Raw genomic sequence first — 168734 nt, 5'->3', positions numbered from 1 at the left:
TCAAGTTTTGAAACATCGTTTAGTGTGGCCGCAGGTCAAATCAATACCCTCAACAAATATAAACGCCGACGTCGACAAGCAAGTATTAGTTAGGTTGTTAAATTTAAAACCGGCTTAAGTAAACCTAAATTCATGTTATGAGAACCCACGATAGTAATGGGTTATTTCAACTTTCCGCTGTATCTACTTTTTAACTTGAAACTTAATCTCCACTTATATTTAACGCGATTGAACCTCCGAATAGTTGTATAACTCACATTGCTTGATTAAAAATATAGCTACAACTGTTTCTGAAACTAACATATGCCTGTCCAAGTTGTTTTTATGCCTGTCCAAGTTGTTCCATTTCTGAAACTAACATATGCCTGTCCAAGTTGTTATTTTGTAAAGAAGGAAACATTAAATTAACTTAATTTACAGCAAAAAAACATACCATTAAAAAGATAAAAAACCTCATCAATTTCATCGACTTAACCAACATTAACCATTGCAAAAAAGAACAGTAGGATTTAATCTAAAATCCCAGTAACTTTTAGACAGAGTGGCAAATGAAACAAGGTATAACAAACAATAATATAATTGATTCTTCACGCCGCAAATGGCTAAAATCCGTTGGATTAGGTACGGGAGCGGTAGCACTTTCTGCGTGTGTAGATTCAAGCGTAAAAGAACTAAATGCAGCAGGCATGAAAACGGATCACTTTCCATCCGCAACGCCTAATGTGAGTGATGGCCTAATTAGATTATCCTCAAATGAAAACGCATTTGGACCTTCAGCTAAAGCAGTGGAAGCCATGCAATCTGAGTTGTTCAATCTAGGCAGATACGCTGATGCGACAGTCGACGTCCTGAAAAAGAAGATTGCAGCCCAAGAGGGTGTATCCGAAGAACAGATCGTTGTTACCAATGGCTCATCCCCTATCCTATTTGGATACGCAGACTGGATCACCAAAAACGGGAACAAGTTAGTTACTTCCATGGCGACATATGAAGGTGTGCCTCGTGGCGCAGAGTTTATGGGCGCAGAGGTTACTTACGTGCCGTTAGACTCTGATATGAATTTCGATTTAGACGCAATTGAAGCAGCAGTCACTGATGACACCACAGCGGTTTATATCTGTAACCCAAATAACCCAACTGGGTGTGTCGTAGATTCTGTTAAGCTTACCGAATTCGCAAAACGTGTGTCACAAAAGGCTCAGGTTTTCATCGATGAAGCCTACATTGAAATGTCAGATGCATATCCAGCAAACGTTCAATCAAAGTTAGCAGCAGACGGATACAACGTGGTTATTTGTCGCACATTCTCAAAAATACATGCGATGGCCGGTCAACGTTTAGGTTACGCCATCATGCCTGCGGAACAAGCTAAAGTAATTGGCCGCATGTTAAGAATGGGCGGCGTGAACTATCTCGGACTTGTTGCCGGTATGGCGAGTATGGATGACCACGCAAATTTAAATACCATGCGAAAACGTGTTCAAACAGAACGCGCTAAGCTAACAGCTGCCGCACAAGAACTAGGACGTCCATATGCTAAAAATCCCCAAGGGAATTTCATCTATATGGATACAGGTATGCCCCATGATCAGTTTTCAGAAAAAATGAAGGCTGCCGGTATAAAAGTGGTTGGTAGAACATGGCCTGGTTATGACACTTGGTCTCGTATCAGTATCGGAACACCTGCAGAGACAGATGCTTGTGTTGACGCCTTGAAACTAGTTTTAGCATAATCAAAGTTTGAACACAGACACTCAACACCGTAAAACATTAAGAGTCTTAACTCATATTAATTCGGTGACGTTTCAAGCTCTAGCCCAACGAGTTTTCAGTCGGCTAGAGCAATGCTCATCTAACGCTAGCTATAATGTTTAGCCGCATTAACACATTAAAAAACCCCATTATTGGTGTTATCCAAATAATGGGGTTACTTTAAACCCGCAACTTTTTGATTAACTGAAAACAGTTTATCTGAGATTAAGATTTCATCATTTTATACATTTCATCTAATGCTTTAGGCATAGCATCAGCATACATTTGTACGTCTTTGATAATGCCAGTGCTGACTCGCGACCAAGGCTTATAGGTACGGTATTGACCTCGAATTAACACGTTCTGTTTTTCCATCGCTTTGCGAAATGCATTCGCATCGCCATTTTCACCCAAGTTAACAAATACGAAGTTTGTACTTGAGGGTAAAGCTGTTAGACCATTGGCTTTTACCGCTGACTGGATAATACCTTTAGCTTCCATCACTTTATCTCTGGAAAATGTTTTGAAGCCTTCATCATGATAACTGGCAATGGCTGCGGCTAAACCAGCCTGATTGATAGAGTAGCCACCCAATCCATATCTATTGATAAATTCAATGTTCTCTTCTGAGCCTAACATGTAACCAACGCGCATACCTGCAAGTCCGTAAATTTTAGAAAAAGTACGGGCGACAATAATATTGTGGCCTTGGTTAATAAGTGGAATCATCGAATGTTTAGGACCATCTTCAATGAGTTCATTATAGGCTTCATCAACTAACACCAAGGTTTTCTTAGATGCTTTAATACAAAACTCTTTGAGTTTCATAGGATCAAGAATTCGCCCAGTGGGGTTATTGGGATTACATACATGTACCATAGCGACGTTATCATCGATAGCATCGTAAAGGGCATCTAGGTCAATCTCCAAGTCAGCTGTATTTGCAACGCGACGAATATCAGGACCACCTTGGCTGATTGGCGCTTTAGAGGTTGTGTCCCAAAATAAATCTGGCCCCAAAATAACCCCTTTTGTGGTTGCTGCCAAAGCGGCGAAGGCCAGAATCAAGGATGACCCAGCAGTAATCGAAATATTACCTGGTTTCAAATTGTAATTTTCGGCAATCATGTCACGTAAATACATGCCGGCATTGTAGGCGTAATATGCCCCCCCTTGACTACTCGCTTGAGAAATAGCTTTCAGAGCTTCAGGGCTAGGGCCATAGGGATTTTCGTTAGCATTCAACTTGGCAATACCAGCGGCAGGTCCGTAACTCACTTTTGGTGCAGGACTTGTGGCAGCAGATGCCAAACCAGCAGGCACAATTAAACCAGAAGCTCCGGCGGCAGAAGCAGCAATACTGCCTCCTAAAAATAAGCGTCTAGATGGATTATAAGTCATTATTGTTTTCCTTTTTTCTTAATACGTGTCTACGACAAAACTTTGATAAACATGGCTGTTGATACAATCACTAAATAAATACCAAACAGACGTTTAAGCTTTTTCTCACTAAAACTATGGGCCATTGAAGCGCCAAATGGTGCGGTTAGAATAGAACCGACACTGATGGCAATAAGCGCAGGTAAATTGATATAACCTACGGTTCCAATTGGCATACTTTCAGGGCTTGTGTTTTCCATAAATAAAAATCCGATGGCCCCAGGTAACCCAATTAAACATCCCACACCTGCAGCGGTCGCCACTGCTTGTTGAATAGTGCGTTTACACATCACCATAGTGATAACAGTAGGTGTTCCACCACCAATTCCTAAAAGCGCTGAAAATCCTCCCAACACGAATGCCAGAGTGGCTTTGCCAATACCTGAAGGCATGGAAAACGAAACACCTGGACGAACTACAAAATCAGGGAACAGAAAATAAATTGAATACAACAAAACACCCGCAGCGAAAACGATGGTTAATCCAACGCTGCTTGTGTGGTTAGCAATAGCTAAACCTCCTAGCACACCCAATACAATCCATATTGACCATGACTTAAGCACTTCAAAATCAACGGCGCCTCTTCGACGGTGTGCCATCACTGAACGAGCGCTAGAGACAACAATAGAAGCTAACGACGTACCGATAGCGACCTTGACCAATTCTTCAGAATTGGGTGTAAAAAACGGAAAAACCGCCAATAGAGCGGGCACCACAACAAAACCACCACCGTTTCCAAATAAACCGGCGGTAATACCAGCAACAGCGCCGGCACAACATAACGTTAGAACGAACCAGAGTAACTCTATCTCCATCACAACATCGCTCCACTAAAAATTGTTATCAAAATATGTACTCAACTCAATAAAAAATAAACCCGTAAAACAAGCAGGGGGCTTTCGCCCCTTCTGCCATTTCTGTTATGTTCTAAACGTTTTACGTTTTAGAAATTAGCAATAAACTTGGCGTAGTAGTAACCTCCCTGCCAATCAACCACTGAATCTGAGCGATAAACGCGTCCACAACACGAATCTCCCATTGTTGCAACATCAGGATAGTTGTCGAAAATGTTACGAACCCCCAAGGAAACCGTATACATATCATTGATATGATAGGTACCTTCCAGATCAACCATTAACTCTGAACCAAAAGTCTGGATTTCAGTATCATCAGAGCTATCGTTAGCATTTTCATATTCACCGTAATAACTGAAACGCGTGGTTAAACTCCAATCCTCGTAACTATGATTAATCGAGAACACTCCGCGCATTTCGGGTACACCATTCTCAAAATCGAACTGATCTTCAGCGTTTAAGTAATCACTTGGATCTGAATCAAACTCCTGAGAGTTATAATTAATCGAAGCGGTAAACATAGTTTCGCCGAAATCAGATTTCAAAGCGTAGGTACCAACTACGTCTAGACCTTCGGTTATTGTATCGAAGGCATTCTGGAAGAAGAAAACGCCACCAATGGATTCAGCACCCACCACGCCGGCTTCAGCCAGATTTAAATAGTTAGTATAATCATCACCAGTTGACGGATCGGTAGACACATCCATGGTAGAAACAGCATACACTCTGTCTTCCAATAATATATGGTAGTAGTCAACAGTTAAGCTGAAATCACCAATTGCTGCGGTCAAACCCAATGTAAAGTTAGTCGATAACTCGGGACGAAGCTCTTCAGCACCAAGTGCTTGGGCAACCGAACCACCTGCTGGAAACAAACCTGTCGCAACCGGAAACCCATTGGGTAAGCGTGTAGACACATTGGTTGTACCTTGCTGACCTGGAGTTGGTGCTCTGAAACCAGTTCCGTATGAACTACGAACTGCAAACTCGTCGGTAAATTGGTAAATAGCAGCGACTTTATAAACTAGCTCGGAATCAAAATCAGAATAATCTTCATAACGTAGTGCAGCTTGTGCAAATAGTTTGTCAGTTAGATCACCTGAAATATCCACATAAGCAGCATAAGAATCACGAGAGTATTTGCCTGAGAACTCAGGGGAGTAACCTGGGAAACCATTAGAACCTACACCAACAACACGGTAAACCGGATCTAATCCTTCAATACCGTCGTCTTCAAAACCGTCACCATCTACATCATTGGTCGTATAGTTAGCACAATCTAATGTCGAACCATTGTCAATAACAGCTTCACCAGCTTCAGTTGGTACATAATCATCTGTACAGAAATCCCATGGATCTGCGGAGGCGTAAGGACCCGCAAAATAGGAGTCTTCTTCTCCACCGGAGATTTCATATGACTCATCCATATAACTCAAACCAAAAGCAAGAACGTATTCAGCCAGGTCATAGGTAAAGTCAGCTTGAATTTGCGTCTCTTCATTACTTAAATCACCCGGTTTAAATGACGTAGGTGATAAGTTACCCATTGATGGGTTAATAGTATTGCTTAACGTATACGAAATTTCATTGTAACCATAGCGGGCACTTATATCGTAAGTAAAAGCATCGTTCACACCTTTAATACCACCAAGCAGTGAGTAGTCAGTTACGTCTCCGAAGAAACGTGGTGTGAATCCACCAGGAAATATTTCGATTGGGCTCCATATTGAACCATCTTCTAAACGAAGATCTTCAATGGTGCCATTACCTGGATAACGATAAAAGAATGCACCGTCTCCCTCACTTTCGGAATAATTTCCGAATCCGTAGAGTTCAACGTCATCTGAAAGTGAATAACCTGTGTTAACAAATATACGAGTGCCACTTGAATTAGGCTGTCCCCAAGGTTGAACTTGAGATGAACCATGGACTGTTTGACCTTGCAATTCTGCAGCGGCAATATACTCGGCAGATTGATCGTCTACACAGAACCAAGATTCGCAATATTGTGTTCCTCTAAACGTAGCTTCTGAATCGGAGTACTCAGCAGAGATACTTAGAAAACCGTCATCACCAAGAGCAAAACCTTTGTTACCAGCGATAACTAATTGATCGCCATCACCTTCAAAATATTGTCCTATTTCGGCTGAAAACATCCCACCTTCGGTGTTATTTTTTAGCTGAAAATTGATTACACCAGCGATGGCGTCAGAACCGTATTGCGCAGCAGCACCATCACGGAGTACCTCTACACTGGCAATGGCAGCAGTTGGAATAGTAGCCAAATCCGGCCCTTGCGTACCTGAACCACCAATAGAGACTAAAGAAGCACGGTGGCGTCGTTTAGAATTCACCAGTACTAAGGTTTTGTCGGTAGGCAAACCACGCAATTGAGCTGGGCGGATAAAGGTTCCACCATCTGAAATAGGTTGGCGAGAGACCGAATAGGATGGCACTAAGGTTTTTAGTACATCATTCATATCCGAAAATGCTACTGCATTTAAGTCATCTGCACTTAATACATCCACGGGTACTGGAGAACTAGTCACAGTTCTTGGCGCTCCTCGAGCACCTACTATCGCAATTTTCTCAAGATTATCGTCTTCTGCTGCGGCTTCTTGCGCAAATGCTAAAGGTGCACTCAGCAGAGAAATAGCGCAACCAGATAAACCAGCTAATATGGCAGTATTGATTTTGGTTAATTTCATTGAGTGTTCCCTTATTATTATGTGTTCTCAGTATTACGTCCGTGACTTGTTGTCCGTGTTCTTATGTTTTTATTTTTGTTTTGATAAAAAATACCTAAACTTGTTATTACCTAAGGGTTTGCCCTTAAAGTGATCAACTAAGCACCAACTGCAGGCAAGAGAGTATTTTGTTTATCCTGTTAGCCGTATCAACTAACCCACAAGAGACTAAGAAAAGCACTGGCGACGCGGAAGAAAAAAGATTATTGAGGGTTATAGGGAAAATATTGAGCCTCTACATTTACATATAAGTATCAATAAGATACGAATTCATTTGTGCGTAAAAAAATATTCCCAAAAGTTCAAAAAAACATATTATTTACAATTTCAAGCTTTAATAATTATAAGAATGGTATAAAAAATGCTTAATTTACAAGCAATTACAGTAGATAGTGCAAAAGATGAGTTTCGAAATGGAATGTAACTAAATTAGTGCAATGGAGAATAAGAAATTCAATCAATTGAGTAACAGTGTTAGGAGCAATGTGCTGAATGAATACTAAACAGTTGGAGTATTTTTTAATAACCGTGCAAAAAGGTAGTATTGCCGCAGCAGCCAGAGAATTAGACATTGCTCAACCAGCTATCAGTCAGCAATTAGCAAACTTGGAAAGAGAAATGGGCGCCGCTTTGCTTGAACGCAGCTTTCGAGGAGTAACCCTAACGCAAGCCGGGCAAATATTTGTTAATCATGCTCAAACCATCACAAAAACAATCAATGACGCCAAAATTGAACTACAACAGTTAATAAGTAATCGCTCAGGTACAGTTCGGGTGGGCATGCTACCCTCTATCGGTAACGTGTTGTCCATGCCGCTGATCGCTGAAATTAATCGTTTCCATCCGCATATAAAATTAGAAATCAGCACGGGGCCCTCATACGCTGTAAAAGAATGGCTCAAAACCAATCAACTCGATATTGCTTTAACCTATGAGCAAGAAATTGATCAGAATTTCATGACCACCTTTCCTCTTATTGAAGAATATATGTATCTTGTTGTGGGCAGTAATGACAGTGCTGCCAATTATCAACAATTGCTTAACCGAGATACAGTGAATTTTTGGGAGTTGAGCCAATTTGAACTATTAACCCCTGGTTTAAAAGACGCACTGGGACAATTAATAAACACTTATGAACTCACCACAGGCGTTGCCTTAAAACATAATAAAGCCTATTCAGGGCAACTGATGACAGGTTTAAGGCAAGTAATTCAAGGTGAAGGTTTAATGATTTTACCTTCCTCAGCAATGTACCATTTAGAAGAAAGCAAGGTAGTCAAAACGTTAAAAATTGAACAACCGGAGATGACGCGTCTGGTACTAGCAACTACCAATAAGGGTATGCGTATCTCTGATGCCTCGATACAAATGTTGAATGTGATTAAAGCCGTAACAGCAAGCGAACAATCCTTAGCTCATTGGCGAGGTCGATTAGCAATGGCATCTGCAACGCCCGTAAATAGTCTATCAACGCTAAGCGCCGCCGCTATCTAACCTGGTAACCTTTTTACCTATATTTTGGCTGATGCAGCTTCTGATTGCGGTGTGAACGATCCAGAGCTAAGTAAAGCTGAACCAGTTGAAGAAGTTTGAATATTACCTTCTCTTAAATCTAATAATCGTAGGCCTCTTTGCGCATGATCCAAAGCCTGGGCTTGCCAATTTGATTGATGAAAGCGTTTTGAAGAGTAATAATAATATTCAGCACGCTGGAGACGCAGTCGACTATTGCGGTCTTGTTTCGTTTTATCCACCCTCTGTAACCTTTGCTCAAAATTTTTCAATAAATGAATCACAGGATCAGGTTTAGTTTCAGGTACAGGTTCGGTTTGCCCAATCACCATTGCCGAACTTAAAATTGCCACAATAATTACCGAAAATAACGTTAACTTTTTCATTGCGATATCCTATTCTCTGCACTTTTAACTTATAGACTGTTTTGCAGTTTTGATACCAAAATGAAAGGACAATTAATAGATCTCATAAAACAGATATTATCAATATAAACAATAACTTAAGTCAATTAAAACAGATTTAAACAACACCTGATAAAATTGCGTTCGCGTAGATAAGAAAAAATTGCTTATTGGCTTGTAATTTATACTTAGATTTTAAATGCGGGGGTTGACGAGCTAAATTAATAGTAAAAAAAGCGAAAGGCTAAATAGCTCGTAACAATAGACTGATTATAGTTCTAGTGGAGTTTGAGTCTGAACTGGATTGCAATTCATAAATAGAACCAGCCACAAAAGATGCCAACAGACCTCGAGGTGAGCTAATCCAATGTTTAGATTGATCCTGTGCCTTATCTAAAGCGTGACGTTTGATGTCTTTCGACACTTTATACAGCTCAGCTTTGTTTTCAACGATGGCTTTTTGATTAGCTAATAAATCTAACATGTTAATCGCCTTATTTTTCTCGTCTTAGTGGATAGTTTTGCGCGGATGAATTTTCACTTCTAGGCTCAAATAAAGTCTTGATCGTGGTTGATAAACCAATTGAACGAATCGCATTTTTGAAAATTCGATGTATGACCCAGAACATTAATACATTGATGACAATTAACGACAAGGCAACTATCAGCCAATGCACGCCAAAGGCATGTGCTCCATATCCAAGTGTCAGTAGCAGTGTCGTCCAAATGATTAAACTGATCCCCACCAGCAACAAAACACAAACTGCGCTAAGCAATAGTGCTTTACCTGATAGCGTTAACTCCTGAACAGCCAACGACTTGGCTTTGCTAATTTGCTCTTTTTGCGCATCCCATACTCTAGACCAATAGGCCTGCAGGTCCGAAAAATCTACAGCGTCATCTTTAGGCGCTGTAGACTCTTCATTATGGTGAGCGTTACCATCAACCATCGTCAGTTTACTTTCTTTTCAAAAATGCAGTGAGAGCCATACCTGCGGCAAATGCAATACCGGCGGTGGCAAGTGGATTTTCTTTAGTGAATTTGCCCACTGCAGATGAATTCCAGTAATCCTGCGCTTGTTGCTGTTTTTCCGATAGAGTTTCAGCTGAGGCGCTTGCTGAGTGTCTCACTTTTTCTTCAGTTTTAGCAGCTTGTTTTGCTAAGGAATCAACTGAATGATGAAGCGCATCAGTCATTTTATCTGCGATTGGAGTCTCCGACTTAGCAGTTGTTTCGTTAGCCATCTTTGCTGCCGATTGCGTTTGGTTCGTCATCTTGTTCTCCTTTTAAAGTTAGAATGCTATCGCCCCATAAATGGCGTATAGTACTTTTAAAATTGCAACGACTATGCCATCGAGAATTAAAGAACTAAGTCATTAAAAAACAGATAGTTAGAATAAGCATCTAACATGCTCTATTGAAAAATAGGGTTAACCTTGTAAATAGTTCTGATATCCTTTGCAACAATTACATCCATCTTTGAGAGCACTATCTTGGAAATAGGTCTTATCTGTTCAAGCTGCTTTTTAGTAGCGATAACCTTGCTACCCTTGTTGCCGAGTAATCATTGGTTATGTCGCAGCTGGGAATTTCCTAGGGTTCAGATCGTTTGCTTGATAATCATCAACGTACTAATGGTTTTATACTTAACCGAAGACTACCTAATGTACACTCTGCTGATAGTTAATTTAGCGAGCTTAATTTATCAGTCAATTTGGATTCTGCCTTACACATTTTTATATCCAAAAGAAGTGGAGCACGCTGATAGCTCATCAACTGAATCCAAGGTATCTATTAAAGTCATTACTGCAAACGTTTTAATGCCCAACAGATCGGCACAAAAACTAATTGATTTAATCCGTCAATACGAGCCAGATATTGTTGTTACGTTAGAGACCAACAAATGGTGGCAAGACGCAATGGAACCCATTCATGCCGACTTTCCCTTCAGAGTAAATAAACCATTAGATAACCTCTACGGAATGCACGTTTACAGCAAACACGAAATATCGGATTTAGAGGTACTGGAATTAATTGAAAAAGATATTCCCTCTGTTCATTGCCATATTAAATTTACCGAAAGCGTCAAAGTTAAATTCCATTTTTTACATCCAGCGCCGCCTTCACCTACTGAAAATGACACGGCAAAACCCAGAGATAAAGAGCTCATTTTAATAGCCAATAAAGTCGAGCCGTCCAAACAACCAATAATAGTCACCGGAGATCTAAATGACGTAGCTTGGTCACCTACCACAAGAGCTTTTCGGAAACTAAGTGGATTAAAAGATCCAAGGATTGGTCGCGGCTTCTTTAACACTTTTCATGCAGATTACCCGATAATCAGATGGCCATTAGATCACCTCTTTCATTCTCAACATTTTATGTTGGCTGACATTAAAAGGCTGCCATCGATTGATTCTGATCATTTCCCTCTCTTTACAGAGTTAGTGATAAAAGATAAATGGGATTAACACATTGGGGGAATTCTGGGAGAGGAATAGGAGCAGTCCGCTAGCAAGATTATATTTTGCAACACGGACTTAACTCTATTGCAGATTCAATCTATCGTTTAGCGATAATCCAAACAGCGTGAATTATGCCTGGCAAATAGCCGAGGATTGTAAGCAATATATTTAAGAAAAATGCGCCACTAAAGCCCACCTGTAAAAACACCCCAACTGGGGGTAAAAGAATAGCCAATATTAGCCTAATGATATCCATAATTTACCTCTTGATTCATTTGTTGTTAGTTGATAATAATATTAGAAGCCGCTCAATGAGCGGCTAGCTATCATTAAGTTATCGGTTAAGCAGTGAGTTCCTGCAGGGCTTTCATCTCGTCATGACAAGCTTGCATAGTGCCTCGAATTTCTCTAAGGGCTAACGTACATGTATCAGGCTGCTTTTCTGCAAGTGCCTCGTCGATTACTTCGAGTGTCTTGTCCTCAACCTCTTCAAGTTGACTAATATAGGTATGCTCTTTATCAAAAGATAAAAAACCTACCAATTTTGTGTACATGTTGCGTACATTGACGGCGATGGACTCACCAGTTTCTTTGTCACCTTGCTCTGCAATCGCAAAAGGCTGAAGTGCTTCGATTGCTGCTTTTTTCTCAAACATCATTCTCGCAAACACTTGCTTTACAGACTCATGGGTTGCTTTATCAATACTTTCTTCATAAAAATCTGCGCCTGCTTTTAGCACTTCAATCACGTCTGCTACTTTGTTCACTTGTTTTACTTCATTACTCATAAAAATCTCCTATTAATGACTTAAAGAAATAACCAAAGTTAATCATTGGTTGTTGAGTTACGCACTAAGGTAAATGCAGAAACCACACCATTTCTTAAAAACAGTTAGTAGAAGTTAAAACAGCACCATAAAAAATCGATTTTATTAATAAATATCAAATAGATATAAAAATAATAAAAAACAAAATGATTGAGACAAGAAGCCAGAAATATAAAAATTAAGTAGGCTTTATTTTACTAATGTAAAAAATTTACTCGAAAATTGGAAAGATTACATTGTTGGGATATTGAAAGGGAGGAAAATTAAAAAACCCCGCTAAATAAATTAGCGGGGAACTCACGCTTAGGGGATGTGTATAAGGTTAGGGTTACAACACATCCTCAGAAGCTACAGGATCTTCTGGTTTGACTGTTTTAGACAGCAACAACTCTGCTCTCAGACGCTTCTCGATATCGTCAGCCATATCAGTATGCTCTTTCAAATACTTAACCACGTTGGCTTTTCCTTGACCGATACGCTCGCCATTGTAGCTATACCAAGCTCCAGCCTTCTCAACAAACTTTTGCTTAACACCCAAATCAATAAGTTCGGCTTCTTTACAAATACCTTGGCCATATAGAATTTGGAATTCAGCCTGTTTAAATGGAGGTGCGACTTTGTTTTTAACAACTTTCACACGGGTTTCATTACCAACCACTTCATCACCGTCTTTAATCGCACCGATACGTCTAATATCTAGTCTTACAGAGGCATAGAACTTAAGTGCATTACCACCAGTTGTGGTTTCGGGCGAACCAAACATAACGCCAATTTTCATACGAATTTGGTTAATGAAGATTACCAAAGTATTTGAACGTTTAATGTTACCCGTTAATTTACGTAGCGCTTGTGACATCAGACGTGCTTGTAAACCAACATGAGAATCACCCATATCACCTTCGATCTCAGCTTTAGGCGTTAACGCAGCCACTGAGTCAACGACTACAACATCTACTGCGCCAGAACGAACTAACATATCGCAGATTTCCAATGCTTGTTCACCGGTATCTGGCTGCGAAACCAAAAGATCATCGATGTTTACCCCTAACTTTCCTGCATAGACAGGATCCAAGGCATGCTCTGCATCAACAAACGCACAGGTTTTACCCATTTTTTGCGCTTCAGCAATAGCTTGCAAAGTTAGCGTTGTTTTACCTGATGATTCAGGACCATATATCTCAACGACTCGTCCACAAGGAAGACCGCCTATTCCCAACGCGATATCAATCGTCAAAGAACCTGTTGAAATAGCTTCAATATCTAAAGCTTGGTTGTCTCCGAGGCGCATAATTGCACCTTTACCAAATTGTTTTTCAATCTGCCCTAGAGCAGCTGATAATGCGCGAGATTTATTATCGTCCATCGGAATGTCCTTCGAAAATAGCGTGATAAATTAAACAAGGGTTCAACGAACTTACTTATTAGTAACTTGACGTTAAGTTTATGCCCAGAAGTATACTGTATGATTATACAGTTACAAGTACAGTTTTACTTTTTTTACGAATTTCTGCTTTTGAAAGTTAAAAATACTATCCAAAGTTATTCAGCGTAACTATCTAAATACATGTTTAGACTTAGCTAATTCGTTGGCTAGTCTGTTGCAATGCAAATTCAATGGCCTGAAGTCTTACTTGATGCCGATCCCCAGAAAAAATCTGCTTTTCAGTAGAAATATCACCGTTGATAAAAAAACCAAACCAAACTAAACCAACGGGTTTATCTTCAGTTCCCCCATCCGGTCCTGCAATTCCACTAATAGAAACCCCAATTTCTGCTTGCGATTTTAGTGCGCATCCAGAGGCCATCTGCTCAACCGTTTGTAGAGACACTGCGCCAAATGACATCAAGATTTCTTGTCTCACTCCTAATAAAGATTGTTTAGCGTCATTAGAATAGGTAACAAAAGACTGTTTAAACCACTCAGAGCTTCCCGCAACACTGGTGATTGCAAAGGCGACACCGCCCCCTGTACAAGACTCTGCGCTACTAATCGTCCAACCTTTGCTTTTTAGCTGTTGTCCAAGTTGTTGGGAAACCCGCTCTATAGATTCGGTTAACATAATGCAAATATGCTCCATTTCAATGTTTATCTGGCAGATTGTACTAACAACTGCTAGAAAAAAAACCCATACTTCTTATAATGCCCAATTGTTTTTAATTGCCTTAATTCGATTAAGTTATTTATTCCGAACATAACCTCAACCTGCAAAGAGATCGCAACCTCAATGAGTAATAGCGTTAAACAGTCTGATCTAGATAGTCACACCCCTATGATGCGTCAATATTTAACAATAAAGGCGGAGCATCCAGACATTCTTTTGTTTTATCGAATGGGGGATTTTTATGAGCTGTTTTTTGACGACGCTAAAAAAGCATCCGAGTTATTGGATATTTCTCTTACTGCCAGAGGCAAATCTGGTGGTAATGCTATTCCTATGGCTGGCGTGCCTTATCATGCAGTTGAAAATTACCTAGCCCGTTTAGTAAAAATGGGACAGTCAGTGGCCATTGTTGAACAAGTTGGAGATCCGGCGACCAGCAAAGGCCCAGTGGAAAGACAAGTACAGCGTATTGTGACCCCTGGAACCGTGACTGATGAAGCCTTGTTAGAAGATAAACAAGACAATTTACTAGCCGCCGTTTTTGCCCGTAAAGAGGTGTTTGGTGTGGCTATTCTAGATATAACAAGTGGCCGTTTTAGTATTTCTGAATTGTCTGGAGAAGAAGCGCTTTTAGCCGAATTACAGCGCTGTAACCCGGCAGAATTACTTTACCCTGAAGGGTTTAGTCACCTGCACTTAATAGACAACCGAGTTGGACTGCGTCGCCGTCCAGTTTGGGAATTTGATTTTCAAACCGCCAGCAATCAACTGAATCAGCAATTTGGTACCACTGAACTAAATGGCTTTGGAATTCAAGACGCAAAAATTGCCATATGCGCTGCAGGTTGTATTGTTCAATATGTTAAAGACACCCAACGCTCAGCTTTACCACACATACGCAATATTCAGTTGCAAAACAATGACGATACCGTGCTCATGGATGCAGCCACAACGCGCAATCTAGAATTAACCTTGAATTTATCTGGCGGCGTTGAGCATACTTTAGCAAGCATCTTAGATTTTACTGTCACGCCAATGGGCAGTCGCTTGTTAAAACGCTGGATTCAAACCCCGATTCGCGACTTGCAGGTAATAAATAGCCGTCAACAACAAATACAAGCCTTACACCAAAGCGAATACGAAGACTTACGCGACATGCTGAAGTCGGTTGGCGATATGGAACGCTGCTTAGCAAGGTTGGCGTTACGTTCAGCGCGACCAAGAGATTTCTCTCGGTTGAGCAACGCATTTGACATGCTGCCAGAAATTCAAAACAAGTTAGCCGATTTAGGTTCAAATTTTCAGACGTTGAGTACAAATATCAACAACTTCCCTGAATTTAGTGACTTATTGAATAAAGCCATTATTGTTAACCCTCCGGTATTAATCCGTGATGGAGGTGTAATCGCTCCTGGTTACAATGAAGAGTTAGATGATTTACGAAACTTAGCAAAAGGTGCAACAGACTACCTTGAGCAATTGGAAATCAGAGAAAAAGAACGCACCGGCATTCACTCGCTAAAAGTCAATTATAACAAGGTTCATGGATACTATATTGAAGTCAGTCGCAGTTACGCGGATCAAGTACCTGCAGATTATGTGCGCCGCCAAACCCTCAAGAATAATGAGCGTTATATCATTCCTGAGCTCAAGGAACACGAAGATAAAGTCCTTACCAGTCAAGGACGCGCATTAGCCTTAGAAAAACAATTGTATGAACAGTTGTTTGATTTATTGCTACCGCAACTCAATGAACTCATGGCATGCGCTATGGGATTAGCTGAACTCGACGTAATTTGTAATTTAGCACAAAGAGCTGATGCCTTAGACTTACATTGTCCTGAAATGAGTGAAGAGACGGGAATATTTTACGAACAAGGTCGCCACCCTGTAGTAGAAAATGTTATGAAAACCCCTTTTATCGCCAACCCGTTAGCCATGACACCAACAAGACGGATGTTAATTATTACGGGGCCTAATATGGGTGGTAAATCAACCTATATGAGGCAAACAGCTTTAATAGTGCTTATGGCTTATATAGGCTCATTTGTACCGGCACAGCAAGCAGTAATCGGCCCGATAGATAGAATTTTCACCCGTATTGGTGCTTCAGATGATCTCGCTTCCGGCCGTTCGACCTTCATGGTTGAGATGACCGAAACCGCTAATATTTTAAACAATGCAACGGCTAACAGTTTAGTGTTGATGGACGAAATTGGTCGCGGTACCAGCACTTATGATGGCCTGTCGTTAGCTTGGGCATGCGCCGAATACCTCGCCTCACAAATTAACGCCTACACACTTTTTGCCACCCATTACTTTGAGTTAACAAAATTAGCTGCAGAACTCGATTCCCTGGCCAATGTGCATCTTGATGCTGTTGAACACAACGACGAAATTCGTTTTATGCATGCAGTACAAGAAGGACCTGCCAACCGCAGTTACGGTTTGCAAGTAGCGCAATTAGCAGGTGTGCCCAAAAGTGTTATTCGCTCAGCCAAAGCGAAACTCGCAATTTTGGAGAAACAACCAAATATAGAAGTTGATGAACTAACAGTAAGTAATCACTCACAGCAATTAGACTTATTGGATTCTGTAGATGAGTTACGGATTAAATTAAAGCAAATTGACCCCGATGAATTGACGCCTAAAGAAGCATTGGCACTACTTTATTCATTGAAAGAAATCAGTAACCAATCCTAAGTATTTGATAGTTATTCGCGGCTTATAGATTTAGATTATTTCATATCAAAATTTGTCGCGCTTAAATGAAAAAGTTCGTTGTATGGACAGGCAGCTTTCCGTATACTGTTGAGCCGTCCATACGCCGAAAATTTATCGGTCCCTTGGTCAAGTATTCTTATTCAACTCCAAACGTCTTAGGTTACACATGACACATTATATTTTCGTCACAGGTGGTGTCGTTTCATCACTTGGAAAAGGTATTGCCGCAGCTTCGTTAGCTGCAATCCTCGAAGCTAGAGGATTGAAAGTTACGATGCTCAAATTGGACCCATATATTAACGTGGATCCGGGCACCATGAGCCCCATCCAACACGGCGAAGTATTTGTTACCGATGACGGTGCAGAAACAGATTTAGATTTAGGTCATTACGAGCGCTTTATTCGCACCCGCATGACTAAGCGCAATAACTTCACTACAGGTCGCGTTTACGAAGAAGTGTTAAAACGTGAAAGACGCGGTGATTATCTTGGTGCAACTATTCAGGTTATTCCACATATTACTAATGAAATAAAGCGCCGCGTAATCGAAGGTGCCGAAGGGGTAGATGTCGCGATTGTTGAAATTGGTGGCACTGTTGGTGATATTGAATCACAACCGTTTCTCGAAGCAATTCGTCAATTGGGAGCAGAGCTTGGTCGCGAGCGCGCAATGTACATGCACCTAACACTAGTTCCTTATATGGCCGCTTCTGGAGAGGTGAAAACGAAACCCACTCAGCATTCAGTTAAAGAATTACGTTCTATCGGTATCCAACCGGATATTCTGGTTTGCCGTTCAGAAAGCGCCCTTCCCTCAAACGAACGTCAAAAGATCGCATTGTTCACGAACGTCCCCGATAAAGCAGTTATTGGCCTTAAAGATGTTGATAGTATTTATCGAATTCCAGCGGGATTAAAAGCCCAAGGAATGGATGAGTTAGTGGTTAAACGTTTTGGTTTGGACTGCCCTGAAGCTGATTTAACTGAATGGGAACAGGTTTTATACGCAGAATCAAATCCAACTGGCGAAGTAAACATTGGAATGATTGGTAAATACGTAGAATTACCCGATGCTTATAAATCAGTTAACGAAGCGTTAAAACATGCCGGCCTTAAAAACCGCTTATCAGTTAATATCCGTTATATCGATTCGCAAGACATTGAAAGCAAGGGCGAAGCTGTGTTACAAGATCTTGACGCTATTCTGGTCCCTGGCGGGTTTGGTGAACGAGGAATTGAAGGTAAAATTGCCGCGGCGAAATATGCACGCGAAAACAAAATACCTTATTTAGGGATATGTTTAGGTATGCAGGTGGCGTTAATCGAATATGCTAGAAATGTGACTGGCATGGCCGATGCTAACAGCACCGAATTTAATCCAGAAACGCCTTTCCCAGTGGTGGGTTTGATCACTGAGTGGCAGGAAACTGACGGTAGCACAGAGGTCAGAGATGAAAGTTCTGATCTTGGTGGTACAATGCGTCTGGGTAGTCAATTGTGTCATTTGATTCCAGATACAAAGGTTCAGCAGACCTATGGTAATACAGAAATTTATGAGCGCCATAGACACCGTTATGAAGTGAACAACAACCTACGTAGCGAAATCGAAGCGTCAGGATTGGTTGTATCTGGTTTATCAACTGATAAACGTTTGGTGGAGGTAATTGAATTGCCTAACCACCCATGGTTTATAGCTGGCCAATTTCACCCTGAATTTAACTCTACACCCCGTGACGGCCACCCATTATTTACTGGGTTTGTGCACGCCGCTGGTGAATACCATAAAAATAATAATTAAAGAAAAATCAAGCGCCTATTCGCATAATCATAAAATATAGCCCCATTGGGGGTTATATTGTGCGTGTGCTTAGAACGTAAATTAAACATTTTTATAAGGCAACAAAAATGGCAAAAATCAGCAAGATTATTGGCCGTGAGGTAATGGACTCGCGTGGTAACCCAACTGTAGAGGCAGACGTATATTTAGAAAGTGGTGCCTGGGGCAGAGCATGCGCTCCATCTGGTGCATCTACTGGTTCTCGCGAAGCTTTGGAATTGCGCGATGGTGACAAATCTAGATATCTAGGAAAAGGCGTTTTAAAAGCCGTAGCAGCAGTAAACGGTGATATTCAAACATCTTTGCTAGGCAAAGATGCGCTAGACCAACGTGCAGTTGATCAAATCATGATCGATTTAGACGGCACCGAAAATAAAGAACAATTTGGTGCTAACGCCATTTTGGCGGTTTCTCTAGCAGTGGCAAAAGCTGCGGCTATGGAGAAGAAAATACCGTTATATCAACATATTTCAGAACTTAACGGTACACCAGGACAATATTCAATGCCGGTTCCAATGATGAATATCATCAACGGTGGTGAACATGCTGATAACAACGTCGATATTCAAGAATTTATGGTTCAGCCTGTAGGCGCACCTAACTTCCGTGAAGCGCTACGCATGGGTGCTGAAATCTTCCACAGCTTGAAAAAAGTATTGTCTGCAAAAGGTTTAAGTACTGCAGTTGGCGACGAAGGTGGCTTTGCTCCGAATTTGAGCTCTAACGAAGAAGCTCTTAAAGTTATCATTCAAGCCGTTGAAAGTGCTGGTTATGTGATGGATAAGGACGTTACTCTTGCCCTTGATTGTGCATCATCTGAGTTTTACGTAGATGGTCAGTACAATATGAAAGGTGAAGGTAAAATCTTTAACTCAGAAGAGTTCAGTGATTACCTAGCGGACCTATCAGCTAAATATCCAATTATCTCAATTGAAGATGGTTTGGATGAAAGCGATTGGGATGGTTGGGCTTACCTAACTGGTAAAATTGGCGATAAAATTCAACTAGTTGGTGATGACTTGTTCGTAACCAATACTAAAATTTTAAAACGCGGTATCGACAATGGTGTAGGTAACTCTATCCTCATTAAGTTTAACCAAATTGGTTCACTTTCCGAGACATTAGATGCAATTAAGATGGCAAAAGATGCAGGTTTCACTGCTGTTATCTCTCACCGTAGTGGCGAGACTGAAGATGCAACTATCGCTGATTTAGCGGTGGGTACAGCTGCTGGTCAAATCAAAACGGGTTCACTATGCCGCTCTGATCGTGTGGCTAAGTACAACCAATTGCTTCGCATTGAAGAAGCTTTAGGTGACTCAGTTAGTTACGGCGGTCGCGCTGAAATTAAAGGTCAATAAAGCCTAATGAGCATGTACCAGCCTAAGTTTTATCTGGTACATGCTTACAACTACCCTAATTGTCTGATATAAGTCAGATAATGTCCGATACCAATCATCAACAACAAGTTGATATATTCGCCTCCGATCAAAGACAGCGCCATTTTGCCGAGCTGTGCAATGCCCTGTATGAAAGAGAATTGCTGTCATTAAGCAAGAGTACTGTCAACAATATACGGTTATTACAGCGTAGGTTGTCAGGATTGCCTTATCATATTAAAAATGCAGCTGAATACTTACTAGCTCAAAGTTACCCCATCGAAGTAGACGTCCACAACGGCAGTTGGCAAGCTAAACAAGCGGCTAAATGTGTGAGCGCCAAATACGATCCGCAAAAATTATTGGCATGGTTTCAAAGCCATGTTCGTATGGGTTTGCCATCGCCTATTTGCATCAGTGATATGGGCATAGAAACAGTAGAATTAGACTCTGTTGATAGAATAGACAAAGAAAACCATAAATTACATTTCAACAAACACGGCTGGTTTGATTTCAACGGAACATTTCTTGGTGAGTATGACCATTCATTGCAAAGTAAAACCTTATTGATTCCAAATAAAGGCAATATTACAGCTGCTTGTTGCGGCCATAGTTGGAACCACAAAGGCAAAACCATTCCCAGAACACTCAGCCTTAGAGAATTACTTTTATCCACCACAATTAACTGGAAAACCTACAAGTAGTTAATAACCGAACAGCAAATAAATGAATCCTCAAAGATAGTTCAAGGATATACCTTTTTGTTAAGCAAAGTGGCTGCAAAAATGAGACCAATAAAGCACTGCTTATCCCGAGAACAGGTTAGTTATTCCAAAGCGATATATAAGGATTTATTATCTAAGGTTGACGCATAGGCCGATAAAGGATACAAATACACCACTAGAGAATTTACTCAAAATTTGATTAATTGAGAGCAATGTGACATTACGTAAAGCAACTTTACTCAACATCCTACTACTTCTGGCAGCGAGACTGCACGGGTAGGTTGTAAATGTCACAACTGATTTTAAAACCCGTGCAACGCACGGGTTTTTTTATATGGGCAATATACTTAACAGGAGAAAAAATATGTCTAATCAAGTGAAAATATTTGATACAACCTTGCGTGATGGCGAACAAGCGCTGCCAGCAAGTCTCACTGTTAAAGAAAAACTGCAAATAGCATTTGCCATTGAAAGATTAGGCGTAGACATTATAGAAGCAGGATTTCCAGTTTCGTCACCGGGTGATTTCGCTTCTGTACAAAGTATTGCAAGAGAAATCAAAAACGCCACTGTATGTGGATTATCTAGAGCCCTAGAAAAAGATATTGATGCCTGCGGTGAAGCGTTAAAGGTCGCAGATCAATTTCGTATCCATACTTTTATTGCCACCTCTGATATTCATGTTGGTGCAAAGCTTAAAAAATCCCAACATGAAATTGTTGAAATGGCAGTGCATGCCATAAAACATGCGCGCCGCTATACCGATGATGTGGAATTTTCCTGTGAAGATGCTGGACGCACGCATATCGATTATTTGTGTCGTATGGTTGAAGCTGCCATAACCGCTGGCGCAACAACAGTGAATATCCCTGATACTGTGGGCTACACGACGCCAACAGAATTTGGCGGCATCATCAAAAACCTATTTAACCGCGTTCCAAACATCGACAAAGCAACAATTTCTGTACACTGTCACAATGATTTAGGTTTGGCTGTTGCCAACTCATTGGCGGCGGTTGAAAACGGCGCTCGACAAGTTGAAGCAACAATTAATGGTATTGGTGAGCGAGCAGGTAACTGCTCTTTAGAAGAAATTGCAATGATTTTGCAAACCCGTCAAGCCATGTTGGGATTACAAACCAACATCAACTCCCACGAAATTTCACGCACCTCTAAATTAGTAAGTCAGCTGTGTAATATGCCAGTTCAGGCCAATAAAGCCATTGTCGGTACTAATGCGTTTAGTCACTCTTCCGGTATTCACCAAGATGGCGTATTGAAAGCGCAAAATACCTACGAAATCATGACACCGGAAAGCGTGGGCATAAACAAAAACAACTTGAATCTTACATCACGTTCAGGTCGCCACGTTATTAAACATCGATTAACCGAATTAGGTTACAAAGAGAGTGATTACGATTTAGAAGCAATCTACGCTGCATTTTTGAAATTGGCCGACAAAAAAGGTCAGGTGTTTGATTACGATTTAGAAGCACTGTTGTTTTTTGATCAACAAAAACAAGAGCAAGCTCATTTCGAATTGCTTTATTTACAGGCAAACTCGGGGCGAGAAATCATTCCTAGTGCCACCGTCAAAATGCGTATCGGTGAAATTGAAATCACTGAGTCAGCGGTTGGTAATGGCCCTGTAGACGCAGCATTTAACGCCATTACGAAAGCCATTGGGCACAGCCGCGTAGATGTGGTTGACTTCAAACTCGACTCTAAAGGTGAAGGCGCCGATGCATTAGCTCAAGTAAGCTTGATTGCTGAATATAATGGCCGCCGCTTTAACGGTATTGGCCTAGCCACTGACATCGTAGAGTCCGGTGTAAAGGCACTGATTTACGTGTTAAACAATACACATTTAGCCGACCAAATTGATCAACAGAAGAAACAACAAATAAAAATTGCAGGGGTTTAATAAGTACATGTCTAATTATGAAATTGCCGTATTACCAGGAGACGGTATAGGTCCGGAAATAATGGCTGAGGCTAGAAAAGTACTCAGTGCAGTTGAAAAAACCTGTGGGTTGTCATTCACTCTGAACGAATATGATGTAGGTGGCTTAGCCATCGATAATCACGGGCAGGCGCTACCAGAATACACGCTAAAAGGATGCGAACAAGCAGATGCTATTTTGTTTGGTTCGATTGGTGGCCCTAAGTGGGACAGTTTACCTCTAGAGCAACGCCCAGAAAGAGCCGCGCTGCTGGCGTTACGTGGTCATTTTGATTTATTTAGTAATTTACGACCTGCAAAAATTTACCCTGGTTTAGAAGCCTTATCTCCACTTCGCGCTGATATTGCGGCAAGCGGCTTTGATGTTTTAGTTATCAGAGAACTTACTAGTGGCATTTATTTTGGCCAACCTAAAGGCTTAGAAGGCGAAGGTGAAGAACAGTTTGCGTACGACACCATGCGTTATTCAAAACGAGAAATTCGTCGTATTGCCAAAAGCGCCTTTGAAGCTGCAATGAAACGCGGTAAAAAAGTCACCTCAGTTGATAAAGCAAATGTATTAGTGTGCTCACGATTATGGCGTGAAGTTACTGAGGAAGTCGCAAAAGATTATCCAGAAGTAACCTTAGAACATATATATATCGATAACGCGACTATGCAGTTGCTTCGTTACCCCAACGAGTTCGACGTAATGCTTTGCTCTAACTTGTTTGGCGACATTATATCTGATGAATGCGCAATGATTACGGGCTCTATGGGTTTATTACCATCGGCAAGTGTGAATGAAAGCGGATTTGGTATGTTCGAACCAGCCGGGGGCTCAGCGCCGGATATAGCGGGCAAAGGCATCGCCAATCCAATTGCCCAAATCTTATCTGCTTCAATGATGCTACGTTACAGCTTAAATCAAACAAAAGCAGCAGACCAAATTGATGATGCGGTACGTAAAGCATTAGCTGAAGGTGTATTGACTGGGGAACTACTTCCACCAGAAAAACGTCATCTTGCTAACACTACGTCGCAAGTGGGTGATGTGATTTGTCAGCACATATTATCTTCCGTACAAATTAACTAGAATTAGCCAGTAGGCTCAGATTTAAATTTAGGAATTAAAAATGGCAAAATCATTATACGACAAAATCTGGGAATCCCATGTTGTCGACCAATTGGGTGACGATACTCTTATTTATATCGATCGTCACTTAATCCATGAAGTGACCTCACCTCAGGCATTTGCAGGATTAAATGACAAGGGACGTAAAGTTAGATGTCCCCATAAAACCTTCGCGACTATGGATCACAGTATTTCTACTCGCTCATTAGCCATTGATGCTTGTGGACCAGAAAATCAATTACAGCTACAAACCTTAGCCAATAACTGTAAAGAACATGGCATTGAATTATTCCCTGTAGGCCATCAAAAACAAGGTATAGTCCATGTTATTGGACCTGAGCTTGGCTTAATTCTACCCGGAATGACGGTGGTTTGTGGTGATTCACATACTGCAACTCATGGCGCTTTCGGGGCCCTTGCTTTTGGTATTGGTACCTCGCAAGTTGAACACGTATTTGCAACCCAAACATTAAAACAAACCAAAGCTAAAAGTATGTTAATTAATGTTGATGGCAAACTTCCCCTTGGCATCACAGCAAAAGATATCATCTTAGCGATTATTGGTACTATTAGTCATGCAGGCGCAACCGGTTACGTTATTGAATATGCAGGTGAAGCAATTCGTGGTTTGACCATGGAAGAGCGCATGACAGTATGTAACATGACCATTGAAGCGGGTGCAAAAGCAGGCTTTATCGCGCCTGATGAAACCACCTTTGAATATATTAAAGGTCGCGAATATGCGCCATCTGGCGAAGCTTGGGATAATGCAGTCGCATATTGGAAAACCCTGCATTCTGATGATGGTGCGCATTTTGACAAAGTAGTTGAATTGCAAGCCAAAGACATTGCACCACAAATTACTTGGGGAACGAACCCTGGCCAAGTAACGGGTGTAACCAACACGATTCCAACACCGCAAGATTTCAGCGATCCTATTGAGCGTGAATCAGCCATTAAAGCACTTGCTTATATGGACTTAAAAGCAGGTACAAAACTAACTGATGTTTCGGTTAATAATGTCTTTATTGGCTCTTGTACTAATAGCCGAATCGAAGATTTAAGAGCTGCGGCGGCAATTGCTCAAAAAGGTAAGGTAGTAGACGGTGTTACAGCCATTGTGGTGCCTGGTTCAGTGACCGTAAAACAGCAAGCTGAAGAAGAAAAACTCGATCAGATTTTCATTGATGCTGGTTTTGAATGGCGGTTACCAGGTTGTTCAATGTGTTTGGGTATGAATGACGATATTCTGAAAGCCGGTGATAGATGTGCATCAACGAGTAATCGAAATTTCGAAGGTCGCCAAGGCCGAGGTGCCAGAACCCACCTAGTTTCTCCAGCAATGGCAGCAGCGGCTGCGATCACTGGCCACTTCATTGATGTACGAGATTTGTAGGAGCAGATGATGACAGGATTCACAACCCATTTGGGTACAGCAGCACCACTTGACCAAGCCAATGTGGATACAGACCAGATCATTCCAAAGCAATTCTTAACCGGAGTGACTCGCACAGGTTACGGTAAACACCTATTCCACGATTGGCGCTATTTAGATTTGCACGAACAAGAAGTTAACCCTGACTTTGCTCTCACTAAACCTGAGTATCAGGGTGCTAGCATTCTTTTAGCTCGTGAAAACTTTGGCTGCGGTTCAAGTCGCGAACATGCACCTTGGGCACTTGCCGATTTTGGTTATAGCGTAATTATTGCCACCAGTTTTGCAGATATTTTTTATGGCAACTGTATTAATAATCAACTATTACCAATCACCCTTAGCAGCTCAGAAATGGATAATTTGTTCAGCATTGTAAAAGATAACCCTGAAACACAAATTTTCATTGATTTACCCAATCAAACTGTAAAAGTTGCTGAACAGGAGTATCACTTTGATATACCTGAGCATCATAAAAACAACTTGATTAAAGGGCTTGATGCGATTGGTCAAACGCTGGAATTAGATGACAAAATATTGGATTACGAAAACAACGCATTTGCTTGGTTAAGATAATTCTCCAATCAAAACAGCATCCAGGTTCAATGGAGTAAAATCCTTGCCTGGATGTATGTTTTAAGCAGTAAACCACCATTTAAATAGAGATTTGAAATTATTATTGGGCTAAAATGCCCGTCAATTTTAAATACTAAAAAAGTGTGTTGGGAGTGCTGGGTAGTAATGCTTGAAGCGATCAAAATCGAAGATTTAAAGCCAGGCATGTTTGTTAATGATGTTATCGAACAAAACGGCAAACTTAGAATAAAAACCAAAGGCCTTGTTAAATCAGTCAAATCAATTGATATCTTAAAGTCCAAAGGTGTAACCAAAGTCGAAATTGATATTTCGCGCAGCAACCTTCCTCCTCCACCGGTAAATTCGGAACCCAAAGAAAGCACAACACAAGAAAATACTGCCCCAGTAAGTCCTAAGAAGACATCTTTTAGCGATAGTGAACAACTTGAAGCTGCGACTAAACTATATGACGAAGCGTTGACGATCCAAAGCCGTTTCTTTAAACGTTTAGCCGCCAACGATACTCCCTCACTTTCTGATGTAAAAGATTTAAGTGCAAATATAATTGAGTCAGTATTCAACATGCCAAACGGCCTGAGTTGTTTAACTTTGCTGAATAAGTCAGGAAAATACTTGCTGGAACATTCTTTGAATTGTTCGATTTTGTTGACAATGTTCGCAAAGTACAGAGATATGGGTCGGCAAGCAATTGAAGAGTTAAGTTTAGCCGGTTTGTTAATGGACGTTGGTATGACAAATATGCCAAAAGACATTACCCAATCTGCTGGAAAGCTCACACCGCAACAAAAAGAAATTATTACGACTCATGTAGACATTGGTCTCGACTTAGTGGACCGCTGTGGTGATGTTGCAGCATCAGTACAAGATATTATCTTTAACCATCACGAACGAATTGATGGTTCCGGCTATCCCGATGCACAAACTGATCATGATGTCAGCGAATATGCCAGAATGGCGGGGATTGTTGATAGCTACGACGCAATGATTAATGATCGGCCGTTCAGAAAAGCGGTAACCCCTTCCAGAGCACTGGTTAAACTGCTAAGCGATGAAAGCTACGATCAAGTATTGGTTGCTCAATTCATTAAGTGTTTGGGCGTACACCCTGTAGGCTCACTTGTAAAACTCGACAATGATAGATTGGCAATAATAATGCGGGGCAATAAAGAAACCCCAATGAAGCCTATAGTCGCGGCTTTTTATAACTTAAAAACAGCTAGCTATTCAGAAGTAAAAAAACTCGATTTAAGTCAAGTCAATGTAAAAATTATCAGTGCCGTTCGCCCCGAAGAGTTTGGACTAAATTTGACCAAGTTTTTAAAAGAAATTTTAATCACCGCACTTTAGAAAGACATATTGGGCATTTAAGCTTAAATTTGAATGCCCATTGCAAAGCAACAATGATTACCAGTCAGACAGCGCATCCATACTAAACTCTTGTCCTTTAAACGTCATAATCACGTGTTGTGGCTCGATTCCTATTAAAACCAGCCCATCCTCAATTTCCTGCCCTTCTACTACCCTTTTGCCGTTCACCCTAACCCATCGTTCTTCTGGGGCAGAAACATACATGTGAGCAGAGAATGCCATACTGGGCAGTTCTGTTAGTACCCACGCAGGAAGTTCATTGACTGCCGGAACATCTCTTATCGGTTGTGCATCATCCGTTGGATCAACCGGTGTTTCATCGCCAATGGAAGCCAACGCATTTCGGAAGCGCTGTAATAATTCTGGTGGAATATTATTTTGTTCGTCTGCGTTTGTTTGTTCTTGTTCAGCTTGTTGCTCTGCTAATAATTGCGCCGTTTCGTCAACCGAGACATTTTCATTGCTATCTTGCTTTTGATTTGACGGTGGTGTTTTAGGCTGTTCCGGTTTAACGTCAACCATATCACTTGGTTCAATATTGGTTTGTTTTTCAGTAGCTTGTGAGTCTTGTTGCTCTTCAAGTTCGTCTTCGGTAATGCTACTGTTAGGAAGCGGCGCTGCCGTTTGCACAGTGTCAGTCGACTGATGAATTAACTGCGTAACTGTCGTCAAATTTGCTAACACTAAACCAACACAAAATCCGCCTGCTACTACCACTGATGCGATTAACGATTTTTTACCATAGTATTGCCATGCTTCTGGTAACTCTTGCACTGAAGGCAAAAATAAACTGCGATTAAACTGCTCTGATATGCCTTGGTCAATATTCTGGGTAACCGTGCTGGTATCTTCAACCAATTGCTGGGTTTTTGATTTGGCAATTTTCGGCTTTTTAACCTCCACTGTCATGTCAGGATCAATTTCAACTTCCTGCACGCCCATTTCAGCTAGCGCCTTTACCATATCAGAGCTGCTCACAAGCCCTGATTTTTTTATCTTAACTGGTCCGTTTTGGGCGGTAACTTTGATGATTACCATACCGGCTTTGAGTTGGTCTACACTGATCTTTTGGGTCATGTTAGCCTCCTACCATATAGCCGACAGACGCAGCGGCAAGGAAGCATGCGGCCAATATCAAGGTCCATTGTTTTCCTTGCCGCTGTTTTACCACATCATCGCCAAGTATTTGTCTCGCTGCTGCAATAAAAATATGGCGACGAACAATTGCATGTTGTTTTGTAAAAGACAACGTTAAAGCGCGGTCGCAAAGCAAGTTAATCACCCGTGGAATGCCGCCGGTTATCTGATAAATGGCTTGCAAAGTGGGTTTGCTGAAAATACGTTCGTGTCCGCCAGCCACAGACAGACGATGGGAAATGTAATTTTTGACTTCTATTGAGGATAAAGGCAGTAAATGGTATCTGGCCGTTATACGTTGTGCTAACTGTCTCAGTTCATTACGTTTTAATAATTGCTGTAATTCAGGTTGACCTATCAATACCACTTTTAAAAGTTTTTCCCGATTTGTTTCTAAATTGGTTAACAGCCGCAGTTGCTCTAATACTTCAGGTAAAAGATGTTGCGCCTCATCAACAATAAGCACTGTATTAATGCCGTGTGAATGATTTGTTGTGAGTTTAGTTAGTATTTTATCGGTGAAGTATTTAAGGCTTGCTTGCTTTTTAAGGTAACGAATTTTTAATTCATCACAAATACTTGCCAATAGCTCGATTGCAGAGAGCGTTGGATTGAGAATCATTGCCACTTGGGTATTGTCGGGTAATTGTTGCAATAATTTTCGCGAGACAGTGGTTTTCCCTGTACCTACCTCACCGGTGAGCATCACAAAGCCGCCACTTTCACGTAAACCAAAAATTAAATGAGCGAGCGCTTCTTTATGGCGAGGACTCATATAAAGATAATCAGGGTTAGGCGCTATTGAAAAAGGGTTATCGGATAATCCAAAATAATTCAGGTACATATGTGCTTATAAAAACCAATCCAAATTTGCGACGAATAAGGTAACACTATTTGAGGTTAACTCAAAGACTGCTTACTATAGGATTTATAGTCCGACGATAAAGTGAGTTGTTAACTGATGAATTGTTTTTTAGTAGGTGGCGCTGTACGCGATAAATTACTCGACCGCAAAGTAAGCGACCGAGATTGGGTAGTAGTGGGAGAAACAGTAGATTCAATGTTAGCGGCTGGATATGAGCAGGTCGGCAGTGATTTCCCGGTATTTTTGCATCCCAAAACCAAAGAAGAATATGCCTTAGCGCGTACTGAACGAAAAAGCGGGAAAGGCTATACAGGCTTTGAAGTAAACAGTGAACGTAGCATTACTCTTGAAGAAGATCTAAAACGCAGAGACTTAACCATCAATGCCATGGCGTTAGATAAAAATCAGCAATTGATCGACCCCTTTAATGGTCAAAATGATTTGCATAACCGCCTATTACGACATGTGTCACCTGCATTTGTTGAAGATCCGTTACGCGTACTACGCGTTGCTAGATTCGCCGCACGTTATCATCAATACGGCTTTGAAATTGCGCCTGAAACGGCATCCTTGATGAAGCAAATGGTGGATCAAGGTGAGTTAGATCATTTGGTACCTGAACGGGTCTGGAAAGAAACTTCTCGAGCTTTATTGGAAAAAGACCCTGACATTTTTTTTGAAGTTCTCAGAGCATGCGGTGCCCTTAAAGTATGGTTTCCTGAATTGGATGTTTTGTGGGGAATTCCAAACCCAGTGCAATGGCACCCAGAAGTAGATACCGGTATTCATACGATGATGGTGATTCAACAAGCGGCTAAACTTAGTGATAATTTGGCGATCCGCTACGCGGCTTTAGTTCATGACCTTGGTAAAGGTCTCACCGATCCGGCTCAGTGGCCCTCACACCGAGAACATGAAGAGTTAGGTGTCGCACCAATACGCGCATTAAGTGAACGTTTGAAAGTACCAAATGAATGTAAAGAATTAGCGATTATGACCAGTGAGTATCACACTCACATTCATCGTGCATTGGAGCTTCGACCTGCCACTATATTAAAAGTATTAAACCATTGTGATGCTTGGCGTAAGCCGGAGCGTTTCAACAATTTACTGACAACTTGTATTGCCGATGCAAAGGGACGTACCGGGCTTGAAGACAGAGATTACCCACAGGCTGAATTCATCTGGAATGCTTATCAAGCGGCGATGAAAGTTGAAGTAAAATCGATTATAGAGGCCGGCGCAACCGGTAAAAACATTAAATTACGGCTTGATGAGAAGCGAATAAACGCAATTCGCGAGTTTAAACAAGCATATCAGCCGGATTAGGGTCGAATTATTCCTGATGAAAACGACAGAATCTAATTAAGGCTGCCCTAAACTGGATAAGTCCTCTATAATTGCGACAATTATGTAAATGGTACTAACCTCCACGGAAAAATATGTTTGAAGAATTAGATCTTGACGAAAAATTATGTCAAGCAGTTGCCGATATGGGGTACACATCCCCAACCAGTATTCAATCTTTGGTGATACCTCCCGCCATGGAAGGACAAGACATTTTAGCCAATGCACCAACAGGTACAGGTAAGACAGCAGCATTTTTGTTGCCCGCATGTCAGTTCCTACTGGACTTTCCGCGCCAACAACCAGGCTCATGCCGAATTCTAATATTGACTCCTACCCGTGAGCTGGCGTTGCAAGTTTATGAGCAAGCGCTGCAAATCACAAAATATACGGATTTAGAGTGTGGGGTGATTACGGGTGGTATTAATTATGGAACAGATCGTGAAACCCTAGAGAAAAACCTAGACATTTTAGTGGCGACACCAGGTCGATTGTTCGAACATATTGAAAAAGAAAGCTTCGATTGTCGAGATATTGAAAGCTTAGTGTTAGATGAAGCAGATCGCATGTTAGATATGGGCTTTTCTGCGATAGTGAATCAGATTGCATCTGAGGCCCGCTGGCGCAAGCAATCAATGTTGTTTTCGGCAACCCTTGAAGGAGCTGGAATTGAACGATTCGCCAAAGATCTGTTAACCAACCCAGTATCGCTAGAAGCCACGCCAAGTCGCAAGGAACACGCAAAGATCCTGCAATGGATTCATTTAGCAGACGATCCCGCGCATAAATATAACCTGCTTAAAAGTATTCTTGCTAACCAAATTCAGTCTGCGGTGGTATTTGTAAAAACTCGAGATAGACTCAACCAGCTTAAACAAATGCTCGAAAGAGATGGATTTACAATCTCTTGGTTACAAGGTGAGATGCCACAGGACAAACGCAATAGCGCATTACAACGTTTCAAAGACGGTGAGATAAACATATTGCTAGCCACCGACGTTGCTTCACGAGGTATTGATGTAGATAACATAAGCCATGTGATTAATTACGATTTACCCAGAACCGCTGATATTTATGTACATCGAATTGGTAGGACAGGCAGAGCTGGCAAAAAAGGGACTGCGATATCGATTGCTGAAGCCCACGAAATGGGAATCATTGCAAAAATCGAACGCTATACTCAACAACGTTTTAAACGTCGTGTTATTGAAGAATTGCGACCTAAAAATAAAGAAGCCAAAGCGCCAGTCAAAAAGAAGAAACCTAAATCTGAGAAAAAGAAAATTAAGCGGCCTAAGAAAAAGAAATAAAATACGATATTGAGAGACATAAATTGTTTTAAAATAATAATTTAGCTCTTAACCTGAGTCAATCTGTACGCTAGGTACACAGGACCATCGTAGTTGTTTGTTTTTTAACTAACCTAAAAGTTGTATGATGTTGAAATATATAATGTGCGCTGTTTGAGCAATTTGGCTGGTTTTTATAAGGGGTTCTGCCATTAACAACGTTTTTGAAATTGCTCGGGCAAATTTGCGAGACAAAACTAACGGTATATACGAAAATGTTCTTTTCGGTTTGATCGGCAGTTTAGTTGCTGCTTTTTTTCTGGTTTTTGCTCTAGACACCCCTAACACCCACAGTCTAAAAGTTATTTGGCTCGTTATTGTAGCTATCATTACAAGTCTAAGGTTCGCCGATTGGCTGTATTGGTTTATCAAATTACGACGCAAGAAATACGAGCCATCCCGCGCAAGAAATCGAGTAGTGCTTGGTGTTATATCATTGGCTTTGATGTGGTGTATCTATGCTGTGGTGTTTTATGACAGTATGGACCTAACCGAATTAGCATTGACGTTTGCCATGCTTTGTACACTTTCAAGTGGCGCTAATTCAGCACTTTCTGGACATAAAAGAGCCGCGATACTTTACACCGTCTTACTTCTAACGCCAGTTTCTTGCATGGCATTATTTTCCGGTATCAGTATTCATTTCTATTTAGGATGCTTGGGCATTTTGTACAACCTTTCGGTCGCCTTTTCCGCAGCACGAGCGGCAGATTTAACCGAAGAATCGGTTAAAATTCGCAATGAAAATGCGTATATCTTAGAAAAAATGCATAAAGAAGCAGCCCAAGTAGATGAAGTCAATGGCAAGCTTTCTGAAGCATATAAGCAACTCAACGTTACCAACGAGTCGTTAGAAAAAGAAGTGGAGCGACGTACCGACGAAATTAGAGTGCTATCTAGTTTGGATCCGTTAACCCAACTTTATAACCGCTCAGCCTTCATCCAGCAATTATCTGAAACAGCAGCTAAAAGCATAAAAAGTGGGCATTCGGTAGCCTTGTTATTCATCGATTTAAACGGTTTTAAAAAGATTAATGACGCCTTGGGTCACAAGGTTGGTGATGCTGTTTTAGTCGAAGTTGCCGGTCGAATAGGCGCGTTTGCTAACGATTACCAAGCTGGACGTTGGGGCGGTGACGAATTCTTGATGCTACTGCCGTATGCCGACCATGAAACGGCTATTTCTGTAGCTAATGCGTTGTTAGCCCGTATTTCACAGCCTTTAGATGTTATGTCTAATCAATTGTACTTAAGTGCCACCATAGGTATTGCGATGTTGCCTGAACATACCTCTAGTGAGACAGAATTAATACAATTGGCTGATTTTGCCATGTTCGAACAAAAGAAATTGCATTTGTCTGCACCAAGAATGTTTTCACAAGATTTATTTGAGAATCTTAAACAAATTGAAAATCTGCGAGATGGACTGCAAGAAGCCATTAACAATAAACAGATGTACCTTTGCTACCAACCTATAGTGAAATGTAAAACCAAACAACCATGGTCGTTTGAGGCATTATTACGCTGGAATTTTAATGGCAACTTAGTTGGACCAGACACCTTTATCCCCCTTGCAGAACAATCAGGTCTAATCCATGAAATTGGAGCTTGGGTACTCAATAGAGCCTGTATTGATGCAAGCCAATGGCAGCATAGTCCAAACGCCTCTGTTTCAGTAAATGTATCAATAATTCAATTATTAGACTCTGATTTTATCGATATATTAGACAGAGCACTGAAAACCAGTAAATTACAACCAGAGCGACTTCACTTGGAAATAACTGAGTCTATGTTCGCCGATAACAAAGTCAAAGTGAAAGCCAAACTCAATGCAATTAAGGCAAGAAATGTACAGGTTTCAATTGACGATTTTGGCACTGGCTATTCTTCCTTGAGTCAATTACAAACACTCAATTTTGACACCATAAAAATTGATCGTTCTTTTGTGCTAAACATGCATCAAGGCGGAGAAGCAATAATCAGAGCAACTCTATTTATAGCCAAACAATTTGGTTGTAAAACCGTCGCTGAAGGCATTGAGACAGAACAAGAAGCTCTCACACTTTCAGAAATGGGCGTCGATTATTTACAAGGTTTCTTATTTGCTAAACCTATGGTAAACGATGATTTACGCCGATGGGTGGAGAATATCGAAACCTAGTTTATAGAACCATTAATTCGAACTTAAACTAGATCACTATTTTAACTTTTAAAAACCACTGTGTTTCATTGCATAGTCATTAGAGCAGCTTTATGGCCCAACTATATTTTTATTATTCTGCAATGAATGCAGGTAAATCCACTTCACTACTACAATCAGCATACAATTATCAAGAACGTGGAATGCGAGCGGAAATTTTTACCGCTGCGCTAGATGATCGTTACGGCATTGGCAAAGTCGCATCGCGAATTGGCTTAAAAGCGGATGCACACCTTTTTAATCGAGAAAGTGATTTATTTGAAAGTATCCAAGGCTTACATGAAAAAGGAAAAATTGACTGTATATTTATCGATGAAGCGCAATTTTTAAGTCAACAGCAAGTGAAACAGTTAACCGGGATTGTCGATCAACTAAAAATTCCCGTATTGGCCTACGGATTGCGAACTGATTTCCTCGGTGAGACCTTTGAGGGAAGTCACTATCTGTTGGCATGGGCCGATAAAATGATTGAATTAAAAACAGTCTGTCATTGTGGTAAAAAAGCCAACTTCGTGGTGCGCTGGGATGAGAATGGTAACCCAGTAAAACATGGAGCTCAGGTGCAAGTTGGGGGTAACGACACATACGAATCAATGTGTCGCAAGCATTTTACGCAGTTGGTTTGGTAATAAAAAGTGAATTGAAATGCTAAAACCAATTCACTAAAAAAATCCCTCAGTATTTATATCCTGAGGGATTTTTTAATTCACAACCAATTAAACCTATTATGCACCGGTCTTTATATCATCCAAATGGTACTTATCAATTAATGAGTATAATGTTGGTCGTGTCACACCTAGCAATTCAGCAGTTCTCGACATATTTTTCTCAGACTGGTGATAAGCTCGACGTATTGCCCGACTCTCGGCTAATTCTCTGACTTCTCGTAGATTAAGACTATCAACGGCATCGTCACCATCTTCACGCACAACTAACCCAAGATCATCGGCTTGAATGGTACTGCCTTCGGCCAAAATAACTGCTGATTTTAGTTTATTTTGTAATTCCCGAATATTACCGTTCCACTTGTGTTGTAGCATCGCTTTCACGGCACCATCGCTGAGACCTTTAACCTTTGTTCCAAATTCTTCGTTGTATTGGTTCAAGAAGGTCTTAGCTAATAAAATAACGTCATTCTCACGCTCTCTTAGCGGCGGAATGCTGATAATAATTTCGCCAACACGGTAGAACAGATCTTCACGGAACGTCTGTTCAGCGACCATGTCTTGCAAATTTCTGTGGGTTGCACAGATAACTCGAATATCCACGGGGATTTCACTTCGGCCACCTACTCGCTCAATCACTCGTTCTTGTAAGAAGCGCAGCATTTTGGCTTGTAAACCTAACGGCATGTCACCAATTTCATCTAAAAATACGGTTCCACCTTGGGCGGTTTCAATTTTTCCTAAAGTGGTTTTATTCGCGCCAGTAAATGCGCCTTTTTCGTAACCAAAAAGTTCACTTTCTAAAAGGTTTTCAGGTATGGATGCACAGTTAATCGCGACAAAAGGATTGTCTTTACGCAGACTGTGGTCGTGAATACTGCGGGCAAACACCTCTTTACCAGTACCACTTTCCCCTAACAACAAGGTGCTAATATCAGTCTGAGCAATTTTTTCAGCTTTACGACTAACCATCTGAATACATTCACTATTACCAATAATTTTGCTCATTGATGGTGAAGTTTTGGCTAGTTGTCGATTTTCAAGTTCGAGGTTATATAGGTTGGCTGCGCGATTAATCAAAATCTGAATCGTGTCAGAATCTATAGGCTTTTGATAAAAATCGTAGGCACCTAAGGCAACGGCTTTAAGCGCATTTTCTTTATCATTGTTACCCGTTACCACAATAACTTTTGTTTGTGGTGATAAAGCCAAAATTTCCTCTAATGCAGCCAGTCCCTCAGAAGCATTAGCAGGGTCAGGAGGTAAACCTAAATCTAGTGTAACAACTTTAGGTTCATATCGACGTAATTGGTTGATCGCAGACTGACGATCTTCTGCGAAAACAACTTCGTAATCACTCAAACTCCATTTAAGTTGTTTTTGGATACCTAGATCATCATCAACTACTAATATTCTATCCACTTCTTCCGGGTCCCTCTATAAAGATTATTATTCTTCAGGAAAACTCAGTGTGAACACTGATCCTTTTTGTTCTTCACTTTGGACTTTGATACTGCCGCCCAACCTTTCAACGAAATTTTTGGCATCGTAAGCGCCAATTCCCATTCCGGCGTTACCTTTTGTGGTATCGAATGGTTTAAATAGGCGATTTTCAATAAAATCTTGACTCATCCCTTCACCAGAATCTTTGATGGTAACCACAAGAAAACGTTGGTCAACGCTCATATCAATGCTAATTTCCACTGTTCCATTATCATCAGTAGCTTGTTGTGCATTACTGATGAGGTGATACATAACATTACAGAATTTTTCTTCATCTATCACCAGTTGTTTTTCATCTATTACAATTAAACTGGGATTGGGTAAATTTCCTGCGCATTTTTTAGCGATCACTGAGCGAATACTTTCGGAAACATTACATAGTTTTACACTGCTTCTTTGCGCTTCTTTTTTATCTGTAAGCTGACGTAACATTTTGTCCATACGAGCTTTTGTATGCGTCAGTGTTTCGAAAGTATCGTCAATAAACTCGGGGTTGTCTTTATGTTGCTCCGCATTTGCCAAAATCAAATCTATTTGTGCCAAAACATTCTTTAAATCATGTAGTACAAAAGCTGACATACGATTGAAGGCCGCAAATTGCGCATTTTCCGCGACTTCTTTACCCGCTTCATGATGAAACACATAACTCGATATTTGTGCGGTAACCGCAGTCAGGTAATCCCGTAACTCCCAATTCAGCTTACGCACTGAACGATCACCATTCATAATGGCTAAGCCCCACAACGCTTCCGCTTTATAGATGGGTAGCACAATTTGAAATGAACATTCGTTTAATAATGCATGATTTATTTTTAAGCCTTCGTAAATAAAGGGTTGGTAACGCAACTCTTCGATGTCGATGACCCATTCTTTTTGTTGACAGTAAATTGCCAATTCATTGAGTAGCTGACATTCTCGAGCAGTTAGATCTGGATGGTTTATCTGTGCTTTTGGGTTGAGGCTATGCCCTTCTTTTTTTAATAAAACGCCGGAATCATATTCAATTGCTTGAATCCAGCTATTGAGGGCATTTTCATACACTTGGGAAATATTCGATTCATTGGAAGATAACGCATCGGTTAATTTTAACCATTCAATTCGATAGTCAAATTGATTAACAAAAAAGTGTTTTGTGATAAAGACGCGAATTTTAACCCGTAAGCTATTTGACAGAAACAATGTCATCAACAGTGCCGTAGACAAAACGATGAGCAATATCTGTATTGTTCCTCCCCACTCTCCGCCTACGTATTTCACGAAATAGCCTAACATAGCCATGATAAACAGATAAATACCTGCAACCATCAATAACGAGCTGTGTAACACTATATCTCGGGAAATGAATATATCCACTCCCCAATGTTTGATACGACGAATCGCCAACACTAAAAATGGCAATAATCCGGTATATACATACCCTCTAGCAGCAATATAGTGGACTTCAAGACCACCAACCATAGTGGCATTGGCGAAGGTAACAAATTCAAATAAGTTAGTAGCGCCCAGGTATAACACTAATGGTTTGTAAGCCCACTTATTTTCCCCGGCTTGCCTGTAGAGCAGTTCTAAAATGACCAAAACTTCTAAGGATATTATGGTTTGTGCGAGAAAACGCCAGCTAACGTCGATGCTGAAAAAATAAGGTAATAATATCGAAGCCACAGGTACAGATAACATCACAATCGAAAAAGGACGCACTAATACGTCCTTTAAATTGCGAAAGTCATCTTTAATGCAAGCCAGCAAAAACACCAGCCAGATACTTTGTTTAGCTGCATCCCATAGAAACAGGTTTTCAATTTCTACAGGACCAAATAAAAAGTTAATGTGGAGCAAACACCAGACAGCAGTCCCTGCAGTGGCCAAAATCAATAAGTACTTGACTAATCCAGCCTTTCTGACCGTGAACAGCAATAATAGCAATAGGCTGTAACTCACTACACCTAATCCAAACCCAAGATCGGCTACCATGATTTATTGACTTCCTTGAACGAAACTAACTTTTGTATGCACCCTGTAGCACTTCAATTATCGGTAAAGACTTAACTCTACGTGTTGTAATTCATAGCTTCAATTTTACTTCTTTTTCAACACCAAGCTACCAATAGAATACCCAGCACCAAAGGAACAAATCAGACCAAAATCTCCCGATTGTAAATCTTGATGATGTAAATGAAATGCAATGATGGAGCCCGCCGAAGCAGTATTTGCATAACGATCTAAAACAATAGGTGCTTCGTCACCTTCCGCCACTCGACCAAGTAATTTTTTGGTAATTAAAGTATTCATATTAATATTCGCTTGATGCAACCACCAGCGCTTAACATCAGTTGAAGTCAAACTGTGCTTTGCCAAATGATCGACAATATGAGCAGCAGCCATAGGACAGACTTCTTTGAAAACTTTACGTCCTTCTTGATGAAATAACTTATCAGGCCCATATGGTTCGGTATCAAATACTCGACTCAAGTAGCCAAAGTTAGAACGAATATTGTTGGAAAAATCAGTGACCGCTTTGGTACTGAGAATCTCAAATTGGTGTTCACTGGTTGCAGTATCTTGATGTTCGATAACCATCGCCGTAGCCACGTCGCCAAAAATAAAATGACTATCGCGATCCTTATAATTAATTTGCGGTGAAACCAATTCAGGATTAATGACTAGTACACATTTAGCCGTTTCAGCGGCAACCATCTCGTAGGCTCTATGCACACCAAATGTAGCTGCTGAACATGCAACCAACATGTCAAATGCAAAACCTTTAATTCCCAACGCACCTTGAACTTCAATCGCTATAGCCGGGTATGAGCGTTGCGTGTATGCACAAGAAACAATTACAGCATCAATATCTGCCGCGGTTTTATTCGCCGCTTTTAGCGCCTTTTTCGCTGCATCTAGAGCAACTTCAGCTTGATGAGATATTTCATCATCACTTCGCTCTGGAATATCAGGGCGCATACGGTCGATGTCTAAAATACCGTCTTTGCAGTACACATAACGACTTTTAATACCAGACGCTTTTTCTACAAATTCAGCACTAGATAATGGCTTAGCTTTAACTTCATCAGCCGCTATTGCTTCGGCGTTTTCTTGGTTAAACTTTTCTGCATAAGCATTATAGCTATCAACCAATTCACTGTTAGAAATACTATTTGGTGGTGTCCATAATCCCGAACCACTGATCACAATCTGTTTAGTCATGTATTAAAATCCAATCACTTGTCACTGCAAAAATTAAACTGCCTAAGCTTAGCGTTTTCACAGTCAAAAGTCATGGAACATGCAAAAGCAATTTAATTGTATTGCTAAGTTAACTAAAAATACCGTGGGGTGCACGGTATTTTCAAAGGGTTAATATTGTTTAATAGCAGATTAGAATAGATAGGCATCAGCATTAGATAGTAACTGCTTAGGCGTTATTTTATCTTTTACACAAGATTGAATATCTTTGTTTTTAAACACATAGATACGGTCTTCAGATCCGCTCTTCACAGCTGAACCCAAATTCGACAAAACGAAAGTTACGTTTTCATCGCTTGGCAATGCCTTAAAGCCGTTTCCATATTTACACAAAGTAGAGGTGACATTATCTTCAAACTGGGTTAAAAATGCCGAGTATTGCTGCTTCCTTTGCATAAGTCGTTGTTCAGCTTGTTGTTTTTGATCTGCTTCCAATTGTTCGGCATATTTGTCAACACTGGATTGACGTTTTTTCAACTCAGCTAACTCAGCATCTAACTCTGCTTTTTGCTCTTGTAAATTGGCCTTGCGCTGGCTATCAGCAGTGCGCATTTCAAACTCTATATCCCGCAAGCGACGCTTATATTCGCGCTGCTCCCAAGCTATTTCACGCTCTTGTTGATTTAATTCCCGTAGTTTTTCTCTTGCTTTATTCATCGCCCCGCTTGCTAATCGTAAAGACTCTTCAACTTCTTCACTCCAGTGTTCATCATCAAATTCGATGAATACCTCATGCTCTTCGTCTCCAACAACAGGCAATGGAGGAATAGGCGGTAGTTCTGGAGCTAGTACAAACTCATTGTTGGTATCAAAAGAAAATGAAAAGTGTCTATTTTGAGCACTGCTGTTTAATTCAAATACCACCCCTTGAGCCGATAAATATGTAACTTCCAATCCCCGTAAGCGAATACCGTTTTTGTTTTCCCCTTGCGCCATGGCAGTTTTCATAATACCACTCATTATCTGCAGTTCACTGTGCAATTCTGACAGGTTGGTTTTTGCCCAAACTGCACTTGAAGCGAGTCCAAACATCACTGCTACTGTGGTAGTTGCCAATGATAATTTCTTAAATTTTTGATAGGTTTTCATTTTTACCTCTTTATTCTTGCAAATTAGATACACAATATTTCTGGTTCTAAGGATTACCACTTGGACTGTCGTAAATCGCTTTTTCGAGCTGATTTAACTGCCGAGCGTAAAACAATTGGTCGTCGTTTCGCTGTTCATTGATGAACTTTATGAGTTCTCCGAAATCCTCTTTACGTTCTTGCCTACTAGAGGCTAGTAAGTACTGAGTCAATTGGGTGCTTGCATCTAATTGCTGTTCACGTAACGACATAACATAACTATTTAAAGCTTCATTTTGTTGTACTTTAAATTCATTTAATTGTTGGGCGACTTTTTGCTCGATACTCTGGTTAGAATCAGCAAACCCGAATGTCACCTTGCCATTTTCGACACTTGCTTCAAAACCACTAAAAACCAAAACAATAGCAACAATCGAAAGCGCGCTCGAAAATACCGGTAAACCTTGCCATTGCCACCATTTAGGTGGTTGCTGATAATCAAAACTATTCGCCTTGTTCCACTTAGGCACTATTTCTGAGCGATAATCTTGCGCTAGCAAGGAAGCTTGGTTTGCCATTTCAACCTGCTCAGAAAAGCGCTCATTTTCAGTGCACAATTTCTCAAACTGTTTTTGTTGTTGCGGGCTCAATTCCCCTTGCATCCAAGCTGCGAGTAACTCAGATTCATTTAAATCAGGCATATTCAACCTCCAATAAAATTTTTAACTTAGATAGCGCACTGTACATTCGGGATTTCGCGGTATTGGCTGAAATACCCAGTTGTTCAGCTATTTCTTCAAATGTAAATTGTCCGAAAAATTTCAGTTCAATAACGGCTTTTTGAGATAGCGGTAACTGTTGCATTGCACTAACCAGTTGATTAGCATCTTGTGAAGAAACCATTGACGCTTCCAGGCATGGCTCAGCGCTTTCTATCTCAGGACTATCATCAAGGGCTTGATTTGGTTTTTTGCGCCGATAAAACTCAATGCATCTATAGTGAGCAATTTTAAAAAGCCAGCCCCTAAAGCTGCCATCTCCGCGGTAATTACTTAAATTACGGAAGACTGAAATAAACACTTCTTGCATCAGATCTAAGGCATCTTCGCGAGTGCCTGTCATCCGAATACCATAGTTATACACTTGAGTTTCATAGCGTTTTATCAGATTCAGCCAAGCTCGTTTGTTTCCATTCAACGCTTTGGCTATTAACTGTTCTTCGCTTTTTTCAAACACTTAGATGGTTCCATTAGTCTGCTTGTGAATATAGTCGAGACCAGGTTTCAAATAGTTTGAAACTTGTAAAATTATTTTTTCAATGTAGGAATGGGCATCAATGGTGACAGAAGTTCTGCTAATAATCGGAATAACCGCACTCGGGTGGTCCCCGAACGCCAGACTAAACCAATCTCTCGATAAGCATTATCTTCAGCAGGCATAGATACTAATTGCGAGGTACTCAATATATGATGTTCAATAGCGAGCTCAGGCATAAATGTAAAGCCAAGTTTGCTATTCGCCAGTTCAACTAGAGTATGCAAGCTCGATGCAGCCAGTGAACTAACTTGCTCGGAGTGCTGAAGTCGACAAGCGCTAACTGCATGGCCTGTCATGCAATGCTCTCGCTGTAGCAAGAATACGCTCTCTTTTGGCAGTGCAGACATATCCATTGGCTCAGGTAGGGAACTAACTAAGTCGCTATGGGCAATTAAATGGAAGGGATCATGGCCAATCACCAATTGTTTGCAACCTGGGGTTTCCATAGGTAAAGCTAAAATCAGAAGATCTAAAATACCATCATTTAATTGTCGTAAAAGGTTTTCCGTGGTGTCTTCTTGCAGTTTTAACTGCAACTCAGGGAAGTTCGATTTGACCACTCCCAACACGCCTTCAAAGATAAAAGGAGCGATAGTAGGAATGACGCCTAGCTTTAAATTACCCGCCAACCAATTTCCCGCAGACTGCGCAAAATCGACCAATTCAGTCGCATCGTTTAACAATTTTTTACTGCGCTCAACTAACTCCAGTCCAAACGGCGTAAAAACAAAGGTTTTATGATCCCGTTCTAAGAGTTGACAAGCAAATTGTTCTTCGAGATTTTGAATCGCGGTACTGAGAGTAGATTGACTCACACAACATAGCTGAGCAGCTTTATTAAAATGCTGTACTTCATGGAGAACAACGAGGTAATGCAGATGCTTTAAATTAGGCCATTTCATTATTTATCTTCTAAAAAACTGATTACATAAGCTAGTTTAAATCAGATTTTTAAATATTCAAATCAAATAAAAACGGCACCAAAAGGTGCCGCTTTGAGAAAAAATAAAAATCGCTTTTGGGAATTTAGATTAAGGTGCAAAAATACCTTTAAGCATAAAGAAGAAAACAATAGATAATGCTGCGCCAGCTGGCAAGGTGACAACCCAAGAGATAACAATATTACGTACTACACCTAGATTTAATGCCGCGATACCACGGGCCATACCTACTCCTAACACAGCTCCCACGAGAGTTTGTGTTGTAGATATTGGCAACCCAGTACCAGAAGCAATAACCACTGTAGAAGCGGCAGCAAGTTCTGCGGCAAAACCCCGACTTGGTGTCAAATGGGTAATACCGTTACCAATAGTTCGAATAACGCGATGACCGAATAACGCTAGGCCAGAAACAATACCCAAAGCACCAAGTGGCAATATCCACCAATCCAAAGTTGCTTTTGCGGTAATTTCACCATGATTATTGACCACGGACACCACTGCAGCCAATGGCCCAATCGCATTCGCCACATCATTTGAACCGTGAGCAAACGCCATACAACAAGCGGTAACAATCATTAAAATAGCAAAGACTTTCTCAACGTTAGCAAAATGCATCGATCTGTCTAGACTCTCGTCAAATTTGATTCGATTTATATATAAACGTCCGACAATTGAAACAAGTATCGCGATAATGACCGAAAACACACAAGCTTCAACATACGTAAAGTGTAACCCTACGTGCTTCAAACCTTTAGTGATGGTCACCAAAGACATCACAAAGCCAGCGAACGCCATGTAAAAAGGCACATAACGTTTGGCATTTCTAAACGGATTATCAGTATCGAAGATGAGACGTTGAGCGCTCATAAAGATGAGAAACGCAATAAAGCCTGAAATTGCGGGTGTCACAACCCAACTACCAACAATGCCACCAACTTTGGCCCACTCGACGGCTTCAGAGCCTATGCCTACGGCGGCGAATCCAACAATGGCACCAATAATGGAGTGAGTGGTGGAAACTGGCCACCCCAAATAGGAAGCAACAGCTAGCCATATACCAGCTGAGAACAACGCGGCTATCATTCCGAACACGAGTAGCTCGGGAGTATCAGTAAAATAGGCTGTATCTATAATGCCTTTTCTTATTGTTGAGGTAACCTCGCCACCAGCCAGATAAGCACCGGCAAATTCAAACACCATTGCAATAAATACAGCTTGTTTAATGGTTAACGCTTTAGACCCAACGGATGTACCCATCGCATTAGCCACATCATTAGCGCCAACCCCCCAAGCCATTAAAAACCCAACAACAGCTGCAACAACAATCAGGATAAACCCGTAGTCATTAATAATTTCCATAGAGGTACGCCTTTTATCCCGCTAACATCAATTCAAGTCGAGCACCTATTCGCTCTGCCGTGTCGGCTAAACCGCCGACTAATTCAATGATGTTGTATAAAAACATAACATCTACAGGATTCATTCCAGATTCCATTTTCATTAAGGAGCTGCGCATAATTATTTGCAGGCTATCTGTTTCATCTTCTATTTCATCAAGTTGAGCTATCATTCTTTCAACTAGATCAACTTCTCTGCCTTTAAAACCAGCTTCTAACAATTCATCCAATTCATTGATGACGTTTTTAGCTTGGGTTGAGGCATCAAGACACCTAAGCAAATAGGTATTGAATGACTCCTGCAATGATTCGGGAATCTGTAACTGACGACCAATAATACGACCAGAAATATCTTTCGCTTTGTTGGCCAACTTATCTTGCTGTGTAATCAGGGCAAGTATGTCTTGACGTTGAATAGGCATAAACAAACCTGTTGGTAAGTTAGTCCTTAATTCACGTTTAACCTTATCTGCCTGTTTTTCCAGTTGAGATATTTGTTGTTGTACAGCCTCTGCACTAATCCAATCACATTGGTAAACATGTTGGAAAAATACAGCAAGTAATTGAGTACACTGATCGACCAGATCAATATGATCTTCAATCGGCTTCAGCGGTGATTTTGCAAATACACCAAGAAATGAATTTGTTGACATTATATATCTCTAAAATAATCGATTAGCCAATCCAGAAGCCTGAATCATACGCGAAAGACTAGCCTGTTTATATGACATTTTTATGACACACCTGAAACCCTTTAAACAAAAGGGGTCTAGCGAAAAATCATAAAACCCAAAGTGCTTTAAAAAAGCACAAATTAGAATAAAAAATCAGCCTAACAAATGCTGGGTTAAATTTCACGGTTGTCAGAACCGTTAACTAAAAATATGACGTACTCACAAACATTCTTACATCGGTCACCAATACGTTCGAATGAGCGTAATGCCCAGAGTACTTCTAACCAATTTTCTAACTCATCAGAATGCTGCTGCATCTCTAAAATAGTAATACTCAACAAATCCTTATATTGAGCATCGATTGATTCATCATTTTGATAGGTTTTCTCAGCCGCCTCTAAATCAAGTCTAGCAAATGCATCTAAAGTATCTTTGAGCATCTCCAAAACATGTTCACCTATTACCAACATACTAGACTTAAGGGAATCGGAATCTGGAACATTGGAATGAGAAATGAGTTTTGCTACTCGTTCTATTTCATCTCCCATGCGCTCGATATCGGCTGTCGCTTTGGCGATTGTCATGATTAAACGAAGATCACTAGCTGTTGGATGACGTCGAGCAATGATCCGCATGCACTCTTCATCAATCTGAATCTCCATGGAATTAATTTCTTTATCATTAATTACCACTTTTTCAGCTAAACCCGCATTATTGGTTTTCAATGCCTGCAAGGTATCGTTGAGCTGCTGCTCTAACAAGCCTCCCATGGTCAACACTGAATTTTTGAGATCTTCTAATTCTTTGTTAAAACCGACGGAGATGTGGGTGTTGATTTCAATGTAAGCCATAGATTTTCTGTTCCTACCCGTACCGTCCAGTTATATACGCTTCGGTCTGCTTTTGTTTAGGCATTGTAAACACACTATCACTATCAGAATATTCTATAAGCTTACCTTGATGAATAAAGGCAGTGTAATCTGATACACGAGCAGCTTGCTGCATATTATGAGTAACTATGATGACAGTGTGCTGCTTTTTCAGTTGATTCAGCAGTTCTTCGATATGCAACGTAGCCAAAGGGTCTAATGCTGATGTAGGTTCGTCAAGCAATAGTATCTCTGGTTTTAGCGCCAAAGCGCGAGCAATTACCATCCGTTGTTGCTGGCCCCCTGATAGGGTTAACGCTGAATCGAATAAACGGTCTCTGACTTCTTTCCAAAGTCCGGTTTCACGTAACGCCTGCTCTACCGCATCATCAAGCTTTCGTCTCTCATGGACACCTTGTAATTTCAATCCATAAGACACGTTCTCGAAAACTGACATGGGGAATGGATTAGGTTTTTGAAAAACCATCCCCACACGAGTGCGCAAAGTCGCTACGTTTTGTTTACGATGATAGATATCACTACCAGAAATAATCACCTGCCCTGTAACTTCACATCCATGAATTAAATCATTCATGCGATTAAAGCAGCTAATTAAACTGGATTTACCGCAACCACTTTGACCGATCAATGCCGTAACCTGATTTTTAGGGATCTGCATATTGATGTCTTCAAGTACTTTTTTCTCACCGAAGCGCAAATTAAGCTGTTTCACTTCAACCGCAATTTGCTCTGGTTTTAAATTATTGACATCTAATTTGTCATGTTCAAACAGTTTTAACATGAATTCTCATACCCTAATTTTGTGCATATTGTTTGCGAAGTCGATTACGGATAAAAATAGCGATTAAGTTTAAGCTCAACACAATCAACAGCAGCAACAGACAACAAGCAAAGATAAATGAAGAGCCATTACCAATATTTTGACTATGGAATGCACCATCATAAATTAGTACACCAAGATGCATAAACTGACGCTGTAAATGAACGAATGGGAATTCACCGTCTACAGGCAACGCTGGCGCAAATTTCACTGCCCCCACTAACATTAAAGGCGCAACTTCCCCTGCTCCCCTAGCAATAGCTAATATTACACCTGTCATAATACCTGGGCTAGCAATGGGTAAAATCATTTTAAAGATAGTTTCGGCTTGTGTAGCTCCTAGCGCGTAACTACCATCTCGGAGAGATTGGGGTACTCGTCGCAAGCCTTCTTCTGTCGCGACAATGACAACCGGCAGGGTCAAAATTGCCATGGTTAATGAAGCCCAAAAAATACCGGGCGCGCCAAATGTGGCAGCAGGAAGATCATCGGAGAATAGAACTTCATCAATACTTGCTCCTACTACATACACAAAAAAGCCAAGTCCAAAAACACCGTATACAACCGAGGGAACACCAGCCAAGTTATTCACCGAAATTCGAATTAATGCAGTCATCTTGTTTTGCGGAGCATATTCATACAAATAAACCGCTGCCAATACGCCAAATGGGGTGACTAAAATGGTCATTAATAACACCATCACAATAGTCCCAAACAACGCAGGAAAAACCCCTCCCGAGGTATTGTTTAATTTCGGTGAGTCGCTAATAAATGACGCAAAAGAAGATATTGCAGAGATGAGTTTGTCACCCAGATTCATTGAATTTGGAAAGCTAACATTACTAATTTCTTGCATATTTATGGGATAGGTTGTGCCATTTGCAAATGCAACCGTCAATACAAAGCCTTGCAGAGTTTGTTCGACATCCGCCAGCACATCCTGTAACTCATAAAAACGTTTTGACAGTTTAACCCGAGCTGGTGCATCTGCTTTAACCCCTCTGCGATCCAAACTAGCAAGTGCACGGTGAATTTCAGCAAGCTCTCCTTTACGAATAAACTCAGTGGAGGCTACTAGCTGGTTAATTCGGCCTTGAATTAATTCAAACTCTTGCATACCTAATGTATTGCCATCGGAGTCGCGTATTGACTCGACTTTAGCGATTACCATCCCGCCATTTTTCAACTCAATAACAGCTAGATCAGGAATCGTTTCAGAGCTGATTAAACTGGATTTTCTGAGCGTTATCTGACCACTAAAGAGTTGTTCTGCCGATGAAAAGCGGTAATGTAAGATTTCTTCACCGACACGCATGGTTTTTGCGTCTAGCTTCACAAAGTGGCTCTGATAAGTGCCGTCTTGTTCCTGATACACAATAGCCTGGATGCTTTGCGGCCAAAAAAAGGTGCCACCACGAACGAAAATAAATAACGAAAGAGCAATCAATACCAACACTAAAAAACCCGCCACTGCCGCGGTCAAACTGGTCGCCATGGATTGCTTTTGTTCGAGATTAAACTTCCAATTAGCCATGTTGATAGTTTTTCCTTAGCCACTGACGTAGTAACTCAGCAAAAGTATTTAGCACAAACGTAAACAAAAATAGCACAAGCCCCGTTAAGAACAGGATTTGATAATGGCTACTACCAACTTCTGCTTCCGGCATTTCTATGGCTAAGTTAGCAGTTAGCGTGCGTAAGCCTGACAATAAATTCCAATCCGCCACTGGTGTATTGCCGGTCACCATTAACACAATCATTGTTTCCCCAAAAGCTCTGCCTAGCCCTAAGGCAATGGCACTTAAAATACCTGGATAGGCTAAAATCAACACCACTTTTCGCAGCGTTTGCAAACGAGTTGCGCCCAGTGCCGAAGAAGCTTGTTTTAGGGTATTTGGCACTTCATAAATTGCATCTTCAGCCAGAGAATAAATACTCGGTACAATAGCTATTCCTAGCGCCAAGGCTACTACAAGGGTATTTTTATTAATGTTTTCCAGTGTATCTATGGGCAACAACCAGTGCCCATGAAGATTGGCGCTTGCCAACGACATAACATCGGTAATGGAATACACAAAAATGCCCAAGCCAATCAGTAAAATGCTTGCAAGGGGTAATTCCCATCCCTGTTTAAAACGTTGGGGTAAGCGTTGCACCAAAGGATGATGTAAAAGCGCAAACAAAAATAAAACCAGAGGCAGCAGCAAGACAAATAATAATAATGACAAGATAAATTGCTCGGCTAACGGAGCTAACCAAATAGCCGCAATGAAACCTAACACCACAGAGGGTATTGCTTCGAGCACTTCGATGCTTGGTTTAATCCAATTGCGCAATCGCTCTGGCGCGAAAAATCCAGTATAAATTGCAGCGCACACAGCTAGCGGAACCGCAATTAAAAGCGCTAAAAAGGATGCTTTTAAACTACCTATAACCAGAGGAACTAAACTAAATTTGGTTTCGTGATAATCAGCAGCTGACGTAGTTTGCCAAACGTAATCTGCTTGCGGGTAACCTTCATAACTATTTTTTCCCCACAAAGATTGAATCGAGTTCACAGCGGAGATCGAGTTCACATCGAAAACATTCAAAGTGTTATTCGTGACTGTGTATAAAAGGTTCTGGCTCAATAATATTTGATTACTTATATGCTCAGTGAAACTGTCGCTTACTTGCTCTCCGGTCACATAATTAATGATCTTAAGCTGATTTTTTTGGTCAGTTATAAATGCTGCATTTTCAGATTGGTGAATAAGAATATTTTTCGGTTGATACTCTGTAACCATTGAATACATGGGTTGAAAGACTAATTGCCCTTGGGCATTCACGATACTCCATTTTTGCAGCGTTTTATCCTGCAAACCTATGAACAGGGAGCGTTGACTTGGAAAGACATTCAATGTGCTGATGGCTTGATCAAAAGCAATGTGGTTTAACCTGCCAGAGGTGATGTCATGTGTAGTAAGTTTGCTATCAGCAACATACACAAATTGTCCAATTCTCGGCAGTAGTAATAGATGTTCAGGGTTGTTCACCTCAACAACATCGATTTCATTTTTACTGCGCCGGTCAATGCTATATACTTTCCACATTTGACCTTGTTGCACCGATAGCATGATCGTGTTTGCAGACAGTTGGAAGTCAAACTTATCCGTTTTTATCACAGGTTCGACGTCGGTTACCGCCAGTGTCATTTCTAGCTCAGGAAATAAATGTTTATCAACTTGATTTAGTTTTTCAATGCGTAATATCCCTGAATGACTCAATATCGCCAAGTACAGTTGACCATCATAGGCTTTAACTTTTACTTGGTCGGTGCAAAGCGCAGGGATAATTTTACTTTTTACTAAACTTGAATTGGACTTACTTGCCGATTGAGAGTAAAAATTCACCCGACAATCTTTATCCATGGTAACAAGTGGCACCGAATTGATAACATCGCCAAGATATAAAATTGATTCATTTGGGGTGATAGCAAACTGATATTTTGGTGAAATACTCACATCACGAGCCAAGGGCAAAACTTGGATGACCAATTGCCAGAGTAATAATCCCAGGGTCAGCAAAACTAACCATCCTGATGTTGCAATGGCTGCTGCAACTAGACGGTTTTTTACTTTCCTTAAACGCGCGACTTTCACCGTTTGGGTATTGCTAGACGATGATTCATCAATTGATGACTGACCCACAAAACTAACCCTGATTTTGAAATTGTGCCTAGTGTAATGGATATAGACAAACTGGCAAGTGACAATCTTTTCGGTCACCTCATCTCATATTGATGAATCGGCATATATAATGACGCAAATCAAAACAATGATTAATTTACGAATTATCATATGATTAGGCTATGATACTAATTAGTCAATCAATCTTATCTATCCAGCACGACTCGATAGGTATAACTTTAAAATAGTTAAGTTGAGGGGTGTTTCAATGAAACCAATAATATTAACTTTAATCGGAAAAGATAAACCTGGACTCGTAGAGTCACTTGCGCAAAAAGTTTATTCCTTAGGAGGCAACTGGTTAGCAAGTAACTTTTCCTACATGGCGGGTCATTTCGCTGGGTTTGTCGAAGTTGATATTCCTGTCGAAAACCATGACACCCTAATCGAATTTTTGCAAAAGCATCCCAACTTAACTATCCACTCGGTGAGCGCTGATAACGACTCAAATAACAAATCCGATATCGTAGAAATTGATATTACGGGCAACGACAAACCAGGTATTGTGCAAGAACTCACAACTACCTTGAGTCGTTTTAATATAAACATTATTAAATTTGAATCTAGTTGCCAAAGCGCGCCGAATTGGGGCAGTTTATTGTTTAAAGCCCATGCGGTTGTTGCTATCCCCGAAGGTTTCCAACTTGATGAACTTTCCGACGCACTAGAAGATATTGCCAACGATTTGATTGTCGATGTAGATTTAAGGTAGTTATTTAGGTTGAAATCATCGAATTTAACAAAACTGTCATACAAACAATGGAACATTCCATCCTATTGAAAAAGCTCGGGAAAAATCAGGTAACTAATGTATCCAGAACAAATCTATTATCCAAAAGAACTAAGTTGGCTTTCTTTTAATGAACGTGTATTGCAAGAAGCAGCGGATAAACACAATCCAATCGTTGAAAGAATTCGATTTTTAGGCATTTTTTCCAGCAATATGGATGAGTTTTACCGAGTCAGAGTGGCGGAAGTAAAACGCTTAATTTATATTCACTTAGAAGAAGGTAACGAGCAAGCAGCAGAAAACACCAAGTTGTTGATGGAAAAAATTCAACACAAAGTGGTGGTTCTAACGGATAACTTTGAAAAAGTTTACGATGATGTTATCGCCGGACTGAAGCGCTACAACATCTACATAGTAGACAAAAACCAACTATCCCCGTATCAACAAGAATGGTTAACAAACTATTTTAAAAACAAAATATTACGCCATATTGCACCTATATTACTGCATAAAAAAGTCAACCTTGTCGATCGCCTGAATGACTTTGGCACCTATTTATATGTGGCTATTTATAAAAAAGACCGAGCGACTAAATACGCAACGATTGAGTTGCCCACCGAAGCCATGTCGCGTTTTATTCAAATTCCGCCTGAAAAAAGCCGTAAAAAGAAACACATCATATTAATTGATGACGTTATTCAACTTTGCTTAAGCATTGTGTTTAAAGGCTTTATTGAATTTGATGAAATGGAAGCTTACTCATTTAAAGTGACCAGAGATTCAGAATATTCTATCAATGATGAGATTGATGAAAGTTTCGTAGAAAAAATGTCTGAAAGCATGAAGCAACGTTTGATAGCTGAGCCTGTAAGGGTTATCTATGATGCTGATATGCCAGAAGAAATGTTAAAAAATCTCAAGAAACGTTTAAAAATCAGTTCTTTTGATAGTTTGATAGCGGGCGGTGCCTATCGAAACTTCAAAGACTTTATTGGTTTCCCAAATGTCGGCAGAAGTTATTTAGAAAATCCACCTCTACCAGCAATAAATACGCACTTATTTACTGATTTCGACACGGTATTTGATGCTATTAAACATAAAGATATTTTACTTTATTATCCCTATCATCGATTTTTACATTTTACCGAGTTTGTGCGCCAAGCGGCATTTGACCCCAGCGTCAAACATATCCGTCTGAATATTTATCGCGTAGCGAATAAATCGCGAATCGTCAATTCACTTATCGACGCCGTAGACAATGGTAAAACAGTAACCGTAGTGGTCGAACTGCGTGCGCGTTTTGATGAAGAAGCCAACATTGAATGGTCAAAAACCATGACCGATGCCGGGATCCGAGTTGTGTTAGGTTCTCCTTCATTCAAAATCCATAGTAAATTATGCGTGGTCAGTCGTGAAGAAAAAGGGGAGCTAGTACATTATTCTCATTTCGGTACGGGTAACTTCAATGAAAAAACAGCTAAAATTTATACTGACTTTAGCCTGTTTACCCGTAACCAAGAATTAGCTCAAGAAGCAATTTGGGTATTTGATTTGATTCAATTGCCTTACCGTCGCAATAAATTTCAACATCTGCAAGTATCGCCACTAAATGCGCGCACCAAAATTCAGATTTTAGTGCGCCAAGAAATCCAAAATGCCAATGAAGGCTTACCATCAGGCATCACTTTAAAAGTGAATAACCTAGTTGACCAACAATTAATTGACGATTTATATCGAGCCGGTCAGGCTGGTGTCAAAGTAAGAGCCATAGTCCGTGGCATGTGTTCACTTATACCGAATATTCCCGGAGTAAGTGAAAACATCACTATTATTAGTATTGTAGATCGCTTTTTAGAACACCCAAGAGTGATGTCTTTTACAAATGCGGGAAATCCTAAAGTGTTTATTTCTTCGGCCGATTGGATGGGAAGAAATATGGATAATCGCATTGAAGTGGGTTGTCCTATTTATGATGAAGACTTAAAAAAACGCATTATTCATATTCTGGAACTGCAATTGAAAGACACCATCAAAGCACGAATCATTGATGCGGAACAAACCAATAAATATGTGAAGCGTGGAAATCGTAAAAAACTACGTTCTCAAGTGGAAATTTATCACTATCTAAAATCACTAGAATAATACACTATATCGAGATGTAAGCCGCCTTAAGGAATGATGTCATAAATGTCACAATTCAGTGAAGCCTTCAGTAATATTGAAGCTAGACCCACAACTCAAGTTGCGGCGCTTGATATCGGCTCGAATAGCTTTCATCTAGTGATCGCGCGAATTGTTGCCGGTAGTGTGCAAATCCTGCACCGTGTTAAGCAGAAGGTTCGTTTAGCTGATGGTTTAGATAAACATCATCGCTTATCCGACGAAGCCATGCAAAGAGGCTTAGATACCCTACAAATAATTGCTGAGAGTCTCAAAGGCTTTGAACCTGACACGGTAAGAATTGTGGCTACTTACACGCTGCGTAAAGCCAAAAACGCAAAAGATTTTATTCAAGCGGCTAAGCAAATTTTACCTTACCCTATCGAAGTAATATCCGGTATTGAAGAAGCTCGTTTAATCTACTCAGGGGTCGCCCACACAGTTCAAAATAATGGCCAAAGGCTAGTAGTCGATATTGGTGGAGGTTCAACTGAATTTATCATTGGCGAAGGTTTTGATAGTAAAATAATGCGCAGCTTACAAATGGGCTGTGTGAGTTATACAAAGCGTTTTTTTGCGGAGGGGGCTCTCACGGCTGGCGCCTTTAAAAAGGCGATTACCGCAGCCCAACAAGAACTTGAATTGATAGACGCTAAATACCTAAAACTAGGTTGGCGACACTGTATCGGCACCTCTGGCACCATCAAGGCAATAGTGCTGTTAGCCCAATCATTAGATGATGCTAATCCAGAGGGTTTTGTATCACTGGACAACCTAAAAACGTTGCGCGACAAGTGTATATCCGCAGGCCATATCAAAGACTTAAAGTTAGCCGTCACAGAAGACCGAATTCCAGTCTTAGCTGCTGGTATTTCAATCTTAATTGGAATCTTTAAAAGCCTCAAAATAGATTCAGTAGAATATTCTGCCGCAGCTTTACGGGAAGGTGTGATATACGAAATGGAAGAACACCTGGCGCATCACGATATTCGTGAACGCACAGCACAAAGTCTGGCGACCCGCTATGATGTCGATGTAGACCAAGCAAAACGCGTTCATGTGACGACTCTAGAGGTATATAACCAGTGTAAGAAAGTGTGGAAAATCGGCGGTCAAGAATATCGTAACTTATTGAGTTGGGCGGCGCTGTTACATGAGGTTGGACTGCAAATAAACTCCCGTGGCGTGCAGCGCCACTCAGGATACATTTTGCATAATGTGGACTTGCACGGTTTTAACCAAGAGCAACAAATATTACTTTCGATTTTAGCTCGATTTCACCGCAAAAAAATACGTCCTGACGAACTTCCGGAATTTTGGCAATTTGATTCAGAGGCGGTAAAAAAACTGATTATAATTTTACGCTTAGGTGTACTACTTAATATCAAACGGCAAGATGACTTTTTGCCTGAGTTTAAGATTGTAATAGAAGATAAATCATTACAAATCACCTTCCCTGAACAGTGGTTAATGCACAAGCCGATTATCAGTGCAGATTTGGCTAGAGAAGCCGAATACTTAGGTGTTTTAGATTATAAACTGTCTTACTCTTAACCGTTGTTAAACAGCAAATAGAGCATTCATTGAGATCCACTGCGAGTTGACTTAACGGCCTAGATAACTATCAATTAAATGGGTTAATTGCTCATCAAGATGAGCCTCAAAATCGTCTAGGTTTTTATTAAAGGCACTAAGATACAATGCAGCTTGCTGCTGATTTAAACGCTTCCCATTCGTTTTATATTCGGTTTCTGGCAAAGATTTATCATACCTTGGGATAATCACCCAACGAATAAAATCGGAATCTAAACCCACCACCATTTTTTTTGCGTGTTTACAAAACCCCTTTATGTGGGCTGCGCCCTCTGGCCCTAGACATCCGGGCTCAACTCGGAATGTTACCGTAAGCTTTTTATACAACGGCAATGGCAATTCGAATTTCATAATTATCCTAATGTCGGTAACCGGAATTTTTCAGTGCTCAGTCAGCCGTTATATTTTAGTCGTGATAATCAAAAAATGTTAAACCTAACAGCAGAAAACAAAAAAGCCGGACAAAAGTCCGGCTGTTTAGTCGTTTACACTATTACTAGGTAATTGAAGCTTGATAGATACTTTCAATAGAAGCATCTAGGGTTTCTTCAAATTCTTTATCAGAAAGTTGCGCAAATAACCCTTCTGATAGAGCTCGTGAGAAACTTGCAATAATACCTTTATTTGCCTTTAAACGGTTGTTGGCTTCTTCTCTTGAATAACCACCAGACAAAGCAACCACTTTGAGTACACGAGGGTGCTCAATTAGCTCAGAATAAAAACCATTCACTTCAGGCAAAGTCAGTTTTAACATCACTTGCTGGGTGTCTGGTAATGCATCCAATTGAGCTAAAATTTCAGCTTTAAGAATTGCTTCAGCGGCTTCTTTATCAGGCGCATGAATATCAACTTCTGGTTCTATAATAGGAACTAGTCCCTTAGCCAATATTTGTTGCCCTACTAAAAACTGCTGTTCAATTACGGCTTTAATGCCAGCCGGATTGGCAGATTTCACCACTGAGCGCATCTTGGTACCAAATACATCTTTCGCATTGGCTTTATCAAGAACGTCATCTAAGCCAGGCATTGCTTTCATTAGCTGAACGCCATTCTCTTCTGCTTCTAACCCTTTATCCACTTTAAGAAATGGGACAACTTGCTTTTCTTGCCACAAATAGTGAGAACTGGCTTTACCTTCAATATCCCTATCTAAGGTATTTTCAAACAAAATAGCGCCTAGTACTCGCTTACCATTAAACGCTTTGTTGGTGATGATTCGAGTGCGCATTTCGTGCACTTTACCGAACATCTCTTCGTCACCGTTATATTCATCTTCGGTCACGCCATACAGTTTTAATGCTTTTGGGGTACTACCACCACTTTGATCCAAGGCCGCGATAAATCCATTATCGGACTCTATTTTTTTAAGCATGTCTAGTTGTGCTTGTGATGCCATCCGCAACACTCCTTTTTATTTGAGTAGAATACAAAACTTAACTTGAGTGTTTCACTACACTTCTTCTTGGAGTAATCAATCTGACGACTGTCACTCTTTTGCCCTTGCTTCCAACATTGCTACAGCAGGTAACGTTTTGCCTTCTAAGAACTCCAAGAAAGCACCACCACCTGTTGATATATACGAAACTTTGTCAGATATACCATATTTGTCTACTGCTGCCAAAGTATCACCACCACCAGCAATTGAAAAAGCACTGCTTTGTGCAATTGCCAACGAAATTGCTTTGGTTCCTTCACCAAATTGATCGAATTCAAAAACCCCTACTGGCCCGTTCCATACGATAGTTCCCGCCTGTCGAATTAACGCGGCAAGTTGATTTGATGTTTGTGGTCCAACATCAAAAATCATATCTTCGTCTGCGACTTGTGTAACAGCCTTCAAACTGGCTGATGCGGTTTCTGAAAACTCAGTGCCAGTCACCACATCCACGGGTACTGGAATATTGCCACCGTTGTCACTTGCCGTCTGCATTAATCGTTTTGCTTCAGGAATCAAATCTGCTTCATATAAAGATTTGCCCACATTATGCCCTTGTGCAGCAATAAATGTATTGGCAATCCCGCCACCAACGATTAATTGATCAACTTTACTAGAAAGTGACTCTAACACGGTTAATTTAGTAGAAACTTTAGAACCACCCACAATAGCCAACAAAGGTCGGGCTGGATTGTCTAAAGCTTTACCAAGTGCATCTAATTCATTGACTAACAAAGGTCCCGCACAAGCTATTGGAGCAAACTTACCCACACCATGGGTGGAAGCCTGCGCTCTGTGCGCGGTGCCAAAAGCATCCATTACATACACATCACATAAGCCAGCATACTGCTTTGCAAGCCCTTCGTCGTCTTTTTTCTCACCTACATTGAAACGTACGTTTTCTAAAACGACAACTTCACCTGTTGCCACTTCCACACCATCAAGATAATCAGAGGCTAAACTAACCGGACAATCGAGGTGATCATTCAAATAGTTGACGACAGGTTGCATGGAGTACTGAGCGTCAAACTCGCCTTCAGTGGGTCTGCCTAGGTGCGACATCACCATTACCTTGGCACCTTTTTCAAGCGCTAGTTTAATCGTTGGTAAGGCTGCTTTAATTCTCGCATCTGATGTCACTTTGCCATCTTTGACTGGCACGTTGAGATCTTCGCGTATTAACACTCGTTTATCTGCGAGGGTCAAATCTGCCATACTGAGTATCGACATATAGGTTCCTTTAATCTTGCTATTATTGATTGTTAATCTATAACATCATTAAGTATATTTATTTTTAATTACATTTATAGTTCAAATACGAAACATAGCTTGCGCAGTGTCTAACATTCGATTCGCAAAACCCCACTCGTTATCACACCATACCAGTGTTTTCACAAGTTGTTTGTGACTCACTCTGGTTTGTGTGCCATCCACGATACAAGAATGTGGATCATGATTGAAGTCTATTGATACCAAAGGCTCTTCAGTGTAACTCAATATTCCGTTTAATCTGCCCTGACCTGCTTGTTTCAACACCTGATTAATGTCATTTATTGACACTTTTTTATCTACTGTCACACTCAAGTCCATCGCTGTGACATTAATTGTAGGCACTCTGACAGCGATCGCTTCAAATTTTCCTGCAAATTTTGGCAACACCCGTTCAATACCAGCAGCTAATCGGGTATCTACGGGAATAATCGATTGGCTAGCAGCTCGTGTTCGGCGCAAATCTGGATGATACGCATCAATCACTTGTTGATCATGCATAGAAGAATGAATGGTTGTGACTGTGCCGCTTAACACATCAAATGCTTTATCAAGAACTTGAATTACCGGCACTATGCAATTTGTAGTACAAGAGCCATTGGAAACAATGCGATCATCACTTTGCAACAAGTCATCATTGATACCGTAAATAACAGTAGCATCCATGTCTGGTGTCGATGGGTGGGAAAAAAGTACTTTTTTAGCGCCTTGGGCAATATGAATTTCCGCATCCGCTCTATCGTTGTGAACGCCTGTGCACTCTAAGACTAAATCCACATCGAGCTCGGCCCAGGGTAGCTTGTCTAAAGTAGCGAACTGTAGCAATTGAATCGTATCACCGGCCACATTCAAACAATCCCCATTCAGGGAAACCGGAAATCCAAAACGACCGTGAGCTGTGTCGTATTTTAATAAATGAGCGATGCCTTCAGGATTAGCAATCTCATTAATTGCAACAATTTTGATTTGTTCGTGTCGAGCTGTTTCGTACAAAGCCCGCAATACGTTTCGACCTATGCGACCAAAGCCATTTATTGCAATTCGTATCATGTCACTCTTAATACATAAATGGGCACGCTCTGTTACAAGTGTACCCTTTTCTAGTAATTAGGTTACCAACACTAAAAACCTTAGGTTAGTAACGCTAGTTTATTTTGCGCTCGATTATAATGAATTCGCCGCCTCTACGATAGCATCTGCGGTAAAACCAAAGTATTTCAGCAACGCGCCACCAGGGGCAGACTCACCAAAGGTAGTCATACCAACGATTTTGCCATCGAATCCAACATATTTGTGCCAAAAATCCACATGAGCCGCTTCAACAGCAACACGTTTTGTCACGCTGCGAGGTAATACAGACTCACGATAATCAGCATCTTGGGCATCAAAGACATTGGTGCTAGGCATAGATACTACACGTACAGCCTTACCTTGCGCAGTTAATTTTTGCGCAGCTTCAACCGTGATAGCGATTTCAGAGCCTGTGGCAATCAAGATGATTTCAGGTGTCGTATCACAATCCAGCAAAACATATCCACCTTTGGCGATATCAGCAAGTTGCTGCTCATTGCGAGATTGTGCAGGTAAACCCTGACGGCTGAATACCAGTGCTGATGGTCCATCTTTACGCTCAATTGCCGCTTTCCAAGCCACAGCTGTTTCAGCTCCATCACAAGGTCTCCACGTCGTTAGATTTGGAGTTAGACGCAAATTCGCTACTTGCTCAATAGGTTGATGAGTTGGACCATCTTCCCCTTGTCCAATGGAATCATGGGTATAAACGAAAATATTAGGAATTCCCATCAACGCAGACATACGCACAGCATTACGAGCGTATTCCATGAACATTAAGAAGGTTGCACCATAAGTTCTGAAGCCGCCATGCAGCCCAATACCATTCATGATCGCGCTCATACCAAATTCACGTACGCCGTAGAAAATATAGTTGCCACTGGCATCATCGGCGGTAATACCTTTTGAACCAGACCACAATGTTAGGTTAGATCCGGCTAAATCGGCTGAACCACCAACCACTTCAGGTAGTAAACTGGCAAAGGCTTCAATTGCATTTTGCGAAGACTTACGACTCGCAACGTTTTCAGCTTTTTCTTGGGTTTGTTTAATATATGCGGCGGCTTTATCGCTGAAATCAGCAGGTAAGTCACCATTTAAACGACGGGTAAACTCACTGGCTAACTCTGGATATGCTTCTGCGTATTTAGCAAACTTTCCATTCCACTGTTGCTCAAGCTCTAAACCTGTTTGTTTCGCATCCCATTGTGCGTAGATATCTTCAGGAATAACGAAAGGGGCATGGTTCCAGTTAAGTTCTTTGCGGGTTGCTTCAACTTCATCAAGACCTAAAGGTGAACCATGACTATCGTGGCTACCTGATTTATTAGGTGAACCAAATCCGATGACTGTTTTACAACAAATCATGGTGGGTTTAGAAGTTTCTGCTTTAGCCGCTTTGATTGCAGCATTGATGGCTTCAGGATCGTGTCCATCCACGTCAGCAATAACGTGCCAACCATAAGACTCAAAACGAGCAGGAGTATCGTCAGTAAACCAACCTTCTACTTCACCATCAATGGAAATACCGTTGTCATCCCAAAAGGCGATCAACTTACCTAAACCTAAAGTTCCAGCAAGTGAACAAGTTTCATGAGAAACCCCTTCCATCAAACAACCATCACCTAAAAAGCAATAGGTGAAATGATCAACAATATCAAACTCAGGTTGATTAAATTGTGCTGCTAACATTTTTTCAGCGATTGCCATACCAACAGCGTTACTAATACCTTGTCCTAAAGGACCGGTAGTGGTTTCAACTCCAGGTGCGTAGCCATACTCTGGGTGACCTGGAGTTCTTGAATGCAATTGACGAAAGTTTTTTAATTCTTCAATTGGCAAGTCGTAACCGGTTAGATGCAACAAAGAATAGATCAACATCGAGCCATGACCATTAGACAACACGAAGCGGTCACGGTTAGCCCATTTCGGGTTAGCTGGATTGTGGTGCATAAAATCACTCCACAATACTTGTGCAATATCAGCCATTCCCATTGGTGCTCCGGGGTGACCTGAATTAGCTTGTTGTACCGCATCCATTGATAAAGCGCGAATGGCATTGGCTAGTTCTCGACGTGAAGGCATGGTGTCTCCTGCTATAAATAATTGCCTAAAAGCATGCTCAACGCCTAACTAAATTGGCTATGACATTGATTAATTTGCTTGTATTCATTTTGGGGTTGAACATTTTCCACCAGCCATCGCCGAACTGCAACGCTTATTCATTATTGATTATGCTTTTTTTGGTTATGTTCTATTCCTTTTCTGGTAATTCACGTACAAACAAGTGGAAACCATTCTGAACATATAGCCATTTGGACGTCTAGACGGAAAGACTGGTATTTTAGAAAATAATGATTAGAATGCAACTATTGCCGATAAGAAATCACTTTTGGCGTGAATCTATTAAGCGAATTCAAGAAAGGAAAAACACATGACATCACATCTTTTTACTTCAGAGTCTGTTTCTGAGGGGCACCCAGACAAAATTGCAGATCAAATCTCTGATGCAGTGTTAGATGCCATTTTAACCCAAGACCCTAAAGCCCGTGTGGCTTGTGAGACGTTTGTCAAAACCGGAATGGTACTTGTGGGTGGTGAAGTGACCACCTCGGCTTGGGTAGACATTGAAGAATTGACACGCAAAACCGTTCGCGAAATTGGCTATACCCACTCAGATATGGGTTTTGACGCAGATTCATGTGCAGTGCTCAACGCCATAGGTAAACAGTCACCAGATATTAATCAAGGTGTTGATCGTAGTCGTCCAGAAGAGCAAGGTGCGGGAGATCAAGGCTTGATGTTTGGCTATGCCAGTGATGAAACCGATGTTTTAATGCCTGCGCCAATTACTTATTCCCATCGTCTGGTAAAACGTCAGGCAGAAGTCAGAAAAAACAACTCGTTGCCTTGGTTGCGCCCTGATGCCAAAAGCCAAGTCACTTTTATCTATGAAAATAATCAACCTGTCGGCATAGACGCAGTTGTATTGTCAACTCAACATTGTGACTCAATCAGCACTGCTGATTTGCAAGAAGCCGTTATGGAAGAAATTATCAAACCCGTGCTGCCTGAAAAGTGGTTGTCAGCCAAAACAAAATTTTTGATTAACCCAACAGGTCGATTTGTTATTGGTGGTCCAATGGGTGACTGTGGATTGACTGGTCGTAAAATAATAGTCGACACTTATGGCGGCATGGCCCGTCATGGTGGTGGCTGTTTCTCAGGAAAAGATCCCTCTAAAGTTGATCGTTCAGCGGCTTACGCCGGGCGTTATGTAGCTAAGAATATAGTTGCAGCAGGGTTAGCTAAACGTTGTGAAATCCAAGTTTCTTATGCAATTGGCGTAGCCGAACCAACATCAATTAGCATTGAAACTTTTGGTACTGGTGTTATCTCAGATCAAAAACTCACCGATTTAGTAAGAGCTAATTTTGACCTTCGTCCTTATGGCCTAATAAAAATGCTCGATCTTGAACGTCCTATCTATCAAGCGACAGCTGCTTACGGTCACTTTGGCCGCGAAGAGTTTCCTTGGGAAGCGACAGATAAAGCTGAGCAATTGAAGGCTGCACTATAAATTAATTAGACATCATATGATGATTAGTTAAACTCAAAATAGCGTCTTTTAGACGCTATTTTTGTTTTAACAGATATTGTTAATCAATAATTTGACAATAATCAGAATTCACCAAAATCATATGCACTTTATTGGCCATCCGAACTCGTACGCATTCCCCCTCATCAGCTGGGAAGTAATCTAAAACCACAACTAAATACTCACCGTCAGTTGCGGTGAGATGGTACTCGAACCCTCTACTAGGGCCCTCTTCAATACTGGTGAGCAATCCACCGAAGAAAGCACCAATTAGTGCACCTGCAAGAATCTGCCTGTCGCTTCCGTAAACATTATTCAATGCGCCCCAAAGCCCCCAACTCGCAGCGGCCTCGCCAGCATGAGATTCAAATTTAACATCGTATATTTGATCGACATTGGCATATAGCTCAGTGACAAATTGGTTACGTTCAGAATTTCGCGTATGATGAGATGCGCAAGATGATACTAAAAATGGCAAACTCAGTGCCGCTAATTTTATGAATGTCATTTTCATAGATACACATCTTGTTAATTAATTATTACCAGCATACTGATCTAAAACTGAATTGAAGCTTAACAATTAAGAATTAGTGCAGTTAACGGGAAATCGGAAATCATTTATGTTTAAACACATCTCCAAAACATGTCTAGCAGCTACCATTAGCGCAGTATTACTAACGGCTTGTTCTACCTCTCCCACAGGCAGGTCCCAATTAAAGCTCTACTCTAAAGATCAATTAGCGGATATGGGAGCGCAAGCTTTCGATGGTATGAAAATAGAACAGAAAGTCTCGCAACAAGGAGTAGATAATCAATATGTTTCTTGTGTTGCAGGCTTCATAACCAAACATGTGCCTAGCAGTGTCTTTGATGGCCAATGGGAGCTGGTAGTTTTTGAAGACGATCAAGTTAACGCCTTCGCGTTGCCAGGGGGAAAGATTGGTGTTTACACAGGGCTGCTTAAAGTAGCTCAAAATCAAGATCAATTGGCCGCTGTTATCGGTCATGAAGTTGGCCATGTTATTGCTGAACATGGAAATGAAAGAATGTCCAATTCGGCGCTAATCGGCATAGGTTTAGAGGCGACCAATCAAATCTTAAATGCTAAACAAGTGGCAAATAGCAACATGATTATGGCTGGTATTGGTTTAGGGGTTCAAGTCGGTGTACAACTGCCATTTAGCCGCACTCACGAGACTGAAGCCGATCTAATAGGCTTAGAGTTGATGGCAAGAGCTGGGTTTGACCCTACTCAGTCGGTTGAATTATGGAAGAATATGGACAAGGCAAGTGATGGACAACGGACTTCTGAATTTATGTCTACTCACCCCTCCCCCACAACGCGGATTGAAACCCTTACGGCCAATATGTCGGCAGCACAAGCATTAGCGAATCAAGCAACCGATAAACCGAACTGTAAAATGTAATTTCCCGTAAATGTAACTATCCGTATCGAGTTAATTTTAGTTAAAAAAAATACCCCTAATTAGGGGCATTTTTTATATTTAACGGAAGATTACTCTTCTGTTTTATGTAAATGCACATCCATTTGTGGGAATGGAATGCTAATGCCTTCTTGGTCAAAGCGAAGTTTAACCGCTTCAGTGAAGTCAAATTTAACAGCCCAGTAGTCAGCAGAAGCTACCCAAGGACGAACGATAAAGTTAACACTGCTATCTGCCAATTCTGAAACAGCAACTGTAGGCGCAGGATCTTTTAGGATACGCTCATCAGCATTAACCATTTCAATAAGCACTTCTTTAGCTTTCTTAAGATCAGCGTCGTAACCGATACCAACAACCATATCCACTCGACGAGTTTCTTTTGCTGATACGTTTACAATGTTACCGCTATAGATAGCACCGTTTGGAACAATAATTTCTTTGTTATCAGGCGTTGTCATTACTGTAGTGAAGATAGTGATATCTTTAACTACACCAGCAGTACCAGCTGCTTCGATGAAATTTCCGCGAGTAAATGGGCGGAAAACAAGCAACATCACACCTGCAGCAAAATTCTGTAAAGAACCTTGTAGTGACAAACCAATTGCCAAACCTGCAGCACCTAAAATTGCAACTAAGGACGTAGTATCTACACCTAGTTGGTCTAATGAGGCAACAATAACAAACAACATTAAAATAGCGTTAACTATGGCCTTTAAAAAGTCGACAAGCATGTCGTCATATTTAGAGCGAGCCATAACTTTGCCAAACACATTGACAAGAATTCCAACAACCATTTTACCGATAATGTAAATGATGACGGCGAACAATATGTTCAGCCCCCAAGGAATTACATAAGTTTCAACTAACTCTGATACATTTATATCTTCAAGCATTTTTTGTTTCTCCCGAACATTTTTTAATTCTTTGAATAGCGATAGTCCTACACCAAAAGAAAGCCTTTTCATTTATTTGGCTAACATCACTACTTGGTAATTAGTGGGACGACGAAATAATAAAGGAAACAACAAGATATGCACCCTTTTTTTGTCAAATTAGACTAATGTATATGTCGCAATTTAGCGTCATAGACTAAAGTTTAATTCGCTTAATTCTTTTAATCATTTAGAGTGTTGTCATTGAATTGTCAAAAATCAAAGTTACTTTATCCCTCGGATTTGAAGGCTTCGACATTCAATATCTTGGATTTTATTTCAGAATTTGTTCAACATATTTTTGTATTAAAACAAAATTTTTATCACTGTTTAATATTAAGAACAGGTAGCTGAACTCCTTTTAAAAATGTTGGTTATTTACAAATACCTGAATTTGTTAGGGTTTTACTAATGTTTATTTTTTAAGCATTTTAAACTCTACTTTAGTTAATAGAAGTGCTATGCTATTCGCCCCTTAATTAAGGGTTCTTAGTAATATTTTTAAAGGAATTGAAAATGTTAATTCTCTCTCTTATCTTCGTTAGTTTGATAATTCTATTGGTCTTTTGCCTTGCTAAAGATACGGGTGAACACACTGCGTTTGCGCGCAAGAATGCTTCTATTAATAATCAGCAGGAATCTACTGATAGCTCGCACAATAGAATGACTTCAACTAAAACGTTAAATGCCAACTAACAATAGCCAAGATTTATTCTTCTCTATGATTGATTAATTCAAATGCGGTGACAAAATCACCGCATTTGATTTGAAAATCACTGGCTTTGCTTATTAATTAAATAGACTTACTTGGTTGTTTGCCAATGGTCGGTAATTCTTTAGTTGAGATACCTTCTACTTGATATACCATATAGTGCATTGTTAACTGCTGTTGTAATCCCATGCGAATTCCAAGAATTTATCACCCCGACTTACTCATTGTTGATCAGATTATTGATCTCACCCCTGATGCTGCAAACCATATAGTCAGTGTTCTGCGTCTAAACGAAGGTCACCCATTAGTGCTGTTTAATGGCGATGGCAACGAATATAGCGCTGAACTAGTGACTGCCAAAAAACGTCAAGCAAAGGTGTTAATTGACGCAAAACTGTCTATCAACGTCGAATCCACATTAAATATTCATTTAGGTCAAGGTGTCTCACGAGGCGACAGAATGGATATGGCAATTCAAAAAGCAGTTGAACTCGGTGTCACTGAAATTACGCCATTGATCACCGAAAGATGTGGCGTGAAATTATCAGCTGAACGCTGGGAAAAAAAATGCCAGCAATGGCAAAAGTTAATTATTTCAGCCTGTGAACAATGTGGTAGAAATCAAATTCCCACATTACATCCATGCACATCGATTCATGAATGGACAAAACAATCCACCACACAGCTTCGATTAACCTTACATCCCAGAGCTGAAAAGAGTATTAAACACTTATCAATCCCCTCCAGTGGAGTTAAATTATTGATAGGACCAGAAGGTGGATTTACCGAGTCTGAAATCTATGCCACTGAGCAAGTTGGCTTTCAAACAGTGCAAATGGGTCCTCGAGTGTTAAGAACGGAAACCGCAGCGATTGCCGCTATAGCGGCCTTGCAAGCTATTCACGGTGACCTTTAACGAGCAAATTTAGCGTAGACAGCAGCGGCTTTTATGCTACATTGTTTAAAATTGCTACTAACGGATTAAGAATAAAGCAATCATTAATATGAAATCTCACAAGGTTATCAACATTCGCGGTGCAAGCAATTACACGCATTTGAAGCGACATAATGCGATTGAGTCCGGTCGCATAAATGCGTTAGACATGTTGGTTAATGGTAATCCCCTCGAAGAAGTCCTAAGCGAATTAGTATCAAGTCTAGAATCTGCAACGACAGGGCTTAAATGTTTGATTAGCTTGTTAGATAGCTCACGCACTGTGCTAAACCCATTCGTTGGGCCAAGTTTACCACTGCCGCTTCTGGAGGCTTTAAAAAATCAAAAGGTATTTCCTGCTGCAACAACTTGCGCTGTAGCAATAGGCAAAAGAGAATTAGCCGTAAGTGAAGATATTATTCAAGATCCCCACTGGCATAAATTACAAAATGTCGCCATTGCTTGCGGTATACGCTGCTGTTGGTCACAACCGATCATTTCCCCTAATGGCGAAGTGTTTGGCACATTTTCTATGTTTTTTCCGACCTCCGGAGTCCCTGAACAAGACGATATAGACTCCTTGACCTACGAGGCTCAAATTGTCTCAATTATTCTTGAACGAGCTAACAACATTCAACAACTGAAAGAAACCAATGCCGAATTAGAAAGACGAGTTGAAGAACGAACACAAGAATTAACCAATACCAATCATATGTTGAAAAAGGCGTTAGATCAGCGCAACGAGGTACAAAACCAATTAGTCGAATTAGAAAATATGGCGGCTTTGGGAACCATGATGTCGAGTCTAACGCATGAGATCAATACACCAACAGGTGTTGCTATCACAGCGATTTCCTACTTACGCAGTATTCTGAGCAAGACGACACAAGCCTTTCAACAAGAACAACTGAAACGATCCGAGTTAAAACAATTTTTTGCCGCTACCGAAGAGAGTGTTGATATTGTTGAACGCAATTTGATTCGCTCTACTCAGTTAATTAAAACCTTCAAACAACTTTCCTTAGACCAGCACAGTCAAGAAGCTCGTAAAATTAATCTTATTAGTTACGTAAATGAAATTTTATTGACCCTGAAACCACGCTTAAAGCGCTCCAATCAAAAATTTTGTTTTGACATAGATCCTGAATTGGAAGTCTATAGTAATCCCGGTGCGATTAGCCAATTACTGATAAATCTGATTATGAACTCTGTGCAACACGGTTTTGACGCAAAGCAAATTGGTCATATTTTCTTTAAAATAAGGGTTATCGAGCAAGCGATAGGTCAACCGATGTTAGAGCTAATATACAAAGATAACGGTTGTGGGATGTCAGAATATACGATTGAAAACTTATACAAACCATTTTTTACCAGCGCTCGGCACAATGGCGGTTCTGGTTTGGGTATGCACATATGTTACGACATTGTGGTTAAAGTATTAGCTGGGCACATTGATTGTAAATCTAAAATTGGAAAAGGCGTCGAATTCACGGTTACCTTTCCGGTTAGTTTAGATAAACCCGAGCTCGATAGCTTTTAAAACAGCACGAGTGCGATCGCGCACGCCTAATTTATCTAATACATTCGAAACCTGATTTTTAACCGTACCTTCAGATTTAAATATCAACTCGGAGATTTCACGATTACTGCAACCAGCAGCAATTAATCGCAATATTTCAACTTCTTTAGCACTAAGAGGAATCGGGGCGATAGAGCTTTCAAACGCAGTTTCTTTACCTTGCAGACTTTTTAATACACGCTGCGTAAGGCTAGGTTGAATTAATGTTTCTCCGCTATGTACTTTAACAATAGCCTCGACCAAGGTTTCTAACGATACATCCTTCAGTAAATACCCTTTCGCCCCCGCTTGAATAGCTTGGATAACAAGCTGATGTTCATCAAAAGTTGTGAGCATAATCACTGGTGGAATTTCTGCTGGTGCCTTCAGATTTAAGGCTTCAACCGTTTCAATTCCATTCATGATTGGCATCCGAATATCCATGAGTACGACATCGGGCTTATGTGTTGCAATGATATTCAATGCACTTTTGCCATCGGCTGCTTCTGCAACAATGTTGATCTCCGGCGCTAGCGACAAAAGGCTTTTAATCCCTTCACGGACCAAGGTTTGGTCGTCTACAACCATCACATTAATACTCATGTTAGCTCCGGTAATTCTATTTTTGTGCGAAACCCTGTTGCCGTTAGTGCAGTATCGATAGTTCCTCCAAGGTTAACGATTCTTTCGCGCATCCCAATCAAACCATTACCCTCTTGTATTTTATTTTGCTGTTTTTGCCTACCGTCGTCATACATTGTCAGCTGGACAGTATTATTTTTGTGGGCTAATTGAATATTGAAATGCTTAGCATTACTGTGACGCAACGTATTAGTAACAGACTCTTGCACACTGCGTAAAATGGCTTCTGCTACATTAACATCGGATATATTCAAATTAACTTCAATATCTAGTGTAATTCGCAGGTTAGGTACATCATCTAATAGCGCATGAAGGGCCTGACTTAATTCGATATGCGACTTTTCACGAATTTCAGAAACGGCTTCGCGAACATCACTTAATAATAGTTTAGCTAAACCGTGGCATTGTTGAATTTTAGCCTGAGCTTCACCATCTGAAATCCGAGAAGCCACCTGTAAATTAATCGTCAATGCAGTCAAATGGTGTCCTAGTAAATCATGAATATTACGAGCAATACGTACTCGCTCCGCTTGTTTTGATGCCTCTCCTAACAACCTTTGAGTTGCCATTAATTCACGATTAAGCTCCATCGCCTGTTCGGTTGCGCGTTTCTCTTTAATATTTGCATTTACCATGACAAGGGCAAAAATATTAAACGTCCAGAATAGCAACGCAGATAGCATTGCCGAATCCACGTGCCAATAAAAATACATTATTACCCAAAAGGGTGCCGACCAAATGGGCGACGTAACCAAGGTTTGTTTGAATGGCATAAAATAGGGTAATTGAGCACTCCAAATGGTAACCAAAATCGCCACAAAGGTGAAAGGAGTCAAAAATGCAAGAGATACAATAGCGATATATTGAACTGCTATTAAAATCAGGCGATAAGCCATGTCATTGCGATATTTGTTATCGGATATCGCAACCATGAAAGACACTATGTAAATAATTAATGCGACACCGGTAACAAGCATTATTTGAGCGGAATAATTTCCTGAACTCAGCATTAAAAACATCACAATGCCACTTACCACAGCCCATGGAAAAACGGCTGAGAGATTTTCAATATTAAAAAATTGTTTAAAGTTTTGCATTTAGTAACCACGATAGGGTTGTGATAACCCAGATACTGACGCCATTCGATACCTTGAGTATGAACAATCTTTGAGTTGAACACTATAGGCCAAAAGTCATGTTTTAGATTGTGACTTTTGGCACTAAACAAAAAATCAAGAATACCTAAACTGGATTCAAATTAAATCAGATAGTTTATCGATTATTTGAATTTAGCATATTGTCTTATTGGAGATTGAAATGGCAACTTTACACAGTATTTTATTTTCAGCGCATATCATTTTAGGAACTATGGCTCTCATTGTATTTTGGATTCCTCTAGTCTCGTTAAAAGGAAGTCTTAATCACAAAAAATTTGGTCGCTACTATAGTTGGACGATGTATGCCGTTGCTTGTTCAGGTGCACTCATGGCAATACTGGTGATCTATGATCCACTTGCAATAAAAGGCCATTTAATGACAGAAGAAACTGATCCGCAAAACTTCACGGCCAGTTTACGTATTTTTTGGGGGTTTCTGTTGTACTTGAGTTTAATTACTTATAGCAGTATTCGCCAAGGCGAAGCGGTTTTAAAACACAAAAACAACCCTGAAGCGCTGCGCAGGTTCAGTCATATTATGCCACTTGTATTACTTATAATAGGTGGTGGTATAACAACCGTTAACGGTTTGTTGAATCACACAACCTTGCATATTACTTTTGGAATATTGGGCTGTGGAATAGGTTTTAGCATGCTGCGTTTCTGCCTAAAGCAACAACATTCTCAAAAGCAATGGATAATCGAGCATTTAAGCGCCATGATCGGCTCAGGAATTGGTGCCTATACTGCGTTTATTGCATTTGGCGGTCGACATATTTTTAGCCATTTAGGAGATGCGCAAATCATCTTTTGGGTTGCTCCAGGGGTAATCGGCGGTCTTGCAATATTTTTACTATCAAAAAATTATGGCAATACCGCTTCCCTACAGGATTAAATTGCGCTTTGCTGGGCGTGTTGCTCCCTGTATTCTTTTGGAGTTTGATCAAAGTGTTTGCGGAACACAGCGTACATATATTGTAGAGACGGATAGCCGCACATAGCCGCGATTTCTGAGGTTTGATTTTCTCCAGATTTTAACATAGAGCACGCTTTTTCCAGTTTCTCATTATGGATTTCATTGTGAATACTATGACCACGTTCTTCATAAAAACGAGTTTCTAAATTTGAGCGAGAAATACCAACATAATCAAGTACTTGATCAACTTTGATACCTCTACAAGCATTTTGTCGAATAAAATGCATCGCTTGGATCACATGGGGGTCTTTTAACGCTTTAAAGTCGGTAGATTGTCTTTGCGCAACACCGACAGGAGGAACCATCACAATCTTATTTTTAAGATTCGGATTATCTAAACGACGATGCAATAATTTGGCAGCTTGAAAGCCCATTTCGAAGCAGCCTTGGGTCACCGAACTCAAACTAATTCGACTCAAATTACGAGCAATATCGTCATCATCTATGCCGACAATCGAAATCTGGTCTGGTACCAACTTACCCGTATGATCACAAGCTTGGAGTAAATGTCGAGCGCGTGCATCAGTTACCGAAATAACACCGACTGGATTAGGCAAGCTTTGCAACCAATCAGATAATCTATTCATAGAATATTGCCAAGTTTCTGGACGAGTAGGATGTCCACGATAAATAGCGCAATCGAAGCCATCTTCTTTACACAGTTTAACCACCGCTTTTTCTCGCTCGGTGGCCCAACGATGGTTATCATCAGGTGGAAAACCGTAAAATGCGAAACGCTCTAAGCCCTTTTGTTTTAAATGTTCATAGGCACATTTCACCACAGCCAAATTATCGGTAGCAACATAAGGAACATTGGGATAATCATTCTCATTTTCGTAAGAACCGCCCACACCAATAATCGGAATATTGATACCTTCAACGGCTTTTTGAATTGTTGGCGCATCAAAATCAGCGATAATCCCATCACCAACCCAATCATTAATATTGTCAATTCTGGCCAAAAAATCTTCTTCTAGATAAACATCCCAATCGACTTTAGATGACTGTAAATAATGGCCTATGCCTTCAATTACCTGACGGTCATATACTTTGTTCGCATTGAAAAGTAATGAAATACTGTGCTTTGCCTTAAACATCAAACACCTCTTTACACAAAAAGTTTTATTACGTTTTTGTTGATTGAGCTTATATTAATAGCAAATTTGGTAAAAAGAACCTAGACAACAGATTACGAAATTTAATAATTAAATAACATAATTGATACAAATTGGGCTGTCGTAAAAGATGCACAGACATTTTTTAAACATACTGAGACCAATATGTACCTTGGCGTTGATTTAGGCACTTCGGGCATTAAAATTATTTTAATGGACGAAATCGGCAATATTATAGATAGTGAATCAGAAGCTCTTCAGGTTTCTCGTCCTAAACATTTATGGTCAGAGCAGGACCCGCAACATTGGTGGTCAGCCTGTGACGCTGCTATGCAAAAATTAGCTAAGCGTAACCAGATGCAGCAAATTAAAAGTATTGGCTTATCTGGACAAATGCATGGTGCGACCTTATTAGATAGCGAAAATAATATCATTCGTCCAGCCATTTTATGGAATGACGGGCGCTGCCAAGCCCAATGCGAAGAACTGGAAAGTCAAATCCCAAATTGCCACCAAATTACCGGTAATTTGATGATGCCCGGCTTTACTGCCCCCAAACTATTGTGGGTTCAGCAAAATGAACCTGAGCAGTTCGCCAAGATTGCAAAAGTACTATTACCTAAAGACTATTTACGCTTCCTGTTAACCGGAGATTTTGCCTCTGATATGTCTGATGCAGCAGGAACTATGTGGCTAGATGTTGAGGCTCGTGACTGGCATCAAGATATGTTAGCGGCCTGTGGTTTAAGCATCGAACAAATGCCCAAATTATATGAAGGTAACGGGATTACTGGACACTTAAGTGCGCATTTAGCAGAGCGTTGGAATATGCAATCTGTACCTGTAATCGCAGGCGGTGGTGATAATGCTGCCGGCGCAGTGGGAGTGGGTTTGGTAAAACCTGGCCAAGCAATGATTTCTCTAGGTACATCTGGAGTGTACTTTTTAGTATCAGAAGGATTTAAAGCCAACCCTCAAATGGCGGTGCATAGTTTTTGTCATGCCATACCAAATACCTGGCACTTAATGTCAGTAATGTTAAGTGCCGCTAGCTGCTTACAATGGTTTGCCGAGGACGTTGTAAAATCAAATGTGATCGACCTACTAGCTGAATTGGAGTCTGACTCAAGTGCATTTGATGTAACACAAGCCCCCATTTTTCTGCCCTATTTGAGCGGAGAAAGAACACCTCACAATAATCCCCATGCACAAGGTACTTTTTTTGGTTTAACCAATGAAAGTAATCAAGCTAGTTTCACTCACGCCATTTTAGAAGGTGTGAGTTTCGCTTTTGCAGATGGAGTGGAGGCAGTGCATGCTTCTGGTGCTCAGGCGACTGAAATCACCTTAATTGGCGGTGGCGCAAAAAGCCCGTATTGGCGTCAACTATTGGCCGATGTATTAAATACAAAGATTACATTTCGTAAAGGCGGTGACGTCGGTCCAGCATTAGGTGCGGCAAGACTAGCAAAAATGGCCGTCCACCCTGAACTGACATTAGAAGATGTATGTCCTGAACCTGAGATTGTCGAAATCCACCAGCCGAATCCAGACATGGTAGCCATTTATAAACCCCGACGAGATAAGTTTAAGAAACTTTACCCAGTTCTTAAGGAACTATTTTAAATGTTTGCGCGCATCTAGCTTGTTAAGACAACTTTGAGCAAAAAGCACAAAAGTCTAAGCACAATTCGTAATTGTTAGATGCGTAATAAACATCCACTATTCACTCTATATTCGCAGCAGTAATTATTTAATTTTTAGCAGGAGACCCTAATGTCCCAATATTTCGAAAACATTGAAAAGATAAAATATGAAGGAGTGGACTCAGACAATCCACTGGCGTTTCATCACTATAACCCTGACCAGATCATTCTAGGTAAAAGCATGAAAGATCATCTGCGTTTTGCAGCGTGTTACTGGCATAATTTCTGTTGGGATGGTGCTGATGTTTTTGGTCAAGGTACCTTTGGTCGTCCTTGGTTAAAACCTGGTGACCCCATGGCGCGCGCGAAACAAAAAGCTGACGTTGCATTTGAGTTTTTTAACAAACTGAATGTTCCTTTCTATTGCTTTCACGATATAGACGTTTCCCCAGAAGGTAACTCTATCAAAGAATATACTGAAAACTTTGCGCAAATGGTGGATGTGTTAGAAGCCAAGCAAGAAGAATCAGGCGTCAAGTTATTATGGGGCACAGCTAACTTGTTCAGTAACCCGAGGTACGCAGCTGGTGGGGCAACAAACCCGAATCCAGAAGTGTTCACCTACGGTGCAACTCAAGTCTTTCATGCCATGAATGCAACCAAGCGACTTGGCGGTGAAAACTACGTTTTATGGGGCGGCCGTGAAGGTTATGAAACCCTATTAAACACCGATTTACGTCAAGAGCGCGCCCAACTCGGTCGATTTATGCAAATGGTAGTTGAGCATAAACATAAAATCGGATTTAAAGGGGCCTTGTTAATTGAACCTAAACCACAAGAGCCAACGAAGCATCAGTATGATTATGACAGTGCAACGGTTTACGGCTTCTTAAAACAGTATGGTTTAGAGCAAGAGTTCAAGATGAATATCGAAGCGAACCACGCAACCTTAGCCGGTCACTCTTTCCATCATGAAATTGCCACAGCTGTATCCTTAGGTATCTTTGGAAGCATAGACGCAAACCGTGGTGACGCTCAAAATGGTTGGGATACAGATCAATTCCCTAATGCAGTAGAAGAATTGTCACTGATTATGTATGAAGTGCTTAAAGCCGGAGGTTTTACCACAGGCGGTTTGAATTTCGATACAAAATTGCGTAGACAAAGTTCTGATCCTATAGATTTATTCCACGGACATATTGGCGGCATGGATCACATGGCGTTGGGTTTGAAAAAAGCTGCTGAAATTATAAATAATGATTTCTTGTCCGCTAAAGTCAAAGAACGTTATGCAGGCTGGAACAAGAACTTAGGTAAAGAAATTATCGGTGGAGAGCACTCGTTGGAGTCATTAGCCAAGTTTGCGGTTGATAACTCGTTGGATCCAAAACATCAAAGTGGACAGCAAGAATTACTAGAAAATAAAGTGAATCGTGTGCTTTATGGTTAATCAGTAATGTTCTACTGATTACACCTCAATGATCAACAAGGCCTCTTAATTCGAGGCCTTTTTTATGTGCGCAGAATGCTTAACTCATCATTTTATTTATCGACCATGGGCTTAGCAGCCAACTTATTGACGAATACCTTTACCAGTAGATGCCCAGTAAATCCCGCCAAATAAGTGCTCCAGAAACGCACTATTTTCATAGACTGCTGGCAAATGCCCTAAGCTGGTATAAAAAGCACGACCACCATCCATTTCCTGATACCAAGCAATGGGATGAAACTCTCCCATTCCATCGCCTTTAACTCTTCCCCAATCGGCTTGTGGAGAGTAAGTTGATTCGTCTACCTGCAAAATATAATTCAAGTTGCTACTTAACTCTGGACCAAACTGATACCACTCATCTGTCCATAATGACACATCAGGCATCATCTCCAAGCCTGGAAAAGTGCGATCAATCACCGCCAACTCAGCGGTCTGAATAAGCGGATGAATCACAAACTGTCGGCCAACTAACTTCCCATACCATGGCCAATCGTATTCAGTGTCACTGGCGCTATGCACACCCACATATCCCTTGCCAGATTGGATAAATTGTTCAAATGCTTGCTGTTGTGACGAATTTAGAATGTCACCGGTGGTAAGTAAAAACATGACAACATCATACTGAGCAAGATCTTTTTGATTAAATACATTAGCATCTTCGTGCCAATCCATATCAAAATGATGCTTTTCAGACATTTTAGTTAGCGCATTTATTGCTTGATTCACTGAAGTATGATGAAAACCAGCCGTTTTGCTAAACACTAAAAGTTTAAATTGTTTGGCTTGTGCAGACATGCAAAACACAAATGTCACAGCCAATACGGCAACTATGTTTACGCAATTTTTAACGCGCATAATATCTATCCTCTTTGAAGTCTCTAAAAACAAAAAGGGTGCAAACTAATTGCACCCTACAAAATCAAAAGTCAGTTCTTATCCAACCATGTCTTCCAATTCAGTACCTTTGGTTTCATGTACTAATTTAATCACAAACAGTACAGATATCAGCGCACATACGGCGTAAAAACCATAAGCGCCCGCTAAGCCAATACTAGTCAACATAATTGGGAAGGTCATGGTAATGGCAAAGTTAGCGCCCCACTGAAATAGTCCAGCAACCGCCAAACCAGAACCGCGAATTTGATTAGGGAACATTTCTCCCAACATTACCCACATTACCGGTCCCCATGAGAGGTTAAAGAAGAACACATATGCATTAGCAGACACCAACGCCAAGGTTCCTAAGCTGCCTAAATCTAAATTGCCGTTAGCATCGAAATCTGCAGTTGCGAAACAAAAAACCATTAACCCTAAAGTCAATGTCATGCCCATAGACCCTAAAGTTAATAAAGGTTTGCGTCCAATTTTATCAATTAACAACATGGTAATAACACAAGCTGCAATACTTACTGCCCCACTGATAATATTAATCAGTAACGCGTCTGACTCGGAAAAGCCAACGGCTTGCCACAGTACCGCACCATAATAGAAAACCACATTGATGCCGACCAGCTGTTGAAATACAGCTAAACCAATACCTACCCATACAATTTTTCTTACTTTTCCTGAGCTCTTATCCATTAAGTCAGCTAATTTAGGTTGATGGTCATCTGCTAAGGACGCCTCAATTTCAATTAACTTTTGCTCTCCTGCGCCTGCACCATATAAGCGGATAAGTACCTCTTTGGCTTTAGGTAATTGCTTTTTTATCACTAAAAAACGTGGGCTTTCTGGAATCAGTAACAAACTTCCTAAAAATAAAAATGCGGGCACTAACTCAATCCAAAACATCCAACGCCAAGCACTAAATCCCATCCATAAATCGGCTGTGGATACACCGGCCAAATCTGCAAGTAAGTAGTTACTAACGAATGCAGCAAACAAACCACTGATGATAGCAACCTGTTGAATGGTTGTGAGCATGCCGCGGAATCTTGCTGGTGCAATTTCACTGATGTAGGCGGGAGCCATAACCGACGCTGCGCCCACAGCCAAACCGCCTAAAATGCGATAAACAATGAACTCACCAGAAGTATCTGCGATTCCAGAACCCCAAGCACTGATAATGAAAAATATGGCTGCCAAAATTAAAATTGTTTTTCGCCCAAACAAATCCGCTAATCGTCCAGCAGAAAATGCGCCTATTGCACAACCCAGCAACATACTGGCGACGTTAAAACCAGTGCCAACGCTGTCTGAATTGAATGCGCTTTGTAATCCATCAACGGTACCGTTTATCACCCCGCTGTCGAAACCAAATAAAAAGCCGCCTATAGTCGCCACACAACTCACCATAATGATGAACAACATATTTTCTTTTTCTTGTACCAACGGAAGCTCCTGATTGTTTTAGTTGATTTTTACTCGGCAGCCGAAAATTATCCTATTGCCTTTCAATCACATAACACTGTTAAAGAGTTGTTAATCGATAGAGTATAGATAAGGCTCTAATTTTGGAAATAAAAAATAATTAAGATAAAACCATTACTAGATTAATTAATCGGATAAGGTTCAATGGTCTCGATACTGCCGTCGGCTAAATGCGTTAGCTTAGTCATTTTTACGCTACGCAAATGGGTTTGTCCTTTCGATAATTTGCTATCGTGATAAAACAAATACCATTGACCCGCATATTCCACAATCGAGTGATGATTGGTCCAACCCACAACTGGATTTAAAACAACTCCTTGGTAAACAAAGGGTCCCATAGGATTGTCGCCCACCGCATAGGCTATTTTATGAGTATCACCGGTTGAATAAGAAAAGTAATATTTGCCTTGGTATTTATGCACCCACGCCGCCTCAAAGAATCGTTTCTGGTTATCTCCTGCTTTGAGCGGACTGCCATCTTTATTCAGTAATACAACATCTTGCAATTGGCCTTCGATACTCAGCATATCGTTGGATAGCATAGCCACTTTAGGCATTAGCGCTGGCTCATCATCGTTTGGATATGTGTCGTGGGGCGAATAATGGCCCATTTGCCATCGTTGCAGTTGGCCTCCCCAAATACCTCCAACGTAAAGGTAATAGCTGCCATCAGTATCAGCAAATACCGCAGGATCAATACTGTAAACATCTTTGATTGGCTCGGCTTGAGCAATAAAAGGGCCGCTGGGAGTATCACTCATGGCTACGCCCACTCTAAATATATCCTGCTCATCCTTAGCCGGAAAATAAAGATAATACTTTCCATTTTTATAGGCTGCATCTGGTGCCCATAGCTGCTTTTTCGCCCAAGCAATGGAGTCTAATGACAATGCTTCCTCGTGTAGGGTTACCTCGCCTTTGGGGTTAATAGAGATAACTCTATAATCTCGCATAGCAAACCTAGCACCATCAGCGCTTCTTTCAATTCCTGATTCGATATCGTGGGAGGGGTAAACATAGATAGCGTCTTCAAACACATGTGCTGAAGGATCTGCTGTGTATATTTGTGTTAGTAGTTCGGTGTCAAATTGCACGCGAAAATCAGGAAATTTATCGTCGGCATGAGTGGCTGAGGAGCTGTTACCTTCGCAACCATTCATTGTCATCATCAGTATGACTAGCGAAGCAAAAATGCTCGGGCTCGCGCGGTTTAAAAAACGATTCATAATTGCATCCATGTGCGTTTAATCTAAGCGCGTCAATGCTCATTTAAACGAACATTTAGAGCGACTAACTTGCTGCTAGATTACCACTCATTTGCTCGATTCAGGTTTACATAAATTTCATAATGCTATTACAAATCATCACAATCTGGATGATTTAAGCTGATTAAGCTTTTCACTAAGGCATGCTTGAACAACAAAACATGAGTTACAAACAAAGTAACTCGATGCTTAAACAATAGGTAAGGTAGTCGTATATTTAATTTGTTCCATTGCAAAACTTGAAGTGACGTCAGATAAATCGATACCAGAGACCAACTTTTTGTAAAAAACATCAAATGCTTTTAGATCCTTAACCATCACTTTGAGCATATAATCGTATTCCCCACTCATACGATAAAACTCAACCACCTCTTCTAAATTACTAGCATGTACAGCAAACATTTTGAGCCATTTATCATCATGTTTTCCGGCTTTTACTTGCACAAATGCGGTGACGTTTAACCCAACTTTTTCACTGTTCAACAAGGCCACACGTCGGTTGATTACACCTTGTTTTTCAAGTAACTGAATACGTCTCCAACAGGGTGTATTGCTCAAACCGACCTGTTCAGCTATATGACTTACTGAAAGAGTTACGTCTTGTTGCATTAATCGCAAAATGCGCTTATCTATAGCATCCACAATGTTAATTACCTTACAAATTAGAATTAAATTCTAATATAAAGTAAATAAGTGAAATATTTTAGAATTTTTTACTTTTTTTGCATGTCAAACTAATTAAAAATCACAATGGATACAACGATTATGTTGGCAAGACAAAACATCATTCAACCGCAAGCGACTTTAACCGAAAACATACATGGCGATATTACCCAAACAATTGGCAATACGCCGTTAGTTAGATTGTCACGCATTATTGAAAATGCCGGGCTCGAATGTGATCTGGTTGCCAAGGTGGAATATTTTAATCCTGCTGGCTCTGTCAAAGATCGTCCAGCTTTGGCGATGATAGATGCGTTAATGGCCTCGGATGAGTTCACAGCAGATACCCACATCATTGAAGCAACATCGGGTAATAACGGGGTGGCATGTGCGTGGATTTGCGCAATCCGACAAATTCCATTAACTATTGTTATTCCAGAACACATGTCGATCGAACGTAGAAAGTTAATCCGTTTATATGGCGCAGAAGTTATTACCACACCTAAAGCGCTAGGTACTAAAGGTGCCATTGACCATGCGGCATTATTGGTTAGCCAGCAGCCAAACGCGGTTTCGTTAAATCAATTTTCAAATCAAGCCAATGTGGACACCCACTTTAATACCACTGCTCAGGAAATTTGGCGAGACAGCGGCGGAAATATTGATATATTTGTTGCCGGTGTAGGCACAGGAGGCACTATTACTGGTATTGCCAAAGCCCTCAAACAACTTAATTCGAACATCCAAATTGTTGCAGTGGAACCCAGCGCTTGTCCGGTGTTAAGTGAAGGGAAAAGTGGCGTGCATAAAATTCAAGGACTTAGCTCTGGTCATATCCCGGATATTTTAGATGTAAGCGTAATTGATGACATACAGACTATCAGTGACGATGATGCCGTTGAATACGCCAGAATGTTAGCCAGAGTTGAAGGAATTCCAGTAGGCATTTCATCAGGTGCCGCAGTATGTGCAGCCATGAGATTAGCTGCACTAGCAGAAAATAAAGGCAAAAGAATTGTGACCTTGTTCGCCGATACTGCAGAGCGTTATTTTAGTACTGATTTGTTTGCCCACTGCCAATAAAGCAAAAATAAATACAGCCAACTATTAACATCATTAACAGCACTTATTTTTGCAGGTTAGTGAACTGCGATTGTAAATATATTGGCAATTCTAAAAGATCTGTATTTTTTAGGTTGCCTTTCTCTTGAAATTTTTAGTCGTAGCACAAGATCTTAGGTATGATGAAATATTAACAATCAGCAAGGATCAATATTGGCTATTAAACTCGGGATCGTAATGGATCCGATTGAAAGCATAAATATCAAAAAAGACACCAGTTTTGCGATGCTTTTGGATGCCCAAAAACGCGGGTATGAGATTACCTATATGGAAATGTCTGACCTGTACATTGATAACGGTGTTCCCATGGCACAAATGCGGCCTTTGAAAGTCATCAAAGACCCACAAAAGTGGTTTGAATTAGGTGAATCAAAGAATCTCAACTTGGCAGAGCTTGATGTTATTTTAATGCGCAAAGATCCGCCTTTTGATAGTGAATTTCTGTACTCAACACATATATTTTCTTTAGCTGAACAAGCTGGCACTTTAGTCGTTAATCGCTCCTCCAGTTTACGTGACTTTAATGAGAAGTTGTTTACTTCATGGTTCCCAGATTTAATTCCAGATACATTGGTCACCCGCAATTCAGCGTTGATCCGTGAATTCCATAAAAAGCATCAGGACATCATTTGTAAACCATTAGATGGTATGGGTGGTACATCTATTTTTCGCGTCACCCCAGATGGCACGAACTTGGGTGTGATCATGGAAACCTTGACTAACAATGGTTCCACTTATGCGATGTTTCAGCGCTACATGCCAGAAATAAAAGACGGTGACAAACGAATACTGATTATTGATGGACAGGTTGTTCCCTATTGTCTTGCTCGCTTACCGACTAAGGGCGAAACCCGCGGAAATTTAGCCGCTGGCGGAACAGGAAGACCACAACCCTTGTCTGAATCGGATAAACAAATAGCCGAAAAGATAGCTCCGTTGCTGGTTGAAAAAGGCTTAATCTTTGTAGGCCTTGATGTCATAGGCGATCGAATTACCGAAATTAATGTCACCAGTCCCACTTGTGTTCAAGAAATTGAAGCCGCATATGATGTCAACATTACAGGTATGTTATTCGATGCTATTGAAAAACGTTTAGGTGAAAGTAATGCAAAGCTTTGAACATCATTTATTGGTCGCAATGCCAAGTTTAGATGATCCGTATTTTGCCCGTTCTCTAACTTACATTTGTGAACACAATGACAAAGGCGCTATGGGTTTGGTGATTAATCAGCCGATCGGTATGAGCTTACAAGAATTAATCACCCAAGCAGATAAAGACGCCATAGTATTGGCAGAAAAAGCAGATGAAATTGTTTTGGCTGGCGGTCCTGTGAGTCAAGACCGTGGTTTTATCTTGCACACAACCCAACCAGGTTGGAGTTCAAGTTTACAACTCACATCGGAAATCATGATCACCACCTCCAAAGATATACTATCGGCGCTTGGTAATGAAAAAGCCCCAGCTAAATCCTTAGTGACCCTAGGTTACGCCGGTTGGACTGCGGGGCAACTTGAAGAAGAAGTGCAAAACAATTCATGGTTGATAGTGGAAGCGGATGAGGAATTATTATTCGACGTCCCTATCCACAAAAAATGGGAAGAAGCTGTTCGCAAACTTGGCATAGACGTTTGGCAACTGGGTCCGGATGCGGGTCATGCTTAAAAGGCGTTTAAAATTATGACAAGCACCTCTAAAACCTTATTGGGTTTTGATTTTGGAACCAAAAGTATTGGTGTTGCTATTGGCCAAGAAATTACCGGTACAGCTTCGCCGTTAGAGGCAATTCATGCCCGTGATGGTATTCCTGATTGGGAGCTGGTAAATAAAGTCTATGAACAATGGCAACCCCATTTAGTGGTCGTTGGGCTGCCTTTAAATATGGACGGTAGCAAACAAGAGATGACGTTTAGGGCGCAAAAGTTTGCGAACAGGCTACACGCAAAATTTAAAGTCCCAGTGCAAACTCTTGACGAGCGTCTAACCACTGTAGATGCAAAAGCACGATTGTTTGAAATGGGAGGGTTTAAAAAGCTCACTAAAGGCAAGGTAGATAGCGCTTCTGCATGCTTAATCTTAGAAAGTTTTATGTCACAGTAAAATTATAATGTGTTTGCCGTGGCAGTGATACTATTGCCACAATTCCAACACAGTGAAAAGCTTCCTTCATTTTCTTCATTGCATTTCTCACATACCCAATTTTTTGCCTCTGCAGGTTGTACGTCGAATTCCTCAATTAATTTATTCGCCTTGTGTTGCCATGCATCATCAGTTAACCAAACTTCAGGCATAGCATCTAATGGCGATAATTCCCCGATTGCGCCAATTGCAAACTCATTCTTAATAAAATTGGGAATGTGATTATCATCTAATAGCTGCTTAATCTGGTAGATACGAAAACGATCATTGTGCCAATAAATTTTTTTCATTCAGGCTAATCCATATCAATGGAAACATTAGACAGTGAACCTAAACCTGTCCCCTCTTCCGTATCCAGTTTAATCATTAAACGCAGGTCATTTGGTGAATCAGCATGATGGATAGCCTGTTCCATGCTAATGCGTTCTTGTTTATATAATTCATACAAAGCCATATCAAAGCTTTGCATCCCCATTTCTTTGCCTTTTTTCATTGCTTCTTTGAGCGAACCAATTTCATTGCGCTGAATTAAATCTGTCACTAATGGCGAGTTAAGTAAAATTTCGATGGCCGCAACCCGCCCTTTACCGTCAATCGTAGGAACAAGCTGTTGTGCAACAATGGCTCGCAAATTCAAACTCAAATCGAAACGTAATTTTTCATGCTGCTCTGGTGGTGCTAAGTGCATAATCCGTTCAATCGCCTGATTGGCATTGTTGGCGTGTAAAGTCGCCACACATAAGTGCCCGGTATCGGCAAATGACATGGCATATTCCATGGTTTCCATAGATCGAATTTCGCCAATCAAAATCACATCCGGCGCTTGTCGCAATGAACTTTTAAGCGCATCGTCGAACGAACGAGTGTCTATGCCCACTTCCCGTTGTGTCACCACACATCCTGCATGTTCGTGGACAAATTCGATAGGGTCCTCAATGGTCAGTATGTGGCCTCTTGAGTTTTGATTACGATGTCCCATCAATGCAGCTAAGGATGTTGATTTACCGGTACCTGTAGCCCCAACAAACAACAACAGTCCTCGCTTGGACATTATGACGTCTTTAAGTATCTCTGGTAGGCCCAGCTCATCGGCTTTGGGAATTTGCGTAACGATGCGGCGAACCACCATGCCGGCCATATCCCGCTGCCAAAAGGCACTGCAACGAAAACGTCCAATGCCATCTCTAGCAATCGCAAAGTTACACTCTTTACTGTTATTAAATTCGTCCTGCTGTTTCTCGCTCATAACGTTATGAACCAGTGCAAGTGCGGCTTCTTCACTTAAACGCTCATCATTGATCGGCGTCATTTGCCCATTTATTTTTGCACTAATGGGAAAGCCAACTGTAATAAACAAGTCTGATGCACCTTGTTCTGCCATTTTTCTCAGATAAGGATTTAAGTCCATTGGATACTCCTAGAAACCAATTTTTGGTTGTTTATCAACAGATTTAGACGCCGCATCTTGGGCGGTTATCACGCCTTGAGCAACGAGACGTTGTAAACATTGATCCATGGTTTGCATTCCATGGGCCTGACCGGTTTGAATTACCGAATACATTTGCGGAACCTTATCTTCACGGATCAAATTACGAATTGCTGGAATCCCTATCATAATCTCATGAGCTGCAATTCGGCCGCCGCCCACCTTCTTCAACAATGTTTGAGAAATTACCGCTCGCAAAGACTCTGAGAGCATGGAGCGTACCATCGACTTTTCTTCAGCCGGAAATACGTCAATGATTCTATCTATGGTCTTAGGTGCTGAGTTGGTATGTAAAGTTGCAAATACCAAATGGCCTGTTTCGGCAGCGGAGATCGCCAAGCGAATGGTTTCTAAGTCCCGCAATTCACCCACCAGTATCACATCGGGATCTTCCCGTAATGCAGATCGCAGCGCATTATTAAAACTGTGAGTATCCCGATGCACTTCACGCTGGTTGAGTACACAAAGTTTGTTTTGATGGACAAATTCAATGGGATCTTCAATGGTTAGAATGTGCTCTCTTTTACTAGTATTGATGTGATCTATCATCGCCGCCAAGGTCGTACTTTTCCCCGAACCTGTTGCCCCGGTAACCAACACTATACCTGTAGGCTGATTAATAATATCTTTGAAAATAGCCGGAGCGCCCAAATCATCCAAAGTGAGTACTTTACTCGGGATAGTCCTTAGTACCGCCGCTGCGCCTCGGTTTTGCACAAAGGCATTGACACGAAATCGAGATAAATCTTTTACTTCAAAAGAAAAATCCACTTCCAAATTTTCTTCGTATTCTTTACGTTGTTTATCGTTCATGATTTCGTAAACCAACGCATGTACCTGTTTATGATCCAATTCCGGCACATTTAAACGGCGAATTTCACCGTCTACACGTATTATCGGTGGCAACCCCGCTGATAGATGTAAATCTGATGCATTATTCTTAACACTAAAAGCTAAAAGTTCGGTAATATCCAAAATACGATTCTCCGTCTAAATAGTGGCTCATGGAAACAATAGCAGAACGTCTCAAAAGCGCACATAAAAGCCTAACTATGGCATTAAATAAAGCTAATCGTGCGCCAAATTCAGTGCAAATACTAGCAGTGAGTAAAACAAAACCGGTATCTGATATCGTCCTTGCGTATGAAGCAGGACACCGATCATTCGGCGAAAACTATGTGCAAGAGGGTGTCGAAAAAGTTCAGGAATTGCAAGAGCTTAAAGATATTGAATGGCACTTTATTGGCCCCATTCAATCAAATAAAAGTAAACCCGTAGCAGAGAATTTCGACTGGGTGCAAAGTGTCGATCGAGAAAAAATCGCGAAACGCTTAAATAATCACCGTAGTGCGCACAAAAAATTAAATGTGTTAATTCAGGTAAATATCAACGCTGAAGAAAGTAAAGCTGGGGTTTTACCTAATGAAATTGAGACACTAGCCGCGCTAATTGATACACTACCCAACTTAACGCTTAGAGGATTAATGACAATTCCCAAAGCTTCACAATCTGCACAAGAACTGGTTAACACCTATCAACACATGCACCAACTTTTCGTCGACTTACAACACTCTTATGAATCAGTTGACACATTATCCATGGGCATGAGTGCAGATATAGAACCAGCAGTGCTAAATGGAAGTACTATGGTACGGGTAGGAACAGCCATATTTGGTGCCCGCAATTACACAACCTAAGAGACAATAATTTATGAGTGAAAAAACCATTGCGTTTATTGGCGCAGGTAACATGACACGTTCGATTATCTCCGGTCTGGTAAAATCGGGATATGATCCAAAGAAAATCATTGCCAGTAATCCATCTATCGGCAAATTAGAAAGTTTACAGTCTGAATTAGGGGTGAATATCACCCAAGACAACCAAGATGCCGTTAAACAAGCCAATGTCATAGTGCTTGCGGTTAAACCTCAACTGATGGAAACAGTTTGCCAAGATTTAGCCAGCAAACTAGATTTAAACGGCAAGCTATTTGTGTCCATTGCTGCGGGAATAAGTCACGCACGTTTGCTGGAAATGCTTGGCGGTAATTACGATTTGGTTAGAACGATGCCAAATACACCTAGCCTATTAAGTAAAGGCATGACAGGTTTGTATGCCCCCGATACCCTTGCCGCTGATTTAAAAGAGTTTGTAGATCAGATGATGGGCAGTGTTGGTGAAACATTGTGGGTATCCAAAGAATCCGACATAGATATCGTTATTGCCACAGCAGGCAGCAGCCCAGCCTATTTTTTCTTATTCTTAGAATCAATGCAGAATCATGCTGTGTCGTTGGGAATGAGCCAACAAGACAGCAGAAAACTAGTCCAACAAGCAATGTTGGGCGCAGCTGAAATGGTTTGTCACAATGAACACCTTGAAATTGGCGAGCTTAGAGCCCAAGTTACTTCAAAAGGTGGTACAACTAATCAAGCTATCGAGAGCTTTCAAACTAGTGATTTGCCGTCAATTGTCGCAACAGCGATGGATGCTGCAATTAGTCGTGCCCAACAAATGTCTAAACAATTTTAAAGGTATCAATATTTATGGAAGCCGTGGCTTTTTTGGTTGAAACAATTTTTAAGCTCTACTTGATGGTCGTCATGTTAAGACTTTGGCTACAATTAGCCCAAGCTGACTTTTATAACCCTTTGAGTCAATTCATAGTCAAAGTGACACATCCAATAATAGGTCCATTACGCAGAGTTATTCCATCTATTGGCAGATTTGATACCGCGACTTTTGTATTTGCGCTGGTCATTGCGTTGGCCAACATATGGGTGATTGCTGCGATTAATGGATTCATGTTAACCAATGTTTTTTGGATATTGAAAAACGCCTTGGTAATGCTGCTTGTTGAAGGGGTTCAATTAATTATATATGTGTTAATTATTCGCGCGATCTTAAGTTGGGTAAGTCAAGGCAACAACCCTCTTGAATTCTTATTCCAGCAATTAACTGAACCTATGATTGCCCCCATAAGACGCATCATACCGCCTATCGGTGGGCTTGATTTATCACCTATGATATTAATCATCTTTTTGCTTTTTATCATGCGACTATTTTAGGAAGATAAAATGTTTTATCGGGTTATTTGTATTTCACTAATAGTGTTTGCTAGTTTTGCATCGGCTGAACAGAAAAAGGTTTTGGGTGATTGGGATGTGCATTACATCGCCTTTAATACAACTTTTTTGACGCCCGAAATCGCTCGGGCGAATGGGATTGTTCGTAGCCCAAATAATACGCTAATTAATATTTCTGTTATTAATAGACAAAACGACCAGGCTCAAAAAGTAGATATTAGCGGCACCGCAAGAAACCTGCTGGGCACCACTATAGAACTTACTTTTAAACCGGTAGTCGAGGGAGAAGCCATATATTATTTGGCTTCGATGCCCTTCGAGCATGAAGATCATTACCGCTTCAATATTTCTTTACAACAGAATAAAGTACAGCAAACACTAAAATTTGAACAAAAGCTTTATCGTGAAGAACAGTAATAAATAAACGAATTTAGTTGTATTTTTATACCATTGTTTAATGGTAAAACCTGCCAAATTACTCTAACGTTTAGGTATTAAAACTAAACGACTAGTTTCCATGGAAAAGAATCCCAAGCTTTTGGATAAAACCAAACGCAATACCCTAAAAACGTTAGCTAAAAGTGGTGCTAGCGCCGTGCTTCTTAGCAAGGCGCCTTATGTGTTTGCCCGAACGAAAACCGTATTAAAGGTGCTTGGTACCCATGTAACTTTGCAAAACGAGTTGCGCGAGCAAGCCATGCAGGACCTAGGTATCGATTTAGTGTTTGAAGCTAGGGGCAGCGCAGCAGTCATGCAAAAAGCCTCAATGGACCCTAGTTCTTTTGATTTATACGAGCAATGGTCAAATAGTATCAATGTGCTTTGGGCAGCGGGAGCTATCCAAGCCATAGATAAAAACAGAATTACGCACTGGAATGAGATCAACTCATTAACCAAAACGGGCAAAATCACTGATAGCGCTAAAATTGGTGCAGGGGATGCCCCGTTTAAAATTCTACACGTACAAGACGACGGCAGTTTAGGTACAGATCACACCGACAAGATTAGTTTTTTACCATACGTACACAATGTCGATTCTTTTGGTTACAACACCAACAAAATACCTCAAGGAGTTCCATACGAAACCGAAAGCTGGGGTTGGTTGTTGGACGCCAAAAATAGAGGAAAGGTAGGCATTGTCAATGCGCCAACTATTGGCATCTTTGACTTAGCCTTAGCGGCCCAAGCCCAAGGTGTTCTGACGTTCAACGACATAGGTGCAATGTCTAAGCGCGAATTAGACATATTGTTTGATTACCTAATTGACCTAAAGCACCAAAATCACTTTAGCGGCTTTTGGACGTCTGTTCCCGAGTCAGTTGATTTTATGCGCTCTGACCGAGTTCACATTGAAAGTATGTTCTCACCTGCAGTATCTGCATTGAACGGACAAAATGTACCTGTCTCATTTGCCGCTCCTAAAGAAGGTTATAGGGGCTGGCACGGTGTCATGTGCATGTCATCTGCGATTTCCGCGAGTAAGAAAGATGCGGCCTATGATTATATGAATTGGTGGTTATCTGGTTGGCCTGGGGCTTTTATCGCCAAACAAGGTTACTATATTTCTAACCCACAACGTTCAGCTAAGTTTTTAAGTCAGGCAGAATGGGATTATTGGTATCGCGGTTTAGCCGCGATTCACGACTTGCAAGGGACTGATGGCAATATATCAGTGAAAAAAGGCGATATTCGTTCCGGTGGGAATTACGAAACGCGATTCTCAAATGTAGCAGTTTGGAATACGGTTATGCCCACTTACGATTATAGTCTGCAAAAATGGTACGAATTTATTAGCTCATAAGACATTTGGAGGTCTAAAGTAATTGTTTAATTCGTTAAAAATTCAAATAACGATAGTGTTAACTGCGCTGATACTTTTCTTAATTGCACAATCGTATTTGTCCACTAAAAATCAGGAAGTGTTTTTTTCTGGTATAACGTTGTCCCAACAAACAATGGAAAAGGTTGGACTTGTTCGAGATCTTGAAAAAGATGTTCTTGATATCCAGCGTTATGTACTGATTTTTAAACAAACTGCAAGTGACTCTGTGATCGGGCGTTTTGACTCCATTCACGAAAAAATCAATAACAACCTATCATTGTTAAATTCATCAATCCAATCTGATGGACAGGCAGAAGCCTATACCGATAGAATTAACAGAATGCGCGCCCACCTTGAAGAATATAGAAGTAACTTCGAAACTGTTGTGCAAGGACGAAGTCGCAGAGAACGACTATTTGAAGATGACATTAAAACGCGATTTATTACTATCCAAACGCAGTTGCAAGAATATCAAACAAACACAAACCTTTCCGCAGAGCAATACAAAGACGTGTTAACAGCTAAGCAGCTATTGTCTGAGGCACATACAAAATCATTAGAATATTTGTTAACACCAGATCCTGTCATTATTAAAGAATTTGATGATTTGCTGTCTCAAGCAAAAGATATTTTGAACAGTTCAATTCAAGACCCAAAAATGTTTATAGCCGTGGAAAGCGATCTGGGCAAGTTAAGCACTGATTTTAAACAACTTTCGCAAATTACTCGTGGCTATTTGTTTTTAATTAACGTTGTAATGGCAGGTTCCGCAAACGAATTTTTATACTTAACCCGTGAACTCAATCAACTTGTCACCGACAACCAACAACGAATCAATTCAGAAATTATTCAAAGCGGAAAAGATGCACAAAGCAGAAATAGTCTTTTTGCCGCCATAAGTGTAGCGCTTGCTGTGATAGCTGCGTTGTTTTTTACCTATCGGGTGATGATGCCAATATCTGAAATGACTGAGCTATTTAAACAGCTTGCCAGCGGCAAAGGTATCAATAAAAAAATACAAAGACGGCGAAATAACGAGATTGGCGATTTAGCCTCGGCAGCTCAAGTATTCCAAGAAAAGAACATACAGACCCAAGAGCTTTTAGAGCAATCAAAACAATTGAATGCCCAACAAGAAAAATTAAACAAAGAGTTGGCAATATCAACTAAGAAAGCTGAGCGGGCGTTGGCAACCAAAAGCATCTTTCTTGCTAATATGAGTCATGAAATCCGAACTCCTATGAATGGTATCATTGGCTTAGTCGATATAGTGTTAAAATCGAAACTGGATGAAGAGCAGAGAGCGAACTTAGAAAAAGTAGCTTATTCAACCCATATTTTATTGAATTTAATTAATGATATTCTCGATTTTTCTAAGATTGAAGCAGGCAAACTGGATATAGAAAAAGTTAAATTTTCACCCAAATCAATGTTCGAAAATTTACTCGCAAATATTTCTGCAAAAGGCAATGAAAAGAACCTCAATATTCATTTCATCGTGAACCCTCTTTTGCCTCGGGAGCTTATCGGTGACCCGATGAGAATAAGCCAAGTATTGCTTAACTTATGCACTAATGCGGTCAAATTTACCCGCAATGGTTCAGTCATTATCAACATAGACTTTGCGTCTTTAGGTAATAATAAAATTTGTTTGAAAATATCGGTAAAAGACACCGGTATTGGCATGGAAGAAAAACAGCTTAACAATATTTTTAATCCATTCACTCAAGCGGACGAATCTACCAGCAGAAGGTTTGGTGGCACAGGTTTGGGTTTATCTATTGTCAAACAGCTTGTTGAATTGATGGACGGAAAGATAACCGTTGAGTCCGAAGTAAATCGCGGAAGTCACTTTAAAGTTGACTTAGTATTAGATACCGAAAATCAGAATAAATGCATTATGGATTTAGGGCTTGCGGTTAGCATCGCGCACGTTTCTGTCCACGATTCAGGCTTAACTCCCCTTTCATATCTGCAAAAATTAGACAACGACTATGTATCCTTATCATTAACTGAAATTGATAGTTTTGATTTTCAAACCAAAGAAAATTCATTGTTGTTAATGGATATTGACGACATTAAAACCCATAAAGTCTTAAATCAACACATTGCAAACGCAAAAGAAAAAGGTGTCAAAATTGGTTTAGTCACTAATACACAACCAAGTACACTACCTTCATTATTACAACAAAAGTGGGATCTACCAGTACTTTCTCATCCATTTACGCCAAGGCATTTTAGCTTATTTGTATTGCAAGCTTTAGGGGTTGAAGTGCAGTACAACAAAGATGAATTGGGAGAAATAAGCCTTGTTCCAGCGCAACTCAGTGGCCATGTTTTATTAGTGGAAGATAATCATATCAACCAAATTGTTGCTTGTGAGATGTTATCAAACTTAGGCCTGACGTATGACGTGGCTGAAGATGGTCATCAAGCTGTTACAAAGATCGTCAATTCACCTCAATACGATATTGTTTTAATGGATATCCAAATGCCAGTAATGGACGGTTATGAAGCGACCAAACTGTTAAGGCAGCGGGGATTTGATGATCTAGTGATATGCGGACTATCGGCAAATGCGATGAGCTCAGATTATGATATGGCATATGCTGCTGGCATGAATGATTATATAACTAAACCAATTAAGCCTCAGATGTTAAATAAAATACTGAGTAAGTACCTACCTCAGACGAAAAAACAGTCATGTAGTTGACTGTTTTTCGACTTGCATGCAAGTGATTACGCTATCAATTAATAAATATATAATAGGCTTAACAAGCAATGGTTGTTTAACCTTATTAGATTCTATCTTTTAAAACCGCTGAGATTGGTGACGAATCTAAGCCGTTTTCAGCGATCCAAGATTGCAGAGTTTTGCCATCATTTTCTGGTGAGGTTAAGTCACTTTTTGGCATTTTCTTAACTAAAAGTGTTCCTGTTTCAATGGCTTCATTTAACACAGCTGTTCTAATCAGACTATTTCCACCGCAGGTAACGCCTGAATAATAATCTTTTAATTTAAGACGAAAATCAGATTGTACCTTTTTCATCTTTTTGCGTAATTCACCTTTGTCATCCGTCTTAACAATAGTACAAATATTCTGTAATGCGTCGTTGATATCTGCTTGAGCTGGTCCGCTATAGAGAAAGGATGCAGTAACTACAAGAAGAGAAGTTTTAACAATTTTCAACATGGCTAATTCCTCAATTAATTAAATGTTTTCGAAATAATTTCAGCTGCGTTCGCTGTTGAGGTCATTAGACTAAAGTTCTATAACGGTTGAAATATGTACAGCAATACTCCGGTATATTGATTAATACAACTAAGGTTAAACACCATCTAGTTTTTGACTTTTATTTACCGCTTCTTGCACACTGATGAAAACACTTTGGTCTGGGTATCCGTCGGCTAACATATTGTTTGCCAATTGAAATTGACGAATTCCTTTGCGAGTGGCTGGCCCCATGATCCCATCAGCTTTACCTACATCAAAGCCTAATTCGTTTAATCCATCCTGTAATTCGATCATTTGACTAATAGGATAATTCGGTAAATCAGGCAACGACTTCGCCCACTCAGGCTTACCAATGATTCGGTCTGCTAGATAACCTACGGCAAGAGCATAAGACTCAGAATTGTTCCAGCGCATAATCACATCAAAGTTGCTGTAAACAAGGAAGGCTGGCCCTTTCGCTCCGGTAGGCAAGATCAAAGAAGCATCTATTTCACTTTTAGGGATCTTGTCATCATTGACCTTTCGAACGCCAAATTCCGACCACTGGGTTAATTGTTTACGACTATCTTTACCAGCGTGACTGTAATCGAAGTTAGCAGGGAGATTCACTTCTCTTCCCCATATAAACCCTTTTTTCCAGCCCAGTTTATTTAAGAAGTTAGCTGCCGATGACAAGGCATCAGGTTCACTATCCCATAAGTCTACTAAACCATCATTATCGCCATCTACCGCATAATTAATATAGGCTGAAGGCATAAATTGAGTGTGCCCCATGGCGCCTGCCCAAGATCCCAACATCTTGTCTTTTTTTAAGTTTTCTCTTTGCATTAACTTCAGAGCCGTTAGTAACTCCTGAGTGAAAAATCGACTACGGCGCTCATCGCAGGCTAATGTTGCCAATGAATCGATTATCGGCATTTTGCCTTTATAACTACCAAAATTAGTTTCTAATCCCCAAAATGATATTAAATAGTGTGCAGGCACCCCGTATTCTTGAGTTAATTGGTTTAATAAGTCTTTATGCTTACGCAGCATTTCTCGACCTTTATCAATTCGCCATTGGGTGACACGTTTATTTAAATAAGTAGGGAAAGTTTGTACAAACTCTGGTTGATTGCGGTCGTATTCGAGCACTTTATCAATCTGTTTCACATCATCTAACGCGTAAGAGATGACTGTTTTATCAATTCCCGCTGTCTCCGCTTTTTGCTGTATATCAGAGATACAGGCTGAAAAAACCTGCTGCGCTGAATCTTGTGCAGCCTCAATGGTGGCAGATTGTGCCATTAAGCTGGCAGAATAAAGCAAGTTGGCAGCGATCAAGGCGCTTTTGCTAATAACAGAAATCATATAGTTCCTTGGCGTTAGTGTTTCAAACAGTAGCTTACACTCGTTATATGGGCTTGTAATCATTTTCCCATTGGGATTTTAACGACTCGAGTATTACTGCTCTTCTCTGGTAAAGACCCATTGTTTATCATTACTTAACGATGCACTAAATTGATATCCGGCACTATCGAACTGTTTAATTTGTGCAGGGTCAGATAAGCGCTTTTCGATAATATAACGGGCCATCAATCCACGTGCTTTTTTGGCATAAAAACTAATCACTTTATATTCACCGTTCTTTTTATCTTTAAAAACGGGGGTAATGAGTTTTCCATTTAAGCTCTTGACCTTAACTGACTTAAAATATTCATTTGAGGCCAAATTAACCAGTACTTCATCACCTTGTTGGCTTAACGCTTGATTAATTCCAGCGGTTATTTTCTCACCCCAAAATTCATACAGATCTTTTCCTCGTTTGTTGTTGAGTTTCGTCCCCATTTCCAAACGGTATGGTTGCATAAGATCTAAAGGTCTAAGTAAGCCATACAAACCAGACAAAATTCGCATATGTTGTTGTGCATATTGAAGATCCTCTTCACTAAATTGCTCAGCTTGAATGCCGGTGTAGACATCACCGTTAAACGCCAAAATTGCCTGTTTAGCGTTGTCTTGGTTAAATGGCAAAGACCAACTACTAAACCGTGCAGCATTTAAGCCTGCTAATTTGTCACTGATATGCATTAGGCTAGATAAATCTGCCGGTGTTAATTTGACACACTCTTTGATTAACAGTTCAGAATCGGCCAAATATTCAGGCTGTGAGAAAAGTTGAGTAGTAGAGGGGGTTTCGTAGTCTAAATTCTTTGCAGGTGATACAACAACTAGCATCAAATATCCTTTCTTTTTATAGGCGTTAATTATGAAGTTCTGAGCAACTATCACTATACCATTAATTGTATTTACTAAACATTTTGACAAGCACAAATTTCACAGTTCAATTTTTATTTAATCGCAACTCTCTGAGTCAGAATCTAGGAGTTCATACAACTATTTTGAGTAATTACTCACAACTCATATAAATGCCCACTTTTATTTATTATAATATGACCATTATTTTTTAATAGTTCAATGTCCGATAGTGTAGAAACCAAACCTCAACAGTTATACCCTGTGAGTGATTCTAAAGGTTTACTATATTTCATGACGTAATCTTGATAACAACTGACTATCGATGATTGCAAAATTAATCATTTCTAAAGAGGTTTATATGACAAATCAATTAGCAGCTTTACGGGAAATCACCACAGTCGTGGCAGATACTGGTGACATCGAAGCAATTAAAAAGTATCAACCTGTTGATGCCACTACAAACCCATCTTTGTTACTTAAAGCTGCTGAATTACCGCAATATCGTTCATTAATTGAAGACTCCGTTGCATGGGCAAAAACCCAATCAGATGATGTCACACAGCAAATAGAAGATGCTGGCGATATGTTGGCGGTTAAAATTGGTAAAGAGATTGTCAATATCGTACCAGGTCGTATATCAACAGAAGTAGATGCACGCTTATCTTTCGATACACAAGGCAGTATTGCCAAAGCGAAAAAATTAATCGGACTTTATGAACAAGCTGGCGTGAGTAAAGAGCGGGTATTAATTAAACTTGCTTCTACTTGGGAAGGAATTCGCGCTGCTGAAATTCTGGAAAAAGAAAGTATTAACTGTAACCTAACGTTGTTATTCAGCTTTGCTCAAGCCAGAGCATGTGCTGAAGCTGGGGTTTTCCTGATTTCACCTTTTGTTGGACGAATTCTTGATTGGTACAAAGCAAGCACTGGTAAAGATAGCTACGCTGCGAATGAAGATCCAGGAGTAGTATCTGTCAGCAACATTTATCAGTACTACAAAGAACACGGTTATAAAACTGTTGTTATGGGTGCCAGTTTCCGTAATACCGGCGAAATAATTGAGCTTGCAGGCTGTGACCGATTAACCATTAGCCCAAATCTACTTGAAGAACTTTCACAAACTGAAGGTGGCTTAGAAACCAAATTAGTAGACAAAGGCGCCACTAAAACCCCTGGCGAAAAGCTAACTGAAAGTCAATTTAGATGGGAACATAACCAAGATCCAATGGCGACGGAAAAGCTTGCTGAAGGTATTCGCAACTTTGCCAAAGACCAAGACAAACTAGAAGTTATGTTGAAAGAGCTTTTGTAATTTCATTTATCCTGAGCTATAGAACACTTGTGTTTCTTATGGTCAATATAAAATTGAAATGATATAGCAACCTTTAATCGCCGATATAAAAGAGAATTGATAAATGTCTTTAGTAAATCAAAGTGAACAATGGAAAACCCTTGAGAATTTGGCTAGCTCAATAGCTGGTCAACACATGCGTGATTGGTTCGATGCTGATCACTCCAGAGCGGCTAAATACTACCTCGAAGGCTGTGGCATCAAGCTAGATTATTCTAAAAACTTAATAAACCAAGAAATACTTGAAGCATTGTTTAGTTTAGCTGAAAGTCAACAAGTGACGGCCAAGCGCGACGCCATGTTCGAAGGCAAGATTGTTAACCACACTGAAAAAAGAGCTGTGCTGCATACGGCTTTGAGAAACTTTTCCGGTGAAGCAGTTTTAGTCGATGGCGAAGATGTAATGCCAGAAGTTCTAGCAACACAAGAAAAGATTAAAGACTTTGTCCATTCAATCCACTCTGGTGCGCACCTAGGCTATACAGGTAAAACAATTAAACATATTGTTGCTATAGGTATTGGTGGTTCATTTTTAGGCCCTAAAATCATGTCTGAGGCCTTGAAGCCTTATTGGCATAAAGGTATTTCGGTACATTACGTTGCCAATGTGGATGGCTGTCATATTCAAGATGTGTTGTCTGAGCTTGATCATACTGACACCTTGATTGTGATGTCCTCTAAATCCTTTACGACCCAAGAGACATTGCAAAATACCCTGACGGCTAAACAATGGTTCCTTGACCAAGGCGGCAGTCAGAGCGATATTGCTAAGCACTTTGTAGCAGTCTCATCTAACGTCAAGGCTGCTGTAGATTTTGGGATGGACGAAAATAACATATTTCCGATGTGGGATTGGGTTGGTGGCCGCTATTCACTTTGGTCAGCCATAGGTTTACCGATTGCGTTAACCATCGGCTACCAAAATTATCGTGAGTTACTAGAGGGTGCTTACGAGATGGATTGCCACTTCAAAGAAGCTCCTCCAGAACAAAACCTACCAATGTTATTAGGCTTACTTGGAATTTGGTATACCAACTTCCACGGCGCTCAAAGTCATGTTTTGCTGCCTTACTATCACTATTTACGTGGTTTCCCAGCTTACGTTCAACAATTGGATATGGAAAGTAATGGTAAATGTGTGGCAGGTTTGAATGAGCAAATCGATTATGCCACAGGACCTGTCATTTGGGGCAGCGAGGGAACCAATGGCCAGCACTCGTTCCATCAATTAATTCATCAAGGGAAAGTGCTTATCCCTGCTGATTTTATGTTTCCTTTAAACGTACATAATCAAGATGACACTCATCACGCTATGTTGGCTTCAAATTGTTTTGGTCAAACCCAAGCTCTGATGCAAGGCAAAACATATGAAGAGTGTTATGCCGATTTAGAAAGTGCAAATTTAGATGAACAAACCCGTCAGTCATTAGCCACCCATAAAACTATGCCTGGTAACAAACCGAGCAATACTTTGTTGTTTGACCAACTAGATCCCAAGACCCTTGGTGCTCTAGTGTGTATGTATGAACACAAAGTATTTGTGCAAGGAGCGATTTGGGGTGTGAACTCATTTGACCAATGGGGTGTTGAGCTTGGAAAAGTGCTGGGTAACCAAGTTTTAGATAAACTGGTTAATAGCGACGCCAGTTTGGATTTTGATAGTTCAACAAATCAATTAATTTCTGCGTTTAGGGCTGCCAATAAAAGTTAATCGCCAACCCTGTTGAAAATACGGTTTGCTGCTCGCCATTTATCATCAATGAAAGGCAGCAAACCGCTATTAACACAAGTTCTATTTTTAAACATAAACACTGCAATTCGCTCACTTTACCAGCAACTTCCACTTTTTTGTCATCAAATATTCATGTTTTATTAACAAAAACTAAAAGTAATAGTTTTATTTTTATAGCGCCTGTGGTAAATAATTACTCGGACAGGAAAACTAGAGTAGGAAATGCTAGTTGACTGTCTAGCCTTATTTGCGCCAAAAACAATAAATGGAGACGTAAAGTGGATACAAAAGAATTATTGTCAATGATTGACACCGAATCCCGCCCTTCTAAAACTAAAAGCAAAAAGCGTAAGTGGAGAGAAATAGAAGCGATTCAAGATCGCTATAAACTAAGAAAAGAGCTCGAAGATATGGATATGTCGTTAGAAGCTGAATTAGCTAACCTATAATTAATAAACGAAAGCCCCACATTGTTGGGGCTTTTCTTTTGCAGCTATAGATATCTAACCAATTTGCCAATTTATTGGTGAGTGGCCTTGGCGTATCAGAATTTGATTCACTTGGGAGAAGTGTTTGCATCCTAAGAAGCCCCTATGTGCTGACAAAGGCGATGGATGAGGTGCACTAAGAACATGCTGACGATCATGCTCAACTAGCAGACCTTTTTTTTGTGCATGACTTCCCCACAATAAGAACACTAAGCCTTGCCGATTCTGATTCAGTTGTTTTATCACTTTATCAGTGAAGATCTCCCAGCCGATTTTTGCGTGAGAGTGGGCTTTGCCCTGCTCTACCGTTAATACCGTATTAAGCAGTAACACACCCTGCTGTGCCCATTGTTTCAAGTTGCCATGGGTTGGGATTCTAAAACCTTCAATATCTTGCGCTAACTCTTTGTAAATATTCTTTAATGACGGCGGGATTTTAACGGTTGATTCTACGGAAAAACTTAGGCCATGTGCTTGTCCAGGACCATGATAGGGATCTTGACCTAATATAACGACTTTAACATCCGCAAAAGGGGTAATATTGAATGCGCTGAAAACATTCTCAGCAGGCGGATAAATGATTTTACCCGCCTTACGTTCAGCCGCAATAAATTGCTGCATCTGTTGAAAGTAAGGCTGTTTTTTTTCAGCCTTAATTATTTCATCCCAAGTAAGCATTTACGCTTGCAATGTTTTAAACAAATGCGCCTTGAGTTGCTCGTAATCGTTAGCCAGCTCTACCGAGAAGCTTTCTTTACCAGCACATTCTGCCAATGGCTGTGGCAAGCTAATAGGTTGTCCTAGCACATTCTCTACACTTTCTCTGAATTTCGCTGGGTGGGCAGTTCCTAAGAATATACCGGTCTCACCTGGCTCGATAAAACGAGTTAACGATTTGTATGCTATCGCGGCATGAGGCTCACTCACATAACCAAGTTGCGCCAACTGTTTCATCGCTACTTGAGTGTAATCTTCATCAACCGCATCGCCTTGCAACATTTCTTTGTCGATTAAACCACGTTCAATTAAGGCTTCGATTCTTGGCCAGTTATTAGGCTGACTAACATCCATTGCATTTGATAATGTGGCTACGGTAGCTTTCGGATCCCATTCTCCCGTTTTAAGATAACGAGGAACAGTATCATTAGAATTGGTCGCGGCAATAAAGCGTTTAATTGGAAGCCCCATCACTTTAGCAATCATACCAGCGGTTAAATTACCAAAATTACCGCTTGGCACAGAAATTACCACGTTTTCACGTTCTTCTTCTGACAACTGCGAAATGGCTTCAAAGTAGTAACAAACTTGCGCAAGCAAGCGGCTAATGTTGATTGAGTTTGCCGAATTTAAGTGCAAACCTTGGCGTACATCTAAATCATCAAATGATGTTTTCACCAACTGCTGACAAGCATCAAAATCATCTTCGATTGCAACTGTGTGAATATTATCACCCAGTGTCGTGAATAGTTTTTCCTGCAATAGGCTAATTTTGCCTTTAGGGTACAGAATCACGACATTAATATTATCTAAACCATGAAAGGCATGTGCCACAGCAGCTCCGGTATCACCTGAGGTAGCAGTAAGGATAGTAATAGGTTCACCTTTTGCAATCACAGACAGCACTTGGGCCATAAAGCGGCCACCAAAATCTTTAAACGCTAGTGTCGGACCATGGAACAATTCGAGGCTATAGATACCGTCGGTTACTTTTGCCAACGGCGCTTCAAAGTAAAAAGCTTTCTCTACAATGCTTTGAATTTCGTGTTTGGGAAGCTCATCGCCAATCAATTGTGACAATATTTCCACTGAACGGGGAACGAATGGCATATCCAAGATTGCTTGGATATTTTCGAATTTAGGAAAAACCTTTGGAAAGTAAAGTCCTTGGTTTTTACCTAACCCTTTTTTTACCGCTTCAGCGAAACTTACTTTGTCGCTGTCATCTTTTAAATTAAACAATTCCACTTGATTACTACCTTCATTTTATCGGTTTACCAGCATCTTAGGGCTGGTTTATGAGACAACCGCACCTTGCGTATCAATCTGGCAAATATGACTAAAACCAGTGTCATTCTGAATATAGTTTTCAGATAACCAATGTTGAATACCTTGTGCTTGCTCTAAATTATTACAAACTGCAAATACAGTTGGGCCTGAACCTGAAATACCGAAGGCTAAGCCTCCATTGCTCATTACGAAATCTCTGCTTTCATCGAACTTCGGCAGTAAAGACTTACGATAAGGTTCTGCTAAAACATCTTTCATTACCGCTGCTGCCAGCGCTTCATCTTTTCGATAGCTTGCGTCTACAAATACAGCTAGTTGCTGACCAAAGGTGATAGTTTCGGCCATGGCAATTTGCTTAGGCAAAATATCTCGCGCTGCGGCGGTCGAAACACTGATCCCTGAATAACAGACCACCCAATACCAGTTTTCAAATACCGGTAAAGACAAGGCAATTTGATCGGATTGACTGTTCATCAAGGTTAATCCACCGACAAAACATGGTGCTACATTGTCGTAATGTACGCTGCCGCTGATTTGGCCTTCCAACTCACCCATCAACAATAATAACTCGTTTGCATCAAAGGGTTCATCAAAAAATTGATTTAGGCCGTGTAGCGCCGCCACTATCGAACTAGCACTTGAACCTAAACCACTACCTATGGGTAGATTCTTACGCAGTACCATTGCCACTTCGGCAGTCGGTAAACCACGTTCACGCAATTTTTCAGTGAATAAAGTGTAGCAGTCAAAAACAATATTTGATTTGGGGTCTGCAGGTAATTTATCTGCAAAACGCCCTTCTACTTTTAAACTAAACGTATCAGCAGAGCTTACGTCTACCTGATCACCCAATGGACTGCCATCAATAGGGGTTAATGCCGCCCCGAGCAAGTCAAAACCAAGACTAACATTGCCAATAGATGCTGGCGCGTAAGCTGTAATGCTTTTATTCATCGATTAGATATCCTGTTTCCATGGCATGGTGCGCAATACATCAGCAAAAACCCCTGCTGCAGTCACGGTAGCACCAGCGCCATATCCGCGAATTACATAAGGAATAGGCTGATAATAATGACTATGTATGGCAAGGGCATTTTCACCTTCTTTAATCGAATACAACGGGTGGGTGCTATCAACGGCTTTTAATGCAACCTTGCACTGACCTTTTTCAATTGAGCCCACATAACGTAAAACTTGCCCTTGTGCTTTAGCATCTTCAACCAATTTTTGATAATGCCCATCCAAACTAGGCAAGTTTGCCATAAACTCATCAATAGTACCGCTGGCATCAAAGCTGTCTGGTAATACTGATTCAATTTCAATATCCGTTAACTCTAATTCTAAATCTGCTTCACGGGCCATGATCAATAGTTTTCTGGCAACATCCATACCCGACAAATCATCACGAGGGTCAGGTTCAGTAAAGCCATTCTGCTTAGCAATTTGGGTTGCCTCCGAAAGGCTGTGGCCTTCATCTAACTTTCCAAACACGAACGACAATGAACCAGAAAGGATACCTTCAAAGCGTTTTAATTCATCACCTGCATAAATTAGTTTTTGCAAATTGTCGATGACCGGTAGTCCAGCACCTACAGTGGTTTCATATAAAAACTGGCGGTTGGTTTCCTGCGCCATAGAACGTAGCTTTTTATAGTAAGCGATGTCACGGGTATTGGCTTTTTTGTTGGGAGTGACCACGTGGAAACCGGCAGACATGAAATCTGCGTACTGACCGGCAATGTGTTCATTGCTAGTACAGTCGATAATCACAGGGTTAATTAAGCTATTTTGTTGTACAAAGTCACTTAAATTTTCAATAGACAGTGACTTGTCTGCACTATCTAGTTGAGCTTGCCAACTACTGTGTAAATCAATACCGCCAGCTTGCAATAGTAACTTGCGACTATTGGCGATACCGTACACTTTTAAACTAATTCCGCGTTCAAACAAGGGTTGTTGTTGACGGGCCATTTGCTGCAATAACTCTTTTCCTACATTGCCGCACCCCACAAGGAAAATATCAATGGAGTGGGAATTTGAGAAAAAATTCTGATGCACAACTTTTACTGCCTCTTTAGCTCGATTTTTTTCAATTACTGTAGAGATTGATCGCTCAGAAGAGCCTTGAGCAATAGCGACATTGTTCACTCTAGCCTGAGCCAATGAACTGAAAAACTTAGCTGCTAAACCTTTAGAATGGCGCATGCCGTCACCCACAAGGGTAACAATCGCAAGTTCATGTCTTACTTCAATTGGATCCAACAAATTATTCGCCAGTTCCAATGCAAAAGCATCTTCCAATAAATTTTGTGCCTTTTCAGCGTCTTTACTGTGAATACAGAAGCTAATGCTGTACTCGGACGAAGACTGGGTAATCAGGCTGATGGAAATATTCGCGTTAGACATTACTTCAAAAACACGACTAGCCATACCAACCATGCCTTTCATACCGGGGCCGGCGACATTGAACATTGTCATATCATCAAGATGAGAAATACCTTTGACGCTTGTCCAAATTTCACTGGACTCTTTACCAATTAATGTCCCAGGAGCAGCAGGGTTTAAGGTGTTACGAATTAAACAAGGAATGTGATGTTGAGCAATAGGACCAATGGTTTTTGGATGCAAAACTTTTGCGCCAAAGTAAGACAATTCCATGGCTTCTTGATAGGTTAGTTTGTCTAGTAACACGGCACCATCTACTTGATTAGGATCCGCATTGTAAACCCCATCAACATCGGTCCATATTTCACAACATTCCGCGTCTAAGCAGGCCGCAAGAATGGCGGCGGAATAGTCTGAACCATTGCGTCCAAGTGTCACTTTCTCGCCTTCGGCGTTTACCGCTACAAAACCTGGCATAATCAAGATTTCAGATTTATCGTAAACAAAATCCGAGAAGCGCGCTTTGCTCACTGCAACATCGGCGATACTATCTAAATATTCACCTTCGGCAACAATGTAATCTACAGGATCAATAATGTGGTTTTTCTGGCCAAGGGAGTTCAATATTTCACTGAAAATATTCACACTCACATATTCGCCCATACTTAAAATTTTGGCGGTAATTTGGTCTGGAGCACAACGCAATAACTGAATGCCATCTAAATGCTGTTTCAACTCGACTAAAATCGTGTCAATAAAGCCGCTCAAACGAGCTTTACGAAAAGCAGGCAATTGGGCTGCTAAATCGCTGGCAATACCATTTAATGTCATTTCTAATTTGGCATACAATTCGCCAAAGTCGCTTCCCGCACTTGCTTGTTCACACAACAACGACAATGCATTTGTCACCCCTTTGGGAGCTGATAGAACCACTGCTGCACCGTTTTCTTCATGGCTCGCTAAGCTGATGTCTTTAACTGACAAATACCGTTTAGCGTCAGCCATTGAAGAGCCACCAAATTTCAACACCTTCATTTATTGCTCCTGTTTACTTCTGTTCCGCTGCTTTAGATTCGCATTTTAATTTCGCACTTCAACCATGTGAATGTGGCATATAATTTTGCTGTAAATAACAAAAAGCCCGCTTGAGTCGCGGGCTTTTTTAAATTTCTTTACGCACTAGCCAGCGACCAACTCATTTGAGGTGGTAATCATAATCATGCCGATGGTGCTTATTATTGTTTTCATGGGGTTCAATTTGCCGTATAGACGTCTATATGTCAACCGTCAATGGGAGATTTGTTATTGTTTTATACTGATCTATTTACTCTAAGGTAGAATTAAATGGATTGAATAGGGCTTTTCTCCCATATTTGGTCAAATAAATAACCCACCCTAATATTTAATCCAGATTTGAAACAATCACAGCATTCATATTAGCCTTGCACAGTCCGCTATAGATTAGAAGCGTTATGGCTCTCTTCTCCAGCAATGGGTATTTATCGTTGAACGAATTTTAGTTGTATTCTAAGCACTGCCCCAAATACTAGCTAATATTGATTTACATCATATATTTACAGTTATATTGTGAGTAATATAAGGAGCTAGAAAGACTTCACGTTGATAACAAATAAGGAGCAATTATGTATAAAACTATCCTATGTGCTATCGAAGCATCCACAGAAGGAAAACTCGTATTAGCCAAAGCAGCTGAGATGGCAGGTCTTTACGGCAGCAAATTAATTGTTATGCATGTATTACCTTACAAGTTATTGCCCAAGGATTACCAGAAAGAATTGAAGGACAAAATATCGCCAAAAATTGAAGAATTATGTGCAGACTTCAATATTCCTAAAAAGAATCGCATTATTAAGGTAGGTAAACCTTATGAATTGATATGCAATGAAGCCATCAAAAGAAAAGCAGACTTGATTATGCTAGGAACTCATTCTAAAAAAGGCATTCAAGCATTAATCGGTTCTACCGCTAATGGCGTCGCTAACTATGCCGATTGCGATGTTTCTTTAGTAAGAATCGCAAAATCCATCAAATAAGCGCGAATTTACATTCTAGCCATTGTTACCTGCGAGTTCGCAGGTAACAATAAATGTATAATCTGATAAATGATTACCATCACTTTGCTTTATTCGTTTGGCAATCTTGTTAATAACAAGGAAGCTGGTTTAGGGAGGCATGGTATCCATTATTATATTAGGTAACCGAATAGCACTTCAGCTTCGAACAATGCCGCACTGCCGAGCATTTGCCTAACACTCAAATAGACTTGCAGGTATAGGTGCAAGCCGTCGTCGTTTGAAAAGTTAATCTAACGACACCTTTGCTAATTTGAAACGCCTTAGTCCGATACAATATCGAAATCAGGCCTTGATTGCCGCTTAGAAATGAGTCCAACTTAATGGGGTCACTTCAAATTTGCTGGCCTTTTGCATTCTGGCAATTATCTTTGCATTCCTGCGTCTTGTTCTATGCGGACTTGGCTAGATATCATTTATTTCAAGTTACTTTTAAACTTTTTAGCCAGCTCAATGAAGTTCGCTACTTCTTGAGGTTCAATATCTTTGAGCATAGTCTCAAACACTTGTTTTTCGATTTTATTAAATTTGTCGATGAATTTTTTACCACGGCTAGATAACGATAAAATTTGACTACGACCATCATTTTCATTGCAGCTTTTGATCACCAATTCCTGATTCACGAGTTCTTTAATCAAACGATTTATCTGTGCTTTATCGCGGACCATAAAGGTGGCCAACTTTTGTCCCGTGCAGTCATCAATCTTTGAAATCACCTTTAATGACTTCAAATGCATGGGGGATAAGTCTGAATCTAATTGTTTAACCTGCTCAATAATAGTATTGCGCACAGTATGTAAAAGGCTAAAAAGCGCTTCATTTAATTCCATTAGTTTTCCACCTGAATGTCATTGCCAACAACATAGTTGACAATATCAACCAAAATCAATATAGTAGACTTTGTCAACTTTATTTTATTAGGTATAGAAATGCAAATTAAGTTAAAAAATGTATTGGTGATTTTAACTATTGTCAGCACTTTAGTTGCTTCAATTACCGCTATTATGACATACGCAAATTTACAGCCAACACAAAATTTTTTAGTCACATGGATTAATTCATTTATGTTTGCCATTGCAGTGATGCTACCTGCCGGTGGCGTTATTTTTTTAGCAATGAACAAATTGGTGGAGCAGTTTTTTTCAGCTCTTACGAATATACAAAAAAAGCTGTTACACGGGATTTTGATGGCCATAACAATGGAGTCATTAATGGCTGTTATCACAACATTGCTCCATCATGATTATGTGACTTTCGCTCAGTACAGCAGCCTTATCATCACAAGCTTCTTATACGCACTGCCAGTAGGGCTAGCTTTCGCTTGCTTAATGGTATTTGTGATTCGTCCTAAACTTCAGCGTTTTTTAGCTGAATCATCTATTTAATTATCAATTTATAAAGGAGCAAACCATGGGTCCAAGAATGCGTATGACAACAGTGAAATCGGTGATTGATTTGTCTCCCCACATGAGACGCATCGTGTTAGCTGGAGACGAACTTGTAGATTTTCCTAACGATAAAAAAAGCGCGCATGTGAAAGCAATCTTTCCGAATCCCAATTCACCGCAAAAGATGCCTAAACTAGGTATGTATATCGGTTTTAAAAAATGGATGCGTTCCTATACTGTGCGTGACTTTGATAGCGTAAATTCTCAATTAACATTAGATTTTGCAGTCCATGATCACCAAGGTTTAGCCAGCAATTGGGCGGCTAATGCCAAGCCTGGTGATTATCTAGGGATTGCAGGGCCGGGAGACACAAAACATCCAGATTTAAATGCCGCTAATCATCTATTCTTTGGTGATATAACCGCCCTGCCCGCTATCGCTGGCACATTAGAACAATTGCCTAAGAACGCGCAAGGCAAGGCATGGATTCAAGTACCTGAATTATCAGATAAACAGGCGTTAGACGCCCCCGAAGGCATTAAAATTAACTGGTTTATTACCCCTGATAAGTTAACTAAAGACTTTTTATCAGCATTATCATCACAGCCTAGAGAGCTGCGCGACACTGCTATTTTTATCGCAGCAGAGGCTAGCATTGTCAGGCAATTGAAGGCTCATCTAAATGAACACTGTCAGTATGATAAAAATAAGTTGTACGCTAGCGCCTATTGGAATCAGAAAAAATAGTACGGTCTAGATTGGATTCTTTTACTAAAAATCTGGTGTAAAGTGTGGGGTAATTTCGAGATTACAGTAACAGAATAGTATTTTTAGATGGCTTTCGATACCCAAGCAATTAACAAACAACGTCAGAATCTAGCTGACTATGATGAAATCTGGCTATTCGGCTATGGCTCTCTCATATACAAGGTAGACTTTGATTATATAGCCAGTGAATATGCGTATATTAATGGATATGCGCGGCGTTTTTGGCAAGGAAGTCATGATCACCGTGGCACACCTGAAAGCCCTGGAAGAGTACTCACACTAACTCCCGTTCAAGGGGAGCGATGTTTTGGTAGGGCCTTTAAAGTAAACCATGAAGTTTTTGAACATTTAGATCATCGCGAGAAAAATGGCTACCTGCGCCATGAAATCCCTATTCATTTATCAAATAACCGGATCGTAAATGGATTAATTTACATTGCTAGCCCTGATAATGCAGCCTATTTAGGTGAAGCGAGTATTGAATACATTGCAAAACAAATATTCAATTCATCTGGGCCCAGCGGATTAAATCGTGATTATGTGTATGAACTCGAAGCCGCGCTAAAAGAGCATGATGAAGTTGACGAGCATGTATTCCAAATCAAATCTTTACTTAAAAGTTTAGAAAAATCATAGAATAAATCGAAGTTTAATAACCAAGACAATTTAGTAACGCCTACACGTATAAAGCACATCTTGAGGTTTGTTTTTATCCGGCGGGTTTTCGATAAACTCAATGGAGCCGAGTTTTGCTACTTTCGCCTACATTTCAGGTTGAATATCACCAGATAAAACAATAACGAAAACTCCGTTGCACTATTTGCGTCCTATAGTTGAATTATCACAAATTAACACAGCAAAGTTCAGCACCTCACTTTTTTACTTATTATTAGATAGTTTTGTGTTTCAATAACACTTTAATCAAATTTATACTGTGACAGAAGCTATGCCAAGCATTCAAGAAAAAGTGGCCTATCAGATACTTTATGGTTTTGAAAAAAACTACCGTTGGTTTTGTAGAATCACCTCTGGGGCAAAACAACGTTTCGAGCAAGCTCAATGGCAAGCCACCCAGCTTGCGGTAAAAGAACGCATATCTATTTATGAACAAAGTTTAGCTGATACTATTTCTGAGCTTTATGCATTGATTAACCCACGCCAACAGACCCATCAATTCTGGCATCAAGTTAAAAACCTTTTCGCCCTTCAATTAGAGCAACATCCCCAATATGAATTGGCCGAAACCTTTTATAATTCGGTGATCGGTAGACTGTATAAACACAATAAAATTGATGAAGAGATTATGTTCGTCTTGCCTAGTCGATGTTATATCCCTGGGCAAGATAAACATAAAGTAGTCAATAGCTTTGATACTAGCGGCACTGTCGGCTCGATGATGGAAGCGATTTTAGCCATGTACCGATTTTCTATTCCCTATGAAAATAAACAAAGTGATATCGAGCAACTTGATCAAGCACTTAGAGCACGGTTAGACAAAGCTCAACTGGCCTCGGTACATACGGTAGAGATATTAAAGCCGGTGTTTTTTCGCGGAAAGGCCGCTTATTTGATCGGTCGAATTTGTATGCCCGATGAAACCCTTCCCTTCGTTATCGCTTTATTGATCAATGAGAAAAATGAACTTCAGATAGATGCTTTGCTAACCAGTAATAAAGACTTGAGCGTCATCTTTGGTTTTGCCCGCGCCTACTTTATGGCAGATACCTTGTATCCAGCTGAAATAGTAGCTTTTCTACAAGAGTTAATGCCTAACAAAAAGAATTTCGAACTGTATATGTCAATTGGTCATTATAAACACGGTAAAACCGTCTTTTATCGCAATTTTCTACAGCACTTAGAGAATACCGACGACCAATTTAGCATTGCCCCTGGGATTCGCGGATTAGTAATGGCAGTGTTCCATTTACCGTCTTACGGAGTAGTCTTTAAAATTATAAAAGATGAATTTCCAGAGAGTAAGAGAGTCACTCGCGAGCAAGTCAGAGAATGCTATCGTTTGGTCAAAACCACAGATCGTGTAGGACGCATGGCAGATACCCATGAATACGTTAACTTCCGACTGCCGAAACACCGAATGGAGCCAGCTTTACTAGAAGAGTTGCAAGCCGTTGCAGGTAAAAATATAGAAATTAAGGAAGACGAAGTTATCATCAAACACGTCTACATAGAACGTAAGATGACTCCTTTAAATATTTTTTTGCAAACTGAAACCGATGAAACAAAAATTTACAATGCTATCAATGATTTGGGATTGTGCATTAAACAAATCGCCGCCGCCAATATATTTCCTGGCGATATGTTGCATAAGAACTTTGGGGTTACCCGTCATGGCCGCGTGATTTTCTATGATTACGATGAAATTTGTTTGATGAATCAACGTACGTTTAGAGAACTTCCTAAATCAGACGACCCTTTTGCGATGGACACACTGTCAGTTTCTCCAGAAGATGTTTTTCCAGAACAATTTGAACATTTCATTGTCGGAAAACGCCACTTAAAAGATCTCCTTAAAAAATTACATCCAGACTTGATGACTGCAAAATATTGGATTGAAGCACAAAACAAAGCTGCAACAGGGACAGTGCAACATTTTACGCCCTATAGCTCAGAATTGCGTTTCAAACGCCAGTAAACCGCAAGGGAATATAGCCTCAGTGATTGCTAGCAAATTAACTCAAGAGCTTGGAATCCAGCTCCCCTCTGCAGAACAGCAGCTTAGGTTAAACTGGAAAAATGATCATGGAGTCGAAGTTTGGATTAAACGGGACGATTTAATCCACCCAATTATTTCGGGTAATAAATGGCGCAAGCTCAGCCAAACATTGTTCAGTGCTGCGCATTCACCACCAGCTAAAATTATCAGTTTTGGAGGTGGCCATTCTAATCATTTACATGCTTTAGGTTTTTGCTGCCAAAAGTTAAATATCCCTTTGTTAGCCGTTATCAGAGGGGATTATTCACAAAATATGACGCCCATGCTCAACGACCTTGAACGCTGGGGTTCACAATTGGAGTGGGTCAACAAAATCACCTATGCGAAGCGCACCGACAATACTTACCTTGAAGTCCTGCGCCAAAACCATCCCAATTCATTGATAATTCCAGAAGGTGGTTCACAACACCAAGCCTTGAGCGGCGTTGCGTCTATCGTTACAGAATTGACACAAGAATTTGATCTGATAGTTGCGCCGGTTGCCAGTGGTGGCACTATGGCAGGGTTAATCCAAGCAACTCAAAACAGCAAAACCAGGGTGTTAGGCATAGGTGTGTTAAAAGGACATGACTATTTACACGAATTAGTGAACCAGTTTTTGCCGAATGAGAGTAAGAAACAATTGAATGGCCAAAAAGCATCGACAGATTGGCAACTTAATTCCGATTTTCACTTTGGTGGCTATGCCAAAAAGACGCCAGAACTAATCGCTTTTTGTGAGCAATTTGAACAAGATAATAATATCCCAATCGAACCCATTTATTCAGGTAAGTTATTTTGGGGATTACGCCAATTGGTAGAGAGCAACCATTTTCCTGCAGGATCTAAAATCCTCGCTCTGCACACCGGCGGACTTCAAGGGAAACGAGCTCTACCGAATATTATGACAAAAAGGAATAAGCATGCAGTGGACTGAATGGCTAGCGGGTTTTGCAGGCGCGTCACCGATTGAGTGGATAGCGACCGTCAGCGGTTTTTTATGCGTCTTTCTGATCATAAAACGCAGTATTTGGTGTTTTTTCTTCGGCCTGATTCAGGTTAGTTTGTACAGTTATATTTTTTACGATGTAAAACTGTACTCCGACATGATCCTGCATCTCATCTATGTTGGCTTTCAAATATATGGATATTGGATTTGGTCTAAAAATTTAGATGACGGCGGTCATGTGATTGTCGATCATGGAAGCCAAAGATACTATTTGCAAATCGCGACATTGGCGATTATTGCAACGCTGTTATGGGGATGGGTTATGGCCAACAATACCGATGCGAGCCTACCTTACTTTGATGCATTTACCACCTGTGTAAGTTTAGTTGCTCAATGGTTGATGTCCCATAAAAAGCTGTATAACTGGAGTTTTTGGATTGTGGTTGATGTGGTTGCCATTTGGGTTTATTGGCAGAAAGATTTGTATCCAACATCCGTACTTTATTTATGTTTCTTAGTGATGGCTTGTATCGGCCAATATCAATGGTGGCGGATTTACCACAAAAATACCTCACAGGTTGCATAAGCTACTTGGATTACATCAATAAAGTGTCTATATTTTTGCATTCGCCTATTGCGTCTTTAGCTAGCAATGTTAGCATGCGCAAAATTTTCAGCTTGGATAAAAGGAAGCTAATATGTCTCGTGTTTTGATCATCGGTGCTGGCGGCGTTGCTGCAGTAACCATAAAAAAATGTGCCCGTATGCCAGAGCATTTCGATGAAATCTATTTGGCCAGCAGAACCGTGTCCAAATGCGAAGCTTTACAAGCTGAAGTGGGCGCAGACCGTGTGAAAGCAGTTTATGCTGTTGATGCTGATAATGCCGCAGAAGTTGAAGCTTTGATCAACAAAGTTAAACCTGATTTGCTTATCAACCTAGCCCTACCTTATCAAGACCTGCCGATTATGGATGCCTGTCTTGCTACCGGAACAAACTACTTAGATACTGCCAACTACGAGCCTAAAGATGAAGCTAAATTTGAGTATTCATGGCAGTGGGCGTATCAAGATCGATTTAAAGATAAAGGCATCATAGCGCTTTTAGGTAGTGGCTTCGATCCTGGTGTGACTAACGTTTATACCGCTTACGCTGCTAAACATTATTTTGATGAAATTCATTATCTGGATATTGTCGATTGTAATGGCGGCGACCATGGTCAAGCCTTTGCAACTAACTTCAACCCAGAAATCAATATTCGCGAAATAACTCAACGAGGACGTTTTTGGGAAAATGGCCAATGGAAAGAAACAGATCCATTAAGTGTCAGAGAAGACCTTGATTACCAAAATATTGGGGTTAGAGCCTCTTATTTAATGTTCCACGAAGAATTGGAATCTATTGTAAAACATTTTCCAACCTTGAAACGTGCACGTTTCTGGATGACATTTGGTGATGCTTACTTAAACCACTTGAACGTGCTTGAAGGTATAGGCATGACAAGCATTGAGCCAATTGACTTCCAAGGCCAAAAAATTGTGCCTCTTGAATTCTTAAAAGCTGTATTGCCAAACCCAGGTTCACTTGCCGAAGGTTATACCGGTATGACCTGCATAGGCACATACATCACAGGTATTAAAGACGGTAAAGAAAAAACCATCTTTATCTACAACAACTGTGACCACGCAGCCTGTTTTGAAGAGGTTGGCGCACAAGCCGTTTCTTACACAACAGGTGTGCCAGCGATGATTGGTGCAGCGCTTATGTTAAACGGTACTTGGAAAGGTGAAGGTGTTTGGAATATGGAACAATTTGATCCAGACCCGTTCATGGACATGCTTAATCAACATGGGCTACCTTGGCACGTGATTGAGTGCGAACAAAGTCCTTTTAAACGCTAATTGGGAGCAAAACCTTGAGCGATATAATGTTAAACCCAGCGATTCCTTCTCCTTGTTATGTGTGTGAAGAGTCTAAACTCGAACGCAATTTGCAGATAATGGAACGAGTACAGCGAGAAGCTGAGGTCGATATTATTCTCGCTCTTAAAGGTTTTGCTATGTGGTCAACCTTTGATCTTGTAGGTAAATATTTAAAAGGTTGTACCGCCAGTTCAGTTTGGGAAGCCAAGCTTGCCAAGTTTGAAATGGGTAAAGAAGTCCATGCGTTCTCGCCGGCTTATAAACCGGCAGACATGGATGAATTATTGAATTTAGTGAATCACATTTCATTCAATAGTTTAACTCAGTGGCAACGCTATAAAGAGCAAGTTTTGGCTAAAGGTATTTCAGCAGGAATACGGGTAAATCCAGAACACCGCGAAGCTGAAACAGAATTGTACGACCCTAGCGCACCAGGCTCCCGTTTAGGGATTCGTGTAGCCGACTTGGAAGGTGCAGACTTAACTGGCATCGACGGGTTTCACGTTCACAATTTGTGTGAATGCGACTCTTATGCCACCGAGCGGACGTTGCTAGCAGTGGAAAAACGTTTTGCAAAATGGCTACCTGATATTCAATGGTTAAACCTCGGTGGGGGTCACTTGATGACCAAACAAGGTTATAACCTTGAGCATCTCATTGACACCTTGGTGCAGTTTAAACAACGACATCCACATATTCATATAATTCTTGAACCAGGTTCGGCTGTAGCTTGGCAAACCGGTAGTTTGGTTTCCGAAGTTGTGGATATTGTCGAAAATGAAGGACAAATTGCGATTTTGGATATTTCCGCAACGGGTCATATGCCAGATGTATTAGAGATGCCTTATCGCCCTGCTGTAACTGGCGCTGGCGAGCCAGGAGAAAAAGCCTTCGATTATAAACTAGGTGGCAACTCATGTTTAGCAGGTGATGTTATCGACACCTATAGCTTCGACCACAAGTTAGCGGTAGGCGAGCGCGTTATTTTTGAAGATATGATCCATTACACCATGGTGAAAACAACATTCTTTAATGGCGTCGAGCACCCAGCAATTGGCATTATTCGTAACACAGGGGAATTCGAGCTGATTCGCCAATTTAACTACGAAGATTTTAGAAACCGTCTATCTTGATCGTTATTCGGTTTTAACACGGGAATTACCAGCGGCAATTAGGTTTTGAGTTGCCGCATTCCTAATATTACCAACACCAAACCGGTGATATGCAAAAAGGTGACAGGTTCATCCAAAAGCTGGTTAGATAATATAATCGTAAATAAAGGCCCCACTGCGCCAACGATAGACGCTTTACTTGCCCCTATTCTTTTAACCCCAGCACTGATCATAAAAGATGGAATCAAGGTCATAAAGATCGCCACAATTACCCCCCCCATATAGAGCTCAGTTGAGTAGTGCAACAAATCTCCCACACCTGCGGCATAAGAATGTATGAGCAGTGTAATACAAGCAGATATCATAGCCAGGCAAACAAAGCGCTGACTACCAATCTGTCGAGAAAAACGCTGGGTAGCCACTAAGTACCAAGCAGTTAAAATGCTCGCAAGAAAAACCAGAAAGCTACCCCAGTAAATGTTTTCTCCACCAAACGAGAGGTCGGCATAGAAAAACACCAAAATTCCAGCGTAAGATAAGATTAATGCTAACCAAATTTTAGTGACCGGCTTTTCATTTAAAAACCACCAACCAAATAAGATGGCCACTGCGGGATAACAAAATAGAATGATTCTTTCTAACCCGGCGGTAATATATTGCAATCCCAGCAAATCAAAATAACTGCCTAAATGATAACAAGCAACGCCCGCGGCACAGCAAGCCAATAATTCCTTAGCACTGAGTGTTCCCCACCCCGTTTGTTTTAACGACCACATTAGGATAAGTAAATAAAACGGTAAGACAAACAACATGCGCAGTGTTTGCAGCTCCAATGGACCTATACCCAGCTGATAGAGGTATTTGATCATAATTGCTTTGCTGGAGAATAAAATAGTACCTAGTACGACTAGAAAAACCCCAGAATCAATGCGCAACATTAACGGCTTCAAATGATTGGGAATAATGTAGACGTCGCTGATTATCTAAAATAATCGCTTCATAGCCGCGAGTGTGATTGATTAAATCTATGCCTTTTTTGACGCCTAATACAAACACAGCGGTGGATAAACCATCGTTCAACGTGCTTCTGGGACCTATGATAGTCACACTCTGCACTTCATAGATGGATTCCCCACTTTGCGGAGAAAGAATGTGATGATAGCGTTTCCCATCCTCTTCAAAATATCTTTCATAATCACCAGAGGTGGACATTGCGATATTTTCAAGAGGCAAAACCACTGCTTGTTTTTGCCGATTTCGAGGGTCACGAATACCCACTTTCCAAGGACGGCCATTGCGATCGCCTAGCAGCCCCGTATCGCCGCCGGCTGTTACTAAAGCATGCTCAATACCCATATTTTTTAAAATAGATAATGCATTATCAACTGCGTGGCCCTTGGCAATCCCCCCCAAATCTATTTTGACTTTAGGGTGCGCAAACTTAACAGTTTGTTTATGTGGGTCTAGCTGCAAGTGACGAAAATTAATAGCATCCAACAAGGTTTTTATTGTCTGCGCATCGGGCCGTTGTTTTTGCCGATAGTTATACAAATAACCCACGCTGGCGAAAGTAATGTCAAACGCCCCATCAGTTTCCTCTGAAAGCCCATAAGATAACTGCAATAATTCAAACATTTCTTTAGAAACAGTTACTGGGGTGTTCGCCGCTAAGCGGTTCACTTTCGACAATTCGCTGCTGTCGATATAAGGGCTCATTAATTGATTTATACGCTGCATTTCTTGCATTACCGCATCCACAGCTGCATGTCCTAGCTCTGGGGAGGCGGCCCAAATTTCGGTATGGATGTTGGTGCCCATAATCCCGCGGCTATCTGCGTACCAAGCGCCCTGCTCGTTTCCAGCAGGTTTTTCTAACTGGGTCGCTGACTGTCCATAGACACTATTAGATAAGGATAAATTAGTCCCAAGGAAAATGATTATTAGCGTTGAAAAAAACGCCTTCACTTTACTCATTCAAGGTTAAACCGTACTGATAAAGTGCATTCTTTTTAACACCGAAATGCTGAGCTGTAAGCGCTGCTGCCTTTTTTAAGGGTAAATCTTGCAATAAGATTTTGAGCAGTTGCAAACTTTCAGCTGGCAATTCGTTATCGTTTTTCGGTGCGCCTGCAACCATCAACACAAATTCTCCGCGCTGATGGTTAGCATCTTCTAAAAGCCACGCCAAGACCTCAACGGCACTTGCAGAATAAAATGTTTCGAAGGTTTTAGTTATTTCTTTGGCGATGGATAATTTACGGTCCTCACCCAAGACTTCAATTATAGCTTTTACTGTATCTGCAATACGACGGGGAGATTCGTAAAAAACAGTGGTTGCTGTTTCGCTATTGAGACGTTCTAGTACGCTATGTTTAGCGACCTGCTTTACAGGCAAAAATCCGTAAAATAGAAACTGATCTGTGGGAAGCCCAGATGCACTTAAGGCAGCAATAGCCGCACAAACGCCTGGGATAGGCACTACTGTCACCTCTTGCTCTCTACAGCGATTGACTAAGTTATATCCAGGATCACTAATTAAAGGTGTGCCTGCATCTGAAATCAACGCGACATTCAGTCCTTCTTTCAACTGTTCTATCAAGCGATTAGAAATTTGTTTTTCGTTATGATCATGAACTGCAGTCATTCGGGTCTTCACTCCCCAATGCAGCAACAGCTTTTGACTATGTCGAGTATCTTCGGCGGCAATCAAATCCACTTCATTTAATACTTTGATTGCGCGGTGCGTAATATCATCCAAATTTCCAATTGGTGTTGAAACAATGAACAATGTGCCAGTTTTTACCACTTATAATCAGCCTTTGATTGTTTTACGTCATTAGGCATTTTAAACTACCTAAAGGTAAATGGGTTGGAAAATTTTGAGAGTATCGATGGGTAAGTTAAAATGGCTAGTTGCTTGCAGTGCGATCACCGCATTAATTGGTTGTGGTTCAACACCTGTGAAGAACGATACGGCGAGCAATAATCAGTCAACAGATCTGGTTAAACAAGATGAACAAAACACGCTACCGCAAGATCCTATCTTTTATTTAGATGAAGCTAAACGTGTTTATGCCAATACCGGAGACCAACATCAGCGTAATCAATGGATAATCCGTGCCGCAGAATCTTATAAACAGCAAGGCGCATGTCTGCAAAGTGAAAAAATTGTACATTTATCTATCCGTGAATTTACTGACCCAGCCCTACGCAATCAAAGTCAAATAATTTTAGCGGAATGTGAGTTATCTAAGCCCGCTACTGACTGGCAAAAAATCGCAAAACTGCAAGGCCAAATAAATCAAGATATTAGTCATAAGAACCGCGCTCTTCGTATCCAATATGCGCAGTTTGTGCATTTAAAACAATGGCTAAATGCGGCACTATCCTTGAATCAAATTGAACCGACAGAACAACAGCAAAGTGAAGATATATGGTATCTGCTGCAAAGACTGAATGAACAAGAGTTAGAGAATGCACTGCGCAAACATGCAGATTTGTCTGCTTGGTTACAACTGAGTTTGATTGTTAAACGTTTTGGTCTGCAACAAGGGCAATTACAAACTGCCGTAGCCGAATGGCAAACACGTTTTCAAGCTCACCCGTTAAGCCTTAATTTGCCTGGTGAAATACAGCAAGCCATGCAGATCAGTCAATTACAAATGCAAAAAATTGCAGTCTTACTGCCGCTTTCAGGCAGGTTATCGCAACAAGGAGAAGCCATAAAACAAGGCCTCTTAGCCGCCTACTATTTAAAACAGAAATCTGTTTCAAGTGATTCTCAGGATGCTTTTCCAGCGCTACACTTTTTCGATATAGAAAGTAAACCAATGTCAGAATTAGTGGCAGAAGTTTCTGATTATGATGTGGTTATCGGTCCTCTAGTAAAAGATAAATTGGCTGAGTTCAGTCAGCTTGCTCCTCCAGAACTGAATATAATTGGCTTGAACCGATTAGACGAAACAAACTTAGTCGCAGAACCTGGAATAATAGATACACAGCCCATCGATGAAAATCAGAAATTAGCGCTAGCTGAGCAAGCAGCCCCTCCTGGGATTCGAATTTACTTTGCATTATCACCAGAAGATGAGGCGGTGCAACTGGCCAACAAAGTATTCAAAACTGGAGCGGTAAGTCCAATAGTGGTAACCCAGCAAAGCGGTGCCCCTATGCGAATGGCCAATACGTTTCTGCAAACTTGGCAAATTTTAACCGAAGACAATGATGTGTCACCGGGATTAGCGACTTTTACCGATAATAAAAGTATGCGAACCAGCTTAACCTCTTTGCTGGATGTATCCCAAAGTAAAACCCGCATTGATCAGTTGGAAAGTATCACAAGCGAGAAGATATATTCGGTACCACGAAACCGTCGAGATGTTGATGCCATAGTATTATTTGCATCTCCAGAACAAACCGAATTACTCAACCCTATTGTTGAAACAAGTTTAAGTCCATTTAATGATAAAGCTGTGCCCGTATATGCTTCATCACGGAGTTATAGTCAGAACTTCAGTAATAATACCTTACGAGATCTGCGCAATATCACATTTACTGACATGCCTTGGATGTTGCCTGATGGCGAGCACCAGTCACTTAAAAATGAAGTTGCTGAAATTTGGCCTAAACAAGACGACACGTTAAAACGTTTATTTGCATTAGGTTATGATGCGTATACTCTGGTACCTTTCTTACCCGGTTTAAAAGCATTACCACAAGTTTCTATTAAAGGCCTGACAGGAACCCTTTCAGTAGACCAAAATGGCAATATTATTCGTGTACTGCCATTTGGAAAGATTACCGAAAACGAGGTTATTTTGCTTGCAATGGATTAAGCAGCGCTTTTCCAGAACAACAGGGCTGCTGTCTGAAAATCGAGCTCGCCAATACTTGGAAGAAAACGGACTCCGATTTTTCCAAAGCAATTATCACTGCCGCACAGGTGAAATAGATTTGGTGATGCAAGATGACCAAGAATGGGTATTTGTTGAAGTGAAATTTCGGAGTCGATCTGACTACGGTACGGCAGCGGAATATTTTCATGCTGCTAAACGAAAAAAATTTACGCAGGCAGTGAAACATTTTATGCACTTTCACCGTCTAAACCCCGCAATGGTAGCGCATCGAATCGATTTAGTTGCGATTGACGGGGATCAAATCCAATGGTTTAAGTCGGTCTGAAAGAAACGCCATTGAAATTCTATTTAAAACACTATTGAGATTGTCATGATTGAACAAATAAAAGCTAATTTCACTGAAAGTATCCAGACTAAAATCGCTGCAGGAGAAGTACTTCCAGAGTCTATTTTTAAAGCGTCGCAAATGATGGTTGATGCATTAATTCACGGCAATAAAATATTATCCTGTGGTAATGGTGGTTCAGCAGGAGACGCACAGCACTTTTCATCAGAACTTCTCAACCGCTATGAACGCGACCGCCCAAGTTTACCTGCAATGGCTTTAACCACAGATTCTTCAACCATCACTTCTATCGCCAATGATTACAGTTATGACGAAGTCTTCTCCAAGCAAGTTCGCGCCCTTGGTCAAGCCGGTGATATTTTACTAGCAATTTCCACCAGTGGTAATTCAAGAAATGTCATCAATGCGATGGAAGCTGCGTTGAGTCGAGATATGACCATAGTAGCCCTAACCGGTAAAGACGGTGGTGAAATGGCCGGATTACTTGGCCCAAATGATGTCGAAATTCGAGTTCCATCTAGTCGTACCGCTCGCATCCAAGAAGTACACTTATTGGTGATACACAATCTATGTGAGTGTATTGATGACAGTTTGTTTCCTGAGCAAGGCGCGGAGTAACTAAATGTTTACTAAGTCTTCCCGTTTACTGATTCTAATGGTTGTGGCCTCATTGTTTATGCAGGGCTGTGCAGCGCTGGTAGTCGGTGCAGGTGTGGGCGCAGCTTCAGCAGCCCATGACAGACGCACTTTGGGCACGCAAATAGATGACAAAACCGCCACGGCACGGTTAGCATCCAAGTTTTCTAATAATTCGAATTTAGATTCTGCCAAAATCGACATAACAGTATTCAATGGCATCGCTTTATTGGTAGGACAAGCACCAACAGAATCAATCAAAGCAGAGATTTCTACAACCGCACAAACTGTTGAGAATTTGCGTAAAATTCATAATCAAATGCGCGTTGCTGAGCCTATACCCGCCACAGTGATAGCAAATGACACTTGGTTAGCCAGCAAGGTGAAAACCGCCCTGATTGGCGATAAACGTGTGGATGGATTAAATATCATTGTCGAAGTTGAAGACTCTGAAGTGTTTTTAATGGGCTTAGTCGATAGCAACGAAGCGGATATCGCGGTTGAAGTGGCCAGAAACGTAAATGGTGTCGCCCGAGTCATCAAAGCATTTGAATACAAATAGGTATCTTTTTAGATTGGACTCGGGAACCGCTGTGTAAGGTTACTCACTGTAAGTTTTTGGGAAACGAGTCCATATCTTTATATAACCATTTAGCGTCGAATAATAAATCATTCACTTTGCTCTGAGCAACGCGTATTTGAGACGGTGACATTTTTTCAAATAATTTAAAATAATGCGCGTTCACTTCAGCTTTACTTTTGTCTAAAGCACTGTATAGACCTTGCCAAATAGCGGCCTTCTCTAGTTCATTTTTATCCAGATAGTAGCCAACATAAAATTCATATACTGACGGCTGAATATCTTTAATTACGTCTGCCTTTTTGAGTGCTTGACGAGCATACTCTAGACCTTGTTCTTTGTTGTATTTAGCGTATCGGGTCATCAACGCAACATAAACATCTACGTGAACGTCTTTAGCTGTCTCAAAGCCATTTACCATAGACTCCCAGTTGTCGTCATTCTGAGAGTTTGTCCATAACCATAGATTGACTTCAGGACGAGCTATAGCGCGAGTACTGGCAATTAATTCCTTCTGTATTTCGGGAATCTTTCTGATGGTTATGATTTGTGATTGTTTGTCATCTTTATTTCTCACCGCTTCAGAAACAAAAGCATCCTCCAGACAACTGCGATACGCATCTAAGGTTTTGAGGGCAACATAAGTATTGATAGAGCTAAGTTGCTCACGTTGACGCGCTAGATCTCGAATGACTTCACTGCGAGGTATTGAACACAAGGCTCCGGAATGAGTGTTATCACAGATATCTTTATAGGTATCACAAATTTGCCACATGGAGTCATCTGCTACTCCACCATTTTCACAACCGGTAATCAAAATAGTTACCAAAATGAGCCAATAACGCATGTATACCTTTCCTAGAAATGTTGAACTGATTAATTTTACTAGATGACAAAAAAGGCGCTAAACAGCGCCTCTTATTGATTATTTAACAACCGTTAAATTGGGTGGTCCTTTTCTCTCAGGCTTAGGTGTCGCTTTAGGTTTAGAAGCGACTCCGCCTTTATCTCCATCAGTTAAATTTTCTTCAGGAGTAAATACTGTACCAGCACCATTTTCTTTAGCATATATAGCCAAAACAGCATGAGTGGGCACGACTAATTGCCGTGCAACACCACCAAAGCGAGCTTCAAAACTAACATCTGCATCACCGAGATTTAATTTAACACATGCACCTGGTGATACATTAAGAACAATTTGTCCATCATGCACATGCTCCTGTGGCACGTTAGTACCAGGAACAGTTGCATCAACAACTAAATAAGGTGTTAAGTCGTTGTCTACGATCCATTCGTAAAATGCTCTTAACAAATACGGTTGATTTGAAGTCATCATAATATGCTACCTAAACCACTTATAGTGGATCGTGTATCTCTCTTTCTTGATCAGTCAACGAAGCTTTAAAGGAGCTACGAGCAAATATGCGATTCATATAGGCTAATACTTCTTTACTGCCAGTACCGGTTAATTCGATACCAAGTGCAGGCAACCTCCACAATAGCGGAGCTAAGTAACAGTCAACCAAACTAAACTCTTCGCTCATAAAGAATGGAGTTTCAGCAAATAATGGAGCTAGGCTAAGTAACGCTTCGCGCAATTCGTTGCGTGCTGCATCCAAATCACCTTTACCAGAAAGAATCTTTTCAGCTACTGAATACCAATCTTGTTCTATACGGTGCATCATCAAACGACTTTGGCCGCGAGAAACAGGATAAACTGGCATAAGAGGAGGATGTGGGAAACGCTCATCCAAGTATTCCATAATAATATGGGACTTGTACAAAACAAGTTCTCTATCGACCAGCGTAGGCACTGTGCCATAGGGATTTAAATCAAGTAAATCTTCAGGAAGGTTGGTTGGATCAGTATAGCTGATTTCAACACCCACTCCTTTTTCCGCAAGTACAATACGCACTTGGTGACTGTAAATATCACTTGTGTCTGAGAACAACGTCATGATTGAACGTTTATTCGCGGCTACAGCCATTAACTATCCTCCAGAATCAACAAAACAGGTCAACCAATTCTTTGTTTTAAACCACAAAATTGATTGGCTGCCTAACACCGCCAAGGTATTAGACTCATTAAAAAAAGGGGCAGACTCGCCCCTTTTCGGATTATACCTTAATTTTGGGTGAATTAGTGAACATCACGCCAATATTCTTTCTTAAGTAAGTAAACAAAGATAAACAACACAACGATGAAGGCAAGAACCCATCTACCAGTCGCTTCAAGATTCAAACGACCAGGCTCACCAACATAGACAAGGTAATGGACTAAGTCACCCACAGCCTTATCGTATTCTTCAGCGTTAAGCTCGCCATTACCATCAGTTTTAATGCCAACGTAAACTTCTTTCATTTCACCGTCGATCATTCGTTCTTCATGGGTTTCACGCGGTGTACCTTGCAATTCTTGCAATACGTGAGGCATACCTACATCAGGGAAACGCTTATTGTTAACCCCAAAGGTTTTGCTTTCGTCTACGTAGAAAGTACGCAAATAAGTATACAACCAGTCGGCACCTCTCACCCGCGCTACTAACGTCAGGTCAGGTGGTGGAGCGCCAAACCATTTAGCGGCATTCTCAGCAGGAATAGCACTTTTTATATGGTCAGATACTTTTTCACCGGTGAACTGCAAATATTCCTGTCCCAATTCATTAGGAATCCCTAAATCTTTGAAACTGCGCTCATAACGTTGGTACTGCATGTTATGACAACCTAAGCAGTAGTTATTGAACAACTTAGCACCATTTTGTAATGCTGCTTTGTCGTTCAAATCAATATCTATATGGTCGTTTTCGATTCCACCACCGGCTGCACCAGCAAGTCCCGAAAACAATAAAGTTAACACTAATACAAACTTTTTCATTTCGTGATCCTCTCTGGTACCGGCTTAGTATTCTCATTTCTGCTGTAAATAAACATTAAAACGAAGAATCCAAAGTACATGATAGTTGCGATTCGAGACGCAATTATTTTCCAATTTTCTTGTGGTGTACCACCTAAGTAACCTAAGAAGATAAACACGGCTGCAAATACCAATAGATTCCAGCGATGTAAACCACAACGATAACGCCAAGATTTCACTTTACCGCGGTCAATCCAAGGTAGTAAGAACAAAGCAATGATTGCAGCGAACATACCGATAACACCACCGAGCTTATCTGGAACGGCTTTTAAGATTGCGTAGAAGGGTGTGAAATACCAAACAGGGAAAATATGTTCAGGAGTTTTCAACGGGTTAGCAATTTCAAAGTTAGGATGTTCTAGGAAGTACCCACCCATTCCAGGTGCGAAGAACATGATGTAACAGAAGATAAATAAGAATGCAGCAAATGCAACCATGTCTTTCAACACAATATGTGGGAAGAAAGGTACTACGTCATCAATGATGTCGTATTTTTTAGTGTAGTATTCGTGCATTTCAAATTTGGTTTTTTGATCTTCAGTCAATGAACCTTTTTTGCGCTTAACTTCAACGCCATCAGGGTTATTTGAACCTACTTCATGCAACGCAACTATGTGTAAGAACACTAGAATGACGATGACCAGTGGCAATGCAATAACATGCAAGGCGAAGAATCTATTGAGGGTAGCACCAGAGATAACGTAGTCCCCTTGAATCCATTCAACTAAGTCTGGACCAATCACAGGGATTGCACTAAACAAGGATACAATTACCTGCGCACCCCAGTAGGACATTTGTCCCCAAGGAAGTACGTAACCCATGAAGGCTTCAGCCATTAGCGCAAGGTAAATGAACATACCAAACAACCACAGTAGTTCACGAGGCTTTTGGTAAGAGCCGTACATCATTCCGCGGAACATGTGCAAATACACCACGATAAAGAAAGCCGAAGCCCCTGTAGAGTGCATGTATCTAAGTACGTCTCCGTAAGGCACATCACGCATGATGTATTCTACAGAAGCAAAAGCACCTTCAGATGAAGGTACAAAATTCATGGTTAGCCACACACCGGTGACAATTTGGTTTATCAGTACAATTGTGGCCAAGAAGCCAAATATATACCAAAAATTCATATTTTTTGGTGCAGGGTATTGAATCGCGTGCATGTTAGCAACGCGCATCATCGGAATACGATATTCAATCCAATCTAAAAGACTTTTAAACATCTTATGCTGCCCCCTCGGCTTCTGAACCGATAATAACGGTATTGTCATCAACATACTGATAAGGCGGAACAACCAAATTCAGTGGTGCAGGTACTCCATCAAACACGCGGCCAGCCATATCAAATTTGGAACCATGACAAGGGCAGAAGAATCCCTCGTCTACGCCTTCAACGTATTCGGCAAATGCGCCGTCAGCCAAATGCTGTGGAGAGCATCCAAGATGCGTACAAATGCCCACGAGTATTAGGTATTCTTCCTTCAGAGAACGGTAACGATTTTTAGCAAAAGCAGGTTGTTGCTCTTGCTCAGAATCTGGATCTTTGAGTATATCTTCGTGTTTTGCCAGTGAAGCTAGCAGTTCTGGCGTCCGCCTTACAACCCAAACTGGTTTACTTCTCCAGATAACACGGATCATTTGCCCCGGCTGAATTTTACCAATGTCAATTTGCACATCAGCTCCAGCGGCTTTCGCCCTTTCACTCGGGTTCCAAGAACCAATAAAAGGTACTGCGACACCTGCAACGCCTGCTGCACCCACCACTGATGTAGCTACAGTGAGGAATCGGCGTCTAGGGTTGTCTTGGGGCTGATTGTCATTCTTTGACGAATCATTTGTATCGACAGACACATTGCTCATCCACTCTTCTCCAAGTTCGGATTTAGTGATACTTCTTGAACATAACTAGTTGGTTCCGATAGCGATTTGCTAGCAGCTAACTGTCACAAGAAATTACGGTTTTGTTGAATTTATCTATTAACATGAAATGATAAAAGAAAACCCCTAATAAAGACAAGGAATTAAGTAAATAAACCTATGTTTTGTGGGATTAATTTGTCTTAGGACAACTCAATCAAATTTAATAGACATAAAAACATCAAATTTTTAACAATAAAAAACCCAGCGTTGCTGGGTTTTTTGAAATATTCGTAACGTAAAAATTAACGTTTTGAGTATTGAGGACGCTTACGCGCTTTATGAAGACCCACTTTCTTACGTTCAACTTTACGTGCATCACGAGTTACGAACCCGGCTTTACGAAGAGCTGGACGAAGTGTTTCGTCATATTCCATCAAAGCACGAGTAATACCGTGACGGATTGCGCCAGCTTGACCACTAATACCACCACCGGCTACGGTGACGTATAGGTCAAATTTATCAGTCATTTCAACTAGCTCAAGTGGCTGACGAACAACCATGCGTGCTGTTTCACGACCAAAGAAAACATCCAAAGGACGTTTGTTAACTACAATGTTGCCACTACCTGGACGTAGAAAAACACGAGCGGTAGAGCTTTTGCGACGGCCAGTGCCGTAGTATTGAGTATCTGCCATTTTTCTCGCTCCTTAAATGTCTAGAACTTGAGGCTGTTGAGCAGCATGTGAATGCTCAGTACCAGCGTACACTTTCATTTTGCGGAACATAGCACGTCCAAGAGGACCTTTAGGCAACATACCTTTTACCGCTTTCTCAATGATCATTTCAGGCTTGTGAGCTTGAAGTTTCTCAAATGTTGTATCTTTCAATCCACCTGGGTAACCAGTGTAGGAATAATAGATTTTGTTCTGTGCCTTACGGCCAGTAACAGTTACTTTTTCAGCATTGATTACGATAATGTAATCACCAGTGTCAACATGAGGTGTGTACTCTGGCTTATGCTTACCGCGTAAACGTATCGCGATCTCTGTGGCCAAACGGCCTAGTGTTTTGTCTGCGGCGTCAACCACATACCAGTCGCGTTTTACCGTCTCTGGTTTTGCAACAAAAGTTTTCATTTTAAAATACCCGAAATATATAAATTGTTACTGGTTAATTTTCTGCTCTAGCCAAATATCCGATGTTTAACATCTTATATTCAACAATCCAGAAAACCTCTTAAATCAACATATTGACCCCTTCGAGTCGATTGATTCTTCCACTTTCCCAAAGTGGGCGTAACTGGGCAGGGCGCGAATTATACAGAAGTTTTCATAAAACGCGAGAGTATATTGCAAGTTTTTTAGGCAATTAAGTCAATCAATTCATATTCTATTCATCTAACTTGATCCATTGTAAAGGCAAGTTGCAGCGAAAATATTGGTATTTATTACAGCCGTATCAAGTTGAGATACCTGAAAACACTAAATTAGTTAATTAACCTTGTTTGAGATATATTGCCCAACAATGTAAACCATAGGTCATTTTTATGGTCATAACGCGCACTGTCTGGGATATCATTTGTCTGTTATGCGCGAATACAATTTTCTATTGGAGTCAGTTAGATGAAGTATATTAAGTGGTTTTTGTTGGTTGTTACAGCCATACAATTTAACTTAGCCTCTGCTACCAGTTTACGTTCAGAGCAAATAGCGTTGAGCAAACAGCAAAGTAGCGAAAAAAAAGACTCGGCTATTACCCCTCTGATTGTTGGAGGCTCATCTGCTGATGAGGGAGAGTATCCCTTTATGTCGGCATTAGTGGTAGTGGGTACAGAAGTGGAAACTACGGTTACGGTAAATAATACTGCTTATCAATCTGATCCATTCGGATTTGGACCAGACGGCGAAGCGACAGGTATTATAGTCGACTGTGGTATCGGCGATGCACAATGCCAAGGCGTAACAAATAATATTTGTTTAATCGAACGTGGTGAAATTAATTTTTCCGAAAAAGCGCTCAATTGTGAATCCGGTGGTGGAATTGGCGCGATTATCTATAACAACGTCGATGGGCCCTTAGAATCAGGAACACTGGGCGACGACTTCAATGGCAGCATCCCAATTGTGGGTATTACTCAAGAAGATGGACAAGCACTCATCCAATTAGAAAATGCCACCGCCAGCATTACTGTTACGACTTTGCAAGGTTCGGTTCAAGATGTCGTTTGCGGAGCAACATTTTTAGGTGAGCAATGGGTATTAACCGCAGCCCATTGTGTAGACTCTGAATTTGCAGATCAATACAGAGTTAACGTTGGTGAATACGATCTCAGAGATGGTGCAGATCAAGCATTAGCCATTAAGCGGATTTATTCCCATCCTAATTATGATTCAGAAACCTTCGATAACGATGTGGCGCTGATAGAATTAGAGCAGAGTCTTGAAAACACGGCTATTCAACTTGCAGATTCAAGCACCACAGACCAACTCGCTATCGAGAATACGATTGCGACATCTATTGGTTGGGGTGGCCGCACCGGTTACCTGCCGAACGAGGGACCTACTGGCAACTTCCCAGATATACTGCAAGAAGTGGAACTTCCCCTGCTCACCAATACCCAATGTCGCAGTGAATTAGCTAATTCACAAGGGGTAAGTCAATCGGCTACTGGTATTACCGAGCAAATGATATGTGCGGCACTGGATTCAGGTGGAGCAAGTGCCTGTCAAGGCGATAGTGGCGGGCCTTTGTTTGTTGAAACGAGTTCAGGCCCCATGCAAGTGGGTATCACCAGCTGGGGCATAGGCTGTGCAGCTGAAGGTTATCCTGGTGTATATGCCAGAGTCGGCGCTTTGCTCGGCTTCATTAACGCCACTCGCTATGGCGTTGGTATTACAGGAGAAGCGAAGATCACCAACACACCAGTCAACGTAAATTTTGTACAGCAATATACAGTGACTAATAATTCGAACAGTACGATTATGCCAACTATTAGCCTGTCTAATAGCAACGACTTTAGTATCGATAGCAGTCAATGCACGAGCTTAACGGCACAACAGAGCTGTCAGCTTTTGCTCACCTTTAATGCACAATCTCAAGGGCTTAAGTCAGCTACAATTTCGATTACATCTGATGTACAAGATATTCCCACTAGCAATATTAATATTCAAGGTTATGCGGTTGACCAAGCTACTAATTTGGCTAGTTCAATAGGCACAGCAAACGCAGCAGTGACGATATACAGTGGTGGCGACGCGGCTTGGCGAAGTAGCTCTTTGGGAGGTATTGTAAGTGGCAATATTTCAAGTAATCAAGAGAGTATTTTGATCGCCCTGATTGAAGGCGAAGGCACATTGAATTTTGAGTGGGCAGTTTCATCAGAAGAAAACGAAGATGAACCAACAGAGCCTTTTGACGCTCTTTATCTGCTGGTAAATGGTGAAGAACAAGAATTTATTTCCGGTGAAGTGGATTTTACGACTCAGAGCATATCGCTTGCTGACGGTAATCACTTAATAGAAATATCCTATCGCAAAGACTTGAGTGTTTCAGAAGGCGACGACCAAGGGAAAGTGCGTAACTTTGTATTCACTCCGACAACGCCAGTTAGCAACCCAACGACTCCAACTGATAGTAGTTCTGGAGGGGGTGGTTCTATGACTTGGTTGCTACTGCTATTACTTGCTGGTTTAGGCGCGCGAAAACTAACCTTCTAAATGTTTAACCTTTTGCCAGATGGCTTCCATCTGGCTTAGGGTAGCATCACTGAGCTCGGTTTTTTGTGCAGCAAAATGTTGCTCTACTTTGGCAAAGCGCCCAGCAAATTTTCGATTGGCTTTTCTAAGTGCTGTTTCAGGGTTCACCTTTAAATGTCTAGATAGATTCACCACCGCAAACAACAAATCGCCCATTTCTTCTTCAATACGTTGATGATCCTGGGGATCTTGCTTCACCTCTTCCATTACCTCAGCGATCTCTTCTTCCACTTTATCAACCACAGGAGCAACATCAGGCCAATCAAATCCCACTTTGGCACACTCTTTTTGGATTTTTTGCGCTCGCATCAATGGCGACATTCCGATTGGAATATTATCCAAAATACTGGCTTGTGGATGAATCCCCTTTTGTACTCGTTCCTGCTGTTTGATCGCATCCCAAGTCAGGCTTACTTGTTCTACTGAAGTCTGTTTTTGCTCGGCAAATACATGGGGGTGACGACGTATAAGCTTATCGCAGATTGTTTGCGCTATCCCTTCAAAATCAAACGCTTGCTGCTCTTTCCCCAATTGTGCATAAAACACAACTTGAAATAACAAATCACCTAGTTCATCTTGAATATCCTGCATGCTGCCATGTTCTATTGCATCAGCAACTTCATAGGCTTCTTCGATGGTAAAAGGCACTATAGTTTCAAAACTTTGCTGTTTGTCCCACGGACAACCATTTTCAGGATCACGCAGGCGTGCCATGATGCTAAGCAAGCGCTCTACTTGTGGATAATGGCTCAGTCCACCTGACTCACTTGTCGAGCCTGACGACATCAGTGACTCCTTTAACTTGTTGCAATCTGGCAATGGTTCTAGACAAACTAGCAAGATCTTTAACTTCCAGAGATATCTTGATTTTAGCTGTTTGGTCTTTAGTGTTACTTAAGCTGTTAACCCCCAACAAAGTGACCTTGTCGTTCGCCAACACAGTAGTAATATCTCGTAAAATGCCATCGCGGTCGGAAGTGTGAACATCTAAGTCGGTTAGGAAGCTGCCTCTTAAATCATTCGCCCAGTTTACTTCTATTTCCCGTTCTGGATGTTGGTCCAATAAGTGGCTTAGCTGATCACAATTTTCTCGATGCACGCTAATACCTCGTCCCATAGTGATATAGCCTTGTATTGAATCACCCGGTAAAGGCTGACAACACTTAGCAATTTGACTCATGAGATTCCCAACCCCCTCCACGACTATGGTATCCGTGGTACCTTTTGCAGGTTTACTTTGGGTGGTTTTAACGCGAGGATCGATTTCCGGTGGCGGCGCATCTAATTGTTGTAAATAATTAACCACCTGCATAATGCGCAGATCACCACCACCAATGGCAGCGTATAAATCCTCAACCTGATTCACATTGAATCGTTCACACGCCTTAGCGGCATCTTTCAAAACCAAATTAGCTTTGGAGAGTTCACGGTCTAGCAGTTCTTTTCCAGCTAGTAGGTTTTTCTCTTTGTCTTGTTTTTTAAACCAAGTATGAATTTTTGCTCGTGCCCTTGAGGAATGCACGTAACCCAAACTAGGGTGCATCCAGTCGCGACTAGGATTTAAATTCTTACCCGTCAATACTTCAACCTGATCGCCAGTTTGCAATTGATAAGTAAAGGTAACAATACGGCCATTTACTTTGGCACCATTACAGCGGTGACCTACATTACTATGGATGTAATAAGCAAAATCTAATGGAGTTGAACCCAGCGGCAAATCAATAACATCGCCCTTAGGGGTAAAGACATAAACCCTGTCGTCGAAAACCTGACTGCGTAACTCCTCCACCAAATCGCCTGATTCTGCGACTTCTTCTTGCCACAGCAGAATTTTACGCAACCAATTAATTTTATCTTCGTAAGCTGAGCGCTCTGAACTGACCCCTTCTTTATACTTCCAATGGGCGGCAATCCCTAGCTCCGCATCCTGATGCATTTGCTCAGTACGAATCTGTATTTCAACCGGACGTCCTTCAGGACCATTAACAACGGTATGTATCGATTGATATCCATTAGGTTTGGGAGTGGCAATATAATCATCGAATTCATTCGGAATATGTTTAAAAAGTGAATGGACGATACCCAAAGCGCTATAACAATCTTGCAGTCTTTCAGCGATGATTCGGACCGCTCGAATGTCATACAGTTGCTCAAAAGACAAATGCTTTTTCTGCATTTTCTTCCATATACTGTAAATGTGTTTTGGTCGGCCGTAGACTTTAACTTTTATATTGGCATTATCCATTTCAGTTTGTAAATTGGTAACAAACTCTTCGATATATTGCTGTCTGTCGGTACGCTTTTCATCTAATAATTTAGCAATTTGTTTGTATGTTTCTGGGTGTAAATAACGAAACGATAGATCCTCTATCTCCCACTTCAGTTGACCAATTCCTAACCGATTAGCAAGGGGAGCGTAGATAGTTGAACATTCACGCGCAACGATAACACGGGTTTCTTCATCCGCTTTTTTCATTTTCTGTAGCGTACAAATTCGCTCAGCTAATTTGATTAATACCGTGCGAACATCTTCGACCATGGCTAACAACATGCGCCGAATATTGTCTATTTGCGCTTCATCAGCTTTTTTACTGCTACGGCTATGCAAGGTTTTAATCGCATCCATACGACGTACACCACTGATTAGATGACGCACGCCCTTGCCAAACTCTTCTTCGATTTGATCATCATCTAAACCATGCACTTCACAATATGGATACACTAAAGACGCTTGAAGCGTTTCATCATCCATATTTAATTCATGCAGAATTTCCACCATTTCTTGGCCGACAAGCAAGATTTCCGGTGATTCAGATGTGTCTCGTAGTTTTTGTTTGGTGCTCTCCGACAGGTTCAGGCAATCAAGCCATTTATCAAATGTAGGTCGTTCTGGTTGATGAACTGTTCGGATAGAAACCATAATAATAGCCCAGTAGAGTTACTTTCGTTTATTCAGAGGCACAAATAATGCCATCAATTCAGTGTGTGCAGTTTGTGGAAACATATCCATTACACATAATTTATCGAGTCTATAATTTTTTTCAATTAATTGTGCTGCATCACGGGCGAAAGTGGCAGGATTGCAGGACACATAAAGAATATGAGATGGCTTTAAAGTAGCTAGCTGTTTAACAACAGCCAGTGCACCTTCTCGGGCAGGATCAAGTAACACTTTATTGCAGGTTTTAATTTGCTCATGCTCAGATAATTTTGTGCTATTCAAATCAGAATGAATGAAATGACAATTATTGAGTTTGTTGATAGTTGCATTATGTTGGGCTCTTTGCACCATTTTAGGTACACCTTCGACACCAACTAAACGGTCGCATTGAGCCGCAATGGGCAGGCTAAAATTACCAATTCCGCAAAATAAATCCAAAACAGCGTCAGATTTGTCTAACTCTAGCCAATCCATTGCTTGCTTGATCATGTTCTGATTAACCTGCGGATTTACCTGCACAAAATCATCATTGTGGATCTGCAGACTCAACTTAGGATTAATTTCATAAGCCAACTGCTTATCGCGCTGGGTAACAAACTCTTGTCTGTTTTGCTTATCTTCTAAAATTAACTGTAGACCATATTTTTCAGCAAACTCAGCACATAACGCACAATCTTGGTGACTCAAGGAGTGAATCGTGCGGATACAAACTTGTACACCATTATCAGCGTTTAGCAGACTAACATGACCTATATTTGAAGGTGTTTGCAACTTAGCGAACATTTGTTGTAATGGCTCAATCAACTGCTCAAGTTGTTGGTTAAGCACAGGACATTGTTGCAAGCTAAATATTTTATTACTGCCTTTGGTTCGAAAACCAAGCTTCAACGCATCTGGATTTCTCGCATCGACAGACAACCGTGTTTTACGTCGATACCCCGTTGGACTAGAGTGAAGTGCAGCTTGCCAATCTAAATTGGATTGTTTATCGCTGAACTTGCGCATCTTTTTATTTTTGCCTCCGCGAGTGGCTTTGCTAAGCACCCTTTTCGCCGGTGGCGCAGATTGATTAGTATCCAAGGCGGTGTGTAAGATTAGGTTTTGTATCGCGGCTTGCTTAAATTGCAACATCGCATCGGTTTGGCAATGTTGGGTTTGGCATCCACCACAGACATCAACATGTTCACAAAAAGGAAGCTGTCTAAATTCCGATGGCTGAAGAATGTTGAGTAAACGAGCATTACAGACTTTGCCACGATCTTCTGTTATTTCAACTTCGACGGTTTCGCCAGGTAAAACACCTTCGATAAAAATAAGCGGGTCGTGATCTGCACTAACACCTTGGGCCAAATGATCTAAGTGAGAAATCGTCACGGTAACCCGCCGACCAATCAACTGACTCTTGGAAGCATCACTACTTTTGTTCTTTTTCGGTGAATAGAAGTTAACCATGATTATTTACTCTGCTCCAAAATCACTGTGGCCATTGCATAGTGCTGCTCATCTGAAATAGACACCAAGGCATTATCAATACCACGCTGCTCACACAATTTTGCAAAGTGTCCACTAAAGCGAATTATAGGTTCACCCAACTCACCACTGGTAATTTCGATTTGTTGCCAACCCACACCATTCCCAATCCCCGTACCTAAGGCTTTAACTGCCGCTTCTTTAGCGGCAAATCGCTTCGCTAAATATCGTGAAGGATAAGGGTGTTCACGATAAATCTGCATTTCAGTGGACGTTAAAATACGTAAAGGCAATCGATCTGATTTTTCAAGTTGTTTCTCTAATCGCACTATTTCTATAATGTCTGTACCCAGACCTAAAACGGCCAACTTATGCCCTCGCCTCTAACATCAGTCGTTTCATATCGGCAACCGCAGTGGCTAATCCATCAAACGCAGCACGGGCAATAATCGCATGGCCTATATTCAATTCAATAATTTCATCCAATGCAGCAATCGGTTTGACGTTGTGATAATGCAAACCGTGACCGGCGTTAACCTTTAATCCCAAAGAATGGGCGTAACTTATCCCAGTTTTAAGCTTTTCCAACTCTACTAACATTTGAGCTTCGGTAGTCGCCTCGGCATATTGACCTGTATGTATTTCAATGTACGGCGCGCCCGCTTTTAGCGCAGCATCGATTTGATTCTTTTGCGCATCGATAAATAGCGACACTTGGATATTTTGTTCGCCCAATCGCGAACAAGCCTCTGTTAATTTACTGAGATTACCCGCAACATCTAAACCACCTTCAGTGGTAAGCTCCTGTCTTTTTTCAGGCACCAAGCAACAAAACTCAGGTTTAGTCTGGATAGCTATCGCGAGCATTTCTTCGGTCACTGCCATCTCTAAATTTAAGCGAGTATTGATGGTTTCTCGAAGCAGTCTCACATCGCGATCTTTAATGTGCCGGCGGTCTTCACGCAAGTGAACTGTGATCCCATCAGCGCCTGCGCGCTCTGCAATATCGGCGGCATGCACAGGATCAGGGTATTGGGTTCCTCGCGCATTTCGCAATGTGGCGATGTGATCAATATTCACACCCAAGAAGATATCACTCATTCAGTTCGCTCCAATTTAATAAATAACTCTCTGCTTTTTAACGGTTTATCACCGATAATAGGTTTAAAAGCCATCCGTGTAACACGCTTGGCAACTAGTAAACTTTGTTTGTCCCACTGAAAACTAGCAACATTTTCTAAATCTGTTCCTAGAAAACAATTAGCGGTTTGCTCCACCTGATTAAGACGATAAAAACCGCGATCACTAATGAAACTATAATAGCCATTGGGTTCTAATTTGTCGCCAGAATGACAATCAGATTGCCAATCGAATCCGTAACCAATATTGTGAATCAGACTGATTTCAAATTCCCGTAATACAACTTCAATTGATTCATTGTTAGCAAGGCGAAGCAGGCTGGCCATATAAAGGTCAAACACTTCAGGATATGACACTTCTTTTGGCAATACTCGATTAAGCAGTTCATTCAAATACATTGCGGAAAATAATACTGCACCTTGCAACAAAAAAGCTCTGCCATTTCCTTCAATTTGTGCAAGGTTTTTCAATTCATGCCTTCCACTGAACGTTAGGCTCAGGGGTTGGAATGGCTGTAGAAGACTCTTTTTTTCATTCGACTTGGCGCTTTTACCGCCTCTGACTCCGCGGCACACGGCAGAGATACGCCCCTGTTGCTTAGTGAAAAAATCTACAAGAAAACTGGTTTCCCGATATTGTCGTCGATGAAGAACTAACCCATTGAGCATTGCATTGTGCTCAGCCATCGCCAAAATTCCTAAGCTATTTTGATTCTAACCACTTTCATCGCTTCAAATTCTATTCCCGCAACAGTTTCAACTATTGGGTAATAAGTAAGATTCACCTGACAACCATTGAGGTTTTTGTATTGTTTCTTACGACGAAATTTAAAAGGCACGTCTTGTCCTTCAACCATCACTGTATTCATGATCCAGTCTTCATCTTTGCGTTGTACATGAGAAACTACTTTCATCATCTCGGAATGAATCAAGTTGTCATGTTTATCCAGTAATTTGGAAATGTTGGATTTGGCCATAATCTTCTTAGTCTAAATGTTTAAGGTAAATTTAAGGTAACCAAAGCTAAGTAAATATACTTAAAGACGAAATATTACCTCTTTATTCATCTCTTCTATGGTTGCAGCTTCTGTATAATAACATTTACCGTGTGAAAATGGACAATAAAGCACAATCCTCCTTCCTAGTTACGGATTAAGCCCCTGAGTCTAAATTAAATTGTCCGATAACAAGCCCCTGATTTAGCACGACCTTTAGCCACTAAACGTAACCGCAAAGAGATTTCTTAGTATTTTTTCCGCCTAATTTTTATACTAAAGTTGAATGGTGTTTATTGGCTGGTTTGTTAAAGTCCTACGCTCAGTAAATATAGGTTTAAGTAATGGTCCAAAAATGGCGAAGATACTTCAAGAATAAAGTTATAGTTGCCATAGTTGCATTCATTTTTGCAGTGGCCTTAAGCGCAATTATTTCACTTTTGAAGTCAGTAGAAACACAAAGTCTATTGGAGCAAGAGAGCCTTACCCCTGCCTTCAATTTAGTCTCAGAAGAAATCGTAAAACCTTTGTTTATCGCTGAAACAATAGCGCGGGCATCAAGCCTGAAAACGTTGATGAATGACACAGTTATCGATCAAATCGCAATTGAACAGAAGCTCAAAGATTTATCGGAAGAATTCAAAATGGAGTTTTTTGTTGCCAACGAAAGCAACCGAACTCAATATAATTCCGATGGTCCATCATTGGCTTTGGATGAAAATAAAGTTGAATGGTATTTTCGCGCCAAAAAAACCAAGCATAAAATCGTCGGCATATTAGGCAATCGCCAAGATATACGCATTTATTATGATGTAAAAGTACATAATGACGAAGGTGAGTTTCTTGGGTTCATAGGGCTAAACAAAAAATTAACTACTTTCATCAATGCCTTCGACGATTTTAAAAGACAATATGGTTACGATTTTGTTTTCGTTGATCACAATGACAACATTGTACTGTCTTCTGACACAAACTTGGTAGCTGATGGCAAGCGCATCTTGCAGCTAAATCAACTGCCTTGGTATGCCCCATTTATTTCTAAACGAAATAATATCAACCACTATAACAATTATCTTGTTGAAGTAGCAGGAGATGACTTGCTCATTGCAGAGGCAGATTTCGAGTCATTAAATTGGAAAATGTTTTTAATCAACCCTTTGAAAGTTCGTCAGATTGCTGCAACTGAAGACTTTATAATTCAAACCGTTTACATCATTATCGCAATCTTTACTGCAATTTTGATTATTTGGTTAATCGGCAAGTCGTTACAAGGTGAATTTGCAAAACGCCATCAAAGAGATCCATTAACTCAACTTCCCAATAGAGCACATTTAGCTTGGCACTATGAAAAAGTAGCCAGAATGAATAAATCCATTGCTGTGATAATGGTGGATTTAGATCACTTTAAGGATATAAACGATACTTACGGTCATAGCGTTGGTGATAAGGCATTGTGTGAAGTCGCCACTTTACTTCAGTCTTTTCTAAGGGATATTGATATTGTCGCTAGATGGGGCGGAGAAGAGTTCGTTATTCTGCTCCCTGCAGCGGATATTACGATTGCTAATCACATCGCAGACAGGGCGCGAACAGTTATCGCCAAACATATCTTTGTTGCAGATAAAAAAGTGATTCAAATTACCGCTAGTTTTGGGATAAGCGCAGATACGGGTAAATCTAATTTGACACAACTTATCGACAGTGCAGATGCAGCTTTGTATGAGGCCAAAAATAGCGGGCGTAACAAAGTATGCTCGGTGAAACAGCCCGTACGTAGTAATCCACAAAAGACCTATGCCCACGGATAACCCTTGACTTAGGCTGCCTGCAGTTCACCTGATCACTTCATTTGAGTTGTATTAGTTGCCTAGGCCCTTTGCTATACTCCCTTGCAATTAAAACTGTTCATTTTTTAAGGCTGTAGAGTGGTTAAAACGATCTGGTGTAATGTGGTTTTGCTGTGTTGTTTGCAAATATTAGTGGGCTGCCAGCAAGAGCCAGCCAAAACGGATGCAATGTTGTACCGAGAAGCAACTGTTACGCAAGCACAAATCCCCCTCGATAAAGCCTTGTTGTTATTAACCCCTGAAGTCAGAAATGCCCCTATGGCAAATCTAGATACCTTAATTATTGCCAACCAAGGGTTGCGCGATGCTCGCCAGGTTTATGCAAAAAATAATATTACCCATTATCAAGATGAAAAATTAACTGAGCTCGAAGGGGTAATTCAAGCGTTGGAACCAAACCTGGTAGACAGAGCCAAATCTCTACTCAATCAAGTGCTTGATCGCACATCTGAATTACGTAAACAGATTGAAGAAGCCAAAAACCAACCGTTCAGCGCCAGAGGGAATGACACGGCGCAATTAGTCGAATTCCTTGGCAAACAATATAACGAGGATGTGAAAGACTGTTGCTTGAATCAACTTTCGCAAATTGATCAGTTGCTCAAAAGCAAATCCAAGGAACACAGAGAATTAATCATTTTAATTCGCTCAATCAACCAAGAATTAGCAACTGTTATAAAACAAAAAGACTATGCAGATAAGCTTAAAAGTCGGATTCAAGCTTCGCTATAATGGCTTGATTCGCTGCCGGAAAGGTCAAGCTAGCAAGGCTATCGATAGCCACCCACTGAGTTAGTTGACCTTCTTTTCCGCAGGGCTCATTGCTAAATTGTTCAACTAATTGAATATGTAAACGAACTTGTTTATCTCCGTAATCATGTTCAATTAACATAAATTCAGACTGCGAAACAACATCGATACCAACCTCTTCATGTAACTCGCGCGCTGTGGCTTGGGCAACGGTTTCGTTTGCTTCAATCTTGCCGCCAGGAAACTCCCATAACCCTCCTTGATGCAAATCGTCAGCTCGCTTACTAATAAAGATTAGATTATCCCGTTTAATGACGCCAACCGCCACGTCTACAATTTTCATTCGTTAATTTCCACAAAAAAAGGGCAAAAATGCCCTTTTTATATATTCAAATAAGGTTAACTTAGTTTACCGTGACACTGCTTGTATTTTTTACCTGAACCACAAGGACAGGGATCATTACGGCCAACTTTAGCGCCTTCACGCACTGTTGTTGTAGGTCCAGCGTTAGCACTTTGCTCTGGCTCATTTGGCGATTCATGTTCGTAACTCTTTTGAACTTCATCGGCTTGCCTACGTTGCTCTTCAACTGCTTCAACATCAGATTCGGCTTTAACCCGTACCTTGCTAAGAATGTTGATCACTTCGACTTTAAGATTCTCTAGCATCTCAGAAAATAGTTGGAAAGATTCACGTTTGTATTCTTGTTTTGGATTTTTCTGAGCATAGCCTCGTAAATGAATACCTTGGCGTAAATGATCCATCGCAGCCAAATGTTCTTTCCACGAACTATCCAGATTTTGCAACATGACTGCTTTTTCAAATTGACGCATAACATCTGCACCAACCGCCTCTTCTTTTTCTTTGTAGGCGTCATTTACACCAGCATGGATACGTTCACGTAGCTTTTCTTCGAATAATTTGTCGTCTTCATCTAGCCACTTCTGGATGGGTAATTCCAATAAGAAGTCACCTTGAATACGCTCTTCTAAACCGGCAACATCCCACATCTCTTCAAGAGATTGAGGCGGTATGTAGTCGTCAATAACACTATTGACTACATCTTCTCTGATTGCCTGAATGGTTTCACTGATTTCACCTTCATCTAACAACTCATTACGTTGTTCGTAAATTACTTTACGTTGATCATTGGCTACATCATCATATTCTAAAAGCTGTTTACGCATATCGAAGTTGCGTCCTTCAACTTTACGTTGCGCATTTTCGATGGCACGTGTCACCCAAGGGTGTTCAATAGCTTCACCGTGTTCCATGCCTAAGCGTTTCATCATATTGCCCATTTTTTCAGAAGCAAAAATACGCATTAGTGCATCTTCTAATGATAGATAGAAACGTGAAGAACCTGGGTCACCTTGACGACCAGAACGACCACGTAATTGATTATCAATACGTCTTGATTCGTGACGCTCAGTACCAATGATATGTAGTCCACCAGCTTCAATAACTTTCTTGTGATCTTCTTCCCACTGCGCTTTGATTTTGGCTACTTTTTCAGGTTTAGGGTCATGTATTTTTGCAACTTCAGATTGCCAGTTACCACCCAACACTATATCTGTACCACGACCAGCCATGTTAGTCGCTATTGTCACCGCACCAGGACGACCTGCCTGTGCGACAATATCGGCTTCACGCAAATGTTGTTTGGCGTTCAATACTTCATGGGGAATCTTAGCTTTTTTCAAGACTCGCGAAAGCAACTCTGAATTTTCAATGGAAACTGTACCCACCAAAGTTGGTTGACCACGTTTAACACATTCTTTTATGTCTTCAACTATCGCTTCGTATTTCTCTTCGGCAGTTAGGTAAATTAAGTCTGCTTTATCGTCACGAAGCATAGGTTTGTTGGTTGGAATAACCACAGTTTCCAAACCATAAATATGGTTAAACTCAAATGCTTCAGTATCAGCTGTCCCCGTCATACCTGCCAGTTTTTCATAAAGTCGGAAGTAGTTCTGGAACGTTATTGAGGCAAGTGTTTGGTTTTCGTTTTGAATTTTCACACCTTCTTTAGCTTCAACAGCCTGATGTAAACCTTCTGACCAACGGCGTCCTTCCATAGTACGGCCGGTATGTTCATCAACAATGACTATCTCGTCGCCATTGACTATGTAGTCAACGTCTTTATTAAATAATTTATGGGCTCTCAAAGCAGCATTAACGTGATGCAGTAAAGAAATATTTGAAGCTGCGAATAATGATTCATCCTGCGGCAAGATACCGTTTTCTTTGAGTATTTCTTCAACGTGAATCTGACCACGTTCAGTTAAGTGAATTTGCTTACCTTTTTCATCGATGGTGAAATCACCTTCACCTTCACGGCCCGCTTCATCGCCTTCTTTATCTTCGTCAGCTTGTTGCACTAAATGTGGAATAATTAAGTTAATTTGGCGATATAACTCTGAACTGTCTTCCGCCTGACCAGATATAATAAGTGGTGTTCTGGCTTCATCAATCAGAATGGAATCAACTTCATCTATTACTGCAAAATACAGTTTCTTTTGAACACGGTCATTGGGACTAAACGCCATATTGTCGCGAAGATAATCGAAACCAAATTCGTTGTTGGTACCGTAAGTAATATCCGCTGCGTAGGCTTCTTTTTTCTCAGCATGGGACATACCAGGAACATTACAACCCACTGTCAAACCCAGGAATTCAAATAATGGACGACTCCAATCAGCATCACGTTTAGCCAAGTAATCGTTTACGGTTATAACATGCACGCCCTTACCAGATAAACCATTCAAATAAGCAGGCAACGTAGAAGTAAGGGTTTTACCCTCACCGGTACGCATCTCAGCAATTTTACCTTCATGCAGCACTTGGCCACCGACCATTTGCACATCAAAATGACGCATCGAGAAAACCCGTTTACTGGCTTCTCTTACAACAGCAAAAGCTTCAACCATGATGTCATCTAGACTAACGCCATCTTGAATGCGTTGCTTAAACTCAACCGTTTTAGCTTTAAGCTGCTCATCGTCCAAGGCTTCGAACTCAGGCTCTAAGGCGTTAATTTCGACAACACGTTTGTTAAGTTTTTTTAGCAGGCGGTCATTACGACTACCGAAAATTTTTCTGAATATACTCGAAAACATCGATTTACAGCTTCCAATCTAATAGAGAGATAAAACAATCGGCTCCCAATGGAGCCGATTTTCAAATTTACGTGGTTAAATCACTTATCACTTTCGATAAACAAACGGCAGCGGATCTTGCTGCTTGCCATTTTTAATCACTTCGTAATGCACATGAACGCCTGTTGACCGTCCGGTACTTCCCATAAGGGCTATTTCTTGGCCTTTGGTGACCACATCCCCAATCTTAACACTTATGCCTTGATTGTGACCATAACGTGTGACAAGACCATTGCCATGATCAATCTCAACTAATTGACCATAACCATATCGCTCCCCCGCCCATGTTACTAGGCCAGCTCCGGTAGACACAACAGCGTCACCTTGTTTGCCAGCAAAATCGAGACCTTTATGCATTGTCGGCAAGCCACTAAATGGGTCTTTCCGCACACCATAGTATGAAGATAACCACCCTGAGGTGATTGGACGCCCTTCTAAATGAGTCTGATCGTCTATATGGTGATTCATCATGATGGATTCAAGGGCTGCAAGTTGTTGAGTTTTACTATCTAAGCTTTCAAGCATCGAATCAATGCGCTCCAGCAACTCATTACTGCCTTGAATAGTAATAACTGAATCGGTGATTGGACCACCAACACTACTCAACTCTTGGAAGCCAAACTCATCTTGATTTAAACCAGCTTGTTCTACCAACCTTGCCCCTAACGCATTGACACGTTGAATCTGGCTTTGCACGTCTGCCAAATTAAGCATAATGCCAGCTAATTGTTGTTCTGTTGCTGATTTTAGCTCTGATACGTCTCGTTTTTGCTCAATAAAGCCGCTTTTTGCATACTCTATACGAGCATGAGACTCATCAATCTTATGATTAGTGCGACTTGAAAGCATAACCAGCCCGCATACCAAAACAAAGCCGACAACCAATCGCCGCTTTCCTATGTGATAGGAAAACTCCGTTGATTTGCCTTTATAATGTAGTGTTAAACTCATGTAAGGTATTCTCGTGATTATTTAGCTGGAATGGATACTAAACCTGTTAGCCCTAGGTTAATAGCTCTAATAGGTATCTGGAAACAATCCAACCGATTACTTTTCATACAGTTTCATTGGCTTTTTGTTCGTTATTTTTCGCCAAGCTGCATTTCGTTTTTTTCTAACCCCAAACAATACCTTGTAGAACATTAGGTTATCAAGGTATTTATATGAAGTGTTTTGTTCTTTTAGCCAGATGCTAAACTAAAAAATGCCGCAGATGCGGCATTTTGATGTTCAATAGCTAATTTGCTAAAACTGCAGATGCAAAATGAATGGGGACTTCATCTTGATTTTCGTACGTTACATATTCCCAGCAAGTCTGGTCATTTAACATCGCATTGAGTAGCTTGTTATTTAGACCATGACCTGATTTGTATGCTTTCAACTCACCAACAATACTGTGAGCTCCCAGGTATAAATCGCCTACCGCATCAAGAATTTTATGTTTCAAAAACTCATCTTGATAACGTAAACCTTCAGGATTCAACACTCGGTATTCATCCAGAGCAACTGCATTTTCCATGCTGCCACCCAAGGCCAAATTATTGGCATTCATGTATTCGAAGTCGCGCATAAAACCAAAAGTTCTGGCTCGACTTACCTGATCAACGTAAGAGGATGCATCAAAATCCATCACAATGTGTTGACGAGTTTGACTAATAACTGGGTGTTCAAAATCAATTTTGAAATCCACTCTGAAGCCATCGTAAGGATGAAACTCCGCCCACTTATCGCCGTCTTCAACACGTATGTGTTTAATAATACGAATGAACTTTTTGGGTGCATTTAGCTCTTCAATACCCGCTGATTGCAGCAAGAAAATGAACGGACTCGCGCTGCCGTCCATAATCGGAAGTTCATTACTGTCTACTTCAACAATAATGTTATCGATGCCTAAACCAGCCAGGGCTGAGGATAAATGCTCAACAGTATAGATTGATACCCCGTTTTCATTACTCAAACAGGTACACAGCACTGTGTCGCCTACAGCATTCGCTTTGGCAGGAATATCCACATGGGGCTCAAGATCTATGCGGCGAAATACAATACCAGTATTCGCCGGCGCAGGCCGGAGAGTCATGGAGACCTTTTCACCTTTGTGCAGACCTATCCCTGTTTCTTGCACAGCATGTTTGATTGTGCGTTGCTTTATCATCTAACTGTTGCCTATCCCAAAAACATTATATCAGCTAAAAACCGGCGCGTATTATACTGACCAACTGGTCTAATGTCAAAAATCTGTCATATTTGTTAAACCGCACTTTCACATCTAGTCAGTAATATTGTCAATTTCACATTCGACATCTATCACCTTATGACCAAGCACAGTATAACCATTCGCGTTTTTAAGCTTTCAAAAATTCGTAATTATCTATCTAGCTATGACCACTAATTCGCCAAAAAATTCAAATTCGGCGAAAAATCAGTCTGCCTGCTTGCGTAAAAATGCAGGAATATCCAAATACTCATAATCAGTATTGGCTTCCGTTTTTTCTTCGGTTGCGACAGCTTTATTCATATCAGTGGCTGTATTACCAATTCGATCACCGCCATCAGGCTGTAATTTGAATTGTTTTGCTTCCGCTGATACCCGTGAGCCTTGACTGCTAACCAATGAGATATCTGGTTTACGTTCTGCACCAATGCCTGTAGCCACAACGGTTACTCGTAATTCATCACTCATATCCATATCAATAACGGTACCTACAACGACGGTTGCATTTTCAGAGGCAAAGGCTTTAACCGCATTACCAACTGTTTCAAACTCATCAATCGCAAAGTCAGGACCAGCAGTGATATTAACCAAAATACCGCGGGCACCAGATAGATCGATATCTTCCAACAATGGACAAGCAATAGCCGCTTCAGACGCTTCTTCTGCACGGTCTTCACCTTTAGCAGAGCCACTTCCCATCATCGCTGTACCCATTTCAGACATCACAGTTTTCACGTCTGCAAAGTCAACGTTTATCAAACCTGGACGCGTGATTAGCTCGGCAATACCCTGAACCGCACCACGTAACACATCATTGGCTTCGCTAAATGCTTTAAGCAATGGCGTACCACGCCCCATTACTTTCAATAACTTTTCGTTAGGAATAGTAATTAATGAATCAACGTATTTTGATAACTCTTCAATACCTTGATCAGCGAATTCTGTACGTTTTTTACCTTCAAACGGAAACGGTTTGGTCACAACAGCAACTGTCAAAATGCCTAATTCTTTAGCCACTTTAGCCACTTCTGGTGCAGCACCTGTTCCTGTTCCACCGCCCATTCCAGCGGTAATAAATACCATGTCAGCACCTTCAAGGGCTTGACGAATATTTTCACGGTCTTCTTCTGCAGCTTGGCGACCTATATTTGGGTTAGCGCCAGCTCCTAGCCCCTTAGTGACACCTGAGCCGATTTGTAAAGTTAGGTTGGCAGATGAACTACGCAAAACTTGGGCGTCAGTGTTTACCGCAATAAACTCTACACCTTCAATACTTTGCGAAACCATGTGCTCAATTGCATTGCCACCGCCGCCGCCGACGCCGATAACCTTGATGACAGCTTCTTCGCTGTGACTATCCATTAATTCAAACATTATTTTTCTCCGATTTTTGCGCGATAAAACATGAGTCGTTAACACCCACGTTCAATTTTTTAAGATCCCGAGATATTTCCATCCTCAGAATTCCCCCTTAAACCAACTTTGAACACGATGCCATAATCCTTCACTGGAGCCGGCTTTTTGCGCCGATTTCGATTGCATGGATTCTTTGCCATATTGCAATAATCCCACTGCAGTTGCGAAACTCGCATCTTCAACGTATTCAGATAATCCTTTCATGCCAATGGGTTCTCCAACTCGAACTGGCATTTGAAACAATTCTTCAGCAAATTCAACGGCACCTTCCATTTTGGCCGAGCCGCCAGTTAACACTATTCCAGCGGCAATTTGCTCTTCCAACCCACTGGCTTTGATCTCTTCATGGATCAATTCAAACAATTCTTGATAACGAGGCTCAATCACCTCAGCCAAAGTGTGTCTAGACATCATTCTTGATGGACGCCCACCGACACTTGGCACTTGTATTTGTTCTTCCATACTCACCATGTCGCGCAGCGCGCAGGCATAGTTAATTTTTATCTCTTCAGCATGATTAATCGGGGTTCTAAATATCTTAGCGATATCACTAGTGATTTGATTTCCTGCCACCGGTATAACCGCGGTATGACGAATAGCACCATCGGTGTACACCACCATGTCTATGGTTCCACCACCGATATCAACAACACAAACACCCAATTCTTTTTCATCATCAGTTAAAACTGCGTAACTCGAGGCCAATGCTGAAAATATCATTTGATCTGCATTGAGTTCACAGCGCTCAACACATTTCACTAAATTCTTCGCCATATCATCAGCGCAAGTAATAATGTGTGCTCTGGCTTCCATTCGAACACCAGACATACCAATAGGGTTTTTTATCCCTTCTTGCACATCGATGGTGTACTCCTGAGGGAGCACATGTAACAAACGACGCTCTAATGCAATAGGCACTGAACGAGCCGCATGTACGACGTTGTCAACATCATCTTGGGTCACTTCCTGATTATTAATCGGTACCATGCCGCTTTCGTTTTGACACTTCACATGACGACCAGATATCGACATAAACACAGAAGATACGCGACAATCAGCCATCAACTCCATTTCGCCTACAGCTCGTTGCACAGACTGTACAAGCAAGTTCAAGTCGTTGACGCCACCTTTATCCATACCTTTGGCTGAATGAGTGCCAACACCGACAATGCTGATATCGCCGTCGTCAAGAATCTCTCCGACCACAGCTTTCACTTTACTTGTGCCCATGTCTAAGCCAACGATTAGATTTCTTTCTGCCACCTTAGACATATTATTTGCTACCCACTTTAACTAACTCTCTTGTTCATTTGTTGATGCGCTTTTCCATCCCACGGCTAACCCCGTGTCGTAGCGCAAGTCAATGTAATCTACTTGTTTATCTTGCTTTTTAAGCAGTGGATAAACGTCGACAAAACGTTGCAATCTATCTACATATTCTGAGCGTCCGAGGTTAAGTCGAATGCCATTTTTTAGACGTAAGTTCCATGCAAAACGCTCACTTAGATATAATTCATCAATACTCAAACTGGCTGAGTTAAGTAAAGTTTGCATATCACGATAACCATCCAATGCTGTTTGCTCACTGCCACCGGGACCGAACAAAGCAGGCAACATTGCATCTGGTAACTGTGCATCAAACATTTCACCGTATTGATTCAATAGCGAATCGCGATTCCATCTTGCACTGGCGATCTCTTCCACTACATGAATATTCAAGCTATTCGGCCAACGCTTGCGAACGGATGCGCGATGAACCCAAGGTAAAGCTTCAATTTCCCGATGAAGTCGATCCACATCTACTTCGAAAAAACTTTCAGGATGTTTTGAACGAATGGTATTTTCGATCAGCTCATCTTTAATATTTACTCTTTTTCCACTAACAATAACCTGGTTTATTGGTGCTCTTTGGGCATCTTCCAACCAATTGTCTAACCACCAAATGGCATAAACTAGACTGAGCAAAACAACAGCCAAAAAGACCATGCCAGCTAATTGATAGCGGCGATTAGTCTGGCTATTGTCGGCTAATTGTTGCACTAGTGCTGATCCGCCGTTTGCAATATTGCCAACACTAATTGCTCAAAGGTCATTCCTGCCTGTTTCGCTGCCATTGGCACTAAACTTTTTTCAGTCATGCCTGGTACAGTATTGGCCTCCAATAAATAAAACTGCCCACTTTGGTCACGCATAAAATCAATCCGTCCCCAACCGATACCTGACACAGCATCGAAGGCTTGGAGAGCTAGCTCACCAAGCCTATTTTCATCTTCAATAGATAACCCACTAGGACAAAAATATTCTGTAGAATCAGAATGATACTTTGCGTCATAATCATAAAAAGTATGTGGGGTAGACATACGAATTGATGGCAAAGCTTTACCATTTAAAATAGTAACTGTGTATTCTGGACCATGAATGAAGCGCTCTAGCAAGACGCTATTATCGTATTTAAATGCGTCTTGAATGGCAGCGTCTAATTGTGCAGCATTCGTCACTTTGGTCATACCTATGCTGGAACCTTCCTGCGCAGGCTTAACCATGACTGTGTCCCCCAACTCTTGCATTATAACCCTGCAAGATCCTGCATCAAAGCTACTTTTCTCAGCAATCTGATAATTTGCGGTTGGTAAGCCCAATGTTTGCCAAATTTGTTTAGTTTTAATTTTGTCCATTGCTAGGGCAGAACCTAACACCCCACTGCCAGTGTAAGGCAATTGCAGAACTTGTAACGCCCCTTGCATGCTGCCATCTTCGCCGCCACGACCGTGCAGCATAATTAACACACGCTTAAATCCTTGTTCCACAAGCTCTGTTATCAGATGTTCAGCAGGATCAAATTTATGGGCATCGACGCCAGCACTTTGCAGCGCTTTAAGAACAGCATTTCCGGAACGCAAAGAAACTTCGCGTTCGGCAGAATGACCACCAAATAAGACGGCCACTTTACCAAACTGTTTTACATCAATGTTTAATCCAAGTGTCATTCGGCAAACCCTGTATTCATTCGTTCTTTGCTTAATTCAATCGACTGTAAATATTTGGCAATCTGGCCAATATTTCCAGCTCCTTGCGTCATCAAAACATCTTGATCTCTTAACGCTTCTGAAAGTAATTTGGGCAACTCATCTTTGTTCGCCACATAAATTGGCTCGATTTGCCCACGTTGTCTTATAGAGCGACATAAAGCCTTGCTATCAGCACCTTCAATCGCCGCTTCTCCAGCAGAATACACTTCGAGTAATAACAAACAGTCAACTTGTGATAGCACCCGCACGAAGTCTTCATATAAGTCACGAGTACGAGTAAATCGATGGGGCTGATAGGCCATCACTAATCGCTTATCTGGCCAGTTATTGCGAGCAACTGCAATGGTCGCAGCCACTTCCGTAGGATGATGACCGTAATCATCAACCAAAATCACTTCGCCCTCCCCGGTGTCGAAACAACCTAGTTGTTCGAAACGACGACCAATTCCTTCAAAAGCACCTAACGCATCGACAATAGCCTGATCGTCAACGCCTTCATCTGTGGCGACAGCAATGGCCGATAACGCATTTAAAATATTATGTTTGCCGGCAATATTTAAGGTCACCTGCAAATCCGAACGTCCTGAGCGCTGCGCGGTAAAACGACTTTGATTAAAGCCCATCTCAATATTGACCGCGCGCACATCAGCTTGCTCGTCAATACCGTAGGTCATTACTTTACGTCCCACACGTGGCAATAGTGCTTGAACTACAGGATCATCTATACACATTACTGCCAAACCATAGAAGGGTAAGTTGTGCAAAAAATCCAAATAGGTGTCTTGCATCCGCTGGAAATCACCGTCATAAGTTTCCATATGATCAGGTTCAATATTGGTCACTATGGATACCATTGGCTGCAGATGCACAAAAGACGCGTCGCTTTCATCCGCTTCAGCAATCAAATACCGGCTGCTACCTAATTTGGCATTTGTGCCAGCACTGTTTAATAGACCACCTATCACAAATGTAGGATCTAATTCGGCTTGAGCAAAGATTGTCGCCAGTAAACTGGTAGTTGTGGTCTTCCCATGGGTTCCCGCAACCGCGATGCCATGTCTAAAGCGCATTAGTTCCGCTAACATTTCAGCTCGACGAATAACAGGTACTCTTGCTTCTTTAGCAGCGATAATTTCCGGATTGGTATGATCAATCGCACTGGACACTACCACCACATTGGCATTTTTAATGTTTTCTTCACGGTGACCAATAAAGACCTTGGCACCTTTGCTTTGCAAACGCTGGGTCATACCATTATTTTGTTGGTCCGAACCTGAAATTGCGTAACCTTCATTTAACAAAACTTCGGCTATACCGCCCATACCCGCTCCGCCAATTCCGATAAAATGAATTTGTTTAATGCGACGCATTTCCGGTACGTGGTAGTTAGCTTTATCAGGCTTAATCATGACGCCACTCCTGCCAACGATTCACAGATGTCACTAACCGTTTTGGTGGCTAGAGGTTTAGCTAAAGATTTGGCTTTTTGGCCCATATTAATTCGACTTTGTGCGTCGTTAACAAGTTGTTGAATAATAACTTTCAAACCACCTTCTTCTAATTGAGGTTGAGGTAATAAAACGGCTGCATGATGATCCACTAATGCCCTTGCATTCATTGTTTGATGGTCATCTACAGCATGTGGAAGAGGAACAAATATAGCTGCCACGCCAACCATTGCGACTTCAGCAACGGTTAACGCCCCTGCTCGACAGATGACCACATCTGCCCATGCATAAGCCTGAGCCATATCATCGATAAACTCCATGACTTGCCAATTCGTGCTGTCAGGCCATAACTTTTGATAGGTATCAGCAACTATCTGTTGCTGTCCTTTGCCCGTTTGATGACGTACTTGTGCGTTGGCAATACCAGATAAAGCGGGCGGAACATGGCTATTAAGGGCACTGGCGCCCAACGAACCGCCAACAATAAGAATATTGCATTTATCATCACTGAACTGCTTAGCAGGTAGGTCGGCAAAATCACTTCTCACCGGATTACCCACCCAGCTATATTTGTTTTCAGACTGCTTTCCAAATGCCTGATTAAAGCCGGTCAATACGCGGGCAGCGAACTTAGCCAATACTTTATTGGTTAAACCTGGCAACGCATTTTGTTCATGAACAACCAAAGGCACTCCACGAATCCACGCCGCAATACCGCCAGGGCCGCTAGCAAAACCACCCATGCCCAATACCACATCAGGTTTAACTTGTTTGATCACAGCTAAAGCTTGCCACACCGAATGAATCACTTGAAACGGAGCTTTTAACAAACGTACGATTCCATTACCGCGAACACCCGCCACATCAATAAAACTGATGTCGAAACCAGCTTTAGGAACAATATCAGCTTCCATACGAGCAGCTGTGCCTAACCAATGGATTTGCCAATTACGTTGTTGTAATTCTTTTGCCACCGCTATGCCTGGGAAAACATGTCCTCCCGTGCCGCCAGCCATAATCAAAATAGTTCTGCTCATGTCATTCATTCTGCCACGGCCTCACTATTTTTCTGGGCTGCTTCAGCAAGCATTTTTTTCACTTTAGACTTACCCTTACTGGCTTTTTTCTTTGTCCCCTTGCTCATGGCTTGAACACCATCAACCCGGATTTCAAAATCAATTCGAATTAAAATGGCTACCGCGACAGCCATTACAATTAAGCTTGAACCGCCGTAACTGACCAGTGGTAGAGTCAAACCTTTGGTAGGAAGTATGCCAGCACTAGCACCAACATTGACCGCCGTTTGAAAACTAAACCAAATGCCGATGGCATAGGCTAAATAACCTTCAAATGGACGTTCTGCAAGCAACGCTAAATTACCTAATTTTAGGGCTTTGAAGACCAAAACAAATAACAAACCTAAAACACATGCGACGCCCAAAAAGCCGAACTCCTCGGCGAGTATCGCCACAATAAAATCGGTATGAGCTTCCGGCAAAAATTCGAGCTTTTGAAGACTATTTCCTAATCCTTGACCAAACCAGTCACCTCTTCCGTAAGCCATTAATGACTGGGTTAATTGATAACCAGCACCAAAGGGATCATCCCAAGGTTTCAAGAACGAACTCATTCGCTCCATTCGATAATCTGCGGTCAAAATCAAGGCCGTAATCGCTGATAATCCAGTGAATACCAAGCCGAAAAACTGCCAAAGTTTTGCACCCGCTAAAAACAATAATCCAAGAGTGGTGGCAAACATCACCACAACGGTGCCTAAATCCGGTTGCAATAGAATTAATAAAGCCAACACAAAAAACACCGCTAGCGGCTTAATAAAGCCTTTGAGATTTTCGGTTACTTCTTCGTATCTGCGCACCATGTAGCCAGCCAAATAACAGAAGAAGAATAACTTTGCTAACTCAGCCACTTGAATAGTGATGGGGCCTATCGCCAACCAGCGACGACTGCCGTTTACTGTGCGGCCAACAAAGAGCACCGAAATCAACAACACTACGGCTAATAAAAGAAGCCAAGGATTGCTTACTCGCCACCATTGCATTGGAATTTGCATCACAATACATGCTGCAACACAGGCCAAGCACAAATAGATACCGTGACGAATCGCAAAATGAAATGGATTATCAAATAGTCGCGCTGCCACCGGCATAGAAGCAGAGGTAACAATCACTAAACCAATCGCCATTAACGCGATGCTGATCAAAATAAAGTTAACATCAAACACACTGCCACTGACTTGCTTTCCATCATGGCGTTGAGAAAACATGCTGCGCAATAGCGAATCACTTTGCGTGCTCATAGTGGTTGTCCTGCTTTGAGTCATTGAGCGACCTCCAAAACAGCTTGTTTGAATACATCACCGCGATGTTGATAGTTGTCAAACATATCCAAACTTGCACAAGCTGGGGACAATAAAACGATATCCCCACTTTCTACGATACCGTTTGCAAAGGTAACCGCTTCCATCAAATCGGCCACTTCAATACTGCCCGGTTTTAACGATGCTATTTCCCTACCGTCTTTACCTAAGGTTATTAATAAATCTACATCATCTAACAACATCGGTTGTAGCTGTGTGAAATCGGCTTTTTTACCATCGCCACCAGCAATCAATATAAGTTTACTCGCGCCTCTATTTTTAAGGCTTTGTAAAGCAGCAATAGTGGCCCCAATATTGGTGGCTTTTGAATCATTTATCCAACGTACATTGTGCTGTTCGCTGACCACTTCAAATCTGTGTGCCAAACCAGTAAATAAGCTTACCGCTTTAGCAATTGCAGGCTGTTCAACACCAAGTGGCATAACACAGGCGATAGCGGCTTGAATATTTAAAATATTATGCAGCCCCTGCAAAGCGCACTGTTGTGCAGAAATAAATCCTTCACCATCGACTAAAATCATTTCCGATGTCGCGTCCCAGCTAACTCCTAGCGGAGAGTGACTCAAGCCGAAACTGGTTTTGGTCACATAATTTTTTGGCCAAGTTTTAACATCATCACGGTTGGCGATAGTATATTCAGCGTTGCGATAAACACGCTGTTTGGCGTCGGTATAAGCCAAAAATGTTTGATGACGATCAATGTGATCTTCACTCACATTCAAAATGGTTGCGCAAACTGGGGTTAATGATTGCAATAATTCAAGCTGAAAACTGGACAATTCGAGTACTAAATAATCGGCATCAGTATTGAGTAAGTCCAACACCGGAGTGCCTATATTTCCGCCCATTTGCGCTTTCATACCCGCACAGTTAAGCATTTCATTGACCAAACAAGTTACTGTCGATTTTCCATTAGAACCGGTAATAGCAATGACTGGAGTAGTATTAAAGCGAGCGAATAATTCCACATCACCTATCACCTCCACTCCCGCTTTTTGCACGTTTTGGAAGACACTACCATTTGGATTAACCCCTGGACTCAATACGACCAAATCAGCATTGAGTAAGACGTCTTGACTGAAATCACCGCTGAGTGTTTTTACCCCAACTGGCATTTCAACAGGATTACGATCCATACCGATTACGTTCGCCCCGTGCTCCTGTAAAAATTTCACGCAAGACTTGCCGGTCAGTCCTAAACCAACCACAACAACCTGCATGTTTTTTAAATCAGGGGTTTGCATAACGTCTATTTATCTCAACTTCAATGTGGCTAAACCGATTAGCACTAAAATTAATGAAATAATCCAAAACCTAACGATGACTCTTGGTTCTGGCCAACCTTTAAGTTCAAAATGATGATGTATAGGTGCCATTCTAAATATGCGTTTGCCACGTAATTTAAAGGACCCCACTTGCAATATCACCGACAAGGTTTCAACGACAAATACACCACCCATAATAATCAACACTATTTCTTGGCGAACAAGTACCGCCATAATTCCCAAAGTACCGCCTAACGCCAATGAGCCTACATCTCCCATAAACACCTGGGCTGGGTAGGTGTTAAACCATAAAAACCCTAATCCAGCACCAACAATCGCGGTACAAACGATCACTAATTCACTGGTTTCTGGAATATAGGGAATATTTAAGTACGCTGAAAAGTTAATATTGCCGGTGGTATAAGCAAAAATAGCGAGCGCGCCTGCAACCAAAATAGTGGGTACTATTGCTAATCCATCTAGGCCGTCGGTAAGATTCACTGCATTACTGGTGCCTACCACAGTGAAATACACCACTACCATAAAAAACATACCAAGCTGCGGCATGACTTCTTTGAAAAAAGGCACTAGCAGAGCTGTCTCGGCAGGATCTTGACTATTTGCGTATAAGTAAACCGCTACCGCGATGGCAATAATTGACTGCCAAAAGTACTTCCATTTGGCAATCAGACCTTTGGGATCTTTACGCACGACTTTGCGGTAATCATCGACAAATCCAATTAGCCCGTAACCGACAACAATCGACAATACAACCCAAACATAGCGGTTGCTCAAGTCTGCCCATAACAACGCACTCGTTAGAATTGCAGCTAAAATTAACAAACCACCCATAGTAGGTGTGCCGGATTTAGACAAATGGCTTTGCGGCCCATCATCACGCACCGTTTGACCTATTTGCATCGTTTGCAACCAGCGAATCATGCTTGGTCCAATTAATACGGCCATCAATAGCGCGGTAAGTGTGCTAAGGATTGCGCGCAACGTAAGGTATGAGAATACGTTGAACCCAGAATCATATTGCTGCAACCACTCAGCCAACCAAATTAGCATGCAATTCGCTCCCTAACTCTTTCAAACTTTCCCACAGGAGATTCCTCCAATGCTTTAACGACTCTTTCCATTCGGGCACTTCTGGAGCCTTTTACTAAAATGGTAATATCTCGCTGCTCAGACGCTAAAGAAGCACTAATATGTTCAACTAACAAATTAATATCACTGAAATGTTTACCGCCAAATACGTCACTCGCAGCCTGACTCAAAATCCCTAAGGTAACTAAATTATCGATGCCTTTTTGATTAGCATATTCGCCAACAAGTTCGTGGTAATAACGAGCTTTTTCACCTAATTCGCCCATGTCACCCAAGATCAAAATACGGTAACCGCTGAAACTACTAAGTAAATCAATTGCTGCATTTACCGATGCCACATTTGCGTTGTAGGTATCATCTAGAATTTTAACTTGGTTAGTTAATTGTTTGACTTGCAGTCGACCACTGACTTGCTGCATATTTTGCAAACCAAATTTAATATCTTCTAAATTGGCGCCAACATTCATGGCCAATCCAGCTGCCACTAGCGCATTGCCAACATTGTGAATTCCGGGTAATGCTAAGGTAAGATGAATCTTGCCTTTAGGTGTACACAACATAAATTGCGCGCAACCATCGATGCCCAAAGTGACATCCTGTGCATAAAAATCGGTTTCTTGGCTTACTGAAAAACCTTGAATATGGCACTCTTTCAACTTACCAGTCCAAAAATCGCTAAATTGGCTATCTCGATTAATGATTGCTGTACCTTTACTACTCAACCCTCTAAAAATTTCACTTTTAGCACGGGCAACGCCCAGTAAACTACCAAAACCCTCTAGGTGAGCCGCAGCTGCATTGACGATTGTCGCCACGTCGGGCTTCACTAAATTAGTGGTATAGGCAATCTCACCTAAGTGATTAGCACCCATTTCGATTACTGCAAAATCGTGATTCTGTTGCAATCTTAATAATGTCAGAGGCACGCCAATATCGTTGTTGAAGTTTCCGTTGGTGGCCAATACGTTTCCGATCCGAGACAAAATTCCGGCAACCATTTCTTTCACGGTTGTTTTGCCGCTACTACCGGTAATTCCCACAGTTTTGGGTGCAACTTTTTGTTTTACCGCAGCGCCCAATGCGCCTAAAGCAAGTTTGCTGTCTTCGACTAAAATATAGGGTAAATGGGTGTCGATATTTTGTGACACGATAAACGCTGCCGCACCATTTTTGGCTGCTTCATCAATAAATTTGTGACCATCAAAATTAGGGCCGACCAAAGCAATGAAAACATCCCCTTGCACTAAACTTCTTGTGTCTGTGCTTACGCCAGACACATTTGCATTATCTCCAACCAGCTGTCCGCTTGTTTGTTGTGCTATCCAATCAAGAGATACTTCAATCATTACATTTCCCCCACACACAGAGTGTTAACGTAGTTTCGTTCATCGTATGGCAGACTCTGTTGGCCGATGACTTGTGCTGTTTCATGTCCTTTGCCAGCAACCACAATCAGATCGCCTTTCTGACTCTGCGCTATAGCTAATTGAATCGCTTTTTTACGATCCGTTTCTACTTTGACTTTGCTTTGGTCCGTTATTCCGGCAAGTATATCGGCAAAAATTGAGGAAGAAGGTTCAGAGCGACTATTGTCTGAGGTGATAATAATTTGATCACTATATTGCTCGGCTGCCGCTGCCATTAATGGGCGTTTACCTTTATCTCTGTCGCCACCACATCCAAACACACAAATAAGTTGCTTTTGACTATGTACTCTCGCTGATTTCAAGGCCTGCTCTAACGCATCTGGAGTATGTGCGAAGTCGACGATGAGATTGCCAGCCTTAGGGTGTTCAAATAACTCCATCCGTCCAGCGACGGGTTTTAATTTTTTACACAACTTCGCTAATTTTGGCAGCGATAAGCCTAAGACTAGAAGGCTAGCGATTGCGGCCAGTAAATTGGCTACATTGAACTTACCTAATAGACCACAATGGATGTCCGCATTTCCCCATGATGAATTCAATTGAAAAGACAATCCGCGTTGATCGTATTGAATATTACTGGCGAAACAATATTGCTGTGTATCGGCCACATTTTCGGCACTCAATTGGGTCGAAAACAACGTGATTTTTTGTTGTTTTGAAGCAGCACTAATCCAATTAGCGGTTTCTGGATCATCAGCATTTAACACCAGATTTTTCAGTTCTGGCTGATTAAGTAATTGGCGTTTTGCCTTGGCATATTCGGTCATGTCCCCGTGATAGTCCAAGTGGTCACGAGTCAAATTAGTAAATACCGCCACGTCCATTTTAAGCCCTTGAATGCGATCTTGAACTAATGCATGAGAGGACGCTTCTAAGGCAACTTGTTTGGCACCCAAACCCACATACTTAGCCAATGATTTTTGTACCTGGCAGGCATCTGGCGTGGTGTTAAGGGTTTTTTCTAATTGATAGTTGTCTACGCTGTACAATCCCGCGCCCAAAGTACCAATCGAAGCTGATACGTCGCCACATAAGAAACGCAATTGACTGATTAATTGCACAACCGAAGTTTTACCGTTTGTGCCCGTTACGCCAATCACATCTAAGTATTGAGCCGGTGAACCATAAAATGCGGCGGCTAGCAAAGATAGCTTTTGACCTAACTGATAAAACGAAATCAAAATACTTTGCTCGCGCATTTCAATTTCGCCATGAAGTTGCGGTTGCTCAACTTCTTGCAGTATCAGTTTTGCACCAAGGCTAATTGCCTGCGGGATAAAATCTCGTCCGTCTAATTGATGTCCCTTTATTGCCACAAAAACACTGTGAACCGCCACTTCACGACTGTCTAATACTAGCTCGCTGACTTGTACATCGGGTGCATCAATCTGAAATTTAGCGAGTACCGCTTTAATATTATTAATTGCCTGAAACTGCTGCATTATTGCTCTCCTCGTTTAGCGATTGAGGAGACGTTTTTGGCATCGGGCGGCACATTCAACAATTGCAATGTATTGGCCATAATAGTGCTAAAAACAGGGGCAGCAGTATCGCCGCCATAATACAAATCACCTTTTGGCTCGTTAATTAGCACAACCACGGCCAGTTGTGGATCCGATACAGGCGCTACACCAGCAAAAATATTCACATATTGCTCACCGTATCCGCCTTTAATGGCTTTGCGGCTTGTGCCTGTTTTACCTGCAACGCGATATCCAGGTACTCGAGCCTTGCGACCAGAGCCGCCGTCTTCAAGTACACTCTCCATCATGATTAATACACGATGGGCATTCTCTTCACTAATGACTCTTTCTGTCATTTTCTGTTCATCTGACATGACAATACTCAGTGGCTGCTTAATGCCGCCGTTACCTAAGATGGAGTACATCCGGGCTAATTGCATAGTGGTAACAGATAATCCATAACCGAACGACAACGTAGACAATTCAAATTTTGACCATCTTCGCTGTTCGTTGAAAAGACCACCCTGTTCACCAATTAAATTAGTTCCCGTTTCACTCATCAATCCCATGTTGTAATAAGTATCTAGCAGGAACTCTTTAGGCACCGATAAAGCCAGCTTGGATGTACCGATATTGCTGGATTTTTGAATGATTTGCTGCAACGTCAATTTGCCATAATTACGGGAATCACGAACAATACTTCCGCCAAGACGTCGCCAGCCTGGAGAGGTATCTATAATCGTCTCAGTATCAGCAGAACCAAACTCTAAGGCGCTCACTACAGCCAAAGGTTTAACTGAGGAACCTGGCTCAAAGGTATCGGTAATGGCTCTGTTTCGAATTTTTCGAGGGGATACACCTTGGCGATTATTAGGATTGAAAGATGGACTATTTACCATCGCTAATATTTCACCGGTGTTTACATCCGCAACTACCACAGAGCCAGATGTAGCGCGATAAAAATGCACTGCTGATTTTAATTCACGATATGCAAGCGCTTGAATCCGTTGATCAATAGTAAGTTGGATATCTTGGGGATCTTTTCCTTCTTCTTGTTCAAGAATTTCAACTTGACGGCCTTTAGCATCGCGACGGATCGTTCTGGAGTCTGGGGTTGCCGAAAGGTATTCATCATATAACTTCTCAATCCCCTCAATTCCCTGATCATCCACATTGGTGAAACCGACCACATGAGCAGAAGCTTCGCCCGCTGGATAATAACGGCGAGATTCGTTGACAAGGTATACGCCGGGAATATTTAGCTTCTTCACAAACGTTGCCATTGCCGGAGACACTTGGCGTTGCAAATAAACAAATTTGCTATTTTCGTTGCTGGCTTTTTTAATCAACTTATCCACATCCTGACCCAACACCTCTGCAAGTGCTTGCCATCTGCGAGTGTCAGCTAGTGCGCCTTTTTCTGGATCTGTGACTGTAGGTGGATGTGCCCATACCGCTTTTGCAGGCACACTTACCGCTAATTGCTCACCGTTTCTGTCAGTGATCAAGCCACGATAAACTTCATTATTCCGTACTCGAAGCGTACGGTTATCGCCTTCTTCAATTAGTTGATCAGGATTAATTACCTGAATATAAGCGGCTCTGACAGTTAACACTGCAAACACGGCTAATATGGCACCAACAACCACTATGAAACGCCATTGCACCATACTTGGAGCAATGTTTTTCTTAGCTTGTTTAGTCCTAGCCTTCGTCATTTCAAGCGCACCACAATTTCATTTTCTGGACTTGGTCTGTGCATATTAAGTTGCTTTTTCATCGCCACTTCAATGCGGTTATGATCCGTTAGTGCACCCTGTTCTAAAATAAGATGACGCCACTGGATATCTAATTGATCTTGTTCTTGCATCAACTGCTCTAAAGCAATCGACATCTGCCGATTATGGTGCGCACTCATGATCACTGCGAACGCACTTATCAATACCATTAAAAACAACAAAACCCGTATCGGATGACGGGCTAGTTCGGTGAAGATTAAGTTGACCAAATTGAAGTTGGTCCTAGTCTCTGTCACAGCTTCTGAGCCACCCTTAACACCGAACTTCGCGACCTCGCATTCACTTTAATTTCATACTCGCTGGGCTTAGTCGCCTTGCCTATTAATTTCATTGCCCGTGTTGCATCTATTTGTGCCTGCGTAATTGCCATACGGGCTGGAACCTGCATGCCGCGACTTTGTTCGCGCATAAAGCGTTTTACCAATCGATCTTCTAACGAATGAAAACTGATCACTGCCAGTCGTCCTCCAGAAGAAAGGCACGCTAATGCACCTTTAAGCCCGTCCCGAACTTCATCTAATTCGCTATTAATATAAATACGAATTGCCTGAAAAGTACGGGTCGCAGGATGTTTATATTTATCTTTAACCGGCACCGCTTCATCGACTAACTTTGCTAATTGCAATGTTGTCGTTAACGGAAATTCATCACGGCTATTGACAATTGCATGAGCAATTCGTTTACCAAATTTTTCTTCACCAAACTCTTTGATAACCTGAGTAATGTCATCTTCTTCGGCTTTTGCCAGCCATTGAGCTGCACTAATACCTTTGCTGGTGTCCATGCGCATATCTAATGGACCTTCGCGCATAAAACTAAAACCTCGTTGCGCGTCATCTAACTGCGGCGAAGACACCCCAAGATCCATCAATATACCGTCGACTTTGCCCAATACCTGATGTTTGAGTGCCACCTCTTCGATATTCGAAAATGCCACATGTTCAATACAAAAACGGCTGTCATCGGCAAAACGTTTTGCCGCTTCAATCGCGTAAGGGTCACGGTCAAGTGCAATCAAGCGTCCATTGGCCGACAACTTCTGCAACACTTTTTCAGTGTGACCACCACGTCCAAAAGTGGCATCCATATAAATGCCATCGGGCTTGATATCCAACCCCTCAATGGATTCATCCAGCAACACTGAGCGGTGCAAAGTTTGTGACGATTGGTTTTCAGTAATCAAAGTGAGAAGTCCTGTAAACGCTCAGTCAATTCAAATTCGCCACCTTTTTCAGTTTCAATATCCTGATGAACCTGTTGCTGCCATATTTGCGCATCCCAAATTTCGAAGCGATTAAGTTGTCCTACTAGCATAATTTCTTTGCCCAAGTTGGCGTGTTGACGAAGTGGAGCCGACAACAGAAAGCGACCATTCTTGTCCATTTCGCCTTCCATCGCGTAACCCAAAAGAAGTCGCTGTAAGCGGCGTTCTTGAGGTATCATGCTAGAAAGTTTACTAAGTTTAAGCTCAATCTCTTCCCATTCAGGAAGTGGGTAAAGTAGCAGACAGCTTTGCTGTGTATCGATTGTGCAAACCAGTTGTCCCTGACAATCATCTAGCAACAACTGCCGATACCGTGTAGGTATCGCCACCCTGCCTTTTACGTCTAGATTGATTGCGTTAGCGCCGCGGAACATATCCCCTAGCCTTTGTTATTAGTTTGCTTTTATTATTTTTTTAGCATCAGTTTGCAACACATTAAGATCACTTTGATCCACTTTCTGCCACAATTACCCACAAATGAGAGTTTAGGTTTCCACTAACCCCATTGTCAAGGACAAAAAACGGGTTAAAGAGAAGCCGCGAATACCAATTAAACTAAGGGCTAGACGAAAGCGGCTGATATATATAAAGAAAGCCTTCAAAGCTGTTTTTATGTACAGTGAAAATCGAGGATCCATTAGATTTAAAATAAGCTAAAAAATCTTACTTGAAATTTCCTTCTTATTCTAAAAAACGCAAAATAATCATGAGGATAGTTTTTTTTATAATAAGCTAGGCGTCAACTTATATTAAGATACTCAGTATTACGCAGTTTATTGAGAATTTCGTGTCCCAATAGAATAGTGATTGGCTAACTATGGCAAGCCGTTGATCAACCAACCTAAGCAGGGAGAGATGAAGTATGATCGATACAAATCAATTTGGAAAAATGCCCGATGGCCAAGTAGTAGATAGTTACATTTTGACCAACAAAAACGGTATGTCAGTTGAAATATTGACCTTAGGAGCAATTATTCGATCGTGGACATTAGCTACCGATCCCAACGTAGATATTGTTTTAGGCTTTGATAGTGTGGATGACTATTTATCTGATCAAAGTTATTTAGGCAGAACAGTAGGTCGCTATGCAAATCGAATCGAAAAAGGGCTATTTAAAATAGCTGAAAAGCAATACTCGGTCAGCACAAATTTACAAGGTAATTGCCTACACGGTGGGGTTGACGGATTCCATAATCGAATTTGGTCAGTTAGTAATTTGCTTGAGCGTCCAGATCCAAGTATTACCTTGAGTTTAATAAGTGAAGATGGTGATCAAGGCTTTCCTGGAACCCTCACTGTAGATGTTATTTTCACACTCGATCAAGAAGACCGATTAACCATTGAATACCGTGGGCTTTGCAATCAAGATACTGTATTCAACCCCACTCAACATAGTTATTTTAATTTAGCTGGGCATGACTCAGGCGGTATTTTTGATCAACAAATTACCCTATCTGCCAATTTTTACACGCCAGCAGATGAAAATGCGATTCCAACCGGAGAAATTAGATCAGTCGATAATACGGCTTTTGATTTACGTCAGCCAACTCCTTTTGGTAAAGCGATTAAACAGCAAGATGAAGAAATCAAAGCGGCCAGTGGTCTTGACCACAATTGGTGTGTGGATGGATTCTCACAAGATCAACAAAAACTGCAATTGGTCGCACAAGTGACTGAGCCAAAATCTGGCCGAACATTAGTGACGGAAACGACCATGCCGGGGGCACAAATTTATACTGGCAATTTTTTAGGTGAGAATACCCTAGGAAAAAATAACACTAAATACGCTGCCTATCATGGCTTTTGTATTGAATCCCAATTCTATCCGAACAGCCCCAATCAAGCGGCTTTTCCAAGTGCGACTTTGCTAGCCAATACACCTTTCGTCTCGCGGACAAGTTACCAAGTTAAACAAAAAAGCCAACAGTAATGTACTGTTGGCTTTTGTTTAGCTATATCAAAAACGTGATAACGTTTTACGCGCTTGGCGCTTCTTCTTTAGCTGTCTCTTTTTTAGCATCGTCAACTAAACTTATTTGAATTGCGCGAATTGGCTTGTCGGTGTTCACTGACAATTGGGCTAAACGGTTTAGTTGAGTGAGTGATAACATTGCCGTGTAGATAGCACCAAGAAAACCGCTGTTTTTCAATTCAATAATAATTTCGTCAGATAACTCATTCAGACGTTTTTCATTGATCGTGAAAATACCGGTAACAGCACGCTTTTCGCCACTAGCATATTGAACATTTAATTGCACAGCATCAAGCAAATCTAATTCAACGATCTTTTTAACAAAACGCTGAGTTGCCAATTCACTATTGGTAATTTCACCCAGAAGGTCTTGACGATTTTTCAAATAATCTGTTGGTTCGCCTTCTGCTGTGAACAAGCTTTCGCCTTCTTCTTCACCAACCAGAACACTGTTTTCGTCGATGTAAACGCCTAATTTGTCACCGTCAGGGCGCACATCGAAAGGATAGCGTTGAATATTCAAAGGCATAACATGGCCTAACCATTTGTCATCTTTGAAATATAAATTAGTACCTTGCTCCAAACCTAACATAGCAATTGAATGGAAATTACCTGAAGGTTGATCCTTAATAAAGGCAATAGGCATACAACTGGCAATTTGAGCGAACTCACGTAAGGAAGCTGATGCTAAATGAGTCTCTTTGGCAAATTCAAAGTTATGCTGCGTCTTTACTTTTAGCGCGCTATGTTTATTTTTATCCAGTGGAATATAATTCGTTTTCATTACTTCTTGTTCTCTTTTAAATGATGCTCCGTGGGGAAAACACGACGGAGATTAAAATCACTTTCAAACACTTTACTTGCTCTTTGCACTGCCTGAGCGCTGTAAAATATAAGTCAGCTTGTGCCAGAAAGTGTGCAAGTATGTTTTATTTGGGCTGGGAAGTCACCACCCAAAAAGCTTAAATTAGAAATAGTTTGTTAAAAATTGTGCATACCAGCAAAATTATGCAGAATTAACGACTGTGGCAATATATTCTGCCAATTTAGCCTCAGCCTCATCGCCAAACAGAATTTCACATGCTTCTTTTAGCCCTGGGGCTTGCAAGATATCTTGCTGGGAGACAACTAAGGCTATTTTTGAGCGCCGCCGCAAAAAATCATCTAAGGTTGTTATCATCTCTCGATTAGCGGCATGTTCAACTTCAACCCGCAGATACTCGCTGTTTTCAATTAATAGCTTACCCATAGCAGGATTTTCACGAATGCTTTCCAGCATATTAATCGCGTTACGTCCGTACCTCCTCCAAAAACGTTGAGACAGAGGCTCGGAGGAACTTGCAGGTGTAAGCTCATCAAACCCCATCAGTTTAGCCCGATGGAAAAACTCGCGTTTTACGGCCTCTCCAGGTTCGCCGTACCATTTATAATCTTTGTAAGCTAATGGAATATTAAAGGACTCTATCAACTCACAGACTTCATCACCGACGTTAAGGCAATCTGTCAACTTACCACCAAATATAGATAAATAGTGATTGTCTTTATCAACATCAATTGCGTGTTTACGGGACAATTTAACCCAATCGGCTTTCCCTCCGCTTCCTTTGATAGCCAAAGGTCTTACTCCACATCGTTCTGCAATGATGTCATTTTTAGTCAGAGGTTTAGCTAGGGCCAATAGTTTATTAACGTTCGACAAGATAAATGCTCTATCTTGCTCAGAGACTTGCGTATTCGGACTGGGAACTTGTGTATCAGTGGTGCCAATACAGGTTTTGGGTCCCATGGGGATCACAAAAAACAATCGGCCATCATCAGCAAAAAACGTCAGCACTTTATGACTGTCAGTGATTTTGTCGACGATTAGGTGCACACCTTTGGAAAATACATGGTGGTGCTCCGTTGTTTGTTTATTCATTTGATTTATTTGGTCAACAAAAGGGCCTGTTGCGTTAATAATAGCCTTCGAGCGAATTTCTATCTTTTCGCCACTGATCTGTTCGGTCACTTCACTTAACCATAATCCGTCGACTTTGCGGGAATGTTCTAGCCCTACATAGTTGGCGGCAATGCACCCATAACTCATGCTAGAGCGAACGAAATTGAACACAAACCTCGCATCATTATCATGTAAATAAGCATCTGAGTATTCAAATCCGCCAGATATATGCTCGGTATTGATAATACTTTCCATTTGTTTGATCTTTTCACAGGACAAATATTTAGGCATTTTTGTGAAAAAGCGCCCCATCAGCCAATATAAAAGGGTTCCCATATAAATGAATGCAGGTGAGAAACGAAATCCCCGTTGAATGCTGGTGAAAAAACGAATCTCTTGAACTGTGGATGGATAATGCCTCATTAAATGATTGCGGCTTTTACATAGTTTATTAACCAATCCAAATTCAAAGCTCTCAAGATACTTAATCCCCCCCCAAGCAAGATTGGATGAATTTGAACTCGTGGAACCAGCAAAGTCACCTTTATCGATTAACGCAACTTTGGCTCCTTTGGCCGACAACGCCGCTGCTGACACTGCGCCATTGATCCCGCCTCCCACAATAAGCACGTCAAAAGTATCTTGCGGAAGTTTTGCAATATTACTTTTACGTAAGTTCATGGTTTCGAGCCATATCAATAATATTCATTAATTCAATTTTCCCCCGCGGACAGGTTTATGAGTAAACCGTTGAGCATATTCAGTACAATGGTAGGCGATAAAAGACCAAAGTTGGAAACTATATTTAACAATCCTCAGGTCTTGCTTAGCCTATCACCTTGTTTTCAACTAAAAAATACGGGATAGTTTGTCGCAGCTTTAGATACCTCGGTGAGGCTTAAGTTAATCAGGCTTTAACACTCAACTTTTCCATCACTTTGTTAGTCACACTGATACATTGCTTACAGTTAACGTGATTTGCTGTATTGATAAGGTAAATCAAGCAATGAAGTTGCTTGGGGTTTAACTAGCCTTGGACGGAAACAACTAAAGCTGCAGACATTTAAGTAAATCCAAATAACCGTGCTACAGCGTTAAAAGAAGCACAAAAATTTATAACCACACGCTTTTGAAACAGCGCGTCTTTAGAACAATCGTCTAATCGTAAAATAATAAGGAACAGATAGTATGAAAAAGAGTTTATGGATTTGTATAGCGTTGGCATTGAGCGGTTGTGTCACTGCGTCTGATAGTGAATTTCATGCTTCAAAAAAAGCCACTGAACTGACTCAAAAATATATTTTAGTCGATGGTCACATTGATGTACCTTATCGTCTACAGCAAAAATGGGAAGATGTGACTGTCGCCACTGATTCTGGGGATTTCGATTACCCTAGAGCTAAAGCAGGCGGACTAAACGCTCCTTTTATGTCAATTTATATTCCAGCATCTTTAGATGACTCCCCAAAATCCACGGCCTTAGCTCACAAATTAATTGATTACGTTGAAGCCATCGTAGGTAGAGCCCCAGATAAGTTTGCCATAGCAAAATCACCAGCTGATGTTGAAAAACAATTTGCTCAAGGCTTAATCTCTTTGCCTATGGGTATGGAGAATGGTTCACCGCTGCAAGGAGACATGGAAAACCTGAAAACCTTCTATGACCGCGGTATCCGATATATCACCTTAGCCCATTCATTAGCCAATCACATTTCCGATTCTTCATACGATCTTCGCAAAAAATGGAAAGGCCTGAGCCCATTTGGTAAAGAACTGGTTGGCGAAATGAACAACATCGGAATTATGATAGATATTTCCCATGTCTCAGATGATGCCTTTTACCAAGTAATAGAGTTGAGTAAAGCGCCAGTTATTGCTTCCCATTCATCCTTGCGCCGCTTTACTCCGGGTTTTGAACGTAATATGACCGACGAAATGTTAGTGGCCTTGGCCGAAAACGGCGGTGTAGTCATGATCAATTTCGGTTCTACCTTTGTCGACCAAGTGTCCAGAGGTTGGCGCATCACTATGGGTGAAAAGCGTAAAGCCATTGAAGAGGAGTTTGGTGCAGACAGTGCTGAGTTAGAGAATTTTGAAGAACAGTATTTCAAAAACAATCCTTTCCCCTATGCCAATGTTGATACGGTCGTGGAGCACGTCGACCATGTTGTCAAATTGGTTGGCATTGATCATGTTGGTATTGGTTCAGATTACGATGGTGTTGGCGATTCATTGCCCATAGGTTTGAAAGATGTATCTGCTTATCCAAACTTAGTTCAAGGCCTATTGGATAAGGGTTATAGCGAATCTGATATTGCTAAAATACTCGGAACAAATTTACTTCGCGTTTGGCGTGAAGTAGAAGAGTACGCAGCTAAACATTAAAAATGAAATGAAGTAGAGTTAGTCAGTTCAGTATCGTGCTGAGTTTGCATATATACGTTCTGAACTAACTCTGCGTCACAACTGGCCCTGTGACGTCGACAATCCATACTTTTAACTAAGTTCTCTTGGGTATCATGCCAAAGTTCCATTTGTTTTTCAGACAGAATATTTTCTAACGGACTAAATTTGAATTTCATGTGCTGTTTACCAGCACTAAAAAGTTTGATCAGCCAAGGGTAGTCCACCACCCAACCATCAGAATAAACGGTTTGACCTCTCAAAAGGTTATTCAAATCTTCGCATACTTGGGATGCAGCAGTACCTTTTTGCAGTAATACATCTCGAGAAATACCGTGTAGGTCCTCAGCTTCCTGTGTCCAATGATGCCAATCAGCTTCTGGTTGTATCAATCGACAATAGCGCTGCGACAAATAAGTCACAACGCCCACCTCAATTGGATAACTATGGCTCCCAAAACCACTGGCCTCTATATCGAGTATTGTCGGGATAATGGTCTTGTTGATATCAACCTCTGAATGAATTTTGGATAACCAATATGAATAAAGGTATATATTTTAACCAATCTACCCTACTTCTTTATTGATTAACAATTAGACTAAAGACTAAACAGCATTTTATTCGAATAAAATGTCGCAAACATTAATATAAATCAAAAATGCCCGCATCGACATAAATTCAATGACAAAGATAACGAAAAGCGGATTAATGAATATCAGTGCTGGTTTTTAAAAGTATTTAGTTTTCAGAGGTAGAATACTTTTTAGTTAGTATATCGGTATGACCGTGAGAGGCAAAATCCCCACCTGTTGCAGTCACAGTGAGTTCATTTACATTGTTGACTACGTCTCTGGCTTCTTTTAAATAATCAATAAGTGTCTCTTCTGGCATATTTTCCTGCTGATAAACTGCCGCTTGCTCTTTAGCTTTACCCCATTCAACAAACTGGGATAATTTTGAAGTTTGTTGTACTAAGTCGTTTAGTCGACTATCGCGATCAAGATAACCTTGTAATGATTCAGCGGATGGGCTGTCACCAATGACGGTTAGCTTTTCGTTCTCGACACTAATTTTAAGGCTGTCTATGCCGTCATACTGGGCAAATAATTGTTCGATTTCCTTGTTCAATTTATTCTGATTAAATTGATAGTAATTTTCGACAGTATTCAAGTCTAAGTCGATTTCACCTTTTTCAAGTAACTTTAAGGTTTCTTCAAATTCTTGATTAGCTAAGCCAGTGTTTAAAACAGCTAAACCACCTTTAATATCTTGTTTATTAGCTTGGGCAATATTTTCAAGATCTTGATTCGATTGGGTTTGATTACCGATATAATCAAATAAAGAAAGTGGTTGGGAATATATTTGCATATCAATGGTCAATTCAAAACAGATGATTATGCGAATGAATTAGCAGATTGTGTGCCAACAGCGATAACCATCACAGGCACTACAAGTATCTGTTCGGACGTTTTGAGCACATTAAGAAGCAACTAAACAACCGTTAATTTAGCTAATAAATTCAGATAGTTAATCAAGAATCATAAAAACACAATTAGATTAAATGATAGTGACTGTTTAACAGCAATTTGGATGGCTCAATTATGTATCCTGATAAAACGGCAACAATAGGGCAGTATGGCGAAATATTGCCTTTTTCAATATCCACTACCTGATTGTGCGGCAAGGATAATAAAGAAAATAATATTAATAATGATACCGATATATCCTAACCATAACCCCCACAGAGCCATTTTGTTACCTATCAATTTACCATGACTGTGACGTATTTTAGAGCGAGCTATGTGACCAAAGATCACCGCCAATAAAGAGCTAAAGAAAAATAGACTAAGGATACCAAACAGTAAAGACGCCACGGCACATTTTGATCGTTTAACTGCATTTTCGGCGTCTGATGCTAGTACGATTGCATTTGGTGCTTTATAAAGTGCCTTGATTTCTTTCGCTTTTCCCAAGTGCGCACTAAATTCAACATGTTGTCCAGGACGAGCCGACTGACTGTATTTCCATTCATCCATACTAAAGGTAAAACGTTTATTTTCGGCGCAGATCACACCTTGTTTAGAGTCTGGCTGAAAATCGAGAATAGTTCCTTTCATTTACGTTCCTAATATAAAGCGAATTAATAATACAGGTGCCGACATAAACCCATTTAACTGAATTTACCCCATTCACTTTAATAACTCTATAATTTTTATGTACTTAGAAGGTTTATTTAAGGAAAAACAAATAAAGCGGGAAAAGTTAGAGCTGGTCATTAAGCCGGGTTCTGTATTTCTCAAAGAGATTAACAATCATTCATCTAGGCCAGCAATCGCTCACTGGCTCAAGCAACCTACCCGGTTCCGATGCGGGCCGCACCATAAGGAACCCTATTTGGTCTTGCTCCGGGTGGAGTTTACCTTGCAACCAACTGTTACCAGTGGCCCGGTGCGCTCTTACCGCACCCTTTCACCCTTACCGGCGCTTACGCGCTTAGGCGGTATCCTCTCTGCTGCACTTGTCGTCGGCTCACGCCGCCCAGACGTTATCTGGCACCCTGCCCGTTGGAGCCCGGACTTTCCTCCCCTTTGAAAACCTAAAAGGTAACAAAGCGGCGATTGTCTTGACCAGCTCTGGCGCGCAGTTTACGTTGATTGCTGATTAGATACAATATTTTGTCGCCGGTAAAAAAAGCGTTGTGGAACTTGATGTTCGCCACGGGCTAAGGCCCGTGCTACAGACATTAGTAGCGCGGCGTTTATGCCGTGGATTGGTTGAATTGGTCACCACGGGCCAAAACCCGTGCTACAAACATTAGCAGCACGGCATTTATGCCGTGGATAGGTTGAATTGTTTACCGCGAGCTAAAGCCCGTGCTACAGACATTAGTAGCACGGTATTTATGCCGTGAATTGGTTGAATTGTTTACCGCGAACTAAAGCCCGTGCTACAGACATTAGTAGCACGGTATTTATGCCGTGAATTGGTTGAATTGTTTATCGCGAACTAAAGCCCGTGCTACAGACATTAGCAGCACGGCATTTATGCCGTGGATAGGTTGAATTGTTTACCGCGAGCGAAAGCCCGTGCTACAGACATTAGTAGCACGGTATTTATGCCGTGAATTGGTTGAATTGTTTACCGCGAACTAAAGCC

Annotated in this window: 151 protein-coding genes and 1 other RNA gene; 58 read left to right on the top strand and 94 right to left on the bottom strand. The window is 41.0% G+C overall.

The genetic code is table 11. The features are described 5' to 3' along the window. Positions 1-548 precede the first annotated feature (548 nt). Positions 549-1733, top strand: coding sequence for a histidinol-phosphate transaminase (locus tag Q4567_RS12515; protein WP_216046815.1), 1185 nt, complete (start codon positions 549-551; stop codon positions 1731-1733). A gap of 244 nt (positions 1734-1977) precedes the next feature. Here Q4567_RS12515 and Q4567_RS12510 read toward each other — a convergent pair whose 3' ends face one another. The 3 genes from Q4567_RS12510 to Q4567_RS12500 form a co-directional block, all read right to left on the bottom strand. Further along, a complete protein-coding gene (locus Q4567_RS12510) occupies positions 1978-3153 on the bottom strand; it encodes a histidinol-phosphate transaminase (RefSeq protein ID WP_216046816.1) in 1176 nt (391 codons plus the stop codon). 29 nt (positions 3154-3182) lie between these two features. Then, positions 3183-4007 carry a sulfite exporter TauE/SafE family protein gene (locus Q4567_RS12505; protein WP_216046953.1) on the bottom strand — a complete coding sequence of 275 codons (825 nt, stop codon included), beginning with the start codon at positions 4005-4007 and terminating at the stop codon, positions 3183-3185. 128 nt (positions 4008-4135) lie between these two features. Further along, complete coding sequence (locus Q4567_RS12500) at positions 4136-6754, bottom strand: TonB-dependent siderophore receptor (protein WP_303500566.1); 2619 nt, start codon at positions 6752-6754, stop codon at positions 4136-4138. A 531-nt stretch (positions 6755-7285) separates the two neighbouring features. On the opposite strand from Q4567_RS12500, the gene Q4567_RS12495 reads away from it, so the two are divergent. Further along, entirely contained in the window at positions 7286-8287 is a 1002-nt protein-coding gene (locus tag Q4567_RS12495; RefSeq protein WP_303500565.1) for a LysR family transcriptional regulator, read from the top strand. A gap of 17 nt (positions 8288-8304) precedes the next feature. On the opposite strand, the gene Q4567_RS12490 is transcribed toward Q4567_RS12495, so the two are convergent. The 4 genes from Q4567_RS12490 to Q4567_RS12475 all read right to left on the bottom strand — a co-directional run bounded on the left by Q4567_RS12490 (position 8305) and on the right by Q4567_RS12475 (position 9984). After that, complete coding sequence (locus tag Q4567_RS12490; protein WP_216046819.1) at positions 8305-8691, bottom strand: hypothetical protein; 387 nt, start codon at positions 8689-8691, stop codon at positions 8305-8307. Positions 8692-8953: 262 nt separating this feature from the next. Beyond that, positions 8954-9193, bottom strand: coding sequence for a hypothetical protein (locus tag Q4567_RS12485; RefSeq protein ID WP_303500563.1), 240 nt, complete (start codon positions 9191-9193; stop codon positions 8954-8956). Positions 9194-9203: 10 nt separating this feature from the next. Continuing rightward, complete coding sequence (locus tag Q4567_RS12480) at positions 9204-9659, bottom strand: hypothetical protein (protein WP_216046821.1); 456 nt, start codon at positions 9657-9659, stop codon at positions 9204-9206. A gap of 7 nt (positions 9660-9666) precedes the next feature. Continuing rightward, complete coding sequence (locus tag Q4567_RS12475; protein ID WP_216046822.1) at positions 9667-9984, bottom strand: DUF883 domain-containing protein; 318 nt, start codon at positions 9982-9984, stop codon at positions 9667-9669. A gap of 390 nt (positions 9985-10374) precedes the next feature. Between Q4567_RS12475 and Q4567_RS12470 the strand changes: the two genes are divergently transcribed. Then, positions 10375-11181, top strand: coding sequence for an endonuclease/exonuclease/phosphatase family protein (locus Q4567_RS12470; protein WP_303500561.1), 807 nt, complete (start codon positions 10375-10377; stop codon positions 11179-11181). A gap of 91 nt (positions 11182-11272) precedes the next feature. Here the strand turns inward: Q4567_RS12470 and Q4567_RS12465 are convergent, their stop codons facing one another. The 4 genes from Q4567_RS12465 to Q4567_RS12450 form a co-directional block, all read right to left on the bottom strand. Beyond that, positions 11273-11431: a YqaE/Pmp3 family membrane protein gene (locus Q4567_RS12465; protein ID WP_216046824.1), complete on the bottom strand. Its 159-nt coding sequence runs from the start codon at positions 11429-11431 to the stop codon at positions 11273-11275. A gap of 85 nt (positions 11432-11516) precedes the next feature. Then, positions 11517-11963, bottom strand: coding sequence for a PA2169 family four-helix-bundle protein (locus Q4567_RS12460; protein WP_303500560.1), 447 nt, complete (start codon positions 11961-11963; stop codon positions 11517-11519). 367 nt (positions 11964-12330) lie between these two features. Beyond that, on the bottom strand, positions 12331-13365 hold the full coding sequence (recA, locus tag Q4567_RS12455; RefSeq protein ID WP_216046826.1) for a recombinase RecA: 1035 nt from the start codon (positions 13363-13365) through the stop codon (positions 12331-12333). Between the two features lie 211 nt (positions 13366-13576). Beyond that, complete coding sequence (locus tag Q4567_RS12450; protein ID WP_303500559.1) at positions 13577-14062, bottom strand: CinA family protein; 486 nt, start codon at positions 14060-14062, stop codon at positions 13577-13579. Positions 14063-14227: 165 nt separating this feature from the next. Here Q4567_RS12450 and mutS point away from each other — a divergent pair, with 165 nt between their 5' ends. The 9 genes from mutS (at position 14228) to Q4567_RS12405 (ending at position 27222) form a co-directional block, all read left to right on the top strand. Then, positions 14228-16807, top strand: a complete 2580-nt coding sequence (gene mutS / locus Q4567_RS12445; RefSeq protein ID WP_303500557.1) for a DNA mismatch repair protein MutS — start codon at positions 14228-14230, stop codon at positions 16805-16807. A 187-nt stretch (positions 16808-16994) separates the two neighbouring features. Continuing rightward, positions 16995-18626, top strand: a complete 1632-nt coding sequence (locus Q4567_RS12440; RefSeq protein ID WP_216046829.1) for a CTP synthase — start codon at positions 16995-16997, stop codon at positions 18624-18626. Between the two features lie 107 nt (positions 18627-18733). Then, positions 18734-20026: a phosphopyruvate hydratase gene (gene eno, locus Q4567_RS12435; RefSeq protein WP_216046830.1), complete on the top strand. Its 1293-nt coding sequence runs from the start codon at positions 18734-18736 to the stop codon at positions 20024-20026. 80 nt (positions 20027-20106) lie between these two features. Beyond that, positions 20107-20748 (top strand): hypothetical protein, encoded by a 642-nt coding sequence (locus Q4567_RS12430; RefSeq protein ID WP_216046831.1) that lies wholly within the window; start codon positions 20107-20109, stop codon positions 20746-20748. 385 nt (positions 20749-21133) lie between these two features. Beyond that, complete coding sequence (leuA, locus tag Q4567_RS12425; RefSeq protein WP_216046832.1) at positions 21134-22693, top strand: 2-isopropylmalate synthase; 1560 nt, start codon at positions 21134-21136, stop codon at positions 22691-22693. Between the two features lie 7 nt (positions 22694-22700). Next, entirely contained in the window at positions 22701-23807 is a 1107-nt protein-coding gene (gene leuB, locus Q4567_RS12420; protein ID WP_216046833.1) for a 3-isopropylmalate dehydrogenase, read from the top strand. 40 nt (positions 23808-23847) lie between these two features. Then, positions 23848-25242 (top strand): 3-isopropylmalate dehydratase large subunit, encoded by a 1395-nt coding sequence (leuC, locus tag Q4567_RS12415; protein WP_216046834.1) that lies wholly within the window; start codon positions 23848-23850, stop codon positions 25240-25242. Between the two features lie 9 nt (positions 25243-25251). Beyond that, positions 25252-25854: a 3-isopropylmalate dehydratase small subunit gene (gene leuD / locus Q4567_RS12410; protein WP_216046835.1), complete on the top strand. Its 603-nt coding sequence runs from the start codon at positions 25252-25254 to the stop codon at positions 25852-25854. Positions 25855-26019: 165 nt separating this feature from the next. Continuing rightward, a complete protein-coding gene (locus tag Q4567_RS12405; protein WP_303500555.1) occupies positions 26020-27222 on the top strand; it encodes an HD domain-containing phosphohydrolase in 1203 nt (400 codons plus the stop codon). Positions 27223-27279: 57 nt separating this feature from the next. Here Q4567_RS12405 and Q4567_RS12400 read toward each other — a convergent pair whose 3' ends face one another. Both Q4567_RS12400 and Q4567_RS12395 read right to left on the bottom strand, forming a co-directional pair. Beyond that, positions 27280-28320, bottom strand: a complete 1041-nt coding sequence (locus Q4567_RS12400; protein ID WP_303500554.1) for a general secretion pathway protein GspB — start codon at positions 28318-28320, stop codon at positions 27280-27282. 1 nt (position 28321) lies between these two features. Continuing rightward, positions 28322-29224 carry an ExeA family protein gene (locus Q4567_RS12395; protein ID WP_216046838.1) on the bottom strand — a complete coding sequence of 301 codons (903 nt, stop codon included), beginning with the start codon at positions 29222-29224 and terminating at the stop codon, positions 28322-28324. Positions 29225-29341: 117 nt separating this feature from the next. On the opposite strand from Q4567_RS12395, the gene Q4567_RS12390 reads away from it, so the two are divergent. From Q4567_RS12390 to Q4567_RS12375, 4 genes are all read left to right on the top strand, one after another. Beyond that, positions 29342-30574: a multifunctional CCA addition/repair protein gene (locus Q4567_RS12390; protein ID WP_303500552.1), complete on the top strand. Its 1233-nt coding sequence runs from the start codon at positions 29342-29344 to the stop codon at positions 30572-30574. Positions 30575-30687: 113 nt separating this feature from the next. Beyond that, the gene (gene srmB, locus Q4567_RS12385; RefSeq protein WP_216046840.1) at positions 30688-31902 is read left to right on the top strand and encodes an ATP-dependent RNA helicase SrmB; all 1215 of its coding nucleotides are present in this window, start codon (positions 30688-30690) and stop codon (positions 31900-31902) included. A gap of 223 nt (positions 31903-32125) precedes the next feature. Next, entirely contained in the window at positions 32126-34102 is a 1977-nt protein-coding gene (locus Q4567_RS12380) for a bifunctional diguanylate cyclase/phosphodiesterase (RefSeq protein WP_303500551.1), read from the top strand. Positions 34103-34194: 92 nt separating this feature from the next. Next, positions 34195-34770: a thymidine kinase gene (locus Q4567_RS12375; protein ID WP_216046841.1), complete on the top strand. Its 576-nt coding sequence runs from the start codon at positions 34195-34197 to the stop codon at positions 34768-34770. A 96-nt stretch (positions 34771-34866) separates the two neighbouring features. Here Q4567_RS12375 and prsR read toward each other — a convergent pair whose 3' ends face one another. The 13 genes from prsR to Q4567_RS12310 all read right to left on the bottom strand — a co-directional run bounded on the left by prsR (position 34867) and on the right by Q4567_RS12310 (position 50344). Next, positions 34867-36228 carry a PEP-CTERM-box response regulator transcription factor gene (gene prsR / locus Q4567_RS12370; protein WP_216046842.1) on the bottom strand — a complete coding sequence of 454 codons (1362 nt, stop codon included), beginning with the start codon at positions 36226-36228 and terminating at the stop codon, positions 34867-34869. A 27-nt stretch (positions 36229-36255) separates the two neighbouring features. Next, positions 36256-38280, bottom strand: a complete 2025-nt coding sequence (gene prsK, locus Q4567_RS12365) for an XrtA/PEP-CTERM system histidine kinase PrsK (protein WP_303500550.1) — start codon at positions 38278-38280, stop codon at positions 36256-36258. Positions 38281-38385: 105 nt separating this feature from the next. After that, a complete protein-coding gene (locus Q4567_RS12360; protein WP_303500549.1) occupies positions 38386-39510 on the bottom strand; it encodes a beta-ketoacyl-ACP synthase III in 1125 nt (374 codons plus the stop codon). A 171-nt stretch (positions 39511-39681) separates the two neighbouring features. Beyond that, entirely contained in the window at positions 39682-40638 is a 957-nt protein-coding gene (locus Q4567_RS12355) for a hypothetical protein (RefSeq protein ID WP_303500548.1), read from the bottom strand. Positions 40639-40684: 46 nt separating this feature from the next. Continuing rightward, positions 40685-41317 carry a hypothetical protein gene (locus Q4567_RS12350; RefSeq protein ID WP_216046846.1) on the bottom strand — a complete coding sequence of 211 codons (633 nt, stop codon included), beginning with the start codon at positions 41315-41317 and terminating at the stop codon, positions 40685-40687. After that, complete coding sequence (locus Q4567_RS12345; protein ID WP_216046847.1) at positions 41310-41852, bottom strand: RNA polymerase sigma factor; 543 nt, start codon at positions 41850-41852, stop codon at positions 41310-41312. The genes Q4567_RS12350 and Q4567_RS12345 overlap by 8 nt, the downstream gene beginning before the upstream one ends. A 71-nt stretch (positions 41853-41923) precedes the next feature. Next, positions 41924-42835 carry a hydrogen peroxide-inducible genes activator gene (locus Q4567_RS12340; RefSeq protein ID WP_216046848.1) on the bottom strand — a complete coding sequence of 304 codons (912 nt, stop codon included), beginning with the start codon at positions 42833-42835 and terminating at the stop codon, positions 41924-41926. Positions 42836-42964: 129 nt separating this feature from the next. Beyond that, a complete protein-coding gene (locus Q4567_RS12335) occupies positions 42965-44233 on the bottom strand; it encodes an inorganic phosphate transporter (protein WP_303500547.1) in 1269 nt (422 codons plus the stop codon). A gap of 13 nt (positions 44234-44246) precedes the next feature. After that, positions 44247-44924: a TIGR00153 family protein gene (locus Q4567_RS12330; RefSeq protein ID WP_216046850.1), complete on the bottom strand. Its 678-nt coding sequence runs from the start codon at positions 44922-44924 to the stop codon at positions 44247-44249. A gap of 194 nt (positions 44925-45118) precedes the next feature. Then, positions 45119-45796, bottom strand: a complete 678-nt coding sequence (gene phoU / locus Q4567_RS12325) for a phosphate signaling complex protein PhoU (RefSeq protein WP_216046851.1) — start codon at positions 45794-45796, stop codon at positions 45119-45121. Between the two features lie 13 nt (positions 45797-45809). Continuing rightward, positions 45810-46616, bottom strand: coding sequence for a phosphate ABC transporter ATP-binding protein PstB (pstB, locus tag Q4567_RS12320; RefSeq protein ID WP_216046852.1), 807 nt, complete (start codon positions 46614-46616; stop codon positions 45810-45812). 13 nt (positions 46617-46629) lie between these two features. Further along, positions 46630-48189, bottom strand: coding sequence for a phosphate ABC transporter permease PstA (gene pstA / locus Q4567_RS12315; protein WP_216046853.1), 1560 nt, complete (start codon positions 48187-48189; stop codon positions 46630-46632). After that, the gene (locus Q4567_RS12310) at positions 48182-50344 is read right to left on the bottom strand and encodes an ABC transporter permease subunit (protein WP_303500546.1); all 2163 of its coding nucleotides are present in this window, start codon (positions 50342-50344) and stop codon (positions 48182-48184) included. Before Q4567_RS12310 ends, pstA begins: the two co-directional genes overlap by 8 nt. Before the next feature lie 247 nt (positions 50345-50591). Between Q4567_RS12310 and Q4567_RS12305 the strand changes: the two genes are divergently transcribed. The 3 genes from Q4567_RS12305 (at position 50592) to ppx (ending at position 54827) form a co-directional block, all read left to right on the top strand. Further along, positions 50592-51095 (top strand): glycine cleavage system protein R, encoded by a 504-nt coding sequence (locus Q4567_RS12305; protein WP_216046855.1) that lies wholly within the window; start codon positions 50592-50594, stop codon positions 51093-51095. A 96-nt stretch (positions 51096-51191) separates the two neighbouring features. Beyond that, positions 51192-53255, top strand: a complete 2064-nt coding sequence (gene ppk1 / locus Q4567_RS12300; RefSeq protein ID WP_216046856.1) for a polyphosphate kinase 1 — start codon at positions 51192-51194, stop codon at positions 53253-53255. Positions 53256-53300: 45 nt separating this feature from the next. Further along, positions 53301-54827, top strand: a complete 1527-nt coding sequence (ppx, locus tag Q4567_RS12295) for an exopolyphosphatase (RefSeq protein ID WP_216046857.1) — start codon at positions 53301-53303, stop codon at positions 54825-54827. Positions 54828-54878: 51 nt separating this feature from the next. Here the strand turns inward: ppx and Q4567_RS12290 are convergent, their stop codons facing one another. The 5 genes from Q4567_RS12290 to tkt form a co-directional block, all read right to left on the bottom strand. After that, positions 54879-55217: a hypothetical protein gene (locus Q4567_RS12290; RefSeq protein ID WP_303500543.1), complete on the bottom strand. Its 339-nt coding sequence runs from the start codon at positions 55215-55217 to the stop codon at positions 54879-54881. Positions 55218-55362: 145 nt separating this feature from the next. Continuing rightward, positions 55363-56262: a fructose bisphosphate aldolase gene (locus Q4567_RS12285; RefSeq protein WP_216046859.1), complete on the bottom strand. Its 900-nt coding sequence runs from the start codon at positions 56260-56262 to the stop codon at positions 55363-55365. A 90-nt stretch (positions 56263-56352) separates the two neighbouring features. Beyond that, positions 56353-57531 (bottom strand): phosphoglycerate kinase, encoded by a 1179-nt coding sequence (locus Q4567_RS12280; protein WP_216046860.1) that lies wholly within the window; start codon positions 57529-57531, stop codon positions 56353-56355. Positions 57532-57612: 81 nt separating this feature from the next. Continuing rightward, complete coding sequence (gene epd, locus Q4567_RS12275; RefSeq protein WP_216046861.1) at positions 57613-58620, bottom strand: erythrose-4-phosphate dehydrogenase; 1008 nt, start codon at positions 58618-58620, stop codon at positions 57613-57615. A gap of 114 nt (positions 58621-58734) precedes the next feature. Further along, positions 58735-60726: a transketolase gene (gene tkt / locus Q4567_RS12270; RefSeq protein ID WP_216046862.1), complete on the bottom strand. Its 1992-nt coding sequence runs from the start codon at positions 60724-60726 to the stop codon at positions 58735-58737. A gap of 349 nt (positions 60727-61075) precedes the next feature. On the opposite strand from tkt, the gene metK reads away from it, so the two are divergent. Beyond that, a complete protein-coding gene (gene metK / locus Q4567_RS12265) occupies positions 61076-62221 on the top strand; it encodes a methionine adenosyltransferase (RefSeq protein ID WP_216046863.1) in 1146 nt (381 codons plus the stop codon). Between the two features lie 79 nt (positions 62222-62300). Here the strand turns inward: metK and Q4567_RS12260 are convergent, their stop codons facing one another. Then, a complete protein-coding gene (locus Q4567_RS12260; protein WP_216046864.1) occupies positions 62301-62753 on the bottom strand; it encodes a hypothetical protein in 453 nt (150 codons plus the stop codon). Positions 62754-62859: 106 nt separating this feature from the next. On the opposite strand from Q4567_RS12260, the gene Q4567_RS12255 reads away from it, so the two are divergent. Beyond that, positions 62860-63666, top strand: coding sequence for a M48 family metallopeptidase (locus Q4567_RS12255; protein ID WP_216046865.1), 807 nt, complete (start codon positions 62860-62862; stop codon positions 63664-63666). Between the two features lie 89 nt (positions 63667-63755). Here the strand turns inward: Q4567_RS12255 and Q4567_RS12250 are convergent, their stop codons facing one another. Further along, positions 63756-64577: a mechanosensitive ion channel family protein gene (locus Q4567_RS12250; RefSeq protein WP_216046866.1), complete on the bottom strand. Its 822-nt coding sequence runs from the start codon at positions 64575-64577 to the stop codon at positions 63756-63758. A gap of 555 nt (positions 64578-65132) precedes the next feature. Between Q4567_RS12250 and Q4567_RS12245 the strand changes: the two genes are divergently transcribed. The 3 genes from Q4567_RS12245 (at position 65133) to Q4567_RS12235 (ending at position 67802) form a co-directional block, all read left to right on the top strand. Further along, positions 65133-65312 (top strand): hypothetical protein, encoded by a 180-nt coding sequence (locus Q4567_RS12245; RefSeq protein WP_303500542.1) that lies wholly within the window; start codon positions 65133-65135, stop codon positions 65310-65312. A gap of 203 nt (positions 65313-65515) precedes the next feature. Then, positions 65516-66244, top strand: a complete 729-nt coding sequence (locus tag Q4567_RS12240; protein ID WP_216046867.1) for a 16S rRNA (uracil(1498)-N(3))-methyltransferase — start codon at positions 65516-65518, stop codon at positions 66242-66244. 88 nt (positions 66245-66332) lie between these two features. Further along, entirely contained in the window at positions 66333-67802 is a 1470-nt protein-coding gene (locus Q4567_RS12235; RefSeq protein WP_216046868.1) for a GAF domain-containing sensor histidine kinase, read from the top strand. On the opposite strand, the gene Q4567_RS12230 is transcribed toward Q4567_RS12235, so the two are convergent. Continuing rightward, positions 67773-68423: a response regulator transcription factor gene (locus Q4567_RS12230; protein WP_303500541.1), complete on the bottom strand. Its 651-nt coding sequence runs from the start codon at positions 68421-68423 to the stop codon at positions 67773-67775. The two genes, Q4567_RS12235 and Q4567_RS12230, sit on opposite strands and share 30 nt — an antisense overlap. Then, positions 68420-69559 carry a sensor histidine kinase gene (locus Q4567_RS12225; RefSeq protein WP_216046870.1) on the bottom strand — a complete coding sequence of 380 codons (1140 nt, stop codon included), beginning with the start codon at positions 69557-69559 and terminating at the stop codon, positions 68420-68422. The genes Q4567_RS12230 and Q4567_RS12225 overlap by 4 nt, the downstream gene beginning before the upstream one ends. 220 nt (positions 69560-69779) lie before the next feature. Between Q4567_RS12225 and Q4567_RS12220 the strand changes: the two genes are divergently transcribed. Then, entirely contained in the window at positions 69780-70514 is a 735-nt protein-coding gene (locus Q4567_RS12220; RefSeq protein WP_216046871.1) for a hypothetical protein, read from the top strand. On the opposite strand, the gene Q4567_RS12215 is transcribed toward Q4567_RS12220, so the two are convergent. Then, on the bottom strand, positions 70511-71692 hold the full coding sequence (locus tag Q4567_RS12215; RefSeq protein ID WP_216046872.1) for a DNA-binding transcriptional regulator: 1182 nt from the start codon (positions 71690-71692) through the stop codon (positions 70511-70513). The genes Q4567_RS12220 and Q4567_RS12215 overlap by 4 nt on opposite strands. Before the next feature lie 183 nt (positions 71693-71875). Between Q4567_RS12215 and xylB the strand changes: the two genes are divergently transcribed. Both xylB and xylA read left to right on the top strand, forming a co-directional pair. Further along, positions 71876-73336, top strand: coding sequence for a xylulokinase (gene xylB, locus Q4567_RS12210; RefSeq protein ID WP_303500540.1), 1461 nt, complete (start codon positions 71876-71878; stop codon positions 73334-73336). A 150-nt stretch (positions 73337-73486) separates the two neighbouring features. After that, a complete protein-coding gene (xylA, locus tag Q4567_RS12205) occupies positions 73487-74806 on the top strand; it encodes a xylose isomerase (RefSeq protein WP_216046874.1) in 1320 nt (439 codons plus the stop codon). A gap of 123 nt (positions 74807-74929) precedes the next feature. Here xylA and Q4567_RS12200 read toward each other — a convergent pair whose 3' ends face one another. The 4 genes from Q4567_RS12200 to Q4567_RS12185 all read right to left on the bottom strand — a co-directional run bounded on the left by Q4567_RS12200 (position 74930) and on the right by Q4567_RS12185 (position 79125). Next, positions 74930-75703, bottom strand: coding sequence for a ThuA domain-containing protein (locus Q4567_RS12200; protein WP_303500538.1), 774 nt, complete (start codon positions 75701-75703; stop codon positions 74930-74932). A gap of 78 nt (positions 75704-75781) precedes the next feature. Next, positions 75782-77179, bottom strand: a complete 1398-nt coding sequence (locus Q4567_RS12195; protein ID WP_289847857.1) for a sugar porter family MFS transporter — start codon at positions 77177-77179, stop codon at positions 75782-75784. A gap of 161 nt (positions 77180-77340) precedes the next feature. Then, on the bottom strand, positions 77341-78444 hold the full coding sequence (locus Q4567_RS12190; protein ID WP_252728761.1) for a glycoside hydrolase family 43 protein: 1104 nt from the start codon (positions 78442-78444) through the stop codon (positions 77341-77343). Between the two features lie 228 nt (positions 78445-78672). Then, a complete protein-coding gene (locus Q4567_RS12185) occupies positions 78673-79125 on the bottom strand; it encodes an Lrp/AsnC family transcriptional regulator (protein WP_303500535.1) in 453 nt (150 codons plus the stop codon). A 123-nt stretch (positions 79126-79248) separates the two neighbouring features. Here Q4567_RS12185 and cysK point away from each other — a divergent pair, with 123 nt between their 5' ends. From cysK to ruvX, 4 genes are all read left to right on the top strand, one after another. Next, on the top strand, positions 79249-80229 hold the full coding sequence (gene cysK, locus Q4567_RS12180; RefSeq protein WP_216046957.1) for a cysteine synthase A: 981 nt from the start codon (positions 79249-79251) through the stop codon (positions 80227-80229). A gap of 192 nt (positions 80230-80421) precedes the next feature. Further along, positions 80422-81387 carry a glutathione synthase gene (gene gshB / locus Q4567_RS12175; RefSeq protein ID WP_303500534.1) on the top strand — a complete coding sequence of 322 codons (966 nt, stop codon included), beginning with the start codon at positions 80422-80424 and terminating at the stop codon, positions 81385-81387. Then, complete coding sequence (locus tag Q4567_RS12170; RefSeq protein WP_216046878.1) at positions 81374-81931, top strand: YqgE/AlgH family protein; 558 nt, start codon at positions 81374-81376, stop codon at positions 81929-81931. Before gshB ends, Q4567_RS12170 begins: the two co-directional genes overlap by 14 nt. A 15-nt stretch (positions 81932-81946) precedes the next feature. Next, positions 81947-82366 (top strand): Holliday junction resolvase RuvX, encoded by a 420-nt coding sequence (ruvX, locus tag Q4567_RS12165; RefSeq protein WP_216046879.1) that lies wholly within the window; start codon positions 81947-81949, stop codon positions 82364-82366. Positions 82367-82368: 2 nt separating this feature from the next. Here the strand turns inward: ruvX and Q4567_RS12160 are convergent, their stop codons facing one another. From Q4567_RS12160 to Q4567_RS12150, 3 genes are read right to left on the bottom strand one after another with little or no spacing between them, the layout of a single operon-like run. Beyond that, positions 82369-82695: a DUF2007 domain-containing protein gene (locus tag Q4567_RS12160; protein ID WP_216046880.1), complete on the bottom strand. Its 327-nt coding sequence runs from the start codon at positions 82693-82695 to the stop codon at positions 82369-82371. A gap of 5 nt (positions 82696-82700) precedes the next feature. Then, entirely contained in the window at positions 82701-83813 is a 1113-nt protein-coding gene (locus Q4567_RS12155; protein ID WP_216046881.1) for a PilT/PilU family type 4a pilus ATPase, read from the bottom strand. Between the two features lie 9 nt (positions 83814-83822). Continuing rightward, positions 83823-84866 (bottom strand): type IV pilus twitching motility protein PilT, encoded by a 1044-nt coding sequence (locus Q4567_RS12150; RefSeq protein ID WP_216046882.1) that lies wholly within the window; start codon positions 84864-84866, stop codon positions 83823-83825. 29 nt (positions 84867-84895) lie between these two features. Between Q4567_RS12150 and Q4567_RS12145 the strand changes: the two genes are divergently transcribed. The 6 genes from Q4567_RS12145 (at position 84896) to Q4567_RS12120 (ending at position 91512) form a co-directional block, all read left to right on the top strand. Further along, the gene (locus Q4567_RS12145) at positions 84896-85588 is read left to right on the top strand and encodes a YggS family pyridoxal phosphate-dependent enzyme (RefSeq protein WP_216046883.1); all 693 of its coding nucleotides are present in this window, start codon (positions 84896-84898) and stop codon (positions 85586-85588) included. Positions 85589-85601: 13 nt separating this feature from the next. Beyond that, the gene (gene proC / locus Q4567_RS12140) at positions 85602-86423 is read left to right on the top strand and encodes a pyrroline-5-carboxylate reductase (protein WP_303500532.1); all 822 of its coding nucleotides are present in this window, start codon (positions 85602-85604) and stop codon (positions 86421-86423) included. 14 nt (positions 86424-86437) lie between these two features. Then, positions 86438-86959: a YggT family protein gene (locus Q4567_RS12135; protein WP_216046885.1), complete on the top strand. Its 522-nt coding sequence runs from the start codon at positions 86438-86440 to the stop codon at positions 86957-86959. Positions 86960-86968: 9 nt separating this feature from the next. Continuing rightward, positions 86969-87394, top strand: a complete 426-nt coding sequence (locus Q4567_RS12130; RefSeq protein WP_216046886.1) for a DUF4426 domain-containing protein — start codon at positions 86969-86971, stop codon at positions 87392-87394. Positions 87395-87494: 100 nt separating this feature from the next. Continuing rightward, positions 87495-88778: a PotD/PotF family extracellular solute-binding protein gene (locus Q4567_RS12125; RefSeq protein WP_216046887.1), complete on the top strand. Its 1284-nt coding sequence runs from the start codon at positions 87495-87497 to the stop codon at positions 88776-88778. A gap of 139 nt (positions 88779-88917) precedes the next feature. Beyond that, positions 88918-91512, top strand: coding sequence for an ATP-binding protein (locus Q4567_RS12120; protein WP_303500531.1), 2595 nt, complete (start codon positions 88918-88920; stop codon positions 91510-91512). An 85-nt stretch (positions 91513-91597) separates the two neighbouring features. On the opposite strand, the gene Q4567_RS12115 is transcribed toward Q4567_RS12120, so the two are convergent. The 3 genes from Q4567_RS12115 to yaaA all read right to left on the bottom strand — a co-directional run bounded on the left by Q4567_RS12115 (position 91598) and on the right by yaaA (position 94252). Then, positions 91598-91993 (bottom strand): DUF3718 domain-containing protein, encoded by a 396-nt coding sequence (locus tag Q4567_RS12115; protein WP_303500529.1) that lies wholly within the window; start codon positions 91991-91993, stop codon positions 91598-91600. A 135-nt stretch (positions 91994-92128) separates the two neighbouring features. Beyond that, a complete protein-coding gene (locus Q4567_RS12110) occupies positions 92129-93385 on the bottom strand; it encodes a lytic murein transglycosylase (RefSeq protein ID WP_216046890.1) in 1257 nt (418 codons plus the stop codon). A 93-nt stretch (positions 93386-93478) separates the two neighbouring features. Beyond that, entirely contained in the window at positions 93479-94252 is a 774-nt protein-coding gene (yaaA, locus tag Q4567_RS12105) for a peroxide stress protein YaaA (protein WP_303500526.1), read from the bottom strand. 379 nt (positions 94253-94631) lie between these two features. On the opposite strand from yaaA, the gene tal reads away from it, so the two are divergent. From tal to Q4567_RS12090, 3 genes are all read left to right on the top strand, one after another. After that, positions 94632-95585, top strand: a complete 954-nt coding sequence (gene tal / locus Q4567_RS12100; RefSeq protein WP_216046892.1) for a transaldolase — start codon at positions 94632-94634, stop codon at positions 95583-95585. A 103-nt stretch (positions 95586-95688) separates the two neighbouring features. Beyond that, a complete protein-coding gene (gene pgi, locus Q4567_RS12095) occupies positions 95689-97335 on the top strand; it encodes a glucose-6-phosphate isomerase (protein WP_216046893.1) in 1647 nt (548 codons plus the stop codon). A gap of 299 nt (positions 97336-97634) precedes the next feature. Next, positions 97635-97805: a DUF3545 family protein gene (locus tag Q4567_RS12090; RefSeq protein ID WP_216046894.1), complete on the top strand. Its 171-nt coding sequence runs from the start codon at positions 97635-97637 to the stop codon at positions 97803-97805. Positions 97806-97859: 54 nt separating this feature from the next. On the opposite strand, the gene ung is transcribed toward Q4567_RS12090, so the two are convergent. From ung to thrA, 4 genes are read right to left on the bottom strand one after another with little or no spacing between them, the layout of a single operon-like run. Further along, positions 97860-98522, bottom strand: a complete 663-nt coding sequence (ung, locus tag Q4567_RS12085; RefSeq protein WP_303500525.1) for a uracil-DNA glycosylase — start codon at positions 98520-98522, stop codon at positions 97860-97862. Then, the gene (gene thrC, locus Q4567_RS12080; RefSeq protein ID WP_216046896.1) at positions 98523-99809 is read right to left on the bottom strand and encodes a threonine synthase; all 1287 of its coding nucleotides are present in this window, start codon (positions 99807-99809) and stop codon (positions 98523-98525) included. A gap of 48 nt (positions 99810-99857) precedes the next feature. Then, on the bottom strand, positions 99858-100805 hold the full coding sequence (gene thrB, locus Q4567_RS12075) for a homoserine kinase (protein ID WP_216046897.1): 948 nt from the start codon (positions 100803-100805) through the stop codon (positions 99858-99860). Between the two features lie 3 nt (positions 100806-100808). Further along, a complete protein-coding gene (gene thrA, locus Q4567_RS12070; RefSeq protein ID WP_216046898.1) occupies positions 100809-103271 on the bottom strand; it encodes a bifunctional aspartate kinase/homoserine dehydrogenase I in 2463 nt (820 codons plus the stop codon). 608 nt (positions 103272-103879) lie between these two features. On the opposite strand from thrA, the gene Q4567_RS12065 reads away from it, so the two are divergent. Beyond that, positions 103880-104290 (top strand): universal stress protein, encoded by a 411-nt coding sequence (locus tag Q4567_RS12065; protein WP_216046899.1) that lies wholly within the window; start codon positions 103880-103882, stop codon positions 104288-104290. Between the two features lie 455 nt (positions 104291-104745). Here the strand turns inward: Q4567_RS12065 and Q4567_RS12060 are convergent, their stop codons facing one another. After that, positions 104746-105159, bottom strand: a complete 414-nt coding sequence (locus Q4567_RS12060) for a MarR family winged helix-turn-helix transcriptional regulator (protein ID WP_216046900.1) — start codon at positions 105157-105159, stop codon at positions 104746-104748. Between the two features lie 99 nt (positions 105160-105258). Here Q4567_RS12060 and Q4567_RS12055 point away from each other — a divergent pair, with 99 nt between their 5' ends. From Q4567_RS12055 to nspC, 8 genes are all read left to right on the top strand, one after another. Then, on the top strand, positions 105259-105714 hold the full coding sequence (locus tag Q4567_RS12055) for a DUF2798 domain-containing protein (protein ID WP_216046901.1): 456 nt from the start codon (positions 105259-105261) through the stop codon (positions 105712-105714). 25 nt (positions 105715-105739) lie between these two features. Further along, positions 105740-106465, top strand: coding sequence for a siderophore-interacting protein (locus Q4567_RS12050; RefSeq protein ID WP_216046902.1), 726 nt, complete (start codon positions 105740-105742; stop codon positions 106463-106465). 87 nt (positions 106466-106552) lie between these two features. Further along, the gene (locus tag Q4567_RS12045) at positions 106553-107122 is read left to right on the top strand and encodes a gamma-glutamylcyclotransferase (protein ID WP_216046903.1); all 570 of its coding nucleotides are present in this window, start codon (positions 106553-106555) and stop codon (positions 107120-107122) included. A gap of 310 nt (positions 107123-107432) precedes the next feature. After that, complete coding sequence (gene aceK, locus Q4567_RS12040; protein WP_303500524.1) at positions 107433-109139, top strand: bifunctional isocitrate dehydrogenase kinase/phosphatase; 1707 nt, start codon at positions 107433-107435, stop codon at positions 109137-109139. A gap of 22 nt (positions 109140-109161) precedes the next feature. Next, positions 109162-110136 carry a 1-aminocyclopropane-1-carboxylate deaminase/D-cysteine desulfhydrase gene (locus Q4567_RS12035; RefSeq protein WP_303500523.1) on the top strand — a complete coding sequence of 325 codons (975 nt, stop codon included), beginning with the start codon at positions 109162-109164 and terminating at the stop codon, positions 110134-110136. Beyond that, the gene (gene pnuC, locus Q4567_RS12030) at positions 110123-110734 is read left to right on the top strand and encodes a nicotinamide riboside transporter PnuC (RefSeq protein ID WP_216046906.1); all 612 of its coding nucleotides are present in this window, start codon (positions 110123-110125) and stop codon (positions 110732-110734) included. Before Q4567_RS12035 ends, pnuC begins: the two co-directional genes overlap by 14 nt. Positions 110735-110846: 112 nt before the next feature. Beyond that, positions 110847-112049 (top strand): saccharopine dehydrogenase family protein, encoded by a 1203-nt coding sequence (locus tag Q4567_RS12025; RefSeq protein WP_303500522.1) that lies wholly within the window; start codon positions 110847-110849, stop codon positions 112047-112049. Positions 112050-112063: 14 nt separating this feature from the next. Then, entirely contained in the window at positions 112064-113203 is a 1140-nt protein-coding gene (nspC, locus tag Q4567_RS12020; RefSeq protein WP_303500521.1) for a carboxynorspermidine decarboxylase, read from the top strand. Positions 113204-113241: 38 nt separating this feature from the next. Here the strand turns inward: nspC and Q4567_RS12015 are convergent, their stop codons facing one another. From Q4567_RS12015 to rsmI, 3 genes are read right to left on the bottom strand one after another with little or no spacing between them, the layout of a single operon-like run. Beyond that, positions 113242-114120, bottom strand: coding sequence for a DMT family transporter (locus Q4567_RS12015; RefSeq protein WP_216046908.1), 879 nt, complete (start codon positions 114118-114120; stop codon positions 113242-113244). Beyond that, on the bottom strand, positions 114107-115156 hold the full coding sequence (locus tag Q4567_RS12010) for an FAD:protein FMN transferase (protein WP_216046909.1): 1050 nt from the start codon (positions 115154-115156) through the stop codon (positions 114107-114109). Before Q4567_RS12010 ends, Q4567_RS12015 begins: the two co-directional genes overlap by 14 nt. Further along, a complete protein-coding gene (rsmI, locus tag Q4567_RS12005) occupies positions 115149-115988 on the bottom strand; it encodes a 16S rRNA (cytidine(1402)-2'-O)-methyltransferase (protein ID WP_303500520.1) in 840 nt (279 codons plus the stop codon). Before rsmI ends, Q4567_RS12010 begins: the two co-directional genes overlap by 8 nt. Positions 115989-116073: 85 nt before the next feature. On the opposite strand from rsmI, the gene Q4567_RS12000 reads away from it, so the two are divergent. Genes Q4567_RS12000 through Q4567_RS11985 form a run of 4 tightly spaced genes read left to right on the top strand, consistent with a single transcriptional unit; the run spans position 116074 to position 119582 of the window. Continuing rightward, a complete protein-coding gene (locus Q4567_RS12000) occupies positions 116074-118017 on the top strand; it encodes a penicillin-binding protein activator (protein WP_303500518.1) in 1944 nt (647 codons plus the stop codon). Beyond that, positions 118004-118363 carry a YraN family protein gene (locus Q4567_RS11995; RefSeq protein WP_252728771.1) on the top strand — a complete coding sequence of 120 codons (360 nt, stop codon included), beginning with the start codon at positions 118004-118006 and terminating at the stop codon, positions 118361-118363. The genes Q4567_RS12000 and Q4567_RS11995 overlap by 14 nt, the downstream gene beginning before the upstream one ends. 45 nt (positions 118364-118408) lie before the next feature. Next, positions 118409-119002: a phosphoheptose isomerase gene (locus Q4567_RS11990; protein ID WP_216046913.1), complete on the top strand. Its 594-nt coding sequence runs from the start codon at positions 118409-118411 to the stop codon at positions 119000-119002. 4 nt (positions 119003-119006) lie between these two features. Beyond that, complete coding sequence (locus Q4567_RS11985; RefSeq protein WP_216046914.1) at positions 119007-119582, top strand: BON domain-containing protein; 576 nt, start codon at positions 119007-119009, stop codon at positions 119580-119582. Positions 119583-119625: 43 nt separating this feature from the next. Here the strand turns inward: Q4567_RS11985 and Q4567_RS11980 are convergent, their stop codons facing one another. The 8 genes from Q4567_RS11980 to rplM form a co-directional block, all read right to left on the bottom strand. Next, a complete protein-coding gene (locus tag Q4567_RS11980) occupies positions 119626-120447 on the bottom strand; it encodes a DUF2989 domain-containing protein (RefSeq protein ID WP_216046915.1) in 822 nt (273 codons plus the stop codon). A gap of 78 nt (positions 120448-120525) precedes the next feature. After that, a complete protein-coding gene (locus Q4567_RS11975) occupies positions 120526-120933 on the bottom strand; it encodes a ClpXP protease specificity-enhancing factor (protein ID WP_216046959.1) in 408 nt (135 codons plus the stop codon). A 22-nt stretch (positions 120934-120955) separates the two neighbouring features. Next, entirely contained in the window at positions 120956-121588 is a 633-nt protein-coding gene (gene sspA / locus Q4567_RS11970; RefSeq protein ID WP_216046916.1) for a stringent starvation protein SspA, read from the bottom strand. A 152-nt stretch (positions 121589-121740) separates the two neighbouring features. Continuing rightward, entirely contained in the window at positions 121741-122475 is a 735-nt protein-coding gene (locus Q4567_RS11965) for a cytochrome c1 (protein ID WP_216046917.1), read from the bottom strand. Continuing rightward, entirely contained in the window at positions 122472-123740 is a 1269-nt protein-coding gene (locus Q4567_RS11960; protein ID WP_216046918.1) for a cytochrome b N-terminal domain-containing protein, read from the bottom strand. The genes Q4567_RS11965 and Q4567_RS11960 overlap by 4 nt, the downstream gene beginning before the upstream one ends. A gap of 1 nt (position 123741) precedes the next feature. Further along, complete coding sequence (gene petA, locus Q4567_RS11955) at positions 123742-124377, bottom strand: ubiquinol-cytochrome c reductase iron-sulfur subunit (RefSeq protein ID WP_216046919.1); 636 nt, start codon at positions 124375-124377, stop codon at positions 123742-123744. Positions 124378-124679: 302 nt separating this feature from the next. Next, positions 124680-125072 carry a 30S ribosomal protein S9 gene (gene rpsI / locus Q4567_RS11950; protein ID WP_008845414.1) on the bottom strand — a complete coding sequence of 131 codons (393 nt, stop codon included), beginning with the start codon at positions 125070-125072 and terminating at the stop codon, positions 124680-124682. A 12-nt stretch (positions 125073-125084) separates the two neighbouring features. Continuing rightward, entirely contained in the window at positions 125085-125513 is a 429-nt protein-coding gene (gene rplM, locus Q4567_RS11945; RefSeq protein ID WP_216046920.1) for a 50S ribosomal protein L13, read from the bottom strand. A gap of 486 nt (positions 125514-125999) precedes the next feature. On the opposite strand from rplM, the gene Q4567_RS11940 reads away from it, so the two are divergent. Next, positions 126000-128093: a trypsin-like serine protease gene (locus Q4567_RS11940; RefSeq protein WP_216046921.1), complete on the top strand. Its 2094-nt coding sequence runs from the start codon at positions 126000-126002 to the stop codon at positions 128091-128093. Here the strand turns inward: Q4567_RS11940 and mazG are convergent. From mazG to Q4567_RS11905, 7 genes are read right to left on the bottom strand one after another with little or no spacing between them, the layout of a single operon-like run. After that, entirely contained in the window at positions 128082-128918 is an 837-nt protein-coding gene (mazG, locus tag Q4567_RS11935) for a nucleoside triphosphate pyrophosphohydrolase (RefSeq protein WP_303500514.1), read from the bottom strand. The genes Q4567_RS11940 and mazG overlap by 12 nt on opposite strands. After that, positions 128896-131052, bottom strand: coding sequence for a GTP diphosphokinase (gene relA / locus Q4567_RS11930; RefSeq protein ID WP_216046923.1), 2157 nt, complete (start codon positions 131050-131052; stop codon positions 128896-128898). The genes mazG and relA overlap by 23 nt, the downstream gene beginning before the upstream one ends. 18 nt (positions 131053-131070) lie before the next feature. After that, positions 131071-132525 carry a 23S rRNA (uracil(1939)-C(5))-methyltransferase RlmD gene (rlmD, locus tag Q4567_RS11925; protein ID WP_303500513.1) on the bottom strand — a complete coding sequence of 485 codons (1455 nt, stop codon included), beginning with the start codon at positions 132523-132525 and terminating at the stop codon, positions 131071-131073. Positions 132526-132527: 2 nt separating this feature from the next. Further along, positions 132528-132911 (bottom strand): holo-ACP synthase, encoded by a 384-nt coding sequence (acpS, locus tag Q4567_RS11920; RefSeq protein ID WP_216046925.1) that lies wholly within the window; start codon positions 132909-132911, stop codon positions 132528-132530. 1 nt (position 132912) lies between these two features. Continuing rightward, complete coding sequence (gene pdxJ, locus Q4567_RS11915; protein WP_216046926.1) at positions 132913-133644, bottom strand: pyridoxine 5'-phosphate synthase; 732 nt, start codon at positions 133642-133644, stop codon at positions 132913-132915. Continuing rightward, on the bottom strand, positions 133641-134369 hold the full coding sequence (gene recO / locus Q4567_RS11910; RefSeq protein WP_252728773.1) for a DNA repair protein RecO: 729 nt from the start codon (positions 134367-134369) through the stop codon (positions 133641-133643). Before recO ends, pdxJ begins: the two co-directional genes overlap by 4 nt. 11 nt (positions 134370-134380) lie before the next feature. After that, complete coding sequence (locus Q4567_RS11905; RefSeq protein WP_216046961.1) at positions 134381-134662, bottom strand: hypothetical protein; 282 nt, start codon at positions 134660-134662, stop codon at positions 134381-134383. Positions 134663-135021: 359 nt separating this feature from the next. Here Q4567_RS11905 and Q4567_RS11900 point away from each other — a divergent pair, with 359 nt between their 5' ends. Next, entirely contained in the window at positions 135022-136485 is a 1464-nt protein-coding gene (locus tag Q4567_RS11900) for a sensor domain-containing diguanylate cyclase (RefSeq protein ID WP_216046927.1), read from the top strand. A 117-nt stretch (positions 136486-136602) separates the two neighbouring features. Then, positions 136603-137256 carry a hypothetical protein gene (locus Q4567_RS11895; RefSeq protein ID WP_303500511.1) on the top strand — a complete coding sequence of 218 codons (654 nt, stop codon included), beginning with the start codon at positions 136603-136605 and terminating at the stop codon, positions 137254-137256. On the opposite strand, the gene mutT is transcribed toward Q4567_RS11895, so the two are convergent. The 19 genes from mutT to mraZ all read right to left on the bottom strand — a co-directional run bounded on the left by mutT (position 137228) and on the right by mraZ (position 159638). After that, a complete protein-coding gene (gene mutT / locus Q4567_RS11890) occupies positions 137228-137617 on the bottom strand; it encodes an 8-oxo-dGTP diphosphatase MutT (RefSeq protein WP_216046929.1) in 390 nt (129 codons plus the stop codon). The two genes, Q4567_RS11895 and mutT, sit on opposite strands and share 29 nt — an antisense overlap. A gap of 56 nt (positions 137618-137673) precedes the next feature. Further along, a complete protein-coding gene (gene secA / locus Q4567_RS11885) occupies positions 137674-140394 on the bottom strand; it encodes a preprotein translocase subunit SecA (protein WP_216046930.1) in 2721 nt (906 codons plus the stop codon). Between the two features lie 87 nt (positions 140395-140481). Continuing rightward, positions 140482-141384: a M23 family metallopeptidase gene (locus Q4567_RS11880; protein ID WP_216046931.1), complete on the bottom strand. Its 903-nt coding sequence runs from the start codon at positions 141382-141384 to the stop codon at positions 140482-140484. A 286-nt stretch (positions 141385-141670) separates the two neighbouring features. After that, positions 141671-142585, bottom strand: coding sequence for a UDP-3-O-acyl-N-acetylglucosamine deacetylase (lpxC, locus tag Q4567_RS11875; RefSeq protein WP_216046932.1), 915 nt, complete (start codon positions 142583-142585; stop codon positions 141671-141673). A 267-nt stretch (positions 142586-142852) separates the two neighbouring features. Beyond that, positions 142853-144019 (bottom strand): cell division protein FtsZ, encoded by a 1167-nt coding sequence (gene ftsZ, locus Q4567_RS11870; RefSeq protein ID WP_216046933.1) that lies wholly within the window; start codon positions 144017-144019, stop codon positions 142853-142855. An 84-nt stretch (positions 144020-144103) separates the two neighbouring features. Next, positions 144104-145333 (bottom strand): cell division protein FtsA, encoded by a 1230-nt coding sequence (ftsA, locus tag Q4567_RS11865; protein WP_216046934.1) that lies wholly within the window; start codon positions 145331-145333, stop codon positions 144104-144106. Positions 145334-145354: 21 nt separating this feature from the next. Then, positions 145355-146101: a cell division protein FtsQ/DivIB gene (locus Q4567_RS11860; protein ID WP_303500508.1), complete on the bottom strand. Its 747-nt coding sequence runs from the start codon at positions 146099-146101 to the stop codon at positions 145355-145357. After that, entirely contained in the window at positions 146101-147048 is a 948-nt protein-coding gene (locus Q4567_RS11855) for a D-alanine--D-alanine ligase (RefSeq protein WP_216046935.1), read from the bottom strand. The genes Q4567_RS11860 and Q4567_RS11855 overlap by 1 nt, the downstream gene beginning before the upstream one ends. Continuing rightward, positions 147045-148499 (bottom strand): UDP-N-acetylmuramate--L-alanine ligase, encoded by a 1455-nt coding sequence (gene murC, locus Q4567_RS11850; protein WP_216046936.1) that lies wholly within the window; start codon positions 148497-148499, stop codon positions 147045-147047. Before murC ends, Q4567_RS11855 begins: the two co-directional genes overlap by 4 nt. After that, positions 148496-149584, bottom strand: a complete 1089-nt coding sequence (gene murG / locus Q4567_RS11845) for an undecaprenyldiphospho-muramoylpentapeptide beta-N-acetylglucosaminyltransferase (protein WP_216046937.1) — start codon at positions 149582-149584, stop codon at positions 148496-148498. Before murG ends, murC begins: the two co-directional genes overlap by 4 nt. Beyond that, a complete protein-coding gene (ftsW, locus tag Q4567_RS11840) occupies positions 149581-150855 on the bottom strand; it encodes a cell division protein FtsW (RefSeq protein ID WP_216046938.1) in 1275 nt (424 codons plus the stop codon). Before ftsW ends, murG begins: the two co-directional genes overlap by 4 nt. A 20-nt stretch (positions 150856-150875) precedes the next feature. Further along, positions 150876-152180, bottom strand: coding sequence for a UDP-N-acetylmuramoyl-L-alanine--D-glutamate ligase (gene murD, locus Q4567_RS11835; protein ID WP_216046939.1), 1305 nt, complete (start codon positions 152178-152180; stop codon positions 150876-150878). Between the two features lie 9 nt (positions 152181-152189). Further along, on the bottom strand, positions 152190-153272 hold the full coding sequence (mraY, locus tag Q4567_RS11830; RefSeq protein WP_216046940.1) for a phospho-N-acetylmuramoyl-pentapeptide-transferase: 1083 nt from the start codon (positions 153270-153272) through the stop codon (positions 152190-152192). After that, positions 153266-154657, bottom strand: a complete 1392-nt coding sequence (murF, locus tag Q4567_RS11825) for a UDP-N-acetylmuramoyl-tripeptide--D-alanyl-D-alanine ligase (RefSeq protein WP_303500504.1) — start codon at positions 154655-154657, stop codon at positions 153266-153268. Before murF ends, mraY begins: the two co-directional genes overlap by 7 nt. Continuing rightward, a complete protein-coding gene (murE, locus tag Q4567_RS11820; protein ID WP_303500502.1) occupies positions 154657-156180 on the bottom strand; it encodes a UDP-N-acetylmuramoyl-L-alanyl-D-glutamate--2,6-diaminopimelate ligase in 1524 nt (507 codons plus the stop codon). Before murE ends, murF begins: the two co-directional genes overlap by 1 nt. Further along, positions 156180-157919 (bottom strand): penicillin-binding transpeptidase domain-containing protein, encoded by a 1740-nt coding sequence (locus Q4567_RS11815; RefSeq protein ID WP_216046943.1) that lies wholly within the window; start codon positions 157917-157919, stop codon positions 156180-156182. Before Q4567_RS11815 ends, murE begins: the two co-directional genes overlap by 1 nt. Beyond that, on the bottom strand, positions 157916-158236 hold the full coding sequence (gene ftsL / locus Q4567_RS11810) for a cell division protein FtsL (RefSeq protein WP_216046944.1): 321 nt from the start codon (positions 158234-158236) through the stop codon (positions 157916-157918). Before ftsL ends, Q4567_RS11815 begins: the two co-directional genes overlap by 4 nt. Beyond that, on the bottom strand, positions 158233-159183 hold the full coding sequence (rsmH, locus tag Q4567_RS11805; RefSeq protein WP_216046945.1) for a 16S rRNA (cytosine(1402)-N(4))-methyltransferase RsmH: 951 nt from the start codon (positions 159181-159183) through the stop codon (positions 158233-158235). Before rsmH ends, ftsL begins: the two co-directional genes overlap by 4 nt. Continuing rightward, the gene (gene mraZ, locus Q4567_RS11800; protein ID WP_216046946.1) at positions 159180-159638 is read right to left on the bottom strand and encodes a division/cell wall cluster transcriptional repressor MraZ; all 459 of its coding nucleotides are present in this window, start codon (positions 159636-159638) and stop codon (positions 159180-159182) included. The genes rsmH and mraZ overlap by 4 nt, the downstream gene beginning before the upstream one ends. Positions 159639-160126: 488 nt before the next feature. Here mraZ and Q4567_RS11795 point away from each other — a divergent pair, with 488 nt between their 5' ends. Continuing rightward, positions 160127-161194, top strand: coding sequence for an aldose epimerase family protein (locus Q4567_RS11795; RefSeq protein WP_216046947.1), 1068 nt, complete (start codon positions 160127-160129; stop codon positions 161192-161194). A gap of 46 nt (positions 161195-161240) precedes the next feature. Here the strand turns inward: Q4567_RS11795 and Q4567_RS11790 are convergent, their stop codons facing one another. After that, a complete protein-coding gene (locus Q4567_RS11790) occupies positions 161241-162020 on the bottom strand; it encodes a SapC family protein (RefSeq protein ID WP_216046948.1) in 780 nt (259 codons plus the stop codon). Positions 162021-162242: 222 nt separating this feature from the next. Continuing rightward, positions 162243-163856, bottom strand: coding sequence for a glycerol-3-phosphate dehydrogenase/oxidase (locus Q4567_RS11785; RefSeq protein ID WP_216046949.1), 1614 nt, complete (start codon positions 163854-163856; stop codon positions 162243-162245). Positions 163857-164363: 507 nt separating this feature from the next. Here Q4567_RS11785 and Q4567_RS11780 point away from each other — a divergent pair. Next, positions 164364-165560, top strand: a complete 1197-nt coding sequence (locus Q4567_RS11780) for a dipeptidase (protein WP_216046950.1) — start codon at positions 164364-164366, stop codon at positions 165558-165560. Here Q4567_RS11780 and Q4567_RS11775 read toward each other — a convergent pair. The 4 genes from Q4567_RS11775 to rnpB all read right to left on the bottom strand — a co-directional run bounded on the left by Q4567_RS11775 (position 165557) and on the right by rnpB (position 168213). Then, entirely contained in the window at positions 165557-166009 is a 453-nt protein-coding gene (locus tag Q4567_RS11775) for a hypothetical protein (RefSeq protein WP_303500500.1), read from the bottom strand. The two genes, Q4567_RS11780 and Q4567_RS11775, sit on opposite strands and share 4 nt — an antisense overlap. 307 nt (positions 166010-166316) lie before the next feature. After that, positions 166317-166946, bottom strand: a complete 630-nt coding sequence (locus Q4567_RS11770) for a hypothetical protein (protein WP_216046951.1) — start codon at positions 166944-166946, stop codon at positions 166317-166319. A 287-nt stretch (positions 166947-167233) separates the two neighbouring features. Beyond that, entirely contained in the window at positions 167234-167695 is a 462-nt protein-coding gene (locus Q4567_RS11765; protein WP_216046952.1) for a DUF4190 domain-containing protein, read from the bottom strand. A gap of 143 nt (positions 167696-167838) precedes the next feature. Continuing rightward, positions 167839-168213: RNase P RNA component class A (rnpB, locus tag Q4567_RS11760), an RNA gene on the bottom strand. Positions 168214-168734 lie beyond the last annotated feature (521 nt).

It is taken from the genome of Aliiglaciecola sp. 2_MG-2023 (assembly GCF_030548145.1).
GTDB classification, from domain to species: Bacteria; Pseudomonadota; Gammaproteobacteria; order Enterobacterales; family Alteromonadaceae; genus Aliiglaciecola; species Aliiglaciecola lipolytica_A.
Note: the sequence above shows the minus strand (reverse complement) of the source record. Positions and strands in the feature narration are given on the sequence as shown.

Bases quoted from the DNA above. Each gene is read 5' to 3' on its own strand.
- Q4567_RS11990 (WP_216046913.1), top strand. From the start codon at position 118,409: ATGATTGAACAAATAAAAGCTAATTTCACTGAAAGTATCCAGACTAAA.
- ung (WP_303500525.1), bottom strand. From the start codon at position 98,522: ATGCTTACTTGGGATGAAATAATTAAGGCTGAAAAAAAACAGCCTTAC.
- Q4567_RS12405 (WP_303500555.1), top strand. From the start codon at position 26,020: ATGCTTGAAGCGATCAAAATCGAAGATTTAAAGCCAGGCATGTTTGTT.
- aceK (WP_303500524.1), top strand. From the start codon at position 107,433: ATGCCAAGCATTCAAGAAAAAGTGGCCTATCAGATACTTTATGGTTTT.
- Q4567_RS11900 (WP_216046927.1), top strand. From the start codon at position 135,022: ATGGTCCAAAAATGGCGAAGATACTTCAAGAATAAAGTTATAGTTGCC.
- Q4567_RS12515 (WP_216046815.1), top strand. From the start codon at position 549: ATGAAACAAGGTATAACAAACAATAATATAATTGATTCTTCACGCCGC.
- Q4567_RS11795 (WP_216046947.1), top strand. From the start codon at position 160,127: ATGATCGATACAAATCAATTTGGAAAAATGCCCGATGGCCAAGTAGTA.
- mazG (WP_303500514.1), bottom strand. From the start codon at position 128,918: ATGTCGTCAGGCTCGACAAGTGAGTCAGGTGGACTGAGCCATTATCCA.
- Q4567_RS12215 (WP_216046872.1), bottom strand. From the start codon at position 71,692: ATGTTTAAGGCAAAGCACAGTATTTCATTACTTTTCAATGCGAACAAA.
- xylA (WP_216046874.1), top strand. From the start codon at position 73,487: ATGTCCCAATATTTCGAAAACATTGAAAAGATAAAATATGAAGGAGTG.
- rlmD (WP_303500513.1), bottom strand. From the start codon at position 132,525: ATGGTTAACTTCTATTCACCGAAAAAGAACAAAAGTAGTGATGCTTCC.
- Q4567_RS12485 (WP_303500563.1), bottom strand. From the start codon at position 9,193: ATGTTAGATTTATTAGCTAATCAAAAAGCCATCGTTGAAAACAAAGCT.
- Q4567_RS11980 (WP_216046915.1), bottom strand. From the start codon at position 120,447: ATGCGTTATTGGCTCATTTTGGTAACTATTTTGATTACCGGTTGTGAA.
- Q4567_RS12400 (WP_303500554.1), bottom strand. From the start codon at position 28,320: ATGACCCAAAAGATCAGTGTAGACCAACTCAAAGCCGGTATGGTAATC.
- Q4567_RS12395 (WP_216046838.1), bottom strand. From the start codon at position 29,224: ATGTACCTGAATTATTTTGGATTATCCGATAACCCTTTTTCAATAGCG.
- pnuC (WP_216046906.1), top strand. From the start codon at position 110,123: ATGCAGTGGACTGAATGGCTAGCGGGTTTTGCAGGCGCGTCACCGATT.
- murE (WP_303500502.1), bottom strand. From the start codon at position 156,180: ATGCAGCAGTTTCAGGCAATTAATAATATTAAAGCGGTACTCGCTAAA.
- Q4567_RS11815 (WP_216046943.1), bottom strand. From the start codon at position 157,919: ATGACGAAGGCTAGGACTAAACAAGCTAAGAAAAACATTGCTCCAAGT.
- Q4567_RS12235 (WP_216046868.1), top strand. From the start codon at position 66,333: ATGAAATCTCACAAGGTTATCAACATTCGCGGTGCAAGCAATTACACG.
- Q4567_RS12115 (WP_303500529.1), bottom strand. From the start codon at position 91,993: ATGTTGAAAATTGTTAAAACTTCTCTTCTTGTAGTTACTGCATCCTTT.
- Q4567_RS12375 (WP_216046841.1), top strand. From the start codon at position 34,195: ATGGCCCAACTATATTTTTATTATTCTGCAATGAATGCAGGTAAATCC.
- Q4567_RS11960 (WP_216046918.1), bottom strand. From the start codon at position 123,740: ATGTTTAAAAGTCTTTTAGATTGGATTGAATATCGTATTCCGATGATG.
- prsK (WP_303500550.1), bottom strand. From the start codon at position 38,280: ATGGTAGCCGATCTTGGGTTTGGATTAGGTGTAGTGAGTTACAGCCTA.
- Q4567_RS12465 (WP_216046824.1), bottom strand. From the start codon at position 11,431: ATGGATATCATTAGGCTAATATTGGCTATTCTTTTACCCCCAGTTGGG.
- Q4567_RS12045 (WP_216046903.1), top strand. From the start codon at position 106,553: ATGGCTTTCGATACCCAAGCAATTAACAAACAACGTCAGAATCTAGCT.
- leuA (WP_216046832.1), top strand. From the start codon at position 21,134: ATGTCTAATCAAGTGAAAATATTTGATACAACCTTGCGTGATGGCGAA.
- tal (WP_216046892.1), top strand. From the start codon at position 94,632: ATGACAAATCAATTAGCAGCTTTACGGGAAATCACCACAGTCGTGGCA.
- Q4567_RS12510 (WP_216046816.1), bottom strand. From the start codon at position 3,153: ATGACTTATAATCCATCTAGACGCTTATTTTTAGGAGGCAGTATTGCT.
- sspA (WP_216046916.1), bottom strand. From the start codon at position 121,588: ATGGCTGTAGCCGCGAATAAACGTTCAATCATGACGTTGTTCTCAGAC.
- murD (WP_216046939.1), bottom strand. From the start codon at position 152,180: ATGCAAACCCCTGATTTAAAAAACATGCAGGTTGTTGTGGTTGGTTTA.
- Q4567_RS12200 (WP_303500538.1), bottom strand. From the start codon at position 75,703: ATGCGCGTTAAAAATTGCGTAAACATAGTTGCCGTATTGGCTGTGACA.
- Q4567_RS12160 (WP_216046880.1), bottom strand. From the start codon at position 82,695: ATGAAAAAAATTTATTGGCACAATGATCGTTTTCGTATCTACCAGATT.
- thrA (WP_216046898.1), bottom strand. From the start codon at position 103,271: ATGAAGGTGTTGAAATTTGGTGGCTCTTCAATGGCTGACGCTAAACGG.
- Q4567_RS11985 (WP_216046914.1), top strand. From the start codon at position 119,007: ATGTTTACTAAGTCTTCCCGTTTACTGATTCTAATGGTTGTGGCCTCA.
- proC (WP_303500532.1), top strand. From the start codon at position 85,602: ATGAGTGAAAAAACCATTGCGTTTATTGGCGCAGGTAACATGACACGT.
- xylB (WP_303500540.1), top strand. From the start codon at position 71,876: ATGTACCTTGGCGTTGATTTAGGCACTTCGGGCATTAAAATTATTTTA.
- Q4567_RS11880 (WP_216046931.1), bottom strand. From the start codon at position 141,384: ATGAGTTTAACACTACATTATAAAGGCAAATCAACGGAGTTTTCCTAT.
- yaaA (WP_303500526.1), bottom strand. From the start codon at position 94,252: ATGCTAGTTGTTGTATCACCTGCAAAGAATTTAGACTACGAAACCCCC.
- secA (WP_216046930.1), bottom strand. From the start codon at position 140,394: ATGTTTTCGAGTATATTCAGAAAAATTTTCGGTAGTCGTAATGACCGC.
- Q4567_RS12015 (WP_216046908.1), bottom strand. From the start codon at position 114,120: ATGTTGCGCATTGATTCTGGGGTTTTTCTAGTCGTACTAGGTACTATT.
- Q4567_RS11965 (WP_216046917.1), bottom strand. From the start codon at position 122,475: ATGAAAAAGTTTGTATTAGTGTTAACTTTATTGTTTTCGGGACTTGCT.
- Q4567_RS11790 (WP_216046948.1), bottom strand. From the start codon at position 162,020: ATGAAAACGAATTATATTCCACTGGATAAAAATAAACATAGCGCGCTA.
- Q4567_RS12360 (WP_303500549.1), bottom strand. From the start codon at position 39,510: ATGACTAAACAGATTGTGATCAGTGGTTCGGGATTATGGACACCACCA.
- srmB (WP_216046840.1), top strand. From the start codon at position 30,688: ATGTTTGAAGAATTAGATCTTGACGAAAAATTATGTCAAGCAGTTGCC.
- mraY (WP_216046940.1), bottom strand. From the start codon at position 153,272: ATGCTAATTTGGTTGGCTGAGTGGTTGCAGCAATATGATTCTGGGTTC.
- Q4567_RS12135 (WP_216046885.1), top strand. From the start codon at position 86,438: ATGGAAGCCGTGGCTTTTTTGGTTGAAACAATTTTTAAGCTCTACTTG.
- pdxJ (WP_216046926.1), bottom strand. From the start codon at position 133,644: ATGAGTGATATCTTCTTGGGTGTGAATATTGATCACATCGCCACATTG.
- Q4567_RS12495 (WP_303500565.1), top strand. From the start codon at position 7,286: ATGAATACTAAACAGTTGGAGTATTTTTTAATAACCGTGCAAAAAGGT.
- Q4567_RS12350 (WP_216046846.1), bottom strand. From the start codon at position 41,317: ATGCCTGATTTAAATGAATCTGAGTTACTCGCAGCTTGGATGCAAGGG.
- pgi (WP_216046893.1), top strand. From the start codon at position 95,689: ATGTCTTTAGTAAATCAAAGTGAACAATGGAAAACCCTTGAGAATTTG.
- Q4567_RS12055 (WP_216046901.1), top strand. From the start codon at position 105,259: ATGCAAATTAAGTTAAAAAATGTATTGGTGATTTTAACTATTGTCAGC.
- recO (WP_252728773.1), bottom strand. From the start codon at position 134,369: ATGGCTGAGCACAATGCAATGCTCAATGGGTTAGTTCTTCATCGACGA.
- Q4567_RS12110 (WP_216046890.1), bottom strand. From the start codon at position 93,385: ATGATTTCTGTTATTAGCAAAAGCGCCTTGATCGCTGCCAACTTGCTT.
- leuD (WP_216046835.1), top strand. From the start codon at position 25,252: ATGACAGGATTCACAACCCATTTGGGTACAGCAGCACCACTTGACCAA.
- Q4567_RS12500 (WP_303500566.1), bottom strand. From the start codon at position 6,754: ATGAAATTAACCAAAATCAATACTGCCATATTAGCTGGTTTATCTGGT.
- Q4567_RS12390 (WP_303500552.1), top strand. From the start codon at position 29,342: ATGAATTGTTTTTTAGTAGGTGGCGCTGTACGCGATAAATTACTCGAC.
- rplM (WP_216046920.1), bottom strand. From the start codon at position 125,513: ATGAAAACTTTTGTTGCAAAACCAGAGACGGTAAAACGCGACTGGTAT.
- Q4567_RS12255 (WP_216046865.1), top strand. From the start codon at position 62,860: ATGTTTAAACACATCTCCAAAACATGTCTAGCAGCTACCATTAGCGCA.
- Q4567_RS12170 (WP_216046878.1), top strand. From the start codon at position 81,374: ATGCAAAGCTTTGAACATCATTTATTGGTCGCAATGCCAAGTTTAGAT.
- tkt (WP_216046862.1), bottom strand. From the start codon at position 60,726: ATGCCTTCACGTCGAGAACTAGCCAATGCCATTCGCGCTTTATCAATG.
- Q4567_RS12290 (WP_303500543.1), bottom strand. From the start codon at position 55,217: ATGAAATTCGAATTGCCATTGCCGTTGTATAAAAAGCTTACGGTAACA.
- cysK (WP_216046957.1), top strand. From the start codon at position 79,249: ATGTTGGCAAGACAAAACATCATTCAACCGCAAGCGACTTTAACCGAA.
- Q4567_RS12260 (WP_216046864.1), bottom strand. From the start codon at position 62,753: ATGAAAATGACATTCATAAAATTAGCGGCACTGAGTTTGCCATTTTTA.
- murF (WP_303500504.1), bottom strand. From the start codon at position 154,657: ATGATTGAAGTATCTCTTGATTGGATAGCACAACAAACAAGCGGACAG.
- Q4567_RS12225 (WP_216046870.1), bottom strand. From the start codon at position 69,559: ATGCAAAACTTTAAACAATTTTTTAATATTGAAAATCTCTCAGCCGTT.
- ftsA (WP_216046934.1), bottom strand. From the start codon at position 145,333: ATGTCTAAGGTGGCAGAAAGAAATCTAATCGTTGGCTTAGACATGGGC.
- murC (WP_216046936.1), bottom strand. From the start codon at position 148,499: ATGATTAAGCCTGATAAAGCTAACTACCACGTACCGGAAATGCGTCGC.
- Q4567_RS11785 (WP_216046949.1), bottom strand. From the start codon at position 163,856: ATGAACTTACGTAAAAGTAATATTGCAAAACTTCCGCAAGATACTTTT.
- ppx (WP_216046857.1), top strand. From the start codon at position 53,301: ATGTCACAATTCAGTGAAGCCTTCAGTAATATTGAAGCTAGACCCACA.
- Q4567_RS12065 (WP_216046899.1), top strand. From the start codon at position 103,880: ATGTATAAAACTATCCTATGTGCTATCGAAGCATCCACAGAAGGAAAA.
- Q4567_RS12220 (WP_216046871.1), top strand. From the start codon at position 69,780: ATGGCAACTTTACACAGTATTTTATTTTCAGCGCATATCATTTTAGGA.
- Q4567_RS12340 (WP_216046848.1), bottom strand. From the start codon at position 42,835: ATGAAATGGCCTAATTTAAAGCATCTGCATTACCTCGTTGTTCTCCAT.
- Q4567_RS12050 (WP_216046902.1), top strand. From the start codon at position 105,740: ATGGGTCCAAGAATGCGTATGACAACAGTGAAATCGGTGATTGATTTG.
- petA (WP_216046919.1), bottom strand. From the start codon at position 124,377: ATGAGCAATGTGTCTGTCGATACAAATGATTCGTCAAAGAATGACAAT.
- Q4567_RS12130 (WP_216046886.1), top strand. From the start codon at position 86,969: ATGTTTTATCGGGTTATTTGTATTTCACTAATAGTGTTTGCTAGTTTT.
- Q4567_RS12280 (WP_216046860.1), bottom strand. From the start codon at position 57,531: ATGTCGATACTCAGTATGGCAGATTTGACCCTCGCAGATAAACGAGTG.
- eno (WP_216046830.1), top strand. From the start codon at position 18,734: ATGGCAAAAATCAGCAAGATTATTGGCCGTGAGGTAATGGACTCGCGT.
- Q4567_RS12330 (WP_216046850.1), bottom strand. From the start codon at position 44,924: ATGTCAACAAATTCATTTCTTGGTGTATTTGCAAAATCACCGCTGAAG.
- Q4567_RS12155 (WP_216046881.1), bottom strand. From the start codon at position 83,813: ATGGACTTAAATCCTTATCTGAGAAAAATGGCAGAACAAGGTGCATCA.
- Q4567_RS12190 (WP_252728761.1), bottom strand. From the start codon at position 78,444: ATGAATCGTTTTTTAAACCGCGCGAGCCCGAGCATTTTTGCTTCGCTA.
- ftsZ (WP_216046933.1), bottom strand. From the start codon at position 144,019: ATGTTTGAATTAATGGATAGTCACAGCGAAGAAGCTGTCATCAAGGTT.
- rpsI (WP_008845414.1), bottom strand. From the start codon at position 125,072: ATGGCAGATACTCAATACTACGGCACTGGCCGTCGCAAAAGCTCTACC.
- mutT (WP_216046929.1), bottom strand. From the start codon at position 137,617: ATGAAAATTGTAGACGTGGCGGTTGGCGTCATTAAACGGGATAATCTA.
- ftsW (WP_216046938.1), bottom strand. From the start codon at position 150,855: ATGAGCACGCAAAGTGATTCGCTATTGCGCAGCATGTTTTCTCAACGC.
- ppk1 (WP_216046856.1), top strand. From the start codon at position 51,192: ATGTATCCAGAACAAATCTATTATCCAAAAGAACTAAGTTGGCTTTCT.
- Q4567_RS12145 (WP_216046883.1), top strand. From the start codon at position 84,896: ATGGAAACAATAGCAGAACGTCTCAAAAGCGCACATAAAAGCCTAACT.
- Q4567_RS12125 (WP_216046887.1), top strand. From the start codon at position 87,495: ATGGAAAAGAATCCCAAGCTTTTGGATAAAACCAAACGCAATACCCTA.
- Q4567_RS12355 (WP_303500548.1), bottom strand. From the start codon at position 40,638: ATGAAAACCTATCAAAAATTTAAGAAATTATCATTGGCAACTACCACA.
- epd (WP_216046861.1), bottom strand. From the start codon at position 58,620: ATGATACGAATTGCAATAAATGGCTTTGGTCGCATAGGTCGAAACGTA.
- Q4567_RS12250 (WP_216046866.1), bottom strand. From the start codon at position 64,577: ATGCTTGAAGATATAAATGTATCAGAGTTAGTTGAAACTTATGTAATT.
- Q4567_RS12460 (WP_303500560.1), bottom strand. From the start codon at position 11,963: ATGAGTAATGAAGTAAAACAAGTGAACAAAGTAGCAGACGTGATTGAA.
- leuC (WP_216046834.1), top strand. From the start codon at position 23,848: ATGGCAAAATCATTATACGACAAAATCTGGGAATCCCATGTTGTCGAC.
- Q4567_RS12285 (WP_216046859.1), bottom strand. From the start codon at position 56,262: ATGGCATCACAAGCACAACTAGACATGCTTAAAAAAATAGAGTCCGAT.
- Q4567_RS11770 (WP_216046951.1), bottom strand. From the start codon at position 166,946: ATGCAAATATATTCCCAACCACTTTCTTTATTTGATTATATCGGTAAT.
- metK (WP_216046863.1), top strand. From the start codon at position 61,076: ATGACATCACATCTTTTTACTTCAGAGTCTGTTTCTGAGGGGCACCCA.
- ruvX (WP_216046879.1), top strand. From the start codon at position 81,947: ATGACAAGCACCTCTAAAACCTTATTGGGTTTTGATTTTGGAACCAAA.
- Q4567_RS11780 (WP_216046950.1), top strand. From the start codon at position 164,364: ATGAAAAAGAGTTTATGGATTTGTATAGCGTTGGCATTGAGCGGTTGT.
- pstB (WP_216046852.1), bottom strand. From the start codon at position 46,616: ATGTTAAAACTGTTTGAACATGACAAATTAGATGTCAATAATTTAAAA.
- Q4567_RS12505 (WP_216046953.1), bottom strand. From the start codon at position 4,007: ATGGAGATAGAGTTACTCTGGTTCGTTCTAACGTTATGTTGTGCCGGC.
- Q4567_RS12430 (WP_216046831.1), top strand. From the start codon at position 20,107: ATGTCCGATACCAATCATCAACAACAAGTTGATATATTCGCCTCCGAT.
- Q4567_RS12440 (WP_216046829.1), top strand. From the start codon at position 16,995: ATGACACATTATATTTTCGTCACAGGTGGTGTCGTTTCATCACTTGGA.
- relA (WP_216046923.1), bottom strand. From the start codon at position 131,052: ATGGTTTCTATCCGAACAGTTCATCAACCAGAACGACCTACATTTGAT.
- murG (WP_216046937.1), bottom strand. From the start codon at position 149,584: ATGAATGACATGAGCAGAACTATTTTGATTATGGCTGGCGGCACGGGA.
- Q4567_RS12000 (WP_303500518.1), top strand. From the start codon at position 116,074: ATGGGTAAGTTAAAATGGCTAGTTGCTTGCAGTGCGATCACCGCATTA.
- lpxC (WP_216046932.1), bottom strand. From the start codon at position 142,585: ATGATAAAGCAACGCACAATCAAACATGCTGTGCAAGAAACAGGGATA.
- Q4567_RS12305 (WP_216046855.1), top strand. From the start codon at position 50,592: ATGAAACCAATAATATTAACTTTAATCGGAAAAGATAAACCTGGACTC.
- mutS (WP_303500557.1), top strand. From the start codon at position 14,228: ATGAGTAATAGCGTTAAACAGTCTGATCTAGATAGTCACACCCCTATG.
- Q4567_RS11765 (WP_216046952.1), bottom strand. From the start codon at position 167,695: ATGAAAGGAACTATTCTCGATTTTCAGCCAGACTCTAAACAAGGTGTG.
- Q4567_RS12060 (WP_216046900.1), bottom strand. From the start codon at position 105,159: ATGGAATTAAATGAAGCGCTTTTTAGCCTTTTACATACTGTGCGCAAT.
- phoU (WP_216046851.1), bottom strand. From the start codon at position 45,796: ATGGCTTACATTGAAATCAACACCCACATCTCCGTCGGTTTTAACAAA.
- Q4567_RS12490 (WP_216046819.1), bottom strand. From the start codon at position 8,691: ATGAAAAAGTTAACGTTATTTTCGGTAATTATTGTGGCAATTTTAAGT.
- Q4567_RS12230 (WP_303500541.1), bottom strand. From the start codon at position 68,423: ATGAGTATTAATGTGATGGTTGTAGACGACCAAACCTTGGTCCGTGAA.
- Q4567_RS11975 (WP_216046959.1), bottom strand. From the start codon at position 120,933: ATGACTTCAAATCAACCGTATTTGTTAAGAGCATTTTACGAATGGATC.
- Q4567_RS12025 (WP_303500522.1), top strand. From the start codon at position 110,847: ATGTCTCGTGTTTTGATCATCGGTGCTGGCGGCGTTGCTGCAGTAACC.
- Q4567_RS12480 (WP_216046821.1), bottom strand. From the start codon at position 9,659: ATGGTTGATGGTAACGCTCACCATAATGAAGAGTCTACAGCGCCTAAA.
- Q4567_RS12335 (WP_303500547.1), bottom strand. From the start codon at position 44,233: ATGGAAATTATTAATGACTACGGGTTTATCCTGATTGTTGTTGCAGCT.
- mraZ (WP_216046946.1), bottom strand. From the start codon at position 159,638: ATGTTCCGCGGCGCTAACGCAATCAATCTAGACGTAAAAGGCAGGGTG.
- leuB (WP_216046833.1), top strand. From the start codon at position 22,701: ATGTCTAATTATGAAATTGCCGTATTACCAGGAGACGGTATAGGTCCG.
- Q4567_RS11855 (WP_216046935.1), bottom strand. From the start codon at position 147,048: ATGACACTTGGATTAAACATTGATGTAAAACAGTTTGGTAAAGTGGCC.
- pstA (WP_216046853.1), bottom strand. From the start codon at position 48,189: ATGGCTAATTGGAAGTTTAATCTCGAACAAAAGCAATCCATGGCGACC.
- Q4567_RS12475 (WP_216046822.1), bottom strand. From the start codon at position 9,984: ATGACGAACCAAACGCAATCGGCAGCAAAGATGGCTAACGAAACAACT.
- Q4567_RS12470 (WP_303500561.1), top strand. From the start codon at position 10,375: ATGTACACTCTGCTGATAGTTAATTTAGCGAGCTTAATTTATCAGTCA.
- Q4567_RS12240 (WP_216046867.1), top strand. From the start codon at position 65,516: ATGCGAATTCCAAGAATTTATCACCCCGACTTACTCATTGTTGATCAG.
- Q4567_RS12245 (WP_303500542.1), top strand. From the start codon at position 65,133: ATGTTAATTCTCTCTCTTATCTTCGTTAGTTTGATAATTCTATTGGTC.
- recA (WP_216046826.1), bottom strand. From the start codon at position 13,365: ATGGACGATAATAAATCTCGCGCATTATCAGCTGCTCTAGGGCAGATT.
- Q4567_RS11940 (WP_216046921.1), top strand. From the start codon at position 126,000: ATGAAGTATATTAAGTGGTTTTTGTTGGTTGTTACAGCCATACAATTT.
- thrB (WP_216046897.1), bottom strand. From the start codon at position 100,805: ATGAATAAAAGCATTACAGCTTACGCGCCAGCATCTATTGGCAATGTT.
- Q4567_RS12450 (WP_303500559.1), bottom strand. From the start codon at position 14,062: ATGTTAACCGAATCTATAGAGCGGGTTTCCCAACAACTTGGACAACAG.
- Q4567_RS12010 (WP_216046909.1), bottom strand. From the start codon at position 115,156: ATGAGTAAAGTGAAGGCGTTTTTTTCAACGCTAATAATCATTTTCCTT.